214 protein-coding genes, 5 tRNA genes and 1 riboswitch (1 of these 220 running past the window's edge) are annotated in these 230,686 nt (G+C 56.9%); of the genes, 105 read left to right on the plus strand and 114 right to left on the minus strand.

All coding sequences use genetic code 11. From position 1 onward, the window contains the following. Window positions 1–202: 202 nt before the first annotated feature. Window positions 203–952 carry a class I SAM-dependent methyltransferase gene (locus MWU51_RS12570; protein WP_247037595.1) on the plus strand — a complete coding sequence of 250 codons (750 nt, stop codon included), beginning with the start codon at window positions 203–205 and terminating at the stop codon, window positions 950–952. 2 nt (window positions 953–954) lie between these two features. Here the strand turns inward: MWU51_RS12570 and msrQ are convergent, their stop codons facing one another. The 3 genes from msrQ to MWU51_RS12585 all read right to left on the minus strand — a co-directional run bounded on the left by msrQ (window position 955) and on the right by MWU51_RS12585 (window position 4,085). Further along, a complete protein-coding gene (gene msrQ / locus MWU51_RS12575) occupies window positions 955–1,587 on the minus strand; it encodes a protein-methionine-sulfoxide reductase heme-binding subunit MsrQ (RefSeq protein ID WP_247037596.1) in 633 nt (210 codons plus the stop codon). Next, entirely contained in the window at window positions 1,587–2,495 is a 909-nt protein-coding gene (gene msrP / locus MWU51_RS12580) for a protein-methionine-sulfoxide reductase catalytic subunit MsrP (RefSeq protein ID WP_247037597.1), read from the minus strand. The genes msrQ and msrP overlap by 1 nt, the downstream gene beginning before the upstream one ends. Window positions 2,496–2,597: 102 nt before the next feature. Further along, window positions 2,598–4,085: an FMN-binding glutamate synthase family protein gene (locus MWU51_RS12585; RefSeq protein WP_247037598.1), complete on the minus strand. Its 1,488-nt coding sequence runs from the start codon at window positions 4,083–4,085 to the stop codon at window positions 2,598–2,600. Between the two features lie 391 nt (window positions 4,086–4,476). Between MWU51_RS12585 and MWU51_RS12590 the strand changes: the two genes are divergently transcribed. Beyond that, window positions 4,477–4,716, plus strand: a complete 240-nt coding sequence (locus tag MWU51_RS12590; RefSeq protein WP_247037599.1) for an EF-hand domain-containing protein — start codon at window positions 4,477–4,479, stop codon at window positions 4,714–4,716. Window positions 4,717–4,798: 82 nt separating this feature from the next. On the opposite strand, the gene clpB is transcribed toward MWU51_RS12590, so the two are convergent. Next, window positions 4,799–7,414 (minus strand): ATP-dependent chaperone ClpB, encoded by a 2,616-nt coding sequence (clpB, locus tag MWU51_RS12595; protein WP_247037600.1) that lies wholly within the window; start codon window positions 7,412–7,414, stop codon window positions 4,799–4,801. Between the two features lie 234 nt (window positions 7,415–7,648). Between clpB and pyrF the strand changes: the two genes are divergently transcribed. Together pyrF and MWU51_RS12605 are read left to right on the plus strand one after the other, a co-directional pair. After that, entirely contained in the window at window positions 7,649–8,368 is a 720-nt protein-coding gene (gene pyrF, locus MWU51_RS12600) for an orotidine-5'-phosphate decarboxylase (RefSeq protein ID WP_247037601.1), read from the plus strand. A 164-nt stretch (window positions 8,369–8,532) separates the two neighbouring features. Continuing rightward, window positions 8,533–9,261, plus strand: a complete 729-nt coding sequence (locus MWU51_RS12605; protein WP_247037603.1) for a hypothetical protein — start codon at window positions 8,533–8,535, stop codon at window positions 9,259–9,261. A gap of 14 nt (window positions 9,262–9,275) precedes the next feature. Here MWU51_RS12605 and MWU51_RS12610 read toward each other — a convergent pair whose 3' ends face one another. The 3 genes from MWU51_RS12610 to MWU51_RS12620 are packed head-to-tail and all read right to left on the minus strand — an operon-like array spanning window position 9,276 to window position 10,871. After that, entirely contained in the window at window positions 9,276–9,545 is a 270-nt protein-coding gene (locus tag MWU51_RS12610; RefSeq protein WP_247037605.1) for a hypothetical protein, read from the minus strand. Then, a complete protein-coding gene (locus MWU51_RS12615) occupies window positions 9,545–10,432 on the minus strand; it encodes an SPFH domain-containing protein (protein WP_247037607.1) in 888 nt (295 codons plus the stop codon). The genes MWU51_RS12610 and MWU51_RS12615 overlap by 1 nt, the downstream gene beginning before the upstream one ends. A 43-nt stretch (window positions 10,433–10,475) precedes the next feature. Continuing rightward, window positions 10,476–10,871 (minus strand): NUDIX hydrolase, encoded by a 396-nt coding sequence (locus MWU51_RS12620; RefSeq protein WP_247037609.1) that lies wholly within the window; start codon window positions 10,869–10,871, stop codon window positions 10,476–10,478. 103 nt (window positions 10,872–10,974) lie between these two features. Here MWU51_RS12620 and MWU51_RS12625 point away from each other — a divergent pair, with 103 nt between their 5' ends. Then, window positions 10,975–12,228 carry a DNA polymerase IV gene (locus tag MWU51_RS12625; RefSeq protein WP_247037611.1) on the plus strand — a complete coding sequence of 418 codons (1,254 nt, stop codon included), beginning with the start codon at window positions 10,975–10,977 and terminating at the stop codon, window positions 12,226–12,228. A gap of 2 nt (window positions 12,229–12,230) precedes the next feature. Here MWU51_RS12625 and MWU51_RS12630 read toward each other — a convergent pair whose 3' ends face one another. Next, a complete protein-coding gene (locus MWU51_RS12630) occupies window positions 12,231–13,091 on the minus strand; it encodes an N-formylglutamate amidohydrolase (RefSeq protein WP_247037613.1) in 861 nt (286 codons plus the stop codon). 166 nt (window positions 13,092–13,257) lie between these two features. Between MWU51_RS12630 and MWU51_RS12635 the strand changes: the two genes are divergently transcribed. Together MWU51_RS12635 and ykgO are read left to right on the plus strand one after the other, a co-directional pair. Beyond that, a tRNA-Val gene (locus MWU51_RS12635) sits at window positions 13,258–13,332 on the plus strand. 81 nt (window positions 13,333–13,413) lie between these two features. Next, on the plus strand, window positions 13,414–13,539 hold the full coding sequence (gene ykgO / locus MWU51_RS12640) for a type B 50S ribosomal protein L36 (RefSeq protein WP_005850168.1): 126 nt from the start codon (window positions 13,414–13,416) through the stop codon (window positions 13,537–13,539). Between the two features lie 95 nt (window positions 13,540–13,634). On the opposite strand, the gene MWU51_RS12645 is transcribed toward ykgO, so the two are convergent. The 8 genes from MWU51_RS12645 to MWU51_RS12680 form a co-directional block, all read right to left on the minus strand. After that, complete coding sequence (locus MWU51_RS12645) at window positions 13,635–15,110, minus strand: peptidoglycan-binding domain-containing protein (RefSeq protein ID WP_247037614.1); 1,476 nt, start codon at window positions 15,108–15,110, stop codon at window positions 13,635–13,637. A gap of 146 nt (window positions 15,111–15,256) precedes the next feature. Continuing rightward, window positions 15,257–16,456, minus strand: coding sequence for a phenylacetate--CoA ligase family protein (locus MWU51_RS12650; RefSeq protein ID WP_247037615.1), 1,200 nt, complete (start codon window positions 16,454–16,456; stop codon window positions 15,257–15,259). Window positions 16,457–16,525: 69 nt separating this feature from the next. Continuing rightward, window positions 16,526–17,374, minus strand: coding sequence for an ABC transporter ATP-binding protein (locus MWU51_RS12655; protein WP_247037616.1), 849 nt, complete (start codon window positions 17,372–17,374; stop codon window positions 16,526–16,528). 77 nt (window positions 17,375–17,451) lie between these two features. Beyond that, entirely contained in the window at window positions 17,452–18,738 is a 1,287-nt protein-coding gene (locus MWU51_RS12660; RefSeq protein WP_247037617.1) for an ABC transporter substrate-binding protein, read from the minus strand. A gap of 108 nt (window positions 18,739–18,846) precedes the next feature. Beyond that, a complete protein-coding gene (locus MWU51_RS12665) occupies window positions 18,847–19,923 on the minus strand; it encodes a branched-chain amino acid ABC transporter permease (protein WP_247037618.1) in 1,077 nt (358 codons plus the stop codon). A gap of 3 nt (window positions 19,924–19,926) precedes the next feature. Then, window positions 19,927–20,913, minus strand: a complete 987-nt coding sequence (locus MWU51_RS12670) for a branched-chain amino acid ABC transporter permease (protein ID WP_247037620.1) — start codon at window positions 20,911–20,913, stop codon at window positions 19,927–19,929. A 10-nt stretch (window positions 20,914–20,923) separates the two neighbouring features. Next, complete coding sequence (locus MWU51_RS12675) at window positions 20,924–21,763, minus strand: ABC transporter ATP-binding protein (RefSeq protein WP_247037621.1); 840 nt, start codon at window positions 21,761–21,763, stop codon at window positions 20,924–20,926. Continuing rightward, complete coding sequence (locus MWU51_RS12680; protein ID WP_247037622.1) at window positions 21,760–23,925, minus strand: AMP-binding protein; 2,166 nt, start codon at window positions 23,923–23,925, stop codon at window positions 21,760–21,762. The genes MWU51_RS12675 and MWU51_RS12680 overlap by 4 nt, the downstream gene beginning before the upstream one ends. Before the next feature lie 214 nt (window positions 23,926–24,139). On the opposite strand from MWU51_RS12680, the gene MWU51_RS12685 reads away from it, so the two are divergent. Both MWU51_RS12685 and MWU51_RS12690 read left to right on the plus strand, forming a co-directional pair. Continuing rightward, window positions 24,140–26,062, plus strand: a complete 1,923-nt coding sequence (locus MWU51_RS12685) for a PAS-domain containing protein (RefSeq protein WP_247037623.1) — start codon at window positions 24,140–24,142, stop codon at window positions 26,060–26,062. After that, complete coding sequence (locus MWU51_RS12690; protein WP_247037624.1) at window positions 26,059–26,760, plus strand: response regulator transcription factor; 702 nt, start codon at window positions 26,059–26,061, stop codon at window positions 26,758–26,760. Before MWU51_RS12685 ends, MWU51_RS12690 begins: the two co-directional genes overlap by 4 nt. A gap of 285 nt (window positions 26,761–27,045) precedes the next feature. Here MWU51_RS12690 and fdhF read toward each other — a convergent pair whose 3' ends face one another. Further along, the gene (fdhF, locus tag MWU51_RS12695) at window positions 27,046–29,796 is read right to left on the minus strand and encodes a formate dehydrogenase subunit alpha (RefSeq protein WP_247037625.1); all 2,751 of its coding nucleotides are present in this window, start codon (window positions 29,794–29,796) and stop codon (window positions 27,046–27,048) included. Window positions 29,797–29,941: 145 nt separating this feature from the next. Here fdhF and MWU51_RS12700 point away from each other — a divergent pair, with 145 nt between their 5' ends. The 4 genes from MWU51_RS12700 to MWU51_RS12715 are packed head-to-tail and all read left to right on the plus strand — an operon-like array spanning window position 29,942 to window position 33,064. Next, window positions 29,942–30,592: a histidine phosphatase family protein gene (locus tag MWU51_RS12700; protein ID WP_247037626.1), complete on the plus strand. Its 651-nt coding sequence runs from the start codon at window positions 29,942–29,944 to the stop codon at window positions 30,590–30,592. 12 nt (window positions 30,593–30,604) lie between these two features. Continuing rightward, window positions 30,605–31,660 carry a saccharopine dehydrogenase gene (locus MWU51_RS12705; protein WP_247037627.1) on the plus strand — a complete coding sequence of 352 codons (1,056 nt, stop codon included), beginning with the start codon at window positions 30,605–30,607 and terminating at the stop codon, window positions 31,658–31,660. A 1-nt stretch (window position 31,661) separates the two neighbouring features. Beyond that, window positions 31,662–31,910 (plus strand): SemiSWEET family transporter, encoded by a 249-nt coding sequence (locus MWU51_RS12710; RefSeq protein ID WP_247037629.1) that lies wholly within the window; start codon window positions 31,662–31,664, stop codon window positions 31,908–31,910. A 14-nt stretch (window positions 31,911–31,924) separates the two neighbouring features. Beyond that, complete coding sequence (locus MWU51_RS12715; protein ID WP_247037631.1) at window positions 31,925–33,064, plus strand: saccharopine dehydrogenase family protein; 1,140 nt, start codon at window positions 31,925–31,927, stop codon at window positions 33,062–33,064. An 82-nt stretch (window positions 33,065–33,146) separates the two neighbouring features. Here the strand turns inward: MWU51_RS12715 and speB are convergent, their stop codons facing one another. The 10 genes from speB to MWU51_RS12765 form a co-directional block, all read right to left on the minus strand. Continuing rightward, window positions 33,147–34,100, minus strand: a complete 954-nt coding sequence (gene speB / locus MWU51_RS12720; protein ID WP_247037632.1) for an agmatinase — start codon at window positions 34,098–34,100, stop codon at window positions 33,147–33,149. A gap of 169 nt (window positions 34,101–34,269) precedes the next feature. Further along, complete coding sequence (gene rmuC / locus MWU51_RS12725; RefSeq protein WP_247037633.1) at window positions 34,270–35,499, minus strand: DNA recombination protein RmuC; 1,230 nt, start codon at window positions 35,497–35,499, stop codon at window positions 34,270–34,272. Continuing rightward, window positions 35,496–37,361 carry a DNA mismatch repair endonuclease MutL gene (gene mutL / locus MWU51_RS12730; RefSeq protein WP_247037634.1) on the minus strand — a complete coding sequence of 622 codons (1,866 nt, stop codon included), beginning with the start codon at window positions 37,359–37,361 and terminating at the stop codon, window positions 35,496–35,498. The genes rmuC and mutL overlap by 4 nt, the downstream gene beginning before the upstream one ends. A 70-nt stretch (window positions 37,362–37,431) precedes the next feature. Next, window positions 37,432–38,739, minus strand: coding sequence for a pitrilysin family protein (locus tag MWU51_RS12735; protein WP_247038850.1), 1,308 nt, complete (start codon window positions 38,737–38,739; stop codon window positions 37,432–37,434). Beyond that, on the minus strand, window positions 38,739–40,076 hold the full coding sequence (locus tag MWU51_RS12740; RefSeq protein WP_247037635.1) for a pitrilysin family protein: 1,338 nt from the start codon (window positions 40,074–40,076) through the stop codon (window positions 38,739–38,741). Before MWU51_RS12740 ends, MWU51_RS12735 begins: the two co-directional genes overlap by 1 nt. A 118-nt stretch (window positions 40,077–40,194) precedes the next feature. Next, window positions 40,195–40,722, minus strand: a complete 528-nt coding sequence (locus MWU51_RS12745; protein WP_247037636.1) for a DUF3035 domain-containing protein — start codon at window positions 40,720–40,722, stop codon at window positions 40,195–40,197. A 54-nt stretch (window positions 40,723–40,776) separates the two neighbouring features. Then, window positions 40,777–41,316, minus strand: a complete 540-nt coding sequence (gene lspA, locus MWU51_RS12750) for a signal peptidase II (protein ID WP_348646741.1) — start codon at window positions 41,314–41,316, stop codon at window positions 40,777–40,779. Continuing rightward, window positions 41,255–42,844: a bifunctional phosphoribosylaminoimidazolecarboxamide formyltransferase/IMP cyclohydrolase gene (purH, locus tag MWU51_RS12755; protein WP_247037637.1), complete on the minus strand. Its 1,590-nt coding sequence runs from the start codon at window positions 42,842–42,844 to the stop codon at window positions 41,255–41,257. The genes lspA and purH overlap by 62 nt, the downstream gene beginning before the upstream one ends. Window positions 42,845–42,865: 21 nt before the next feature. Beyond that, window positions 42,866–44,617 carry a heparinase II/III family protein gene (locus tag MWU51_RS12760; RefSeq protein ID WP_247037639.1) on the minus strand — a complete coding sequence of 584 codons (1,752 nt, stop codon included), beginning with the start codon at window positions 44,615–44,617 and terminating at the stop codon, window positions 42,866–42,868. 117 nt (window positions 44,618–44,734) lie between these two features. Beyond that, window positions 44,735–45,994: a transcription antitermination factor NusB gene (locus MWU51_RS12765; protein ID WP_247037640.1), complete on the minus strand. Its 1,260-nt coding sequence runs from the start codon at window positions 45,992–45,994 to the stop codon at window positions 44,735–44,737. Window positions 45,995–46,063: 69 nt separating this feature from the next. Between MWU51_RS12765 and MWU51_RS12770 the strand changes: the two genes are divergently transcribed. Further along, entirely contained in the window at window positions 46,064–46,258 is a 195-nt protein-coding gene (locus tag MWU51_RS12770; protein WP_247037641.1) for a DUF1674 domain-containing protein, read from the plus strand. A gap of 16 nt (window positions 46,259–46,274) precedes the next feature. Here the strand turns inward: MWU51_RS12770 and dapB are convergent, their stop codons facing one another. Next, entirely contained in the window at window positions 46,275–47,084 is an 810-nt protein-coding gene (gene dapB / locus MWU51_RS12775; protein ID WP_247037642.1) for a 4-hydroxy-tetrahydrodipicolinate reductase, read from the minus strand. Window positions 47,085–47,178: 94 nt separating this feature from the next. Here dapB and rbfA point away from each other — a divergent pair, with 94 nt between their 5' ends. After that, window positions 47,179–47,607 (plus strand): 30S ribosome-binding factor RbfA, encoded by a 429-nt coding sequence (gene rbfA, locus MWU51_RS12780; RefSeq protein WP_247037643.1) that lies wholly within the window; start codon window positions 47,179–47,181, stop codon window positions 47,605–47,607. Further along, complete coding sequence (gene truB / locus MWU51_RS12785; RefSeq protein ID WP_247037644.1) at window positions 47,607–48,512, plus strand: tRNA pseudouridine(55) synthase TruB; 906 nt, start codon at window positions 47,607–47,609, stop codon at window positions 48,510–48,512. The genes rbfA and truB overlap by 1 nt, the downstream gene beginning before the upstream one ends. Before the next feature lie 15 nt (window positions 48,513–48,527). Here the strand turns inward: truB and deoA are convergent, their stop codons facing one another. Next, window positions 48,528–49,835, minus strand: coding sequence for a thymidine phosphorylase (deoA, locus tag MWU51_RS12790; protein ID WP_247037645.1), 1,308 nt, complete (start codon window positions 49,833–49,835; stop codon window positions 48,528–48,530). A 92-nt stretch (window positions 49,836–49,927) separates the two neighbouring features. On the opposite strand from deoA, the gene MWU51_RS12795 reads away from it, so the two are divergent. Then, window positions 49,928–50,434 (plus strand): DUF1643 domain-containing protein, encoded by a 507-nt coding sequence (locus MWU51_RS12795; RefSeq protein WP_247037646.1) that lies wholly within the window; start codon window positions 49,928–49,930, stop codon window positions 50,432–50,434. Between the two features lie 10 nt (window positions 50,435–50,444). Here the strand turns inward: MWU51_RS12795 and MWU51_RS12800 are convergent, their stop codons facing one another. Next, a complete protein-coding gene (locus tag MWU51_RS12800; RefSeq protein WP_247037647.1) occupies window positions 50,445–51,761 on the minus strand; it encodes a calcium-binding protein in 1,317 nt (438 codons plus the stop codon). A gap of 147 nt (window positions 51,762–51,908) precedes the next feature. Here MWU51_RS12800 and MWU51_RS12805 point away from each other — a divergent pair, with 147 nt between their 5' ends. The 5 genes from MWU51_RS12805 to MWU51_RS12825 all read left to right on the plus strand — a co-directional run bounded on the left by MWU51_RS12805 (window position 51,909) and on the right by MWU51_RS12825 (window position 58,072). After that, window positions 51,909–52,223: a DUF5665 domain-containing protein gene (locus tag MWU51_RS12805; RefSeq protein ID WP_247037648.1), complete on the plus strand. Its 315-nt coding sequence runs from the start codon at window positions 51,909–51,911 to the stop codon at window positions 52,221–52,223. 156 nt (window positions 52,224–52,379) lie between these two features. Next, window positions 52,380–52,649, plus strand: coding sequence for a 30S ribosomal protein S15 (rpsO, locus tag MWU51_RS12810; protein ID WP_242114301.1), 270 nt, complete (start codon window positions 52,380–52,382; stop codon window positions 52,647–52,649). Window positions 52,650–52,793: 144 nt separating this feature from the next. Continuing rightward, window positions 52,794–53,546 (plus strand): sterol desaturase family protein, encoded by a 753-nt coding sequence (locus MWU51_RS12815; protein ID WP_247037649.1) that lies wholly within the window; start codon window positions 52,794–52,796, stop codon window positions 53,544–53,546. A 168-nt stretch (window positions 53,547–53,714) separates the two neighbouring features. Further along, window positions 53,715–55,862 (plus strand): polyribonucleotide nucleotidyltransferase, encoded by a 2,148-nt coding sequence (gene pnp, locus MWU51_RS12820; protein WP_247037650.1) that lies wholly within the window; start codon window positions 53,715–53,717, stop codon window positions 55,860–55,862. A gap of 257 nt (window positions 55,863–56,119) precedes the next feature. Continuing rightward, complete coding sequence (locus MWU51_RS12825; protein ID WP_247037652.1) at window positions 56,120–58,072, plus strand: M10 family metallopeptidase; 1,953 nt, start codon at window positions 56,120–56,122, stop codon at window positions 58,070–58,072. A 689-nt stretch (window positions 58,073–58,761) separates the two neighbouring features. On the opposite strand, the gene MWU51_RS12830 is transcribed toward MWU51_RS12825, so the two are convergent. The 4 genes from MWU51_RS12830 to MWU51_RS12845 form a co-directional block, all read right to left on the minus strand. After that, entirely contained in the window at window positions 58,762–60,024 is a 1,263-nt protein-coding gene (locus MWU51_RS12830) for an ABC transporter permease (protein ID WP_247037654.1), read from the minus strand. Next, window positions 60,021–60,941 (minus strand): ABC transporter permease, encoded by a 921-nt coding sequence (locus MWU51_RS12835; RefSeq protein ID WP_247037656.1) that lies wholly within the window; start codon window positions 60,939–60,941, stop codon window positions 60,021–60,023. The genes MWU51_RS12830 and MWU51_RS12835 overlap by 4 nt, the downstream gene beginning before the upstream one ends. A 9-nt stretch (window positions 60,942–60,950) precedes the next feature. Then, window positions 60,951–62,063, minus strand: a complete 1,113-nt coding sequence (locus MWU51_RS12840) for an ABC transporter ATP-binding protein (RefSeq protein WP_247037658.1) — start codon at window positions 62,061–62,063, stop codon at window positions 60,951–60,953. A 124-nt stretch (window positions 62,064–62,187) separates the two neighbouring features. After that, window positions 62,188–63,321 (minus strand): extracellular solute-binding protein, encoded by a 1,134-nt coding sequence (locus MWU51_RS12845; protein WP_247037660.1) that lies wholly within the window; start codon window positions 63,319–63,321, stop codon window positions 62,188–62,190. A 524-nt stretch (window positions 63,322–63,845) separates the two neighbouring features. Here MWU51_RS12845 and MWU51_RS12850 point away from each other — a divergent pair. Then, window positions 63,846–65,375, plus strand: coding sequence for a sulfatase-like hydrolase/transferase (locus tag MWU51_RS12850; protein ID WP_247037662.1), 1,530 nt, complete (start codon window positions 63,846–63,848; stop codon window positions 65,373–65,375). On the opposite strand, the gene MWU51_RS12855 is transcribed toward MWU51_RS12850, so the two are convergent. The 6 genes from MWU51_RS12855 to MWU51_RS12880 form a co-directional block, all read right to left on the minus strand. Next, window positions 65,360–66,031: a haloacid dehalogenase type II gene (locus MWU51_RS12855; protein WP_247037664.1), complete on the minus strand. Its 672-nt coding sequence runs from the start codon at window positions 66,029–66,031 to the stop codon at window positions 65,360–65,362. The genes MWU51_RS12850 and MWU51_RS12855 overlap by 16 nt on opposite strands. Before the next feature lie 80 nt (window positions 66,032–66,111). Continuing rightward, window positions 66,112–66,414 (minus strand): DUF4387 family protein, encoded by a 303-nt coding sequence (locus tag MWU51_RS12860; protein WP_247037666.1) that lies wholly within the window; start codon window positions 66,412–66,414, stop codon window positions 66,112–66,114. Then, window positions 66,411–67,760, minus strand: coding sequence for an acyclic terpene utilization AtuA family protein (locus tag MWU51_RS12865; protein WP_247037668.1), 1,350 nt, complete (start codon window positions 67,758–67,760; stop codon window positions 66,411–66,413). Before MWU51_RS12865 ends, MWU51_RS12860 begins: the two co-directional genes overlap by 4 nt. Next, window positions 67,760–69,265, minus strand: coding sequence for a tripartite tricarboxylate transporter permease (locus tag MWU51_RS12870; RefSeq protein ID WP_247037670.1), 1,506 nt, complete (start codon window positions 69,263–69,265; stop codon window positions 67,760–67,762). The genes MWU51_RS12865 and MWU51_RS12870 overlap by 1 nt, the downstream gene beginning before the upstream one ends. 10 nt (window positions 69,266–69,275) lie before the next feature. Further along, complete coding sequence (locus MWU51_RS12875) at window positions 69,276–69,716, minus strand: tripartite tricarboxylate transporter TctB family protein (protein WP_247037672.1); 441 nt, start codon at window positions 69,714–69,716, stop codon at window positions 69,276–69,278. Continuing rightward, window positions 69,716–70,684 carry a tripartite tricarboxylate transporter substrate-binding protein gene (locus tag MWU51_RS12880; RefSeq protein ID WP_247037674.1) on the minus strand — a complete coding sequence of 323 codons (969 nt, stop codon included), beginning with the start codon at window positions 70,682–70,684 and terminating at the stop codon, window positions 69,716–69,718. Before MWU51_RS12880 ends, MWU51_RS12875 begins: the two co-directional genes overlap by 1 nt. Before the next feature lie 101 nt (window positions 70,685–70,785). Between MWU51_RS12880 and MWU51_RS12885 the strand changes: the two genes are divergently transcribed. From MWU51_RS12885 to MWU51_RS12895, 3 genes are read left to right on the plus strand one after another with little or no spacing between them, the layout of a single operon-like run. Further along, a complete protein-coding gene (locus tag MWU51_RS12885; RefSeq protein WP_247037676.1) occupies window positions 70,786–71,451 on the plus strand; it encodes a response regulator transcription factor in 666 nt (221 codons plus the stop codon). Further along, window positions 71,448–72,821, plus strand: a complete 1,374-nt coding sequence (locus MWU51_RS12890; protein ID WP_247037678.1) for a sensor histidine kinase — start codon at window positions 71,448–71,450, stop codon at window positions 72,819–72,821. Before MWU51_RS12885 ends, MWU51_RS12890 begins: the two co-directional genes overlap by 4 nt. Then, window positions 72,791–73,834, plus strand: a complete 1,044-nt coding sequence (locus MWU51_RS12895) for an ABC transporter substrate-binding protein (protein ID WP_247037680.1) — start codon at window positions 72,791–72,793, stop codon at window positions 73,832–73,834. The genes MWU51_RS12890 and MWU51_RS12895 overlap by 31 nt, the downstream gene beginning before the upstream one ends. A gap of 48 nt (window positions 73,835–73,882) precedes the next feature. Here MWU51_RS12895 and ilvD read toward each other — a convergent pair whose 3' ends face one another. Next, window positions 73,883–75,718, minus strand: a complete 1,836-nt coding sequence (ilvD, locus tag MWU51_RS12900; RefSeq protein ID WP_247037682.1) for a dihydroxy-acid dehydratase — start codon at window positions 75,716–75,718, stop codon at window positions 73,883–73,885. A 156-nt stretch (window positions 75,719–75,874) separates the two neighbouring features. Between ilvD and MWU51_RS12905 the strand changes: the two genes are divergently transcribed. From MWU51_RS12905 to MWU51_RS12950, 10 genes are all read left to right on the plus strand, one after another. Next, window positions 75,875–76,894: an NAD-dependent epimerase/dehydratase family protein gene (locus MWU51_RS12905; RefSeq protein ID WP_247037684.1), complete on the plus strand. Its 1,020-nt coding sequence runs from the start codon at window positions 75,875–75,877 to the stop codon at window positions 76,892–76,894. 143 nt (window positions 76,895–77,037) lie between these two features. Then, window positions 77,038–78,318, plus strand: coding sequence for a Vi polysaccharide biosynthesis UDP-N-acetylglucosamine C-6 dehydrogenase TviB (tviB, locus tag MWU51_RS12910; protein ID WP_247037686.1), 1,281 nt, complete (start codon window positions 77,038–77,040; stop codon window positions 78,316–78,318). Beyond that, the gene (locus MWU51_RS12915) at window positions 78,315–80,117 is read left to right on the plus strand and encodes an ABC transporter ATP-binding protein (protein WP_247037688.1); all 1,803 of its coding nucleotides are present in this window, start codon (window positions 78,315–78,317) and stop codon (window positions 80,115–80,117) included. Before tviB ends, MWU51_RS12915 begins: the two co-directional genes overlap by 4 nt. Further along, window positions 80,114–81,247 carry a glycosyltransferase gene (locus MWU51_RS12920; RefSeq protein WP_247037690.1) on the plus strand — a complete coding sequence of 378 codons (1,134 nt, stop codon included), beginning with the start codon at window positions 80,114–80,116 and terminating at the stop codon, window positions 81,245–81,247. The genes MWU51_RS12915 and MWU51_RS12920 overlap by 4 nt, the downstream gene beginning before the upstream one ends. Further along, on the plus strand, window positions 81,244–82,485 hold the full coding sequence (locus MWU51_RS12925) for a glycosyltransferase (protein WP_247037692.1): 1,242 nt from the start codon (window positions 81,244–81,246) through the stop codon (window positions 82,483–82,485). The genes MWU51_RS12920 and MWU51_RS12925 overlap by 4 nt, the downstream gene beginning before the upstream one ends. Next, window positions 82,482–83,150: an HAD family hydrolase gene (locus MWU51_RS12930; protein WP_247037694.1), complete on the plus strand. Its 669-nt coding sequence runs from the start codon at window positions 82,482–82,484 to the stop codon at window positions 83,148–83,150. Before MWU51_RS12925 ends, MWU51_RS12930 begins: the two co-directional genes overlap by 4 nt. Further along, window positions 83,128–83,946 (plus strand): hypothetical protein, encoded by an 819-nt coding sequence (locus tag MWU51_RS12935; protein ID WP_247037696.1) that lies wholly within the window; start codon window positions 83,128–83,130, stop codon window positions 83,944–83,946. The genes MWU51_RS12930 and MWU51_RS12935 overlap by 23 nt, the downstream gene beginning before the upstream one ends. Beyond that, window positions 83,943–85,013: an EpsG family protein gene (locus tag MWU51_RS12940; protein ID WP_247037698.1), complete on the plus strand. Its 1,071-nt coding sequence runs from the start codon at window positions 83,943–83,945 to the stop codon at window positions 85,011–85,013. Before MWU51_RS12935 ends, MWU51_RS12940 begins: the two co-directional genes overlap by 4 nt. An 8-nt stretch (window positions 85,014–85,021) precedes the next feature. Continuing rightward, a complete protein-coding gene (locus tag MWU51_RS12945; RefSeq protein WP_247037700.1) occupies window positions 85,022–86,164 on the plus strand; it encodes a glycosyltransferase family 4 protein in 1,143 nt (380 codons plus the stop codon). Between the two features lie 172 nt (window positions 86,165–86,336). Then, window positions 86,337–87,704 carry a polysaccharide biosynthesis/export family protein gene (locus MWU51_RS12950; protein WP_247037702.1) on the plus strand — a complete coding sequence of 456 codons (1,368 nt, stop codon included), beginning with the start codon at window positions 86,337–86,339 and terminating at the stop codon, window positions 87,702–87,704. Here MWU51_RS12950 and MWU51_RS12955 read toward each other — a convergent pair. The 11 genes from MWU51_RS12955 to MWU51_RS13005 all read right to left on the minus strand — a co-directional run bounded on the left by MWU51_RS12955 (window position 87,701) and on the right by MWU51_RS13005 (window position 98,728). Beyond that, complete coding sequence (locus MWU51_RS12955; protein WP_247037704.1) at window positions 87,701–89,644, minus strand: polysaccharide biosynthesis tyrosine autokinase; 1,944 nt, start codon at window positions 89,642–89,644, stop codon at window positions 87,701–87,703. The genes MWU51_RS12950 and MWU51_RS12955 overlap by 4 nt on opposite strands. Before the next feature lie 42 nt (window positions 89,645–89,686). Then, a complete protein-coding gene (locus MWU51_RS12960; RefSeq protein WP_247037706.1) occupies window positions 89,687–90,346 on the minus strand; it encodes a sugar transferase in 660 nt (219 codons plus the stop codon). 143 nt (window positions 90,347–90,489) lie between these two features. Beyond that, a complete protein-coding gene (locus MWU51_RS12965; protein ID WP_247037708.1) occupies window positions 90,490–90,882 on the minus strand; it encodes a hypothetical protein in 393 nt (130 codons plus the stop codon). Next, window positions 90,879–91,691, minus strand: coding sequence for a hypothetical protein (locus MWU51_RS12970; RefSeq protein WP_247037710.1), 813 nt, complete (start codon window positions 91,689–91,691; stop codon window positions 90,879–90,881). Before MWU51_RS12970 ends, MWU51_RS12965 begins: the two co-directional genes overlap by 4 nt. Further along, the gene (locus MWU51_RS12975; RefSeq protein WP_247037713.1) at window positions 91,691–91,957 is read right to left on the minus strand and encodes a hypothetical protein; all 267 of its coding nucleotides are present in this window, start codon (window positions 91,955–91,957) and stop codon (window positions 91,691–91,693) included. The genes MWU51_RS12970 and MWU51_RS12975 overlap by 1 nt, the downstream gene beginning before the upstream one ends. Before the next feature lie 146 nt (window positions 91,958–92,103). Further along, window positions 92,104–93,054, minus strand: a complete 951-nt coding sequence (locus MWU51_RS12980) for a LysR family transcriptional regulator (RefSeq protein ID WP_247037715.1) — start codon at window positions 93,052–93,054, stop codon at window positions 92,104–92,106. Between the two features lie 15 nt (window positions 93,055–93,069). Beyond that, window positions 93,070–94,116: an oligopeptide/dipeptide ABC transporter ATP-binding protein gene (locus tag MWU51_RS12985; RefSeq protein WP_247037717.1), complete on the minus strand. Its 1,047-nt coding sequence runs from the start codon at window positions 94,114–94,116 to the stop codon at window positions 93,070–93,072. Beyond that, window positions 94,113–95,108 carry an ABC transporter ATP-binding protein gene (locus MWU51_RS12990; protein ID WP_247037719.1) on the minus strand — a complete coding sequence of 332 codons (996 nt, stop codon included), beginning with the start codon at window positions 95,106–95,108 and terminating at the stop codon, window positions 94,113–94,115. Before MWU51_RS12990 ends, MWU51_RS12985 begins: the two co-directional genes overlap by 4 nt. A gap of 4 nt (window positions 95,109–95,112) precedes the next feature. Next, a complete protein-coding gene (locus MWU51_RS12995; RefSeq protein ID WP_247037721.1) occupies window positions 95,113–96,063 on the minus strand; it encodes an ABC transporter permease in 951 nt (316 codons plus the stop codon). After that, window positions 96,060–97,040: an ABC transporter permease gene (locus MWU51_RS13000; RefSeq protein ID WP_247037723.1), complete on the minus strand. Its 981-nt coding sequence runs from the start codon at window positions 97,038–97,040 to the stop codon at window positions 96,060–96,062. Before MWU51_RS13000 ends, MWU51_RS12995 begins: the two co-directional genes overlap by 4 nt. Window positions 97,041–97,171: 131 nt before the next feature. Then, window positions 97,172–98,728, minus strand: a complete 1,557-nt coding sequence (locus tag MWU51_RS13005) for an ABC transporter substrate-binding protein (protein ID WP_247037725.1) — start codon at window positions 98,726–98,728, stop codon at window positions 97,172–97,174. Window positions 98,729–98,950: 222 nt separating this feature from the next. Between MWU51_RS13005 and MWU51_RS13010 the strand changes: the two genes are divergently transcribed. From MWU51_RS13010 to MWU51_RS13055, 10 genes are all read left to right on the plus strand, one after another. Further along, a complete protein-coding gene (locus MWU51_RS13010; RefSeq protein WP_247037727.1) occupies window positions 98,951–99,361 on the plus strand; it encodes a hypothetical protein in 411 nt (136 codons plus the stop codon). After that, a complete protein-coding gene (locus MWU51_RS13015; protein WP_247037729.1) occupies window positions 99,358–99,963 on the plus strand; it encodes a TetR/AcrR family transcriptional regulator in 606 nt (201 codons plus the stop codon). Before MWU51_RS13010 ends, MWU51_RS13015 begins: the two co-directional genes overlap by 4 nt. Continuing rightward, entirely contained in the window at window positions 99,960–101,318 is a 1,359-nt protein-coding gene (locus tag MWU51_RS13020; RefSeq protein ID WP_247037731.1) for a hypothetical protein, read from the plus strand. The genes MWU51_RS13015 and MWU51_RS13020 overlap by 4 nt, the downstream gene beginning before the upstream one ends. Further along, a complete protein-coding gene (locus MWU51_RS13025; RefSeq protein ID WP_247037733.1) occupies window positions 101,315–104,404 on the plus strand; it encodes an efflux RND transporter permease subunit in 3,090 nt (1,029 codons plus the stop codon). The genes MWU51_RS13020 and MWU51_RS13025 overlap by 4 nt, the downstream gene beginning before the upstream one ends. A 294-nt stretch (window positions 104,405–104,698) precedes the next feature. After that, window positions 104,699–105,886: a site-specific integrase gene (locus tag MWU51_RS13030; protein WP_247037735.1), complete on the plus strand. Its 1,188-nt coding sequence runs from the start codon at window positions 104,699–104,701 to the stop codon at window positions 105,884–105,886. 116 nt (window positions 105,887–106,002) lie between these two features. Then, entirely contained in the window at window positions 106,003–106,812 is an 810-nt protein-coding gene (locus MWU51_RS13035) for a hypothetical protein (protein ID WP_247037737.1), read from the plus strand. Window positions 106,813–107,002: 190 nt separating this feature from the next. Next, window positions 107,003–107,218 (plus strand): helix-turn-helix domain-containing protein, encoded by a 216-nt coding sequence (locus MWU51_RS13040; RefSeq protein WP_247037739.1) that lies wholly within the window; start codon window positions 107,003–107,005, stop codon window positions 107,216–107,218. Between the two features lie 138 nt (window positions 107,219–107,356). Continuing rightward, window positions 107,357–107,572: a hypothetical protein gene (locus tag MWU51_RS13045; protein ID WP_247037741.1), complete on the plus strand. Its 216-nt coding sequence runs from the start codon at window positions 107,357–107,359 to the stop codon at window positions 107,570–107,572. Window positions 107,573–107,741: 169 nt separating this feature from the next. After that, window positions 107,742–108,950: a hypothetical protein gene (locus MWU51_RS13050; protein ID WP_247037743.1), complete on the plus strand. Its 1,209-nt coding sequence runs from the start codon at window positions 107,742–107,744 to the stop codon at window positions 108,948–108,950. Window positions 108,951–109,352: 402 nt separating this feature from the next. Further along, window positions 109,353–110,192 (plus strand): M48 family metalloprotease, encoded by an 840-nt coding sequence (locus MWU51_RS13055; protein ID WP_247037745.1) that lies wholly within the window; start codon window positions 109,353–109,355, stop codon window positions 110,190–110,192. 445 nt (window positions 110,193–110,637) lie between these two features. On the opposite strand, the gene MWU51_RS13060 is transcribed toward MWU51_RS13055, so the two are convergent. The 5 genes from MWU51_RS13060 to MWU51_RS13080 all read right to left on the minus strand — a co-directional run bounded on the left by MWU51_RS13060 (window position 110,638) and on the right by MWU51_RS13080 (window position 112,854). After that, on the minus strand, window positions 110,638–110,943 hold the full coding sequence (locus tag MWU51_RS13060) for a hypothetical protein (RefSeq protein ID WP_247037748.1): 306 nt from the start codon (window positions 110,941–110,943) through the stop codon (window positions 110,638–110,640). Further along, window positions 110,943–111,836, minus strand: coding sequence for an AbaSI family restriction endonuclease (locus MWU51_RS13065; protein ID WP_247037750.1), 894 nt, complete (start codon window positions 111,834–111,836; stop codon window positions 110,943–110,945). Before MWU51_RS13065 ends, MWU51_RS13060 begins: the two co-directional genes overlap by 1 nt. A 1-nt stretch (window position 111,837) precedes the next feature. Next, window positions 111,838–112,158 (minus strand): hypothetical protein, encoded by a 321-nt coding sequence (locus MWU51_RS13070; RefSeq protein ID WP_247037752.1) that lies wholly within the window; start codon window positions 112,156–112,158, stop codon window positions 111,838–111,840. A 146-nt stretch (window positions 112,159–112,304) separates the two neighbouring features. Beyond that, window positions 112,305–112,589 carry a type IIL restriction-modification enzyme MmeI gene (locus tag MWU51_RS13075; RefSeq protein ID WP_247037754.1) on the minus strand — a complete coding sequence of 95 codons (285 nt, stop codon included), beginning with the start codon at window positions 112,587–112,589 and terminating at the stop codon, window positions 112,305–112,307. A 189-nt stretch (window positions 112,590–112,778) separates the two neighbouring features. Continuing rightward, a tRNA-Lys gene (locus MWU51_RS13080) sits at window positions 112,779–112,854 on the minus strand. A gap of 110 nt (window positions 112,855–112,964) precedes the next feature. On the opposite strand from MWU51_RS13080, the gene dapF reads away from it, so the two are divergent. From dapF to MWU51_RS13115, 7 genes are all read left to right on the plus strand, one after another. Continuing rightward, entirely contained in the window at window positions 112,965–113,801 is an 837-nt protein-coding gene (gene dapF / locus MWU51_RS13085; protein WP_247037756.1) for a diaminopimelate epimerase, read from the plus strand. 2 nt (window positions 113,802–113,803) lie between these two features. Continuing rightward, the gene (gene mtaB, locus MWU51_RS13090) at window positions 113,804–115,066 is read left to right on the plus strand and encodes a tRNA (N(6)-L-threonylcarbamoyladenosine(37)-C(2))-methylthiotransferase MtaB (protein ID WP_247037758.1); all 1,263 of its coding nucleotides are present in this window, start codon (window positions 113,804–113,806) and stop codon (window positions 115,064–115,066) included. Window positions 115,067–115,150: 84 nt separating this feature from the next. Continuing rightward, window positions 115,151–115,429 carry a hypothetical protein gene (locus tag MWU51_RS13095; RefSeq protein ID WP_247037760.1) on the plus strand — a complete coding sequence of 93 codons (279 nt, stop codon included), beginning with the start codon at window positions 115,151–115,153 and terminating at the stop codon, window positions 115,427–115,429. Between the two features lie 3 nt (window positions 115,430–115,432). Then, window positions 115,433–116,035, plus strand: coding sequence for a glutathione S-transferase (locus tag MWU51_RS13100; protein ID WP_247037762.1), 603 nt, complete (start codon window positions 115,433–115,435; stop codon window positions 116,033–116,035). A 217-nt stretch (window positions 116,036–116,252) separates the two neighbouring features. Next, a complete protein-coding gene (gene petA, locus MWU51_RS13105) occupies window positions 116,253–116,816 on the plus strand; it encodes a ubiquinol-cytochrome c reductase iron-sulfur subunit (protein ID WP_247037764.1) in 564 nt (187 codons plus the stop codon). 11 nt (window positions 116,817–116,827) lie between these two features. Continuing rightward, window positions 116,828–118,141, plus strand: a complete 1,314-nt coding sequence (petB, locus tag MWU51_RS13110) for a cytochrome b (protein WP_247037766.1) — start codon at window positions 116,828–116,830, stop codon at window positions 118,139–118,141. A gap of 14 nt (window positions 118,142–118,155) precedes the next feature. Next, a complete protein-coding gene (locus MWU51_RS13115; protein WP_247037768.1) occupies window positions 118,156–118,953 on the plus strand; it encodes a cytochrome c1 in 798 nt (265 codons plus the stop codon). Window positions 118,954–119,020: 67 nt separating this feature from the next. Here the strand turns inward: MWU51_RS13115 and MWU51_RS13120 are convergent, their stop codons facing one another. Genes MWU51_RS13120 through MWU51_RS13130 form a run of 3 tightly spaced genes read right to left on the minus strand, consistent with a single transcriptional unit; the run spans window position 119,021 to window position 122,258 of the window. Beyond that, window positions 119,021–119,716: an ATP-binding cassette domain-containing protein gene (locus MWU51_RS13120; RefSeq protein WP_247037769.1), complete on the minus strand. Its 696-nt coding sequence runs from the start codon at window positions 119,714–119,716 to the stop codon at window positions 119,021–119,023. Next, on the minus strand, window positions 119,703–121,271 hold the full coding sequence (locus MWU51_RS13125; RefSeq protein WP_247037770.1) for a thiamine/thiamine pyrophosphate ABC transporter permease ThiP: 1,569 nt from the start codon (window positions 121,269–121,271) through the stop codon (window positions 119,703–119,705). The genes MWU51_RS13120 and MWU51_RS13125 overlap by 14 nt, the downstream gene beginning before the upstream one ends. Continuing rightward, entirely contained in the window at window positions 121,272–122,258 is a 987-nt protein-coding gene (locus MWU51_RS13130; protein ID WP_247037772.1) for a thiamine ABC transporter substrate binding subunit, read from the minus strand. A 36-nt stretch (window positions 122,259–122,294) separates the two neighbouring features. Further along, window positions 122,295–122,400: riboswitch (TPP riboswitch) on the minus strand. Window positions 122,401–122,497: 97 nt separating this feature from the next. Here MWU51_RS13130 and MWU51_RS13135 point away from each other — a divergent pair. Together MWU51_RS13135 and aroC are read left to right on the plus strand one after the other, a co-directional pair. After that, window positions 122,498–123,454 carry a DMT family transporter gene (locus MWU51_RS13135; RefSeq protein WP_247037774.1) on the plus strand — a complete coding sequence of 319 codons (957 nt, stop codon included), beginning with the start codon at window positions 122,498–122,500 and terminating at the stop codon, window positions 123,452–123,454. Between the two features lie 63 nt (window positions 123,455–123,517). Beyond that, the gene (gene aroC, locus MWU51_RS13140; protein WP_247037776.1) at window positions 123,518–124,627 is read left to right on the plus strand and encodes a chorismate synthase; all 1,110 of its coding nucleotides are present in this window, start codon (window positions 123,518–123,520) and stop codon (window positions 124,625–124,627) included. A 67-nt stretch (window positions 124,628–124,694) separates the two neighbouring features. Here aroC and MWU51_RS13145 read toward each other — a convergent pair whose 3' ends face one another. The 6 genes from MWU51_RS13145 to ade form a co-directional block, all read right to left on the minus strand. Then, window positions 124,695–125,102 (minus strand): thioredoxin family protein, encoded by a 408-nt coding sequence (locus MWU51_RS13145; protein WP_247037778.1) that lies wholly within the window; start codon window positions 125,100–125,102, stop codon window positions 124,695–124,697. A gap of 14 nt (window positions 125,103–125,116) precedes the next feature. Beyond that, window positions 125,117–125,830, minus strand: a complete 714-nt coding sequence (locus tag MWU51_RS13150) for a cytochrome c biogenesis CcdA family protein (protein ID WP_247037780.1) — start codon at window positions 125,828–125,830, stop codon at window positions 125,117–125,119. Window positions 125,831–125,887: 57 nt separating this feature from the next. Further along, window positions 125,888–126,763: a DMT family transporter gene (locus tag MWU51_RS13155; RefSeq protein WP_247037782.1), complete on the minus strand. Its 876-nt coding sequence runs from the start codon at window positions 126,761–126,763 to the stop codon at window positions 125,888–125,890. 85 nt (window positions 126,764–126,848) lie between these two features. After that, complete coding sequence (locus MWU51_RS13160) at window positions 126,849–127,136, minus strand: HU family DNA-binding protein (protein WP_091427903.1); 288 nt, start codon at window positions 127,134–127,136, stop codon at window positions 126,849–126,851. A 139-nt stretch (window positions 127,137–127,275) separates the two neighbouring features. Then, window positions 127,276–128,760: an AMP nucleosidase gene (locus MWU51_RS13165; protein WP_247037785.1), complete on the minus strand. Its 1,485-nt coding sequence runs from the start codon at window positions 128,758–128,760 to the stop codon at window positions 127,276–127,278. Continuing rightward, the gene (gene ade, locus MWU51_RS13170) at window positions 128,760–130,565 is read right to left on the minus strand and encodes an adenine deaminase (protein WP_247037787.1); all 1,806 of its coding nucleotides are present in this window, start codon (window positions 130,563–130,565) and stop codon (window positions 128,760–128,762) included. The genes MWU51_RS13165 and ade overlap by 1 nt, the downstream gene beginning before the upstream one ends. 95 nt (window positions 130,566–130,660) lie before the next feature. On the opposite strand from ade, the gene MWU51_RS13175 reads away from it, so the two are divergent. Beyond that, on the plus strand, window positions 130,661–131,494 hold the full coding sequence (locus MWU51_RS13175; protein ID WP_247037789.1) for an SDR family oxidoreductase: 834 nt from the start codon (window positions 130,661–130,663) through the stop codon (window positions 131,492–131,494). On the opposite strand, the gene dxs is transcribed toward MWU51_RS13175, so the two are convergent. Genes dxs through MWU51_RS13205 form a run of 6 tightly spaced genes read right to left on the minus strand, consistent with a single transcriptional unit; the run spans window position 131,491 to window position 136,721 of the window. Further along, window positions 131,491–133,419 carry a 1-deoxy-D-xylulose-5-phosphate synthase gene (gene dxs, locus MWU51_RS13180; protein WP_247037791.1) on the minus strand — a complete coding sequence of 643 codons (1,929 nt, stop codon included), beginning with the start codon at window positions 133,417–133,419 and terminating at the stop codon, window positions 131,491–131,493. The genes MWU51_RS13175 and dxs overlap by 4 nt on opposite strands. A 14-nt stretch (window positions 133,420–133,433) precedes the next feature. Next, window positions 133,434–134,288 (minus strand): polyprenyl synthetase family protein, encoded by an 855-nt coding sequence (locus tag MWU51_RS13185; protein ID WP_247037793.1) that lies wholly within the window; start codon window positions 134,286–134,288, stop codon window positions 133,434–133,436. Continuing rightward, window positions 134,289–134,531 (minus strand): exodeoxyribonuclease VII small subunit, encoded by a 243-nt coding sequence (locus tag MWU51_RS13190; RefSeq protein ID WP_247037795.1) that lies wholly within the window; start codon window positions 134,529–134,531, stop codon window positions 134,289–134,291. Beyond that, window positions 134,528–135,463 carry a histone deacetylase family protein gene (locus MWU51_RS13195; protein WP_247037797.1) on the minus strand — a complete coding sequence of 312 codons (936 nt, stop codon included), beginning with the start codon at window positions 135,461–135,463 and terminating at the stop codon, window positions 134,528–134,530. The genes MWU51_RS13190 and MWU51_RS13195 overlap by 4 nt, the downstream gene beginning before the upstream one ends. A 57-nt stretch (window positions 135,464–135,520) precedes the next feature. Next, a complete protein-coding gene (locus tag MWU51_RS13200) occupies window positions 135,521–136,222 on the minus strand; it encodes a response regulator (RefSeq protein ID WP_247037799.1) in 702 nt (233 codons plus the stop codon). Next, on the minus strand, window positions 136,215–136,721 hold the full coding sequence (locus tag MWU51_RS13205; RefSeq protein WP_247037801.1) for a MarR family transcriptional regulator: 507 nt from the start codon (window positions 136,719–136,721) through the stop codon (window positions 136,215–136,217). The genes MWU51_RS13200 and MWU51_RS13205 overlap by 8 nt, the downstream gene beginning before the upstream one ends. A 177-nt stretch (window positions 136,722–136,898) precedes the next feature. Between MWU51_RS13205 and MWU51_RS13210 the strand changes: the two genes are divergently transcribed. Continuing rightward, entirely contained in the window at window positions 136,899–137,765 is an 867-nt protein-coding gene (locus tag MWU51_RS13210; RefSeq protein ID WP_247037802.1) for a branched-chain amino acid aminotransferase, read from the plus strand. A 65-nt stretch (window positions 137,766–137,830) separates the two neighbouring features. Then, on the plus strand, window positions 137,831–138,271 hold the full coding sequence (locus tag MWU51_RS13215) for a hypothetical protein (protein ID WP_247037804.1): 441 nt from the start codon (window positions 137,831–137,833) through the stop codon (window positions 138,269–138,271). Here the strand turns inward: MWU51_RS13215 and queG are convergent. From queG to MWU51_RS13240, 5 genes are all read right to left on the minus strand, one after another. Then, window positions 138,268–139,305, minus strand: coding sequence for a tRNA epoxyqueuosine(34) reductase QueG (gene queG, locus MWU51_RS13220; RefSeq protein WP_247037806.1), 1,038 nt, complete (start codon window positions 139,303–139,305; stop codon window positions 138,268–138,270). The two genes, MWU51_RS13215 and queG, sit on opposite strands and share 4 nt — an antisense overlap. Further along, window positions 139,302–139,967 carry a glutathione S-transferase family protein gene (locus MWU51_RS13225; protein ID WP_247037808.1) on the minus strand — a complete coding sequence of 222 codons (666 nt, stop codon included), beginning with the start codon at window positions 139,965–139,967 and terminating at the stop codon, window positions 139,302–139,304. Before MWU51_RS13225 ends, queG begins: the two co-directional genes overlap by 4 nt. Window positions 139,968–140,021: 54 nt before the next feature. Continuing rightward, a complete protein-coding gene (gene mtgA / locus MWU51_RS13230) occupies window positions 140,022–140,762 on the minus strand; it encodes a monofunctional biosynthetic peptidoglycan transglycosylase (protein ID WP_247037810.1) in 741 nt (246 codons plus the stop codon). Window positions 140,763–140,869: 107 nt separating this feature from the next. After that, entirely contained in the window at window positions 140,870–145,408 is a 4,539-nt protein-coding gene (gltB, locus tag MWU51_RS13235) for a glutamate synthase large subunit (protein WP_247037812.1), read from the minus strand. 58 nt (window positions 145,409–145,466) lie between these two features. Further along, on the minus strand, window positions 145,467–146,900 hold the full coding sequence (locus MWU51_RS13240; protein WP_247037814.1) for an NAD(P)-dependent oxidoreductase: 1,434 nt from the start codon (window positions 146,898–146,900) through the stop codon (window positions 145,467–145,469). Window positions 146,901–147,121: 221 nt separating this feature from the next. Between MWU51_RS13240 and MWU51_RS13245 the strand changes: the two genes are divergently transcribed. Beyond that, window positions 147,122–147,925, plus strand: coding sequence for an undecaprenyl-diphosphate phosphatase (locus MWU51_RS13245; protein WP_247037816.1), 804 nt, complete (start codon window positions 147,122–147,124; stop codon window positions 147,923–147,925). Window positions 147,926–147,973: 48 nt separating this feature from the next. Here the strand turns inward: MWU51_RS13245 and MWU51_RS13250 are convergent, their stop codons facing one another. Further along, the gene (locus MWU51_RS13250; RefSeq protein WP_247037818.1) at window positions 147,974–148,960 is read right to left on the minus strand and encodes a complex I NDUFA9 subunit family protein; all 987 of its coding nucleotides are present in this window, start codon (window positions 148,958–148,960) and stop codon (window positions 147,974–147,976) included. Between the two features lie 140 nt (window positions 148,961–149,100). Between MWU51_RS13250 and MWU51_RS13255 the strand changes: the two genes are divergently transcribed. Then, a tRNA-Leu gene (locus MWU51_RS13255) sits at window positions 149,101–149,187 on the plus strand. A 48-nt stretch (window positions 149,188–149,235) separates the two neighbouring features. Here MWU51_RS13255 and MWU51_RS13260 read toward each other — a convergent pair. Then, window positions 149,236–149,520 (minus strand): hypothetical protein, encoded by a 285-nt coding sequence (locus MWU51_RS13260; protein ID WP_247037820.1) that lies wholly within the window; start codon window positions 149,518–149,520, stop codon window positions 149,236–149,238. Window positions 149,521–149,785: 265 nt separating this feature from the next. On the opposite strand from MWU51_RS13260, the gene MWU51_RS13265 reads away from it, so the two are divergent. Next, window positions 149,786–151,408, plus strand: coding sequence for an alpha/beta fold hydrolase (locus MWU51_RS13265; protein WP_247037823.1), 1,623 nt, complete (start codon window positions 149,786–149,788; stop codon window positions 151,406–151,408). Window positions 151,409–151,411: 3 nt separating this feature from the next. Continuing rightward, window positions 151,412–152,242, plus strand: a complete 831-nt coding sequence (locus MWU51_RS13270; protein WP_247037825.1) for an alpha/beta hydrolase — start codon at window positions 151,412–151,414, stop codon at window positions 152,240–152,242. Between the two features lie 65 nt (window positions 152,243–152,307). On the opposite strand, the gene MWU51_RS13275 is transcribed toward MWU51_RS13270, so the two are convergent. The 4 genes from MWU51_RS13275 to MWU51_RS13290 all read right to left on the minus strand — a co-directional run bounded on the left by MWU51_RS13275 (window position 152,308) and on the right by MWU51_RS13290 (window position 158,059). Beyond that, window positions 152,308–153,831, minus strand: a complete 1,524-nt coding sequence (locus tag MWU51_RS13275) for an aldehyde dehydrogenase family protein (RefSeq protein ID WP_247037827.1) — start codon at window positions 153,829–153,831, stop codon at window positions 152,308–152,310. A 105-nt stretch (window positions 153,832–153,936) separates the two neighbouring features. Continuing rightward, the gene (locus MWU51_RS13280; RefSeq protein WP_247037829.1) at window positions 153,937–156,162 is read right to left on the minus strand and encodes a PAS-domain containing protein; all 2,226 of its coding nucleotides are present in this window, start codon (window positions 156,160–156,162) and stop codon (window positions 153,937–153,939) included. Beyond that, window positions 156,155–157,363, minus strand: coding sequence for an FIST N-terminal domain-containing protein (locus MWU51_RS13285; protein ID WP_247037831.1), 1,209 nt, complete (start codon window positions 157,361–157,363; stop codon window positions 156,155–156,157). Before MWU51_RS13285 ends, MWU51_RS13280 begins: the two co-directional genes overlap by 8 nt. Next, complete coding sequence (locus tag MWU51_RS13290; RefSeq protein ID WP_247037833.1) at window positions 157,364–158,059, minus strand: response regulator transcription factor; 696 nt, start codon at window positions 158,057–158,059, stop codon at window positions 157,364–157,366. Window positions 158,060–158,359: 300 nt separating this feature from the next. Between MWU51_RS13290 and MWU51_RS13295 the strand changes: the two genes are divergently transcribed. After that, window positions 158,360–158,433: transfer RNA gene (locus tag MWU51_RS13295), tRNA-Gly, on the plus strand. A 28-nt stretch (window positions 158,434–158,461) separates the two neighbouring features. Here the strand turns inward: MWU51_RS13295 and MWU51_RS13300 are convergent. Genes MWU51_RS13300 through MWU51_RS13310 form a run of 3 tightly spaced genes read right to left on the minus strand, consistent with a single transcriptional unit; the run spans window position 158,462 to window position 163,049 of the window. After that, entirely contained in the window at window positions 158,462–161,512 is a 3,051-nt protein-coding gene (locus tag MWU51_RS13300) for an efflux RND transporter permease subunit (protein ID WP_247037835.1), read from the minus strand. A 10-nt stretch (window positions 161,513–161,522) separates the two neighbouring features. Further along, window positions 161,523–162,572 carry an efflux RND transporter periplasmic adaptor subunit gene (locus tag MWU51_RS13305; RefSeq protein WP_247037837.1) on the minus strand — a complete coding sequence of 350 codons (1,050 nt, stop codon included), beginning with the start codon at window positions 162,570–162,572 and terminating at the stop codon, window positions 161,523–161,525. A 9-nt stretch (window positions 162,573–162,581) separates the two neighbouring features. Next, window positions 162,582–163,049 (minus strand): MarR family transcriptional regulator, encoded by a 468-nt coding sequence (locus MWU51_RS13310; RefSeq protein ID WP_247037838.1) that lies wholly within the window; start codon window positions 163,047–163,049, stop codon window positions 162,582–162,584. 401 nt (window positions 163,050–163,450) lie between these two features. On the opposite strand from MWU51_RS13310, the gene MWU51_RS13315 reads away from it, so the two are divergent. The 9 genes from MWU51_RS13315 to MWU51_RS13355 all read left to right on the plus strand — a co-directional run bounded on the left by MWU51_RS13315 (window position 163,451) and on the right by MWU51_RS13355 (window position 175,069). Further along, window positions 163,451–164,533 carry a TRAP transporter substrate-binding protein gene (locus tag MWU51_RS13315; RefSeq protein ID WP_247037840.1) on the plus strand — a complete coding sequence of 361 codons (1,083 nt, stop codon included), beginning with the start codon at window positions 163,451–163,453 and terminating at the stop codon, window positions 164,531–164,533. Between the two features lie 102 nt (window positions 164,534–164,635). Next, window positions 164,636–165,634: a TRAP transporter small permease subunit gene (locus tag MWU51_RS13320; protein WP_247037843.1), complete on the plus strand. Its 999-nt coding sequence runs from the start codon at window positions 164,636–164,638 to the stop codon at window positions 165,632–165,634. A gap of 10 nt (window positions 165,635–165,644) precedes the next feature. Beyond that, window positions 165,645–168,299 (plus strand): TRAP transporter large permease subunit, encoded by a 2,655-nt coding sequence (locus MWU51_RS13325; RefSeq protein ID WP_247037845.1) that lies wholly within the window; start codon window positions 165,645–165,647, stop codon window positions 168,297–168,299. Window positions 168,300–168,524: 225 nt separating this feature from the next. After that, window positions 168,525–170,108: an ABC transporter substrate-binding protein gene (locus MWU51_RS13330; RefSeq protein ID WP_247037847.1), complete on the plus strand. Its 1,584-nt coding sequence runs from the start codon at window positions 168,525–168,527 to the stop codon at window positions 170,106–170,108. A 1-nt stretch (window position 170,109) separates the two neighbouring features. After that, window positions 170,110–171,066, plus strand: a complete 957-nt coding sequence (locus MWU51_RS13335) for an ABC transporter permease (protein WP_247037848.1) — start codon at window positions 170,110–170,112, stop codon at window positions 171,064–171,066. After that, window positions 171,063–171,878, plus strand: a complete 816-nt coding sequence (locus MWU51_RS13340) for an ABC transporter permease (RefSeq protein ID WP_247037850.1) — start codon at window positions 171,063–171,065, stop codon at window positions 171,876–171,878. Before MWU51_RS13335 ends, MWU51_RS13340 begins: the two co-directional genes overlap by 4 nt. Beyond that, window positions 171,875–173,512 (plus strand): ABC transporter ATP-binding protein, encoded by a 1,638-nt coding sequence (locus MWU51_RS13345; protein ID WP_247037852.1) that lies wholly within the window; start codon window positions 171,875–171,877, stop codon window positions 173,510–173,512. Before MWU51_RS13340 ends, MWU51_RS13345 begins: the two co-directional genes overlap by 4 nt. A gap of 25 nt (window positions 173,513–173,537) precedes the next feature. Then, window positions 173,538–174,374: an alkaline phosphatase family protein gene (locus MWU51_RS13350; protein WP_247037854.1), complete on the plus strand. Its 837-nt coding sequence runs from the start codon at window positions 173,538–173,540 to the stop codon at window positions 174,372–174,374. Then, window positions 174,371–175,069 (plus strand): fumarylacetoacetate hydrolase family protein, encoded by a 699-nt coding sequence (locus MWU51_RS13355; RefSeq protein ID WP_247037856.1) that lies wholly within the window; start codon window positions 174,371–174,373, stop codon window positions 175,067–175,069. The genes MWU51_RS13350 and MWU51_RS13355 overlap by 4 nt, the downstream gene beginning before the upstream one ends. Here MWU51_RS13355 and MWU51_RS13360 read toward each other — a convergent pair. Beyond that, the gene (locus tag MWU51_RS13360; RefSeq protein WP_247037858.1) at window positions 175,066–175,731 is read right to left on the minus strand and encodes a GntR family transcriptional regulator; all 666 of its coding nucleotides are present in this window, start codon (window positions 175,729–175,731) and stop codon (window positions 175,066–175,068) included. The genes MWU51_RS13355 and MWU51_RS13360 overlap by 4 nt on opposite strands. Window positions 175,732–175,900: 169 nt before the next feature. Here MWU51_RS13360 and MWU51_RS13365 point away from each other — a divergent pair, with 169 nt between their 5' ends. The 3 genes from MWU51_RS13365 to MWU51_RS13375 are packed head-to-tail and all read left to right on the plus strand — an operon-like array spanning window position 175,901 to window position 179,077. After that, entirely contained in the window at window positions 175,901–176,860 is a 960-nt protein-coding gene (locus MWU51_RS13365) for a dihydrodipicolinate synthase family protein (protein WP_247037860.1), read from the plus strand. Further along, window positions 176,851–177,798 (plus strand): proline racemase family protein, encoded by a 948-nt coding sequence (locus MWU51_RS13370; RefSeq protein ID WP_247037862.1) that lies wholly within the window; start codon window positions 176,851–176,853, stop codon window positions 177,796–177,798. The genes MWU51_RS13365 and MWU51_RS13370 overlap by 10 nt, the downstream gene beginning before the upstream one ends. A gap of 31 nt (window positions 177,799–177,829) precedes the next feature. Beyond that, window positions 177,830–179,077: an FAD-binding oxidoreductase gene (locus tag MWU51_RS13375; RefSeq protein WP_247037864.1), complete on the plus strand. Its 1,248-nt coding sequence runs from the start codon at window positions 177,830–177,832 to the stop codon at window positions 179,075–179,077. Window positions 179,078–179,093: 16 nt separating this feature from the next. Here the strand turns inward: MWU51_RS13375 and MWU51_RS13380 are convergent, their stop codons facing one another. From MWU51_RS13380 to MWU51_RS13420, 9 genes are read right to left on the minus strand one after another with little or no spacing between them, the layout of a single operon-like run. Then, window positions 179,094–179,588 carry a flagellar basal body-associated FliL family protein gene (locus tag MWU51_RS13380; RefSeq protein ID WP_247037866.1) on the minus strand — a complete coding sequence of 165 codons (495 nt, stop codon included), beginning with the start codon at window positions 179,586–179,588 and terminating at the stop codon, window positions 179,094–179,096. Between the two features lie 9 nt (window positions 179,589–179,597). Continuing rightward, window positions 179,598–180,326, minus strand: a complete 729-nt coding sequence (gene flgH, locus MWU51_RS13385) for a flagellar basal body L-ring protein FlgH (RefSeq protein ID WP_247037868.1) — start codon at window positions 180,324–180,326, stop codon at window positions 179,598–179,600. A gap of 16 nt (window positions 180,327–180,342) precedes the next feature. Further along, complete coding sequence (gene flgA / locus MWU51_RS13390) at window positions 180,343–180,774, minus strand: flagellar basal body P-ring formation chaperone FlgA (RefSeq protein ID WP_247037870.1); 432 nt, start codon at window positions 180,772–180,774, stop codon at window positions 180,343–180,345. Beyond that, on the minus strand, window positions 180,774–181,559 hold the full coding sequence (gene flgG / locus MWU51_RS13395; RefSeq protein ID WP_247037872.1) for a flagellar basal-body rod protein FlgG: 786 nt from the start codon (window positions 181,557–181,559) through the stop codon (window positions 180,774–180,776). The genes flgA and flgG overlap by 1 nt, the downstream gene beginning before the upstream one ends. Window positions 181,560–181,570: 11 nt before the next feature. After that, entirely contained in the window at window positions 181,571–182,290 is a 720-nt protein-coding gene (locus MWU51_RS13400; RefSeq protein ID WP_247037874.1) for a flagellar hook-basal body complex protein, read from the minus strand. 2 nt (window positions 182,291–182,292) lie between these two features. Further along, window positions 182,293–182,562 carry a flagellar biosynthetic protein FliQ gene (locus tag MWU51_RS13405; RefSeq protein ID WP_247037876.1) on the minus strand — a complete coding sequence of 90 codons (270 nt, stop codon included), beginning with the start codon at window positions 182,560–182,562 and terminating at the stop codon, window positions 182,293–182,295. Continuing rightward, entirely contained in the window at window positions 182,562–182,852 is a 291-nt protein-coding gene (gene fliE / locus MWU51_RS13410) for a flagellar hook-basal body complex protein FliE (RefSeq protein ID WP_247037878.1), read from the minus strand. The genes MWU51_RS13405 and fliE overlap by 1 nt, the downstream gene beginning before the upstream one ends. Before the next feature lie 11 nt (window positions 182,853–182,863). Beyond that, window positions 182,864–183,256, minus strand: a complete 393-nt coding sequence (flgC, locus tag MWU51_RS13415) for a flagellar basal body rod protein FlgC (RefSeq protein WP_247037880.1) — start codon at window positions 183,254–183,256, stop codon at window positions 182,864–182,866. Between the two features lie 11 nt (window positions 183,257–183,267). Further along, complete coding sequence (locus MWU51_RS13420) at window positions 183,268–183,657, minus strand: FlgB family protein (protein ID WP_247037882.1); 390 nt, start codon at window positions 183,655–183,657, stop codon at window positions 183,268–183,270. 85 nt (window positions 183,658–183,742) lie between these two features. Between MWU51_RS13420 and MWU51_RS13425 the strand changes: the two genes are divergently transcribed. Next, window positions 183,743–185,062 (plus strand): FliI/YscN family ATPase, encoded by a 1,320-nt coding sequence (locus MWU51_RS13425; RefSeq protein WP_247037884.1) that lies wholly within the window; start codon window positions 183,743–183,745, stop codon window positions 185,060–185,062. A 20-nt stretch (window positions 185,063–185,082) separates the two neighbouring features. Here the strand turns inward: MWU51_RS13425 and MWU51_RS13430 are convergent, their stop codons facing one another. The 6 genes from MWU51_RS13430 to MWU51_RS13460 form a co-directional block, all read right to left on the minus strand. Continuing rightward, window positions 185,083–185,877 (minus strand): DUF1217 domain-containing protein, encoded by a 795-nt coding sequence (locus tag MWU51_RS13430; RefSeq protein ID WP_247037886.1) that lies wholly within the window; start codon window positions 185,875–185,877, stop codon window positions 185,083–185,085. Continuing rightward, window positions 185,874–186,278: a flagellar biosynthesis repressor FlbT gene (flbT, locus tag MWU51_RS13435; protein WP_247037888.1), complete on the minus strand. Its 405-nt coding sequence runs from the start codon at window positions 186,276–186,278 to the stop codon at window positions 185,874–185,876. Before flbT ends, MWU51_RS13430 begins: the two co-directional genes overlap by 4 nt. Continuing rightward, the gene (gene flaF / locus MWU51_RS13440; protein WP_247037890.1) at window positions 186,275–186,646 is read right to left on the minus strand and encodes a flagellar biosynthesis regulator FlaF; all 372 of its coding nucleotides are present in this window, start codon (window positions 186,644–186,646) and stop codon (window positions 186,275–186,277) included. The genes flbT and flaF overlap by 4 nt, the downstream gene beginning before the upstream one ends. Before the next feature lie 74 nt (window positions 186,647–186,720). Further along, complete coding sequence (locus MWU51_RS17100; protein ID WP_281502666.1) at window positions 186,721–188,013, minus strand: flagellin; 1,293 nt, start codon at window positions 188,011–188,013, stop codon at window positions 186,721–186,723. 208 nt (window positions 188,014–188,221) lie between these two features. Further along, the gene (locus tag MWU51_RS13455; protein WP_247037892.1) at window positions 188,222–188,575 is read right to left on the minus strand and encodes a hypothetical protein; all 354 of its coding nucleotides are present in this window, start codon (window positions 188,573–188,575) and stop codon (window positions 188,222–188,224) included. Then, window positions 188,562–188,807, minus strand: coding sequence for a rod-binding protein (locus MWU51_RS13460; protein WP_247038854.1), 246 nt, complete (start codon window positions 188,805–188,807; stop codon window positions 188,562–188,564). Before MWU51_RS13460 ends, MWU51_RS13455 begins: the two co-directional genes overlap by 14 nt. 608 nt (window positions 188,808–189,415) lie before the next feature. Between MWU51_RS13460 and MWU51_RS13465 the strand changes: the two genes are divergently transcribed. From MWU51_RS13465 to MWU51_RS13475, 3 genes are all read left to right on the plus strand, one after another. After that, the gene (locus tag MWU51_RS13465; RefSeq protein ID WP_247037893.1) at window positions 189,416–190,531 is read left to right on the plus strand and encodes a flagellar hook-length control protein FliK; all 1,116 of its coding nucleotides are present in this window, start codon (window positions 189,416–189,418) and stop codon (window positions 190,529–190,531) included. A 12-nt stretch (window positions 190,532–190,543) separates the two neighbouring features. Then, window positions 190,544–191,215: a flagellar hook capping FlgD N-terminal domain-containing protein gene (locus tag MWU51_RS13470; protein WP_247037895.1), complete on the plus strand. Its 672-nt coding sequence runs from the start codon at window positions 190,544–190,546 to the stop codon at window positions 191,213–191,215. Between the two features lie 66 nt (window positions 191,216–191,281). Continuing rightward, the gene (locus MWU51_RS13475; protein ID WP_247037897.1) at window positions 191,282–192,148 is read left to right on the plus strand and encodes a phosphotransferase; all 867 of its coding nucleotides are present in this window, start codon (window positions 191,282–191,284) and stop codon (window positions 192,146–192,148) included. Here MWU51_RS13475 and ubiB read toward each other — a convergent pair. Beyond that, entirely contained in the window at window positions 192,134–193,663 is a 1,530-nt protein-coding gene (gene ubiB / locus MWU51_RS13480; protein ID WP_247037899.1) for a 2-polyprenylphenol 6-hydroxylase, read from the minus strand. The genes MWU51_RS13475 and ubiB overlap by 15 nt on opposite strands. A gap of 1 nt (window position 193,664) precedes the next feature. Next, a complete protein-coding gene (gene ubiE / locus MWU51_RS13485; RefSeq protein WP_247037901.1) occupies window positions 193,665–194,417 on the minus strand; it encodes a bifunctional demethylmenaquinone methyltransferase/2-methoxy-6-polyprenyl-1,4-benzoquinol methylase UbiE in 753 nt (250 codons plus the stop codon). A gap of 74 nt (window positions 194,418–194,491) precedes the next feature. On the opposite strand from ubiE, the gene mutM reads away from it, so the two are divergent. The 10 genes from mutM to MWU51_RS13535 all read left to right on the plus strand — a co-directional run bounded on the left by mutM (window position 194,492) and on the right by MWU51_RS13535 (window position 205,630). Then, the gene (mutM, locus tag MWU51_RS13490) at window positions 194,492–195,343 is read left to right on the plus strand and encodes a bifunctional DNA-formamidopyrimidine glycosylase/DNA-(apurinic or apyrimidinic site) lyase (RefSeq protein ID WP_247037903.1); all 852 of its coding nucleotides are present in this window, start codon (window positions 194,492–194,494) and stop codon (window positions 195,341–195,343) included. A 67-nt stretch (window positions 195,344–195,410) separates the two neighbouring features. Further along, window positions 195,411–196,187 (plus strand): enoyl-CoA hydratase, encoded by a 777-nt coding sequence (locus MWU51_RS13495; protein ID WP_247037905.1) that lies wholly within the window; start codon window positions 195,411–195,413, stop codon window positions 196,185–196,187. Window positions 196,188–196,343: 156 nt separating this feature from the next. Further along, window positions 196,344–196,607, plus strand: a complete 264-nt coding sequence (rpsT, locus tag MWU51_RS13500; protein WP_247037907.1) for a 30S ribosomal protein S20 — start codon at window positions 196,344–196,346, stop codon at window positions 196,605–196,607. Window positions 196,608–197,202: 595 nt separating this feature from the next. Then, window positions 197,203–198,573 (plus strand): chromosomal replication initiator protein DnaA, encoded by a 1,371-nt coding sequence (gene dnaA / locus MWU51_RS13505; RefSeq protein WP_247037909.1) that lies wholly within the window; start codon window positions 197,203–197,205, stop codon window positions 198,571–198,573. Between the two features lie 136 nt (window positions 198,574–198,709). Continuing rightward, window positions 198,710–199,828 (plus strand): DNA polymerase III subunit beta, encoded by a 1,119-nt coding sequence (dnaN, locus tag MWU51_RS13510; RefSeq protein WP_247037911.1) that lies wholly within the window; start codon window positions 198,710–198,712, stop codon window positions 199,826–199,828. 70 nt (window positions 199,829–199,898) lie between these two features. Continuing rightward, window positions 199,899–201,005 carry a DNA replication/repair protein RecF gene (gene recF, locus MWU51_RS13515; protein WP_247037912.1) on the plus strand — a complete coding sequence of 369 codons (1,107 nt, stop codon included), beginning with the start codon at window positions 199,899–199,901 and terminating at the stop codon, window positions 201,003–201,005. After that, on the plus strand, window positions 201,002–201,418 hold the full coding sequence (locus MWU51_RS13520; RefSeq protein WP_247037915.1) for a VOC family protein: 417 nt from the start codon (window positions 201,002–201,004) through the stop codon (window positions 201,416–201,418). The genes recF and MWU51_RS13520 overlap by 4 nt, the downstream gene beginning before the upstream one ends. Then, window positions 201,415–202,035, plus strand: coding sequence for a LysE family translocator (locus MWU51_RS13525; RefSeq protein WP_247037916.1), 621 nt, complete (start codon window positions 201,415–201,417; stop codon window positions 202,033–202,035). The genes MWU51_RS13520 and MWU51_RS13525 overlap by 4 nt, the downstream gene beginning before the upstream one ends. Before the next feature lie 100 nt (window positions 202,036–202,135). Next, on the plus strand, window positions 202,136–204,553 hold the full coding sequence (gene gyrB / locus MWU51_RS13530) for a DNA topoisomerase (ATP-hydrolyzing) subunit B (RefSeq protein ID WP_247037918.1): 2,418 nt from the start codon (window positions 202,136–202,138) through the stop codon (window positions 204,551–204,553). A gap of 36 nt (window positions 204,554–204,589) precedes the next feature. Continuing rightward, window positions 204,590–205,630 (plus strand): GntG family PLP-dependent aldolase, encoded by a 1,041-nt coding sequence (locus tag MWU51_RS13535; RefSeq protein ID WP_247037920.1) that lies wholly within the window; start codon window positions 204,590–204,592, stop codon window positions 205,628–205,630. 35 nt (window positions 205,631–205,665) lie between these two features. Here MWU51_RS13535 and MWU51_RS13540 read toward each other — a convergent pair. The 4 genes from MWU51_RS13540 to MWU51_RS13555 form a co-directional block, all read right to left on the minus strand. After that, window positions 205,666–205,741, minus strand: a tRNA-Thr gene (locus tag MWU51_RS13540). 142 nt (window positions 205,742–205,883) lie between these two features. After that, window positions 205,884–207,383: a heme biosynthesis HemY N-terminal domain-containing protein gene (locus MWU51_RS13545; protein ID WP_247037922.1), complete on the minus strand. Its 1,500-nt coding sequence runs from the start codon at window positions 207,381–207,383 to the stop codon at window positions 205,884–205,886. 10 nt (window positions 207,384–207,393) lie between these two features. Beyond that, entirely contained in the window at window positions 207,394–208,647 is a 1,254-nt protein-coding gene (locus MWU51_RS13550; RefSeq protein WP_247037924.1) for a hypothetical protein, read from the minus strand. Between the two features lie 87 nt (window positions 208,648–208,734). Then, entirely contained in the window at window positions 208,735–209,427 is a 693-nt protein-coding gene (locus MWU51_RS13555) for a uroporphyrinogen-III synthase (RefSeq protein ID WP_247037926.1), read from the minus strand. Window positions 209,428–209,516: 89 nt separating this feature from the next. Here MWU51_RS13555 and tsaD point away from each other — a divergent pair, with 89 nt between their 5' ends. The 5 genes from tsaD to MWU51_RS13580 are packed head-to-tail and all read left to right on the plus strand — an operon-like array spanning window position 209,517 to window position 212,688. Next, a complete protein-coding gene (gene tsaD, locus MWU51_RS13560; RefSeq protein WP_247037928.1) occupies window positions 209,517–210,614 on the plus strand; it encodes a tRNA (adenosine(37)-N6)-threonylcarbamoyltransferase complex transferase subunit TsaD in 1,098 nt (365 codons plus the stop codon). Continuing rightward, window positions 210,611–211,558, plus strand: coding sequence for an NAD(P)H-dependent glycerol-3-phosphate dehydrogenase (locus tag MWU51_RS13565; protein WP_247037930.1), 948 nt, complete (start codon window positions 210,611–210,613; stop codon window positions 211,556–211,558). The genes tsaD and MWU51_RS13565 overlap by 4 nt, the downstream gene beginning before the upstream one ends. 1 nt (window position 211,559) lies before the next feature. Further along, window positions 211,560–211,832 (plus strand): YciI family protein, encoded by a 273-nt coding sequence (locus MWU51_RS13570; protein ID WP_247037932.1) that lies wholly within the window; start codon window positions 211,560–211,562, stop codon window positions 211,830–211,832. Next, complete coding sequence (locus tag MWU51_RS13575) at window positions 211,832–212,251, plus strand: EVE domain-containing protein (protein ID WP_247037933.1); 420 nt, start codon at window positions 211,832–211,834, stop codon at window positions 212,249–212,251. Before MWU51_RS13570 ends, MWU51_RS13575 begins: the two co-directional genes overlap by 1 nt. 50 nt (window positions 212,252–212,301) lie before the next feature. Beyond that, on the plus strand, window positions 212,302–212,688 hold the full coding sequence (locus MWU51_RS13580; RefSeq protein ID WP_247037935.1) for a DUF1761 domain-containing protein: 387 nt from the start codon (window positions 212,302–212,304) through the stop codon (window positions 212,686–212,688). Window positions 212,689–212,938: 250 nt separating this feature from the next. Here the strand turns inward: MWU51_RS13580 and MWU51_RS13585 are convergent, their stop codons facing one another. Then, the gene (locus tag MWU51_RS13585) at window positions 212,939–213,280 is read right to left on the minus strand and encodes a DUF2853 family protein (protein ID WP_247037937.1); all 342 of its coding nucleotides are present in this window, start codon (window positions 213,278–213,280) and stop codon (window positions 212,939–212,941) included. Window positions 213,281–213,446: 166 nt separating this feature from the next. On the opposite strand from MWU51_RS13585, the gene lysM reads away from it, so the two are divergent. Together lysM and trpB are read left to right on the plus strand one after the other, a co-directional pair. Continuing rightward, window positions 213,447–213,866, plus strand: a complete 420-nt coding sequence (lysM, locus tag MWU51_RS13590; RefSeq protein WP_247037939.1) for a peptidoglycan-binding protein LysM — start codon at window positions 213,447–213,449, stop codon at window positions 213,864–213,866. Between the two features lie 146 nt (window positions 213,867–214,012). After that, window positions 214,013–215,215, plus strand: coding sequence for a tryptophan synthase subunit beta (trpB, locus tag MWU51_RS13595; RefSeq protein WP_247037941.1), 1,203 nt, complete (start codon window positions 214,013–214,015; stop codon window positions 215,213–215,215). 39 nt (window positions 215,216–215,254) lie between these two features. On the opposite strand, the gene MWU51_RS13600 is transcribed toward trpB, so the two are convergent. Both MWU51_RS13600 and ahcY read right to left on the minus strand, forming a co-directional pair. Beyond that, window positions 215,255–216,004: an extensin family protein gene (locus tag MWU51_RS13600; protein ID WP_247037943.1), complete on the minus strand. Its 750-nt coding sequence runs from the start codon at window positions 216,002–216,004 to the stop codon at window positions 215,255–215,257. Between the two features lie 9 nt (window positions 216,005–216,013). Continuing rightward, entirely contained in the window at window positions 216,014–217,405 is a 1,392-nt protein-coding gene (gene ahcY, locus MWU51_RS13605; protein ID WP_247037945.1) for an adenosylhomocysteinase, read from the minus strand. Window positions 217,406–217,540: 135 nt separating this feature from the next. Between ahcY and MWU51_RS13610 the strand changes: the two genes are divergently transcribed. Both MWU51_RS13610 and MWU51_RS13615 read left to right on the plus strand, forming a co-directional pair. Further along, window positions 217,541–218,137, plus strand: coding sequence for an HD family hydrolase (locus tag MWU51_RS13610; RefSeq protein ID WP_247037947.1), 597 nt, complete (start codon window positions 217,541–217,543; stop codon window positions 218,135–218,137). Continuing rightward, entirely contained in the window at window positions 218,134–218,640 is a 507-nt protein-coding gene (locus tag MWU51_RS13615; RefSeq protein WP_247037949.1) for a GNAT family N-acetyltransferase, read from the plus strand. Before MWU51_RS13610 ends, MWU51_RS13615 begins: the two co-directional genes overlap by 4 nt. Here MWU51_RS13615 and MWU51_RS13620 read toward each other — a convergent pair. From MWU51_RS13620 to MWU51_RS13630, 3 genes are all read right to left on the minus strand, one after another. Continuing rightward, window positions 218,637–218,966 carry a hypothetical protein gene (locus tag MWU51_RS13620; RefSeq protein WP_247037951.1) on the minus strand — a complete coding sequence of 110 codons (330 nt, stop codon included), beginning with the start codon at window positions 218,964–218,966 and terminating at the stop codon, window positions 218,637–218,639. The genes MWU51_RS13615 and MWU51_RS13620 overlap by 4 nt on opposite strands. Next, window positions 218,966–219,520: an ActR/PrrA/RegA family redox response regulator transcription factor gene (locus MWU51_RS13625; RefSeq protein WP_247037953.1), complete on the minus strand. Its 555-nt coding sequence runs from the start codon at window positions 219,518–219,520 to the stop codon at window positions 218,966–218,968. The genes MWU51_RS13620 and MWU51_RS13625 overlap by 1 nt, the downstream gene beginning before the upstream one ends. 83 nt (window positions 219,521–219,603) lie before the next feature. Beyond that, window positions 219,604–220,233: an SCO family protein gene (locus MWU51_RS13630; protein ID WP_247037955.1), complete on the minus strand. Its 630-nt coding sequence runs from the start codon at window positions 220,231–220,233 to the stop codon at window positions 219,604–219,606. 66 nt (window positions 220,234–220,299) lie between these two features. On the opposite strand from MWU51_RS13630, the gene MWU51_RS13635 reads away from it, so the two are divergent. The 7 genes from MWU51_RS13635 to addA all read left to right on the plus strand — a co-directional run. Continuing rightward, window positions 220,300–221,754: a sensor histidine kinase RegB gene (locus MWU51_RS13635; RefSeq protein ID WP_247037957.1), complete on the plus strand. Its 1,455-nt coding sequence runs from the start codon at window positions 220,300–220,302 to the stop codon at window positions 221,752–221,754. Window positions 221,755–221,853: 99 nt separating this feature from the next. Further along, window positions 221,854–223,437 carry a PAS-domain containing protein gene (locus MWU51_RS13640; protein ID WP_247037959.1) on the plus strand — a complete coding sequence of 528 codons (1,584 nt, stop codon included), beginning with the start codon at window positions 221,854–221,856 and terminating at the stop codon, window positions 223,435–223,437. 41 nt (window positions 223,438–223,478) lie between these two features. Continuing rightward, window positions 223,479–223,976 carry a tRNA (adenosine(37)-N6)-threonylcarbamoyltransferase complex ATPase subunit type 1 TsaE gene (gene tsaE, locus MWU51_RS13645; RefSeq protein ID WP_247037961.1) on the plus strand — a complete coding sequence of 166 codons (498 nt, stop codon included), beginning with the start codon at window positions 223,479–223,481 and terminating at the stop codon, window positions 223,974–223,976. After that, window positions 223,973–224,986: a phosphotransferase gene (locus MWU51_RS13650; RefSeq protein ID WP_247037963.1), complete on the plus strand. Its 1,014-nt coding sequence runs from the start codon at window positions 223,973–223,975 to the stop codon at window positions 224,984–224,986. The genes tsaE and MWU51_RS13650 overlap by 4 nt, the downstream gene beginning before the upstream one ends. Beyond that, window positions 224,968–225,660: a nucleotidyltransferase family protein gene (locus MWU51_RS13655; RefSeq protein ID WP_247037965.1), complete on the plus strand. Its 693-nt coding sequence runs from the start codon at window positions 224,968–224,970 to the stop codon at window positions 225,658–225,660. The genes MWU51_RS13650 and MWU51_RS13655 overlap by 19 nt, the downstream gene beginning before the upstream one ends. Next, window positions 225,644–228,589 (plus strand): double-strand break repair protein AddB, encoded by a 2,946-nt coding sequence (addB, locus tag MWU51_RS13660; RefSeq protein WP_247037967.1) that lies wholly within the window; start codon window positions 225,644–225,646, stop codon window positions 228,587–228,589. Before MWU51_RS13655 ends, addB begins: the two co-directional genes overlap by 17 nt. Next, on the plus strand, window positions 228,586–230,686 hold the 5' portion of the coding sequence (gene addA / locus MWU51_RS13665; RefSeq protein ID WP_247037969.1) for a double-strand break repair helicase AddA. The gene runs 1,271 nt beyond the window's last position; only the first 2,101 of its 3,372 coding nucleotides appear in the window; its start codon is at window positions 228,586–228,588; its stop codon lies off the right edge, out of view. Before addB ends, addA begins: the two co-directional genes overlap by 4 nt.

The raw sequence follows: 230,686 nt of genomic DNA on the forward strand, positions 1-230,686 counted from the left end.
AAGGGCAAGAACTCTCCCATTCCGATTTGCGATTGTTACCCGGCAAGGATAGGGCCGACTCGTTGTTCTGTCTCGTCATCGATGCCACCACGGAATCTGTACAGAATCTAAATGTCGCTCGGGTCTATCAAGACTTTTCTTGCACATCCAACCTGGATGATTGAACAGTTGCAGACCACAAATGCATCAGAAGAGGTCTAAATTGCCGAACACCCGACAAATCACCATCGCCGACATTGCTGAGATTGCAAAAGCCGCTGAGACACGGATAGACCTGATTACGCAGTTGGTCGAATTGCTTGATTCACCGACAGTCCTTGAACTTGGCGTATGGCACGGTGAATTTGCAAAAGATGTTCTCGAACGGAACTCCTCCATCAAGGCATACTATATGCTTGATCCTTGGCGCACGTTAGACAACTGGAACAAACCGTTCAACATAGACGCACCCGAGTTCGAGAAAGCATACAAAACCTCACTCAAAAACACCGAATTCGCGGCCGAGAAGCGGATCGTACTTCGTGGAACGACGTTGGAGGTGATCGACCAGATCGAAGATGAATCGCTTGATCTTATCTATATCGACGGAGATCACACGCTCAGAGGCATATGCATCGATCTGATTTCGGTATGGCCTAAACTAAGACCTGGAGGAATTATTGTGGGTGACGATTTCTCTCCGACAATCTGGCAACATAGCACCGAGTACGAACCAACGTTTGTGTATCCCTTTGCACAATATTTCGCAGAAGCTCACAAAGCGCCAATGGTTGCCGCTCATCGTGCACAATTTGTTATAATCAAGCCCAAAGACCAAAATCATGGACATCATTTTCTGGATGTCACGGGCCTGTATCGCAATCCGAATGTTCTGGATCAGATAACAAACAAGCCCACAAAGAAGAAACCTAGCAAGATCACCACGATTCTTAAGAAATTCGGGCTTCGTTGACATTACGTCGGAAGGGATAACGAGTGCTTCTTACTTCGGACGCGCTTTGTAGCTTGCCAAACCCGCCACCCCAACAACGCAACAATAACCGCCATATACATAAGCGCATCAGCTTCCCATGTCTTACCGACCATGATGAAGTGCACACCGCCCAACAGAGCAATGGGATAGACCAGCCGGTGCAGCTTACGCCACTTCGGGCCGAGCTTGCGCACCGACCAGTTATTTGACGTGATCACCAGCGGCACCATCAACAGAAACGCACCCATTCCGACCGTGATATAGGGACGTTTCAGGATGTCTTTCCAAATCTCGGACAGGATCTGAACATCCAGCACCAACCAAACCAGAAGGTGAGTCGTCACAAAATAGAAGGTCAAGACACCGATCGCACGCCGAAAACGGATCAGATTTACACCGGTAATAGATCGCAATGGCGACACGCACAGACCCACGATCAGAGCCTTTAGAGCTAGACGACCCAACTCATGCTCCAACACCTTGACCGGTTCAGCCCCCATGCTGCCCGTTGCCGCAAGATACAACAGCCACGCCGGCCAAAGGGCACCCGCGACATACAGCACCCAAACCGGCACCTTCCGCAGGGCTGTGTTTATCCGGTCAACCAAAGGCATCAGTGGTTCACCACAAGGTCCATGCCGTTATAAAGGCTGGCGACTTCTTCTTGGTATCCGTTGAACTTCAACGTCTCTTGCCGTTTGGCGAATAGGCCACCACCGATCGGTTTCTCGTAGGCTTGCGACCACCGTGGGTGGCTGACTTCGGGGTTCACGTTGGAATAGAAGCCGTATTCGTTCGGCTGCAGCATATTCCACGTGGTCTGTGGTTCTTTATCTGTCAACGTCACGCGGACAATCGACTTGATGGACTTGTAGCCATATTTCCACGGCACAACGAGCCGCAGCGGCGCGCCGTTCTGTTTTGGCATCGGCTCATCATAGATACCGGTGGCCATGATCGTCAGCGGATGCATTGCCTCGTCCAGCCGAAGTCCTTCACGATAGGGCCATTCCAGACTGACGGTTTTCTGTCCGGGCATCTCTTCGGGTCGGAACAAGGTTTGGAAGGCGACGTATTTCGCAGAACCTTGGACCCCCGCCAAATCTAGCAACTGGTTCAGTTCAAATCCGACCCAAGGCACAACCATCGACCAGGTTTCAACACAGCGGAAACGATAGATACGTTCCTCCAGCGTGACCTTCTTCAGAATGTCCGCAAGCCCATACGAACCGGGACGATCCACCATGCCGTCGATTTCGACAGACCACGGATCGGTGGTCAGTTGATGCGCATGACTAGCCGGGTCTGTCTTACCGGTGCCGAATTCATAAAAGTTGTTGTAGGAAGAAATATCTTCCAGCGCAGTCGGCTCAAGGTCGGCCGAGTATTTCGACGCACCCAGCGCCGGACCCAGCGCCAGCCCGGCGGCAAGCCCGGCGGCACCACCCATCAATTGACGTCTGCTCATGTAATCCGCGCGCGGTGTAATATCGGAATATTTCAGTTTACTCGTAAAAGCCATCTGGCACACCTTTCATGGTCGTCTAACTTTGACCTAAGACAGTGCGCGCGGAAATCCAAAGCACAATGGCTCACGTCCGCGGCAGAGGATTGTAACAATCCATCAATCAAGTGGGGGGACGGCAGGATAGATGTGGTTCATCTGCACCGAACGCCCGTTCTCCTGCACCAGCCGGACATGGTGGCGACCCATGAGGCGCGGCTCGGTCACACCGACCGAATGAGCGATGGTTTCAACCTCGTGGATGATGCCTTTGGCATAACGGGCCACCTTGTCGGCCTTGTCTTCCGGCACCAGACCTTTCTGCAAGCGCGAGTCATGGGTGGTGATTCCCGTGGGACATGTGTTGCGATTGCATTTCATCGCCTGAATACAACCCAGCGAGAACATGAACCCGCGCGCCGAGGTGACGAAATCAGCGCCCGCACAGATCGCCCATGCCACATCCCCCGGAGTGACTAGTTTGCCCGAAGCAATCAGACGGATGCGATCCTTTAACCCATGGCGATCCCGCAAATCGCAGACCAATGGCAACGCTTCACGGATGGGCAGACCAACAAGATCAATCAACGGCATCGGCGCGGCCCCCGTGCCTCCTTCACCGCCATCTATGGTGATGAAGTCGGGCACATCCTTGGCCCCGCGCTGCACGATCCTTTCAAACAATTCTTCAAGAGGCTCAACCGACCCAACAGCTGTTTTGAATCCGACCGGCTTTCCTGTCACCTCACGGATATGGGACAGAACGTTCAGCAGATCATCCCAGTCATCAATTTCCAGATGCCGGTTGGGCGAGATAGAGGCGACACCTTCAGTGATCCCCCGGATCGCCGCAATCTCGGCCGAAACCTTGGCCGCGGGTAAAATGCCACCCTTCCCCGGCTTGGCACCTTGCGCCAGCTTCACCTCGAACATCTTCACCTCGGGATGCGCCGCGATCTCAAACAGCTTCTCGTCCGACAGGTTGCCTTCGGCGTCCCGCACCCCGTATTTCGCAGTGCCTATCTGAAAGACAATGTCGCCACCCCCCTTCAGATGATAATGGGACAACCCACCTTCGCCCGTGTTCATCCAGATACCCGCTTTGGCCGCCCCTATCGACAAAGCTTCGACCGCAGGGCGGGACAAGGCGCCGAAACTCATGCCTGACAAATTGAAAAATGACCGAGCGCTGTAAGGTTGCCGAGCGGTTGGGCCGATCATCAATGGTTTGGTTTGGGTGTATTGATCACTCACCGGTGGAAACGTGGCATTCACAAAGATGGGCGTGCCAGTGATCCCAAGGTTTCTGGTCGACCCGAACGCTACCGTATTCGTATGCCCGGACGCTGCCCGTTCGACCCAATCCCGTTGGGCGCGATTGAACGGCAGTTCCTCACGATCCATAGCAAAGAAGTATTGCCGAAAAAATTCACCTAGATTGGTAAACAATGCCCGAAATCGTCCGATAACCGGATAGTTGCGTCGCACAGCATCATAGGTTTGCAGCCGGTCAATGACGTAAAGAACGATCAGTACCAGAAACCCGATGCCGATCACAAAAAGCATCGCCTGCGCCAACAGCTCAACCGCCCAGAACATGGATTGCATCAATACTCCTCCGTGATTCGGATCGAGTTTAACGTCATGCGCTTAAACGAAAAGACCGTGTCCCAATCTGGTGCGGTGATGTGATTCGAGGATCAAAAGGAATCATCTCAGTCCTCGAACCACCGCAAGCGAAAAGCAGCGCTTGATCCTGCAGCGCATTTTCTCGGCTGCGAATCGCCGAAAGCGCAACTTACAATAGGAGCCGTATTGCCGGGTTCCGACCCGCTCGCACTCGCCTGCGGAACTTCGCCTGTAGGTGGAGGGAAATTTCGCAAATTAGCGCCCAAACAGAGTGCTTTATCTAAATCCGGATGAAGCCGACAAGCGGTCGTGATTTCAATATCCCTGCATCCAACGTTGGGTGCGAACAATAACTCTTGGAGTATATCGTATGAAAACCACATCTCTTGCCGCCGCTCTTCTGATTGCCGGTTCGTCCGCTGTATTTGCTGACATTGCCGCTCTGGATGCAAACGAGGACGGGCAGGTCACGATGGAAGAACTGGTTGCAGTTTATCCTGATGTGACCGCCGAGGACTTCTCGACGGCCGACGCGGACGCAAGCGGCACTCTGGACGCTGATGAACTGGCAGCAGCCCAAGAAGCAGGCGCGATCCCAAGCGAGATGTAAGGGCTCTTCGCCTCTTCCCCACTCACGGCAAAGCCCCGTCGGTTTACACCGACGGGGCTTTCATTTGTTTGGTCAGTTGGTTTTAGTGAACAACCGCATCTTCGGGTGGACGTTGGTTTGAGCTGGCCACCCGATCACCGATGATCAAGCCTTCGGACCCGGCAGTAACCGGTATCGTGTCACCATCCATCACGTCGCCTGCCAGGATCATCTCGGCCAACTGGTCTTGAAGCGCGCGTTGGATAACACGCTTCAATGGGCGGGCACCAAACACGGGATCATAGCCTTCATCGGACAGCCATTTGCGCGCGCCGTCATCCAGTTCAAGGGCGATGTTGCGACGGGCAAGTCGGCGTGCCAAACGTTCCAACTGAATATCGACGATACCACCCATATCGCTCCGGCTAAGGCGATCAAAGATGATCGTTTCATCCAGACGGTTCAGGAACTCGGGACGGAAATGCGCCCGTACCGCATCCATCACGTCGCGCTTGGCATCCGAAGCATCCGCTCCATCCGGCAACTGGCTCAGCGCCTGCGCACCAAGGTTTGACGTCAGGATGATCAGCGTCTGTTTAAAGTCGACCGTACGGCCTTGACCATCGGTCAGTACACCATCGTCCAAAACCTGCAACAGCACGTTGAACACATCCGGGTGGGCCTTTTCAACCTCGTCAAACAGCACGACTTGATACGGTCTGCGCCGCACCGCTTCGGTCAGCACACCGCCTTCGTCATAGCCGACATAGCCCGGAGGCGCGCCGATCAGACGGGCGACGGAGTGTTTCTCCATGAACTCGGACATATCCACGCGGACCATCGCGTTGTCGTCGTCAAACAGATACTCGGCCACCGCTTTCGTCAGTTCGGTCTTACCCACGCCGGTCGGCCCAAGAAATAAGAACGACCCAAGCGGGCGGTTCTCGTCGTTCAAGCCCGCACGCGCGCGGCGCACAGCGTTTGCGACAGCAGTAACTGCCGAAGACTGACCAATCACACGCTTATGCAGCTCTTCTTCCATCCTGAGCAGTTTCTCGCGCTCGCCTTCCAGCATTTTCGAAGTGGGAATACCCGTCCACCGCTCAAGTACACTTGCGATCTGTTCAGGCCGCACGGCTTCTTCGACCATGATGTCGCTCTCGGCGTTTTCGGTTTCTTCCAGCTTCTTCTGAAGACCAGGAATGACGCCATAGGACAGCTCACCAGCCTTGGCCAGATTGCCTTCGCGCTTGGCGGCATCCAGTTCCGCTCGGGCGCGATCCAGCTGTTCCTTCAAGCCACGAGCCCCTTCAAGCTGATCCCGTTCGGCCTGCCATTTGGCAGTCAATGACGCCGATTTTTCCTGAAGATCGGACAACTCAGCCTCAAGCTTCTCAAGACGATCTTTCGACGCCTTGTCGTCTTCCAGCTTCAAGGCCTCGGATTCGATCTGCATCTGCATGATCTGACGATCCAGCGCATCCAATTCCTCGGGTTTGCTGTCAACTTCCATCCGCAGGCGGCTGGCAGCTTCGTCCACAAGGTCAATCGCTTTGTCGGGCAAGAACCGGTCGGTGATGTAACGATGGCTGAGCGTTGACGCAGCAACAAGCGCACTATCCGAAATCCGCACGCCGTGGTGCAGCTCATATTTCTCTTTGATTCCCCGAAGGATCGAGATCGTGTCTTCTACCGTCGGCTCTTCCACCATCACAGGCTGGAACCGGCGGGCAAGGGCTGCGTCCTTTTCGACATATTTGCGGTATTCATCCAGCGTGGTGGCCCCAACGCAGTGCAACTCACCGCGCGCTAGTGCAGGCTTGATCAGGTTGGCCGCATCCATCGCGCCATCCGATTTGCCAGCCCCCACAAGCGTGTGCATTTCGTCGATGAACAGGATGATTTCTCCGGCAGCCGACGTCACTTCGTTCAGAACGGCTTTCAGACGCTCTTCAAACTCACCGCGATATTTCGCGCCAGCGATCAGTGCACCCATATCCAGCGCCAACAACTTCTTGTTGCGCAGGCTTTCAGGCACGTCGCCATTGATGATGCGTAGGGCCAAGCCTTCGGCAATCGCAGTTTTACCAACGCCGGGTTCCCCGATCAGAACAGGGTTGTTTTTGGTGCGGCGTGACAGAACCTGCATCGTGCGGCGAATTTCTTCGTCGCGGCCGATGATCGGGTCAATCTTGCCCTCTTCCGCAGCTTCGGTCAGATCGCGGGCGTATTTTGACAAGGCTTCATAGCTGTCTTCGGCGCTGGCACTGTCCGCCGTCCGCCCCTGTCGAACTGCGTTGATTGCAGCGTTCAGTTTCTTGGCATCTACGGCACCGGCATCCAACGCGTCCCGCGCCTTGGACTTAATCATAGCCAATGCCGTCAACAGACGTTCGACGGGCACAAAGCTATCGCCGGCCTGTTTGGCCAGTTTCTGCGCCTCGTCCAGCACGCGGGCGGTGGCGTTGTCCATGTAAACCTGGGCGGCATCACCTGTCACTTTCGACAGTTTGCCAATGGAATCGTCCACCGCTGCACGGACACGTTCGGGCGACCCACCTGCCTTGCGGATCAGGTTGGCGCTCATCCCTTCTTCGTCATCCATCAGGGCTTTCAACAGATGCTCGGGAACCAACCGTTGGTGGTTTTCGCGCATCGCGATGGTCTGTGCGGCCTGAATGAAACCACGCGACCGTTCTGTGAACTTGTTCAAGTCCATGTCACTCTCCTTACAAAGCGCCCACAATCGGAATGCCCACCCTTGCGGCACATCCCTTCGGGCCTCGCAATAAAGATGGGAATGGGTCGAAAAAATGCAAGACGTTGGAAGGGCGGATTACCCGAAAATCAACCGTTTTCCCGTCCAACAAATCGCGGGCCAATCGACGATCAATTGCCTTTGGCCCGGTCTGCGTTTAGGACAGGCCAACCGCGCAATTAAATAGAGCTTCCCATGTCTGATGACCGCCTGATCTTTGCCCTTGATGTCCCCAACGCGCTGGAAGGCTTGCAGTTCGCCGAGGCACTGGGCGACGCAGTAAGCTTCTACAAAATCGGGCTGGGCATGTTGACAGGTGGTGGATTGGCACTGGCCAATGAACTGAAACAAGAGCATGGCAAGAAAATCTTTCTGGACATGAAGCTGTTCGACATCGGCAACACCGTCGAAGCCGCCGTTCGCGGTCTGTCACAGTTCGATCTGGATTTCCTGACCGTCCACGGCGACCCGAACGTGGTGCGCGCCGCGCAAGAAGGCAAGGGCAGCAGTGAGATGAAGATCCTTGCCGTGACCATCCTGACATCACTGGATCGCGACGATCTGGATGCCGCGTTAATCAAACCGGGCAAAATTCAGGATCTGGTGCTGGAACGAGCCGCACGCGCGCTAGAGGCAGGCGCCGATGGTGTCATCGCTTCACCGCAAGAGGCCAAGCAGATCCGCGCCCTTCCCGAGGCAGACGGAAAGCTGATCGTTACGCCGGGTGTGCGTCCAGCCGGATCTGACCTGGGTGACCAAAAGCGGATCGCCACCCCCGCGCAGGCCATAGCTGATGGCGTGGATCACATTGTGGTCGGTCGCCCGATCCGCAATGCCAAAGACCCAAAGGCCGCAGCCGAGGCAATCATTGCGGAACTGAACTCACCTCAGGCACAGCGGGCGAACCAACGCTGATTGGCACCTTCTAAGCAGTCGGGTCACGACCCGCTCGTACAAACGTGAGCCAAAGACAGGGCTTGCAACCTTGTGTGGCGCAAACATAGTATCGAACATGGGGTCTGATGTGCTTTTCTGAAGCACAGCAACGAATACTGACGACGGCTAATCCGAGGTGCCCCATGCCCGACCCACGCCCCAACCCCGACATGTCCACCGTGTTGCGACTTCGGCGAGCGATCGGTGCGATCGGGCTGACGCTTCCCTTTGTGCTGCTTGCCAATGTTTATCTGTTCGACGTTCCCATGCAGGAGTCGATTTCGGATTTCTTTTATACGGAACTACGTGAGGTCTTTGTGTCAGCCGCTGCCGGCGTCGGGCTGTTTCTGGTGGCTTATGAAGGATACTGCCGCGAACCGGACGAGATTTTGTCCGACCGCATGGTGTCCACCATTTCAGGTGTCGCGGTGTTTACGACGGCTTTCATCCCGACACTTTGCGATCGCGAAAACTGCTATCAGCCCTTGGCGTTGTTTGACCGGCTAATCCCGCCTTCGATGGACCAGATCCAACAGAATATCCATTTCTCCGCAGCCGGGCTGTTCCTGATTTTCATGGGAATAACATCCATCCGGCTATTCACCCGTTGCTCGGTCGCAGATTATGGTTCGCACAAAAAACGTCGCAACCAATGCTACCGGGGCTTTGGTTGGACGATCATCGCAATGGTGATCCTGATCGGCGTGGTCAAAATCTTCCTCCCCGAACACGGTAAAATCTGGGATGCCAATTGGTCCTTCACCTTCTGGGCTGAAAGCGTTGCCCTGTGGGCGCTTGGGTTGAGTTGGCTGTTGAAAGGCGGCACCATGGCCGAGCAGATGCCTTTTCTGTTCGAGGCCGAAACAGCCTAGTTCCGGCGCCAAAATCACAGCTCGTTGATATCGACATCAATGCGTTTTGACTGCCCTTTGCGCACACCGATCACTCGACGCAGGATCAACCATGTCACCAACGAGATGGCTGCGAACAGAACCAGTATCCACGGCAAACTAGGTACGACGCCGACCAACAGCAGAAAACCTACTGCGGCGGCACCGACTGCAAAACCAAGGAATATGAAGCCGGGAGCCAGCATCTCGAGAATGCCAAGGGCAATCGCCCCAGCGACCCATACCCACCATGTTGCCCACAGCATTATGGCTTTCCTTTCAACAGCTTGAAGGCATCTCCAAACGCATCCAGCGCATGTGCGGGCAGGATGATGGTTTGCTTGCCCTCACCTTTTCCGACAGAGGTCAGGGCTTCTACCTGCTTCAGAGCAACCTGATACTGAGCCGCTTCCAACCCGTTTTCCGCGATGGCCTTGGCAACAACTTCGGTCGCGTACGCCTCGGCATCGGCGGAAATGCGTCGGGCCTTGGCGGTTTGTTCGGCGGCATAAAGCTCGGCATCCGCGGCCAGTTCGACGGCGCGGCGTTTACCTTCCGCTTCCGTCACCTGCGCCCGGCGGGCTCGTTCTGCGTTCAATTGCTGAAGCATGGCTTCGCGTGTTGCATTGTCCAGATTCACATCCAGTATTTCGGCCCGCGTCACTTCTATCCCCCAATCGTCCACCGCATCCGCGACCTGCTGCTTGATCTTCGAGATTAACTGCTGGCGGTTTGATTGAACCTCGTCCAACTCCATCTCGCCAATGCCCGAGCGGACGATCCCCGCAACCGTCGTCGAAATCGCCGCGTCCACATCGCGGATACGATAAACCGTCTTTTCCGGCTCAAGAATGCGGTAGAACACGCTGGTATCCACCTGAACCAACACGTTGTCCGATGTGATGGCGTCCTGACTGGCGGTGGGCAACTGACGCTCAAGAATAGACACCTTGTGCCGAACACGATCCAGAAACGGGACGATGAAGTTGATACCCGGCCCCAGAACATTTTGCAGGCGGCCAAACCGCTCGACCACAAATTTCTGGCTTTGCGGAACGATTTTGACGCCCAAAAGGACGACGATGATCAGGAAGGCTGCCAACAGCAGGAGGACGCTGTTGCCGCCAAGCAGATCTGCGGGGATGTCATTCATGGAAAGAACCTTTCACTGTCCGATAATTGGTTAGAAGATGGTGTTATTTAGCCGGATGTTCAATGTTATGATCCGCAATAGCGGCAAGTGCAGCCTGTAGTCGCGGCTTGAAATGAGCAATCGCTTTCGGGTGCGACAACCACGCTAACGGCTCCATCAATGTCCAACACTGCCCTTCATCACCAAACACGATATCTTGTGCATGAGATTGTGGCAGAGACGCGGCAAACCACCAGGTTTTTGTGCCGGGAATCGTCGGGCTGTCGAAGGTGCGCCGCCAGATCAGATCTTTTTCAACCAGCCTTAGCCCTAGCTCTTCATAGGTTTCGCGAAGCACACACTGTTCAGGGGTTTCGCCCGGATCATTCGCGCCACCGGGGAAATCCCACATTTCAGGATGTGGAATATGTGCAAAATCATCACGCAACAGGGTTGCCACCTGACCGCCAATCAGCAACACAAGTTTCGCCCCGCTAAATTTCATGTGCCGCCTTTGGTTCGTCAAATGCTTGAGCCACGCCGCCGATAAGATACCATACCACATGCCCGCTTTGTGCCGAGATTGCCTGACCCAGTTTAACGATGGTCGCCGCTGCCCGTCCTGCCGCAGCCCGCGGGTGCTTGCGCATCCTGAACTTTTTGACCTGACCATCGCGCATATGGATTGCGATGCATTCTATGCCTCGGTGGAAAAGCGTGACAATCCCGATCTGGCAGATAAGCCGGTGATAATTGGGGGTGGCAAACGCGGCGTGGTGTCGACCGCCTGCTATGTGGCGCGCATCCGCGGGGTGCGGTCCGCCATGCCTATGTTTCAGGCGCTAAAACTGTGCCCGGAAGCGGTGGTGATCCGCCCGCACGGCAGCCACTATGCCGCAGTGTCTAAACAAATTCGCGCGATGATGGACGACTTATCGCCGTCTATCGAGCCGCTGTCGCTGGACGAGGCCTTTGTGGATATGACCGGCACCGAAAGACTGCATGGCGCGCCACCTGCGGTTATGCTGGCACGGCTGGTCAATCGGATGCAGGATGAGTTGGGACTGACAGGTTCAATTGGACTGAGCCACAACAAGTTTTTGGCAAAGGTGGCATCAGACCTCGATAAACCGCGCGGATTTTCGGTGATCGGCAAAGCGGAAACCGCCCGGTTTCTACATGACAAGCCAGTGGGGTTGATCTGGGGTGTGGGTGGCGTCAGCCAAGCCGCACTGGAAAAAGCGGGCATTCGAACCTTTGCAGATCTACTGCGCTGGGAAAAGCCAGACCTGATCGCGCGGTTTGGTGGGATGGGCGAACGGCTTTGGCATCTGGCACGCGGAGAAGACAAACGACGTGTGTCAGCCCATGCGCCGGTCAAGTCAATATCGAACGAAACGACTTTTTTCGAGGATACGTCAGACATCGACCTTTTGGATGGTCACTTGTGGCGCTTGGCCGAGAAGGTGTCCGACCGCGCAAAAGCCCGCGGTCTGGCCGGGCGTGTGGTCACGCTGAAGCTGAAACGCGCCGATTTCCGGGCAATTAGCCGACAAAGCAACCTTGGGGATGTGACACAATCTGCTGACCGGATTTATCGAATAGTTCGTACATTGCTGGACATCGTTGCCGACAAGGGGCCGTTTCGTCTGATCGGTGTTGGGCTAAGCCATCTTGGCCCTGCTGATAACGCCGATCTCAGTGATGATCTGCTTGACCCAAACGCCGCCAAGCGACGCGCGGCCGAGCGGGCGACTGACAAAATCCGTGCCCGATTCGGTCATGACAGCATTGTCAAAGGTCGTGGGATTCGCTGAGGTTACTCGGCGGCCAAGGCGTTCTCGCTGCGTCCAATATCGGCGATCTCAGCAATCACCGACGACAGTCTTGCGCGGATCTGTAAAAAGTCATTACTTGGGCGCACCATCTGCTCATCCAGATACAGCGAGCGATCAATCTCGACCTGAACGACATGCTGCCCCCGTGACGGGCGCCCGTAGTGCTGAGCCATATACGCCCCTGAAAACGGCGTGTTGCGTGCTGTTTCAAACCCGGCGCGGACAAACGCAGCCTCGACACGACCCACAATGTCCGGTGCAGCCGAAGCGCCGAAACGGTCGCCCAGAACAATTTGCGGACAGCGCCCTTCGTCTTTGGTCAGGCTGCTGACCGCCTCATGCGGCATGGAATGGCAATCGATCAATATCGCCTCATCAAACGTCGCATGGCTGCAATCCAAAAGGGATTGCAATGCCACATGATAGGGCTGCCAGTGTTGCACCAGTCGCGCTTGTGCGTCCCGTAATGACATCTTTCCGCGATAGATTGCACGACCACCTGCAACCACACGCGGGATAACGCCCAGCCCCGATGAGACTCGTGGATTGTGATCAACCCGACGCAGACCATTGATCAAAGCCGGGTCTAATTCTTCAGGTCCACGATTCAGATCGACATAGGCACGAGGGGTGCGTGACACTAGAAACGGAGCACCATGATCCGCCACCGATGCATACAACTGATCAACATAGGCATCTTCCGAAGAACGCAGAGCCTGTTCGTCCAGCACGCTGTCCTGAATGAATTCCGGCGAATAATCCCGACCGCTATGAGGCGACGCAAAGACCACACTTGTTGTGCGCTCCCTTGGCATTGTCAGCGTATATGGGGGTATCGACATCCGAAGCCTCTGTGCCTTTCCTACAATGGACAATATGGCAAAAATTCTCTCGTCAAAAGGCCTTGCGCACGGGCACGACTCCTTTTATAGAACCGCGAACCGGCGCGGGTATTCCCGCGTCGCGTTTTTTGGATCAGTCACTTTGATTGGTTCGGGAAGATTTTCCGGGCGATTAGCTCAGCGGTAGAGCACTTCGTTGACATCGAAGGGGTCACTGGTTCGATCCCAGTATCGCCCACCATGAACCGCCCGACGACCGCAGGGTCAGACGGTAAAATGTAGCTTAGGCGCAACCGCAGCGCCGCGTTGAAGGAGAAGGAACATGAAAGTTCGCAACTCGCTCCGCTCGCTGAAGAACCGCCACCGCGACTGTCGCGTGGTGCGCCGTAAAGGCCGCGTTTACGTAATCAACAAAACGCAACGCCGGTTCAAAGCCCGTCAGGGCTGAGCCTATCAGCAGCGTTATCGAAAAGGCCGCCCACAGGGCGGCTTTTTTGTCTCCGCAGTTGCGCCTGACCACTGGTTCAGGACAGGCGCAACCTTCTACATATTGATCAACAATCTGGCCAATGTGATCTGGTCAACAAACCCCGTGACGGATAGGCCACGGCTTTTCTGATATTGGCGCAAGGCCTTACGAGTCTGCGCATCAAACGTTCCATCGACCTTACCAGCATTGAATCCCAACCCGGTCAACCGTTGTTCGACGATCAACCTCAGCGGACCATTCTTCAGTAGCGAGGCCTCGGCAGCGGAAAGTGCTTTTTGTTCCGTCCGAGCTTTTTGCGACTGCTTCAGTTCGTCTATTCTGTTATTTGCAACATCCGAGAAATAGCCATTCGGATGCCTGCGCAGAAATGTTTCATATGCCTGCACGGTATCTTTGGCTTTCGCGACGTTCCAGTTTTCAAGTTCGATCTTGCTGACCTTACCGCTTCCGCCACGCTGCAACTTCGCCAGGGCAGCGTTTGCTTCGTCTGAATGTAACCCATCAGGATATTTCTTGAGATAGGCTAGCAGTCCCTTTGCGCTGCCATCCTTCCCGTTTTTATTCCAGAACGCGTGATCCTGACGCGTTTCTTCCGCCGCTCGTTCGCGTGCGGATTCTTCCATTTCCGCCGCGCGACGTGATGCCTGCCGCTGTAACGCGGTAACCTGTCGTGCATTCAGATAGCCGGTCGCATCATTCCCCTGATCGTATTGCCAAGCCTTAATCGCCGTACGTGAACCGCGGCCAAATATTCCGTCGATGCCGCCGGGACTGTATCCCAGAATAGTCAGGTCGCGCTGGATGTTCCGGCGTTCCGGTCGCGTCAAGCCCAATACCACTTCGGTGCGTTCGGCCTTCGACAGTTCTCCTCGCGTGAACGGAGTGTTGTCGGTAACTGTCCCAAACACCTCGATCCTTGGATGATTTTCTTTCAGGGTGCTGCGCATCTTTGCGTCTGGCACCAAAGCGGTTTTGTCAACAAAACGCGAGAGGCCACGCGCGGGCCCGATCAAGACGCCAACACCTAGTGGCGCTTCAATCGGCCCGACACCCGGAATCAGTCCAGTTCCCAGCGGCGTCCCATCGCCTTGTGGTGCCAACAGGACCAAGGCGCGATCAGGGTGATCCGCAACGCTGCGCAGGATCGCGCTTAGCGGCACGCCAACACTGCCAATAGACAGATCATCAATTTCATCGGCATAGCGCGTGATCAGCCAGGTTTCATCACCATTATTGGCGAACCGCCCCGTCAAAAAGATCAGCAGACGATCTGCATCCTCTGCCTCGGTGCGGAACTCTGAGATCACTTCCCAAGTATCATCGGCACGCTCTGACTCGCTGTCAAAGTAAGTAAAGCCCTCTTGTCTCAGACGGCGTTCCAACAAGTCAGTGTTATCGTTCCCAACAACATCTTCCAAATACCGATAATCGCTTTGTGTCACCAGCAAAGCCGCGTCCTTTGCCACTGCAATCCCCGCGACACTACACAACGCTGCCGCTGCGACTGTCATCTGAAACCGATTGGTCATACACAACACCTCCACTGTTATACAACAACGTCTAAACGTCCGATTGGTTCATACTGGTTGAAAATCCGGCACACTCAACGGAAAAAAGCTGCCAGTCGCAAAACCGGCAGGTTTAGAGGTGAACAAATTCCCTTTCGGTTATCGTATCAGTCGTAGATGCGCTGGTCGTCGATCACGATACCATCGTTGGGCAGGCTGCCGGGCGCGACCAGTTCAATTTTACCCTTCAGCTTCAGCGTTTCAGCCACCGATTTGGCATAGGATTCAGCATCTCCGCCTTCCGCCTCGACCTGAACTGTCATCGCGTCCATTTCACCCTCGCGGGTGGCGATGACGCGAGCTTTTGAAACTTCGGCGTGTTTGGCGACGAAATCGGCAACCTGCTCGGGGCGCACGAACATGCCCTTGATTTTGGCGGTCTGGTCTGCACGACCCATCCAACCTTTGATGCGCATATTGGTGCGGCCACACGGGCTGGTGCCAGTCAACACCGCCGACAAATCGCCGGTCGCAAATCGGATCAGAGGGTAATCCGGGTTTAATGTGGTCACGACAACCTCACCCACTTCGCCTTCGGCCACGGGGTCGCCGGTGCCAGGACGCACGATCTCGACGATCACACCCTCATCGACGATCATACCGTCCCTTGCGTCGCTTTCATAAGCGATGTTACCCAAATCAGCGGTTGCATAGCTCTGCAGGCAAAACACACCGCGATCTGCGTATTCCTGACGTAGACTGGGGAACAGCGCGCCGGCACCCACGGCCGCTTTGGTAATCTTGAGTTGCACTCCATCTGCGTCTGCGCGATCCAGTATAACCTTCAGATAGTCCGGAGTACCCGCATAGGCCGTCGTGCCAATGTCGGCAGCGGCGCGTACCTGAAGCTCGGTCTGACCGACGCCTGCGGGCAGGACCGTTGCGCCAACCGCTTGCGCCCCGTTCTCGAAGATCATGCCAGCAGGTGTCAGATGATAGCCAAAGCAGTTTTGAACGATGTCGTCCGCACCAATACCGCAGGCATGCAGAAAACGCCCCATGCGCCACCAATCATGGCTGACGCCGCCTGGCTCATAGATTGGGCCGGGCGATTGGAAGATATGCGCGGGTTTCTTGACCGCGAAGCCGCCAAAGGGCGGGCTGTCCTTTTGCCACTTGCTAAGATCTGATTTCCGCAAAACCGGATATTTCGACAGATCCGACAGTGACGTGATGTCTGGGCCATCGAGCTGACAGGCACTTTTTGCCGCTCGGGCACGGTCAATCTGAGCACGGAGGCCATCAATTAATGCGCGTGTGCGCTCGTCAGTCGAACGGGTTTCCAGCGCGTCAAAATACTTGGACATGAGTGACCTCTTGTCATCGCCGGGTATCTACCGGCCCTTCGTTACGTTTTAACTTATTGCGGTGGGGCGTTATGCCAACCAACGCTTGCGGCGGCGATAGGACCGCACGTCGCGGAAGCTTTTGCGTCCCTCGTCCGACATACCGAGATAGAATTCTTTGACGTCCGGGTTTTCGCGCAATTCTGCGGCTGGACCGTCCATCACGACGCGCCCATTTTCCAGGATGTACCCGTAATGTGCATAGCGCAGCGCGACGTTGGTGTTCTGCTCTGCCAGCAGGAAGGTCACGCCCTCTTGCTCGTTCACTTTCTTGACGATCTCGAAGATCTGTTCGACCAATTGCGGGGCAAGACCCATGGAGGGTTCGTCCAGCAAGATCATATCAGGGCGTGACATCAGTGCGCGGCCCATCGCCACCATCTGCTGTTCGCCGCCCGAGGTATAGCCGGCCTGGCTTTTGCGCCGTTCTTTCAGGCGCGGGAAATAGTCATATACCATCTCGATGTCCGCTGCGATTGCGGCCTTACCGTCGGTGCGGGTATAAGCACCGGTCAGCAGGTTTTCCTCGACGGTCAGGTGTTCAAAACAGTGACGTCCTTCCATCACCTGAATGACACCGCGTTTGACCAAAGCCGAAGGGTTCAATTCGGCCACATTCTCATTCTTATGCAGAATTGAGCCTTTAGTGACTTCCCCCCGCTCGGATTGCAGCAGGTTCGAAATCGCCTTCAGCGTGGTCGTTTTGCCGGCGCCATTGCCGCCCAGAATGGCAGTGATGCTGCCTTTGGGCACGTTCAGGCTGACGCCCTTCAACACAAGGATCACGTGATTATAGATCACCTCGATATTGTTGACCTCAAGAATATTTTCACCCGCATTCCTTGCGGTCTTTTCAGCGGTCTGTGCGGCGTCCAGCATATCGGTCGTCCTGTTCAAGTTCGTTGTTCGGGGGTCGCCCGGACCAAACGGCCCGAGCGACATATCTTACACGCGGCTTAGTTGCAGCGCTCTGCAATATTGTTTTCGGCAGCGTAAGCGGCTGAGTCTTCGTCGATCAGCGGCTGGATCACTTCCATATCCGACGAACCGAAATCCGAGATCAACGACCACTTGCCAGCAGCCGCATCCCATTGCTGGATCGCGCCTGTGCCGGGGCCACCATGGTTTTCACAGCTGACGGTGAAGGACGGACCGAAGCCCGGCATCCCCAGTTCGGCCATCCGCTCTTCGGTAATCTCCAGCGCTTCCATGCCATCACGCATCATCGACGATGTGATGTCCGGGGTGCCATGAATTTCCTGTGCCTTCTTGGCAGCTTCGGCCAGCAGCATCGCGGCATAGACACCACGGTTGTAGATCGCTTTACCGATGTTGTCGCCGTTCCCGGCAGCCTTGCCAGCATCCACAACGAATTTCTGGATGTCGTCAAAGACAGGATAGTCCGAACCAACACCGTGGAAAGTAACGGCCTTGTATCCTGTGGCTGCATCACCAGCTGGCGCTACGTCATGATCGCCACCTGACCACCAAACGCCGATGAAGTTTTCCATTGGGAAACGAATGTTGGCGGCTTCCTGAATGGCAACCTGGTTCATCACGCCCCAACCATACATGATCACAAAATCCGGGCGTTCGCGGCGAATTTGCAGCCACTGGGCTTTTTGCTCCTGACCGGGGTGATCCACTGGAATCGTCGTGAATTCGAAACCATGCTTTGCGGATAGCTCTTCCAGCGTGCGGATCGGCTCTTTGCCATAAGCAGAGTTGTGATAGACCAGCGCAATTTTCTTGCCCGTCAGGTCACCGCCGCTGACCTCTTTCAGGTGGTTCACCGCCAGCGACGCCGCATTCCAGTAGTTTGCAGGGAAGTTGAACACATGGCTGAACACCTTACCGTTTGCAGCCGAGGTCCGGCCATAGCCGGGTGTGTAAAGCGGGATGTCATCCGCAGTCACTTTCGGGATCAGCTGATAGGTGATGCCGGTCGAAAGTGGGTTATAAGCCAGCGCGCCTTCACCTTTGGTGGCTTCGTAACATTCAACGCCTTTTTCTGTGTTATAGGCGGTCTCACATTCCGGGGCAGATGTCATAACACCACCGATACCACCGTCACGTTCGTTCAGCAGCGTGAAGTAGTCGGCAAAACCATCCGCATAGGGGATACCTCCAGCCGCATACGGACCGGTCCGATAGCTGAGCGAGGGGAATACCAGATCCGCAAGGACCGGAGTTGCCACCATAAGGGCCGTAACACTGGCCGCTGCAAGTTTCGTAAATTTCATTTGCTTCCTCCCTAGATTAGCAAATTGATGTGCCCGTTATGGGTCACGTTGCTTTTCCCTTCGGACCGTCTCCTCGTTGGTCCGAAGGGTTGATAATATACGCAGGCCCTAGTGCGGGAAGGGCCACAGGCGCAGTTTTTCTTTCGTCAGGCGCCACAGTTGCGCCAGCCCGTGCGGTTCGACGATCAGGAACAGGACGATAAGTCCACCCACGATCATGAATTCGAAATGTGCTGCCAGATCAGTGGGCCAGCCCATTCCGCCTACCAACACGTTCTTCAAAAACACTGGCATCAGCACCATGAAGGCTGCGCCTGCAAACGACCCGAAGATCGAACCCAAACCACCGATGATGATCATGAACAGGATCAGGAACGACTTGTTGATGCCGAATGCCTCGCCAGCCTCAGCAGCGCCGAGATAGACCGAAAAAAACAGTGCACCAGCGATACCAACAAAGAACGAAGACACAGCAAAGGCCGACATTTTTGCCATCAACGGGTTCACCCCGATGATCTCGGCAGCGATGTCCATATCTCGGATACCCATCCATTTACGACCCATCATCCCGCGTGTCAGGTTTCGCGCAACCCATGCTAGAACGACCACAAACACCAGACAGATCATGTATTTCGCCCAGGCGTCCGTGTTGGGGCCGGTCACGATGACACCGAACACCGAACGCTCGGGTGCGTTGATCTGACCCGAGGCCGAGTAGTTGTAGAACCACGGTACCTTGTTGAAGACCCAGACAAGGAAGAACTGTGCGGCAAGGGTGGCCACCGCCAGGTAGAACCCTTTGATGCGCAACGACGGCAGGCCGAAGGCCACACCAACTATGGCGGTGATCCCACCGGCCAACAGAATGTGGATGATGATACTGACTTCAGGAAAACCTGTCATCAGCTTGTAGCACGCATACGCCCCCACAGCCATGAAGCCCCCCGTGCCCAGCGACACCTGCCCGGCATACCCGGTTAGGATGTTCAGACCCAAAGCAGCAATGGCATAGATCAGGAACGGCGCAAACACGGCATTGACCCAATAATCGTTGATGAAGAACGGGACGACCAGAAAGGCCACAAACATCAGAATATAGTATCCCATCCGATCCAGCCGGATCGGGAAGGTCTGGTTGTCGTCACGATAGGACGTTTTGAAGTCACCTGCTTCGCGGTAAAACATGGATCAGACCCTCTCGATGATTTTTTCGCCAAACAGGCCTTGGGGCCTGAAGATCAGGAAAACTAGTGCCAGCACATAGGCGAACCAGTTCTGGGTTGCGCCGCCGATCATGGGACCGATGGCAAACTCGAACAGTTGCTCACCGACACCAATAATCAGACCGCCGACAATCGCGCCGGGGATCGAGGTAAAGCCACCCAGCATCAGAACCGGAAGCGCTTTCAACGCGATCAGCGACAGGCTGAACTGTACCCCGGACTTGGCGCCCCACATGATACCCGCGACCAAGGCCACGAAACCGGCGATCGACCAGACCAGAACCCAGATGAAACGCAGCGAAATGCCAACCGACAACGCCGCCGAGTGATCGTCTGCGACGGCCCGCAGGGCACGACCTTGTTTGGTGTATTGCGAGAAGATCACCAGCGACGTCACAAGAAGCGCCGCGACGATTGCCGCCACAATATCCAGGTTGTCGATGAAGAACCCGTAGCCAAACATATTGTATGTCGCCTCGTCTATCGCGAGGTTCATCCCCTGCGGCAGACCGACATCAAGCGCCTTGATCTCTGACCCCCACATGATGTCGCCAAACCCTTCCATGAAATAGGCCAGACCGATGGTCGCCATGAACAGGATAATGTCCGGTTGTCCGATCAAGTGTTGAAGGATGTATTTCTCAACAATATAGGCGAAAAGCACCATGACGCCCGCTGCCAGAATGATCGCGATGATCGACGGTACGTGCCATGGAAAGTGATGAATATCGGTGCCAAAGACCGCGTTGATCAGGTGACTGAACGGCACCTGACCCTGTTGGATACCAACCAGCGTAAGAGCCGCAAACAGCGCCATCACACCTTGAGCATAGTTGAAAATGCCGGAGGCCTTGAAGATCAAGACAAACCCCAGCGCGACCAGCGCGTATAGCACCCCGGCCATCAGGCCGTTCAGGGTGACTTCCATCGCAAAGAGTAGCTGTTCAGGCATAAGTCCCCCCTTAATCGTGTGCCACGCCAAGATAGGCGTCGATCACATCCTGGTTGTTGCGCACCTCGTCTGGTGTGCCGTCCCCGATTTTCTTGCCATAATCCATCACGACCACACGGTCGGACAGATCCATCACCACACCCATATCGTGTTCGATCAGGGCGATGGTGGTGCCAAACTCGTCATTCATGTCGAGGATGAAGCGCGACATGTCCTCTTTTTCCTCGACGTTCATGCCCGCCATGGGCTCGTCGAGCAAAAGAAGCGACGGTTGAGCCGCCAATGCGCGGGCCAGTTCGACCCGCTTTTTCAGGCCATAAGGCAGGCGTCCAACCGGCGTTTTGCGGATGTGCTGGATTTCTAGAAAGTCGATGACCTTCTCGCAAATCTCGCGGTTCGCAATTTCTTCGCGTTCCGCCTTACCTTTCCAGATCGCCTGCTGAAACAGGTTCGCCTTCATGTTGTTCAGACGGCCGGTCATGATGTTGTCCAGCACGGTCATCCCGTCAAACAGCGCGATGTTCTGGAAGGTCCGCGCCAAGCCTTGCCGCGCAACCTGATAAGGCTTCATCGGAGGGCGCTTCGACCCACGGAACCAAACTTCGCCTTCCTGTGGTTTGTAAAACCCGGAAATCACGTTCAACATCGAGGATTTACCAGCCCCGTTGGGGCCGATGATTGCGCGGATTTCGCCTTCGCGGATGTCAAAGCTGATGTCTTTGATTGCCACCACACCGCCGAACCGAAGCGTGATGTTTTTCAAATCCATCACAACCCCGCCAATGGTGCGGCCGTCTGCGGTGACATAGCTGTCTGCGCTGTCGGCGTTCATGTCGGTCGCTGTCGTCATTCTGCCGCCATCCCCTGTTCTTTGCCCACAACAGCCGCATCGCGGATGTCGAGTGTCGCTTTGATCGAGCCTTTGCGGCCATCCTCATAGGTGACTTCGGTCTCGATGAATTGTTCAGATTTTCCACCGTAAAGTGCTTCGATCAGTGGGGCGTATTTCTCCTCGACGATCTTGCGGCGCACTTTCCGTGTCCGGGTCATTTCGCCGTCATCGGCATCCAATTCTTTATGCAGGATCAGGAAACGGTGAATCTGGCACCCTGACAGCATCTCGTCCTCGGCAACCGATTTGTTGACCGCTTCGACATGCTCTTGAATGGTCGACAACACTTGCGGATGACCGGCAAGCTCCTGATACGACGCATAGGCCACGTTGTTACGTTCTGCCCAGTTGCCGACGGCTGTCAGGTCGATATTAATGAATGCTGTGCACATATCCCGATCATTGCCGAACACCACCGCTTCCAGAATGTCAGGATAGAACTTCAATTTGTTCTCGACATATTTCGGTGCGAACAAACGGCCATCAGCCATCTTGCCCACATCTTTGGCGCGGTCGATGATCCGCAAATGCCCGTTCGTTTTGTCAAAGAAGCCCGCGTCACCGGTCGCAACCCAACCTTCCGAGTCTTTGGTGTCGGCCGTGCTTTCAGGGTTGTTATAGTACTCAACAAACGTGCCAGGGCTGCGATAGAAGATCTCGCCATTGTCCGCTAACTTGAGTTCAACACCAGGGGCTGGGACACCAACAGTATCGTTGCGCACTTCGCCATCGGGCTGCACGGTGATGAACACCGTGGCTTCGGTCTGACCGTAGAGCTGCTTCAGGTTGATCCCCATCGAGCGGTAGAACTCGAAAATCTCGGGACCGATCGCTTCACCGGCAGTATATCCAACACGGATACGTCCAAAGCCAAGTGTATCCTTCAATGGACCATAAACCAGAACGTCGCCGCAGCGATATTTGAAGTAGTCGTGCGCATTGCCACGATACAGCTTCAGGCCAATCGGGTCTTTCGCTTTGAAATGCTTGCGCACATCCTTGCCATGGCGCAATTTGGCAAATCCCAACCGGATGACATTTTCAATGACCGTTTCGGTCGCGAAACCAATACCCATCGCATAGCGGAAACCATGGCGAATCTTTTGCTCAAGGGTCTTTTTCTGGGTCGTGACCTTGCGACGCGGCATGCCGAATTTCTCGCCCGCGCCCTTCTTGGCAAAGTCCATGAAATGGTGAAACAGCGCGTATTTCAGATCGCCGCTATCTTCCATGCGGATCATCACATTGGTCAGCTGTGTTTCAAACACCCGCGGCGGTGCAAAATAGTATGTCGGACCGATTTCGCGCAGGTCCGTCATCATGGTTTCAGGGCTTTCCGGGCAGTTCACACAGAACCCGCACCACATCGCCTGACCCAGCGAAAAGATGAAGTCACCCACCCACGCCATCGGCAGATAGGCAAGGATGTCCTCGTTAACGCCCAGATTGTCGAAACCCGAGGTGTTCTTGGCGCTTTCGATAATGTTACGGTTTGACAGAACCACGCCCTTCGGACGACCGGTGGTGCCCGATGTATAAAGCATAACGCAGGTGCTGTCGTAATTCAGTTCAGCCTCACGGGTGGCCATTTCGCCTTCAAGGCGGGAACGGGCCGCACGGCCTTCTTCCTGAATGTCATGATACCAGTGCAAGTGGCTGTGGTCGTACTTCCGCAAGCCGCGCTTGTCGTAATAGATCACATGCTCGATGTGCTTGACGTTATCCTGCACCTCGATGACCTTGTCGACTTGCTCCTGATCGCCACAGATCACGAACCGTGCGCCGCAATGGTCCAGCACGAACTCCATCTCTTCAACGACGGCATCTTGGTACAGAGGAACCGGGATAGCGCCAGCCTTTTGCGCCGCAACCATAGCCCAGTAGTGGGCCGGACGGTTGCGCCCGATGATGGCGACATGATCGCCACGGTTAATGCCAAGCGCCAACAGCCCTAGGGTAAGGTTCTCGATTTCTTCGGCAGCTTCGGCCCATGTCCAGCTTTGCCAGATGCCAAATTCTTTTTCTCGATAGGCTGGGCGATTCCCATACGTCTTCGCGTTCCGCGCCAGCAGCGCGGGAACGGAAGCAAAGTCGCCTTGAGCGGCTAGTTCCTGTGACAAATTTTCCTCCCACCGTCGGTACGGGCGACGTTCCCAAGTGCAGAGCGAATCTTACCCTACAACTCTGACTATAAAATCTTGGTGGTCAAAGGTTTCGGCACTTTTTCGAAATCCTAACGAATTGTTACACGGCTGACTCCGTGCAGGGACCCGGTCTGAAACACCTTTTCATAAGGCGGCGCAGGTGCTAGCGAACAAGGAACAGGAGGCACCGTTGGCAAATAATTCAACCGAAACCTCGGCCCTGACCCAAGCCGGTTTGAATCTTATTCAGCAGGCGCTTTCCATTTACGACCGAAAGCTGCAACTGGTCGTCGGTAACCGCCAGTTTCAACAGATGTTCGATCTGCCCGATCACCTTGTCACCGCTGGGGCAGAGTTTTCCGACACCATCCGATTTTTGGCCGAACGCGGCGACTATGGCGCCGTAGGGGACATCGAATCTTTCGTGAAATCGCGCGTTCAACAGGCGCTGGCATTCGAGCCGCATTATATGGAACGCACACGCGCCAATGGGCGGGTGATCTCGGTCGAAGGACATCCGTTGTCGCAGGGTGGCTGGGTCACGGTTTACACGGACATTACACCAATCAAGCGGCAAGAAGCATTGCTGCGCGCACGGTCAGAAGAATTATCCGATCAGGTGCTCGCCTACACGGAAGAGCTGACGCAAACCAACCGGGCGCTGGCCTCGGCCAACTCGGCGTTGGAAGAAACCAAACGCGAATTGACCGAAATGGAAAGTCGCACCCGCCTGACCGCCGAAATGATGCCAGCCCATATCGCACGCATCGACAGGGATCGGCATTACACGTTTTCAAACCGTCGCTTGGGGGACGTGATGCCCGGGCGCCCCACTGACCTGATCGGCCTTCATGCAAGCGAAGCACTGGGCGATGAATTTTACAGCCGCATCTCGCCCTATTTTGCCCGCGCTTTTACCGGAGAGCCCAGTGTGTTCGAACTGGTCGATGATGCATCTGGCCGTCGCATTCGAGTTGCACTGACCCCGGACCATGATGACGATGAAATCACCGGCGTATATATCCTGTCGATGGACATCACACAGGAAGCACAAGCTCGCGCTGCGCTTATGCAAACCCGGAAACGCGAACTGGCCGCGCAACTCACGTCGGGCGTGGCGCATGATTTCTCGAACCTATTGACCATCATCCTTGGGCTGCAAAGCCAACTTGCCCAGATGCCGCTGGATGATGATGCAAAAAAGATAGTCGCTGCCACCACCGGAGCCGTGCGCAGGGGGGGCACATTGCTGGATCGGATTGCCTCAATCTCGGGTAGGCGCGAGTTGCATTTCGAACCAACCCTTGTGCCGGATATGCTGCGGGGCTTGGAAACGCTGGCCCGGTCTACACTGCCCGATGCGATCGACTTAAAGATTGATGTATCCGACCTGAGCGATCCAATCGTCCTAGATGCAGGCGCCGTACAGGACGGCATACTGAACCTGATCCTGAATGCCACGCATGCAATCGGTTCAAAACCGGGCAGTATTCACCTGACCGCGCGCCCGATCCGCGAAACTTGGGTGGAGTTTCGTGTAACAGATACCGGTCCCGGTTTCGCACCCCAAGCCTTGGAACACGCTCTTGATCCATTTTTTACCACTAAGGGCGGCGAGGGTTCGGGTTTGGGCTTGTCGATGGTCTATGACCAGACAAAGGTGGCCGGTGGGCAGTTGAAGCTGTTCAATTCATCCGAAACCGGTGGGGCTGTGGTGTCTGTGCGCCTTCCGCTTCGCAAACCGCTGCAACCCATTTCACCGCGCCTTGTCCTGCTGATCGAAGATAACGAAGACATCCGCACATCCGTTCGCGAGATGCTAACCACCATGGGCCATCAAGTGATCGAAGCAACATCAGCAGAAGAAGCGCTGGGGCTGATCGATCTGGACGGGCTTGGCCTGATTCTCAGCGATGTGATGTTAGAGGGCACTCAAACCGGGCCAGAGCTATTGAAGGGGTTGCGTGCAGCGGGGATAGATGTCCCAATGCTGGTTATGACATCCCTTCCAGCCGATGACCCACGCCGTGCCGAAGCCGGTTTTCCCGTTCTTCCCAAGCCCTTCACCAGGGGAGAGCTGGCCACATTTCTATCAGACGAGGTTCGGACATGACCCAGCCCATGGTTGCCATCCTCGATGACGAACCAGAAATTCGCCGAATGCTGTCTAATGCGCTTGAGGATGCGGGCTTTCGCACTGCCAGTTTCGCCCGTGCCACGGAATTCGAGGCTGCACTGAACACCATGTCACCCGATGTGTGTCTTGTGGACCTTGGCCTGCCGGATCGCGACGGGTTGACACTGGTGCACCGATTGGCGCTGGAAAGCGGCGCGTCGGTGATTATCATTTCCGGTCGCACGCAGGTACAGGATCGGGTGACCGGGTTGGAGCTGGGCGCCGACGACTATATCGTAAAACCATTCGAGCCGTCCGAGGTCGTCGCCCGTGTTCGCGCCCGTTTGCGCAGCCCGAAATCAGGTGTGAAATCATCGCAAACTGCACGCTTCAACGGCTGGACCGCCCATTTCGACCGCTACATTCTGGAAGATAACAGCGGTGAAGAGACGGCCTTTTCACATGCCGAAGGCGAGGTGCTGCGCCTGTTCCTTGACGCCCCCAAACGCCTGATCTCTCGCGCGCAGATGCAGGAAACACTGGGCGGCGTCGCTGGCGAAAGCTTCGACCGCGCCATGGACGTCCGCATTTCGCGCCTGCGCACGAAGCTGAAGGAAGATCCCAAAAACCCTCGCCTGATCAAAACGATCTATGGTGCCGGATACATATTCCTAGGGGATGTAAATTGGGGTTGAGGGCTAAGGCAACTTAAATCGCCGTTGATTTTTTGCGACATTTGACCAACAGAGGAACGCTCCAGATGGATTTTTTTGCACTCGCATTCTACGCATCAGTCTGCAGTGTTCTAAGCGTTGTTGCACCAAGCTTTCCACGCCCGCTACACCGTCTTGGCTTGGGTGCGGCGGTCGGAGTAATTGCAGCCGCAGTCCTGCCATGGATAAGGGCGCAGTTGGGCATGTGAATTCTTGAACCTGCTTTCGGTCAAGTTCAAAGCAACCACAATTGGAACAAGGTCTTGGCTACTCCGCAGCGACTGACATGACTTTCTCAACCTTCACCGCAGCAAACTTCATTTCTGCAATCTTGCCGTAGGGATCCAACGCTGGGTTGGTCAACATATTGGCCGCTGCTTCGACATAGGCAAAGGGCAGGAACACCATGTTTTCGGCGACGCCATAGTCCGACCGCACCATCACCTCGATAGAGCCGCGGCGTGTGGTCAGGCGGATCATGTCGCCCGGTTCGACCCCCATTTCACGCAAGGTTTTCGGGTTCATTGAGCAGTTGGCCTCGGGCTCGATCGCGTCCAGCACGGTGGCGCGGCGGGTCATTGATCCGGTGTGCCAATGTTCCAACTGCCGCCCGGTGGTCAGGACCATCGGATAGTCAGCATCGGGCAGTTCGGCGGGCGGCAAGATCGCGGCGGGTGTGAAGCGCGCGCGTTTGCCTTCACGTGGGAAACCGTCGCCAAACACCACCGCTTGCCCCGGATCCTCGGGGGACAGTGAAGGATAGGTGACAGCGTTCTGTGCTTCAAGCCGGTCCCATGTAATGTTGTCGAGCGACGGCATCACGCGGCCCATTTCGGCAAACACTTCGCTGGGATGGGTATAGGTCCAGTCCAGGCCCAGACGTTTCGCAAGCTCAATGGTGATCCACCAATCCTCTTTCGCCTCACCCGGAGGCGGGACGGCGGGACGGCCCATCTGGACCTGCCGGTTGGTGTTGGACACGGTGCCGACTTTCTCGGCAAAGGCGGCGGCGGGCAAGACCACGTCGGCATAGCTGGCGGTTTCAGTCAGGAAAATATCCTGACTCACCAAAAACTCCATGCGCTGCAACGCTTCGCGAACATGGGTGATGTCGGGGTCTGACATGGCCGGGTTTTCGCCCAGGATATACATACCCTTGATCTTGCGATCATGGACCGCATCCATGATCTCGACCACCGTCAGGCCGGGCTTGTCGGACAGGTTGTCCACACCCCACTCGGCACTGAACTCGGCCAGAACGGCGGGGTCTTTCACCGATTTGTAGTCGGGCAGGAACATCGGGATCAGGCCCGCATCTGACGCGCCCTGCACGTTGTTCTGCCCGCGCAAGGGGTGCAGCCCGGTGCCCGAACGCCCGACATTGCCGGTCATCAGCGCAAGCGAGATCAGACAGCGGGAGTTGTCGGTGCCATGCACGTGCTGGCTGACACCCATTCCCCAGAAGATCATCCCGGCCTTGCATTTGGCAAAGGTGCGGGCGGTTTCGCGCAGGGTATCGGCGGGGATGCCGCAGATCTCGGCCATCTCCTCGGGCGGGAAGGCGCGCAGATGTTCGCGCATCGCCTCCCAATTCTCGGTGTGCTTGGCGATATAGGCGTCGTCGGTCAGCCCTTCTTCCGCGATCACATGCATAATTGCGTTCAGCATCGACACGTCGCCGCCCGGCTTGAACTGCAACATATGCGTCGCGAACCGGCTAAGTGACGTGCCGCGCGGGTCCATCACGATCAGCTTGCCGCCGCGCTTGGTGAATTGCTTGAAATAGGTCGCCGCGACCGGGTGGTTTTCGATCGGGTTGGACCCGATGACGATCGCCACGTCCGCGTTTTCGATCTCGTTGAAGGTGGCAGTTACCGCGCCTGAGCCTACGTTTTCCAGCAAAGCCGACACAGAGGACGCGTGGCACAGCCGGGTGCAGTGGTCGACGTTGTTATGACCAAAGCCTGCGCGGATCAGTTTCTGGAAAAGATAGGCCTCTTCATTGGTGCATTTGGCCGATCCGAACCCGGATACTGCGTCGCCGCCATGGGTGTCGCGCAGCTCGGCAAGCCCGTTGGCGGCGAAATCCAGCGCCTCATCCCAAGTTGCCTCGCGGAAATGGGTCAGCGGGTTGGCGGGATCCACATTCAGACCCTTGGGCGCGCCTTCCTTGCGGATCAGGGGTTTGGTTAGGCGGTGATCGTGATTGATGTAGTCAAACCCGAACCGACCCTTCACACACAAACGACCTTCATTGGCGGGGCCATTGATGCCTTCGACATAGACGACCTTGTCATCTTTCACACGCAAGCTCACCTGACAGCCAACTCCGCAGAAGGGGCAGACGCTTTCAACTTCGCGGTCAAAATCTTCGGTATCGGTCACGTTGGCGGGCATCAACGCGCCGGTGGGGCAGGCCTGCACACACTCGCCACAGGCCACGCAGGTGGATGCACCCATCGGGTCGGCAATGTCAAAGACCGGATAGGCGTCATGCCCCCGACCCGCCATGCCAATCACGTCGTTGACCTGAACTTCACGGCAGGCGCGCACACATAAGTTGCATTGAATGCAAGCGTCCAGATTGACACTCATCGCCACATGGCTGTCATCCAGAAGCGGGATGCGTCCAACTTCTAGTTTCGGGAAGCGGCTGGTTTCCACGCCGGTCAAATCCGCCATGTCCAACAGATGGGACGACGCATCATGAGCCTCTGCTGGCTGGTCGGCCATCAGAAGCTCGACAACCATCTTGCGGGCTTGACGCGCACGGGCATTGTCGGTGGCAACAATCATACCTTCGGCAGGTTCACGGATGCAGGACGCCGCCAGCACGCGTTCGCCTTCAATCTCGACCACACAAGCGCGGCAGTTTCCATCGGCGCGCAGGTCCGGCACATCCTTGTGGCACAGATGCGGGATCAGGGTGCCCTGGCGCTTGGCGACATCCCAAATGCTTTCGCCTTTGCGTGCCGTAACCTCTTGCCCGTCCAAGGTGAACTTGATGCCGTCGCTCATGGAAACCTCCGTCTTAGTTTGGACAGTATAAACCACGTGACGCGGCCCGTCAGTCTTTCAATCCCGACACCCCACGCCGATTTTGCGCCAGACCCCCTTTTCGAATTGGATCCAATTCACTAGCAATGAGCCGAAAGGATTCCCCATGACCACGATCACACTGGTCCGCCACGGACAAGCCAACAACACGGCGACAGACGAAGCCGGTTATGACCGCCTGTCCGATCTGGGCCGCCAACAGTCGCGGTGGCTGGGCGAATACATGCGCGAGACCGGGCAGCGTTACAGTAAGGCCTATATTGGCACGCTGACGCGACACCGCCAAACCGCGCAGGAATGGGGGGCCGAGGATTTTACGCAAGACGCACGGCTGGACGAGGTGCGGTATTTCGACCTGTCCGAAAGGATGCACACCCAGTTTGGCATCCCGCATCCGCGCACGCATGAAGATTTCATTGACCACCTGCCGCTGACATTCTCGGCATGGCAGGAAGGCAAGATCGACAATGTGCCCGAAACCTTCCACGATTTTCAAACGCGTGTCAGCGACGTGATTCACGACATCGCTGAACGCGGCGAGGATGCGATCATTTTCACCTCTGGCGGGTTTATTGGCATGGCAACACGAGTGGTCATGGGGCTTGAGATTGGGGCATTTACCCGCACGATACTACCGATCATGAACAGTTCGGTCCACCGGATGCGCTTGACGCCTGCGGGGCTGAGCCTGATCCAGTTCAACGCGGTGCCACATCTGGAACCCACTGACCGCCACCACGCGCAGACGCATTTTTAAGGAGCTTCGTCCATGACACATCTTTGGGTTCGCGCCGAACAACGCCCCAACGAAGATCGCGTGGGTTTGACGCCCGATGGCGCGAAAGCGTTAATTCATGCCGGCCTGCGCGTGACGGTCGAAGAAAGCCGGGTCCGCGCCATCGGCATCGACGGCTACCGCGACGCAGGCTGCGAGATTGCGCCGGAAAACAGTTGGCCCAACGCGCCGCGCGATGCGATCATCTTCGGCCTGAAAGAATTGCCAGAGGACGGCACACCCTTGCCCCACCGCCACATCATGTTCGGCCACGCATTCAAAGGCCAGCACTCTGGCCGCGCGTTGCTGGAGCGGTTCAAGGCAGGTGGGGGCACACTTTATGACCTCGAATATCTGGTAGATGAAACCGGACGCCGTGTGGCGGCGTTCGGTTACTGGGCCGGGTTTGCGGGCGCAGCGGTGACCCTAAAAGCATGGGCCGCGCAACAGCACGGAAAGCTGTGTGGTCCGGTCGGGGCCTACAAGAACAAGGACGCGTTGCTGAGCGAACTTCGCTCTGAACTCGACGCAACCAACACCCCGCGCCCGACCGCCATTGTGATCGGCGCCCTTGGCCGCGTCGGAACAGGCGCGTCTGACCTGATGGAAGCGATGGGCGCCACAGTCACTAAGTGGGACATGGCCGAAACCGCCAGCGGCGGTCCCTTCCCCGAAATCCTCGACCACAACCTGTTCATCAACTGCATCCTCGCCGGGCCACAAACCCCCGTGTTCGTGCCGCGCGACGCGCTGTCGGCAGGCCGCAAACTGACAGCCATCGGCGATGTGGCCTGCGACCCAGACAGCGACTACAACCCGGTGCCGGTCTATGACAAAGCGACCAGTTGGGACGCCCCGGCCCTGCGCGTGGCGGAAAATCCCGTGCTGGATGTGATGGCAATCGACAACCTACCGTCTATGCTGCCCTTGGAAAGTTCCATCGACTACGCCGGACAGCTTCTGCCGTCGCTTCTGACCCTGACCGATCTGACAACGGGGGTCTGGGGCCGTGCCGAGGCGACGTTCCGCACCCATATGAAGGACATCTGATTTGGAAACCTTGATCGGCAGCACCGCCGGCGTCATCAGCACCATCTGCTGGCTGCCACAAACCCTTCGGGCATGGCGCACGCAACACACGGCCGACTTGTCCCTGCCAACAAATATGATGGTCTTCGCCTCGATCGCGTTGTGGCTGGTCTATGGCCTGATGCTCAACGCGTGGCCTATGGTCATTGCAAACGCAATTGCCTTGGTGATGGTGGGATCTATCATCACCGCCAAACTGAAATTCGGCTGAAAGGAAGCCCTGATATGACAATCCATTGGTGTGGCACCGGCCTGTCGGCCATCCCCGGCCTGCGTCGCCTATTAGATTCCGGCCGCAACGTCGTTGTCTGGAACCGGACCGTCGACAAGGCGCGCGAGGCTGTTGGCGATCTGACTGACAAGATACGTCCCTTCGATCTGGACGCCGTGACCGCCGCCCTTGCCCCCGGCGACATCGCGGTGTCGATGCTGCCCGGCGATCTGCACGTCCCCTTGGCCCAACGCTGCCTTCAGAAAGGCGCGCATTTCGTGTCCTCCAGCTATATCTCGCCCGAGATGCGCGCGCTGGACGAAGACTTCCGCGACGCTGGTCTGGCTTGCGTGAACGAGATCGGGCTGGACCCCGGCATCGACCACCTGATGGCCCACTGGCTTGTCGCCGATTATCGCGCGTCAGATGCCTTTGACCCGGACAACACGCTGAGTTTCATCAGCTATTGCGGCGGCGTGCCGAAAATCCCGAACCCATTTCGCTATAAGTTCAGCTGGTCGCCGCTGGGTGTGCTGAAAGCCCTGCGTTCGCCCTCACGCTCGATCAAGGACGGCAAACCGTTGGACGTCGCGCGGCCTTGGGATGCGATCTCGTCCTATGACGCGCCTTTGCAGCAGGTCGAAAGTTTCGAGGTCTATCCCAACCGCGACTCGATCCCGTTCATGGAGGACTACAAGTTCGACCCCAATTGGAACGTCGACACTTTCGTGCGCGGCACATTGCGCCTGAACGGCTGGACCGAGGCGTGGAAAGACGTGTTTGCCGAGGTCGAGACGCTGGAAGGCCCAGAAGGCGACGCACGCCTGAAGGAAATGTCCGACCAGTTCTGGCGCGACAATGCCTATGACGAGGGCGAACCTGACCGCGTAATCATGTGCGTTGCTTTGAAGGCGGAAAAAGACGGCGAAACGGTCTACCACAAGACCTATGTGATGGACGCTTGGGGCGACGAACGCGGCACCGCCATGGCACGGCTGGTATCAACCCCCGTCTCACTCGCCGTCGAGATGATCCGTGACGGCAAAGCCCCCGCCGGGGTCTCCGCCGCCTCCGCCGACCCAGAGATGATCGAGGCATGGATGGGGCATGTAAGGGAACTGGCTCAGCATGTTGAGGTGGTAGGACATGGGTAACAATGGCGATTGGCCGCAACGCGGACAAAGCAGCCGCCAATGCTGAAGCCACGAACGCCCATTTCTCTCAACTGACGGCAACCTATCTGTGATGCAGGATGCGCCCGATGGTGTTCATCAATACTTGTGCGGCGAGTGTCGATGTGCACCCCGTTGGATCGTAGTCAGGCGCAACTTCGACCAGATCCACGCCCACAATGCTTCCACGCTGTGCAAGCCCATCGATCAGTTCCAACACCTCGTAATAGATAAACCCGCCGTGGCTGGGCGTGCCGGTTCCGGGTGCAATTGAAGGGTCGAAGGCGTCGATATCGATCGTCAGGTAATAGCGGGCAGCCTCTGGAATGCGATCCAGCATGCCCTCGACACCCAGTTTTCGGAACTGGCGTACAGATTGAATGTCCGATCCCATTTCGCGGGCATCGACATATCCATCGCGTGCGGTCGAGGATACGTTGCGAATGCCGATTTGGCTCAGGCCCGTCACATAGGGCTTTTCAGCCGCGCGACGCATCGGATTTCCATGGCCAAACCTTACGCCGTGGCGTTCATCGACAAAATCAAGATGCGCGTCGATCTGCACTACGTGGATGGGCCCTTGATCGTCAAAGGCGTTGATACAGGGGATATTAACCGAATGATCGCCACCCATGACGACGGGAATTGCGCCTGCTGCAAGAATTTTGCGAACACCATATTCGATATTCGCGTGGCTTTTCATCGTATCGGTATGAATAATATCCGCATCACCGATATCGACGATCTTGACCTTCGATGGTTCCAGATAAGTTATGTCATCCTCGTGATCATACGCGCCCGCATGACCGAAGGAAAAGAGCGTGGAGGCTTCGCGGATGGCGCGCGGACCCATGCGGGCCCCTGAACGCCACTGGCACCCGAAATCAAAAGGGGCACCCAGAACGGCCACATCTGCGTCTATTGCATTCCAGTCTTCGATATAGGGATATTTGCCAAACGTACAAATTCCGACAAACGGAAGGTTAAGGCGCCCACCCTCATATCCATGTTCCGACATTTTCGAGTCCCCTTTCATTTGTTGGAATAGCGTAGCGCGAAACCATTCTCAGAAAAACCTCGAAGGCTTATGTCGGAGCTATCATGAAATGCGTGAAGCGGAGGTTAGACGCACCGTAGAACTCTGCGAAGGGGGACTCAATGCGACCATATCAGATGTCAACGACACTTCACCCCTTCCCAATCGGCACCACATTCTCAGCCCCATCGGATAGTTCCTCAAAATCAAAGTTATCCAAGCGCGCTGCGCGTTTGCCGGCGCGCTCCGCCGCCGTCGTAATCCCCTCAACATCCCGCCGCGCCTGATCGAAATGGCTTTCCAGCTTACCCGCGCGTTCGACCACCAGTTCGACGTCGCGGTGAAGGTGTTTCAGCATCTTCCTGATCTCGCCTGCCTGTTCACGCATCCGCGCGTCCTTCAGGATTGCGCGCATGGTGTTCAGGGTCGCCATGCAGGTGGTGGGCGAGACGATCCAAACGCGCGCCTCGAACCCTTCGCGGACCAGTTCGGGAAAGTTGGCGTGCAGTTCGGCATAGACGGCCTCGGACGGCAGGAACATCAGGGCGCCGTCTGCGGTTTCGCCTTCGATGATATATTTCTCGGCGATGGCCTTGATATGCGCCTTGACCGCGATGCGCATGGACTTTACCGCCTCGTTCACCTCGTAAGGCGTGTCCGCGGCGCGCAGGGCTTCATAGGCTTCCAACGGGAATTTTGAATCGATCACGATCGGCCCCGGCGGGTTGGGCAGATGGATCAGGCAATCAGCGCGTTTGCCGTTAGACAGGGTCTGTTGTAGGTCATAGCTGTCTTTGGGCAGCGCCTTGGACACGATGTCGTGCAGCTGTATCTCGCCAAATGCGCCACGCGTCTGCTTGTTTGACAGGATGTCCTGAAGGCTCAGCACATCGCCCGACAGCCGCGTGATATTGTCCTGCGCCTTGTCGATCACCGCCAGCCGCTCCTGCAACTGCGTCAGGCTTTGGGTGGTCTTCACCGTGTTGCCTTGCAGGCTTTCCTTCATCCGCTCCTGCAACTCGGACATAGCGCGCGCGGATTTCATCGCGTTGTCGTGCAGGCGGTCGTTCATCTGCTGCTGCACATGGGCAAGCCGCGTTTCCATCGCCTGCAAGACCTGCGCCTGCCCGGTGGACTGAGCATCCGATACCGTGCGCAACCCGCCTGAAAGCTGATCTTGCCCTGCGCCAAGCACCTGCACTGCTTGGCCAAGACCGCCCATATCGCGGGCAAGGTCTTGGGCCACGCGTGCCGATTGCCCCGCCCGGCGCACCACGACGATAAGCAGGACGAACATGACCAGCGCTAAGAATGCTCCCCCGATGGTCGCCAGAACCAGCGGGTCGGTCAGGTCATAAGTGGTATCACCAATCTGGATCATGTGCGGCCAAACAGCCTTTCGATATCTGCAAGCTTCAATTCGACATAGGTGGGGCGACCGTGGTTGCACTGGCCGGAATGGGGCGTAGCCTCCATTTCACGCAGCAGGGCGTTCATTTCTTCCGGGCGCATCCAACGACCCGACCGGATCGAGCCGTGGCAGGCGACGCGCGACAACACGGCCTCGACTTTGGCTTGGACCTTGTTGCTGTCGCCAAGGTCGGCCAGTTCGTCCAGCACGTCCTTGATCATCGCGGTGGCGTTTATTTCACCCAGAATGGCCGGCGTTTCGCGCACGGCGATAGCGTCACCGCCGAAGGGTTCAATGACCAGCCCCATTTGGGCAAGGTCATCCGCGACTTCCAACAGTCGCGCCACATCACCGGAGGACAGTTCAACAATTTCAGGGATCAGAAGCGCCTGACGCGCGACACCGTTTTCGGCCATCTGGCGTTTCAGCTTCTCATACACCAGGCGTTCATGCGCGGCGTGCTGATCAACGATCACCATGCCGGTTTCCGTCTGTGCGATGATGTAGTTCACATGCAGCTGCGCGCGGGCCGCGCCTAACGGCAGAGCCTCTTGCGGGGTGCCCTGTTCCGGCTCGACCACCGGATCAAACCGGGCTGAGGGTGCGGACATCTCAGCAAAACCCGGCATGTCAGAGCCGGGGGCTTGTGTGGCATATGATTGCCGGACCACCCCTGTGCCGGGGCGGTCCATTTGATAGACCCTTGGGCCGATCGGCTCAGGGCGCATCGCGCCCAAGGTCGCGCCCGCAACGGTCGTGGATGCCCGATGCCCTGCATTCGCCAGCGCATGTCGCAACCCCGACACGATCAGACCACGCGCAACGCCGGGTTCGCGAAACCTCACCTCGGATTTTGCAGGGTGCACGTTCACGTCGACCAAATGCGGGTCGCAGGATACGAACAGTGCCGCCGCTGGATGTCGATCACGGCTGAGGAAATCGAAATAGGCCGCGCGCAATGCGCCAGTCAGCAGCTTGTCCTTCACGGGGCGACCATTGACGAACAGGAACTGCGCCACCGCCGCGCCGCGCGAATAGGTCGGCAACGCCGCGAACCCCGTCAAGCGCAGCCCATCGCGTTCCGCATCAATCTGGATCGCATTATCCGAAAAATCGCGCCCAAGGATCGACCCAAGCCGACCAGAGAGCGCGTCAAACATATCGCCAGTTTCGGGGTCGGCGCGGAAGGTCACACGGCCCTCACCGCCACCCGACACATCGCGCAGGGTGAAACCTACATTCGGTTCAGCCATCGCAAGGAACTTGATCACGTCGGTAATCGCCTGCGCCTCGGCCCTATCGGTGCGCATGAATTTCAGCCGCGCGGGTGTTGCATAGAACAGGTCGCGCAGTTCGACCACCGTGCCTCCCGACAAGGCGGCGGGTTTGACCGCACTGGTCTCGCTCCCTGCCACCCGGATCGTGGCAGCATCAAACCCATCGGCCCGCGAGGTGATGATCAGGCGACCAACCGACCCGAGCGACGGCAATGCCTCGCCCCGGAAGCCGAAGGTGTGAATGTCCAGAAGGTCCGAGCCGTCGATCTTCGACGTTGCATGACGCGACAGGGCCAAAGGCAGATCATCGGGCGCAATCCCGCAGCCATCATCGGTGACGCGAATTAGGGTCTTGCCACCATCAGCATAGGCAACCTCGACCCGCGAGGCGCCGGCGTCCAGTGCATTCTCAACAAGTTCTTTCACAGCGGATGCAGGACGTTCCACAACCTCACCTGCCGCAATGCGGTTGATTGCGGCATCGTCCAACTGGCGAATAACCGGGCGGCGATCAGAGGCGCGCGCGTGGCTTATATGGGGGCTATCCTCGGGCATACCACAAAACCTAGCATATCCCGCGCCGATTCGACCATTGCGAAATGCCTGGCGTCACACCCCTGTTCGGTTAATTTGAAACAACGCCCTCAGGCTGCCCCACCACCACAAAATGCAAGGCTTCAGGATTATACAGACGCGCGGCCACCCGATTAGCCTCTTCAAGCGTGACCGCCATTACCTGATCGTTACGAGTGGCAATGTAGTCAACGGGCAAGTCCTCCATCTGCATCGACACCATGATGTTGGCGATGTTGGCGTTGCCATCAAAACGCAGTGGATACGAACCAGTCAGAAAGGTCTGTGCGGCGGTTAACTCGTCCTGCGTGATGCCATCCTTTGCGATCCGCGCCCATTCATCGCGCGTCACCTCTATCGCTTCGGCAATAGATCCGTTTTGGCTTGAAAACTGCCCCATAATGGTCTCGGACAGATCGGCAGACACAAGAAATGTTCCGACCCCATAGGTCAGCCCGCGTTTTTCTCGCACCTCTTTCATCAAACGCGAGTTGAAACCGCGCCCACCCAACACTTCGTTCAACACAAAGGCCGCAAAGAAATCCGGGTCGTCGCGAGCGATGCCAACATGTCCGAACATTGCAACTGACTGTGGCGTGTCAAAGGGTACAACTGTGGTGCCGCCCGACAGCGAAAACTCCGCATGTGGCGGCAGGGGTGCACCCATCGCGGGCAGTCCGGCAAACAGGTCGTCCAGCAACATGCTTAGCTCTTCCGACGTGATGTCGCCGACGGCCGCAACATATATCCGATCTAGCGCAAGCGCGTCATTCAGGGCGGACACAAGATCGTCCCGCGTCAATCCCGCCACGCTTTCGACCGTCCCCGCGCGGTAACTGGCGTAGGGGTGATCACCGTAGGCCATCCTGTCCCATGTCTCGCCAGCAATCGCATTTGGGTCAGTGGTACGTGATGCAAGATGTGATATGACCTGCGCACGGACGCGGTCGATGGCTGCATCATCAAACCGCGGCTCGGTCAGTGCGGTGTGCAATAGGTCCATTGCCTCTTTACGGTTCTCGGTCAGAAACTGGGCGGACACCGTGACCGCATCATCATAGGCACCAAACCGGAACGACGCGGCCAGGCTTTCACGCGCTTCGGCAAAACTGCGCGCGTCCAGATCGCCAGAGCCTTCCTCAAGAAGACCGACCATAAAATTCACGGCTCCGCGCTTGCCAGGACGATCCAGCGAGGTGCCACCACGAAAGCGAATCTCGAGCGCGGTGAACGGTAGACTGTGTTCTTCAACCAGCCATGCGTCAATGCCGGTGGGTGAGGTTAACTCTTGAATGGCAATCTCGGCACGGGCGGGGAAAGTCACGACCACAAGCGTGACGAACGTATAAAACAGACGCATCATTTCATTTCCTCTCCGCCTTCGGGAACCAACCAGCCGGTGACGGATCGGCGATCATCAAACACCTGACGCGCAGCGTCCATTACCTGTTCTGGTGTGACGGCTTGCAACACGTCAGGCCAAGTCTGAACGTCCTCAACAGTAAGGCCAGAGGTGAGCGCACGCCCATACATCTGCGCCCGCTGCATTGCACTGTCTTGTGAATAGACCTGATCAGCGCGGATCTGGAACTTGATACGTTCAAATTGTTCTGGGTCGATCCCGGTTTCTAGAAAGCCGTCGATCTGCGCGTCGAGCGCCGCCTCGGCCTCGGCAAGGCTGGTGCCTTGGGTAGGATAGACGACCAGCGAGAACTCGGTGTCGTCCAACATAACCGAGCCATAACCAGCCCCGGCGTAAACTGCGATCGGATTTTCGAACTGCAAAGCCCGCCCCAGAACTGACGTGGCCCCGCTGCCCCCCAAAATCTCGGCCAGATAAACAAGCGCAGCTGCTTGCTCTTGCGCCCCTGTATCGCGCTCGGGCGCGATATACTGACGATAGACATAGGGTTGCGAGACCCTTGGATCTTCAAAACGCAAGCGGCGTTCAGCCAATTGCGGCGGCTCTGCGCGACGTTCGCGTTCGGTCAAATCCGGCGTGGGTTTCAGCGTGCCATAGTGCTCCTGCGCCAAGGTCTTGACTTCATCCGGCGTCACATCACCCGCGACGATCAGAATTGCGTTGTTCGGCGCATAGAAGCGCTCATAGAAAGCAAGCGCATCCTCACGCGACAATTGCGCGGCTTCGTGACGCCAGCCGATGATCGGTGTACCATAGGGATGGTTCAGATATGCCGCTGCGTTTATCTGTTCGTGAAACAACGAGCCGGGGTCGCTGTCTGTGCGCTGGGCACGTTCTTCCAAAATGACGTTCCGCTCGGTTGCGATGTCATCGTCGGTCAGGCGCAGATTGCGCATCCTATCAGATTCCATTTGCATCATCAGACCCAAACGATCTGCGGCAACACGCTGGTAATAGGCTGTATAATCTTGCGATGTGAAGGCGTTGTCGGACCCGCCATTTTCGGCAACCACGCGGCTCAACTCACCTGATTCCATAGTGTCGGTGGCTTTGAACAGCAGATGCTCAAGAAAATGGGCGATACCGGACACACCGGGTTTCTCATCCGCCGCACCTGCCCGATACCAAAGCATATGAACCACGACCGGTGCACGGTGGTCTTCGATGACCACAACCTGAAGCCCGTTGTCCAAGGTGAAATCCGTAACGCCTTCTTTGGCAAAAACGGGTGCACCCAGCCCAAGGGCCAGAATTAACGCAATCAGAAACCGCATCCGAAACTCCTGTCTGTTCGTGACCAAGTTACGCGCAGATGCGCGAGCTTCAAGGCGCACAAACAGAGTTGTGATCGCCGTCGATCAGGTTGGGGAAAGGGGCCATGCGGCCCAAATGTCATTGCACAGCAGCGGGATCAGGTGGGGCGGCAGGCGTCCAGATGCCTAAACGGCGCAAGCGTTCAAGTTCTCGGTGCTGGTTTAGTTCCTGTGCCTCATAGGCGCTGTAATAGACGTTCACGTTAAACAGCCGTTCCAACAGCTTGCCGCGATTCTCCTTACGCCAATTCAGGTCTTCCGCAGCCAGTTGGCCGCGAATGTTGGACGACACTCCATATCGGCTGGCCGCCGTGACCAGCGCACCCTCACCACCGCGCAGACCAGTATTGCGCAACTGACCACCAAGCGCGGCCACAGCATCAGCATGCGGTGTTGGGTCCGTAACGTTCGTGCCTCCTGGTGTCGGGGTTGGCAGTGCCTGATAGCTGGGCGGCTCTTGCAACGGTTTGGTTGGCAGGATCGAGAACTCATCAGGACCGGCTTGCGTGGACTTGATATTCATCAGCTTGGGATCACCACCAGAACAGGCGGTCAGAAGAATACCGGCGCAAAGAGCGGTCAAAAGTTTGACAGATGAAAATGGCATGTGACGCAAAAACCCTCGTTTCCTACCGCTTCTTAGCCCATCTGGAAACGCGCGTCACGGGGTCTTCTTCGATGACGAGAAGAGAACCAGACCAATCGCCCCAGCGAAGACAAAAATGTCCGCCACATTGAATGAAAACGGGTTCTGAATTCCGCAGCAGGACATATTCAGAAAATCAACCACGGCCCCATAAAAAATACGATCCACCGCATTGCCCAGCGCGCCACCAATCAACAGGCCTGCAGCGATGTTGGCCAGCCGGCCCAACCGCTCTTTGCGCACCCACACAAAGACCCAGACCGAGATCACAATGCTCAGCATCACAAGCACCCAACGCATGGTGGCGGCATCCGACCCGAACAGCCCGAAATTGACACCGGTGTTCCAAGCCATCTGATAGACCAGATAGGGCGGGCAGATCGGGACCACGCCAACGCGGTCCAGATCAAGGAAATAAAGTGCATGATATTTGCTGCCCTGGTCCAGAGCGAAGGCCAACACGGCAGATATCAACAACGCGCGCATGGTCGGATCAGTGCCGGAAATGGCGCATGCCGGTGAATACCATGGCAAGCCCGGCTTCGTTGGCCGCATCGATTACTTCGTTGTCACGCATTGACCCGCCGGGTTGGATCACACAGGTGGCCCCTGCAGCCGCAGCTTCCAGCAACCCGTCGGGGAAGGGAAAGAACGCATCCGAGGCCACCGCTGACCCTTTGGCAAGGCTTTCCGCTAGACCCAATTCGTCCGCCATACGCTGCGCTTTTGCGGCGGCAACATTGGCGCTGTCCAAACGGCTCATCTGGCCTGCCCCCACGCCGACAGTCGCAAGGTCTTTCACATAGACTATTGCGTTGGATTTGACGTGTTTGCCCACCTTCCATGCAAACAATAGGTCGCGCATTTGTTCATCACTCGGTGCCGTTTTGGTCACGACCTTCAGATCATCCATGCCCACATAGCCCACATCCTTATCCTGCACGAGCAAACCGCCGGACACCTGCTTATAGGCTGTCAGAGGCGCGCGTGGATCAGGCAGGCCATCGGTCAACAGCAGGCGCAGATTCTTTTTGGCGGCAAATATCTCGCACGCTTCATCAGACGCGCCCGGCGCAATCACGACCTCGGTGAAAATCTCGGTGATTTTCTTGGCAGTGTCCGCGTCCAGCGGCTGGTTCAGCGCGACAATTCCCCCGAAAGCCGATGTGCGGTCGCAGTCGAACGCTTTCTGATACGCCTCGGCCAACGTAGCCCCCTGCGCCACACCGCACGGATTGGCGTGTTTGATGATCGCAACGGCGGGGCCTTCTGCCGGATCAAACTCCGCCACCAGTTCAAACGCGGCGTCGGTGTCGTTGATGTTGTTGTAGCTAAGTTCCTTGCCCTGCAATTGCTGGGCTGTCGCCACACCGGGACGGTTCGAGCCATCAGTGTAGAACGCGGCCTGCTGGTGACTGTTTTCGCCATAGCGAAGCGTCTGTTTCCATTCGCCCGCAAAGGCGCGCCGATGAGGCGCTTTCAGTTCAAGTGCATCTGCCATCCAGTTCGAAACAGCAGCGTCATAGGCCGCCGTGCGCGCGTAAGCTTTCTGCGCCAGTTTCTTGCGGAATTTCGGGCAAGTCGATCCACCGTGCTGATCCAAGTCACCCAGCAGCTTGGGGTAGTCCTCGACATCCACCACCACACTGACGAAAGCATGGTTCTTGGCGGCGGCACGGATCATCGCGGGGCCGCCAATGTCGATGTTCTCGATGCAGGTGTCATAATCGGCGCCCGATGCGACGGTGGTCTCAAACGGATAAAGGTTCACGACCAGCAGGTCGATGGCCCAGATGCCGTGTTCTTCCATCGATGCAAGGTGTTCGTCATTGTCGCGCAGGGCCAAAAGGCCCCCATGCACCATGGGATGCAGGGTTTTGACGCGACCATCCATCATCTCGGGAAAGTCTGTAACATCAGCCACATCTTTCACGGCAACACCAGCTTCACGAAGGGCTTTGGCCGATCCACCAGTCGACAGGATTTCAATCCCGCGCTCTTCCAATGATTTGCCCAAATCAATCAGGCCGGTCTTGTCGGATACAGAAATCAACGCGCGGCGCACGGAATGAAGGTCGGTCATGGCTGTTGGCCCCTTTGGCTCTTAACTTGGCAGTTCCGCCGTGTCACCGCGTTCAAGGTCACGCAAAACCGATGGGGTTTCCTGCGCCTTGGCCAGCGTCCAGCGGATGCGTGTCGCATAAGCCATTGCGACGCCAGATAGAACCACTTGTTTTGTCTTCCGGGGTTTCAAACGCGTCTTTTCTAAGTAAACGCTGCTTTCCAGCGCCAATTCGCCGCGGCCTTCGAAGCGGAACACCCAAATTTCGCCGGACCTCAGCGCCATCGACACGGCCGTTCCGCCCAAATCAAGGGCTGCATCGACATCAGGGTGAAGGTGGAACCGTATGCTGAACGGAATGCCCTGAAGTGAGACCTGATCCATGGCACGATCGAAACGCATCTGATCGGCATCAGATACGGCGGCCAGCGTATCCTCACCCCCGACGCCGCGACCATCCTGATCCATCTCGATCCGCCGCATATGGGTCAACCCGTGGCTTTTGGCATAGCCATCATGGGCTGCCATCACGCCGGTCAGAGCGCCTTCGTTCAACTGTTGCAGGTGAACCTGAGTCGGGGTCGAAGTCAGGAACACCTTGGCCCCGCCACCATGATGTTTCGCAGCGCCAAGGCGCGATGATGACAGTCCCGCCAATCCCAAAACGGAATGCGAAGGTGTGGCGCGTCCGGCCTTGTGCCATTCGGCCCCAAAATGCGCGCCGGAACCACAATTTACGATCAAAGGCCGCCGGCCGGAGGTCAGTTCGAACGCAAGGGTCGAAGCATGGGCGTTGGCCGATGCCAACCCAATAGGCGGGATGGCCGTGTCGATGATCAAACTGGTGCGCCCCGAACTGACACGCGTATAGCCCATCGACCGCCCCGACGCCGCACGCCCGCGCACCCCAGACGTAGCCAACGCATGATCCAACCGCCCCTCAAGACCGCGTCCACCGCCGTGAAACCGCGCCAAACCTCCATCGGCATGACGCAGCGCGCGAAGGGTTGGAGCGATGCGTTCGATCGCGTCCATATGAGGCTTCACTGATTGTCGTCCGCTTTCCGACAAAGCCAGTGCAGCCCAATTCAAAAGCGTAAACACATCCAGAAGCTCTTCTGGGTTGCGCGTCGGAATGCCGCCTTCTGCATCAATCTGATCAGCGCATTCCCGCGCAAGAGCTTTGACCGCAGGGGCCACATGCCGCTCCATACCCTCCAATGCGAGACCGGCATAGATCAACCCGGTCAATGCCTCGAACCGTGGCAATCCCGGTGATGCTGCATGCCAACGCCGGGATAAGAAAATCGTTTGCTGCCCCAGAGACCGGAAGAACGCACGGCTTTGGCCAGAATCCATTCCAGACATCAGGAAAATAGCATGGTTGATCCAACGGATCAGGCGCCGCCCGGTCAGGTCCGGCGTCCAGCCGTCTCCATCTCCACGACCATAGGTTTGGATCCAGCCCAGAACCCACGCCTGCGCCCGCTTGCGCGCTTCGCCGTCACCCACGCTGGCCAGATCATCCAGCCAGACAAATCCTTGCGTCTCTTCGGAAAACCCCTGACTGGGAGGGGTAACATCCCACAATCCAGCTTCAGGCGCATTCACTAGATGACCGGCAAACAGAAAGTTACCCGCGATCAGTTGTTTGCCGCGCGCAAAGGCCCCGATCGTGCGTGGTTCCGGTTGCGATACAAACCCTGTGGCCGGCCGCGCACGCGCAGCGCGCTTCGCCTGCCAGCGATTCGCAAAACGGGTCTTGAACCCGGAAAATCCGTCTTGATGCACCACGGGGACGCCTCGCCTCAATCATCCAACTGCGTTGAACATGGCCCCTCTGGTGGGGGCTTTGGCAAAAGCATACAGACCCGCATGACGAGAGTCATCGGTGAATTGCGCTTATATACGTCAGGCTTTGCGAAACGCTGTGATGAAGAACCCATCCATCCCGCCAAGTTCGGTGTTGAAATGCGGCAATATACGCAGCCCTTCGGGGCCAATCCAGCTGTTGTCAACACCCGGAAGACGCAGCGCATCCAGTTCGACCTGAATATCTGCATGACGTCCCAGCGCATCACGCACCTGTTCCTCACCTTCGTCGATCAGAAGACTGCACGTGCAGAAGACCAGACGCCCGCCCTGCTTCAACAGCCCGATGGCGCGGTCGATCATGTATTCCTGCAACTCGAACAGGCCGGGAAAGTCGCTTCCATCCTTGGCGTTCGGCAAATCGGGATGCCTGCGGATCGTGCCGGTTGCGGTGCAGGGGGCATCCAACAGGATCGCGTCAAACTGAGGCTCGTCAAATTCCAGCGCGTCACCAATGACCAACGTCGCCTCTAGCCCGGTGCGTGCAAGGTTTTCAGCCACGCGCTTCATCCGCACCTCGGACACGTCCAGCGCCGTCACATCCGCCCCGGTCGCCGCAAGCTGCATGGTCTTGCCACCCGGTGCGGCGCACATATCCAGCACGCGGTCGCCCGCCTTGGGCGCAAGCACCTTCGCCGGCAACGCCGCCGATGCATCCTGCACCCACCAATCGCCCGCCTCATACCCGTCCAGCCCGGTCACTTGCCCGGCGTCTTGCAGGCGCACCGAACCCGTCGGCAGCAACGTCCCGCCAAGCCGCTTGGCCAGTTCGGCCGCATCGGTTTTCGCGGTCAGATCAAGCGGCGGGGCAAGCGCCTGAACGGCCTCGATCGCCTCAACCTGCGCCTTGCCAAAATCGGCAATCAGCGGTTTGCGCAGCCATTTTGGTAGCCGCGGGACCGGCAAGCTGTCCCATTTGCCCGCCTCGTCCGCGACCTTGCGCAGAACGGCGTTAACCAGACCAGATAGCCGCTCGGTTTCGCGCGTTTCGCGGGTCGCGGCCACAAGCGAGTTCACCACGCCATGCGCGGCCCCGCCTGTGCAGATCTCGGCCACACCCAGCCGCAGAATGTTCAGAACCCGCGCAGGTGGGCGCTTTTTCAGATGCGGCCCTAACATGCGGTCGGCCCGATCCATGTTGCGAAGCGCGAGAAGGGTCAAACGTTGGGCGCGGGCGCGGTCTTCGGGGGCAACTTTGGCCAGCCGTTTCGGCAATGCCTCGGACAGCAAACGATGCTCGTCCAGCACGTCCCCCAACAAATCCACCGCGATATGTCGCGGGTCCATGGCGTTGCTCATCGGCACCCCTTTGCGTTTCATCTGCGCGCGACCTATATCATGGCACAGAAAGCCACAAGGATCAGGCCCATGTCCGACACGCCGTCAAAGCCCCATAACGACCTGCCGCCCGCCGCCAGACGTGCGCTTGCCGAAGCCGCGGAACGCCGCAAAAAGGCCGAGGCCGAGGCTAAAGCCCACCCGAAAGAATACGGCGGCCGTGACGGCCCCGAACCTGTCCGCTATGGCGATTGGGAAAAGAAGGGCATTGCGATCGACTTTTGATCGACCTTTAGGCCGTTTACAGCCCCAGCACATCCATCATGTCGTATTCGCCGGGTTTCTTGCCCTGCCCCCAAAGCGCGGCCTTCACCGCCCCGCGGGCGAAAATGGCGCGATCCGTTGCGACATGGCGCAGAACGATCCGTTCGCCGGGGGCTGCAAACATCACGTCATGTTCGCCTACAATGTCCCCGCCGCGCACCGCGTGAAACCCGATGTCACCGCGCTTACGCTCGCCAGTCATGCCGTCCCGGCCCCGGTCTGAGGCATCAACCAGATCGACGCCACGACCGGCCGCCGCAGCCTCGCCCAGCATCAGCGCGGTGCCTGAGGGGGCATCCACCTTGTGGTGGTGATGTGCCTCGATAATCTCAATGTCGAAATCTTCGTCCAATGCTTCGGCCACTTTGCGGGTCAGTTGAACCAGAAGATTGACCCCAAGGCTCATATTGCCTGCACGCACGATGGTCGAGTGCCGCCCGGCCAGTGCCAGCTTCGCCAGATCATCGTCGCTAAGCCCGGTGGTGCCGATCACATGAACCGCGCGTGCCTGCGCTGCAATCTCGGCCATGGCGACGGTGGCCGCGGGCGCGGTGAAATCAATGACCGCCTGCGCTTTGGCCATCGTCTCCAGCGGATCATCCGACACGGTGACGCCCAGCGCCTGACCGCCCATGCAGATACCAATATCCTTGCCGACCCAATCATGCCCGGAACGTTCCAACGCGCCGACCAGTCGCGCGCCCTTGTTCGCGTTGATTTCACGGATCAACATCTGGCCCATCCGGCCTGACGCACCCATCACAACAATGCCCGGCAAATCGCTCATCTTCGTCTCCTTCGCTTCATCGCTGTCTAGCGCGCTTGCCCCATCTTGGCAAAGCCCTGTTGCGAAGGCGCGCAATCGGGCCTAAATGGCCTTTATGGCAAAGAACCGATTTCATGACACAGCCGGCCCAACGCAGCGACAGCTGCGCATCGCCGAGCTGATCCGCCGGACCCTGTCCGAAGCATTGATGCGTAGCGATGTGCACGACCCCGACCTTGGGCGCATGTCGATCACAATTGGCGAGGTGCGCGTGACACCGGACCTGAGCATTGCAACCGTGTTCGCCCTGCCCTTGGGTGGCAAGGATGGCGATCTGGCGATCAAGGCGCTGGCCCGCAACAAGGGCGAGCTGCGCCGCATTCTGGGCAAGGCGTTGAAGATCAAGCACACGCCGGACCTGCGTTTCATGGTGGACGAGACCTTCGACCAGATGGACCACACCAATCGCCTCTTGTCACAGGAACGCGTGCAGCGCGACCTGTGCGCGAAAGATGACGACGAGGAAGGATCGGAGGACATCTGATGGGACGCCGCAAGAAGGGGCGGGACATTCACGGCTGGCTGGTCGTGGACAAGCCCGCCGGTGTCAGTTCGAACGCCGTGGTGAACAAGGTGCGTTGGGCGATGGACGCTAAAAAAGCGGGCCATGCAGGCACGTTGGACCCGGAAGCCACTGGCGTTCTGGCGGTCGCCTTGGGTGAAGCCACCAAGACGGTGCCTTACATCACCGACGCGCTGAAAGCCTACGTTTTCACTGTCCGGCTTGGTCAGGCGACCAATACCGATGACACCGAAGGCGAGGTCATCGCCGAAAGCGATGCCCGCCCCACCGATAACGATATTCAAGCCGCTTTGAGCCAGTTCACCGGCCAAATTATGCAGGTGCCACCGAAGTTTTCAGCGGTCAAGATCGACGGTGAACGCGCTTACAAGTTGGCCCGTGAAGGCGAAGATGTCGAGATTGCTGCTCGTCCCCTATGGGTCGAGGAATTGGTGATGCTGGACCGACTCGACGCTGATCACGTCACACTAGAGATGACCTGCGGCAAGGGCGGCTACGTCCGTTCCATCGCCCGCGATCTGGGCGAGGTTCTGGGGTGTCTCGGCCATGTTCGCGAATTGCGCCGCATCTGGTCTGGCCCGTTTGACGTCGAAAACGGCGTGAACCTTGAACTGGTCGAGAAACTGGCGAAAACCGGGGAGCTTGACGCTTATCTTCATCCGCTTGAAGACGGGTTGGCGGATTTGCCGGAACTGAAGGCGACGGACGAAGGTGCGACCCGTCTTCGCCATGGCAACCCCGGCATGGTGATTGCGTCAGATGTTGAATATGGCGATGAAGCATGGGCATCCCGAGACGGGAAAGCCGTTGCAGTTGGCACCTATCGCGCTGGTGAATTGCATCCCTCGCGGGTTTTCAACCAATAATCGCTCCGCTCATCTTCAGTCGATGATGTCACGCACAACTGGCGCCGAAGCGGGATTGTCTCCGATATCATAGGCAGACAGAATCTGGGATTGTGACCGTTTCGCTGCTTCTTCGCTTTGCGCATGAACCAATGCGATCGTATCGCCTTTTTCGACCATAGCCCCCAGCGGTAAAAGCCCGGTCAAACCAACCGCCGGATCGACCGCATCGCCTGATACGCGGCGCCCGCCTCCCAGTTCGACCACGGCCAAACCGACATCACGGGTTGCAATAGCGTTGACATGACCTGCGCTAGGTGCTGGCACTTTCCACAGGACAGGGGCAACCGGCAAATACTTTTGATGGTTCTCGACAAAATCCAGAGGCCCGCCAAGAGCAGCGACCATCTTGCCAAACCGTTCAGTGGCGCGCCCGTCATCAAGCGCCGCCTGGGCCAATATGCGTGCGCTGTCGCGATCCGCTTCGATCCCGGCTGTCACCAACATTTCACCACACAAGCCGATCACGACTTCGGTCAACCGAGCTTCTCGGCGCACACCGGTCAGAAATTCGACCGCGTTGACGACCTCGACCGCGTTCCCCGCCGCATCCGCCAACGGTTGGTTCATGTCGGTCAGAAGCGCATGGCATGGCAACCCGGCGGCACGCGCGACCTCGGTGATCGACACGGCAAGCTCGCGGGCCTTCTCAAAATCCGACATGAAAGCCCCATTGCCGAACTTCACGTCCATCACCAGCGACCCAAGTCCGGCCGCCAATTTCTTCGACAGGATCGAGGCGGTAATGAGCGCGATACTTTCCACCGTTGCCGTCACGTCCCGAATGCCATAGAACCGCTTGTCCGCCGGGGCCAGATGCGCAGTTTGCCCGATGATGGCGCAACCGACTTCATTTACCACTTTCGAGAACACAGCATTGTCCGGTGTCGCCACATACCCGGGGATTGACTCCATCTTGTCCAGCGTTCCGCCGGTATGCCCCAGCCCACGGCCCGAAATCATCGGCACATACGCCCCACATGCCGCGATGATCGGGGCTAGCATCAGGCTGACGTTGTCACCGACACCCCCGGTCGAGTGTTTGTCGACAACTGGCCCCGGCAGGCCCGACCAATCAAACACATCCCCACTGTCACGCATCGCCAAGGTCAGGGCGGCAGCTTCGTCGCGAGCCATCCCGTTCAACAGCACGGCCATGGCAAAGGCTGCGACCTGCGCGTCACTGGCGCTGTCGTTCGAAATGCCCTGTACCATCTGGGCAATCTCGTCATCTGTCAGGCAATTACCATCGCGCTTTTTTCGAATGATCTCGGATATCAGCATGGTCGCCCCTTTTTGTCTGGTGTCAGTGTCGGACCAATCGCGGGGCGGTGCAAGGGCTTGCCAATTCTGTGCGCCACAGTCAAAACACCCCTATGATTACGCGCGAATTTCAGAAGGGCGACGCCCATTCCGTCGCGGTCTATTCAGACTGCGAGAAATACCGTTACCAGCTTACCCGCGTCTGGGAACCGACGGGACGCAAGGCGCTGTTCATCATGCTCAACCCGTCCACCGCAACCGAAGTGCAGAATGACCCCACCGTCGAACGCTGCGAACGGCGTGCGCGCACTTTGGGGTTTGGGGCCTTTCGCGTCACCAACATCTTTGCCTGGCGTGACACCGATCCGCGAAATATGCGTGCGGCAACGGATCCGGTCGGACCGGCAAATGACGCTGCCATCGTGGATAGTTGCCCTTGGGCGGATCAGATCATTTGTGGCTGGGGTACGCATGGGGCTCATCTGGACCGTGGCGCGCAAGTCGAGGCGTTGCTGCGCCAGACCGGCCAACCTGCTTTTCATCTTGGTCAGACGAAGAACGGGCACCCGAAGCACCCGCTCTATATCGCGTATACCGAACAACCTCGGGAATGGTTCTGATTGTTGAAGGTCAGCCAAGCACGTTTGGCGCTACCTCAACATAGACATCATAGGTTGTTGCACCCGGCGCACCACGCAGGATCGCGACCACTTCACCATTCACGGTTACAACGCCATCCTCTCCGGTAGTTGAAGGATGGACATCATATTCCAGTGCTCCGGTGTCTTGGGTCGGATCCAAGGACACGCGCAGGAAGTCTTGACCGGGGACAAAATCCATCACTTCGGCATGATCTTCACCCGCCGCCGCATCAGAATAGATCCAAAACACGTCTTCGCCTTCGCCCCCGATAGCGATGTTGCTGCGGTCCATGATCAGCGTATCGTTACCCGAACCGCCGTCCAGCGTGTCCTGATCGCCATCTATATGCCAGTTGAAATCATGACGTTCAGCACCTCCACGTTCCATCGCGTGGCCAAGATGGTTGATGATATCATCACCCTCCCCTCCTTTCAAAGTATCGGCACCATGCCCGCCATAAAGCGCATCGTCACCCGCACCACCGATCAGAACATCATTGTCCGTTGAATTTGCACCTGCATTATCCTTCGCCTCATGCTTGCCACCGAACAGTTGATCATCCCCGTCGCTGCCAATCAGAAGGTCATCACCTGCTCCGCCATCCAGAAAGCTGTCGAGGCTGTTCGAAGCGTCCAGCGTATCATCCCCGTCACCTCCGAACCCGGCCAACACACCTTCACCCGCGGTGATCACATCGTCGCCATCATTGCCAAATAGGTAAGCAGCACCGTCTCCCGATATCAGCGAGTCGTCGCCAGCACCGCCGTCAACAACGGGCACCTCGACCTCATCGCCATCACGTAGAATGGGTGTGCCGTGAAATTCGTCGACCGAGCCCGCACCCGTGCCATCAATACCATCATCTGGCAAAAGCATGCGATCATTCGCATCTGTTAGCGACAGCTCGTCGATATCACCAAGGAAATGCCTCATATCTTCGCGCCCATAGTGCTGATCCGTTTCCGTGCCCAGCAAACGATCCAGCAAACTGGCAACTTGATGTGGGGTCTCGCCATCCCCCAACCCATTGTTTGGCTTTAGAATCGCATCGTCGACACTGATGTCCTGACCCGGAATAACTTGATCCTCGGTATTTGGTTGCAAGACCGTATCTGCATCTTCGCTGTCAGCGATGCCTCCTTCGTCAACTGCGATGAAATCACCTGGACCCGCGGGTGGAACAGGTTCAGTGCCACGACCGGCGTCGTCCTCTTCTGTATCATCATCGTCCGAGAAACCTTCGGTGAAGCTTTCTGCCATAAAGGCAACCGGCAGCAGACCCAGAAACAATAACGAAAACAACATTTTACAGCTCGCCTTCCAAAAACGCGAAAAGGTAGAACTCGCGACACGACACAGGTTGGCACAGACAACCGCTTGCGATTGTAGTCGTCTGACCGCAAACTCATAGAAAATAGTGATTACAATCTTAAATTAATGATTGGTTAACAAATGGTTAACAAGCCGGAAGAGACACGAGCGAGCGTCAGAAACAAGCTGGCCGAACGCGAGCGGGCTTTGTCGTTCGAAGTCCGAGCCCTGCGGGCCGAGGTGGAACGGATGAACAATCATCGCTTCATAAAGCTACACGATTCCCTATGGAAACTTGGTTTGTTTCAGCTTTATCGTGGTCTCGCTTTCGGCCTGGGATCGGTGCTGGGCGCATCGTTACTGGTCTCGGTTTTGCTTTTTGTGCTTTCGTCGATTGATTTCATTCCCGTGCTGGGGGATTGGGCGCAGCAGATCATTGATGAGATGCAAAGATAAGGGATCGCCAGAGGGCTGGCGTTTTTCCTTTGCGTTTTCCGGAGAATCTTCCTATACGCGCGCATCTGGTCACCGATGTGAGCAGACCTCTCCACGGGCCTTGCTGGACGACATCCCGGCCTGCGCCATTAACTCTAACTCATGAAGGAGACCCCGATGTCGATTACGCCTGAAGAAAAAACTCGCCTGATCAAAGAGTTCGGCACCAAAGACGGTGACACTGGTTCGCCCGAAGTGCAGGTTGCAATCCTGTCCTCGCGCATCGCGACCCTGACCGAGCACTTCAAAACCCATAAAAAAGACAACCACGGTCGCCGTGGCCTTTTGAAAATGGTTGCTCAGCGTCGGAAACTTCTGGACTACGCGCGCGCGAAAGATGAGGCCCGCTATCAGGACCTGATCAAACGCCTCGGCCTGCGCCGCTAAGCGTTACTCCAGAACTCGGATGAAGGGGCTGTTTCGCAGCCCCTTTTTCTTTGGCTCCACACCGCGTGATCATGCTTTACGTCAGGTTTCCCTTGATCGTTGCCCTTTTGATTGCCCATTCTCTTTGGACCAAGGAGGACACCCATGAAAGCCACACTCGCCATTTTGATCAATATGGGCACCCTGCAGAGGCTGTTTCCGTTTTGGCTTATCGGCGTGTTCGCGTTTTTCTATTGGTTCACACCTTGGTTCCTATTGGCTTTAGTGTACGGTGCCATCCTTCAGTTTTTCGTGGAATATGTGATGCATCGCTTCTTGTATCACCGCGAACCACCAACGGAACAAAGCGTTTTCAACGACCTGTATCGCAGCCATATTGGACACCACGAGTTTCCCAACGATGCCGAATACTTCACTGGCGGGGACCACTGGTATGCCTTGCGCTTTGCGATGGTCTCGCTTGCACTGCACAGCTTGGTCTTGTGGCCGTTTCTTGGGTTTGGAACCGCTGTTCTGATATCCTATGTCGCGCTGTTTGTTGGGTCGGTCAGCGCGTTTACGTTCTATGAATACTGCCACACGCTGGCGCATGTAAACGTGCCAAAAGGTTGGTTCGGCCAGCGCGTCACTCGATCCCACTTGGCACACCATTACCAAGATCACCAGGCCACCTTTCACGTGAGTTTCGGCATGGGTTGGATCGACCGCCTGTTTGGAACCAAACACGACCGCGATGTTGCCCGTAAACGGTTTGACCGCGACACGATCCTGTCGATGGGAATGGACCCGGAAGACCTGCGATTGGTGACCGCGCGAAAGGCGTTCGGGATCACCAAGCTGCCGCGCGGCAAGCTGACCCGGAACCAAGCCACCGAAAGTCCGAAGCCGTCGACCTGAGAGCAACAATCCTGTTTCCAAACCCCTGCTTTTCCTATATGGACCGCCCATCTGAGACGTGACGCTTCGACCCCGGCGCATGAAACGATAGAGGGGTCGGTGGCAATGGGGCCACCATGACAACGGGAGACCCGGAGGGCCGGGAGTGCTCCCAACTAGGAAAACATGATGTTTGATGTAACCAAAAAATCGATTGAGTGGGGCGAAGAAACCCTCACTCTGGAAACGGGCAAGGTTGCCCGTCAGGCTGACGGATCGGTCATCGCCACGCTGGGTGAGACTTCGGTCATGGCCAACGTAACCTTCGCGAAGGAACAAAAGCCCGGACAGGACTTTTTCCCGCTGACGGTTCACTACAACGAGAAATACTACGCAGCCGGCAAGATCCCCGGTGGCTTCTTCAAACGCGAAGCCCGCCCGACGGAAAAAGAGACGCTGACAAGCCGTCTGATTGACCGTCCGATCCGCCCGCTGTTCGTTCCCGGCTTCAAGAACGAAGTTCTGGTGATCTGCACCGTTCTGAGCCACGACCTTGTCAACGATCCCGACATCGTGGCGATGATCGCGGCGTCCGCTGCACTGACCATTTCGGGCGCGCCCTTCATGGGTCCGATTGCCGCTGCACGCGTGGGCTTTGAAGATGGCGAATACGTCCTGAACCCGACATGCGACGACATGCACCAGCTGCGCAACAACCCGGATCAACGTCTGGACCTTGTTGTCGCCGGTACCAAAGACGCCGTAATGATGGTGGAATCGGAAGCTTACGAGTTGACTGAAGCCGAGATGCTGGGCGCTGTAAACTTTGCGCACGAACAGATCCAGCCGGTGATCGACCTGATCATCGAACTGGCCGAAGCTGCTGCGAAAGAGCCGTTCGACTATCAACCCGTTGATTTTTCGGACCTCTATGCTGCTGTGAAAGCGGCTGGCGAAGACAAGATCCGGGCGGCCTATGGCAACACCGATAAACAAGAGCGTGTCGCAGCAATCGCTGCTGCCAAGGAAGACATCAAAGCCGCTCTGACCGAAGAGCAGCTTGAGGACGAGAACCTTGGTTCGGCACTGAAGAAGCTGGAAAGCTCGGTTGTGCGTGGCGATGTCGTGAAGACCGGCAAGCGTATCGACGGCCGTGCACTGGACACTGTTCGTCCGATCGTATCAGAAGTGGGCGTACTGCCCCGGACTCACGGTTCGGCCTTGTTCACCCGTGGTGAAACGCAGGGTTTGGTTGTAACCACGCTGGGCACCGGCGACGACGAACAGATGATCGACGCGCTGACCGGCACCTATAAATCGAACTTCATGCTGCACTACAACTTCCCGCCCTACTCGGTCGGCGAAGTGGGCCGCTTCGGTTTCACCGGTCGTCGTGAAATCGGTCACGGTAAACTGGCATGGCGTGCGCTGCAGGCTGTTTTGCCGACCCCAACCGACTTCCCCTACACCATCCGCGTTGTGTCTGAGATCACTGAATCGAACGGCTCATCCTCGATGGCATCGGTCTGTGGTGGTTCGCTGTCCATGATGGACGCGGCTGTTCCGCTGAAAGCACCAGTTGCTGGTGTGGCAATGGGTCTGATCCTGGAAGATGACGGATCGTATGCGGTTCTGACCGACATTCTGGGGGACGAAGATCACCTGGGTGACATGGACTTCAAGGTCGCAGGCACCGAAGACGGGATCACGTCCTTGCAGATGGACATCAAGGTCGCAGGCATCACGCCCGAGATCATGGAGAAAGCCCTGGCACAAGCCAAAGAAGGCCGTCTGCATATTCTTGGCGAGATGAACAAGGCGTTGTCCACCGGCCGTGAAGAATTCTCGGCCCATGCCCCACGCATCGAGACCATGAACATCCCTACCGACAAGATCCGTGAAGTGATCGGTTCGGGCGGCAAGGTTATCCGCGAAATCGTGGAAACCTCGGGTGCCAAGGTCGACATCAACGATGACGGCGTGATCAAGATCGCATCGCCAAACGGCGACGCCATCCAGAAGGCATATGACATGATCCACGCGATCGTGGCAGAGCCAGAAGAAGGTGCGATCTATACGGGTAAGGTCGTGAAAATTGTCGATTTCGGCGCCTTCGTGAACTTCTTTGGCAAACGCGACGGTCTGGTCCATGTGTCCCAGATCGAAAATCGCCGCCTGAACCACCCTTCGGACGTTTTGAAAGAAGGTCAGGAAGTGAAAGTGAAACTTCTGGGATTCGACGACCGCGGTAAGGTACGCCTGTCGATGAAAGTCGTCGATCAAGAAACCGGTGAAGAAGTCGCGCCTGAACAAAAGAAAAAAGACGAAGACGCATAAGCTGCGAAGCGTTTGGAACAGAAAGCCCCGATGGAAACATCGGGGCTTTTTTCTTGTGATTACATGACGTTGTATAACATCGACTACGATGAACAGCTCCCACCAAACTGATTGCTACTCTACTAGGATCTGCCTTATTGTCGTCCCAAATCAGTTTCAAATTGGGGCGGCATATTTTTGAATGAGGGTTGATGAGTGAAGCACCTTACAACATGTTTTTTCGTTAGGGAGGCGCGGCAGGTTGTCGGCGGATTTAGATGGCACTGAGACACGTATCGCCAGGTGATTTCTCAATCCAGCTCACGCATGGTTTTTCAAAGTATTTTGGTGAGCCTCTGGGAGCAGCGTTCAACCTCGGCTCTGATCGCACAATTTATTACAACGTCGACTACATTTCTGATGCTGGCGGCTGGTTCGCCGAAAAAGCTTTGGACGCTTGGGCAGCTGTGTCGGGTATCAACTTCGTTGCCTCAAGTTACAGCAATGCGGATATCAGGTTCGGTCAAAGCGACTCATCAGGCGCTTATGCTACCACATACTTCGATGGTTATGGTGACATCACCCAAGCGAATGTAAACATTCCCAACTGGTGGATCAGTGGTGATAGCTACAACTTGAACAGCTACGGCTATCAAACTTATCTGCACGAGATCGGGCACGCATTGGGACTTGGGCACGCTGGTAACTACAACGGTCTGGCCAGCTTTCCGTATGACGCCAAATTTGCGAATGACAGTTGGCAAATGAGCGTGATGTCCTACTTCTCCCAAACAGATAACCCGAATGTGAACGCTTCTTTTGCCTATGTTTTGACGCCAATGGCCGCCGACATAATCGCTATAAACAGGCTTTATGGCCTTCCCAACGGTGGCGATAAAGTCAACACCAGCAACACTGTCTGGGGCCTCAATTCGAACGCACAAGGCCCGGCTGCAAATTTCTCGCTGCAACAGCCCGCGATGACAATGACGATTTTCGATCAGGGCGGTAATGACACCTTGGATGTTTCAAATACTGGACATTACCAAGTGATAAATTTGAAGCCAGGCCACTTTTCAAGTGTCTACGGTAAATCCAATAACATCTACATTGATCGCTTGTCTCACATCGAAAACGCGGCAGGCGGCAATGGTGTCGACAAGATGATCGGTAACGCTTTTGCCAACAAGTTGTCGGGTGGCGCGGGCGCCGACAAAATATATGGCGGCGGCGGCAATGACGAACTGCGCGGCGAACATGGTGCTGATGTTCTGTTTGGTGAAAGCGGTATCGACACAATCTTCGGTGACGTGGGTTGGGATATCATTCGCGGTGGCGACGGCTCCGACAACATCTATGGCGGTAGCGGCAACGATGCCCTGATCGGTGAGCGGGGACACGATTTTATTCAGGGCGGCGATGGCAACGATGATATCCGAGGCGGCTTGAATAACGATACCCTGTATGGGAATGCCGGAGGCGACAGAATCTTAGGAGAGGACGGACTAGATACAATCTTCGGCGATGTAGGATGGGATATCATTCGTGGCGGCTCAGGTTCGGACAATATTGACGGAGGTCGCGGCGATGACGCCCTGTTTGGTGATCGCGGGCATGATCTGGTGAAGGGAGGGGATGGCAACGACACAATCCACGGCGGCATGGATAACGACACGCTGCTTGGCGGCGTAGGAGCCGACAATATCTATGGCGGGCATGGCAGGGACACAATCTATGGGGGTAGTGACGCAGATCTGATTTCAGGTGGTGATGGTAACGACCAAATCTATGGTGACGCAGGCGCTGATGCGTTGATTGGAAATTCCGGGAATGATGTCATCTTTGGTGGGGATGGCAACGACCTCATGGCTGGTGGGTACGGATTCGACGTGTTGATTGGCGGTGCAGGAAATGATCGTCTAAATGGCGAGGCTTCACGCGACCGTCTGAACGGAGGTCAAGGCCATGATGTCATGATCGGTGGACCGGGTGGCGACACGTTCTACTTCAACGATGGTAATGACGTTGTTCAAGATTTCTCGGACGCACAGGGTGACATTATTGAAATCGACAGCGCACTGGTGTCGACCTCGAATGTCGCAAGTTTCATCGCATCCAATGCCTCGAGTGATGGACACCACACGACGATTACATTCGACAATGGCGACACGCTAATGTTGCTGGGCGTCACAGACCCGAACTCAATTGTGGATGACGTCTTTTTTGTGTGAACTACGCATTGCTGGCTGCAAAGTCACCTGCACCGGAAAATCAAAGAACCTTCAAAACACATAAAGTCTAAAGTCCGGGTGGAAACACCGGGCTTTATTCAATTTGCTAGGCTTTCTCTCCGATGACGCAATGTGCGTCACAATCGGAATGGTCTGCACGTCCGTCCAGACTCGTTCGGTTAGTTCAGCAACATTCTGGAAAAGAAAATGCCAACATAAGCCGCGAAAACGCGCGCGTTTCAATTTTGCTTTCAACTGACTGCGCATTGACATCAATGCTCAGTTATCGAAGCCAGTTACGCAAGCTCTACAGCGTCGCCAAGGTTAACCCTTTGGATCTATCCAAGCAGCATATATTGAACATCTACGTCGCAGCATTTACTGCGCCCACCCTACCGAAAATCAACGGTAAAGAGGTAACCGTGACACCCTTTCATGCTTTAGCAAAAGGCATGGTCCCCTCCTCAGAGGTAAACACCTTGAGCCTATACGCCACCTTGCTGCCGCGAACTGAAAGCAGCTTCAAGCCTTCACTACCAAGACATTTATGCGTTGCTCACAGTAAAGGCCCATCTTTTGAAGCATGACTTCTATTTCATTGCGAGAGATGGGATCACCGCAATCTTCCAAGCTATCTTTCTGAATCGGTATTTTATGGTTCTGCGCCCGGAAATCCGGGCGCATAAAGCCTAGTTGCTGCCGCCACCAATATTGCCCGGATCAAAGACACCTCCGAAACCGGAATTATTGGACGACCCATCCTCTGATGGCGCAGAGTTTTCCTCGCCGCCTTGCAATGTTCTCGGCGCAAACACACCGCCAAAGCCAGAGTTATTGGACGGTTTTGGCGCCGTCGCCGCGCCGTCTTTCGGTTCCTCCGCGGCTTTGGCCTCAGCATCGCGTTTGCGCTGATCGCGCAGTTCCTGAATACGTTGTTGGATTTCCAGACGCTTCTGTTCCTGCACGTTGGCGATACACTGTTGCGGGCTATAGACTGTCGCTGTTCCGACCACGGCAATGGTGGCGATCGCGAAAACAACCAACGCGACGGCAGCAGCATTCCCGGTGAAGAAACCAGGAAGTCTAACACCACCGGTGACATCACCAACGGTTGCTCCGTCCCGACGGGCCCTCGCGACAACCTCTTTGCGCTTGATATTCGCTTCATTGAACAAGGCTGCAAAGACCGTCAGCACAACAATCATAAACGCCAACGCCGAGATTGCGGGCGTGATACCATAGCGCACTTTCTGTGCCAGTTCGATGGTCAGCGTTGGATATTCGCCAAATGTGAATGTGGTAGTGTTGTAGTTCTCGAACGACGCCAGAAACGCCAGCACCGCCGCCGACGCAATTGCCGGGCGCATGAATGGCAAGAGGATTTTGCGGAACGCCTGTGCGTGAGTTGCACCAAGGTCCAGTGCCGCCTCGGTCAGCGCCAGGTCGTAGCGTTGCAGGCGCGCGACCAGCACCAACATGCAATAACTGGCGATGAATGTGGATTGACCGATGATCGTCAGAAATAGCCCGTTTGACAGAAAGCTATCCGCCCCGAGCCCCAGCATCCGGTTAATCCGGTCCCAGAAAACCAAGGTTGAAATGCCAAGCACCACGCCCGGAATCAGGATCGGTGCGATGATGATCGTGTAATAGGTTGCGCGCAGCTTTGGCCATATTTGCGTCAGCATCAGTGCGCCTGCCAACCCCATCGACACCGACAGGATAATCGTGCCGATCCCCACAAGGATCGAGTTCTTGATGCCATTCAGAATGCGTTCGTCCTGAAACAGGGCTGAGAACCATTCAAAAGTCAGACACTCCCACGGGGTTGCCCGCGGAAAGCTGGGCGAGTTGAACGCGGTGATCGACATGATCACAAGCGGACCAAGCAGATAGGCGAAGAAGATCGCCAGATAGATCCAGATCGAGATACGGATGACAGGATTGTTCATTTGCCGATATCCCCCATGTTCACCTTGAACAGGCGCATCACGGCCAGAACCAGCAGGATACAGGTCACCAGAAGCACAATCGCGTAAGCCGCACCTTGCGGCCAATCAGAGTTGTCGTTGAACTGCTGATAGATCAGCTGCGTGAACCAGAGGGACGATGGGCCACCAAGGATTTGCGGCGCGGCCAGCGCACCGGCAGACAGCATGAACACCATCGTACATCCCGAACTGATGCCGGGTTTGGCGTAAGGGATCACCACGCGTTTGTGGATTCGCCACCATGGGGCGCCAAGGTCGCGGGCGGCCTCGATCTGGTTGTGATCAAGGCTTTCGATCACGTTATAGATCGGGAAGATCATCAGAAGGATGTAGGCATATCCAAGGCCCGCATAGAGCGCGATGTCGTTGCGGATGAAGTCAAACGGCGTATCGAAAATGCCGGTGCCAACCAGCAACGTGTTCAGGACGCCGCTTTCCCCGAATATGATACGTAGCGCAAAGGCGCGAAGGATTTCGTTTATCCAATAGGGAATGATCAACATCAACGCAAAAATGCGGATATGATTGCCCTTTGTCTGTCCCAGATAATAGGCAATTGGATAACACAGGATCAGATTAAAGATGGTCACGCAAACCGCCGCAACCAGCGTGCGGAAAAACACTTTCAGGTCGACGGCGTTGTAATCCTGACTGCCGCCTTCCGGCCCGTATATCAGGTATTTGTAATTCTCTAGCGTATAGACGTCCTTTGGCCCTCCGATCTCGGGTGGGGGCAGGTTCGGGCGGAACGAGAAGTCGAGCATCGACAGCTGCGGCAGGATGATCAGGCCAATGGTCCAGAACAGGACCAGCCCCAGCATCACTGACCCCATCATCGTGCCGTTTCGGTTGAAAAACTCCCGCAGGAAACTTGGCATGACGACCCCCTATTCCGCAGCCAGTTCGCCGGCGGGGACAACCACAGCATTGGCGACCTCGTATTCCAGCGTCATGGCTTGCCCGGTGTGATCGTCGAAGGATTGACCATGATTGGGGATCGCGACTTTGATTTCCTTGCCGCCGTCACCTTCCATGAAGATGTTGAAGGTGTTTCCTTCGAATTCCTCATGGGTCACTTGCGCGGTAACAAAGTTTTCGCCCTTGGTTCCCGTCGGGGCAAGATCCAGCGCTTCGGGACGGATGAACATCATCGCGTCGTCGCCAACATTCATTTTGCCTAAGTTCGCGGTCGAAATACGAGAGCGCAGATCGCCAGAACGGTTGGTGCGGATCAGCGCCTCGTTTCCATTGACCTCTAGCACCTTGCCACGAAACACATTGTTTTCACCCACGAAAGATGCGGCAAAGGCGGTTGCCGGGTCGTTATAGATCGTCTTGCCATCGCCGATCTGGTCAATGACACCGGCGCGCATCACAGCGATGTCGTCTGACATGGTCAGTGCCTCGCCTTGGTCGTGGGTGATGTAAATAAACGTGATGCCCACACGCTTTTGAATCTCGCGCAGCTCGGTGCGCATATGTTGGCGCAGCTTCAGGTCAAGCGCCGACAAGGGTTCGTCCAGCAGCAGCACGTGAGGTTCGGCACACAACGCACGCGCAATTGCCACACGCTGACGTTGACCGCCGGAAAGCTCGCTGGGCAACTTGTCGCCCTGATCAGACAGCGCGATCATGTCCAGCAATTCATCGGCCCGCTTGCGACGTTCCTTGGCCGACGCACCCGCAATCTCCATCGAGAACGTGATGTTTTCCCATACCTTCATCAGCGGGAACAGGGCAAGGTTTTGGAAGATCAAAGCTGTTGGGCGTTTGTTCGGCCCGATACCCTTCATGTTGTTACCACCGATCAGGACATTGCCCTCGCTGGGTTCAAGAAACCCAGACACAGCGCGCAGGATGGTGGTCTTGCCGCAACCCGACGGCCCAAGGAACGAAAAGAAGTCGCCCCCATTGATGTGCACATTCGCATCGCGCACGGCGACGAAATCCCCAAAGCGGATCCACAGATTTTCGAGATCAACGCCTACTCCGGCACTCATATGGCTTCTCCCCATGCACGGATTTCACACACCCCTCTTGCGGGGCGCCGCTCCGTGTTCATCGTTTCGTTCTGAGTTGTGACACTCCCCCATCCGTAGACGGGAGAGCGCAGCATCAAGGCGATCAGGCGCTCTTGAACTTATTGACGAACTCGGTCCGCACATCGGCATACCAGGGCGCTTCCGCCGGCCACGGGTTCAGGTTGGCCAGGCTGTCACCGGGATAGGCTTCCGAGAAGTTCTTTTTATAGGTGTCACCCGAATAGGTGTCCGCCCCAAGAACGGGCGAGTTATAGCCATGGCTGTCAATCGCCTTGCCTGCAGGTTCCTGACGATAAGCATAGTCAATGAAGGCATAGATCTGGTCCATGTTCTCGGCACCGACGGGCATCGACATGCCATCGACCCATGCCATGGCACCTTCGACCGGTGCCTGATAATGCACAGGCTCTCCTGCAGACTTCAGGGCCAGCGGTGGACCATCCCATGTCTGGCCAACCACGACGCCTTCGTTTAGTAGACCGTTCTTCTGCGTGTCCGCGTCGTTCCAGATCAGCTTGATGCGGTCCTTGCGGGCGACGCACCAATCGGTGACCTGACCCCAGACCTTGCGCATCGTTTCCTCATCTTCATATGCCGCCCAGATCGAACCCGGATCCATCTCGCCCGAGGCTTCCATGTAAAGACCAGCGCCCAGCATCATCGAGTGCGCGCGGCCCATGGTCTTGCCAGCATTTTCTTCCGACCATACGTCTCCGTAGCTTGGCGCATCACCAGCAGGCAGCCACAAGTCGGTGCGATAGGCGATGCCCTCGGTGCCCCAGATATGCGGCAGCCAATGAGCACCTGCATCCCCGAAGTTCCATGCGTCGGTGCCGATTTTCGCCATCGCGGGGTTTACCGCATCAATGTTGACCTTCGACAGATCAAACGGTTGCAGAAGCTCAAGCGGGCCCCATTGCAGCGATCGGTTGTTGGTTGGCGAGATAATGTCGAAGCCCTGGCCTTTCGTGGCCTTCATCTTGTTAATGATCTCTTCGTTCGAGCCGATTCCGGTATAATTCACCTTGATCCCGGTTTCCGCTTCAAAGCCCGCAATGAACTCAGGCGGCAGATAATCCGACCACATCAGGATGTTAACTTCACCCGACGATGCCAACGCGCGCTTTACATAAAGCGGTGTGGCAAGCGCCGCAGCCCCCATTGTGGTAGCCCCTTTCAGCACCGACCGGCGGCTGAATTTGGTATCCGTTGTCATTTTATTCTCCCGTTGATTATGTTTTTTCTGTTTTTGTTTTGTGCCGCCAGTCTTTGTCATTATCCCGGCATGAAATAGCGCCAGCTGGAAACGCCCAATCAGTCCAGTTCACGCCGCATGACCGTCGATACGGTTTTTGCGGCAGACATCGCGCAGCAAGACCCAGCCAATGCAAGCACGAACGCCCACCATTGCGCCCCTCACGCGGGGTGCCAGTTTCAGAACGCATATAGACCATCGATCAAGAAAGAATCGATTTCATGGCACGCGACTCTGCGACGAATGTTTAAGTTTCATGCCCCATCACCACTGCTGTCAACACTTTGCCAATCAACTCTTTTATCAACACTCTATGCACTTGGACGTTGATCAAGCTGGGTCCGTCACAGCTTCATCAAGTATTTCTTGATGGTGGCCGGGTTTTCCTCAACCCTCCTCACAGGTTTAAGAATGGTTCGTGCCATGTTCTTCTGATCGGATGACAGACGGCGACATGAACCATCTACAACACTGGGATTGACGGCATGGCCAAGCAACAAAATGTTCTTTTCATCATCATTGATCAACTGCGCGCAGATTGCCTGCATGGTGCGTTGGCCGACCATGTCGATCTACCCAACATGCGTGCCCTTATGGATAAAGCAGTGACATTCAAGCGCCACTTTTCTGTCACCAACCCCTGCGGCCCCTCGCGCGCCTCGATCTTGACTGGGCAGTATGCGATGAACCACCGCTCGGTCCGTAACGGAACGCCGCTGCGGCATGACACACCGACCATTGCCAGCGAAATGCGCAAGGCAGGATACCTGCCGATGCTGTTCGGCTATACCGATACCTCGCACGACCCGCGCGTCCATACACCCGACGACCCCGCCATGCAGACCTATGAGTTTCCCATGACAGGCTTTTCTGAGCAGGTCGAAATGCGGCTGGAAATGTCCTATCCATGGCGGTCATATCTGCTGAACAAGGGATACACATTCGACAATTACTGGCAGCTCTACATCCCCGGCGGCGATGGGGCGCGCCTGAATGCCCCTGCCGTTTATGCGGCCGAAGACAGTGACACTGCATTTCTGACAAACCGGTTTCTGGACGCAATGCCTGCCTACGCCAACGAAAGCTGGTTTGCGCATCTGACCTATATCCGCCCACACCCGCCGCTGGTTGCACCAGCGCCCTATAACGACATGTATGACCCGACGTCCCTGCCCTTGCCCCAACGCATTGGCACCCGCAAGGACGAGGCCGCCGTGCATCCCTTCTTTGGCCCCGCGCTGGACAACGCGCCGATTGCGAGCTTTGTCATTGGCTGTTCCGGAGTGACACCGACAGACGACACCACCCAGACCCTGCGGTCCGTCTATCTTGGGCTGGCCACCGAAGTGGACCACCATATCGGGCGCGTGATGTCTTTCCTGAAGGAAAGCGGCCAATGGGATGACACCCTGTTAATCGTAACCGCCGACCACGCAGAAATGCTGGGCGACCACCACGCATGGGGCAAACACTCGGTCTATGGCGCGGCCTATCACACGCCGCTGATCATCCGCGCGCCGGGCGGCAAGGCTGGCCATGACGTGGATGCCCCAACCGAGTCAATCGACCTCACGCCAACGATCCTCGACTGGGTCGGACAAGAGGTCCCAAATTCCATGGATGGGCAATCCCTGCTGCCGTTTCTAAACGGCGAAACGCCCGATGACTGGCGCACCTATACTTTCTCCGAACTGGATTTCAGCGAGCCGGAGGCGCCAACGCTTTGGGAAAAGCGGCTTGGCACCGACACCAGCAATTCGTCCCTTGGCATCCTGCGGGATGACCGCTTTACGCTGGTCGAATTCGCCGCTGATCTGCCTCCGCTGCTGTTCGACCACCACGGTAAGGGCGAGATGGAGAACGTCGCAGAAGATCCCGCCTTTGCGTCCGACCTTGCGCGGCTCACCCGCCAGATGCTGCGCCACCGGATGCGGCACATGGATCACACGCTGTCACTCGACACGATCACCAATGATGGCCCCAAACGGCAAAGCCGCCATCAGCCCAACAGATAATCTGCCACATCTGTCAGCGTTTCCCCACGCGCCTTCGGCTCAACCCCCAAACGTTCCATCGGCTGGTCATACCGGTTCAGCCAGATCGTGTGATACCCAAACCACGTCGCGCCACAAATGTCCCAACAGTTCGAGGACACGAACAAGATCTCGCTGGCCACACAGCCAAAGGCATCCGGCCCCATCTGATAGACTTCGGGCGCTGTTTTGAACTTTGACACGCTGTCCGCACTCAACACATGATCAAAGAACCCCGCCAGTTTGGCGGCTTTCAGTGCAGCCGCAATCATCCCCGCGCTGCCATTGGTCAAGACCGCCATTGGTATGCCAGCGTCCCGAAGCCGGGTCAGGGCTGCATGGTTTTCGGCGAAGGCCGTCAGCTCTTCATATTCTGCCATCAGCGCGGTTCTGGCGTCGGCTGTCAGGTCAACCCCCTGCGCCTCGCAGGCATAGTCCAGCGCATCACCCGTCACCTGCCAGAAATCGACGAACCTGTCACACACGGTGCGCAGCCGGGTGTATTCGATCTGCTTGTCACGCCACGTGATGGCGATGGCCGCGCCCTTGCCGGGAAACAGCTTTTCCGCCAAAGCACCGACGGAATAAACATCCAGCAGCGTGCCATAGGCATCGAACGCGATGGCTTTGATGGTCATGAAGGTGGCCTTTCCTTGGTGTAGCCCGCACAGCCTAGCGGCACCGCAACCCATCAGAAAGGGAGTTTGTCACACTGGCACTATCTGATCTCAATCTCGCCCAGCAGCACCGCGAAACTGGCGCCGTGCATATCGCGGTCGGCGTGCGTGCCCTGCACGGCGGGGCGCGGCATACTGAATTTCACCACGTTCAACTCAGGCATATCGAACCGTTTCAGCGTGGCGGGATCGGCCTTGAACATGTCCGCGACCAAGCCCGTATCCAGCCCGGAGGAGATGCGCGCGAACGCTTCCACTGTGCCGCAGAAAACATCGAGGGTCAGCCAGAAGGGACCAGCGTTTTTCGAACGCACTTTGTCGGCGATGTTTTTCAGGGCCGTCATGTGCCCAACTCCTCAATGCTCAAGCGGAAGGCGTCCATGGGATCGTCCAGCGCAAGCACATGGTTCAGGCAGAACTCATAAACCGCGCCGCGCGGCATTTCGGGCGGCGAGAACGGGAAGGCGAAGGTCGGCATTTCTTCCTGTTCGGTCAGCGGGTGGTGCAGAAGATAGGGGTTCAGCATCTTCGCGACTTCGCGCGACAAAGCCTCGGTTTCGGCAGTGACAATGCCCATCACGCCAAGTTCGGTGCCGGGCTTCGCATTGGTGTCGAGCAGGCCAAGCGTCGCGTCGGCGCCGATAATCCGCAGCTCGATCTGGAAGTCTCCACCGACGCGCGCCCTGGCTTTGGCGGAACATTTGGCGTGGATATCATCGACCCAGGCGCGAATGTTCTCGACGTAATGCGCGTCACGCACCAAAACCAGCGACACGGTTTGAAACCCCGCCCGCCGCGCGCCTTCCAGCTTCACGGTGTAAGGTTGCGTCGCCACCCATTCGCTGCCCGTTACGCGCACCCGGCGATCATCCAACGCGGTATAATGTGCGCCTGAGACGTCCAGATACCCGCCGGGTTCATACAGCCGGTAAGGGTCGCTGTTTTCATATAGCATATGCGCCGACACCGTGCGCGGAGTTGCGCGGGCATCCTTGCCCATTGGTGTAATGGTGAACCCATCCGCATCAAATTCAATCAAGATCGTGCCGGTGTTGGGACTGGTCGTCGCCAATGCGCCGCATTCGCCAATCTTGGCCCCATGCCAAACCCCGCCGGGATGACATCCTAGTGCCAAGGGCAGGGCCGAGATGATGGCGGTATCCGTCGTGCGCCCCGCGATCACGATATCCGCGCCGGTCTCAAGCGCGGCTTGTATTTGTTCTGCTCCCGCAAGCGCCACGATGTTGGTGCAGTCGCACAACAGGTCCGCCGAAATCTCGGGCGCGGGGGCCAGCGGCGTGATCCGCCCACCCTCTAGCGCCGACGCCATCGCATCGCCATCCTGCCCGCTTTTCAGCACCGCAAGTTTTAACGTCTGGCCGCGCTCACGGGCAATCTCGCGGGTGATGTCCACCAGCCAATCAACCGCATCATCCGCCCCGCATGTGCCAGCGGTTCCGATGACCAACGGCACGCCAGCCTGCGCCTGCGCCGCCATCAGTTCAGCCCATTCCGCCTTGGTCGAGCCGCGCGAATATTTCGAGGTGCCGGTGCCAAGGTAATGGGGGCCCGAATCTGTCGAGCCCCCATCAATCGCGATGATATCCGGCGCTTCGGCTATGCCGCGCGCCAACGCCTCGCGGTCATATCCCAGACCCAACGCACCCGAGGGGATCAGCACCTTCACCATCAGTCCGTAATCCTTTGCGGTTTCTTCAGCACATTGCGCAGGAACATCGGAGCGACGAAGCCCACGAACGCGACAATCCAAAGTCCAATCGAAATTTTGGACGAGAACAGGAAGGTCCAATCACCGCTCGATAATACCATGGCGCGGCGCAGTGCGTCCTCCATATGGCCGCCCAGAAGGATACCAAGGATGATCGGCACGGTCGGCACGTCAAGCTTGCGCAGGACATATCCCAGTGCCCCAAAGCCCACCATCAAGACCAGATCGAAATAGCTGCCCGACAGGGAATAGATGCCAACAAAGCTGATCATCGTGACACCGGGCAGAAGCACCCAGGGTGGGACCGACAGGATTTTCACGAAGATCTTCACCATCGGCACGTTCATCAGAAGCAACACGAAGTTTGCGATCAGAAGCGATGCGATCAGGCCCCAGACGACCTCGGGCCGTTCGGTAAACAGCATCGGGCCGGGGGTAATGTTCAGCGTCATCAGCAGCGCCAACAAGACGGCCGTGGTGCCGGACCCCGGCACACCGAGCGTCAGCATGGGGACCAGCGCGCCACCAGCGGCGGCGTTGTTGCCCGCTTCGGGGGCGGCGACACCTTTGGGGACGCCTGTGCCAAAGCCGCCTTTTTCGCCGGCGATGGATTTCTCGGTCATGTAGGCCAGGAAGCTGCCAAGCGACGCCCCTGCACCCGGAAGAACACCTGCGATGAACCCGACGACAGATGACCGCAGCATGGTCCAACCAGACTCCATGATGTCTTTGACCGGGATCGTCACCTTTTCAAGCTTCACACCGATGGACGTGTTCTTGCCGTGGCTTTCGATGAAGAAAAACACCTCGGCAATGGCGAACAGGCCGACGATGGCGACAAGGAAGTCGATGCCGTCAAACAGGTGCATGTTGCCACCCGTCAGACGCGGCAGGCCAGAGTTGTTGTCCACCCCGATCATCGCGATGCCCAAACCAATGCAGGATGCAATCGCAGCCTTGGCTTGGTTGTTCGATGCCATACCGCCCAACGTGGCAAACGCAAGAAGGTAAAGCGCGAAATATTCGGCGGGGCCAAACAGAAACGCAACGCGCGCCAGAATGGGCGCCAGCAACATCAGGCCAATGGTTGCAAGAAACGCGCCAACGAAAGATGCAACACCGGACAGAACCAGCGCATCGCCGGCGCGCCCCGCTTTCGCCATGGGATACCCATCGAGCGTGGTCATCAGCGCCGGCTCATCGCCCGGAATATTCAGAAGGATCGAACTGATCCGCCCGCCATACATGGCGCCATAATAGACAGACGTCATCAACACCAGCGCGGAAGTCGCATCAAGGCCCATTGTGAACGTCAGCGGGATCAGAATTGCCACGCCGTTCGATGGGCCAAGGCCCGGTAGCGCGCCAATGATCGTGCCTATGAAACAGCCGATCACGGCCAGCATCAGCGTGTAAGGAGACAGCGCGATTTCAAAGCCGATCGCGAGGTTAGAGAGTAATTCCATGGGGATATCCTTAGCCAGTCAGCGATTTCGGGAATGGGACAAGCCCAAGACCCAGCGCGAATTTGAAGATCAGGAACAAGCCAACAGACAGGCCAATCCCGGCAAGCACAGCACGGCCTGCGCGCGGTTCGATCTGATAGCTTAGGATGCTAGCGGTGATTGCCGTCGGGATCAGAAAGCCCAGCGGTTTTAGCGCATAGGCGTATCCAACCAGAACAACCACGGCCAAGCCAAGCGATCCGAAGGTGGCCAGCACAGGCCAGTCCGGATCAGGGTCGGGTTTCAGGGCCACGATGATCCCGCACAGCGCAGCAACGCAACCGATCAGGATGGGAAAGGTCTTGGGCCCCACAGGATCCGCCATAAAACTGGTCTGGATCTGCATGGCGCTGGCAACATATGCCAACGCCACCAGGGTCACGACCGCTCCGAAGATACGGTCTGATGCCATTACTGGATTACCCCGATTTCTTTCGAAAGCGCGCGAATCTCAGCTACAACGCCATCGACATAGGACTGGAAGTCGCCACCAACTTTGGTGAACGGTGCCAGCCCGTTTGCGACCATGGCTTCTTTCCATTCATCGCTGTCTGCCACCTTCTGCAGGCGATCGGCCCACTTGTTGAAGTCATCATCGCTGATGTCCTTGGGCACATAAAGGCCACGCCAGTTCACGGCGACCACGTCGATGCCTTGTTCTTTCGCAGTGGGAATGTCGTCAAAGCCCGGAACGCGTTCTTCGGTGAGAACCGCCAGTGCGCGCACATCGCCAGATTTCAGGAAGCCCACGATCTCGGACATATCGCCCGACATGGCCTGCGTGAAGCCACCAACGGTCTGGGTGATCGCGTCCGCCCCACCGTCAACGCCGATGTATTTCACAGCCGTTACATCCTCGACGCCCGCGCGTTGCAGGATCATCAAAGGCTTCAGGTGGTCAAAGCCACCAACTGCAGACCCACCCGCAAAGGCCACTGTTCCCGGATTGGCTTTCACATCCTCAATAAGGTCGTTCAGCGACTGATAAGGGCTGTCCGCTGCTACCACGATCACACCGGGGTCAGCCCCGATGGCCCCCACAAAGCGGACCTGATCTGCCGTCATCCCCGCATAGGCGTTCTGCGCCAGACGGGTCGACGTCGCGGATGACGCCGCTATGATCAGCTCGGCGTCATCGCCGCGCTCGCTGACAACATGGTTGAATGCAAGGCCACCACCGGCACCCGCCATGTTGGTGACTTGAATGGGTTTATCGACAGCGCCGATATCATACATGATCTTGCCGATTTGACGGCAGGTGAAGTCCCAGCCACCGCCGGGGTTCGCCGGTGCAATACACTCGGCAGCGGTTGCTGCGGTCGTGGCACCAAGGCCCAATACGGCACTGGTCGCCAGCGCCTTGAAAAGACGTTTTGTCATTAGTTCCTCCCATTTGACAGGGGCGTTACACCCGCCCATGCTCAGACCCAATCGCCTGAACCTGACACCAACCTGTCACGCACCACAAAAAAGGGCAACGAATGCGGTTCCTTCTGATAGAGGACAATCCAAAGCTGGCCGGCGTCGTGGTCGAGCGGCTGCAACTGGACGGCCACGCAGTCGACCATGCCGGCACCCTTGCCGACGCCGGTGACTTGACGGCAGTTGCCGATTACGATCTGATTTTGCTCGATATTATGCTGCCCGATGGGGACGGACGCGACTTTTTGGAACGTCAAAGGCAGGCCGAAAAACGCACACCTGTGATCGTGATCACGGCCCGTTCGGCGGTGTCTGATCGCGTCGGGTTGTTGGATCTGGGTGCCGACGATTATATCGTCAAACCCTTCGACTTTTCCGAGTTGGAAGCCCGCGTGCGCGCCGTTCTCAGGCGTCAGGGCGGGGCTGCGGACAACGCAGTGACCTTCGAAGAGACCATACTTGATTCGACCAAAGGAGAATTGCGGTTTGACGGCGAAACCGTGCCCCTGCGAAATCGCGAACTCCGCCTGCTTGAGGTGTTCTTCGCAGCCCCCGGTCAGGTTTTCTCAAAAACCCACCTGATCGACCGGCTGTTTTCGCTGTCTGATGAAGCGTCAGAGAACGCGATCGAGGTCTATGTGGGTAGGTTGCGCAAGCGCCTTGAAGGATCAGGCGCAAGAATCGAAACAGTCCGCGGGCTAGGCTATCGGATGGTCGCGCGGTGAGGATACTCGGATCCATCCGCAGGCGGCTTTTCATCCAGCTAGCCCTTGTCGCAGCTGTGCTGTCGCTGGCGTTCTTTTTGGTCGTGCGTGGAGTCGCCGAACAGGCGGCCGAAGGGACGCAGGACGACATCCTTTCCGCGTCGGCCACGGCCATTGCTGACAGTCTGCGCAGCGAAGATGGTCGCGTCACCCTTGATTTGCCCTACTCTGCCCTGTCGATGCTGGGGACGATCAACGAGGACCGCGTGTTCTATAGCGTTGTGTCGAAGGGCCAAACCCTGACCGGCTACCCCGACTTGCCCCAACCTGAATTGCCACCCCGGATCAGCACACCCAGTGTCGAAACATTGACCTATCGCGGCGACGAGATACGCGCCGTCTCGGTCACGCGCCCGGTCGGCACCGGAGCAAATGCCGCGCAGGTGGTGGTGACGGTTGCACAGACCCGCCAAGGGCTTGCCGCGATTTCGCGGCAGATCACCGCAACGGCAACCGGTATTGGTGCCGGTTTTTTCTTACTGGCAACTGCACTCAGCTTGTGGGCTGCAGGTTCGGCTCTGGCACCGATCACGCGGATCACCGGATCGGTCACACGCCGGGGCCCAACCGATCTGCGCCCCGTCCAGGCCAATGCCCCTGATGAACTTGTGCCGCTGATCAACGCCCTCAACTCCTTCATGGCCCGCCTGCGCGCATCCCTGTCACGCACCGAAGACTTCATCACCGAAGCCGCCCACCGCGTCCGCACCCCGTTGGCAACGGTCCGAGCGCAGGCCGAGATCACACACCGCAAGCTGAACAAGCCTGAACACAAGCAGGCCATTCGTGAGATGATCCGTGCGATTGACGAAAGCTCGCGATCTGCCGGGCAGATGTTGGATCATGCGATGGTTACCTTCCGCGCCGACAGTCTGGCGCAAGATGCGCTGGACCTGCGGGCGCTGATGGACGAAACCTGCGCCCGGCTTGGGCCGACTGCCGATCTGAAAGACATCGCCATCCGGCGCGAGCTTGGCACCGACCCTGTGGCGTTCACCGGCGACGGTATCCTGCTGCAAGCCGCACTTCAAAACGTCCTCGACAACGCGATCAAGTATTCCCCGGACGACAGCGACATCACCGCCCGCGTCGTGCTTGACCACAATATCACTCTGTCGATCACCGATCAGGGACGAGGGTTTGGTGACACGGACTTGTCTGGCCTGACCACCCGCTATACGCGCGGCGCGAATGTGGGCGACATCGTGGGGTCGGGCCTTGGATTGACCATCGCGGACGAGGTCGCGAAAGCGCATGGGGGGCGATTGGAAATTTCACCGAACAAAAAGGGGGAAGGCGCATGTGTTTCGCTGGTATTCCCGCGCGATTAGTGTCCGCAATTCTTGGGGTGGCCCTGTCTGCCGGTTTGGCATTTGGCTTCGAGGTTGAGGATCGTCGCCTATACGAAGTGACATCCGAACGAGCGCGGCTCAGCGTCATCTCGACCGCCGATCTTGATGTGTTCGATCCGATCATCCGCGCCTTTCAAGCCAGCCAACCGGGCGTAACCGTCGACTATGTTGTGACAGGCACGACTGACTTGATGGAGGCGTTGTATGAGGAGGGGGCGATCTTCGACCTGGCCATATCATCGGCGATGGATTTGCAGACAAAGCTGGCGAATGACGGGTTTGCGCTGAACCACACACCGACAGTAACCTTGCCCGTTTGGGCCAGTTGGCGAAACCAGTTGTTTGCCTTCACGCAAGAGCCAGCGGTGGTCGTGGTCTCGGATCGGCTTTTCCCGCCCGGCGAGGCACCGCAAAACCGGGATGAACTGATTGCCCTTCTGCGCGCCAACCCGGAGCGGTTTCAGGGCAAAATCGGCACCTATGACGTGCGTCGATCCGGCTTTGGCTATCTGATGGCCACGCAGGACAGCCGGAACTCTGACGCATTCTGGCGGCTGATGGAGGTGATGGGACGTCTGGATGCCAAGCTCTATTGTTGCTCGGGTGACATGATCCGGGATGTGGCTTCGGGCAAGCTGGCCTTGGCTTACAATGTGCTGGGCAGTTATGCCGCGAGCCAGCAAAAGAACACCGGTGGCTATCAGATCATCGAGATGAGCGACTATGTAAATATTATGTCGCGCACCGTCCTTATCCCGCGTACGGCAAAGAATGTCGATGATGCCCGTGCCATGCTGGATTTCCTACTCGGCCTGAATTCGCGAAAGGATCTGGTCGACGCTACGGGCTTGCCGGGTATTGATCCGTCCGCACTGCGGGCGAACCCGTCGCTTCGTCCCATTCGGTATGGGCCAGGGCTATTGGTTTTTCTGGACAGCCTGAAACGGCAGAGCTTCCTTCGAAACTGGGAAAACTCATTGTTGCAGAACTGAAAAGGCGGGACAATATCCCGCCTTTTCCAAAGTTGTATCGGTCTTTGATCAGTCGATCATACGCACGGCACCTTTGGCCGCAGACGACGCCAGCAACGCGTAGGCTTTCAACGCTTTGGACACCTTGCGTTTACGCGGTTCGGCAGGATGCCAGCCTTTTTCGTCCTGCGCAGCGCGACGGGCGGCCAGTTCGTCGTCGGACAAGGCCAAATGGATGGTGCGATTGGGGATGTCGATCTCGATCTTGTCGCCTTGCTGGACCAGCCCGATCGCGCCGCCTTCGGCGGCTTCCGGCGAAACGTGGCCGATTGACAGGCCCGAGGTGCCGCCAGAAAAGCGCCCGTCGGTCAAAAGCGCACAGGCTTTGCCTAACCCCTTCGATTTCAGATAGCTGGTCGGATACAGCATTTCCTGCATCCCCGGCCCACCGCGCGGCCCTTCGTAGCGGATGACGACGACATCGCCTTCCTTGACCTTGCCAGTTAGAATGTCACTGACCGCCGCGTCCTGGCTTTCGCAGACATGCGCGGTGCCGGTGAATTTCAGGATGCTTTCGTCCACACCCGCCGTTTTCACGATACAGCCATCCAGCGCGATGTTGCCGAACAGAACCGCCAGACCGCCGTCCTGACTAAACGCGTGTTCCTTCGAGCGGATCACGCCGCCTTCGCGGTCGGTGTCGAGTTCCTTATACCGGTTCTCGGTCGAAAATGCCTGCGTGGTGCGCACCCCGCCGGGGGCCGCTTTGAACAGGCTTTCAGCGTCGGGGTTGTTGGCGACCTTGATATCCCATTTGGCAATCGCCTCGCCCATCGTCGAGGAATGCACAGTTGAGCAATCATTGTGCAAAAGCCCAGCGCGGCTGAGCTCACCAAGGATCGAAAAGATGCCGCCAGCACGGTGCACATCTTCCATATGCACATTGGCTATGTTAGGCGCGACCTTGCACAGGCACGGCACATGGCGGCTGAGCCGGTCCATGTCTTTCATGGTGAAATCGACCTCGCCCTCATGCGCGATAGCCAGCAGGTGCAGAACCGTGTTGGTCGAACCGCCCATGGCAATGTCCAGTGACATGGCGTTTTCAAACGCGTCAAAGGTTGCAATCTCGCGCGGCAGAAAACCTTTTTCTTCGTTCACATAGTGGCGCTTGGTGATCTCGACGATTTTGCGCCCGGCTTCCAGAAACAGGTTCTTACGGTCCGAATGCGTTGCAAGGGTCGAGCCATTGCCGGGAAGGGCAAGACCCAGCGCCTCGGCCAGACAGTTCATCGAATTCGCGGTGAACATGCCCGAACACGACCCGCAGGTCGGGCAGGCGTTTTCTTCGATATGCTGGACCTGTTCATCCGTCAGGTCCTCGCTTGCGGCAGCAACCATCGCGTCGACAAGGTCGATCTTGGTCATATCAAGATCGGCGATGTCGATCTTGCCCGCTTCCATCGGGCCGCCGGAAACAAAGATCACTGGAATATTCAAGCGCATTGCCGCCATCAACATCCCCGGCGTGATCTTGTCGCAGTTCGAGATGCACACCATCGCATCCGCACAATGCGCGTTAACCATGTATTCAACGCTATCGGCAATCACTTCGCGCGACGGCAGCGAATAGAGCATGCCGTCATGGCCCATCGCGATCCCGTCATCGACAGCAATGGTGTTGAACTCCTTGGCGACACCGCCTGCAGCTTCGACCTCGCGGGCGACCATCTGGCCCAGATCTTTCAGGTGAACGTGGCCCGGCACAAACTGCGTAAAGCTGTTTACAATGGCGATGATCGGCTTGCCGAAATCATCGTCGGTCATGCCGGTCGCGCGCCAAAGGCCGCGGGCACCGGCCATGTTGCGGCCATGGGTCGAAGTTCTGGAACGATAAGCAGGCATACGGTCCCCACCTTGTCTGAAAATTGGATTCAAAAAGCGGATTATCATTCCACGCGCCATGAAGCCAGTGCAGATTGACCGACATGATCAGGCTTGGCCCTGCCCGATCTGAGCGTTAGAAGCAACCGAAATGGCATCCTGAAAGGCACCAACCTCATGGCATCACGCAAAGTTCTGGTCACCGGGTCGGCCGGTTTCGTCGGATATCACCTGTCCAAACTACTGCTGGCCGAAGGCTTTCGGGTGCATGGATATGACGGGATGACGGACTACTATGACGTGACGCTGAAACAGCACCGCCATCAGATGCTTTTGCAAAACGCGGGTTTTTCGATGACCGAAGGGATGCTGGAAGACCAGGCGTTGTTCGACGAGGTCGCCGACGGCTTCGCTCCTGATGTGATCGTCCATCTCGCGGCCCAAGCCGGCGTTCGTTACAGCCTCGAGAACCCCCGCGCCTATCTGGACAGCAATGTCATCGGCACGTTCAACGTGATGGAGGCCGCGCGGCGGCACAAGGTCGACCACCTGCTGATGGCCTCGACCAGTTCGGTCTATGGTGCAAACACCGACATGCCGTTCATCGAAACGGAAAAAGCCGACACCCAGCTGACCATTTATGCCGCCACCAAGAAGGCCAATGAAAGCATGGCGCACAGCTATGCCCATCTGTGGGATTTGCCGACAACGATGTTCCGGTTTTTTACCGTCTATGGCCCGTGGGGACGCCCCGACATGGCGCTGTTCAAGTTCACGAAAGGCATCATCGACGGCACCCCCATCGACATTTACAACAATGGCGAGATGTTCCGCGACTTTACCTATGTAGAAGATCTGGTGCGCGGCATCCGCCTGTTGATCGACGCCGTGCCCGTGCGACCCGACAGCCCCGATGACATCGAAGATGGCGACAGCCTGTCGCCCGCCGCACCCTATCGCGTGGTGAACCTTGGCAATTCCGATAAGGTGCGCCTGTTGGATTTCGTCGATGCGATCGAGGATGCCTTGGGTCGCAAAGCCCAGCGCAACTATATGGAGATGCAGATGGGCGATGTTCCGGCCACATGGGCGGATGCAACGCTGTTGAAGCGGCTGACAGGCTATCGCCCCGCCACCGATTTTCGCGAAGGGGTCAACAGCTTCGTCGCGTGGTATCGAAACTATTACAAGGTCTGATACCCCGTGTGTGCGGAGCAAGAATACATGCCTTGTCGCATTTTACCTCTCTAGGTTGAGTTTTAACTTTCTTTTAACGGAATTCTACGCAATGCTACACTCGCAATGGTTGTGTTGTGGTTGGATAACGGACGCATTGGGCGATGAAAGACTTTCCGGACCTGGGACAGATCGCGGTGATCGGGCTGGGCTATGTCGGCCTACCGCTGGCGGTCGAGTTCGGCAAGAAGCGGCCAGTTATCGGATTTGACATCGACGCTGCCCGCGTTTGTGACTTGCAATCCGGCATCGACCGCACGGAAGAAGTAACAACGAACGACCTGTCCTATGCGCGCCATCTGACTTTCAGCAACAACCCGGACGCGCTGGCGAAGGCCAACATCTTCATCGTAACCGTGCCCACCCCCATCGACGCCCATAACCGACCCGATCTGACACCCCTGCGACGCGCCAGCGAAACCGTGGGCCGCGCGTTGTCCCAAGGCGATATCGTCATTTACGAAAGCACCGTCTATCCCGGAGCGACGGAAGAGGTCTGTGTGCCGATCCTAGAAGCGACCTCGGGCCTGACCTTCAACCGCGATTTCTTCGTGGGCTACAGCCCCGAGCGGATCAACCCCGGCGACCGCGACCACCGCTTGCCGTCGATCGTGAAGGTCACGTCTGGGTCTAGCCCCGAAGCCGCCGACCGCGTCGACGCGCTTTATGCCGGGATCATCACGGCAGGCACCTACAAGGCCGAAAGCATCCGCGTGGCCGAAGCCGCCAAGGTGATCGAGAACACCCAGCGCGATCTGAACATCAGCCTGGTGAACGAGCTTGCGATCATCTTCAACCGGCTGGGCATCGACACGGGTGCCGTACTGAAGGCAGCGGGCACCAAGTGGAACTTCCTGCCGTTCCAGCCGGGGCTGGTCGGCGGTCACTGCATCGGCGTGGACCCCTATTACCTGACCCACAAGGCAGAGGAAATTGGCTATCACCCGCAGGTGATCCTATCGGGCCGCCGGATCAATGACGGCATGGGCGCCTATGTCGCCGGGCAAATGATCAAGTCGATGATGCGCAAGGGGATCAATGTCGCCAAATCGCGGGTGCTGATCCTTGGGCTGACCTTCAAGGAAAACTGCCCCGACCTGCGCAACACGCGCGTCGTTGATATTCTGGAAGAGCTGCGCGACTACGGCGTCCGGGTGGACATCCACGACCCACTTGCCGACCCGGACACGGCGCGCACTGAATATGGCATCGACCTGACCGACACGCCGCAATCGCACCGCTATGACGGGGTAATGCTGACCGTGCCGCACTGCGCCTATCTGAATCGCCCGCCGGGCTGGATCCACCGTTATGCCAAGAACCTGTCGGTGATCTATGACATCAAATCCGCCCTGCCGCGGGAAATGGCGGATCTGCGGTTGTGAAAAGGCGGACCCTTGGCAAGCTCTGGTCGCTTCTGACCCCACGCGAACGCAGGCGCGGCACGCTGGTGCTCGGCCTTGCGCTGGTGATGGCGGTGTTCGAGGTGATCGGCGTCGCCTCGGTCTTTCCATTCTTTCTGGCGCTGTCTGACCCCAGCCTTGTTCAGACGAACTCCTACCTGTCCGCCACCTATCAATGGGGCGGGTTCACCGATCACCACAGTTTCCTGCTCGCACTGGCGCTTGTCACCTTCGCTTTCCTTGTCAGCGGCGCGCTGATCCGCAGCGCAGGGGAATATGCGATGACCCGGTTTGTGCAGATGCGTCGCCACAGCCTTGGCACAAGGCTGATCACCCGCTATCTGCGCCAGCCTTACGCATTCTTTCTGGGACGCCACACGGGCGAGATGGCCAAGAATATCCTGTCTGAGGTCGAGCAAGTCACCATGTTCGCTCTGGCTCCGGTGCTGCGATTGACCACATCCCTTGTGACGCTGGTGGCCATGCTGGCCTTTCTGATCGTCATGGACCCCATTATTGCGCTCGCGGCCATGGCCATTCTGGGCACCGCCTATGCGCTGATCTTCCTGACCATCCGCCGCCTTGTCACCCGCAACAGCGCCCGCCGCGTGGCCGCGGATGAGGCACGATACACCATCGCGCGCGAAGCGTTGGGCGGCATCAAGGACATCCGTATCCTTGGGAAAGAAGACGCCTATATCCGACATTTCCGCGCCCCATCTATCGAGGTGTCGCGGATGCAGGCCGCCAACCTCGTGCTGGGCCAAGTGCCGAAATACCTGGTCGAGGCGATTGGTTTTGGCGGCATGTTGCTTCTGTGCGTCGCCCTGCTGGCAACCCTCGGCCCCAACGCCAGCACCGCCGCGATCCTGCCGAAACTTGGCGTCTATGCCTTTGCGGGCTACCGGATGTTGCCATCCGTGCAGGGCATTTACCGCGCAATGGTCGAGCTTCGCTTCGGCGCGGGTGCGGTGGATGTTCTGTTTGACGACATGCAGGGCTTGTCGGATGCCACAATCGGCACCGCGGATGTGCAGCCGATGCGCCTGACCACGGCGCTGGAGGTGAGGAATGTCAGCTACTCCTACGACAGCTGCGCGCGCAGTATATCCGATCTGTCCCTAACCATTCCAGCGGGCGCGTCCATCGGGATCGTCGGCGGCACAGGGGCGGGAAAGACGACGCTGATCGACCTTTTGCTGGGGCTTCTTTCCCCGCAATCCGGGCGGATCAGTGTCGATGGTACACCAATTACCGCGGCAAACGTGACGGGCTGGCACGCCGCCATCGGTTATGTGCCGCAGTCGATCTTTCTGGCCGACACCAGCATCGCCGAGAACATCGCCCTTGGCACGCCCCGCGCGCAGATCGACATGAAACGCATCGCGGAATATGCCCGCATGGCGCAACTGGATCATTTTGTCGAAACGCAACTGCCAAACGGCTATGACACCACCATCGGCGAAAGCGGTGTGCGGCTGTCTGGCGGACAACGCCAGCGCATCGGCATCGCCCGCGCCCTGTATCACAACCCCGACATCCTTGTGTTTGACGAGGCGACAAGCGCGCTTGACACCACAACAGAACGCGAAGTGATGAAGGCGATTGCGGGGCTTCGGGGGCAGAAAACCATCGTGATGATCGCCCACCGAATCTCGACCGTCGAGGGCTGCGATCAGATCATCGTGCTGGAACATGGGCGCATCGTGGCCCAGGGAAGCTATGCCCAGCTGATCGCGCAACATGACGGGTTTCGCGCGCTGGCGGGGGTGGCGGCATGAAGCACGCTTATCCGCTGCAATCTGACAATACACTGGCCTTCGTGCTGCCCGACATTCGGGGCGGCGGGGCGGAGCGTGTGATGCTGACGCTGGCCACCGAGCTTGCGCAGTTCGGCTATGCCCCCCACCTGATCCTTGCCCGCGCAGGTGGCGCGTTGATGGCAGATGCCCAGCGCGCAGGCTTTTCCATCACCGACCTAAACGCCGACCGTCTGCGGGGGGTCGCAGCCCCGTTGCGACATTGGCTGCGCGAAAACCAACCCGCGGCCCTGATCCCGGCGATGTGGCCCCTGACCAGCATCGCGGTCTGGGCGGCGCGCGGGACGGGTGTGCCGGTCATCACCACTGATCACGCGACGCTATCAGATCAATACGCGCACAAAGGCGCGCTGCACTGGCTTGCGCTGCGGGCCAGCATCCGCGCGACCTATCCAAGGGCGCGAGCCAATGTCTCGGTCTCGGCCGGGTCTGCCCGCGATCTGGAGCGTTTGGGGCGTCTGCCCGCCAACCGCGTCAAGGTCATCCACAATCCGGTGACGCGCCCCGATCCCAACACGGGTCGCGCCGTCTGGCCCGCAAATGCGCGGCACCGGATATTGGCCGTGGGCTCTCTGCGCTGGCAGAAAGATTTTCCGACCCTTCTGCGGGCGTTTCGTCTGCTGCTGGTTCAAGGTTGCGACGGCGAGCTTGTCATTCTTGGCGACGGGCCGGATCGCAAGGCGTTGTCGGCGATGTTGCAACCGCTGGGCCTGATCGACCGGGTAACGATGCCCGGGTTCACACCAGATACCGGCACCTATTACGCAAGTGCCGATCTGTTCGCACTTAGTTCACGCAGCGAGGGCTTTGCCAATGTGATCGTCGAGGCGTTGTCGCACGGCCTACCCGTGGTCGCGACCGACTGTCCGCATGGTCCTTCCGAAATTCTGGACACCAGCGACATCGGCAGCTTGGTCCCCGTCGGGGACGCCGCCGCCCTTGCCGCCGCGATGGACGCCGCCCTGCGTGCGCCGCCCAGCCCTGACGCCGCTCTCAGACGCGCATCCGATTTCCGCCCGGGCGTCGCGGCGGTCAAGTTCCTCTCACTCCTCCCGCAACCCCAGTTATCAGAATCAATGAGGCAAGCATGAACGGCATCCGTTCGATCTTCGTTACCAATAACGGACTGTCTGATCATATCGGCACCGCCCAAGTGCTGCCCTATCTTGAGGGGCTGGCTGCCCGAGGCCATCAAATCGCCTGCCTGTCTGTCGAACATCCGACCCGACAGGAAGAGTTCGCCACCAGGATCGCGCCGCGGCTGGAACGTGCGGGGATCGAGCACAGCCCGATTCTGCGTCACACCCTGCCGCTGGCAGGCAAGCTGGAACGTTTCGCCATCCCGGGACTGATGCAAAGCCGTCTGGAAAAGCTGATCGAGACCTTTCAGCCCGACCTGATCCATTGCCGCAGCTACATGCCGCTGGGCGCTGTGCTGCCAGTCAGCCTGCGACGCGGCCTGCCCTTCGTATTCGACATGCGCGGCTTCTGGGTGGACGAACGCTGCGAGGCGGGTATCTGGCAGGGGCCGGTGGGCCGCAGCATCGCTCGCCACTTCCGCAAACTCGAAACCCGCGCTATCAGCAAGGCAAGCGCCATTGTCGCCTTGACACATGATGCAAAATCCATTGTCGCGGCGCGGCGCCCATCGGCCGGATTGGCGACAAGTGTCGTGCCTTGCAGTGTCGACCAGTCAAAGTTTCTTCCCGACAAAGCCCTGCGAGCCAGCACACGACGAGAGCTTGGTTACTCGACTAAAGATGTGGTGCTGGTGCATCTTGGATCAGCCGGGCCGCTTTACCAGATGGGCACCACATATCGCCTGCTGGCCGCGCTTCAGGCGCAGGACATGCAGGCGCGGCTGTTGCTGGTTGGCGATCATTCCATCGATCAGCATGTGCAGGCAGCCCGCGGTTATGGCGTCACGCTGGACCCGGCGCACCTGACGTGTAAGCGCGTGCCGCATGATGACGTGCCAGCGCTTCTGAATGCTGCCGATATCGGCCTGTCCTTCCGTATCGCCAGCAAGTCCAGCCTCGGCGTTTCGGCCACCAAGGTGGGCGAATACCTGTCCTGCGGTCTGCCAGTGATCAGCAACACAGGGATCGGAGACATCAACGATATTCTCCCAGACCGAAGTTTTGGCCTGGTGCTGGCCCGTCACGACTCACCCGCGATTGAACACGCTGCCCGGACGATCGCCTCTGCACCATTCGCTCCACGCTCGGTCATTCGCACCCATGCAACAGGGCGGTTCTCGCTTGAGCGAGCTTGCGAAGCCTATGACGCGCTCTATCGCACGTTCGGAATGGAAAGGCAGGCTGCATGACCCAGATCGATCGGATCCTTGCCGTCGACGTCTGCGGCACTTTGTACGACACCAACACCACCGCTGGATTGGTCACGTTTCACCACGCCCGCCGGGGGAACCGACGGCGGTTCAACATGCTGAAAGCACTGACACGCCGCCGATCGGTGCTGCGTCTGGGGCTGATCCTGATCGCTAAAACCAGCCGATTTGACGTCCATCGCGCGCTTGTTCTGGCCAGCTTGCGCGGCGAAACCCTGTCGTCGCTACAAGCGTCGGCGGGGCGGTATGTTTCCGATCACCTACCCGCGCGCGCCATATCAGTAACGCACGCGCGTTTGGCTCAGATGCGCACCGCTGGATGGCAACCGGTGCTTGTTTCGAACGCGCTTGCACCAGTGATCGAAGAAATTGCCCGGCAGTTGGATACCCCCTGCGTCGCTTCGCAACCAAAAGTGCGGGATGGTCGCCTGACGGGCCGTTTATCCCGTGATCTGACTGGTCAGAAGCGCGAAGCGGTCGAGGCATTCCTGAACCGCCCGCTTGATCAGGTGCGGTTTGCAGTGATCACCGACAACAGATCGGATTGCGATCTGGTTGCGGTAGCGAATCCTGCTGTGTTGGTCGCCGCACGCCAACCTCGCAAATGGATGAGGAATTGGGATGCCGAAATTCTGTGCCATTAGGATGCGCCACCTGATACTGCTTTTGCCATTTGGTTATGCGTTTGTCTCTCGCTATCACTGGCCACGCGACTTCATGGTCAACGCCTTGACGGCATGGGTGCCGGGAATAATCCTTGTGGCACTGCTGGGTGATCTGACCGTCAGCGATGCATTCATTTGCTATCTGATGAGCTATACCGCTTTCATCTGCATCTATGAACTGGGTTATCTGGCCAATGACACGATCGGCTTGCGCCACGATCCGACCCCGCGTCGGCGTGTCGACACTGATCACAGACCCGGTTTTATCATCTGTTTCGTCGCTCTGCGATTGGGCATTGGGTTGGCTGCCACTGTAGCAGTAGGGGTCGCAACCTCCGCCCTTTATTGGGCTTCTCTATCCACTCTTATTGCGACCTTGATCGCCCATAACACCCTGCGCGCGATCGAGTTGAAGTTCTATACGTTCCTGCAACTGTCCTTGCTCAGGTTCACTCTGCCTGTTCTGCCCGCTCTGCTTATCAACACCGACACAACGGCCATTCTGACAAGTTTTGCCACCGCGCTTTTGTTGTTCACCCTGCCAAGGTTTGTAACTTATTTGGACGCCAAAGGGCGCTTGATACTGCCGGAACGCAAAGCCCAAACCTATCACCTAAAGACCCAAGCTGCGGTTATACCGCTTGTCATACTTCTTTCAGTTCTGACCGATGAGATCGCACCGCTGATCTGTTTGATCTGGGGTGTGATCGTGCAACTTGTCTATGTTGCGCGCGGCAGGTTGCCATTGCGCGCTTTGGGCGTGACGCAGTCGTGATCTATGTCGCCCTTTTTATCGCGCTGATCCTGATGCGGGTTGTGCTGGCCAATCAGCCACGCTTAAGCAATCAAACCTATCTCATGGTGCTGGTGGCCCTGTTTCTGTTCGTCGCATTCAGACTTGACGTAGGGTGCGACTGGAATGGCTACCACCGCCATTTTTTGATCCAAATGGACCTTGGGTTTGCTGATGCGTTAGCCCAGCGCGAGCCGTTGTGGTGGGCACTGGTACAAGTCGTCGGAGGGTTGGGGCTTGCGTATCCGTGGCTGAATGTGACCGTGGCGGTGATCTTCTTTGCGGGCGTCCATGCGCTGGCGCGAAAACAGCCCGACCGGCTAGGCTTCCTGATCCTCCTCTACCCAGTCTTGATCCTTAACATGCCGATGTCCGGTATCCGGCAAGCCGCATCCATCGGGCTGATGTGCATGGCTTTTTCAGCATTCAGCAATGGGCGCACAGCGTGGTTCACCATGTGCACGTTGCTTGCCACGGGCTTTCATTCCAGCGCAGGTGTGTTCCTACTGCTAGCCCCCTTGGTTGGGTATGGTTCGATTAGGGCGCGATTGCTGGCAGCGTTCACGCTGGCCGTGCCGGGTGTTTATCTTCTGGCAACCGGAGACAGCGCACAGCTCGCCTTGTCACGCTATGTCAACACGGGTGTCGATGCCTATGGGGCGATGTATCGGGCCGCGCTTTTGACACTGACGGGCGTTCTATTTTTTCTGGTGCTTCGCCCCGCATGGCGCACACGTTTCCCGACTGATCATAGGATTGTTGTGCTGGGTGCGCTGATGATGCTGGCAACCGTACCGTTGATTAGCCTGTCCAGTGTGATCGCCGATCGTGTCGGCTATTTTCTGGTTCCGCTTCAAGCGATAATACTGGCGCGCATCCCATTTCTTGGCCTTGGGACAGTCGGCTCAGTGTTGGCTACCGCACCCTATGCAGTGCTGATGGTAATGCTAGCTGTCTGGACCAACTACTCGGCCCATTTCCACTATTGCTACATGCCCTATGACAGCTGGCTGTTTTCAATACCCAAGATTTATCAACTGCCAAACTGAGGTATCCTATGAGAGTTGTTTTAACCGTCAACGCCGCATGGAACGCCCTGAATTTTCGCCGCCCAGTGATCGAGGCTTTGCTGAACCAGGGCCACCACGTCACCATTCTGTCACCTCATGACGCCACTGTATCAGCGCTGCGCGCCATGGGATGTCAGGTGGTTGACTTGCAAATGGATGTGCAAGGGATGTCTCCCCGGCGTGATGCCAAACTGGCAGGCTGTCTTGCCGCCCATTTTGCAACACTCCGACCTGATGTCATCCTCAGCTACACCGTAAAGAACAACATCTTCGGCGCTGTGGCCGCAAAGCGTCTGGGCATCCCGTTTCTTCCCAATGTTTCAGGATTGGGGACGGGTTTCCTTTCAAGTGGCGCGCTTAGAATGGTGGTCGAGACTTTGTATCGCTTTGCCTTCCGGGGGCTTCCAATCTTGTTCTTTCAGAACCCTGATGATCGTGACCTGTTCATTCAACGACGGCTGATTGCACCTGTTCAGGCCCGTCTGCTGCCCGGCTCGGGCGTCGATCTCGACCAATTTTCCCCAAGGCTCCATCCCCCCGATAGTGGAACGGTTTTTTTGATGATATCGCGCCTATTGCGGGACAAAGGCGTGTTGGAATTTGTCGATGCCGCGCGCCAGATCAAAAGCATGCGTGATGATGTCCACTTCCAGATTCTAGGATCAATTGGCGCAGCGAACCGGTCGGCATTGGGGCCCGCACTGTTGAACGGTTGGATCAAAGAGGGTGTCATCGACCATTTGGGGGAACATGATGATGTGCGCCCCTTTATTGCACAGGCAGATTGTGTCGTCCTTCCATCTTATCGTGAAGGTGCACCCCGCACGCTGTTAGAGGCCGCCAGCATGGCGCGACCCCTGATCGCAACCGATGTGCCGGGTTGCCGACATGTCGTGGATAACGGGATCACCGGCCTGCTTTGCGCACCACGCGATGCCGAAGACTTGCGTCACACGATGGAGATATTTGCAGACCTGCCAACAAACACCCGCATGATGATGGGTGGTGCCGGACGTGAAAAAATGCTGCGGGAATACGATCAAAAAATCGTGGTTGATCGCTATCTGTCCGCAATTGCAGACCTTGTGCCCGATCTGTCCACCGCAACAGACACGCGGCTAAGCGCCTAGAGAGTACAACACGCCGCAAATCAGCAACACACCTTGACGGAAGCACTCTTGCAACAAACAACCTATGGTATTTTTATGTCACTCGTTTGCAATTTTGATATGAGTTAACCAATCACACCAATCCGCACACCATAGGGTGACACGCGACGGGGTTGGACGGACGGAGGACAACATGCACCACAGCGGAATGCGCGCGCTTCTTCTTGGCACAAGCCTTGTCTTGACGGGCTGTGGCGTTACCTATCACAGCCCGACCGTGCAAACACAGGCTGCTGGACTGGATGTGCAAGTGATGCGGATCACCGCAAGTTCGGTAAAGCAGGCCAACAGCGCGCCCTATGTGCCACGAAGTCTGCCAGAAGCGTTTCATGCAGTTGCCAGTGGCACCGGTTTGCGCGGTGCTGCTGCGCTGCCAGAAATTCCAGACGGCCCCACTCAAACGCGCGAAATGATTACCACCAAGCTGCCACCCCAACTTGCCACGCAACGTTACAGGATCGGTATTGGTGATGAGGTGATGCTTGTGACAAAAAGCTCGGCCAGCACGATCGAGGAACTTGGCGGACTGCTGAATGCACAAACTCAAAGGCAAGGCTTTACCGTGCGCGACAACGGGATGATTGCCCTGCCCGATATTGGACAGATCGCGATTGCCGGGAAAACACTGGAAGACGCCGAAGATGCCGTTTTCCAAGCCCTTGTGGCTAAAAACATCGACCCCGCCTTCAGCCTTGAGATCACGGAATTTAAATCGCAAAACGTGGCCATAGGCGGCAAGGTTGCCAAAGCAGGGTTGGTACCTTTGTCCTTAAAACCCCTACGTCTTGGTGATGCGCTGGCACAGGCGGGTGGGATTGTCGCCGAAGATAAGGACGCTACAGCAATACGTCTTTACCGCAACGGCACACTCTACCAGCTACCCGCTTCGGCCCTTCGATCTGACGCCGCAGCGCGCAACCTAACGCTGCAGGCGGACGATGCGATCTATGTGGATGAAAGCTATGACCTTGATCGGGCTCTGACGTTCTACGAGGCGCAGATCACGGCGATCGGCATGAAACGCAACGCGCGCCTGCAAGCCTTGTCCGAGTTGAGGTCTGAGATATCGGTCCAACGCGATGCCCTTGATGAACGGCGCGCCACTTTTAAAGCCCGCCGTGAACTTGGCGCCGAAACACGCGATTATGTCTATCTGGCTGGAGAGGTGGCCCAACAAGGTCGCGTTGCTCTCCCGTATGGGCGACAGGCCAGCCTTGCCGATGTGCTTTATGACGAAGGCGGGTTTGACACCAGAACCGGTGATCCGGCGCAAATCTATGTCATCCGTCCCGGCACAGGATCAAATGATACCAAGGTCACGGCTTGGCATCTGGACGCGACAAATGTAGTTAACATCACGCTTGCCACTCGTATGCAGATGCGCCCGAATGACATCGTCTTTATCGAAGAACAGCCGATCACCAAATGGTCGCGCGCCTTCGAACAGGCTTTCCCGATCCTGATCAACAAATCGGTCAACGGAGACAGCGGCGTGCCTTAGGTCGCGCCGTAATAACCTTCCCCATACGTCGTGTATGCAGGATTGGTATCCGCATAACCGTATCGCACCATCTCTGCAGATTTAACCTGCGACAGTACAAAACCGGTAACTGCGCAGTTCACCATTTCAAACTGCCGCAAGCCCTCGGCCACTTGCCCTCGGGTTGTCTTGTTCCACCCCACGATAAAAAGGATGGCATCTGCGTAGCGGGCAATCACACGCGCATCCGGCACAACCAGAACCGGGGGACTGTCGATAATGATCATGTCATAATCTGCGCGCGCCTCTTGGATAAGACGTTCAAAGCGGCTTGAGGCGAACAGATCAGCGGCACTCAGCCCTGTCTTTTCTCCAAAAAGAACATCCGCACCCAGCTGCGCATCATGTTGCACCGCATCTGACAAGGACACATCACCCGCCAAGAGCGACATAATCCCCGGCGCGGAAGGCCCGGGCACATAGTGTTCCAACGTACAGCGACGGATATCCCCTTCGATCAACAAAACACGTTTACCCAATCCGGCAAAGTTCTGCGTCAACGCCACCGCTTGTGTGGTCTTTCCTTCACCCGACACGGCCGATGCAATCAGAACCACTTGCGGCGGCTGTTCGACGTTTGACATCAAAAGCGAAGTGCGCAGATTTCGGATGGCTTCGGCGGTGGCGGCTGTCGGTTGGTTTGATAGAAACGGCACCAATGCGCTGCGGTCCGCAACCGGGATAATTGGGACTTGTCCCAGAACAGGTTTACCCGCTGCCGCTGCCAATTCATCTGCGGTTCTGAAACCGGAATGCACAAACTGCTTCGACAGGACGTAGACGCTTGCAATCACCATCCCAATAAGTGCACCGATCAGCATGATCAGCCCCTTTTGAGGTGATTGATATGTGCCAGCTGTCGCAGCAGACAGCACCCGCGCATCGGCCTGCTGCAGCCCGCGAACTGCGCTGGCCTCTTTCAATCGGGCCAGTAAAGTTTCATAGAGCACACGTGTCGCTTGCGCTTCGCGTTCTAGCTGTTGCAACGCGTTGACATCAGCACCTTGTGTCTGCACCGCCAGCTCAAGCTCCGAGATAGATCGTTCCAATGCAAGCTTTTGAAGCGCCACACGCTGTTGATCGTTGGTTTGTTCCGCTTGCTGTTGCACATCCTGCAACCGCGCCCGCGCCTCTTTCAGGCGCGCGTTTAAAATGGCCAGCCCCTCTGCCGAGGTCAGACCCATCTGCGTGCGCAACTGCGCGACCGCTGCTTCTTGCGCGATTAAATCATGCCGCAGAACACCCACACGATCTGACAACCAACTGACCGCATCATTTGCTGCTTGGAATTTTGCATCAATTTGATCTTGCAGATAGATAGCTGAAAGCGTGTTAGCCATCTTGGCAGCCTTGAAGCGATCTTCCGACTGTGCCGTAACTATGAAAATGCGTGTACTTCTTTGCACATACGCCGATAGTGCGCCTTGGACATTCGCGATCACCTGTTCCGCAGTTTCAGCATCATTGATCGTTGATGGATCAGAACGGGTTGCCGAAAAAATGGACCAACCGGGCCGCAAAGCCGTGTTGAATTCTGGGTCATTTTCCAAGGCCAACGCATCAACCATTTGCTGCACCAAGGCGCGTGACTGAATGATATGAAGCTGTGTGTTCATATCCGATACGTCTTGCGACGCTGGCTGCGAAGATGCATCCCCGGAAAAGACTGGATCGGGCGTCTGTGTCATGACCAACAAGGCCGTGGCCGCGAATTTCGGACGCGCGACACCAAATCCATAGACAGCCCCAAAGACCAGCCCCACAATACCCAATGTCGCGATCAATCGGCGACCGCGCCACAGCGCCTGCCCTACTCGCAGAAGATCTAACTCTTTGGCTGGAGCAAAATTATCCCGAAACGTCGAACCATGGGTACCCGGAAACCCTTGTCGTATGTTCATTCAAGGCCTCTTGGTTGGTAGCAAGTTTGAAATAGCACCCGCTTAACACCCGGTGCGGCTGATCACGGTCACCAGTGTTCGCCAGAAGATCCACGCTTCCAAACGGAGGCTGCGATTAGCGATGTAGTGAAGATCAGCCTCGACCTTTTTAACAGTTGCTTCGATGCCTTCGACATAGCCAAGCTCTGTTTGCGCGAAGCCACTAATTCCCGGCAACACCACGTGACGTTCTTTGTAACCCGGTACAATGCGCACAAATGTGACCGCATGATCATAGCAATCAGGACGCGGGCCAATCAGACTCATCTCACCGCGCAGGACATTAATGATTTGTGGCAACTCATCCAGCCGACTTTGACGCAACGCTGCACCAAAGCTGGTAATACGCTCTCTCTCAAGGGGATCGTGCGCACGACGGCTTTGTGTCGATGGCGTCATTGTGCGAAATTTGTAGGCCTTGAAGAGGGTGCAATTGTGCCCCATTCGAGGTTGCTTAAACAGCAACGGACCCCGATTAAAGGCAGAGTTCAGTAGCAGCAATATGACGGCAACAGCGCCCAGAATTGGTAGCAATAGCAGGCAAAAAAATACATCGAACGCGCGCTTACCGATCGCAAAACCTAATGGGGTCAGCACGGTCGCACTTGTGGGCCAAGGGTCCAAATCCACCGTTCGGTCCGGTGTCATGCTGTATTCCCGCATAGACTGCCTCATGGTTGCAAACACCTAAATAATTTACACCTCTAGGTTGCTAACATGATTTATCTAAACTTCAAAGTAGTTTAGTGAATGCCTCGGGAGCGTTGGCGTTCTGCCCAAGCAAAAAACCGGACAGAAAGACGAGCTTAATCTTCTACTGGAACGGGTGACAGGCCAAGAAGTGGAATGGCCAGGCCAGCCTCCAACCCAACAATCGCAATAAGCCGATCTGGTCCGACCTCTGGAAAACTGTCTTGTGACATCGGCGACCAAATCTGCAACGCAGCTTGTGCGTTCGACGCTTCGGCAATATTTGCGTCCGGCGCGTATTCCGGTGCTTCAAGCGGCGAACCCGCCACCGAGGGAAACTGGGAACCGGCAAGAAGTGAAGCCAACGCATATCTTTCGCCCGACGCACTTTTCCACACCGCAGGCCCAAATGTTTGCGCGTCAGCGTGTGCATTCCCAACACAAAGCGCAAACTGATTGGCTTGGGCTATTAACCCCTCAGGACAGGCAATGGTGATGCGAAGGGTCATAGCGAGACTCCCATTTTAGCGCCAAGCCAAGTTTCCAGTTCATCAATCTGCGATGCGGTAGGCTGGATCGCGTTCGACGCCCAAACCTGCAATCCGAAAAGTCGAAACGCGCCCGGAATACTTGCCGTTACCAAGCCAAGACCGACACGAAGTGGCTGCGCTGAAATTGATTGCTGTGTCAGGTTCTGCGCCGTATCGATGACAGGCGTCCCGTCCAGCCGGACAGTCACATGGCCGGAGGCGGCTTGCAGAGTGACAACATGCTTCTCGTGCTGCCCCCAGATAGTAGGGGATGCAACATTGCTGGCAGATACGCCGTGTTGCGACATGCGGCTGTAAAACTGGAGCCGGTCGATATTGGGCCTCACCCCGACCGACATACCGTTGGTGCTGGTCTTGCTGATCTCGGCAATGTTCACCCGCGCCGTTCCTGAGGTTGACAGCATCTGATACCCCAAGACCATTGTGACCGGATTTTTTACATCGAATACCGGCGCTGTCATCAACCCATCATCAACACCATCCGATTCGATCCAATGAAAGCTACCATCGGTCCGGTATGTCGGACGGGCGGCACTGATCGCTTGGCTAAGATCGTGTCCATTCGGGGACAAATCCTGCCACAGCCCAACCGGTTCATTGTCGGATGTGACAGCCAAAGTGCCTCCATCATCCTGATACAGCGCTGCGACCTGTGAGGGATCAAAAAACATCGACGGAGACAGAGATGCCGGTGAAAACGGTGCAGGCGCTGACGACACCCTTCGGCGCAAGGCAAGCGCCGGAATATCATATCCCAATCCCATCATCAGACGAGCACAAAGGCATGGATGCCCGTCGCTGTCGTGCCGGTGGCCAGAACCCGACTGACCCCTACAGGAAGAATTGCGTTGTTTCCTACCACGACGATGCGGTCATGCCCGGCCACCGAAGTAAAAGCAATGGCACCCCCAGTTTCAACATAGAGCGCGACGGCAACGTTGATCAGATCACGAGCATCTGACGGCGTGACTGGCGCCATATCGGTTGCAGGCCCACGCAGGGAAAGCGAACGGTTCTCAAAAGGGTTTGTCATCATATGCTCCTGACAGTTTGGCACCTTGCGCACCGCTATGCTGAACACATTGACGGCGGCTGCTGTTTGTCAGAGTCCTATGGAGACAAGGTTGAGACCGTCTAACGCACCTGCACGTGGCCGTTACGGTCTGTTAACTAAATTGGTTAGAGAGCTGCGCCGCGTTTGGGCCGCCGGTGCATTCGCACCTGTTGTTCCAGCTGCAATTGTGCCCAAAGCTCATGCAGTGTGCCTTTTTTGTTCTTCGGGTCGCGATACACACGCACCTCCAAGTCGGTCGCCAACCGCTCTTCGACAATGGCAAGCCGACCTTCGGCCAACTCGGCCTTACACAAGCTCAGCGGAAGCCATCCCATGCCGAACCCCTCAAGAATCATCGCTTTCACACTGTTGGCCAACGCATTCTGGTTCACGATCAGCATCTTTTGCGGCGTGATGGCTTGTTCCAGCACGAAGTCCTGAACGGCACGTAAGGCAGAAACGGCTCCGTAGGACAACAGAGGCATCGCGTCTTTACTGCCGGTTTTGAACTGAAACTCCGGTCCGCCACCCGGTTTGGTGCGCGACACTGGAACAAACCGATCTGCAGATAGGGTCAGATATTCGAAATTCGCGACCTCCAACGGCCCAAGAAACTGCATCGACGGGTGCCAATAGGTCAGGATGACATCGCAATAGCTTTGCTGAAGCGCGCTGACAAATTGATCCGCCGCCCACGAGGTCGAGTTCAGGTCAGTCTCTACACCACCTTTGCTGGCCAGTGGGGCGATCAGGTTCTTGTAGTGGGTCATATACAACGATTGCGAAGTGGCGAAGCGAATGACATTCTCGCTTGCCGAATCAATCGTCTGACAACGCTCGATTGTTTCCTCGTAGGTGCGTAGCATGATTCGAGCCTGCGACAGAAAGACCTCGCCCGCAGGGGTCAAGGCCAGCGGCAGGGTTTCACGATTGATCAGCCGCACGCCGATCTCGTTCTCTAGCGCACGGATGCGCCGCGAGAACGCAGGCTGGCTGACATTGCGTTCTTCTGCTGCGCGCGAGAAGTTTTTGCACGCAACCAACGCCTCGAAATCTCTGAGCCAAATAATATCCAACGACGCGGGTCCGTATCAGGCGCCGATCACATCCTCATCCAACCGATCTTCTTCAACAGCGTGACAAGCCACAAGACTGCCGTCGGGTTGGTGAATAGCTTTCGGCTGTTCACTCCTACATCTGTTATTCGCAAAAGCGCAGCGGCTTTGGAAGGGACAACCTTGCGGCATGTTGATCGGCGTCGGGATCTCGCCCTTCAGGCGGATATGGTTCGGACGATCATCCTTGAGCTGCGGAACAGCGGACAACAAAGCCCGAGTATAGGGATGTTTTGGATTGGAAAACAGGGTGGCCGTGTCGGCTACTTCACAGACAGTTCCAAGATAGAGCACGGCCACGCGTGTGCCGAAATGTTCGACAACACTCAGGTCGTGGGTGATGAAAAGATAGGTCAGGCCGCGGCTTTCCTTGGCTTCCAGCATCAGATTCAACACCTGCGCCTGAATGGACACGTCCAGCGCGCTGATCGGTTCATCGGCAATGATAAACTGGGGATCTACTGTCAGGGCGCGGGCAATTGCGATCCGCTGTCGCTGACCGCCTGAAAACTCGTGCGGATACCGTTTGACCCAGCTGGGATCGACCCCGACGGACATCATCACTTCGGTCACCTTGTCGCGTACTTCTGCGGCAGAAAAAGAGGGGAAGTGATGCTTCACGGGCTCTTCCAACGCCTGTCGAATGGTCATTCGTGGATTCAGCGACGCGTAAGGATTTTGAAAGATCATCTGGATCTTCTTGCGAAGTGGCTGCATTTCAGACCGCGACCGGTTGTCGATGCGCGACCCGTCATAGTGAATCTCGCCTTTGGTCGGTGTCAGCAGTCCGGCCACCAGACGGGCAACGGTGGATTTACCACAGCCGCTTTCTCCGACAACGCACAGCGCTTCACCCCGATTCACATCCAGCGTCACGTTGTTCACCGCATGCACAGCACGAGTTTCGCGTGTCAGCCGACCATTTCGAAATTTGAGGGTCTCTAGAAAGCCTTGATCAAGATCGAACCGCTTTTCCAATCCCTTGATTTCGACCAGAGGGGTCTGAGCATTCAAGTCCTTCATGCGTTCTGCTCCTGTCGTGCACCCTCGGCGTGTAGCCGTTCTACTTCGTGACAGGCCACTTGAACCTCGCCATATTGAATGACTTCTGGCAATTTGCTGCGGCACAGATCGGTTGCAAATTCACACCGGGGATTGAATGGACAACCTGGCGGGATGTTCGTCAATGATGGCATGTTGCCGGGGATCTGACGCAGTTTATGCCCTGGCAGGGTTTGCTGTGGCAATGCGTTGATCAGCCCCTGAGTGTAGGGATGCTGTGGATCGTTAATGATTTCGCGCGTGCGCCCAGCCTCGATGATCCGGCCAGCATACATGACCAGTGTCCGCTCGGTCATCTGGCTGACCACACCAAGGTCATGGGTGATTAGAATCAGACCAACCTTGTTCGACTGGCACAGCTCCAACAGCAGCTCCATGATGTCGGCCTGAATGGTCACGTCCAGCGCAGTTGTCGGCTCGTCCGCAATGATCAGTTCCGGGTCCAGCAAAAGTGCAATCGCAATGATGATCCGCTGACGCATCCCACCAGAAAGCTCATGCGGATATTGGCCCAGCCGCTCTTCGGGCGACGGAATATAGACCTCGCGCAGCTTGACGATGGCGATCTGCTTGGCTTCCTCTCGGCTCAGCTTGCGGTGGGCCAGCAAGGTTTCGATCATCTGTTGTCCAATGGTCAACACTGGGTTCAGCGTCACCATGGGATCCTGAAAGATCATTGCCATCTTGTCGCCGCGCAACTGGCGCAGGCGCTTGTCGCTCATCTTCACGACATCCTCTCCGTCCAAGAGGATTTCACCGCGATCGACATAGCCGGGTCGGCTGATCAGGTTCATCAGCGAAAAACCGGTGATGGATTTCCCAGCACCGCTTTCGCCAACAATACCCAGACGTTCGCCCTTGGCGACGTCAAAGGAAATGCCGTTCAACGCGGTGACGGTTTCATCGCGCATCGCGAATTTGACGGTCAGGTCGCGCACAGAAAGCAAAGACATCGCGTTACCCCTTATAGAGTTTCGGGTTCAGGACATCGCGCATCCAGTCGCCCAGCAGGTTGATCACGAGCACAAGCACAACCAGTACAACACCGGGGATCACGGTGATCCACCAACTGCCCGAGAAAATGTAATCGAACCCCGACGAAATCAGTGACCCAAGCGAGGGTTGGCTGGGCGGCATTCCCAGACCCAGAAAGCTCAGCGATGCTTCCGAGATGATCGCGTTGGCCACCTGAACAGTCGAAATAACGAAGATCGGAGACAGCGAATTCGGTAGGATATGACGCACCATGATCCGCACGGGGCCGAAACCCAGCACACGCGCGCTGTCGACATATTCCTTCTTCTTCTCGGCCAACACCGTGGCACGCACCGTGCGGGCGTACTGGGGCCATTCGGCCACCCCGATCACCGCGATCAGGAAAAAGACAGCATACTGATTAAATGTTTCGGACCCAAACATCGCCTGCGTCACAGCCAGGAAAATAATCGCAACCATCAGCGTCGAGAACGACAACTGAATATCTGCAAGTCGCATCAGCAGGTTGTCCAGACGTCCGCCGATGTAACCCGCAAGCAACCCAATAGTGATGCCTAAAAATGCCTGCAGCGCCACAGCGCATATACCAATCAGAAGTGACAAACGTGTGCCATACAGAATAGTAGACCAAAGGTCGCGACCTTGGTCATCCGTTCCCAAGACGAATTCAGGCAGCGCGCCGTTGATCCACGCGGGGGGGTATTCCGAGTTCATGATATCGATCTGCGCCGGATCATAGGGATCATATGGCGCAATCAGCGGTGACAGAAACGCCGCCCCGGCGATCAGCACGAAGATGATCAGGCTGACAACAGCGACCGGGTTGCGCCGAAAGCTGTAACCCATGTTGGAGTTTACGATCTTTGACCAGCGCGAAGGTTCTGCGCGGGGGGAAACGGTCTCGGTGCTCATGCGCCCATCCTCGCAAGGTTCACGGTTGGGTTCACCAATCCATAGATCAGATCGACAATTGTGTTGGTCACAACGAAGATGAAGCCGACCACAATCAGATAGGCCACGATCAAGGGCGTATCGACGCGGTTGACCGCCTCAAGGAACATGAAACCCATACCCGGCCACTGGAACACGGTCTCGGTCAGGATGGTATAGGCTACCATCGTTCCGATCTGCACCCCGCCAACTGTAATCACCGGCAGCAGAGTGTTTTTCAGCGCATGAACGAAATAGATACGCCAGGGTCTGATACCTTTGGCGACGGCATATTTGACATACTCGGATTGCAGTACTTCCATCATCTCGGCCCGGATCAAGCGGACAAAAAGCGGCAACATGATCGACGCCAGCGCAATCGACGGCAGAATGATATGCATCCACCCATCAGCAGTGGCGAAATTCGTTTCCCAATACCCCCAGACATGCACGACATCGCCGCGACCGAAGGACGGAAACCAGCCATAGTTCACCGAGAACACGAAAATCATTAGGATCGCGGTCAAAAAGACAGGAATCGAGATACCGACAATCGACAGACCCATGATGACACGGCTCAGGATCGTATCGGGCTGGATGGCAGTATAAACGCCCAGTGGAATGGACAGGCCAACGATGATGATCGTGGCACCCAGCACAAGCTCAAGCGTGGCTGGCAACTTCTTCATGATCACATCAAGCGCGGGCTCTTTGAAGAAATAGGATGTGCCCAGATCCCCCTGAAGCGCATTGCCGGCAAATCGAAGATATTGGGTCAGAAAGCTATCATTCAGCCCCAACTCATCCCGCAACTGCTGGCGGACCTCTTCGGATACGGATTGACCGACCAACTCACGCAGAGGGTCACCCAGGTTGCCCTGAATGGCGAAAGCGATCAACGAGATGACAAACATCACGGCTATCGCCTGAAAAACTCGCTTCACGAGATAGGCAAACATCTTAGCTACCTTATTCGATTAGGGTGGCGTTGCGTTTTTCCCGACCCGCGAACAGGGATTGTCAGCTTGGGAATGCGCAACCACATGGCAAACCGGGCCAGCGACAAACGCCAGCCCGGTTGCAGTTTCGCTTATTCTACAACCAGGTCACCGAAATACGGGAAGTTCAGCGCGTTCACGATCTCACCCGAGTTCATGCCCGACTTGGAACCCCAAGCAAGGTTCTGCCAGTGCAACGGAATGAATGCCGCTTCTTCATACAGAATGCCTTCCAGCTTCTGCAGCATCTCGCCACGCTTGGCTTGGTCGGTTTCCGTATTCGTGGCGATCATCAAAGCGTCTGCTTCTTCGTTGCAGTAATTGCCCGAGTTATACTGACCGTTTCCGGTTGCTTCGTCCGGGCACGCCGTCAGGAACTGGTGGAAGTTGGCGGAATCTTCGGTATCCGCATGCCAACCGATCATCATCATATCAGCCGCACGTTCATCAAACGCGGGCCAGTATTGCGCTTTCGGCATGGTTTGCAGGTCAACCTTGATGTTGATCTGAGCCAGCATCGAGGCCACGGCTTGAGCGATCTTGTCGTCGTTCACATAGCGGTTGTTCGGCGCCATCATCGTGATCGAGAAGCCATCAGCATAGCCAGCCTCCTCCATCAGAGCCTTGGCTTTTTCCACATCAAAACGCGGTGTCAAAGCTGGGTCGTGACCCAGGTAGCCAGCGGGGCTTGCCTGCGCACCAACCGTGCCAAAGCCGCGCATGATGCGATCAACAATACCGGCGTTGTTCACAGCATAGTCAATCGCCTGACGAACGCGAGCATCCTTGAACGCCTCGACACGTTCCTGATTCATCTGGAACGTGATGATCCGGGTGCCAGGCATGGTGATCAGATCAACGCCTTCAGCATCAGCCACACGTTGCAGATCGGTCGGCGGGACCGGCGCGATGAAATCGACGTCGCCTGACAGAAGCGCGGCCACGCGGGTCGGGTCTTCCTTAATCGGCGTCAGGACGATTTTGTCCACGTTGCCTTTGCTTTCGGTATCCCAATAGTCGGCAAAACGGTCGAACACCACTTTCACGCCCTGCTCACGCTCGGACACAACATAAGGACCGGTGCCCGACACGTTACGCGATGCGAAGCTGTCGCCGTGCTTGACGATTTCCGACTTGTCTTTGCCATCATCGGTTTCGCCAGTGTAGAACGCGCTGTCCATCGGGAAGATGTAAGTCGCAGTGTGCAGCACCAGCGGATACGGCGCCGAGGTTTTCAGATCGAAGGTCATGTCGTCGATGACTTCAACATCGGTGAACTGAGCGAAAATACCTTTAAAGTCGTCACTTTGCTTCAGACGATCAAAGGTCCAATCCACGTCATTCGCGGTCAACATGTTGCCCGAATGGAACTTCACACCGCTTTTCAGCTTGAAACGCATGGTGGTATCGTCGATCTGCTCCCAGCTTTCAGCAAGGCGCGGTTCGAACTGAAGATCCTGCGTCCAGCGCACCAGCGGGTCAAAGACCATGTGCGACAGTTGCAGCGTGCCGCCCGAAAGCTGCTCGTGCGGGTCCAGCGAAACCGGGTCTGCGTCATATGCGACGCGTACGGTGTTTTCGGCAAAAGCTGCCGACGCCATTGTCGCCACGACGGCCGCAGCCGTCAGGCTTCTGACAAATTTCGTCATTGAGTTACTCCCCTGTGTTTGTGACCGGAACGCTATCGTTAGGGAGGCAACAAGGGCAAATGCCGATAACGAATAGCCGATGCAGGGAACGCATGAAGCGGGCTGGAGGGGGGCAACTGCGAGTGCTTTCTGACTCAACAGGAAGGCACTGTTCGTTCGGTATTGAAACCGCGTCCGAGAGAGCGTAGTTATAAATCTATAACTTCATAAGGAGTCGTCCTGATGAATACCCACTCCTCGCAAATCGCCCCCCGCTTTGGCGCACAAAAAATCATTGCGGTGGTTGCACTGGTTTTTGGCCTCATGACGGTGTTTTCCGGCGGGAACGTGCTGTTTGGCGCAGCGCAAGCACGTGAAGCAGCGGGCGACTACATTCCGTTTGTGGTCTGGTTCAACTTCCTCGCGGGTTTCGCCTATATCGTTGCTGCAATTGGTTTGTGGTTAGATAAGACATGGGCGACGTGGCTTGCGGCCGCAATTGCAGCGGCAACTGCCATCGTCACACTGGCTTTTGCCATAACCATCATTCGCGGCAGCGCATTTGAAATGCGCACAGTCGGTGCGCTTTCATTACGTTTCCTGTTCTGGACGGTCGTTGCCGTGACGACGCGCAGTCGGGCCAAACGCGGATGATGAAACGCAAACTCACGGGCGATCGCAAAGCCGAAATCCTAAGCGCCACCCTTAAACTGGCGTTCGAAGTCGGACCCGACCATGTGACGACGGGTCGGATCGCCAAACAGCTCGGCCTGACTCAGCCGGCGATCTACAAACATTTTCCCAAGAAAGAAGATATCTGGAGCGCCATCGCAGATACTATCTGCAAACGGATCACCCAGAACGCTGATATCGGCAGAGCGGGCGGGCCGCCGTCCGACAGGTTGCGGCGCATGATTAGGTCGCATCTGCATCTGATCACTGAATATCCCGCATTGCCCGAGATCATGGTCACACGCGACCCCACAGAACGACTGACCGAAACGCGCCAACGTATTCTGGCTGCCATGTTTGGCTTCCGCGATACATTGATCGCATGCTGCGACGAGCTTCGCGCGGCTGGGCAACTGCGCGATGGGCTACGACCTGAAGATAGTGCCACCCTTCTGGTCGGCCTTATCCAAAGCCTCGTGCTGCGCCTTATTTTGACCCGGGACACCAGCCATTTGCTGGACGAGGGGGAACGGCTTCTGAATCTGCAACTGTCCCTTTTTGAACACGAAGGACGCCAGCCATGAGACCCGGTTTGAAACTGCTTCTGATCACCCTACCGCTTGCGTTGATTGGGATTGCCATCCTTACCTTTGTGATTTCGACCCGTACACCGCCTGATCGCCATGAACTGGCTGAACGCGCCAATCCCGTGCGGGTGATAACAGCGGAAACACGCATGATCGCCCCAACGCTTATCGGCTTTGGCGTCGTTGCCCCTGCCCGCACCTATCAGGCCATTGCCGAGGTTGGCGGGACGGTTGACTACGTCAATCCGGCATTGCGCGACGGTCAGATATTGCCTGCCGGATCGGTATTGCTGCGGCTGTCACCTGTCGACTTCAATCTTGCGATCGCACAAGCGAACGCCAACATCAGGGCCGCCGAAGCGCGTCTGACAGAACTTGATGTCTCGGAAACCAACCAGCGTGCCGCCCTCACTATCGAGCTTGAAGCTCTGGACCTGAAGACCGCGGAACTACAGCGCGCCGATACGCTATTCAAGGCTGGGACAATGACTCAATCAGCGCGCGATGCGATACGATCCGCCCACCTTGCGCAACGCCAGAAAGTGCAGGGGATTGAAAGCACGCTTGCCCTATTGCCAACACAACGAACCGCGCAGACCCAACAGATCGCGTTGTATCGCTCTAACCTTGCAACTGCTGAACTGAACTTGAAGCGTAGTGAGATGACGCTACCTTTTCTTGCCCGCGTCGCAAGCCATTCTGTCGAGGTCGGCCAGTTTCTGAACAAGGGTCAATCCGCCGCCACACTGGACGGTGTCAATCAGGCGGAAGTAGAGGTGCAGGCCGCGATGAGCGACTTCCGAAGCCTCGTCCTCAATCGGCCAACGGGGCCAACAATTTTGCCGATGGACCCGGCTATGCTGACCGATACCCTTCATGAACTGGGATTGAAGGCAACCGTTCGGCTGCGTTTGGGCGATGAAGTTCTGACGTGGCCTGCCACCGTGGATCGGATAAGTGACGGCATTGACCCCGAGACTGGTACGGTCGGTGTGGTCGTGCAGGTTAACAACGCCTATGGTCAGGCCGGAAACGGAAACCGACCGCCGCTGACCAAGGGCATGTTCGTCGACATCGTTTTGCGCGCAGATCCGATCAGCGGCATTGTTCTGCCCCGCGATGCGCTAAACAATGGCCATGTTTTCTTGGCAGACTCAGAAAACAGGTTACGCATTGTTGCGGCTGAACCGAAGCTGGTGCAGGGAAATATCGCGCTATTCACAGAAACCATAGCCGAAGGAAGCCGCGTCGTCCTTAGCCCACCAATTCCAACCATTGACGGTGCGCTTTTGGATCCACATCCGGATACTGACATCATGAACCGTCTGCTGGCGGAGGATGCCACCCAATGATCCGTTTCTTCGCGGCGCATCCGACCATCGCCAACCTTCTGATGATCCTGTTTCTGGCTGCCGGTCTGTTCGTCGCCCCGACGCTGCTGCGCGAAACCTTTCCCCGCGCCACCCCTAGCGAGGTCGAGATCAGCGTGCCCTATCCCGGCGCCCGCCCCGAGGAAGTTGAAACCGCGATCTGCGAACGGGTCGAAAACGCGATGAACGCGGTGACCGGCATCGAACGGCAGTCCTGCGAAGCGCGTGAAAATTTGGCCCGTTCTGTTGTGACCATGCGCGAGGGCGACGATTTCCAAACCTTCGTGGCCGACATCAAATCCGAGATTGATGCGATCACCGACTTCCCGGACCGCGCCGAAGCCCCGACCGTGCGGGCGCTTGGTCTGACCGACTTCGTGGCGTCCGTGGCTATCACCGGGCCCATTTCCCGCACTGATCTGAAAGACTATGCCGAACAAACGCGCACCGCGATGCTGCGGTGGGGTGGCATACCCAAAGTCGATATTCGCGGCTTCTCGACCCGAGAGCTACAGATAAACCTGCATTCCGCCGATCTGCAGAAATTCGGGGTCTCGGTCGCTGATATCGCGCGTGCGGTTCAGGCCGGAAGCCTCGACTTGCCCGCAGGTAGCATCGAAGCGACCACCGAAACCCTTCTGATCCGCGTGGCAGAGGAGCGGCGCGACACGGAAACGCTGGCAGCCTTGATCGTTCGGTCATCTTCTCAGGGGGGGCAGGTACGTTTGGGCGACATCGCTGACATATCCGAAGGATTTGCACAGGATGATGATGTCATCCTTTTTGATGGAGAGCCTGCCGCAATCCTCGATATCACGAAAACTCGCGCGGAAGACAGCTTGCGCACAATGGATGCGTTGAAGGCCTTTTTGGAGGCCGAGCGCGCCCAGGCCCCGCCCGGCATTACGCTTGCGATCACAGCGGACGGGGTATCTGTTGTGCGCGACAGGCTGACATTGGTGGTGGTCAATGGACTGCAAGGCCTTGCGCTGGTGTTCCTTGTCCTGTGGTTGTTCTTCGGTTTTCGCTTCTCGTTCTGGGTCGCGATGGGTCTGCCCGTGTCGTTCATGGGGGGCGTCGCTCTGATGGGGCTTGTGGGGTATTCTTTGAACCTGATGACCACGCTGGGCCTGCTGATCGTGATCGGGTTGTTGATGGACGACGCCATCGTGATCGCCGAAAATATCGCACGCCTGCGTGAAAAAGGGCGCAGCGCATTGGACGCGGCTGTAGATGGGGCGGCGCAGGTGTTTCCCAACGTGCTGGCCTCGTTCGGGACGACGGCCATGATCTTCGGCTCGCTTGCCTTTCTGTCCGGCGACCTTGGCGCCGTTTTGCGCGTCGTGCCGGTTGTGATGCTGTTCGTGCTCTCGGTCTCGCTGATCGAGGCGTTCCTGATCCTTCCCCACCACCTGATCCACAGTCTTGAGCTCGCAGATTACGACACAGGATTGCGTGCCCGTGTGGAAGCTGCGGTTGACTGGGCACGCGAAAAACTGATCGGCCCAATCGTCGACCTGACCATTCGCTGGCGTTACGCCGTCGCCGGCCTCAGCCTGACAATTCTGCTGATCGCGACCAGCATGCTGGCCGGCGGCTTCCTAAAGTTCACCGCCTTTCCCGAACTGGATGGCGACACCATTGTTGCACGCGTGCTTCTACCGCAGGGAACGCCCCTGTCACAAACCGAACAGGTCGTCTCGCAACTTGAAGCTGGTTTAAACCAGGTCAATGCCACCCTGACCCCAGAACAACCCAACGGCGCACTCCTGATTCGCCATGTCAGCGTTTACTACGGCCTGAATCGGGATGCGTTCGAAACGGGTGCTCATGTTGTGACCCTCAGCGTTGACCTTCTTCCATCGGCCGAACGTATCAGCACACCTGACGAAATCATGGCCTTGTGGCGCGATACGGTTGGCCCAGTGCCAGACGTTGTCAGTCTGAAATACGATGAAAGCACCATCGGTCCGGCAGGGATCGCAATCGACATGCATTTAAAAGGTGACGACCTTGTGGCACTCAAGTCAGCGTCGATCGAATTGCAGGACTGGCTGTGGCAGTATCAGGGCGTCACCTCTATTCTAGACGACTTGCGCCCCGGCAAACGAGAGCTGCGCATCACTTTGAAGGACGCTGCCGGGCCCATGGGGATCACCGCAGCGATGGTCGCAGATCAGTTGCGCGCAGCCTATCTGGGCACCACAATCAGTGAAATGCAGATTGCCGGCAGCCTTGTCGAGCTTGTTGCTCAGTTCGGAACCCCGGAGCGCAGGGAACGTGATGTTTTCGACCGCTTCAATGTAACACGCCCCGACGGATCCTACGTGCCCTTGTCTGTGATCGCCGATGTCGAGATCGGCCAGGGCTACAGCCGGATCAACCGCGAAGACGGGATTCGTACGGTTACGGTGCAAGGCGCCATCGACACCCGCATCGCAAATGCCAACGCCATTGTCAGCGACACGTTGACACGATTTGTGCCGGACTTCCTGAAACGCCATCCCACAGTCACGCTAGACGTTGAAGGCCAAAACGCCGAGGCCGGAAAAACGCAGCAATCCATGCTCAAAGGGTTCATCATCGGACTTCTGGGTGTCTTTCTGCTGCTAAGTTTTCTGTTTCGATCCTATATCGAACCGATTGTTGTGATGCTCGTAATACCCTTGTCCTTGCCCGGTGCAATTTTCGGACATATGGCGATGGGGCTTGATTTCTCTATGCCCAGCATGTTGGGCTTCGTCGCTCTTGCCGGTGTCGTGGTCAACAACTCAATCCTGTTGGTGGACTTCATCAAGCATGAACACGACGACGTCGCCAACGTATCCCAAGCCGCTGCACGGGCAGCGCGGGCACGGTTCCGCGCGATTTTCCTGACCACGACCACAACAACGGCTGGTCTGCTTCCCATCCTGACCGAGACAAATTTACAGGCACAAATCCTGATTCCTTTGGTGGCCAGCCTGGTCTTCGGCTTGCTCAGCGCCAGCCTTGTGGTGCTATTCGTGCTACCAGCTGTCTATGCAATTCTGGATGACCTGCATCTCAGCACCTTGGCGCAAAAATAGCTGGCAAAAGCCGCACAAAAACATACGTTTTCAATGCGATTCTCAGCACTCAGATTTTTTGACAAAAGTGGTGAGCCGTGAAGGATTCGAACCTTCGACCCACTGATTAAAAGAACGGCCAGAACGATTTCGCCGCATTTCGTTCGATTTCGCTCACCTGACAAAAATGGCATTAAAACAGATATTTACCTTGAACAAGGTCACGCCGAGCTTGCATGATAAACGCCAGAATTCGCCGCCATTTGCTTCCGTATAGCTTCCGGAAGCGGGCCGGAAGCAAGGAGTGTTCTAGCTATGTTCAAGCTCACCAAGCGCCATGTCGAAGGGCTGAAAATTGAATCCAAGGATTACTTGGTTTGGGATCGGGACATGCGGGGGTTTGGCGTGCGGGTCTATCCGTCCGGCAAAAAAACCTATCTTGTGCAGTATCGGGTCGCGCAACGCACCCGGCGTTTTACCATCGGTCAACACGGCGTTCTGACAGCCGAGGAAGCCCGCTTGCAGGCGAAGCGTCTATTGGGCGATGTGGCGCGCGGCAAAGACCCCTCCGCATCAAAGCAAGCCAAAATGCGCGCGCCGACCGTTGCCGGACTGTGTGACCGGTTTCTGGACGAATATGTTGATCAGCATTGCAAGCCGACTACTGCAAGCGACTATCGCAGTATCATTCGCCGTTTCATCCGGCCCCAACTTGGCCCGTTGCCGATTGCCGAAGTCACCCGTGCGGATGTGGTGGCGTTTCATCACAAATTGAGGGACACGCCATATCAAGCCAACCGCGCCGCCAGCATGTTGTCCAAACTGTTCAATCTGGCCGAGGATTGGGGCTTGCGTCAGGCCGGATCGAACCCCGCGCGACGGATCAAGAAATTCCGCGAGGAAGAGAAAAAGCGTTACCTGTCGGATGAAGAGCAAGCGCGGCTTGGAAACGTCCTCATAGAGGCGCTGGAAGAGGGGTCAGAGACGATCTATGCGGTTTCGGCCATATTCCTACTGCTGTTCACCGGATGCCGCCTGAACGAGATTCTGACGCTGCGATGGGACTACGTGACAACACACCACTTGGAATTGCCCGACAGCAAAACCGGACGCCGCCGCATCCCGCTTCCACGTGAAGCGTATGATATTCTCATGGAATTGCCCCGCGATCCTGACAACCCGTTCGTAATTCTGGGCGAGGTCGACGGACAACCGCTGGTGAACCTGCAAAAGCCATGGCAACGCATCCGCAAGCGCGCGGGTCTGCCCGACGTTCGCATTCACGACTTGCGGCACACTTATGCGTCAGTTGCCATGAAAGACGGGATCGACCCGTTCACCCTGAAAGAAATTTTAGGCCACAAGAACCTGACCACGACACTGCGCTATGCGCACCTTGCGGATGATGCTGTTCAACGCGCGGCGGGGTCCGTGGCAAGCCGCGTTGCAGGGGCTATGGGACGGCGTGCAAATGCAAAACCGGGGTTGCGGGTGGTGCGTTAGGTCTACGTATACGTTACGTAGGAACATCGGACCGACGTTCAGACGTCCATGTTCTTTTCTGGCTCAATCCAATACGTAGATTGCACGTCACAATTCCGGCGCACAGGATCAAACGAATGAGAACATTCCACCTCACACCCTACTACTTCCTCTTACAAGCGTTCGATAAGACGGGTGAGGCTATGTTTGGTGAAGACTGGTCCGGACAAGAGGTGCGGACAGGCGCGCCTACGATGGACCTTCGCCCCATAAAAGCCGAGCAAGAAGCCATAGAAATACGTTTGCTAAGCATTGCAGACCGGCAGGCCGCGATAAGGGGCGAGGTTAATTTGCAGTTGTCGCCGGAAGAACGGGAGCGCGTTGGTGGCGAAACTATTGCACTTCGAGAAGAGCAAATAGAACTTCGCGTTAGACGATCCGAACTTCCCGACCTGACCCACATGACCAATGAAGATGCGGAACGGTTTGAACGCCGTTGCGCTGTTGAAACTGAATTGAGAACCGCAATCCAAAACGGCGCATTAAGACTGATCGCCGGAGATGGCTTGATTGTTGAATGGAACAAATGGGCGATGGAAGACGGTTTCAACGTCAATTTCTATCTATCCACGGTTCAAGTTCCTGCGAGCATCCTAAGCACGGGAAGCGCCCCAGCACTTGTATTGATCGAGGAATTTGAGACTTGGCTTAAGCGTTTTGGAGTTCCAACAGCCCCGCCCGACCCAATCCCGCTAATTACCCAGCTCGAGAACTTCTTTCGCGAGCAATTCAAAGGTGATCCGGAATTGCTGACACCGCGCGAGGCGTTCTTTGACTTAGCCAGCAAGACCTTTCCTGATGCATCCTTGCGCAAGCTCAGACAGGCTTGGGATAATGCTGCGCCAGATGAACGCCGAAAAGGCGGGCGGAAGCGAAAGAGAGTTTAGAAAACCGAAACAATGGGTGTTTCGGTTTCCGCCTCCAAACAAAATAACATAGTAACTTATTGTTTTAATGAAGAAATAATCGAAACAAATTTTGTTTCTGTTATAATAAATCGTGTCGTCTATTTGCGCCCAGTGCGCCTGCTTATCCTTACCTCACAAATCAAACGCCAACCAACGTGAGGTCAACACAATGCAGCATAGCCAACCCAAATCCAGCACCCTTGTAGATGAACGCGAAGCCGCGTCGATCCTTTGTTATTCCGTCCGTGCTTTGCAAAATTGGCGGCATCGCGGTGGCGGGCCTGACTTTGTGAAAGTATCCGCCCGTTCAATCCGGTATCGCCGCGCCGATCTGGAAAAGTGGATCGCGGACCGCACGGTGTCCAACACCTCGCAGACCATCTGACATTCAGTTTTGCCCCGCAACAGTTGGTAGCGGTTGCGGGGATTTTGGGGCCGAGAGGCTTTCAAACGGGGCGCGGGGTGTCGCCACCCTGCGCCCTATCTATGTCTGCCACCAACCCAAACCAAGGAAAGGGACACCATGTCAAACCAACCCGCCTTCAAGTTCAGGCTTGGCCTGATCACCGCCACCATCTGGAAGAATGACAGCTTCTATTCCGTCGACTTCACCCGCTCCTACAAGGACGGCCAGGGCGATTGGCACAGCACGCAAAGCTATGCCCATGCCGACCTTCTGAACATCGCCAAATGCGCTGAACGCGCCGAAAACTGGATTGCGAGGCAGACCAATGACTAAACCGAACCTGAACACCGAACACCACTCACGGCCCCAAAACAAAAGCTACCCCGCCGGAGGCTCCCACCCGCGCGGCAAAACCCGCCGTTCGAATGGGGCAAGCCCCAAGAGGGGGGTGATAGTAGCACCCCCCTCTGGAAATACAGAACCCCCAGAAGATTACACCGTGTTGCACCGAGGTTTTGACACGCTGGCGCTATCTATTCAGGCCAATATCGGCCCCAAGCTGTTTGAGTATCTGGACGCGCAGAAAGCGATTGCCGAGGAAGAACAGCGGGAAACCCTAATCACATATGAAGGTCTGCACTTCCTGCTCAAACCCTATGGCGGGAAAGGCTATCGGTTCTTGCTGGATGGTGGACGCGATGGCGCAAGCTGGGCGATCAAGAAACCCAATGCGCGGGATAAGTGGGGCATCCGCATCACCTTCGGGTCATTCTTTCTGGCGACCTATGGGCTGGGCGCGGCCAAGGCGCATTGCGAGCGTGTTCTGGACCGTCTGGGCGTTCGCTTTGGTCCCGATGATGTGAGCATATCACGGGCAGATTTCTGCGTGGATGTTCTGGCGAACGGCCTGACGCTGAAACCGGACAATCTGGTGATGCACAGTTCCACCGGGCGGCGCGATCATGTCGCACAGGATGATATTGCCGTGCATGGCAAATCCGGTTGGGTGTCGTCGGTCACATCGGGCAGCATCGCAAACCGACAGGTCATTATCTATAACAAACGATCCGAGGTGATTACCCGCAGCAAGACCCATTGGTGGGATATCTGGAACCATACATTACGTAACGGTCTGGGCAACACCAACGCGGCTGTTACCTTACATAAGGGACAGCCCACCGGCCCCCTGACCCCAGATGCGGACAAGGCCAAGCACACCCAAGTCTGGCGCGTCGAGTTCCGGGCGGGCAAAGACCTTCTGAAAGACCGTTGGGGCATTCGCACTTGGGAACAGTTCTTTGACCGCTACGGCGACCTGTGCCGATCTTCGGGCGAGTTGGTCCGATACACCGAGCCAGACCCCGGCGACACGAACCGGTCACGCTGGCCCAACCATCCGCTTTGGGATGTAGTCTGCGCCGAGATGAATGACGACCTGACCGAGATGCGCAGCGGGGCAGACCCCAACCCCATGAAAGAGGTTCACCGCACGGAACACATCGCCAGCTTGCTGAAACAGGTGACTGGAACCTGCATCACCATCGCGGCGCTGGAAGGTTGGGAGCATGAAGAACTGCCGGTGGCGTTCAACGGGTTTGCGGAGCGGATGACCAAAACCGTGAACGACAATCCCGAACGATCCGCCAAGCAGTTGCAGGATGCCAAGGACCGCTATGTGTTCATCCGCCAACCCGACGCGCCGCCTACGTAACGTATAAGTAGGGACCGGCCAGCCAAGCGCCTACATAACGTTACCTTACATAGGAACGGTCAGACCACGAAAAGCGCCTTATGTAATGTTACATAGGGCGCTTATCTTATGTGAGGGTCAATGGCGGAGGTAAAAACCTACCAACGAGACTGTATCAATTCCAATTACTCGGGAGTGCAGCAATACGCTCTAACACCGGAAACGATCATGAACAGTCAAATCGCTAAACCACACCGCTCCCGTTTCCCATTTCGTTATCACCTTCGTTTCTGAATACGAAACACAGTGTCAATCCGCCGACACTATACACGCTATCTTAGATGTTATTGAAGAAACACACGTAAAGATCGGTGTGAGAACTTTAGATTGCACAACCTGACAATCCAACCAAAGGAATACTGAATGCCCCAACGTCGCACGGCTCAATTGATCGCCATTATTGCCACTTCCGTTGTGCTTATCAGCTGCGGAACTACGTATGAGATGCCAAAGGTCAACGAGACTGTGACAAGCCGGGCGAACAGCCTTTTTGCCCAAGCGAAGTCAGCACCGCCCCGCAAGCTGGCTAGCCCGTCCACCGGCACTGCGCGATTTCACCGTGTAGCGCGACGGGTACAGCCCGTCGCACGGAAACTGTGCGAAACGGAACTGGCGCAAGGCAAAAACATAGATTGCAACGTTCGGATCGAGATTGACACCGAGATGGAGGTGCGGAACGCCTATTTCACTTACTTGGAAAAAAACAATCAAAAACCTGTCATCCGCTTCTCGGTTCCTATTCTGCGCGATGCTGCAAGCGACGATGAGGTGGCTTTTGTCATGGGTCACGAATACGGACACCTGATCGGTCAACACATCCAGAAAGGTGAACAGCAGGCAATGGCGGGCGCACTGATTCTTGGGGCCATCGCGGCCTATGGGAATGCGCAGGCGGCATCGGTGGGAGCCTATTACGACCCCAACAGCGTGGACAACTCGGTCCGGTTGGGCGCCGCCTTGGGGCAAAGGGCATTTTCGCAGACTTATGAGCTGGAAAGCGACATGATCGGCACACGCATTGCGGCAGCTGCGGGCTATGACCCTGTAAAAGGTGCACAGTTCTTTGCACGGGACGAAGCGGCGCGGTCTTCTGCCGGTCAGTTGTCGTTCTGGGGCACGCATCCGGCAGACGAAAAACGAATGGAAGTCGTGATCGCCACGATGGAACAGATCAAGGCGCAACGCGCCTTGGCCCGCAAATGATCACGCCTTGACGGGGCTGATACAGCCAAGCGCCTTATGTTACGTTACATAGGGCGCATATCTTTTGTAACGGTCAGCGCGTAACGCGGTGGGTGCTGTTCAATGCAATAAGCTCGCATGGCCCGTTCTCGCTGGGCTCGCGATTTCCGCGAAATCGCCCCGAACACTCCCTTCGTCGACAAGTCCGAACGCACCTACTGAACCGGAACCCGGGCTTACTTCGAATGGGATGCAGAAAAGGGAACCAAGCTTACCACCCTCTCCCGCCTTGTGATCATTTGGTCACGCTGCTGGCGGGAGGCAACAACATCACCCTCCGACCCGGCGATTTTCGACGTATCTTCCATTGAAAATTCTTTTACCCTTTCAAAAAAACAAAGAAGAAAATTCAAATCTGTAGATCGGGAAAAAAGGGGCGGCAGTCAGCGGTCACAACATTTTATGATCAATCAGATCGAGATTCTGAAAACCAAGACAAAACTTCCTCTTCATTCTGAATGTAATAGTCTCGAATATGTTGCCATTCTTTATAACTTCCGTCGAAGTGGCTAACCAATTTGACGCGATAGTCTGGTGTTGCATCCAATCCGCCGTACGTCGCAATCCACACACACACCACGCCGATAGCTTCAGCACGGCGCGCTCTACACTCGACGCAAGCAACATAGCTAACAGGAGCCATTCCGCTGGAGTGTGGCTCCACCAGCCCAGTAACTTGACCGCAAATATCGCAGTGCGCCGCTGCTTCCATTACGAATTTCCGTTAGCTGAAATTGTGTCGACACGGTCTGTTACTCTAGAAAATACTCTTTTGTATTCATCGCTTAGAGCGGGATCATGTTTGAACTCACCGACAAACCTATACAAAACTGCGCCAAGGTTATCGCTGTAGCGAGCGAACACAATTCTACTTTTCCATTTTTCATCATAAACAATTTTGGCGTGGCCACCGCTTCCATCTTTTTTGCGCTCAACAATTTGCATCCCATCAGGAGACAATTCGTTGTCCCAAGTCTCTGTTTCATACAGACGCGGAAACCAAACGCATCGCGAAGGGTCGCTAGCTAATGTCCAAGCGCCACGTTGAAAAACGCCTTTTGTATATCCAAAACAACGCAACGCATGATGCTGATATCGAAAAACAGGGTTTGTCGAGATCGAGAGAAAGCCTCGCTCTACGTGCTGATTGAGGTCATAACGATCTTCAAAATCCCAAGGTTCAAACGTATCGTTCGCAAGGGCATCTCGCTTGAGAAGCCGTATCTCGTTTATAAAATCATCCGCTTCTTTTGCCACAGAAGCCAATGATTTTTCTGTCACACCATCACTTTCAAGTACAGGAATACGTTTCTCAATCAAATTTGCGGCTACGACAATGTCATCTGTTCTATGTCGATCATTTGCAGTGTGTTCTTCAGTAGCATGCTGTGGCTCATCTATTTCGAGAAAGACACCAAACTGTGGAAAGTACATGTCTGTGAGCGCACGGCCACCATCTGGACGCCTTACAAGTTGCTGGCAGATGAATTCCACGTCTTCATTGTCTAACAGCAGTCCGTGGACAATTCTTGAAATAACGAAAAGCTCCCATTTTTTGTGCTTGATTTTCGAAAGACTTCTTAAAATAAACTCATCTTTACGCAAACTATCGCCCCTTCTTTTGAGCCTGAAATTTATAGTTCTCAATTATCTGCGGAAAGCCTCGCTCACGCCAGAACTCGCCGCTGATGTAACCGCTGGACATACCACCATGAGCAAATCGCTCGATAAAAAACTCATCGCAAAATGCAAGGCTTTGCCCTGTTGCGTCCCAAAAAGCGTTTTCTAACTGAAGATGGATACGTGTCTCGGCTTCAGGCAGACTTACATCTCTAAAAATCTCACGTAGCTCACACCAAAGATAGCGGTCACCTCTTAGTCCCCAGTGTTCTGGCTCCACGCTGAACAAATCACCAATCGTTCTCAAATGTTGCTCCCCCAACAAATTATTTATGCTCTAACATACCAATTTTGCAGCTGAAACAAAACAGCGGAACAGTGGGCCACCAGCATAATAGGAATGGATATCTGTGGCTTCTAAACTTCTTCGAGGCAAACGTAGCCTGTGCAACGTCAGTTGATCAGGGTCGCCGTCTTGCCATGCGTGCCTTGCTTGGTTTCAAGGATGAATGATCCGCGCCGGTAAAGGTCGATATATTTCTTTGAGTTCTCGCCAATGATCGCAGACGCCACAGGCCGTTCCAGCCGGTAGTGGTCGTTTTGGTCGGTGTCCGTAACAGGCAGCGGCTTTTCCAGCCCAAGGGCTTCGGTCAGATCATTCAGGAACAGGCCGTAATTGGCGCGCTCCGATCCACCAGACTGTTTCCACCGCTCAATAAATTCTGAAATCGTCTGCATAGGCACCACGTCAAACCGCTTTCGCTGACGATGCCCGCCAAGGGTGAAAGGTGCAACGTGATTCTAACGCTTGACCGTATCTGGCCTGCCACAGTGCTTACACTGCTTCCGTATAGCTTCCGGCAAACAGGCAGACGAAAGTCGCGCACGATGCCGCGGCGCGTAACATCTTGATATTTAATATGAAAGTGGTGAGCCGTGAAGGATTCGAACCTTCGACCCACTGATTAAAAGTCAGTTGCTCTACCAACTGAGCTAACGGCCCACTCTGTGTGCGCGGTGACTATAGCTGCCGGCTTGGCAGGTCAACCCCAATTTCCGAGGAATCTGTTCGATCTCTGGCAAAAGTTTTCACAAGGGCTTATATCGCGCGATATGGCATCTGACGACACTATAACTGAAACGCTCGACTTCATGAAATGGCATGGAGCTGGCAATGACTTTGTGATCATTGATTCACGGGGACGGGATGCCGTTGTTACCCGTGATCTGGCGGCGAAACTGGGTGATCGCAATCGCGGTGTAGGATTTGATCAACTGGCCGAGATTAGAAACTCGGACGTGGCCGATATCGACCTTGACTTCTGGAATGCGGACGGCAGCCGAGCGGGAGCTTGCGGCAATGCAACCCGTTGCGTGGCACACTTTATTCTGGACATGACCAAGCAGTCTGAACTGACCATCCGCACCACACGTGGCGTTTTGAAGGCGCGCGTCGAAGGCGATCAGGTTTCGGTCAATATGGGCCAGCCACAAACAGCATGGAACGAAGTGCCTTTGTCCAAGAACATCGACACCGCGCATTTGCCGATCGAAGGTGACCCGGCAGCGGTTGGCATGGGGAACCCTCACTGTGTGTTCTTCGTGGACAACACAGAAGCCGTCGACGTGGCCGGGATCGGTCCGCGCATTGAGCATGACCCGTTGTTTCCTGAAGCCACCAATGTCGAATTCGCCGAAATCCGTGCCCGCGACGAAATCCGCATGCGAGTGTGGGAGCGCGGAACAGGGATCACACTGGCCTGCGGTTCGGGTGCGTGTGCGACCGCAGTGGCAGCACATCAACGCGGCCTGACCGACAGTCGTGTTCGGATGGAACTGGATGGTGGCTGGCTTACGCTGGACTGGCGCGACGACGGCGTTTGGATGACCGGCCCCACGGCGTTTGTATTTAAAGGCCAGCTCACACCTGCTTTCCTGAAGGGGTTGTAAGAATGGTCGCGACGCCTCCCGTTTTTGCGACACTGGGCTGTCGACTGAATGCCTACGAGACAGAAGCCATGAAACGTTTGGCCAAGGACGCCGGCGTTGAGGGGGCGGTCGTGGTCAACACCTGTGCTGTGACAGCTGAAGCCGTGCGCAAGGCGCGCCAGGAAATTCGCAAGCTGCGCCGTGAAAACCCCGATGCTAAAGTGATTGTCACAGGGTGTGCAGCCCAGACCGAGCCCGAAACCTTCACCGCGATGGAAGAAGTCGATGCGGTAATTGGCAATCACGAAAAAATGTCACCCGAAACTTGGGCCGGACTTTCCCCCGACCTGATTGGCGACACCGAGCGTGTGCAGGTCAACGACATCATGTCCGTGACCGAAACCGCCAGCCATCTGATCGACGGGTTCGGCACCCGCTCCCGTGCCTATGTGCAAGTGCAAAACGGCTGCGACCACCGCTGTACCTTCTGCATCATCCCATATGGCCGGGGAAATTCACGTAGCGTGCCCGCTGGTGTCGTGGTCGATCAGATCAAACGCCTAGTCGACAGGGGTTTCAACGAGGTCGTTCTGACAGGCGTCGATCTGACAAGCTGGGGGGCTGACCTACCCGGTGGGCCACGCTTGGGCGATCTGGTCATGCGCATCCTGCGCCTTGTGCCCGACCTGCCGCGCTTGCGCATCAGTTCGATCGACTCGATCGAGGCAGATGAGAACCTGATGCTGGCGATCGCGTCCGAGCCGCGCCTGATGCCGCATCTGCACCTCAGCCTTCAGCATGGCGACGATCTGATCCTGAAGCGGATGAAGCGCCGCCACCTGCGCGATGACACGATTGCATTCTGCGAAGAAGCCCGCCGCCTGCGCCCCGATATCACCTTTGGTGCCGACATTATCGCAGGGTTCCCGACGGAAACGGACGCGCATTTTGAAAACAGCCTGAAGCTGGTCAAGGAATGCGACCTGACATGGCTGCACGTCTTTCCCTACTCGAAACGCGAAGGCACGCCTGCGGCGAAGATTCCCACGCAGATCAGCGGGGTCATTATCAAAGAGCGTGCCGCGCGGCTGCGTGCGGCTGGTGACGCCCAAGCCAAACGGCATCTGACCGCCCAGGTCGGGCAGGAACACAGCATCCTGATGGAAAACCCCACTATGGGCCGGACCGAACAATTCGCCGAGGTGATGTTTCAGACACCACAGGTTGAGGGTGCGATCGTCACAGCAAGTCCAACAGGCATCAACGGACAGCAATTGGTGGTCTGATCGACCGGCGATTGGTTGCCGTCCTGCGCAGAAAAGTGGACATGCGGCCCCCTCGACCCTACATTCTATGTGAAGGAGGATCACATGCCCTTACCCATCGCCCCGATTGCGGCTTTTGCGATCCGCTATGGTTCCGTCGCCGTCGCCACATATGCGCTGGCCCGGTCCATCGAACGCGCGCCGCGTGATCAACGTGTGGAAGACACGCTGGACACCGCGCCAGAAGGTCTGTCAGCCCGTCGCGATGATGAACAGATGAACGCTACCGCCCGTGTGCGTCGTGTGATTCGTCTGGGCACCGACGGCCCGGGGATCGAGATCGACGCGGTCAGCCTGACCCGCATTCGCTTTCGAAAGGTCTGAGCCATGCAGCTCATCACCTCGCCCGCGTCGCCATTTGCGCGCAAGGCCCGTATGGTGATCATCGAAACGGGTCAACAAGATGATGTGGAACTGGTCGAGGTTATTTCATCGCCGACCGACCCAAATCCACAACTGACGGCGGCCAACCCGATGTCGAAAATCCCTGCACTGATCCGCAGTGATGGGCCAACGCTTTACGACAGCCGCGTTGTGACGCGGTATCTGGACGCGCGGACTGGTGGGGCGCTTTATCCCGAAAACCGGATATGGGACGTCCTAGTTCTTGAATCCACTGGCGACGCAATCATGGATGCGGGCGTTCTGATGGTTTACGAGAACCGCTGCCGTCCTGAAGACATGCAGTTCGGCGGCTGGATGGATGCCCAATGGGGTAAGATCGAAGGTGCTCTGGATGCATTGAACACCCGCTGGATGAGCCATCTGTCAGGTCCGCTGGATATGGGACAAATCTCGGTCGCATGTGCTTTGGGCTATCTTGATTTCCGGCATGCGGAGCGGGAATGGCGCAAAACTCGCGATGCCCTGGACGACTGGTTTGCCGTGTTTTCGGCGCGCGACAGCTTTCAGGCAACGAAGCCCACCTGAGTCGCCTGATCCGTCTTATCACCATCAATCTCAGAAATTTATATCGTTACATGCGCTAACATGCGGCAACATAACCTTGAAAAGCCACCCCTGCGCCCTAATGACTTCTGGACTGGGCGCAATTCCTTGGATAAACAGCCGCGAAACGGACTGCTTTCTTGGGCGGTCTATTGTCGTGTCGGTTGCAGTTTTGCGACCTAGCTAGGGAGATGCGCTCTTGTCACAAGCCGACGACCACCAAGGAACCCGCCGGGACTTCCTTTATTATGCCACGGGTGGTGCCGCTGCCGTAACGGCCGGCGCCGCAGTTTGGCCGCTCGTTGACCAAATGAACCCATCAGCTGACGTGAAGGCGCTCAGCTCGATCCGTGTTGATATCTCGGGTGTCGAAGTCGGCAGCCAGATCACCGTGAAATGGCTCGGAAAGCCAGTTTTCATTCGCCACCGCAGCGAAGAAGAAATTGCAGCTGCCCGTGCGGATGATACTGCCGCCCTGCCAGACGATTTCGCGCGAAACGACAACCGTGACGCCTCTTTGTCGGCTGCGGATGAAAACCGTGCCATGGACGAAAATGGCGAATGGCTGGTCATGATGGGTGTCTGCACACATCTGGGCTGTGTGCCTCTTGGCGACGGCGCCGGTGATTATGGAGGCTGGTACTGCCCCTGCCACGGCTCGCATTACGACGCATCTGGTCGTATCCGTAAGGGTCCCGCACCCGAAAACCTGCCCGTTCCCGTCGCCGAGTTTGTCGACGAAACGACGATCAAACTGGGCTAAGGGAGGCTTATATGTCCGGAATTCCTCATGATCATTACGAACCCAAGACCGGGTTCGAGAAATGGCTGAACAAACGGCTTCCCGTCGTTGGTTTGTTGTATGACACCCTAATGATCCCGACACCCAAGAACCTGAACTGGTGGTGGATCTGGGGTATCGTTCTGACCTTCTGTCTGGTTCTGCAAATTGTTACCGGCATCATCCTGGTGATGCACTACACGCCGCATGTCGACATGGCTTTCGCATCAATCGAGCATATCATGCGTGACGTGAACGGCGGTCATATGCTGCGCTACATCCACGCAAACGGCGCATCGCTGTTCTTCGTGGCGGTTTACATCCACATCTTCCGTGGCCTGTTCTATGGTTCCTACAAGGCACCTCGCGAAGTCACGTGGATCATCGGCATGTTGATTTACCTGATGATGATGGCCACAGGCTTCTTGGGCTATGTTCTGCCTTGGGGTCAGATGTCCTTCTGGGGCGCAACCGTCATCACCGGCCTGTTTGGTGCCATCCCGTTCATCGGTGAAGGCCTGCAAACATGGCTTCTGGGTGGCCCTGCCGTGGACAATGCCACGCTGAACCGCTTCTTCTCGCTGCACTATCTGCTGCCTTTCGTGATCGCCGCACTTGTTGCCGTTCATATCTGGGCGTTCCACACCACGGGCAACAACAACCCGACCGGGGTGCCAGTTCGCACTGGATCGAAGGAAGAAGCCGAGAAAGACACCCTGCCCTTCTGGCCCTACTTCGTCATCAAAGACCTTGTTGGCCTTGGCATCGTGCTGATCATCTTCTTTGCGATTGTCGGCTTCATGCCCAACTATTTGGGTCACCCCGATAACTATATCGAGGCCAATCCGCTGGCGACGCCTGCACACATCGTGCCGGAATGGTATTATCTGCCATTCTACGCGATCCTGCGTGCTTTCACCGCTGATGTGTGGGCCGTGCAACTGGTCAGCTTCCTGACCGGCGGCATTGTCGACGCGAAGTTCTTCGGCGTGCTGGCGATGTTCGGCGCGATCTTTGTGATGGCGCTGGCCCCGTGGCTTGACACCTCGTCGGTCCGCTCGGGTCAGTATCGTCCGGCTTTCAAGTGGTGGTTCCGTCTGCTGATCATCGACTTCATCGTTCTGATGTGGGTCGGTGCGCGTGACACGAACTTCCCGCATGACTGGATTTCGCTGATTGGTGCCACCTATTGGTTCGCCTACTTCCTTGTCATCTTGCCGCTGTTGGGTCTGTTCGAGAAACCGACCACGCCTCCAGCGACTATCGAGGAAGACTTTAAAGCCCACTATCCCGGCGCAGCCGAGTGAGAGGATTGAAAACTATGATCAAGAAGCTCACAACATCCGCCGTCGTCGCACTGGCGCTCACCACTGGTGGCGCGCTGGCAGCCGGTGATGAAGGTCACATCGAAGACATCGCGTTTTCCTTTGAATGGCCCTTTGGCACCTATGACCAGGAACAGCTGCGTCGCGGCCTTAAGGTCTATACCGAGGTTTGTTCAGCCTGCCATGGTCTGCGCTATGTACCTTTGCGTTCGCTCGCAGATGAAGGCGGTCCGCACTATTCCGAAGACGAAGTGCGTGCCTATGCTGCCGAGAACTTCACCATCTATGACGAAGAGCTGGAGGATGACCGCCCGCGCACGCCTGCGGATTTCTTCCCGACCGTGTCTGGTGAAGGTATGGGGCCGGACCTGTCATTGATGGCCAAGGCTCGCGCTGGCTTCCACGGCCCGGCCGGCACCGGTCTGAACCAATTGCTTCGCGGAATTGGTGGTGCTGAATACATCGCCAGCTTCCTGACCGGCTTCAACGGTGAAGAAACCGAAGTTGCTGGCAGCGTCCTCTATGGCAACACCGCCTTCCCTGGCGGCTGGGTGTCGATGCCACCGCAGTTGGAAGATGGCCTGGTCGACTATGATGACGGTCACAACAACTCAGCACACCACATGGCAGAAGACGTATCCGCTTTCCTGATGTGGACAGCTGAACCCAAGATGATGGCTCGCAAAAAAGCTGGCTTTGTGTCGGTTATGCTGCTCGTTCTGCTGACGTCGCTGCTTTATCTGACCAACAAGAAGCTTTGGGCACCGCATAAAGGCAAAAAACTCGATCTGTAGTCAATTGCCATACCAAACACCAAAGGGCGCTTTTCGAAGCGCCCTTTTTTATTGATCAATTCCATATCTACTTGGACCCGAGGTAGTCGCGTAGTGCATCGGGTGGATTTTTGAATATCTGGTCGGTGGGCACTGGCGCGTTAGCGTGACCGTCTGCCACCAAAATAACCTTATCCGCGATCAGCCTCGCGTCGTCCGGGTTGTGACTGACCATAAGAAGCGTCGCACATGTTTCATTCACCAAGTCACCGACAAGCTCCAACATTTCGGCGCGCAGCGCCGGTCCAAGCGCCCCAAACGGCTCATCAAGCAACAACAAGGGTCGATCCCGCAGAAGCACCCGTGCCAATGCAACCCGCGCAATCTGTCCACCTGATAACCGCGCGGGTTTACGCGCACCCATTCCGGCAAGACCAACTCGCGCCAACGCCGCATCAACCCGTTGGGCTTCAGTTTGGTTCAATCGCAGGTTTGGCCGGACACCAAGCCCGACATTCTGTGCCACAGTCAAATGTGGGAAGAGGTTGTTGTCCTGAAACACCATGCTTATAGGTCGCGCCGCCGGATCAGTGGGCATGTCAGCCGCCTCCCACTTGATCGCACCCTCTGCCAACGGCTGAAACCCGGCAATCATCGCCAGCAAAGTCGATTTCCCAGCGCCTGAGGGTCCCAAAATGGCCACGCGGCACCCCGTGCCCACGCACAAGTCAGCAGACAACGTGAAATCCCCCATCTCGATTCGAGCTTTCTCAATTGTCAGCATTCACACGACCTCCGCGGTCAAAAATCCAGAACAGCAATAGGGACAGTCCCAAAAGAAGAACCGCCGCCGCCGCCGCATCATCCATTCTGTATGCCCCCATCAGGCGGTAGAGCTGCAATGGCAGCGTGACCCCCTGCGGGTCGGCAAACATCGCGATAACCCCAAGATCGCCCATCGACAGCGCCGCTGCCAAACCAAGCGCAAAACCCAAGGGCCGCCGCAATCGTGGCAACCACAACAGGCGCAGCCGTGTCAGCCCATGCAGCCCCATACCATCCGCCAGCGCCCCATAGTCGCGTTCGACCGTTCGAAGCGCAGGGACAATGGCACGCAGGGCGAACGGCAGGCTCATTGCGGCGTTGACAACTGCAGTGACCGGAAGCGCAAGATCCGAAGGTTTGACAATAGGAAAAAGAATCAAAAACAGCCCTGTCCCAACGACCAGAGGCGACGCCGCAATGGTCAGGTATCCCAACCCTTCGGCCAGCCACGCGCTGCGCTGCACGACGAGAACGGCTATTGGTAACGCCAGTGTCAATGTCAGGAACGCGGACCCGAATGCCACCAGAAGCGATCTAAACGCTGCCTGAAACACCGACTTCGGCAAAGACAACAGCCCCGGCACTCCATCGACAATGACCATCGTCAGTGGCAAAAGTAAAAACAGGCTGGCCAGCGTCACGGCCGCTGCATCAAGAATGCGCTGAACCCTGTTGTCATCCCACCGCTGCACGGCACGATCCAGCCCGGCGCCCATATTTCCGGGAACTGAGATACGAAACGCGATCAACGCAGCCCCTGCACCCATAGCAAACTGTATCAGGGCCAGCATCGCAGCACGGCCAAGGTCAAAATCAAACTTGAACGCCTCATAAATCGCCAGCTCAACCGTTGTTGCACGTGGCCCACCCCCCAGCGCCAAGGCAACCGCGAACGAGGTCAGGCAGATCAGGAAGATCACCAGAAAAGCACCGGGGATCACCTCGCGCAGCATCGGACGCTCCAATGTGCGCGCAATGTCGCACGGTCCCATTCCAAGTGACGCAGCAAGGCGAAACCTCTCGGCAGGGATCGACAACCAGCCTTGCAGGATCAGCCGCGAAGCGAGCGGCAGATTAAAGAACACATGTGCCAAAATGACGCCGTGATAACCATAGATAGAAATCGGCTCGAAACCAAACACGCCCAGCACCGCGTTGAATACCCCGTTTCGGCCAAAGACCGCGATCAGGCCAAGCACGGCCACGATGATTGGCAAGATAAACGGGGCACCCAGAAGGGTGACAAGCACGCGGCGCCCCGGAAAGTCACGCCGGGCCAGGGCGCGCGCCACAGGAATGGCCAGCACGACGCTGATCGCGGCTGACAGGGCAGCTTGCCACAAGGTAAACCGAATGGCGGCCCAATCCGATGGCCCAAGACCACGCCCACCATCGGCGCGCAGCGTCACAGCCAGCAGGGTGCCAAACACCAACACAACCAACAGCAGGACGGCCAATAGGCCGGGCCAATGCGACACCCATAGGGGGCGATCTGTATGGCCCGACCGTTGCATTTACTTCGAAAATGCCGCTAGCCACTCGTCCAGCGCAGGCTTGCGCAGGGCTTCGGCATCTTCTTCGGTGTGGAAGATAGCTTTACCGGGCACACCCAACAGATCGAATTTTTCGGGCAGAAGCGACGCATCCAGTTTTGATGGATACGACCAGTTCGATGTTGGAATTGCCGCCTGGAACTCTTCGCTCAGAACATAATCCATAAACGCACTCGCCAGTTCTGGCTGATCGGTGGTTTTCAGCTTCGCGGCCAGTTCGACAAACAGGTAATGGCCTTCTTCGAAGATCGCTGCCGACTTGGACATGTCGTCTTCCGAGATGATGTGATAGGCGGGTGAAGTTGTGTAAGACAGCACCATGTCTGCCTCGCCATCCGTGAACATGCCATAGCTTTCCGACCAGCCTTGCGTCACCGTCAGAACTTTTGGCGCCAAACGCTCCCACGCCTTGGGCGCGTCATCGCCATAGATCGCCTTGACCCACAGCAACAGCGCCAGCCCAGAGATCGAACTGCGCGGGTCTTGTAGGACGATTTTCACATCATCCGGCATGTCCAGTAGCGCCTCGAAACTGACAGGCGGGGTTTCCATCTTGGTGTTGTCAAAGATAAACGCGGTATAGCCATAGTTGAAGGGCAGGAACACGTCATCGTTCCATTCTATCGGCATGGTCAAGCCGCTGACATCCTGCCCATGGGGCGCGAACAGGCCAGACGCGCGTGCCCGAGCGGTGACATCGGTATTCAATCCAATGACTACATCAGCTTCGGTCCGCTCGCCTTCCAACAGAATGCGCGGCAGCACGTCGCCGGTGATGAATTGCAGGTCACAGCTGCACTGGGCTTCGAAGCCTTGCTCGATGCCGGGGCCGGGGCCCCATTCAGACGCGAAATAATCGGGCGCATAGACTTGAAGCACAGGCGTATCCGCGTTGGCCACGTGGGCCATCAGTGCAAGTCCTGCGACAAATGAAAGGGTCTGTTTCATGGTATCCTCCAAATGCGCCGGACGGAGTGGCATTTGGGGCATCCAAATTACCTTCCCTCCGCCGGTTCTAGCCGGTTCAGGTTCAACGGGTCCGCATGGAATGCATCTCAGCCGGTTTGGTCCGGCCCCCCGAGGTGTGGCCATTCCTGACGGGTTTGGTGCAACTTGGCAAGCCCCCCTTGACGCACCAGCCCTGATCGGCGATGTGAACGCTAACACCCGCCAGACCGGAGCCATTCATGTCGGATGCACTACAATCACCCGTCCGGGGGCTGGGCTTTGCCTTCGCCGCCTTCGCCGTTTTTGCGACGCATGATGCCGTGATTAAGGCGCTTGGAGTGAATTTCTCGGTATTCCAGATCATCTTTTTCGCGATGCTGTTTGCTTTTGTGCCGATGTCCGTCCTGATGCTGGCAGATCGGCAGGTCGACAATTTCCGCCCCAACCATCCGTGGTTGATCCTTCTGCGATCGGCCACGTCGGTTCTGGCCATGTCCACCGCCTTCTACGCCTTCACCGTCCTGCCATTGGCCGAGGTCTATGCCCTACTGTTCGCCACCCCTTTGTTGATCACCGCGATGTCCGCGCTGGTGCTGGGTGAAACGGTGCGCACGCAGCGGTGGGCTGCGGTCATCGTCGGCCTGATTGGCGTTCTGATCGTGCTTCGACCCGGCGTCACGCAGATATCATTCGGTCATGTGTGCGCCCTGATCGCCGCGTTCTGCTCGAGCTTTGGCTCCGTCATCATGCGCAGGATTGGCGGGGAAGAGCGGACTGCGGTGATGATCCTGTATCCCATGCTGTCCTCGATCCTGTTCATGGCTGTTATTCTGCCTTTCGTCTATCGTCCCATGGAAGTGACCCAACTGGGTATGTTCGCAAGCCTGGGCGTGTTGTCCGTGGGCGCACAGGTGCTGATCATCGCCGCCTATCGCGCCGCTCCCGCCGCGGTGGTGGCCCCCAGCCAATACAGCCAGATCCTGTGGGCAACCCTGTTTGGTGCGCTGTTCTTTGATGAACTTCCCGATCTGTGGGTAGGCGTGGGTGCATCGATCATCATCGCCTCGGGCATCTTCATCGTGTGGCGCGAAAGCCGTCCGGCGGTGTCTATGCGCAATCCGATCCTGCGCGATCCCAACCCGCGCTATGACGCTGGCCCAAGCCCGAAGCCAAAGCACCGTCGACCGCAAAGCTGACGCGCCCGCGCTTCCCTTTCGCGCGCGCCTTCGCTATCACCCTGACAACGAAGGAGCTTGCGTATGTCGATAAACAGTTTCGGTCATATCTTCCGCGTCACCACATGGGGCGAAAGCCACGGGCCCGCCCTTGGCGCGACCGTTGACGGCTGCCCCCCCGGCGTACCGCTGGAACCTGAAATGATCCAGGTCTGGCTGGACAAGCGCCGCCCGGGCCAGAACAAGCACACAACCCAGCGCAACGAACCAGATCAGGTGCGCATCCTGTCAGGTGTGTACGAGGGCAAAACGACCGGCACGCCGATCCAGTTGATGATCGAAAACACCGACCAGCGCTCGAAAGACTATGGCGAGATCGAAAAGACGTTCCGCCCCGGTCACGCCGACATCACCTATTGGCAGAAATACGGCATCCGCGACCCGCGGGGGGGTGGACGCTCGTCCGCCCGCGAAACGGCAGCCCGTGTGGCCGCTGGTGGCGTGGCGCGTGAGGTGCTGAAGGCGTTGGTGCCGGGGCTTCAGATCAAGGGTTACATGACCCAGATGGGTGCGCTTCATCTTGACCGCGACAAATTCGACTGGGATGCGATTGACCAAAACCCGTTCTGGCTGCCGGACAACACGGCTGTGCAGGAATGGGAAGACTATCTGCAACACCTGCGCACCAAGGAAAACAACAGCGTAGGTGCGGCGGTTGAGGTCGTGGTGCGCGGTGCACCCGCGGGACTGGGCGCCCCGATCTATGCCAAGTTAGACACTGACCTGGCCGCCGCGATGATGTCGATCAACGCCGTGAAAGGTGTCGAGATTGGTGAAGGCATGGCGGCGGCAGGACTGAAAGGCACCGAAAATGCGGACGAGATTTTCCGCGGGAACGACGGCCAGCCTGTATTCTCGTCCAACCACGCTGGCGGCATTCTTGGTGGCATCTCGTCCGGGCAGGATATCGTGGTTCGGTTCGCTGTGAAACCTACCAGCTCAATCCTGACGCCGCGCCAGTCGATCACCAAAACTGGTGAACCCATCGAGGTCGTCACCAAGGGCCGCCACGACCCCTGTGTGGGCATCCGCGCCGTGCCCGTGGGCGAGGCGATGGCGGCCTGTGTCATCCTTGATCACGTCATGCTGCATCGCGCCCAGATGGGCGAAGGTGTGCGCGGCAAGATCGGATGACCGATGGCCGTACTACGCACGGCAGATAAGAGGCCTCCGGCGGGGATATTTCGGGCCAAGAGAAGCGTCAGGTGGTTGCCGCAGTCAGTGCCGTATCCATCAGCGCCTTGATGTCGGATTTGGATGTTCCGGCAACGATCCGGCCAAGTTCCTGATCGCCTTTCAGAACGACCAAAGTTGATCGACGCGGGATTCGCAGCGATTTAGTCAGTTTGGATTTGCGATGCAGGTCCCAATCAACATCGATGAAGGTTATGCTGCTTTCATAAGCCGGATTTTCGGCTTTCAGGGCATTGATAACCCGTTCTTGCGCCGCACAGGTGCTGCACCAACTAGCTTTGAAATCCAAAAAGACGGTTTCGCCCTTGTCTAACGCCTTCGTGACAAGGCCGGGGGAATAGTCTGCCGTGGCCTGCGCGGCCCAAGGGGCAAACGAGGCAGCAGCGGTCAGGGTCAGGAATTGACGACGTTTCATATAAGGTGCTCCTTTCAAAGGGAAACTGAGAGGTCGTTGAGCCAGGCAGGCAGATTTCGAACCGCCCAAGCCTCAAGGACATGGTGGAACTTGGACAGGATAGCGAGGCCGACCAGAAGGAAGATGGCGCCCATGATCGGGCGCGACTTATTGGCAATGTGGCGCATCAGTGCTTGACGGCGCAGGATGGCCGCCCGCGCCCCGTATCCAAGCGTCAGAATGATGGTCGACACGCCCAGCGCGAAAGCCACCATGATCACGGCCGCCCAAGGTATGCTTTTACCCTGTGACGCGAGAGAGATCGCACCCCCTAGTGTGGGGCCGATACACGGGCTCCAGACCGCGCCCAGCAGAACGCCGCCCATGAACTGCCCTGCAAGGCTGGCCTGATCGAAATCATCAAGACTGGTGTCCGCATGGGACGACATCCCTGCCGTCGTTGCGGCAAACCGCGCGGACAGAGCGGGCGTCATAAGGATCAGCCCAAAGCCGATCATCAGAACTGCCCCAGCTTGCGCGATCATGTCTTCGGTCAGGCCAACCGAATAGCCGACGACGGTGACCAGCAGGCCCAGCATGACAAAAGACAAGCTCATCCCAGCGGCGACAGCAATCGGACCATAGCGGCTGGCTTGCAGGGCCGTGGCAAGCACAATGGGCAACACCGGCAAGACGCAGGGGTTGATCAGGGTCAGAAGACCAGCAAGGTATGCCAACACAATCTCCATGGCACAAAGCCTACGGAAATGGGCGTAAATGTCATCTCACGATGGCCCCGCGCGGCTTCACGTCTGTGTGGGATTTTGTTTCGCCAACTGTACGGCGAGGATGCCAAAGGTGATGATGGCGACGCCGATAAAATCGGTGGCGGTCAGTGCCTCGCCAAGCAAAAGCCACGCGATGGCAACGCCGAAGAACGGGTTGAGAAAGTGGAAAGTGGCCGCCTTCACGGCTCCGATCCGACCCACCAGCGCGAACCAGACCCATGTGGCCAGAACACCGGGCACAAGGACAGTGTAGCTGAACGCAAGGCCAAGGCGCAGGCTGGGCTCAAAGCTGGGGCTTTCTAAAAAAAGTGCAACCACAGCCAACACAGCGGACCCAACAAACATCTGCAATCCAACGATCATCATTAAGTTACCCCCGGATGAGGCCGTACGCACTGCCAACGTGGCGGCAGTCAATGCGGCGGCTGCAATGAAACACAGCACCACGCCGGTCACATCAACACCACCGGACAGCCGCGACCCCATGATCAGCGCAACACCAACGATACCGGCCAAAAGGCCAATCATCGCCAACGGGCGCATCCGGTCGCCGAGCAGCGCCCACCCCGCCAGCGCCACCATCAAGGGCATGGTAGAGGCGATAATCGAGGCAAGGCCGGCCTCAATCCATTGCATGGCAACAAAATTCAGACCCAAATAAAGCGCGTTTTGGCAAACCCCAAAAATAATCACCGCCCGCCATTGGTTGCGCGTCAGTTTCCAGCTTTGCCCAAGAGCGCGTGCGATGATCACCCCCAGAAGCCCGGATATCAGGAACCGCAGCGCCAATGAGAACAGCGGCGGAGCATCCGCCACGATGATGCGGGCAGACGTGAAGGCCGAACTCCACATCAGGGCAAAGGCAAGCCCCATAAAGATTGCGCGCAGATCCATGTCACCTCCGGCAAAAAAAAAGGGCCGCCACTTGGGCGACCCTTTCCGAATTCGTGTCCGGGGACAAGCCCCGAAGGCACCAAGATCAGCCGTTCACGCTGTCTTTCAGAGCCTTCGCAATGGTCATCTTCACGACCTTGTCAGCATCTTTGTGGATCTGCTCGCCGGTGGCGGGGTTGCGCACCATGCGTGCGGGACGCTCGCGGCAGTAAATCTTGCCAACACCCGGAAGGGTCACAGCGCCACCACCAGAAACTTCTTTGGTGATGATGTTGATGATACCGTCCAGCGCGCTCGACGCCGATTTCTTGTCCGAGCCCATTTCTTCGGCCAAGGCAGCGACCAGTTGGGTCTTCGTCATAGGTTTCGACATATAATACACTCCTCACATTTACCCATTGATTGGGCTTCATTGGCCGCATTTAACTGTATGTAGCGGGGGGACACAACGATTTGTTGTGCGTATTTCCCCAATAAATAGCGGTTTTTTGCCCGAAATCGCGCTTCTTTCCCTAAAGGAAAGCTGTCTCTTCGAAACTTCTGAGCTTCCGACTGTGGATTCGCTCGATCGGCATCTCGCGCAGGGTCTCCATGGCTTGGATGCCAATCAGCAGGTGACGCGCCACCTGTGACTTGTAAAAATCCGATGCCATGCCAGGCAACTTCAGCTCTCCATGCAACGGTTTATCGGACACGCATAGAAGGGTGCCATAGGGCACGCGGAAGCGGAAACCGTTTGCGGCGATGGTCGCGCTTTCCATGTCCAACGCAATGGCGCGCGACTGACTAAGTCGTTGCACCGGCCCTGATTGATCGCGCAATTCCCAATTTCGATTGTCCAGCGAGGCCACCGTGCCGGTGCGCATGATCTGCTTCAGGTCATACCCCTCCAGTTCGGTAACTTTGGCCACGGCTTGTTCCAGTGCAATCTGGATTTCCGCCAAAGGTGGAATCGGCACCCAGATCGGCAGGTCATCGTCAAGCACCTTATCCTCGCGCAGATAAGCATGGGCCAGAACGAAATCACCCAGACGCTGGCTGTTGCGCAAGCCGGCACAATGACCAACCATCAACCATGCATGGGGTCGTAGAACGGCAATATGGTCAGTCGCGGTTTTCGCATTAGACGGACCAACACCGATATTCACCAAAGTAACACCTGACCCATCTGCGCGTTTCAGGTGATATGACGGCATTTGCGGCAGTTTCTCTGGCGCTGGCATCTCTTCGTCCGGGGCCGTGATGCTCTGATATCCCGGTCCGACGAAAGACGTGTAGCCGCTTTCAGGATCAGCCAGCATCTGACGGGCATAGGCTTCAAATTCCTCGACATAGAACTGGTAGTTTGTGAACAGAACGTGGTTCTGAAAATCCTCAGGCTTGGTGGCGGTGTAGTGGGACAGCCGGGCCAACGAGTAATCCACTCGTTGCGCCGTGAACGGCGCCAGCGGCGAAGCCCCATCCTCGCCCACTTGGGCGACTCCGTTGACGATATCGTCGTTGGTGCTGGACAAGTCCGGCACATCAAAGACATCGCGCAACGGAAAGCTCATCGCGCCTTCCTGTGGCACAGTTATGTTTGGATCGTTGGCCACAGCGAAGTGTACGGGAATAGGCGTGTTGGACCAACCCACCTGAACAGGTACACCGTGATGTTCAAGCAGCAATGACACCTGCTGCGTCAAGTAGCTTTCAAACAGATCGGGGCGCGTGATTGTTGTGCTGTAGGTACCCGGCGCTGACACGTGACCAAAACTCAGCCGCGTGTCGATCTTCGCATGGCTGGTCGTGGTCAAGCTGATTTGGGGATAGAAGGCACGATAGCGCGTGTCGGGCTGATCGCCGGACACGGATTGTTCGAAGGTTTCGCAAAGAAAGGCGCAGGCGTCTGCATATAACTCCTTCAAACGCTGAACGGCCGCCTTGGCTTCCGTAAACGTCTCATGTGCACCATGCGGAGGCGTGATCACCGGGATGGAGTTTCCGTTCGACAGCATCAATGATCCTCAATCAAATTGGTCAGTTCAAATCGGGTGACGTCAACAAGTCCCAGATCAGAAATACGTAACTCAGGGATGACGACAAGTGCCAGTAATGAATGCTGCATATAGGCATTGTTCAGCGAACAACCACATTGGTCCATCGCAGCCACCATCGCATCAGCTTTCGCGGCGACCTCGTGCGCAGGGGCATCCGACATCAGGCCCGCAACGGGAAGCTCAATCAAGGCCAGTTCTTCCCCGTCCCTGAACACCGTGACACCCCCGCCCACCTCGCCCAGACGGTTCGCGGCCAACGCCATATCCTCGCGGCTGGTGCCGACGACAATCATGTGGTGGCTGTCATGCGCCACGGTCGAAGCGATGGCCATCTGCCCCTTGTATCCAAAGCCCGACACCAGACCATTCACCACCTCGCCCGTCGCGCGGTGCCGTTCGACCAGGGCAATCTGGCAAACGTCGTGCGACTCGTCGGTTTCCACCAACCCGTCGATCACACCCAGGTCGCGAGTGAGCGCCTTGGTCGGGGCCTGGTTCTCGACCACCCCGATCACTTTGGCGCGGACCGAATTGGCGCCCTCGGGGGCCGTAATCTCAAAATCCACGGCTTCAAGCACGCGGCCCAGATGCACGGTCTTGCGCGCGTATTCGGGCCAGTCCAGATGCGGGCATTCGACGGTGACCTCTCCGCCCTCGGCCACTGTCACGCCGCGCGCGATCACCCGGTTGATCGGCAGGGTGGTCAGATCATCGGTCAGGATCACATCCGCCCGCCTTCCGGGTGCAATAGAGCCTAATTCACGCTCTAGCCCGAAATGCGTGGCCGTGTTGATCGTCGCCAATTGCAATGCGATGAGCGGATCACAACCACAGGAAATCGCGTGGCGTACGACGCGATTCATGTGGCCCTCATTGACCAAAGTGCCCGAGTGGCAATCATCCGTGCAAAGGATGAAACTGCGCGGGTCCAGTCCCTTTTCCGTGATCGCCGTGATCTGGGTTTCAACGTCATACCAAGCCGACCCCAGCCGCATCATCGACCGCATCCCCTGCCGCACGCGCGCAATGGCGTCCGCCTCGCAAGTGCCTTCGTGATCATCAGCGGGGCCACCCGCCGCATAGGCATGGAAGGCCGGGCCAAGATCCGGGCTGGCATAATGCCCACCCACGGTTTTGCCCGCGTTCTGTGTTACTGCAATCTCGGCCAGCATCTTGGCGTCGCCATTCACCACACCGGGGAAGTTCATCATCTCACCCAGCCCGATGATGCCCGGCCATTCCATCGCCTCGGCCACATCGTCGGGCGTGATTTCGTAGCCGGTCGTCTCCAACCCAGGCGCAGACGGCGCGCAGGAGGGCATTTGGGTAAAGATGTTGACGGGCTGCATCAGAGCCTCATCATGCATCAGCTTTACCCCCTCAAGCCCCATCACGTTCGCGATCTCATGCGGGTCGGTGAACATGCTCGTGGTGCCGTGCGGGATCACGGCGCGGGCGAACTCGGCAGGTGTCAGCATGCCGCTTTCGATATGCATATGCGCGTCACACAGGCCGGGGATCAGGTATTGGCCCTCCGCCTCGATCACTTCGGTCCCGTCACCAATGCAGTGGCTGGCATCCGGCCCGACATAGGCAAAGCGCCCATCCGCAATGGCGACCTGCCAGTCGTCCAGCACCTCGCCGCTGTGAACGTTTACGACACGCCCGCCCCGGATCACCAGATCGGCAGGTTCACGGCCGGCAGCCACCGCGACAAGGCGGGCGGCGCAGTCGGACCACGGTTTGATAGCTATCTGTTCCATCAACGCATTGTTTCAGTTTCCCATGTTGGTGCAACCCCAAAAGCCGCATCAAATTTTGCGCTTTTCAATCCCGTCTGCGCGGCGATACTGCGCGCATGGACAAGACGCTTTTTATCTTCGGGTTCGGATACTCGGCACGCGCGCTGGCACGCCTGTTGGGCGACGAGTTCACCATCATCGGCACCTCGCGCGAGGCTGGCGACGGTGTGATCAAATGGCCGGGCACCAACATCACCGCACCCCTGTCGAAAACCACGCATCTGCTGATCTCGGCCGGACCGGATGCGGACGGGGACCCGGTTTTACGGCAGGTTAGAGACGATATCTCCCGCATCGCACCCCAGCTTCGATGGGTGGGCTATTTGTCCACCACGGGCGTTTACGGTGACCATCAAGGGGGATGGGTGGACGAAGAAACACCCCTTGCCCCGTCCACCAAACGCGGTCAACAACGGGTGGAAGCCGAAGCCGCTTGGCAAGCGCTTGCCACTGATGCCGGGCTGCCCCTTCACATCTTCCGGCTTGCAGGCATCTATGGCCCCGGTCGCGGGCCATTCGCCAAGGTGCGGCGCGGTACTGCGCGACGGATCATCAAAAAGAACCAGGTGTTCTCTCGCATCCATGTCGATGACATCGCGCAGGTTCTGGCGGCGTCTATCGCCCGTCCAGATCCCGGCCGCATTTACAACGTCTGTGACGACAACGCCGCCCCGCCCGAAGACGTGCTGGCCCACGCCGCCGACCTGCTGGGCCTGCCCCACCCGCCTGCCGAGGATTTCGACACCGCCGAGATGACCCCGATGGCGCGCAGCTTCTATGCCGAAAGCAAACGGGTGCGCAATGACCGGATCAAGGACGAGTTAGGGGTGAAACTGCTCTATCCGACCTATCAGGACGGGTTGGCGGCGCTGCTGAAAGCCGAGGGTTAGGCCCGCTTTTCGCCGATTTGCGCGATGCCCAGCACGTCCAGCACCTTCGCTTCGATATGCTTGGCGGACAGACCTGCCTCTTCATACATCCGCGCGGGCGAGGCGTGGTCGATGAAGGTATCCGGCAGAACCATCGACCGGAATTTCAGCCCTGCATCAAACACGCCCTCATCGGCCAAAAGCTGCGCAACATGGCTGCCGAAACCGCCGATCGCGCCTTCCTCGATGGTGATCAGTGCCTCGTGATCGGCGGCCAGTTTCAGGATCAGATCGCGGTCGAGCGGCTTGGCAAAGCGGGCGTCGGCAATCGTCGGGCTGATCCCGCGCGCGGTCAGGGCTTCGGCTGCTTTCTCGACCTCTGACAGGCGTGTGCCGAATGACAGGATCGCCACCCGCGACCCGTCGCGGATCATTCGACCCTTGCCGATCTCAAGCACCTCACCCCGCTCCGGCAATTCAACGCCGACCCCCTCGCCACGCGGATAACGGAAGGCGCACGGGCCGTCATAAATCGAATGGGCGGTGGCAACCATGTGCATCAACTCGGCCTCGTCGGCAGCGGCCATGACAACCATTCCGGGCAGGTTAGACATGAATGCAATGTCATATGCACCCGCATGGGTCGCACCATCGGCCCCAACCAGCCCAGCGCGGTCGATGGCGAAGCGCACCGGCAGGCGCTGCACGGCCACGTCATGAACAACCTGGTCATAGCCACGCTGCAAAAAGGTCGAATACATCGCGCAAAACGGCTTCATCCCACCCGCCGCCAGTGCAGCCGAGAACGTCACGCCGTGCTGTTCGGCAATGCCCACGTCGAAACACCGCGACGGATAGCGTTCGGCCATCAGGTTCAGCCCGGTGCCATCCGGCATCGCCGCCGTCACCGCGCAGACCTTGTCATCCCTGCCCGCCAGATCGACCAGCGCCTTGCCAAAGACTGAGGTATAGCTGGGCGCGTTGGACGGCGCCTTGTACTGTTTGCCACTTGCCACGTCAAACTTCGCAGTTGCGTGACCACGATCGCGCGCGGCTTCGGCGGGGCCGTAGCCCTTGCCCTTCTTGGTGATCACATGGATCAGCATCGGTCCGGTGGCGCGGTCATGGACGGTCCGCAGGATCGGAAGCAAGGTTTCCATGTCATGCCCGTCGATGGGGCCAACATAGGAAAAGCCCAACTCTTCGAACAAGGTGCCGCCGACGGTCATGGATTTGACCATCTCTTTCGCCCGGCGCGCGCCTTCCTGGAAGGGTTCCGGCAGCAGGCTGACTGCGCCCTTCGCAGCGGCTTTCAGCTCTTGAAACGGCTCACCCGCGTAAAGGCGGCTGAGGTAATTCGACATCGCCCCGACCGGGGGGGCAATCGACATCTCGTTGTCGTTCAGAATGACGAACAGACGGCGGCCAAGGTGGCCCGCGTTGTTCATCGCCTCGAACGCCATGCCGGCAGACATGGAGCCATCACCGATCACGGCCACCGCATCCCCGATGCCATGCTCAGGCGCGCCGCCCAAGTCGCGCGCCACCGCAAAGCCCAGCGCCGCCGAGATCGAGGTCGAGCTGTGCCCCGCCCCGAAGGGGTCAAACGGGCTTTCCGCGCGTTTGGTGAAGCCCGACAACCCACCTTCGCAACGCAAGGTGCGAATGCGGTCGCGGCGACCCGTCAAAATCTTGTGCGGATAACATTGGTGGCCCACGTCCCAGATGATCCGATCGCGTGGCGTATCAAAAACCGCATGTAGCGCGACGGTCAGCTCGACCACACCAAGCCCGGCACCCAAATGACCGCCAGTTTCCGACACGGCAGAAATCGTCTCGGCCCGCACCTCTTTCGCCAGCGCATACAGTTCGGAGTCAGTCAAAGATTTCATGTCGGCCGGAACCGTCACGCGATCAAGAATGGGTGTCGTGGGTATATCGGCCATCTGCGCCCCGCTGCCTATCTGTCGCGCTGGATAACGAAACGGGCGGCCTCCCGCAAGGTTTCGGCATCCTGACCATAGGGGGCCAACGCGTCACAGGCTTGATCGACAAGTTCGGCTGCGCGGGTTTTCGCCGCATTCAATCCCAGCAAGGATACAAAAGTCGCCTTGCCAGCATCGGCATCCTTGCCGACGGCTTTTCCCACGGCATTCGCATCACCTTCAACATCCAGAATGTCATCGGCGATCTGAAACGCTAAGCCCAAGGCCGTCGCATAGTCGCGCAATGGCTCGGGATCAGCCCCGCCCAACAGTGCACCCGCTTCGGCTGACCAACGGATCAACGCGCCTGTCTTTCCCGCTTGAAGCGTGATGATCTCATCCAAACCCAACGGCGTTGCCGCTGTTTCTGCGGCTATGTCCAGAGCCTGCCCATGCACCATGCCAACCTGGCCTGAAGCCTGCGCCAGCGCGGCAATCAGGGGCACCCGCGCCGCGCCGACAACGTCTTTGGTCAGCAACTCGAACGCGAGGGTCTGCAACGCATCCCCAACCAGCACTGCTGTCGCTTCGTCCCATTTCCGGTGCACGGAGGGCAAACCACGGCGCAGGTCGTCATCATCCATGCAGGGGAGGTCGTCATGGACAAGCGAATAGGCATGAACAGACTCTATTGCAGCAGCCGGCCAGACCGACCGCGCATCATCAACTCCGTGCAGCCGCGCGCTTTCCATCACCAGAAACCCACGCATCCCTTTGCCGCCTGACGTTGCATAGCGCATCGCATCGGCCAGCGCGCCGTCATCACAAATCGCACCATGCAGACAAGCCCGCGCCAGTCCGCTGGTTTCCGTCAGCCTTTGCTGAAACATTTACAGACCTTCGACCGGCGTCGCGCCCGTGGGCGTTCCGTTGGGGTCCAGCGTGATGGCGGCGACCTTTTCTTCAGCTTCCTTGAGCTTCTTCTCGCACCGCGCCTTCAACTCGGCCCCACGTTCATAGAGCTTGATCGAATCCTCCAGTGCAACGTCTCCACGTTCCAACTGACCGACAACGGCTTCAAGTGCGCCCATCGCCTCTTCGAAACTCATTTCGGCTACTGGTTTGTCGCTCATGCGCCTCGCTCCATCATCACGTTTACATAGGCCCCGACACTGTCGCCAAGGGCCTGAAGATCATAACCGCCCTCAAGCGACGATACCACCCGGCCATCGCAGCATTTATCGGCCAAATCACAAATCCGGTGGGCCAGCCACGCGAAGTCGTCGGTTTCCCATTGAAGCCCCGCCAAAGGGTCGCGGCGGTGGGCGTCGAAGCCTGCCGAAACAAGCACCAATTGCGGCTCATAAGGCTCTAACACAGCGGAAAATGCTTTCTCCCAGGCCTCTTGCATGACCTCGCCGCCGGTCGCCTCTTCCAAGGGCATGTTGATGATCTGCCCGAACGCGCCCTTCTGGTGCAACCCACCCGAACCGGGATAAAGCGGCATCTGGTGCGACGACACGAACCGCACCCGCGATTCATGCCACAACACGTCCTGCGTGCCGTTCCCGTGATGCACGTCGAAATCCAGAACGGCGATCCGGTCAAGCCCATGATGTTCCGCCGCATAGCGCGCTGCGATGGCCACGGTCGAAAACAGGCAAAAACCCATCGGGGTTGCCTTTTCGGCATGGTGGCCGGGCGGACGGCAGGCGACAAAGGCATTCTGTGCTTCACCGGTCAGAACAGTGTCTATTGCAGCCACACTCGCTCCGATTGCGCGCAAAGCAGCCTCCAACGAGCCGGGCGCCATGAAGGTGTCACCATCCAGTTGCGTCCAACCTTCGACCGGTGCCGCGTCATCGAGCTTTTCAAAATACCGCCGCGAATGCCCAAGGCGCACGTGATCCAAAGTGCCCATTGGGGCGGCGCGCCGATCAAGCGCGGTAAACTCGGGCGCGGACAGTGCGGATTCGATCGCGTCCAGCCGTGCAACCTGTTCGGGGTGACCCGGCGGTGTCACGTGCTCGTGGCAAACGGGATGAGTGTAAAGCAGAGTTGTCATGGCGCGACGCTAGGCCAATCTGATCCGATCAACAAGACGATGTGCGCCCAGCGACGATCAATCTGGTGCCAGCATATACCCCGCCCCACGCACCGTTTGCAGATAGCGGGGCTGCTTGGGGTCGGATTCCAACTTACGCCGCAATCGCGTGATCTGCACATCCACTGCCCGTTCTTGCGCTTGCCCCTGATCGCGCCCGAGTTGTTCAACCAGTGATGTCCGACTGACCGCATCACCGGGCGTCGCCGAGAAGATTCGCATCAACTGCGCCTCGGTCGCTGTCAGACGCACCAGATCTTCGCCGCACCAAAGCTCACCGCGTTCCGTGTCATAATGTTTGTCGCCCAGATTCAAAACCTTTGGCATCACTTCATCCGCCACGACGGGCATTCGACGCAGGATGGCGTTGATCCTGAGCAGCAGTTCTTTCGGCTCAAAAGGTTTCGCCAGATAATCATCGGCACCGGCTTCCAGCCCTTTGATCCGATCCTCAGTGTCGCCTTTGGCAGTTAGCAGCAGAATTGGTGTCGTAAGGCTCTCGCGCAGGGACCGGGTCAGGTTGATCCCATCCTCACCCGGCATCATGACATCCATAACGATCAGATCGAAATCCAGCCCTTCAAGCAAACGTCGTGCGTGGGCGGCGTCCCGCGCAGCGCTGACCCAAAACCCCTGTCGGATCAAATATTTCTGCAGCAGTCTGCGAATGCGTTCGTCGTCGTCGACGATCAACAGATGCGCTTCGGTCAAGTCACTCATCGCTGCTATCCTTGGCCCGGTTAAAATGATGTCGCAATTCAGGGTCCATCATTGCCTCCAACACGGTACGAAAGCCCTGCACCGCTTCCGGCCCTGCTTCGCGATACGCCTGCCGCATACGCTCGCGCTGTGCGGTGGACAATTCCTGCTCTAACGCAGCACCTCTTTCAGTGAGGAACAGATGTCGTTCACGTTTGTCACGCGTGCCCACACGGCTTTCGACCAACCCGTCATCAATCAAAGTGCGCAACACACGATTGAGCGATTGCTTGGTCACACCCAGAATAGACAACAGGTTGTTTACGGTGGTGCCCGGTGCGCGGCTGATAAAGTGAAGCGCCCGGTGATGCGCCCGCCCCAGTCGGTATTCGTCAAGAATACGGTCTGGGTCTGCGGTAAATCCGCGATAGGCGAAGAACATCGCCTCGATCCCTTTGCGCAGCTGTTCATCCGTCAGGAACAGCAGAGACTGTCCGCCCGGTGTCTGCGTATCCGCCATTGCCGGCCTCATCACAATTCATGTTACAGGGTCTAGTTTTATGTCAGTGTTGTTGACTTTCCAAGAATCAATTGTTAGCGAAATGCTGATTTTGCGTAATTTTATATCCGGACCGGACTTAATTTGCGCAACTTTCGCAAACAAGCCTGCGGGCGACGAACTGGAAAGGACTGGGATATGAGCGGATATGATGACCGTGACGGCAAAATCTGGATGGACGGCCAGTTGGTCGAATGGCGTGATGCGAACATCCACATCCTTAGCCACGCGCTGCATTATGCGTCGTCTGTCTTTGAGGGCGAACGCTTGTATGACGGCAAAATCTTCCTGTCGCGAAAACACTCCGAACGTTTGCTGAAATCAGGCGAGATGATGGATATGCCCATCCCCTATTCTGTCGATGAAATCGAAGCGGCAAAGCAGGCTGTTGTCGATGCCAATGGGCTGACCAACGCTTATGTGCGCGTTGTCGCATGGCGTGGAGCTGGCGAAGACATGGGTGTCTCGTCCGCGCGCAATCCGGTGCGCATGGCCGTGGCCGCCTGGGCTTGGGGCGATTATTACGGCGACGCCAAGATGCAGGGCGCCAAGCTCGACATCGCGAAGTGGAAACGCCCATCGCCTGAAACCATCCCGACTGCCGCGAAGGCCGCTGGTCTTTACATGATTTGCACCATGTCCAAACACGCTGCCGAGGCCAAAGGTTGCTCGGACGCGCTGTTCATGGATTATCGCGGCTATGTGGCCGAGGCGACCGGGGCCAACGTCTTTTTCGTGAAGGATGGCGAAGTTCATACGCCGCTGCCCGATGCGATCCTGAATGGCCTGACCCGTCAAACTGTGATCGGGATGCTGCAAGCCCGGGGCATCACCGTGCATGAACGCCACATCATGCCGGAAGAATTGGAAGGGTTTGAGCAATGCTGGCTAACCGGATCGGCCGCAGAAGTTACCCCCGTCGGGCAGATTGGCGAGCACAAATTCGAAGTCGGTGCCCTGACCCGCGAAATTTCAGAAGCTTATGAAAAGCTGGTCCGCAGCTAAGGCTTATTAACACTTCGTGAACCTGCCCACCCTATCCTGGCCATATCGCAGGATAGGGGCGGAGCATGTTTGCGCGACGCGGGGTTAGATTGCTGGCGGTGATCATCGGCGTGATCGCCTTACCCAGCGTGGCGGCGTTGGCGTGGTATCACCATACACAAGACCCAACCTTGCGACCGCTCGGCATCACCAAGGCCGCTTTAAACGAGCACGAAGAAACCACGTCTTCCGAAGTGGTCGCCCATCTTTATTGGAACACTCAGAAGGAGCCCGGTCGCAGCAAGGATTTCGCACAGTCTTTGGTGCGCGCCTTTGACGTGAAACAGGTCGAATTGCGTGTGGTCGTGACCGATAGCGCGGGGTCAGGCACGACGGTCCTGTTCGTTGTCGGCGCTTCGCGGATTGGTCCTTTCCCAAAGGACAGAGCTGTCAAAGGGGTGAATGCCGCAATTGCGGCCTTTCACATGCTGACCGACAAGGTGGAGGGCTCCCCACCAGACGGCTAGGCCCCGGACAGTTTCCCTACCGCCCACCGCGCGGCGTCTGCCACAACCGGATCGACACTGTTCACATGTTTCTGTGCATGGCTCACCAACGTTGGATCGCCAGAGTTCCCGATGGCATAAAGCACGTTTCGCAGGAACCTGGACAACCCGATGCGCTTGATCGGACTACCGGAAAAATGCGCCCGGAACCCGGCGTCATCGAACCCAGTCAGATCCGCCAGCTTGGGCGCAATCAGATCTGCACGCGCGGCATAGCGTATCTCGGATGCTTCAACCGCGAATTTGTTCCACGGACAGGCGGCAAGGCAATCGTCGCAGCCATAGATACGATTGCCCAGTTGCGAGCGCAGCGGTTCGTCCACCGGTCCTTTGTGCTCGATCGTCAGATAGGAAATGCAGCGCCGCGCATCCAGTTGAAACGGGGCGGGGAAAGCGTCAGTCGGGCAAACCTCCAGACAGGCAGTACACGTCCCACAGCTTTCGCGCGCCGGTGCGTCGGTCGGCAGATCAAGCGTCGTAAAGATCGCCCCCAGAAAGAACCAATTGCCCAGCTCGCGTGACAAAAGATTTGTGTGCTTACCCTGCCACCCCAGACCTGCCGCTGCGGCCAGGGGTTTTTCCATCACCGGCGCGGTATCGACGAAAACTTTAATCTCGCCGCCGAAGCTGTCGATCATCCAACGCCCGACTCGCTTTAGACGCTTTTTGACGATGTCGTGGTAGTCCCTGTTCTGCGCATAAACGCTGATCGCTGCTCGGTCGGGCATTCCTATCACGTTCATAGGGTCATGCGTTGGCGTATAGGGTTCGGCCAACATGATCACCGTGCGTGCCTCGGGCCACAACGCAGCAGGATTGCCGCGCCAGTGCATCCGTTCGCCCATCCACCCCATATCGCCATGCCGCCCTTCGGCAACATAGGTGCCCAAACGATCAGCAATCTGGGGAACACTGTCGGGGCGGCAGAACCCGGCCTGCGCAAAGCCCTCTTCCTGCGCCTTGTCGATAATCGCCTGCCGGATCTCGGCGGTCAAAAATCCAAATCCGCATAATGTGGCGGCTGCGGGAAACCGGGAATCTGGTCAGCCAAAATCGACCGGAAGGCCGGGCGCGACTTGATCTTGGCGTACCATTCGCGAACGTTTTCGTTCCGGTTCCAATCGACATCGCTGATGTAATCCAGCGACGACAGATGCGCCGCCGCTGCAAAGTCGGCCAACGTCATCGTGTTGCCTGCAAGCCAACGGCGCTGCTCGAGCAACCAACCCATGTAATCAAGGTGGAATTTGATCGCCTTGGCGCCCGCCTTGATGTTGCGACTTTCTGGATAGCCAGCGCCCATTACCTTCTTGTTGACCCGTTCATACAGAAGGTTCGATGTCACTTCGTTGTGGAATTTGTCGTCAAACCAACTGACCAAACGGCGCACCTCGTAACGGCCTTGCGGGTCGGCGGGTAGAAGCGCGGGGTCTGGGTGACGTTCTTCGATATATTCACATATCGGTGCGCTTTCAGTTAAAAGCTGACCATCCATCTTCAGGATCGGCACTTTACCCGCCGGGTTACGACGTAGAAAGTCCGAGCTTCGTTCCCAATACTTCTCCTCGACCAGTTCCACCTCGATCTTCTTTTCGGCCAGTGACAGGCGCACCTTGCGGCAGAACGGGGACAGGGGGACGTGGAATAGACGGTTCATGGTGTGTATCAGTGATCTTTCTTTTGTCCGTATTGCCGCGTTTGCGTCACGGGATCAATCCTCGAAACAGGATGCACGCCCATCCGCGCGGATCGTAGCCGCTCCATCGACAATGGATTGCGCCCGTTTGCGCACAAATGCTGATGGACGCGAAGCTGACCGTTCCTTGGGATTGGGCAGTAGGGCAGCCAGACGCGCTGCTTGCACGGCGCTCAGCTTATCCGGCCCAACACCAAAGTAATGGTGCGCAGCCGCCTCGACACCAAACACACCCTCGTCAAACTCGGCGATGTTCAAATAGACCTCGATGATCCGACGCTTGGTCCAAACCAGCTCGACAAAAGGTGTAATCGCCGCCTCAAGCGCTTTGCGTGGCCATGACCGCCCGTGCCAGAGGTACACATTCTTGACGACTTGCTGCGTCAGCGTCGATGCCCCGCGTGACCCGCCATCATCGATAGCGGCCCGGATGGCGCGCATATCGAACCCCCAGTGGCGGCAAAAATTTGCATCCTCGGCGGCTACGACCGATCGAGCCATCACCGGCGCGACCTCGTCCAGATCGACCCACTGGCGATCCGCCCAGCCCAGGCGCATCTTTTCACTGATAATATGTGGCGTCGTCGGTGGGTTGATGAAGGCATAGCCTACGATGCCTAGCGCAAAAAAACAAAGGACGGCCAGAACAACACGTTTGATCCACAGCCTAATCCACTCGATTGGATGAAGCTTTATGCGCTTTTTCTTTGGCGCCTTCTTTTTGCCCGCTGGCTTCTTTTTTGCTGCTCGTGCCACGTATCTTTCAGACCATGATGCGCCGACCCGGTCAAGATACGTGATAGAGGGCGGCGCGATATGAGAACGCCCGCCAGTGAGGCGGGCGTTTTTTTATGATTTGATGTTTACTGGGCTGGAATGGCGTCGGCTTCCATGCTCAACGGTGCCGGAAGCTTGTTCAGCATCTCGATCGGGCAGACCTGAATGAAATTGCCGATCTCAAGATCCCAGTGGCGCAGGATTTCCGTCGCCAACTGGCTACGGGTTTCTTCTGCGTGACGTTCGATCAGGGATTTCAGTTGCGCTTCCCAGTGGTCGACCGTGACCGGGTTGGTCACAAGGCTTTCCATGTTCATGTATTTCTGAGCAACGCCGTCCGGGTCATACAGATAGGCCATGCCACCCGTCATACCTGCACCGAAGTTGGACCCGATGGACCCTAGGATCACCGCGACACCGCCTGTCATGTATTCACACCCGTTCGACCCACAGCCTTCGATCACCACATGCGCGCCAGAGTTACGCACAGCGAACCGTTCGCCAGCGCGCCCGGCGGCGAACAGGAACCCGTCCGTTGCGCCGTACAGCACTGTGTTGCCTATGATCGTATTGTCTTTGGCCACAAGCGGGCTGGTCAGCGGCGGACGCACGATAACGGTGCCACCGGATAAGCCTTTGCCAACATAGTCGTTGGCATCTCCGGATACTTCGATTTTCAAACCCGGTGCCGCGAACGCACCCAGCGATTGACCGGCAGACCCTTGCAGCTTCACCGTCAAGTGGTCCGGTTGCAGGCTGTTGCGCATCCCGAACCGTTTCACGATGTGGCTGGAAATCCGCGTGCCGACCGTCCGATGCGTGTTCTGCACGGTATATGACAGCTGCATCTTCTCGCCATCTTCAAGGAAGCGATGGGCGTCGCGCACGATCTCGGCGTCCAGCGTATCAGGCACCGCGTTGCGGTCGCGGTTGCGGTTATAGACAATCTTGTCCGCCCCATCGACGACCAGCAGAAGCGGGTTCAGGTCCAGATCATCCAGATGCGCCGATCCACGGCTGACCTGACTCAGCAGGTCCGCGCGCCCGATGACCTCATCCAGCGACCGTGCGCCGATCGAGGCAAGGATTTCCCGCACTTCCTGCGCATAGAAGGTGATCAGGTTGACGACCTTATCCGCGCTGCCGGTGAATTTCTTCCGCAGGTCGTCGTCCTGCGTACAGACACCAACGGGACAGGTGTTCGACTGGCATTGACGCACCATGATGCAGCCCATGGCGATCAGGGCGGCGGTACCGATGCCGTATTCCTCAGCCCCCATCATCGCGGCCATGACAATGTCACGTCCTGTGCGCAGACCGCCATCTGTGCGCAATGTCACGCGGTCACGCAGGTTGTTCATCGCCAGCACTTGGTGTGCTTCGGTCAGACCCATTTCCCACGGCAGACCCGCGAACTTGATCGACGTCGAAGGTGACGCGCCCGTGCCGCCATTGTGACCCGAAATCAGAATGACATCAGCCTTTGCCTTCGCCACACCGGCGGCAATCGTGCCCACACCCGAGGCGGCCACCAACTTCACCGTTACCTTGCAGCGCGGATTGATCTGTTTGAGGTCATAGATCAGCTGCGCCAAATCCTCGATCGAATAAATGTCGTGGTGCGGCGGCGGTGAAATCAGTGTCACCCCCTTGGTCGAATGGCGCAGCTTGGCGATCAGGTCCGTAACCTTCATGCCGGGCAACTGGCCACCCTCGCCGGGTTTGGCACCTTGGGCGACCTTGATCTCAAGCTCTTCACAGTTCAGCAGGTATTCAGCTGTCACACCAAACCGGCCGGAAGCCACCTGTTTGATCTTGGCCGAGGCGTTGTCACCATTGGGCTCGGGCGTGAAATCATCCGGGCTTTCGCCACCTTCGCCGCTATCTGACTTTGCTCCGATACGGTTCATGGCAATCGACAGGGTGCGGTGTGCCTCGGGGCTCAGCGCGCCAAGCGACATGCCCGGCGTCACGAACCGCTTGCGGATTGCGTTGATGCTTTCGACCTCTTCAATCGGCACTTCCTTGCCCAAGGGTTTGATGTCCAGCAAATCGCGTAGATGGATCGGTGGGTTTGCCCGCATCCGCGCCGAATACTGCTTCCACGTCTGGAACGAGGCACGGTCGCACGCCGACTGCAACAGATGCATGGTTTGCGCTTCCCAAGCATGCGTTTCACCCGACCGGCGCGCCTTGTAAAACCCGCCCACCGGCAGAACCTGCTTGCCACCGCCAAATCCTGCGGCATGCACCTCTTCCAGCTTCTTCTGGATACCGTTCACACCGATGCCGGAAATCCGCGAGGTCATGCCGGGGAAGAACTCGGCCACCATTGCACGGCTCAGGCCCACGGCCTCGAAGTTCAGTCCACCACGGTAAGACGAAATGACAGAAATCCCCATCTTCGCCATAATCTTCAGCAAGCCCTGATCAATGGCTTCACGATACCGGCGCACAGCTTCCGTCAACGAGCAATCCAGCAAGCCGCGCCCAATTCGATCAGCCAGGCTGTCTTCGGCCAGATAGGCGTTTACCGTGGTCGCACCACAGCCTACCAGAACCGCGAAGTAATGCGGATCAAGACATTCCGCAGACCGCACATTGATCGAACAGAAGGTCCGCAGACCCTTCTTCACCAGCCAGCTATGAATGGCCGAGGTTGCAAGGATCATCGGCATCGCGATGCGATCTTCGTTCTGCCCCTGATCGGTCAGAACAATATGTCCGGCACCCGAACGCACCGCATCTTCGGCCTTGGCACGAATGTCGTCCAACGCAACACGTAACGCGCCGTCGCCACCCTTGGCTGGGAAGGTGCAATCAATCTCGGCCATCTGGGCGTTGAACGCATCGGTCAGTTTCTTGAACTGCTCGTTTGCGACGAATGGGCTTTCCAGAACGATGATTTCAGTCTGAGTGCCACTTTCATCCAAAACGTTTTTCAGGTTGCCGAACCGGGTCTTCAACGACATCACGCGGAATTCGCGCAAGCTGTCGATGGGCGGGTTCGTCACCTGGCTGAAGTTTTGGCGGAAGAAATGGCTGAGCGGGCGGTACTTCGTCGACAGGACGGCAGACGGCGTGTCGTCACCCATCGACGCAAGGGCTTCTTTGCCATCCTCGGCCATTGGCGCAAGAATCTGTTCCAGCTCTTCCAACGTATACCCGGCGGCCAATTGACGGCGGCGCAGATCGTCGTCGGAATAGATTGGCATTTCATCAACCCCGGTAAACTCTTCATCCAGATCATTAATTTTGCCGACCCATTCACCAAACGGAAGCGAAGCAGACAGACGATCCTTGATCTCGGTGTCATGATACAACTTGCCTTCGACCGTATCGACGGCCAGAAGCTGCCCCGGACCCAACGCGCCTTTTTCCACGACACCAGCTTCGTCAATCGGCACCATTCCGGCTTCGGACCCGGCAATCACCAGCCCGTCACCCGTCACGACATAACGCATCGGGCGCAACCCGTTGCGGTCAAGCCCGGCGCAGACCCAGCGGCCATCGGTCATGGCAAGGGCGGCAGGGCCGTCCCATGGCTCCATCACCGAGTTGCAATAGGAATACATGTCCTTCCACGCTTCGGGCAGTTCAACCGCCTGCTTTGACCAGCTTTCCGGCACCAGCATGGTTTTCGCCATAGGGGCCGAGCGGCCCGCACGCACCAAAACCTCGAACACCGCGTCCAATGCGGCCGAGTCTGACGACCCTCCCGGCACGATCGGCTTGATGTCTTCAGCCAAATCACCAAAGGCGCTGGACGCCATGCGGATCTCGTGGCTTTTCATCCAGTTCAGGTTGCCCTTGAGCGTATTGATCTCGCCGTTATGGGCCAGCATGCGGAAAGGCTGTGCCAACCACCACTGCGGGAACGTGTTCGTCGAATAACGCTGGTGATAGATCGCGAAGGTCGAGATGAACCGCTCGTCCATCAGGTCAGGATAGAAAACGGCAACCTGTTCGGCCAGCATCATACCCTTATAAATGATCGACCGGCACGACAGCGACGCGATGTATAGCCCATAGATCTGAGAGGACGCGGCAGCTTTCTCGATCCGACGGCGGATCACGTAGAGTTCGCGCTCGAACGTGACTTCATCAACGCCTTTCGAGTTCGAAATCATGATCTGTTCAATCTCGGGCCGCGTCGCGTTGGCCTTTTCACCCAGACATGTAATGTCCACGGGAACATGGCGCCAGCCATAGATGTGATAGCCCATGCGCAGAATTTCGGATTCCACGATGGTCCGGCACGCTTCCTGTGCGCCAAAATCCGTGCGCGGCAGAAACACCTGACCGACCGCGATCAACTGGTCTTCATGCGGCTCGTGTCCTGTGCGGCGAATCTGGTCGTAAAAGAACGGCACCGGGATCTGGATGTGAATGCCTGCCCCGTCACCGGTTTTGCCGTCAGCATCGACAGCGCCCCTGTGCCAGATGGCCTTCAGCGCGGCGATCCCAGCTTCGACCACATCGCGCGACGCTTTGCCTTCGACCGAGACAACCAAACCCACACCGCACGAGCTGTGCTCATCTTCTTCGCGATAAAGGCTGTTCTCGCTCATAAACTTGCGTTTGGCTTCCTCGTGGCGGGCCCAATCGGCATCATACTTTGTCATCTCGGTTCTCCTCTCGGACGGGCGGGGGTGCTTTGACCCGGCTGGCCCGAAAAATTCGTTATTCGGCAGCAAGCGCTTGGGATGCGTTCAGCGTGGCAAGAATATTTGCCCCGGCTTCGCGCCCGTCGCGAATGGCCCAAACCACCAGCGAGGCACCTCGCACGATGTCGCCCACGGCCCAAACGCCCTCCAGCTCGGTCTGATGTGTCTCGAACGCGGCCTTTACGGTGCCCCAGCGGGTGACTGTCAGATCCTGCTCACCCCACAAGGCCGGCAGGTCTTCAGGTTCAAAACCCAGCGCTTTGATCACCAGATCGGCGTCCTCGGTGTATTCCGATCCCTCGATCACCTCGGGGCTGCGACGACCGGTTACGTCAGGTGCGCCAAGGCGCATTTTCTGCACGATCACGCCAGAGACGGGATCGCCAGAGAACCCTTTCGGGGCCGACAGCCAGACGAATTCCACGCCTTCTTCTTCGGCATTCTGCGTTTCGCGCTGTGATCCTGGCATGTTCGCGCGGTCACGACGATACAAGCATTTCACCGACTTCGCACCCTGCCGAACAGCGGTGCGCACGCAGTCCATCGCGGTGTCACCACCGCCGATCACCACGACATTCTTGCCTTCGGCATTCAGCTCTCCGCTGTCGAAGGCGGGAACAGCATCGCCAAAGCTTAGCTTGTTCGAGCAGGTCAGATAGTCCAGCGCCGGTACGATACCCTTGGCGCCAGCCCCCGGCCCAGACAGATCGCGGCCCTTGTATACGCCGGTTGCCAGCAACACAGCGTCATGGATCGCGCGAATGTCCTGAAAGCTAATGTCCTTTCCGACATTGCAGTTCAGAACAAACTCGACGCCCGCATCTTCCAAAAGCTTCACGCGGCGCAAAACCACATCTTTTTCAAGTTTGAATCCGGGAATACCATAGGTCATCAACCCGCCTGCTCGGTCATGACGATCATAGACGGTTACGTTCACGCCTGCGCGCACCAGAACATCCGCCGCGGCCAGACCGCCCGGACCTGCGCCGATGATCGCAACGCTTTCATCGCGCTTGGTGACGGGTGTGATCGGCTCAACCCAACCGTTGTCCCATGCTGTGTCGGTAATATACTTCTCGACCGCGCCAATGGTGACGGTGCCATGACCGGATTGTTCAATCACGCAATTGCCTTCGCACAGACGGTCCTGCGGACAGATGCGGCCACAGATCTCTGGAAATGTGTTCGTCGACTGGCTCAGCTCGTAGGCTTCCTTAAGCCGACCTTCTGCCGTCATTCGCAGCCAATCGGGAATGTTGTTGTGCAGCGGACAATGGGTCTGGCAATACGGCACACCGCACTGACTGCACCGGCTGGCTTGCTCGGCAGCTTTCTGGGAAGCAAACTCAGCATAGATTTCGTGGAAGTCTTCTTTGCGTGCGTCCGCCGCTCGCTTTTCGGGCATATCCCGTCCGACAGTCACAAATTTCAACATAGGCTGCTTGGCCATCCTGGCTCTCCGTCAATTTGGCTCGGTCCTGCGCTTTTAATGAAGACCCAGACTCATTAAAAGACAGCATTGCTGACCTATATACCATTCTCAAGAAGATTTTTCCGCAATTCTGCAAAATACACCCTATTTTTACGTCAGTATTATTTACCTTTTATCCCCCTTCCTTTTCTAGATGGCTTGTTTAGCTTGCGCGACAACATATTTCATAAGGCTCCTGCATGACCCTCGCCCATTTGTTTCTTGTCGCCGTGATACAGGGAATCACCGAATTTCTGCCGGTTTCCTCGTCTGGGCACCTTGCCCTTATCCCGCACCTCACCAGCCTGCCAGATCAAGGACAAACCATTGATGTCGCTGTGCATGTGGGCACGTTGGGAGCGGTGGTTCTGTTCTTCTGGCAAGATGTGCGGATGGGGCTGGCAGGCGTACCGCGGATGCTGACGGGGCGCATTGATACGCCCGGTGCACGGTTGGCGTTTTTGCTGGCCATCGCAACGATCCCGGCCATTGTAATTGGACTAATCCTGAAGCTGACTGGCCTAAATGATGCCATGCGATCGGTCAAAGTCATTGCGTGGACGATGATCCTGTTTGGGCTAGTACTCTATTGGGTCGATCAGAAAGGCGCGTCTGAAAAGAACGCCGATGATTGGACGCTGCGGGACGCGGTTATCATGGGGCTTTGGCAAGCGTTGGCGTTGATTCCCGGAACGTCGCGGTCTGGCGCCACCATCTCGGGTGCGCGCGCACTGGGATATGCGCGCCATGACGCCGCAAAACTGTCGATGTTGATGTCGATCCCGACGATCTTTGCATCCGGTGTTCTGTTGGGGTCCGAGGTGGTCGCTACAGCAAACATGCAGGTCGCCAAGGACGGAGCCATCGCGGCGGTGCTGGCGTTTGCCTCGGCGCTTCTGGCGCTGAGCTTGATGATGCGCCTGCTCAGATCCGTCAGCTTCACGCCCTATGTAGTTTATCGTATCGCGCTTGGAGCCGTGTTGCTGTTCATCGCTTATCAATGAAAAAGGCGCGGTAAATGCCGCGCCTTCTTGATCTTGTGTAGGTTACGATCAGCCGTCTGTGCGAAGGTTCTTCGCCGAATTCTGGATCTCTGCATACTGCCCACTATGGCGGAACCGCCAGAGGTAGTCGGGAATAATAGCCTCCATTGCGATCGGGGTGATGCCTAGCTCGGCAAACCCCTTGGCGTCGTCGGCAACCACATTGTCATGTGCCAGCGACCGCACCTGATCACGGGTCAGGGGTGACTTGATCAAGCCACCAGAAATCCACTGGATGAAGTCAAAAACAGCCGCTTGCAGCTTGGCAACGCCAAACGGAAGATTGATGACAGCGCGGCGGCGCTGAACCTGTTCCAGCATCTCGCCAATCAACTCACGCAGGGTCGCCACATCCGGGCCGCCCAATTCGTAAATGCCCGGCTCGACCTGACCCAACACGGCCTTTTCGGCAGCGGCGGCAACATCATCAACAAACACGGGCTGGAACTTTGTCTCGCCGCCAGTGATGGGCAGGATCGGACCGAACCGCGTCATGCCGGCAAACCGATTGAAGAATTCATCCTCTTGCCCAAAAATGACCGAGGGGCGCAGGATCACCGCGCCGGGGAATGCATCTTGCACGCCCGCCTCGCCTTGCGCTTTCGTTTGCGCATATTCGCTGTCGCTGCTTGCGTCCGCTCCGATCGCGGACAATTGCACCAAGCGCGAAACGCCTTGCTCTGCCGCGATCCGCGCCACACGCTCTGCGCCCTCGTGATGCACTGCGTCAAAGTTGTTTTTTCCGATTGAGTTCAGCACACCCACGCAGTTGACCACCGCATCCGCACCCATCATCGCGTCCCGCACAGAAGCGTCATCGCGGATGTTGCACAGAATCGGTTCAACCTGCCCGACCGCGCCATAGGGTTTGACGAACAGGGCTTCGTTTGGCCGACGCACGGCAACGCGCACGCGCCACCCCTGTTTGGCCATGCGGCGCGCAATATAGCGCCCAACAAAGCCCGAACCGCCATAGATGGTGACAAGCTTGGACATGGTAGCTCTCCTTGAAAACCTTGACGATTGCATAGCTTTCCAAGACGCCCAGAGCAAGGCGCAAACCGAATCCGCGAAATCCCCGCGATTCCGGTTGACAGTATCGGCGACGCACTTTACATCGCGGCTTCACCAACCGTGCCCAGATGGCGGAATTGGTAGACGCGCTAGCTTCAGGTGCTAGTGTCCGTATGGACGTGGAGGTTCGAGTCCTCTTCTGGGCACCATTTCTCATGATCATTCTTGTGATACTCGGTGCCTTGGATGGCGATCGACTATTTCGTCGTCCAAGCAGTGTAGCGGTCTACCAGTTCGTGCTCACAGATTTTGAAAAGAAACCAGCACGACAGCGAAAGTAATCCCCAGACCACCAGTTCAAGCCATTGCCAGAACACACCGTGCAGAATCGCCTCACGACCAAATTTGCGAAGGAATTCAACGCTGGCCATCGACTGCGAGAACAGGTTTATCGACACGAAGGCAAAGACCGTAACCGTGCCGCCTGCAAGCAAAAAGACAAGAAACCAAGGCCATCGGTTAATTTTCAGGATCGTCATCATCAGGTCTCCGGTGCGGAAATGAAATGTCATTAGGGCTTTGAATCTGAATTGAAGCACAGTCGGCCCGGTATTGCATCACACCCGCAAATGGTTCCAAAACGATTTCCCACCACAAGTATTCTGCCGTCCGGCGATATGAGATACCTTCTTTCTTTGCAACATCGCTGATAAAAACCTTCACGAACGAGCGCGCTTTGCAAAATTCGTGAAGCAATTCCCTGACAAGGTCGCCCGCGATAACGGTGCAAACGGAAAGGCAGAGGCTATGTCCAAGGATCTCTTCAAACTGTTCGAGGCGATGAGCAAAACGGACGGTTCTGCCTTTGCAGACTGGGCCAACACCATGCTCAGATACCAAAATGACATGGCAAAACTGTGGATGGGCACGGCGCTGCATGGCGAAGCGGCCGTTGCAGAAACGCGCGATCGGCGATTTGGCGGAGAGGCGTGGAACGAAGGGATATTCCCGATCCTGCGCCATTCATACGAGCTGACTTCCAAGGCGATGGTGGACATGGCCGACAAGGCAGGACTACCCGATCACGAGCAAGAGAAGTTAAGCTTCTACGCTCGCATTGCCGCCGACAACTTGGCACCGTCCAACTTCCTTCTGACCAATCCCGAAGCCCAGAAGTTGGCAAAAGAAACCGGGGGACAAAGCCTGTTTGATGGGTATCAAAACCTGCTGACAGACCTTGAGAAGGGCTATATCTCGACCACCGACGAAGAGGCGTTCGAGGTTGGTAAGAACCTTGCGACGACACCGGGTGCGGTGATTTACCGCAACGAGTTGATCGAGTTGATCCAATACGAACCGAAGACCGCCAAAACACGCAAAGCACCGATCCTGATCGTACCGCCCTGCGTCAACAAGTTCTATATCTTTGATCTGAACGAAAAGAAGTCGATGATCCGCTATCTGCTGGAACAAGGGCAGAGCGTTTACACCATCGCTTGGCGCAATCCGGGGCCAGAGATGGGAGATCACAGCTGGGACGATTACATCGCAGACGGTATTTTCGAGGCGGTAAAGGTCACTTCTTCTGTCAGCAAGTCCAAGTCAATTGACATTCTGGGCTGGTGCAACGGCGGCACAATGTTGACCGCAGCCCTTGCCGTGATGCCCAAGGCGATTAAATCCAAACTCGGCACCGCGACGTTCCTATCATCACTGATCGATTTTTCCGACCCCGGCCAAATCAAGGTGTTCATCGACGAACCACAGGTCGAAATCTACAACCAACGCCTGAAGGCTGAAAAAGTTGCTCCGGGCCGCGATATCGCCAACGCGATGGCAATGCTGCATGTCAACGAATCCATCTGGAACTTCGTGGTGTCGAACTACCTGATGGGCAAATCCCCTGCGCCGTTTGACGTGCTGTATTGGAACGCCGACACCTCGAACCTGCCTGCGAAATGGTACAGCTACTTCGTTGAAGAAATGTATATGGCGAACAAGCTGAAAGACCCCGGTGCGCTAACCCTGTGTGGCACCCCGGTCGATACGGGCAACATCGACTTGCCCTGTTATTTCCTTGCTGCCGATGGTGACCATATCGTGCCCTGGAAAACATCCTACACCGCGACCAAACTGGTCTCGGGCCCGACCGAGTTCGTGTTGACCACTGGCGGCCACGTATCCGGCACCGTGATAAACCATCCCGCCAAAAGCCGTCGGCAATTCTGGGCCGGTGGTAAAACGACGGGCAATGCCGAGAACTGGCAGGAAAGCGCAAAACAAACCGATGGCAGCTGGTGGCCGCACTGGCTTGAGTGGCTGGACGCGCAAAACCCGGCAGAACGGGGTGCCAAACCCAAGACGCTTGGCAATAAGACTTATGCCCCGATGGACCCCGCCCCGGGCACCTATGTGCTTGAGGGTGCGTGACGCATGAAAGACTTAAACGCCACCAACACGCATCCTGACATCACATTCAGCACCGTCACCGTTGACGATACCTCGGTCCGCTACCTTCAGCGCGACGGTGCAACCGATACGCCGCCCCTTTTGATCTTCAACGGGCTGGGACAATCGCTGGAAGTGCTTTTGCCGCTGATCGACGAGTTGAAAGACCGCACCATTGTGGCCTTCGACATGCCCGGCATCGGGCGCACCCCGATGCTTGAGGATATCGCGACAGTCGCGGACTACGCCGAATTTACCCTGCGCCTGCTGGACAAGCTGAAAATCGAAAATGTCGACGTGCTGGGCATTTCCTGGGGTGGTGCGGTCGCCCAGCATCTGGCGCGTGACGCATCCAGCCGCGTGGGCAAGCTGGTACTGGCCATCACATCAGCGGGCGGGATCGGCAGTTGGTGGGGCACCCCGATTGCCCTGTCTGAAATCATGTTCCCGATGCGCTACATCAGCAAAACCTACGGCAACTTCATCGGACCGCTGATGTATGGCGGTGAAGCAATTTTTGCGCCAGACGATTTCCGCGAATACTCAAAACACGCCATTGCGCCCAGCCCGGAAGGGTACTTCACCCAAGTGCGTGCCATGTGCAACTGGACCAGCTTACCGTGGTTGCGTCAGCTGCCGCAAAAGGCCCTGATCATCGCGGGTAAGTATGATGGTCTGATCCCGATCACCAATCAGATCCTACTGGCCAACATGATGCAAAACGCCCGGCTTGAGGTTTATCCTGCAGGCCACTTGCTGATGTACACCCAGCGCAAGGATGTGGGCGTGACCATCGGAGCATTTCTGGACGGCTGAAACAAAAAACCTCCCCGCCTTTGAACAAGGCAGAGAGGGTGTTTTTGCTCAGAGACTGTTGTCTCCTAGAAGAAACCCAACTTGTTGGGGTTGTAGCTCATCAGGATGTTCTTGGTCTGCTGATAATGACCCAGCATCATCTTGTGATTTTCGCGCCCGATACCCGACTGCTTGTAGCCTCCAAACGCCGCATGTGCCGGATAGGCGTGATAGTTATTCACCCAGACACGACCCGCCTCGATGGCACGGCCAAAGCGATAGCAACGGTTGGCATCGCGCGACCAGACACCGGCACCAAGGCCATACATGGTGTCATTAGCGATCGCCAAGGCCTCCTCTTCATCCTTAAACGTGGTCACGGACACGACCGGGCCAAAGATTTCCTCCTGGAAGACGCGCATCTTGTTGTGACCCTTCAGGATCGTCGGCTGGATGTAGTTGCCACCGGCAAGTTCACCATTGAACCGGGCCGCATCGCCACCGGTCAGCACTTCTGCGCCTTCTTCGCGGCCGATGGTCAGGTAAGACAAGATCTTTTCCTGTTGCTCGGTCGAGGCTTGCGCGCCAACCATGGTTTCCGGATTGCGCGGATCGCCATGCTTGATCGCCTCGACACGCTTGATGCAGCGGGCGATGAACTCGTCATAAATGTCTTCCTGAATCAGCGCACGTGACGGGCAGGTGCAAACCTCGCCTTGGTTGAAGGCAAACAGCACGAAGCCTTCGACCGCCTTGTCAAGAAACGCGTCATCTTGGGCCATAATGTCCGAGAAGAAGATGTTGGGGGACTTGCCGCCCAATTCCAATGTCACGGGAATCAGGTTGACCGTCGCGGCCTCCATGATCTTACGACCAGTTGCCGTCGAGCCAGTGAAGGCAATCTTGGCGATCCGGTTGCTGCGGGCCAGCGCGTCGCCGACCTCGGCACCGAAGCCATTGACGATGTTCAGAACACCAGCTGGCAGAAACTCGTTCATGATCTCGGCAAGGATCATGATCGCCGCCGGGGTCTGTTCGGCAGGTTTCAGCACGATGCAATTGCCCGCCGCCAAAGCTGGTGCGAGTTTCCAAGCTGCCATCAGGATCGAGAAGTTCCACGGAATGATCTGGCCGACAACGCCCAGCGGTTCGTGGAAGTGATAGGCGACGGTGTCCGCGTCAATTTCGGACATATTGCCTTCCTGGCTGCGCAGGACACCTGCGAAATAGCGGAAGTGGTCCACCGCCAGCGGAATATCAGCCGCCATCGTTTCACGGATTGGCTTGCCGTTGTCCCATGTCTCAGCCTGCGCCAGACGTTCCAGATTGGCTTCGATCGCGTCGGCCATTTTCAAGATCAGGGTCGACCGCTCGGCAGCCGAAGTCGCACCCCACGCCCCCTTGGCAGCATGTGCGGCGTCTAGTGCCAGTTCAACGTCGGCAGCATCAGAGCGCGCACATTCGCAAATCTTTTCGCCCGTGATCGGGGTCACGTTGTCGAAATATCGCCCGTTAACCGGCGGCGTGAACTTCCCGTTGATAAAGTTGTCATAGCGGTCAGCAAAAGGCGACACATAGGTGCCCGCCTCGGTATGAGTCATGTCATTCATGATGGTCCTCCTTGATTCCCGAAACCTCCATCGGGCTACGTCATAATCTGACGGGTCAGAGGGCATGTGTCTGTGCGACTTTAGGCTAATACGCCGCTGACCGAACTAGCCGGAGGGAGCCTTCAATCGCGCCAGATACTCGCGCAACATTTTTGGTTGCAGCGGTTTGTAAAACAACTTCACGTCTTCCTCGGCGGTTTTGATCACCAGGTGTTCCGACCGGTTGGCGGTGATCAAAGCGGCAGGAATTGGGCCATAAGCAGCGCGTAAGGTGCGGATCGCGTGCATACCTGTATATCCGTTTTCCAGATGATAATCGGCCAGGATGACATCCGGGACGACACCGATCTCCTGAATGATCCCATCGGCTTGCTCCAGATTTTCAGCCTCGATTGGGCTGGCGCCCCAACTGTCCAGAAGGGTCATCATTCCAAGTCGCACCGCTGCTTCGTTTTCGATGACCAAGGGGATCATATCGGTCAAATCAATCGGATCAACGCTTGGATCCATCGGTGCCACAGGTTCAACCGAGCCTTTCGCCACATGAAACGGAACCCGGACGGTAAAACGGGTGCCGACCTCTTCAACACTTTGCAACGTCAGATCATGCCCGAGCAAATCGCAGGCCCGTCGCACAATGGCCAGCCCAAGCCCCATGCCCGGCGCTGTTTCATCCGGGCGTTTGATCCGGTGAAACTCATGAAACACGCGATCACGCTGGTCGTCGGGTATCCCCTGCCCGGTGTCAATCACTTCGATCAGTGCATCCGAACCGCGTCGACGCACCCCAACCAGAACCTTACCCCTGTCCGTATAGGACACGGCATTCGCCGCCAGATTCTGGATGATCCGTCGCAGAAAGGCTGGGTCGCTTTCGACATCCAGCCCACAATCAACGACGTGGAACTGAACCCCCTTTGCCCTAGCCAGCGCCTGAAATTCGTCGCGCAGCGGCACCAGCAACCGGCTGAGTGCAAAGACCGAGATATTTGCCTGCGTGCCAGCATCCAGCTTGGAGATGTCCAAAAGCGCACCCAGAATGGTTTCGACACTGTCAAAGGCGCTTTTCACCCGGCCTGCAATCTGGGATTGCTTCTGGTTCAATTCGGCTTCCTCCAGCGACGAGATGAACAGTTTGGCGGCATTCAACGGCTGTAACAGGTCGTGGCTGGCTGCTGCAAGGAACCGCGACTTCGATGTGTTCGCGCGTTCGGCAGCATCACGCGCTTTCTGCATCTCGGTTGTGCGTTCTTGAACGCGCAACTCCAGCGTTTCGTTCATTTCATGTAAAGCGGCGGTCGTGGCGCGTTCGTCCGTCACATCGGTGAAGCTGATCACGAATCCGTTGTCGGGGGTCATGTCACTGAACACGTCCAGAATCAAGCCATCCGCGCGGTGAAGTTCGACCTTTAGCGGATCGCGTGTGCGGCGCTTCTGCACCCACTGTACCAACAGCTTTGGCGCTTTGTGCATCGCAAAGCCTTGGGTGTCGGAGAAGTGAGACACGAACCTTTCAAAACTTGTTCCTGCCCGCATCAGCTCAATCGGCGGGCTCATCAGATCAAGAAAGCGGGTATTCCACCCGGCCAGCCGATCTTCTTCATCAAAGATGCAAACACCCTGATTGATATGGTCCAACGTTGCCCGCACGATCTTGGCCTGATCGTCCAAGAGCTTATCGCGCTCCTGCCGCGCCTGACGGACCATGTCCGTCACCTCGGTCTGAAGGATGGCGGTGCCGTCATTTGGGGTGCGTTGCTGGCTGATCTGCACCCAGCGGTCGCCTTGAATCTCGACAACAAAATCCGCGTGTTTTTGGTTCAGCTTGGTCGCCCTGTCCCTGCGCCAGATCCACGGGGTGACATCTTGTTCAAGCACAAGCGCCGAGCTGTTCGACACTTTCTCAAAATAACTGTCCAAGGACAGTCCCGGAGCGATATCTGACACGACATCGGGGAACATGCGGGCGAACCGTTGGTTTGACAGGATCAATCGGCCCGCAGCATCAAACAGCGCAAACCCTTCCTTCACCGCCTCAAGCGCTCCTGCCAAATCGGCACGCGCTTTTTCGGCTTCGACTTTCGCATCAGCAAGGTGCGCCTTGGACTGATTCAGCTGAGCTAGCGCGACTTCCAGGTCCTGTGTACGCGCCTTGACCTGTTCTTCAAACTCGACCGCCGTCTGGAAATAGGCGTAGCTATCAAAACTTTCATCTCCGCCAGCTTCGACCCGCTTCATCAGTACATCAACGATGCGTTGGAGCTTCTCCAACTTACGCTCGGCCCCGTCGTCGGGCCGCAGAAGTGGAACGGGGGCCATACTGCTAGTCATCTGGTTGATCCGCAGAATAAATCGCCACACCGGTGAAAGTCTGGTTCACGTGGAGCATGTTGATTTGTTCGCCATAGGTGTGAAATCCAATGACATTATTGTCAGACAGGATCGACGAAATTCTGCCCTTGGCTTGAATCTGATCAATCTCTAACCGTCTTAGAATACATTCGCAGGCAATGATCGCATCTGGCTTCCCGTGCTCGGACAGCTTCGCCATTTCGCGCTCCAGATGGGAAACGATGTCATCGGCAACGGCTACAGTCAGCACAAGCCCTTCATCAATGGCACTGAAGAACCGCAACTCGCCCGTATCTTCAACTTTCTGAATCGATCGCACATGATAACGCCCACCGACCTGCACCATCACGGGGCTGGCAGCAAAGACGAACGGGGACAATTGCTCAGGATCCTTGCCCACCATACGCGCGTATTCCGCCGCGGCGGGTTCGGCATTGATCTCGCGCACCAACCGCGCTTCCGGGTCGGCACCTGTAACAACCATCCGCGTGTCGGTGGGCAGGAAGTGATCGAAATGAAACACCTTTATCCGGCAGCGCGTGCGAAACAACGTCAGGATCGACGCCCGCTGGTGAAATTTCCCGTCGTGGAAGATCGCGGTTTCGGTGAAATTCAGCCCGTCCCCGGCAGACCCGCCGAACAGTTGCACCGTGCCCAGCGCCGGGTTGATCAAAGACACAACCCTGTCTTCGTTGCGCGCCAACCCGTCATTCAACAGAAATGCAAACTCGCTGATCCAATCCGGTGCCTGCCGCGCCACATCACTTAACTGATCCAAAACACGCAACGGCACCGCGCTTTCAGCGCCCTCGTCCGTATGATCGAAAAACTGCACCGAGGCACAGAAGTTTGCGGCCGGGAACCCGACAGCGACGATCTGATGCTCAGAAATGCCGTCGGGTGTGATCTCGCCTGCTGTCGTACATCCGATGACCTTCACCCCCTCGAAGACCGAGTTCAGAGCATCGGCTGTGGCTTCGTTCAGGAACTCAGGCGACAAGAACACTGCGACAAGGGCGAAGGTGGCACCGCCCAACTGCGCGCGCAGATCCTGCACGGCGGCAAGGCTGTCGGTTTTGTCGGAAGAAGCCCTTTGCACCAGGCGGCCAAAATCCGGCAATGCAGATTGTGTCTGATGCGGTGCTGTCACGGTCGCCCGCCCCCCATCGTGGTCTTTCAATCAGACCACCTTATCCGAATTCGCAATTGTGTCGAACTTGGCTTTTTGCGCGACCAGAACCGCCTGCGTCCGGCTGTGCACACCCAACTTGCGCAGAATGGCCGTCATGTGCGCCTTAACCGTGGTTTCGGCAATCGACAGGTCATAGGCAATCTGCTTGTTCAACTTGCCTTCACAGATCAGGCGCAGAATGCAGGCCTGTTGCGGCGTCAGGGATGCTAGCCGTGCAGACGCATCATTTGTGTCTGTGCCACCGTTATCGACAGGCTCGATGTAGTCGGCGGGTGTGTAGATGCCACCATCACGGATCTGCCGAAATGCCTCTGTGATCATTCCCTTGTCGGAATCCTTCGGAATAAAGCCCGAAGCACCTGCACCCAGAACACTTGTGATAATTGCGCTGTCTGACAGGGACGATACGACAATGACCGGTGTGTCCGGGATGGCCGATTTCAGACGCACCAGCCCGTCCAGACCATCGACGTCCGGCAAGTTCAGGTCCAGCAACACGATGTCCGGGGCGTCCCGCCCTTTCATAAGACCAAACGCCTCGGTCAGGTTGTTGGCCATGATCACTTCTGGCACCGACAATGCGCTGCGTAAGGTCATCGAAAGCGCCTCGCAAAACAGGGGGTGATCATCGACGACAAGAACCTCTTTCAGCGCGGGGCGATGTATTGGTTGAGCGGGCGCCATGAAAACGGTTCCTCCTTCAGGTGCATCTTCTCATGCTATCACAGTTTATTTGCCCCTGCCTTGCGACCAAAGACGTAGGACCATCCGTTCTCACTTTGCACTGTGAAACTCCTTACGTGAACGGAAAACACGCGCCCGATGACCGGACGCGTGCCTGGATTTCATGATTTCCGGATTTAGTTGGCTTCGGCCACTTGACGCGGCAGCTTGAAGGTCGAACACGGCAGCCCCATTTGGCAAAACAGGCGTCGCACAGGCTTGACGCCCTAAAACGCATGACATATGTCGTCTTTCTACTGGGCGGGCGTTGTGTAGTGGTAAGACCTTAGCCTTCCAAGCTAATGACGCGGGTTCGATTCCCGCCGCCCGCTCCAGAAATTTTCCCATCACTGACAGACGCCATCATGCCGGTTGCGCCGCCAGTTCGCGTGCCTCGTCACGTTTGAAGAACACATAGTAAAAGACCGGCGCTGCGACCAGTGTCAGGACGGATGCAAACGCCAACCCGCCCATGATTGTCACCGACATTGACACAAAGAATGCGTCTGACAACAACGGTGCCATGCCCAGAATTGTGGTCACCGCAGCCAGTACAACGGGGCGCACCCGCGAGGCGGACGCCTCGATGATCGCCAGTCGCAAGGGCACGCCTTCGGCACGAACAAGGTCAATTTCCTCGACCAGAACGATCCCGTTTTTGATCAGCATTCCAGATAGGCTCAGCAACCCAAGAAGGGCGGTGAAGCTGAACGGAAGACCCGTGCCCAGCAAGCCGACCACGACACCGTTCACAGACATTGGCACCAGAAGCCAGATGATGATCGGTTGTCTGATCGCGTTGAACAGCAGGATCGAAATCATCACCATGATCAGCGCACTCAGCGGCAATTGCGCACCCAGGCTTGCCTGCGCTTTCGAGGCGTTTTCAAATTCGCCGCCCCATTCCATTGTGTAACCGGCAGGCAAACGGATTGCCTCGACCGCCGCACGAATTTCGGTGTGGGCCTGCGCAGCCGTTACATCGGTCGCCACATCGGCCCCGACCGAGATTGTGGGCACCCGATTGCGCCGTTGCACCAAAGTGTTTTCGACACGATAGTCAAAGCCTTCGATCAACTGTTCAATCGGCAGATAGGTTCCTGTGATCGGCGAGAAAACAAGCTGGTCATTCAGGTTAAATTCTTCCGGTTGGGGGCGACGCATGATGATCGGAATTTGCCGTTCACGCTCGCGATACACACCCGCGCGCAAGCCATCCGTCGCGTAAAGAAGCGAGGCCGCCACATCGTCGCGGTTGATCCCTGCGGTCTGGGCACGCTGGGTGGCATAGATCGGCTCGATCACCAACTCCTGCTCGCGCCAATCGGTGCGCAGGTTCAGAAGATTGTCAGATCTGTCGGCCATGACCTGCATGGCCTGGTCTGCCAAATCGCGCAAAACTGCCGGATCACTGCCCGAGAACCGAACCTGAATCGGATCGCCGCCACCGGGGCCAAAGACCAACCGCTGAACACGGAACTCAGCCTCGGGGAAATTTTCCTTCCCGAAAACTTCCAGCCGCGCTTGAATGTCAGGAATATCGTCCAGCGCCTCGGTGCGGATGATCAGATGCCCATAGCTTTGATTGTCCTTTCCACCGTCATAGGTCAGCATGAAGCGCACAGCCCCGCGCCCGGCATAGGATGCAACCGAGGTTACATTGTCCTCGTTCAGCAACCAATCTTCCATCACCTCAAGATCGTCCGAGACCTGTTGGATCGAGCTGCCCTGCGGCAGTTTGTAATAGACGAAAAACAACGGCGTGTTCGAGTTTGGGAAGAACTGCTGCTTCACCGACCCGAAGCCGACAAAGCACAGCATCGTGATGGCAATCAGCCCCGCAATCACCGGCCAGCGGAAGGTCAGGGATTTGTCCAGTATCTTCTTATACAAGACGAAGAACCGGCCTGAATAGGCATCAGCCGCATCCTGATTGCTGACCTTGAACAGATAGTGACCCAGCAATGGTGTTACTGTCAGCGCCAGTAGCCATGACAACAACAACGATATCCCGATCACAGCGAAAAGTGAGAACAGGAATTCACCCGTTGAATCCGGTGACAGACCAATCCCGGCAAATGCCATGATCCCGATCACGGTGGCCCCAAGAAGCGGGATCTGGGTTTTCTTCGCGGCATCATCCGCCGCCTCGCGCGAACTGCGCCCGCCTAGCATCGAGATTTGCATTCCTTCCGCGACGACAATCGCGTTGTCCACCAACATCCCCATCGCGATGATTAACGCACCCAGTGAAATCCGTTCCATCTCGATCGAAAAGATCGCCATGAACAAAAGCGTCCCGACCACCGTCAAAAGCAACGTGGCACCTATGACAACGGCCGCACGCCATCCCATGAACGCACCAAGAACAACAATCACGATGCCGACCGACATAGCGAGGTTCTTCAGAAAGTCGTTTGAACTTTGCTCGACCACCAGGTGTTGTTGGTAAATCGGATGCAGCTCAATGCCATGCGGAATATCCGCCGACAGCTCTGCCAGCCGCGCATCGACACGGTGACCGACTTTCACGATGTCTTCGGTATCCAGACCGGCAATGCCGATTGTGAATGCCTCTTGCCCGTTGAAACGAATGATCTGGTCAGGGATGGCAACACGTTCGCGGCTGACCTTGGCCACATCCGCGACGTTGAGAAGATGCCCATTCACCCCAATACTCAGCGAGGCAATGTCAGATACGGTTTCAGACCCTTCCGGTGCCCGAAACATGATCTGCGCGCCGTCTTTGTTCAATGACCCGGCAGACGTCACAGAGTTGGCAGACGACACTGCGCCAATGATCGCGTTGGGTGGAATGCCCTGATTGACCGACAGGGTCATGTCAGGTTCGATATAGATCGCTTCTTCCGGGATGCCGGACAGATCGACATCTGCCACGCCCGCGACAACCAAAAGCTCGCGCCTCAGAAAGGTGCCAAGATCATACTTTTCGGCATCCGTGAAACCGGGGGCGGTGACGGCGTAATACAGTCCAAACACATCTCCAAAACTGTCATTCACAAAGGGCGGAAGCGCGTTGTCCGGCAGTTGTCGCGATGTGTCGCGCACGCGAGCGCGCAAACGGGTCCAGATGTCCGGCAGCGCGTCGGCGGGATAGGTCGACTTGATCTCGACGTCGATGCGGCTTTCGCCCGGCCGGTTTGTCGATGTAATCTTTTCGACCTCCTCCATCTTCTGAAGCGCGCTTTCCAGAGGCTCCGACACTTCAGTCGCAACCTGCGCTGCACTGGCGCCCGGATAATGCGTCACGACGACAGCTTGTTTGATGGTGAAAGCCGGATCTTCCAGCCGCCCAAGGTTCAGAAACCCCCAGATTCCACCCAGCAGCATGGTGAGGATGATCAACCACGTATAGAGCGGCTTTTCGATCGAGGCGCGTGCTATATTCGGCATGACAAACCCCTTAGTTCGCAAAACCGGTGAAGCGCCGCACGGCATCACCATCGCGTAACGCCGATGCACCCGCCGCAACAATCACATCGCCCGCCGATAGTCCGGACAACAGTTCGAAATCACCGTTGGGCGCAGGTTTAACCGTCACAGGTGTTGCGTTTACAGAGCCGACGTCCCCTTCGCTTTCGATGAACCGCATGACTGACAGCGCTCCGTCGGTGGCCGCCACAATAGCAGTTGAAGGGATCCGGATGCCCGGGCTTTCATAGGCCGCAGACACCCGCACGTTCACCGACGAGCCGGGCAGCACATTCAGATCGTCACGCGGGGACATGCCCAGAGTAAGGCGATAGGTCTGACCAGCTGTCGCAGCCTCGGCATTAAATTCACGAATCTCGACGGGAAAGTGCGTTTCATGGGCTGGAAACTCGGCAACGAATTTCACATTCTTTTCTTTGGATGCGGTTTGGAACAAGATTTCCGGCACATCGATCTCGATCCGGATTTCGCTCATGTCATGCAATCGGACCACGGATGTACCTGCACCGATCGTAACGTAATTATCGACATTCCGTGCTGCTACAAGCGCGTTGAATGGGGCGAAAAGGGTAGCATTGTTCAAATTCCGCTCGGCTTGACGGAATGCGATGTCTGCCAAATTTAGCTGTGTTGTTGCGTCATCCAACGCCACCTGACTGACTGTATTGCCTCGCAGCTTGGTCAGACGGTCCAACGTCCGTTCTGCCAAATCTTTCTGCACCACCGCCTGTTCAAGCGCCAGCGAGAATTGTTCCTGATCCAGTTGCGCCAGCATGTCGCCTTCCGACACCAATTGCCCTTCAATCACCGGAAATTCGACGATCTGGCCGCCGACCTGAAAAGCCATGTCGACACTTTGACGTGCGACCACCTTGCCAAAGAAAACTCGACTTAGCGTGTCGTCATCTGCCGCGACCGTCATTAACTTCACCGGTTTGATGGCATCTTCGGCGGCAACACCAGACGTGGTGGCAATAATTGCGGCAGCGGCGGCTGCCAAAAGGCGCATGAATACGGGCATGGTATGTCCTTAGCAGGTGGTGTGTTTCTGTATGTTGCGGTGAATTTTAAGCGAGGTTCTGGCAAAACTGTTCAACTCCTCGGCAGTCAGTTCCAGCGTTTCGCACAGCAATGTGCGTGCCATGACCACCATCGCAGAGCGCAAATCCGCGCCGTCGCTGGTCAGCTTCAGAAGCCAGGCCCGTCGGTCATTGGGGTCACGTTCGCGAACCACAAATCCGCGGGCTTCCAATTGATCAGCGGCGGTGGTCATAGTCGACGGAAGCACATTCATTTCGCGCGCCAGCGCACCAAGCCGCTTGGGGCGGTCCAGCCAGACCACAATTTTCCGCTCGAAATAAGGCATGTCGGTTTTGCTATCGATTTCATCTATCAGCGATTCGATGAACCCGTGCAGGGCAAACACACCCAACAATGCGCCAAGTTCCGGTTCGATCAGTGCATCGTCTTTTAGGTTTGGGTCAGGTGGAAAGGACATGGGTTCTTCTACGGTTCTTCTACGTGAGTCGCGATGGCAACCTTTTAAGTTTCATTTTCTGAAATATCCAGCAGAAAAAATAATAACCCCGCCGTTAGCGTAGAACTGCCGCCTCAGAAGGCGGGCAGTGCAAGGGTGTCCCTACGTAAACTGGCAGTATGCATTGCGTCGCAGAAATTCCTCGGCAATCATCAGCGCGTTAGCCGACATTCACCGCACGTCCGCGTTGCGGCCAATAGCTTCGCATATCGTGAATTGGTAAAAAAATATTACCAGTTTGAGAAATATCAATTGAAATCTGGTTTTATCTACGTAGTAATTGCGTGGCAGCGTAAAGCTGACCTTTGGTCGGCCCGCGTTCGAACAAGAAAATATCGAAAACTCGGAGGAGAAATAAATATATGGAACGCCGTAAGTTTCTAAAAGGCGCAGCAATTGGTGCTGGCGCAACTGCCCTTGCCACCCCGGCACTGGCGCAAGGTGGCAAGACAATGACCATCGTGTCGACCTGGCCACGCGACTTTCCGGGTCTGGGTGTCTCGGCGCAACGTCTGGCCGCCCGCATCGGCGATCTGTCCGAGGGTGCGCTGAACGTAGAATATTTTGCTGCAGGTGAACGCGTTGGCGCGCTGGACGTGTTTGACGAAGTTGCTTCGGGCAACAGCCAAGCATACATCGGTGCCGACTATTACTGGACCGGCAAACACCCCGCGTTGGCCTATTTCACAGCAGTGCCCTTTGGCATGTCCTTCGCCGAGATCAATGCTTGGATCCTGTATGGTGGCGGCATGGAAATCTGGGACAAGGTTCAGGACCAGTTCGGCCTGAAAGGTCTGCCTGCTGGTAACACCGGCACCCAAGCTGGCGGATGGTTCAACAAGGAAATCGAAAGCGCAGACGACTTCAAAGGTCTGAAAATGCGTATTCCGGGCCTTGGTGGTCAGGTTCTGGCAAAACTGGGCGCATCGACCGTATCGCTGCCCGGCGGCCAAATCTATGAAAACCTCGTCTCCGGCACCATCGACGCGACCGAGTGGGTTGGTCCCTACAACGACTACTTCATGAAGTTCTACGAAGCTGCCAAGTACTACTATACCGGCGGGATGCATGAGCCGGGCGCGCAGTTGTCGCTGACCTCGAACAAGTCGTGGTGGTCCAGCCTGTCGGATTGGGAGCGCTCGGTGATCACCGCAGCCGCCCTGGAAGAAAACTCAAACTCGTATTTCGAGGCGATGGCGCTGAATGGTGAATACCTGACCAAGCTCGTGGATGAGCAGGGCGTAGAAGTGCGCAGCTTCGACGAAGATACTTGGGACGCAATGGGCGAAGCTGCTCAGGAAGTGTTCGAAGAGACCGCAAGCTATGACGCACTGGCTGCCGAAGTGAACGACGCTGTTCAAGCCAAAATGCGCGAAATCGGCCGCGGTATCTCGCTGTTCGAAGGTCAGTTCGTGAACCAGCGTAACCGGATCCTGGATCTGTAAGCAGTTCTATAGACGAACCAAAAAACCAAGGGCGGGGAAGGTTCCCCGTCCTTTTCCAAAGGATCATGCAAAAACCGATCCGACGGCCCTTCGGGAGGCATAATGACACACTCAAGCACACATCCAGACATTCCAAGACATGGCGACCCCGCAATCCTTGCGCGGTTATTCGGCTGGTGTACGCTGACGATATTGGCGGCGTTCCTGATCAACAACGTGCTGGTGGTCGGGTTCGGCTACGCTGGCACGCACGCCTTTCTGAACGGCACAGCGCCGGGTGGTTGGGTTCACGTTGCACTGTATGTGGTGGCAGTCGCAGTGGCAGTGGCCATTGTCCTGCGTGACAAGACGACATCGCTGCGCTGGGATGCACATCGGGTCCATAGCTTCAACGTCTATCTCATTCGTGCCTTGTTCTGGGCCGTTTTCCTGATCGGCATTACCGACGCAACAATCGCATTCATGCGGGCCGAAGGATTGATCGAGCCGTTGTTGGGGTCTTCCAACGCAAGACTGTTCAGCCGTCCAAGCTGGGTTGGGTCCTATGTGCATATTCCGCTGCTTGTCATCGCTTTCGGAATTGCAACAGTGACACGAACGCTTGGATTTTTCTGGCTGGCTTTCCTGATCGTGATTGCCGAGCTTCTGATCGTGATTTCGCGCTTCATGTTCAGCTATGAACAGGCGCTGATGGGTGATCTGGTGCGGTATTGGTATGCTGCACTGTTCCTGTTCTCGTCCGCCTATACTCTGTTTGATGAAGGCCACGTGCGCGTGGACGTCTTGTATGCGGGCTTCGGTCGAACAACCCGCGGCATCGTCAACGGGATTGGCACGATCTTTCTGGGGATGTCGACAGCATGGGTCATTCTGGCCGTTGGGTTCGGGGGCAAGCAGTCCATCATCAACGCACCGATCACCAGCTTCGAGATTTCGCAGGCTGGCCCCTTCGGTCTGTACACCAAATACCAGATGGCCGCCTTCATTGGCCTATTCGCCATCACCATGCTGATCCAGTTCGTCAGCTATTTCTTCGATGCTGTGGCAGACAAGCGGGATGAACCCGGCCACCGCGATATCGCACAATCTTCCGCGCACTGAGGCCTGACACATGGAACTTTTCTTTCTTTTCCTGCTGATCGTGATCATGGCGGGTGCGCTTGGCTCCGGCTATCCCGTCGCCTTCGCCCTACCGGGTGCCGCGATCATCACCATCAGCCTTGCCGCTGGCGCAGGCTATATGTTCGCCGGATCAACCGATGCCTATTTCCACAGCGGCGGCCCGAACCAGTGGCTGTCCGCGGGGGTAACAAACCTTAGGGGCGTCTATTGGGAGGTCGAGCGAGACACGCTGATCGCCATTCCCCTGTTCATTTTTATGGGCATCATGCTGCAACGGTCAAAGATCGCCGAAGACCTGCTGGTGACAATGGCCCAACTGTTTGGCCCCGTGCCGGGCGGTTTGGGGATCTCGGTCGTGTTCGTTGGCGCGCTGCTGGCGGCCACGACAGGGATTGTCGGTGCAACCGTTGTGGCAATGGGCCTGATCTCTTTGCCCGCCATGTTGCGCAACAACTATTCACAGTCGCTAGCCACCGGCACGATTGCCGCATCTGGCACGTTGGGGCAAATCATTCCGCCGTCGATCGTGCTCATCATTCTGGCCGACCAGCTGGCATCCGCCACGGATCAGGCCGGCACTGCACGTAAAATCCTGCACAAGGAAGCGACGGGCGAGCTGTCCATGCCGTCCATGTTCGACGTCGTGTCCACCTCGGCGGGCGAGATGTTTCTGGGCGCGTTCATTCCAGGCATCCTGCTTGTCGGGCTGTATATGCTCTACATCCTGTTTTATGCGATCTTGCGCCCGAAACAGGCCCCGGCTGTTCACTATGACGGCGCGTATAACATCGCCTTTCTGAAGAACGTGCTGATCACTCTTGTCCCGCCTCTGGCGCTAATTTTCCTTGTTCTGGGATCTATTATCGCTGGTATCGCAACGGTGAACCAGGCTGGCGCCATCGGTGCTGCAGGTGCCATGATCATGGCCGGTTATCGTTTGCCTGCACCGGGCAAAACGCTGTATTACCCTGCACTTCTGGCAATTGCTGCGCTGTTCCTTGCGGGGTTCGCCCTTTCGAACTTTGATATGAACATTAAGGGCGTGGCCGACAGCACCGATCAACTGGGAATTACACTGGGTGTCATTGCAACCATCATGTTGCTGTTTGCGTTGGGCTGGTCGTGCTGGCGTATCTTCAAGATTGAAGACACATTGGCGGGCGTCATGCTGGAAACAGCCAAGACAACGTCGCTGGTCTTTATCATCCTGCTGGGCGCCGCAATGCTAACCGCCGCATTCCGCGCCTTTGGCGGGGAAGAATTGGTGCGTGAGTTCCTGTTGGGCTTGCCCGGTGGCTTCTGGACCCAGTTCGTCATCGTGATGCTGGTGATATTCATCCTTGGCTTCTTCCTTGATTTCATCGAGATCGCAGTGGTCGTGGTCCCGATTGTGGCCCCCATCCTGCTGGCCGATCCGGAAGCCAACATCACCGCCGTTTGGTTGGGTGTGATGATTGGTCTGAACATTCAGACCAGTTTCCTGACACCGCCGTTCGGGTTCGCACTATTTTATTTGCGCGGCGTGGCACCCGCCATCGTCAAGACTGTGCAGATGTATAAGGGTGTGATCGCCTTTATCCTGCTACAACTGACGGCACTTGCCATTGTAGGATCGTATCCTCCGCTGGTGAACTATCTGCCCAACCGGGTCAGCTTCCTGTCGGAAACCAGCCCACCGCCTCGCAACCCAAGGCTTCAGATGTGCCTTGAAGACTATGTGGGACAGAAGCTGTCGGAAAGCACCGAAATTCAGGACGCTATCGCAACCGCACGTGGTTTCGATCTTGCGGTGTTGCCCGAATACCTGTCGGGCGACATGACCGACGCGCTTGATTCTGCCGACACCGCCGTTGCCGAACTTGAGGCCGCATTTGCCGCCGCAGGCGAGGTGGAGGCCGCTGCGGACGAATATCGCCCACAATTGCGTCTGGTGCGTGGGATCGAGAAAGAGATCCGCAGTGCAAACGAGGAGATCGACAAACTGAAGACCCGGATTGGTCGGATGCGTAACGAAAGTCAGGCTTCGGCCAGAACAGCCTTGGAAAGAGACGTCGCTGCTTTGACAGCAGAGGTCGAGCATCTGCGCGGGCAAATCCCGGAAAGTTGGAAAGAGGTTCACGAGACCTTCCAGGGTCTGACCAACGCCGAAAACGCGGCGCGGACTCGCTATCGCCGGGCCGCTGATGGAGCTTATGAGGATGCGCTGGATGTACTGGCCGTGCTCGAGGCAACCGAGGCATTTACCGCGATGGAACCGCAGTTGCGCGATCTTGAAGCGACGATCAGTACGACGCCTGAAGCTGATGCGGAGGAACTGGTCGATGAGTTGTCCAAGGCTTTCGGCAAGATCGAAGGCGCGGATGATGTCGAAGACGCCCTAAAAGACGCCGCCAAGGCGCTGAAAGGCAGCAAGCCAGACCGGGCCGAGGCAATGGATGCCTATAGTGAAGCCCTGTCCGCATTTGAAGCACAGATCGCATGGCGAGGAGAGGCAGTTGCATCCTTGCGACCCGGTCTGACAAGCTATGTGGACACGATGCGCGGCAGCTTTGGCATTCGCGTTCAGGATCGCTTTACCCGCGAACAAGCTTTGGCAATGGCATCCTGTTCGTCCGAACATCGCGATATATCGTTGAATTTCTAGGAAAAGTCATACACAGAAATTTGAAAGGGCCGGTGACTTCATCGGCCCTTTTTGTTTGTTTTGATGGGTAGATTTTCAGCGTCAGACGTAAGATAGTTGTCGCGAAGGAAAGTCGTAGTGTCGTTATCAAACCTTGCGAAACCCGATTATCTGGTCAACTCTACGAGCTGACTTATAAAAAATTGCGGCCAAAATGGCCCATACGCTTCACACAGGGAGTCCTCAATGTCCAAAGAACTAGAATATCTGTCAAAACAGTTTGTCGCGCGCAAACTGTCGCGCCGTCACTTTATGGGCCGCGCCGCCGCACTTGGCTTGACCGCAGCCGGAGCGAACACTCTGCTGTCTTCGGCAGGCTACGCCCAGACACCCGTCAAGGGCGGAACGATCCGCGTTGGCCTTCCGGGCGGCTCGACCACCGACAGCCTCGATCCAGCGACCACGACCAACTCGACCGGCACATTGATCAGCCGTCTCTGGGGCGAGCCGTTGGTTGAGCTTGCACCGCAAGGCGGGCTTGAGAATAAGTTGGCTGAAGAAGTTTCAGCCTCGGCAGATGCAAAGGTGTGGACCTTCAAAATCCGTTCGGGCGTAAACTTTTCGAACGGCAAATCGCTGACCGCCGATGACGTTCTGGCAACGATGGAACGCCATGCAGGCGAAGATACAAAATCCGGTGCGCTTGGCATTATGCGCGGCATCAAAGCGATGAGCGTTGATGGCGACAAGTTCATCGTCGAACTGGACACGCCGAACGCTGACCTTCCTTATCTGATGACCGACTATCACCTGATGATCCAGCCAAACGGTGGTAATGACAATCCGGCAGCGGCAATCGGCACCGGTCCTTATGTCCTGAAAGAAGTGGATATGGGCGTGCGTTTCGTGGCCGAGAAGAACCCAGACTATTGGGGTGATCTGGGCCACGCTGAAACCATCGAGGTGGTGGTGATCAACGACGACACCGCGCGTATGGCGGCCATTCAATCCGGTCAGGTGGATATGGTCGGGCGTGTTCCGCCACGCACCGCAGATCTTGTGGCCCGCGCGCCGAACATCAATGTCCATTCAACCGCGGGCCCCGGCCACTATGTGTTTATCGCCCATTGCAACACCGCGCCGTTCGACAACAACGATCTGCGTCTGGCACTGAAACACGGCATTAACCGCCAAGAGATGGTCGATAAGATCCTGTTCGGCTATGGCTCGATCGGGAACGACACACCGATCAACAGTTCCTATCCGCTGTTCACCGAGATGGAGCAGCGCAACTATGATCCTGACAAGGCCAAGTTCCACTTCGACAAGTCAGGGCACGAAGGTCCGATCCTGCTGCGCACGTCTGACAACAGCTTCCCCGGTGCGCCGGACGCATCGGCGCTGTTCCAGCAGTCGCTTGCAACGGCTGGTATCGACCTTGAAATCAAGCGCGAACCCAATGACGGATATTGGTCGGAAGTCTGGAACGCCCAGCCCTTCTGCACCAGTTACTGGAGCGGACGTCCGACGCAGGACCAGATGTATTCCACCGCCTATCTGTCGACGGCGGACTGGAACGACACGCGGTTCTTCAACGAACAGTTTGACCAGATGTTGCTGTCAGCACGTGGCGAATTGGACGAAGCGAAACGGACCCAGACATATGCCGATATGGGCATGTTGCTGCACAACGAAGGTGGTTTGGTCTGCCCGATGTTCAACGACTTCATTGATGGCACGACCAATCGTGTCGCTGGTTGGGTCGATGGCCACAAGGGCTTTGATCTGATGAACTTCTACGCCCCGATGAAAATGTGGGTCGCTGGCTGATATGCCATTATTATTAAAACTGCTGGTCCAGCGCATCGCGCTGGGCCTGCTTCTTCTGCTGATGGTTTCGGCCCTGATCTTCTGGGGCACGAACATCCTGCCGGGCGATGTGGCGCAGTCCATTCTGGGTCAATCTGCTACCCCCGAGGCTCTGGCCAATATTCGCGAAGAGCTTGGCCTGAACGAACCAGCCCTCAGCCGATATTTCGACTGGTTGGGCGGGCTTGTTCAGGGTGATCTGGGCACCGCGCTGACCTCGGGGCAAGATATCGCCTCCAGCCTTGGCTCGCGTCTGAAAAACACCCTGTTCCTTGCCTTCTGGGCTGCGGTGGTCTCGGTCCCGCTGGCCATCTTTCTTGGATTGCTGGCGGTCCGGTATCGCGAGCGCTGGCCAGACAAACTTATTTCGGCGGTCACGCTGGCCTCGATCTCGGTGCCAGAGTTCTTGATCGGCTACATCCTGATGTATTTCGTCGGCGTAAAACTGGGCTGGGCACCCACCGTTGCCATGATCCATGACGGCATGAGCCTTGGACAGAAGTTAAGTTCGATCGCCTTGCCGGTTGCCGTGCTGACCATGGTGGTGCTGGCCCATATGATGCGTATGACGCGGGCCGCCATTCTGAACGTGATGCAATCGGCCTATATCGAAACGGCCGAACTGAAGGGTCTGACGATGTTCACGATAATCTGGCGGCATGCGTTTCCAAATTCGATCGCGCCCATCGTCAACGTTGTGATGTTGAACCTTGCCTATCTGGTCGTTGGCGTCGTGGTGGTCGAGGTTGTGTTCACCTATCCCGGCATGGGCCAGTATCTTGTGGACCACGTGTCAAAACGTGATGTGCCGGTGGTGCAAGCCTGTGGGTTGATCTTCGCAGCGGTCTATATCGGACTGAACATGGTGGCCGACGTTGTGTCGATCCTTGCAAACCCAAGGTTGAGGCATCCGAAATGACCAGAATTCCCCCAGCCGCGTTGTTCGGCCTGTTTTTCACCGGGCTTTATTTCTTCATGGCGATTTTCGCGCCTTGGATTGCACCCTATACGATGACCGAAGTTGTCGGTGGTGTTTGGGAGCCATGGTCCGCTAACCACTGGATTGGCACCGATAATATCGGCCGTGACCTGCTAAGCCGTATGATTTACGGCGGGCGTACCACGATATTCATCGCCACCGCTGCCACCATTATCAGTTTTACGTTGGGGTCAATCCTTGGATTTACCGCCGCCGTAATCGGCGGGTGGATCGATCAGGTGCTCAGCAGATTTGTCGATCTGATCATGTCGATTCCGACTCTTATCTTCGCATTGGTGGTGCTGTCGGTCATGCCGGTGACGCTGCCGATCCTAATCCTGGTCATGGGGCTTCTGGATTCAACCCGTGTTTATCGACTGGCCCGCGCGGTCGCAGTAGACATCAACGTGATGGACTTCGTCGAAGCCGCCAAGCTTCGCGGTGAAGGTCGGATCTGGATCATCTTTCGTGAGATTCTACCAAATGCGCTGTCTCCGCTGGTTGCAGAAATGGGACTGCGTTTCATCTTTGCGGTGTTGTTTGTTTCGACCCTGTCGTTCCTTGGGCTAGGTGTGCAGCCACCCAACGCAGACTGGGGCGGGATCGTGAAAGAAAACAAGGACGGTATCGTCTATGGCATCCCAGCAGCCCTTGTGCCTGCTGTAGCCATCGCCACACTGGCAATCTCGGTTAACCTTGTGGCCGACTGGGTACTGAACCGGACCACCAGCCTGAAAGGAGGACGGGGATGAGCGACAATCTTGTGGCTGTGCGCGACCTGAAGATTGGCGCGCGCGTCTATCCGCCCGGTGAAAAACCCCATGACATCGAGATTGTGCACGGCGTGTCCTTCGATCTTCAAAAAGGCAAAGTACTTGGCCTGATCGGCGAAAGCGGCGCAGGCAAATCCACCATCGGGCTTGCCACCATGGCCTATGGCCGCGGCGGGGTTGAAATCACCGGCGGCGAGGTCTGGGTCAACGGTCGTGAAATCCTTGGCACAAGCCTGCGCGATCTGCGCAAACTGCGCGGAACCGAGGTGACATATGTCTCGCAATCGGCAGCGGCCAGCTTTAACCCGGCAAAAAAGATCATGGATCAGGTCATTGAAGCCTCTGTTCATGCGGGAAAGTTTTCGAAGCAGGACGCAGAGACGCGCGCGATTGAGCTGTTCGCCAAGCTTGGTCTGCCCGATCCCGAAACGATCGGCGACCGGTATCCGCACCAGGTGTCCGGCGGGCAGTTGCAACGCTGCATGACTGCGTTGGCACTATGTCCAGAGCCCGATCTTGTGGTCTTTGACGAACCCACCACTGCGTTGGATGTTACCACACAGATTGACGTGCTGATGGCGATCAAGGACGCGATCCACGACACTGGCGTGGCCGCGCTTTACATCACGCATGATCTGGCAGTCGTGGCGCAGGTTTCGGATGAAATCATGGTGCTGCGTATGGGTGACATGATCGAACACGGCACCACCGATCAGATCATCAATTCCCCGGTCGAGGATTACACACGCGATCTGGTCTCGGTTCGGTCACGCATTCACGAAGGCAAACCCCCGACGGACAATCCGGTTCTGACCATCGAACACGTTACTGCACGTTACAAAGGCACAAACTTTGACGTTTTGCACGACGTCTCGATGGAGCTGCACGCGGGGCAAACCCTTGCGGTCGTGGGTGAAAGCGGATCGGGAAAATCGACAACCGCGCGTGTTATGACGGGGCTATTGCCCGCACGCGAAGGGCAGATCGTGTTTGAAGACCGAACGCTGTCTGCCGACCTTGCTGGTCGCTCACGTGATGATTTGCGCGAAATTCAGATGATCTATCAGATGGCTGATGTCGCGATGAATCCGCGCCAGACCGTCGGAACGATCATCGGGCGCCCGTTGGAGTTCTATTTCGGAATGCGCGGCGCAGAAAAACGCAAGCGCATCGAAGAACTATTGAACGACATCGAAATGGGGGTTGAGTTCCAAGACCGCTATCCGGCCGAACTTTCGGGCGGTCAGAAGCAGCGGGTCTGCATTGCCCGCGCTCTGGCCGCGAAACCCAAGATCATAATTTGTGACGAAGTGACATCGGCCTTAGACCCTTTGGTTGCCGAAGACATTCTTAGGCTGCTGCACAACCTTCAGAAACGGGAAAACGTCGCCTATCTGTTCATCACACATGATTTGGCCACGGTGCGCGCCATCGCGGACAGCATTGCGGTGATGTATCAAGGACGTGTTGTGCGTTATGGTACAAAGGCTGAAGTAATGTCACCGCCGTTTGATGACTACACCGACCTTTTGCTCAGCTCGGTTCCGGAAATGCGGCTTGGCTGGCTGGAAGAGGTAGTAAAACACCGCAAAATGGAAAGCGCCGGAAACTAACGGCAGTCTGTTTGGGGCGTATGTAATGGATCGCAAGCTGCTTCTGATCATTCTGGACGGTGTTCCATGGCGCAACTGGCGCAGGTTGTTTGGCAATCTGGAAGGCTGGGTCGACAGTGGCGATGCACAACGGTGGAAGGTGCGCTCGGTCCTGCCGTCCACATCCGCCAGTTGCTATGCCTCGATCCATACGGGCGTCACGCCTCAGGATCACGGCTGCACCGGCAACAGCAACGTGTTCCGATTGGCCCAACCCGATATTTTCAGTCAAGTGCGCAAGGCGGGCGGAATTACCGGTGCCGTCACGCATAGTTTCTGGTCCGAATTCTTCAACCGTGCACCCTTCGATCTGGTGCGCGATATTGAGTATGACGAGCCGGACAGCCCAACAATCAACCATGGTCGGTTTCACACGATGACAGGTTACGGGCTGATCAACCAAACCACGCCTGCCGACATTGATCTGTTCGCAACTCTGACCATGCTTTGCGATAGGTTCGGATTAAACTATGGCATTCTGCACACCTGCACATTGGACAGTATGGGTCATAGGTTCGGGCATGAATGCCGAGAAATGGACCACGCCTGTTTTCAGGCCGACGAGCAGCTGGCGTTGTTCATCAACCGTTGGCGCGCCGACGGGTACGAAATTATCGTTACCGCTGATCATGGCCAGACCGATCGTGGTCACCACGGCGGGCGCGAGGAACTACAACAGGATGCGGCGCTGTATTACTTCGGCCCCGCGACCGGCCCCGACTTCGACGACCGACTGGACCAGTTGCAGATTGCGCCCACGATCCTGTCGCGACTGGGGGCACCCATCCCTGAAACCATGAAAGCCGAGGTATTCTTGACATGACTTGGGCCATTCCCTGCCCCGCGCAATCGTTTCTGACAATCGCCGGGTCGGATGACCACTTTCCCGTGCGCCGCATTTACTGCGTCGGCCAGAATTACGCCGCGCATGCGCGTGAAATGGGATCGAACCCCGACCAGGAACCGCCCTTCTTTTTCTCAAAGCCCGCCGATGCGCTGGTCGCTGACGGGGCAACAGTTCCCTATCCCCCCGGCACCGACAGCTTGCATCACGAGGCCGAGCTTGTGGTCGCTATCGGCGTTGGCGGTGCCGGCATTGCGCGTGATGCAGCCCTGGATCACGTCTGGGGATACGCGGTTGGCAATGACCTGACCCGACGCGACATTCAAGCATCCGCCAAGAAGATCGGGCGGCCCTGGGACATGGCAAAAGGTTTTGATCACTCGGCCCCTTGCGGGCTGCTTCATCCGGTTTCTGTCACGGGTCATCTGACCAGTGGGGCGATCAGCTTGACAGTGAATGGAGAGACGCGCCAGTCGTCTAACCTGTCTGATCTGATCTGGCCGGTCGCCGATGTAATCGCCTATCTTTCGTCGTTGGTTGCGCTTGCCCCCGGTGATCTGATTTTTACCGGAACCCCCGAGGGCGTCGGCCCGCTTGTACCGGGCGATCAGTGCGTGGTTGAAATCGAAGGTCTGGGCCAACTAACGACCCAAATCGGAGACAAGACTGGTTAACCTGTGATTGACGACAGATGCAGGACCAAACTGTCCCGAGCACCAAGAATATGACGTTCGGTCAAAGCTGCGGCTTCGTCTGCATCGCCACGCTCGCAGGCGCTTTGAATTTGCATATGCTCGGAATTTGCGCGCGACATGCCTTCGCTTAACACCAATTGCGCCCGAAGATAGCGGTCGATCCTGTTCAACGCGCCGTCGATGGCCTCAAGATGATACGTCAGACCGCTGGCGTTGTAGAGCGTCGCGTGGAACTGCCGGTTCAGATCCCCCCATTTCATCGGATCTGCTTCTGAATGGAAGGCTTCGCAATAGTCACGCGCCCGGGCCAAAATGTCTGGCGTCATTCTTGGCACCGCATGGCGAATCACATGCGGCTCTAACACAGCGCGAAAGTCAAAAATCTCGGACGCTTCGGTTGAAGACAACGACGACACAACCGCCCCTTTATAGCGCTGCGACCGCACCAGCCCGTGTTCCTCAAGCCGCAAGATCGCTTCGCGGACCGGAATGCGCGAGGTATTGAACATCTTGGCAATCTCATCCTGACGTAACGGCGCTCCTTCCTCAATCTCGCCTTCAATGATCGCTTTCTTCAGCGCATCAAAGATGATCGTGGCGGCAGACGCAGTCTTGGAAATATCGACAGATCTGAGTTGCATCAAAAGGCCTCCTTGCCCGCGCACACCCTACCAAAGGACGGCGGATCATTGAAGTAGTGAGAGATTATTATTGCATATTGGATCCAATTTACAATAAGACAAAACAGGATTAAACAATCAAACCATTCGCGCCACTCATCACGCCTTTCCGGCCACGAAGGAGACCCCGATGAACACAGACATCTTCACAGGCTGCATTCCCGCCCTGATGACCCCGTGCACATCTGACCGCAAACCAGACTACGACGCACTGGTAGCCAAAGGATTGGAGCTGATCGCCGCCGGCATGTCGGCCGTTGTCTATTGTGGCTCCATGGGCGATTGGCCGCTTCTGACCGACGACGAGCGGATGGAGGGCGTGGCCCGCCTGACTGCTGCGGGCATCCCGGTTATCGTCGGCACCGGAGCGGTAAACACCAAGATGGCTGTGGCCCACGCCGCCCACGCCGCGAAGGTTGGCGCAAAGGGTCTGATGGTGATCCCCCGCGTCTTGTCGCGCGGATCGTCGCCCGATGCCCAACGCAAACATTTCGCGGCCATTTTGTCGGCGGCCCCCGACCTGCCCGCCGTGATCTACAACAGTCCCTATTACGGCTTCGCGACCCGCGCGGACCTGTTTTTTGCGCTCCGGGATGAACACCCGAACCTAATCGGCTTCAAAGAATTCGGAGGCGCGGACGACCTGCGCTATGCCGCCGAAAACATCACCTCGAAAGACGACGACATCACCTTGATGATCGGCGTCGATACGACCGTATTCCACGGTTATGTAAACTGCGGCGCAACCGGGGCCATCACCGGCATCGGCAACGTACTGCCACGCGAAGTGCTGCATCTTGTTGCCCTTAGCAAAAAAGCCGCCACCGGAGACCCCGATGCCCGCGTAAAGGCGCAAGAACTTGAAGACGCGTTGGCCGTTTTATCTAGCTTCGACGAAGGCCCTGATCTTGTGCTCTATTACAAACATCTGATGGTGATGACCGGAGACGATGCCTATCGCACCCACTTCAACGAAACCGATGCATTGACAGATGCCCAGCGCAACTATGCGGAAAGCCAATTCCACCTGTTCCGCAATTGGTATTCTGCGTGGTCCAAGCAGGAAGGTGTCGTCGCCGAATGCGCGTGATCGACAGCCATACCGAAGGCGAACCCACTCGGGTCATCCTGTCGGGCGGGCCCGATCTTGGCACCGGCAACCTCTCCGACCGTGCCCGGCAGCTTCGTGATGAGCATAGCTGGATCTATACCGCGACGCTGGCTGAACCTCGAGGCCATGATGCCATGGTCGGCGCGCTTCTTGTACCGCCATCCGACCCGACCTGCGCGGCGGGTGTGATTTTTTTCAACACGGTTGGCAACCTTGGCATGTGTGGACACGCCACCATTGGGCTGACCGCGACTCTGGCGTATCTAGGACAGATCGGTCCCGGCACCCACCGGATCGAAACCCCGGTTGGCGTTGTGACGGCCCAACTTGAGGACCCTAACACCGTGCGGGTCACCAATGTCGTAAGCTATTGCCTGCAATCTGGCGTAACGGTCGAAGTCGATGGCATCGGTCCTATCACGGGCGATATCGCTTGGGGCGGTAACTGGTTTTTTCTGACCGAGTTCGACCGGATCGACCTTTGCCCAAGCAACATCCCAGCTCTCACCCAAGCCGCACATGGTATCCGCTCGGCATTGAACCGTGCCCAGATCACCGGAGCTGATGGAGCCGATATTGATCATATAGAGCTCCTCGGCCCGCCAAAATCTACCACCGCACAAGGCCGCAACTTTGTTCTCTGTCCCGGCGGTGCTTATGATCGATCACCCTGCGGCACCGGGTGTTCAGCCAAGCTGGCCTGTTTAGCCGCGGACGGTAAGCTCTCGGAAGGCGTTGTCTGGCAGCAGGAAAGCGTGATCGGCAGCAGCTATGACTGCAGCTATGTTACCCACCCTTCGGGCGGCATTGTGGCCACCATTCAGGGGCAGGCTTTCGTTACGTCCGAAGCCACTTTGGTATTCAACACTGCCGACCCGTTTCGGGGTGGCATTTGCACCCACAAACGCGAAAGCTGACACAGAGCGCCTCGTCCTTTGGAGAACCGGAATGACAAACAATCCCATCGACATTGTCGTTATCGGCGCGGGGATCATCGGGGTCAGCACGGCGCTTGAGCTTCAGGCGCGGGGTCGCACCCCACTGCTGATCGACCGCGAAGGCATCGCCGCCGAGACATCGCGTGGCAATGCGGGAGCCTTCGCATTCTCCGAAATCGAACCGCTTGCCACACCAGGCATCATGCGGCGCGCGCCAAAATGGCTGCTGGATCCGCTGGGACCATTGTCTATTCCACCGTCTTATGCGTTGAAAATTGCCCCTTGGATGCTGAGATTCTGGCGCGCCAGCTGGGCGGATCGATATGATCATGCAGTCACGGCACAAACCCGCCTGATGAACCATTGCGAAGCCGCCTTCGAACGGCAGCTTTCCCGGTTCGGGGATGCGAACATGATCCGCCGCGAAGGACAACTGGAGCTTTATGAAGGCGCGCGGGCTTTCGAACAAGCGCAACCCAAATGGCAACGCAGGTCCGATCTTGGCATCGACGTTACGCTGCTGACCAGTCCCGGTGACATCGCCGAAATTCAACCAGGCCTGAGCCGGAAGTTTACCCACGCCGGTTTCACGCCCGGTTGGTTCAACACCACGGATCCTCAGAAATGGACCGAATCGTTGGCTCGCAGATACGCCAATCAAGGCGGTGGGTTTGAAGCACTAGAGATTAGCGATCTTACACCCCGCTCTGATCACATTGAACTCGTGACGGACAAAGGCAAACTGCAAACCAAACAAGTCGTCATTTGCGCAGGAGCTTGGTCGCACAGGTTGGCCGCAAAAATCGGCGATTCCATCCCGCTAGAAACCGAGCGCGGATATAACACAACTTTTGAACATACGACCGTAGACCTGAAAACCCACCTGACCTTTGCCCAACATGGTTTTGTCATGTCCAAGATCGGGGTTGGTTTGCGCATCGGTGGCGCAGTCGAACTTGGTGGACTGGACCTGCCTCCCAACTATCGCCGTGCGGAAATTCTGGTGCAGAAAGCAAAATCATTCATGCCTGAGCTAGACGTGTCGGATGGCACGCAATGGATGGGCTATCGCCCTTCGCTGCCTGACAGCCTGCCGGTCATCAGTCCTTCTGGCGCCGGTGATCGCGTGATTTATGCTTTTGGGCATGGGCATCTGGGTCTGACCCAATCGGCTGGCACCGCGGAACTGGTCGCAGACCTTGCCATGCGCGCCAATCCAGCAGTCGATCTTGCACCCTTTGCTGCTACACGATTCTGATCTTGGGGCCTGGCATCTATTGATCTTGTCGCACGATGTTGGTGACAAGCACATCATGGACAACTGCGCCCAATATACTGGTCGCCACTTCACGCAACGCTCGGCGTAAATTGGTCAGACGGCTTGTTTGTGTAAAAACACCATCAAAGCCGCCAGTATTGGCGTGGTTGAACATGACCTGCAAAAATTCATCACGCAGCTTCGGCTCGCGCTGGTAAACGGCTTCGCGATTTCCTGTAGAGACCTCAAGGCTAAGCGACAGAACGACAAGCGCCGTCACCTTCTCATCGTTTACGATCGGGATCACGAACTGATTGTTTATTTTAACAAATTCACTGTCCACATCCGCATGGGCAATCACGTCGGGGTCTGACTGACTATCATCCTCGCCGCCGACATCTCCGCACGGGTTTACTATTTCTGGCGCAGGTGGCGGTTTCAGGAAATACCCGGCGCCACCCCCTGCCGCCAACCCGATCAAAGCCAGCACTATCGGAAATATTTTTCCCATGTCGCCCCCTTAGAACGGCAGGATGATGTCGGTGACCTGCTGGCCGTATCGAGGCTGCTGAACGTCACTTATCTGGCCACGCCCACCATAGGAAATCCGCGCCGATGCAATCTTGTCATACGAGATTTCATTCTGGCGCGAGATATCTTCGGGCCGTACGAAGCCTGTGACCAACAGCTCGCGCAGTTCGAAGTTCACGCGCACCTCTTGCGTGCCCTGAATCTTCAGAACACCATTGGGCAGGGTACCAATCACTGTCGCAGCGACACGCAACTCAAGCTTCTCATTCCGTTTCACGGACCCGTTGCCGTTGGACGCACTGCTGGATGACAGCGACACTGCATTTCCCATCGACGCACCATCAGGCAGATCTTTGTCGATGGATTGCGGCAGGCCGAAAAAATTGGGCACTCCCATCTCCTCGGACCCGGAACGTGCACGCTTTGAACTGTTTGAAAATTCGGCGCGATCGTCAATTTCGATGACGACGGTCAGAATGTCCCCGGCCTGCTGCGCCCGCCGGTCACCCAACAGCGATTGGCGCCCACCGCTCCACAGTGATGCCCGCACCGGAGAACTTTTCGCAGGTGCCGTGCGCGGCAGGGCCGACGCGCTCATCGCAACATGTTCCGCGCTCATTTCCACCGGGTTCAAATCCGGTGCCTTTCCGACATTCTTCATACGAGTGCATGCGGAAACAACGATCGAAGTGATCAACAAGATTGTAACAGGACGCATGGAAAATCCCTTGATTTCAATTACGTGTGTATGAGACAGACACCGTTCCATCCGCCTGAACAGAGCCGGTAACAGTGGTGCGTGATGACAGGTTCAGGATGCGGACCCGGTCGCCGATACCTGCCCGGCCAAGACTGCGACCTTCGGCCAGAATGGTCAGCGGACCCGACACATAGGCCAGCGTCACGATCTGATTGCGTTCGACCAGCGCGGGCGGACCGACATCGTTCACCAACACGGGGCGACCTGCATACAACACGACGCGCGCTTCCTGCCCAACTACGTCTTCGATGAACTGAAAGCCACCGGGCATATCCGACGCGACAAGTTTCAGATCCTGCACCGTGACGACCGCATTGGCTCGTATGTTACGTGCGGCCACAACAGTATCGGCCAACGCCATGGTGGTTGAGGAAAGAAGCAGAAAAAGGCTGAACAGCACTCGCATCACCGCACCTGCGTCGTTGCCGCAAGCATTTGGTCGGCGGCGGTGATGACCTTCGAATTCAGCTCGTACCCGCGTTGCGCTGCGATCAGTTCGGTGATCTCGCGTACAGCATCAACCGAGCTGTTCTCCAGATAACCCTGGCGCAGGGTACCCCGCCCATCTTCACCCGGCGCTCCGACGAATGCGGGACCAGAGGCAGGTGTTTCGCGAAACAGGTTCGATCCAATTGCTTCAAGCCCCTTTTCGTTCGTGAATCCCGCAAGTGTAAAAGCGCCCAAAAGCTCTGGTTCGACCGCGTCTTCGAAATAGGCGTAAACCTCGCCATCTGCGTTGATCGAGATGGATCTCGCATCACTGGGAACAGTGATCTCAGGCGCGACCGCATAACCATCCGAGGTCACGATCAAGCCGTCGCCGGACAGCTTCAAACCGCCATCTCGCGTGTAACCGGATCCACCCGAGGGCAACGTCACCTCGAAATAGCCCTTGCCTTCGATGGCGATGTCCAGGTTGCCATTAGTTTGCGACAGCGTGCCTTGTTGCACCAGCATCGACACGGATGTTGGGCGCACACCCAAACCCAGTTGAATCCCTGTGGGCAACGCGGTGCCGTCCGAGGCGCTTATCGTGCCTGCCCGGGCCATCTGTTGGTAATGCAGGTCAGCAAATTCGGCCCTCCGCGCGTTGTATCCGGTCGTGGACATGTTGGCGAGGTTGTTCGAGATCGTTTCGACCCGCATTTGTTGCGCCAACATACCTGTAGCTGCGATGTTTAATGCACGCATAGAGAACCCCTTTATCCGGCGACGGTTTTCAGGACGGAACGGATACGCTCGTCCTCTTTTTCAAGAAACTTCTGGCCCAGCTCATAGCTGCGCTGAACTTCGATCATGCGGGCCACTTCGGAGATCGGATCGACATTCGACCCCTCCACATAGCCCTGCAATATCGCAGTATCGTCCAGCACTGTTTCCACTCCACCGGGTGCCTCAAACCGGACGCCATCGCGGTGCAGAAGATCGTTCTGGTCCGTAGGAGTATAAAGCCCGATTTGTGCCACAGCCCTACCATCAATTGACAATGTTCCATCTGCGGCCACAGAAACTGTTTGGGCATCTGGCGGAACAAAGACAGGCGCCCCACCACCATCCAGAAGCCGATACCCATCGGGTGTGGATAATTCACCCTCAGCCGATGGCGTAAATGATCCGGCGCGCGTCAAGAACTGACCCTCGGATCCGTCAAGCAGGAAGAACCCCACCCCCTCGATCGCAAAATCGAATGAACCGCCGGTTTGGGTCAGCGCCCCTTGTTGAAGGTCAAGCGCCCGCGTGTTCGCCATCGCCATGGAAAGTGACGGATCACCCGGTGCCAGCGCGTGGATATATTCCGAGAACACAACACCTTCGCGCCGAAAGCCGGTGGTCGACGCGTTGGCAATGTTGTTCGCAACGCTCTGCATCTCGCGCATCAAGCCCGATTGGCGGGTCAGCGACGTATAGCCGATATTGTCCATGCCTATCCCCCTACAATCAGCGGGATCACCCGCAGTTGAAAGAATCCGACAAGGGTTTCGGTCATGAACCCCATGCTGGCCCAGAACACCACAAGGATCGCAATCAGTTTTGGAACGAAGGTCAGCGTCATTTCCTGGATTGAGGTCAGCGCCTGGAACAGCCCGACGATCAGACCTGACAGCAGCGCCACGGTCAGGATCGGCAGCGAGATCATCACCGCAATCCAAAGACCCGCGCGCAATGTGTCGTAAAAGATAATCTCATCCATCATCAGATCGGCATCCTCAGAATTTCCTGATAGGCCTCGACGACCTTGTCCCGCACCGTCACAGCGGTTTCGACTGCCAGTTCGGTCTGCGCCAACGCCTGGACCAGTGCGTGCGGGTCTGCGTTGCCCGACAGCGCGGCCATCGCGGTTTTTTCACCCTGCTGGATAGTCTCGGCAAAGCTGTTGGCAGCCGTCGCAAACGGGTTCGTGCTTTGTTCATTCTGCGGCGCTGGCGTCGCAGCCTGTCGCGACGCGGCATACTGCTGGGCGGCAAGAGTTGATCTGATATCCATGGCGCAAAATCCTATCGGCGCAGAAGGTCAAGCAGACTGCGCGACATCTGTCGGGCCTGATCGAACATCTTGAGGTTGGCTTCGTAACTGCGTTGTGCTTCACGGGCGTCCGCAATCTCAATCACAAGATCGACGTTCGATCCTTGATAGTGTCCGGTTTCGTCCGACATCGGGTGCGCCGGGTCATAAATGGCAGGAAGGGCTGTCTGATCCAGTGTCACCCGCCCCGACCGCACGGCACCGGTGGCTTGCCCACCGTCCATCACCGCTTCGAAACTGGCCAACTTACGGCGGTATCCGGGCGTATCGGCGTTGGCGATATTTTCCGACACATGACGCAGGCGGTTTGCCTGGCTTTGCATACCGGATGCGGCAGCGGCAACTGAAGATTTCAGGTCATTCATCTCGCGTCACCTCACCTGCGGGCCAGCGCTGTGCGCATGATGCCCAGCGAGGTTTTATAGACGGTCAGGGCAAGATCATGATCGCGTTTTGCCTCGGCGGCGGCCATCATCTCAGTCTCTAATGCGACCGAGTTGCCGTTGGGCGACATCGCCCCTGCACGATACACCGCCTGCTGTTCAGGATCAGGTCGTCCTGACGACCCGTTCAAGTGACCGACACGTGTGGCGTGCATTGCGGTGCCACTATCGTCGCGAATTGTGTCCGCAAATGACGCAATATCCTTGGCGCGGTAACCGGGTGTGTCGGCATTCGCAACGTTCCGCGCGATGACCGATTGGCGGGCGGCAGCGTGTTGCGCCAGCCCCACGGCTTTGGTCAGGATACTCATTTTTTCAAACATCGGGGCTTCTCCCTCGATTGGCTTCAACCAAGGCTTAACCCCGATTCCTTTAAAAACAGTTTCAGCAATTGATTGGAGATAACGCGTGACCCAGATCGGATTTGAACAATTGACCGCCGAAGTTTCTTCTGTACGCACCGTCTGTGATGTCGGGCGTATTGTTGAAATTGGCCGGGGCACTGTGCGGGTGCGCGGCTTGTCATCGGTCGCGGCGCAAGCTGATCTTGTCGATATTCGCCCCAGAACCGGGCGCCCGCGTATGGGTGAAATCCTGAACTTGAGCACCGATACCGTGACGATTCTTCCCGATGGGGATGTTGAAGGGTTGCAGATTGGGGATCAGGTTGTTCTGCAAGGGCGTGCCGAGATTGCGCCCGACGACAGTTGGATTGGACGTGTGATCGATCCCATGGGGCAGGCGATGGATGGACGGCCGATACTACGAGGCACTCGAGCCACCCCGCTGCGCGGGCAACCCGCGAACCCGACCGAGCGTCGTGCACTTGGTGCACGGTTGGAAACAGGACTTGCGGCCTTTAACACGTTTCTGCCCATCGTACGTGGGCAGCGGATCGGTTTGTTTGCCGGGTCTGGTGTCGGCAAGTCGACATTGCTGGCAAAACTCGCACTTGGCGTGCAGGCTGATGTTGTGGTGATCGCGCTGATTGGTGAACGTGGGCGCGAGGTACGGGAGTTTGTTGATCGGGTGTTGGGGCCGGAGGGGATGAAGCGTGCTGTCGTGGTCGCGGCAACTTCAGATCAGTCGCCCATGATCCGACGCCGGTGCGGTTGGGCTGCGATGACCGTGGCCGAACACTTCCGCGATCAAGGCTTGCACGTACTGCTACTGACCGACAGCATCACCCGTTACGCCGAAGCGCACCGCGAAATCGCACTTGCGGCGGGCGAAGGTGGAAATCTACGGGGATTTCCCCCATCCACCGCTCAGCAAATCACTACACTGTGCGAGCGGGCTGGGCCGGGCGCTGGCATGGCCGGCGACATCACCGCCGTTTTTTCGGTTCTTGTGGCCGGTTCGGATATGGAGGAGCCCGTCGCCGACATTCTGCGCGGCGTGTTGGACGGGCATGTCGTCTTGGATCGCAACATTGCAGAACGAGGCCGCTTTCCAGCAATAGATTTGCTGCGCTCGGTATCAAGAGCGCTACCAGAAGCCGCAACAGATGACGAAAACGCCTTGATCTCTCAAGGGCGCAAACTGCTGGGGCAATACAGCAAATCAGAAATGATGATCCAGTCCGGCCTTTATACCGCCGGATCTGACCCCGTTTTGGATCAGGCGATCGCAGCTTGGCCTGACCTCGATGCCTTTCTGACTCAGGCGGAAACAAAAAACAGCTCTGCCAGCTTTCAGCGCCTTGCGGCGTGTATGGCACCCAGATGAGGCCTGATCTGCACAAGGGGCTAAATCGTCTGAAGCAGGCTTAATGCAATCGCGCCACTAGACATCGACGCGGTGCCGGATGCGATCTGAGATCGCACGAGGAAAAGCCGATTTAGCTCGTCGACTTTACCCTGATCCGCAAACTGATCGACAGTGCTGCCACCAAGATATTGGTCGGCTTTGTCACGGAAGGTTTCCAGCTGTTGATCGATATCGACGGTCCCGAACGCGCTGGGCAAGCCGAAGGCTGTCTGAAACACTTCGCGCAACGGTGGATTGCCCATGATCTTGAACCATTTCGTATCATCTGAGCCAGATCCGTTCACGATATCAGACAGTTGATGATCCAATGTCATGGCCAGCCGCATGTTTGCATCTTGCTCACCCACCGCAGTTTCAAACTGCTTTTGTCGGTAGGCATCAGCTATTCGGGATCCGAAATCTGAGATCTGCGTGCGCGGTATGTCGTAGTCACCGAATCCGAAATCCTTGGCAAACTCCAGATATCGTTTGTCGGACAGTTTGTTGGCAAGGTCGCCGGTGTCCAGAGTGCCATCGTCCAGCACTTTTTTTATGAAATAGGTGTTATTGATATCGTCGTCCAACCCATAGGCACCCAATGCGACACGCATTAGACGATGATCACTGATCAGATCTTTACTTGTTTGGACCGCCCCTATCTTTTCTTCGAAGTACTGTGTGTCTCGCTGGATTGCAGGCGAAGCATTAAATGCCGCCTGTTGCGCGACCCGTGTGCGCTGCAGAAACGCCCAACCCGCCGCGCCGCCCATAGGTATGACGGGTTGATAGCTCATGAAAGGCGTGCGCCTAGCAGGCGTTCCTCGCGCGGCAACAAAGCGCGCAATTGTTTAAGTGCAAGGTAGTGCTGATCCTCAAGCACAGCCGATGTCGCCAAGGAAAGCAGATCGCGGCTGTCCACGTCCGTCAAAACTTGGCTCAACTGCTCGATCCCGCGCAAAAGCTGCAAGCGGGCATCGTCTTTGGAGACATCACCTGACAGAACAAGCTGCGCGATGTAGCAAACCCTGCGAACCGGCGTATTGGCATCTTCCGGGTGGATCGCATCCCGCAGTCGCAGGATGTTGGCATCAGGCGTGACGATGGAGAGGCGCGACCGGCGATCGCCGTTCTCGATCACCGCTCCGTTGATCAAAACACGTTCTTTCGGGCTAAGCTTCAGAACAAGACCACTCACGACGCACCTCCAGACTGGCGCAATCCACGCATAATGGCTGTGTTCACATCAACGAGAACGGAAACATCTTCACCCTCGGACAGAATTTTTCGGCTATGATCGGCCGTAAACTCAGCCAGGAAAAAAATGCGTGCCCGCAATTCGTTGGGCAGAGCATTGCCATCATCTGCGACATCCGCGGCAAGCAAAGTCCATAGACGGCGGTTTTCATGAAGAGCTGCGGCCAGATTGGCGAAGCCTGTGGAAGGAGCCCGGCTCAATTGGTGTGTGACCTTTGCGAATGCATCGTATTCTATTCCGCGAGATGTGCCCAACGGTGCGCGGGAGGATGTGTTGTAGGCCGTTTTGGCCAAGGTGACTGCGTTCACGGGGATATCCTTCCTGTGACGGGTAATGTGCGAAGGGTAGGATGAGGGCGCCATTTTGGCGCCCTCAAGTCAGATTAGCGGAACAACGACAGAATGTTCTGCGGTGCCTGGTTGGCAATCGACAATGCCTGCGTGCCAAGCTGCTGCTGAACCTGCAGTGCCTGCAACCTCGCCGAAGCTGCTTCCATATCGGCATCCACCATTGCACCAATGCCGGCTTTCAGAGAATCCGACAGCTTGCCCACAAAGTTGGATTGAATTTCGATCCGGCCTTCAACCGAACCAAAAGTGGCCGAGGCATCAATCGACGTCTGGATCATGTTTTCAATTGCGCCAAGGGCTGCATCAGCACCTCCGCTGGTCGATACGTCCATTGTCGCCAAACCTGAAAGACCGCCCGATCCACGCGACGCGCTGAAAGAGAACGCGGCATCCGCGTTGGTTTCGTTGGTGATCACCAACTGAGCCGCATTGGTGTCGATGTCCATGCTGAAGCTACTTCCATCAAGCCCTTGTGCAACCATCGCGTTCTTCATGCCTGCCACAACAGATTCTGCTGTATCACCTTCCTTGATGACATAGTTCCCCTGAACGGTTCCGATAGTCAGGGAAAGTTGATCACCAACGACCAAACCCGTGTTTACGGTCGTATCAACTCCTGCCGCATCTGGCATCACCGCGGCAGTCGCCGTCGCGCCACCGGTGGCATCAAGGAATGCAAACGTATCCAACGTGATCGAATCGTTTGTGCCACCGTCATTGGCGTCGATCACTCCGGCCGTGCCGGTATCCGTTCCGACCGAAGCGGCCCCGCCTGCCAGCACCGTACCCGCCGTCAGCGACAAGTTTTGCGCGTCCACACCAATCGAACTGGTAACAATGGAACCATCGGCCTTCCGATCAAGTGATGATAGAACGTCGACGCCGGTATTGCCATTAGCATTGGTTCCGGTCTGCGACCCATCGACTAGGTTCAATCCGTTGAACTGCGCCGCACCAACAACGGATGTGATCTGGTTGCGAAGTGCCACGATGTCAGTCTGGATCTTACCTCGGTCGACATTGTCTTCCTGTGCTGCCACGATCTTGGATTTGATTTCTGTCAGCAGGTCAGTCACGGTTTCCGACGCCTGACGCGCGACCGCGACGGTGCTTTCACCCAGCGACAAACTGTCTGAGATACCTTTGAAGCCTTTAACGTCGGCTTCCATCACCTTGGAAATCGCCCAAACCGCTGCATTGTCTTTGGCTGACCCGATGGCCTTTCCCGTCGAGATTTCCGCCTGTGTGCTGGCAAGATTCGAGTTGATTGATTTCAATGTCTGAAGTGCGACCATCGCACTGTTATTGGTCAGAATACTGGACATTTGATACTTCCTTTAGTTATTGGCGCTTTACGCCAAATTTCGTGACCGCCTTCCAAGGCGGATCTGCAAGTCTTTCTGACCGTTGCGTTGCCAACTACGCGGCACGCGCCACCCATTGGGATGCAGAACGAAACTGACCCGAATGACCTAAAGGAAGTCTGAATCCAACCACCCTGCTTGCCTTCAATTTGAGATAACATTTTCCTGGTCAGGCTTTCCGCTCCAGACATGAGTCCCGCTTCGACAAATCCTGCGCCTGACCTTCGCGCGTATAGGTGCGCAGTTCAGATCGACCGGACACCAAAGCCTCCAGCCGCAGTTTGGCGGCTCGAATTCCTCTGGCAGACGCTGCCAATAATTGCTGGTTTTGATCGGCCCGCCGACGAAGTTTTTCAAGCGCCGCTGGATGTCCCTCCGGCACTCTTAATCGGTTCAGTAGTCGCTCTTTATCAGGCGCAAGACTGGACAGCTTTTCGAAATCACCAGCAAGAATCGCGGCCCGCTCTCGCTTCAGCAGATCTTCTAGTGCGTTCGCAATACTTGCTGGGTTAACGCCCGCCATTGCCTTGCTCCTTTAATGCTTCGAACAACGACTGAGCCAACCCGATACCGCCTGTTTTCACCATTTCCTCAGCCTGTGCCTGACGCAGAAACGACGCAAATTGATCTTCACCTGCGCCACCGCCGAAACTGTCAGGGGTTTTGTCGACGCCTGCAGATTTCAGCATTTCAGACAGAAAACTAGCTTCCAGCTTGCGTGCGACATCCATCAGGCGGGCATCATTTTGCCCCATGGAATCAGGACGTGATGGTGCGCTTGTTAAGTGTGTGGGTCCAACTGCATCCATGTTCGTCTCCCTTTTGACGACAATTTTTCTGGTTATCGCAGCAAGCAGTAAAGAACTGGTAACTTGCTGCTGCCATGATCATCGAAACGGAGTCAGAACACCCGGAATATGACATGCAGCTACACCCCGCCACTCCGACTAATGGGTCCATTGATGGCGACCCTCGGCAAGCGCCCAGACTAGGCAAACAGCCGACGGTGGCGGATATGGATGCAAAAGCAATCGCCCCATTTTCTTTGGGTAACGACATATCCTTCTCAGGGTTTGCGGCGGAGGTGTCTGCCCCGCGAATATCTCAGCCTCTTCACACGCGCTTAGAAATATCTGGGTTGCAAGAGGATGCTGAAACCGAGCTTCAGCTAAGCCTCGACGGTCACAACATCGAAACGCCCGAACTGTGTAAATCCGGCGGCCTTCACATGACTGAACCTCAGGCGCTTTCCTCATCCCATTCCATTCCCACCGGCAGCATCTCAAGGCCAGATAAGGCAAGCCAACTTGTTTCACCCGAAATGTCAGATAGGGTTGATGGCGGGACGCAGAAGATCAGCAAGATGCCACAGCTGATTCCTGAAACAACGCATTCCACTAGTGTGTGGGGCGATTGGAAAGTCATTCCAAGCCTTGATCACGCCCAGGCATCCATTAGCGACCCACTACAAACGGCAGCCGGACCAAGGGACGGTCATCTGCCCAGCAACGCTACCCCGACCCCTCATCGGGCGTCGGCGCCGCTGGATACCGCTCAGCCAAACGCGACCCAGCTATTTTTTCCAACCGCAACCAACCCAACGCCCGTGGGCGCCGTCGTTCAAACGACGCTGACACCACCCTTGCCCGCTGGCCAAGGCGTACTTGATCCTGCACCACTGAAGGCGATGGGTCATTCTGCCACCGAGATGCCTGAAGCAAAGCCGGTTGCTATGACGCCCGGCACGACTTCGTATGACCCTGTAAAAGTAGCTTCGAAGGTTTCAGTTTCGGACGATCCGGCACAATCAGCACGATCTGAGCGACTGCCCCAAGATGGATGGTCACGCAGCGAAGCCAAAACCACACAAACGCATGCGTCGCCGTCACTGTCGTTTACGGCGACACCCGCTATAGCTGGCTCTCCAAACTTAACAACCCTGTCGGCTCATTCTCTGGATGACCCATCTACAACGGTCGAAACATTTATTGTGCCAGATAAGGCACTGCCAGACATGAATACGCCCCAAATTCGCGATGCCGGCCTGTCTGTCGCGCACGCCCGTTCATCGCCAGAATTGCCACGTCTTATTGCTGCACAACTGGCCGACGTTGTGCGATCTAATTCTGACAAACCGGTCGAACTGACACTGAACCCTGAAGAGTTGGGACGCGTGCGGATGAGCTTTCAGACCGAAGCAAGTTCGTTGAACGTCATCGTTCAAGTTGAACGTCCCGAGACGCTGGACCTGATGCGTCGTCATATCGAACAACTTGCGCAGGATATGCACGCGTTGGGGTATGACGATGTCAGCTTCTCGTTCCGGCAACAACAGCAAGACACTGCTTCAGGCGGGCAATCGCAGCAGCCTGGGTCACCGCCAGCTACAGTTCGCAATGACGCCGCTAACACGCTTGCGACACAAGACGTGGTTCAGATCCAAGTCGGAGAAACCACCGGCATCGATATTCGGATCTAGAAAGGACACCCAATGGACGTATCTCAGACCATGCCCGCCGCCTTGACGGCTAGCCCCGCTCAATACTCCGACGGAACGAAGAACGGCGACCCCGTGATCTCGTCCGATTTTGAAACTTTTCTAAAGATGCTGACCGCGCAGATGGAAAATCAGGATCCGCTGAACCCGATCGAATCCTCCGACTACGCCGTGCAATTGGCGACCTTCTCGGGTGTCGAACAACAGGTGCGGACCAATGACCTTCTGGATGGGCTCGGGACAAAACTTGGCCTGATGGGGCTGTCTGATATTGCCGGCTGGGTAGGGATGGAAGCTCGGGTCGCTGCCCCAGTTCTGTTTGACCAAACACCGATCACGCTGGTGCCACAACCGGCAATTGGTGCCGATGAAACAAGGCTGGTCGTCAAAAACGCAGCCGGCGATGTTGTTGAAACTAAAATCATACCAACCTCGACCGATCCGGTTCAATGGGCTGGTGTGGATCAGTCAGGCAATCCACTGCCGCGTGGCATCTATTCGTTCGAACTGGTCAGCTCTGGCAATGGTGTTCACCTTTCCACCGACCCGGTACAGGCGTATTGCAAGATCACCGAAAGCCAGAACACCGATGGAAAACTGTGGCTGATCCTTGATAGCGGCCAAAAGGTTCAGGCGGATACGGTTTCAGCGATCCGCGATACGTGATGGATGCGGTTGCCCTTGACCCCCCTCCATCATAGCTTGGCTTTGATTTGAAACGGTGCCGCTGGAATGAACAAGAATCCGACACAGTCAAAACAGGATCAACTAAGGCGTATCTGGTCAGATGCGGAAGTGATTCCTGACTGCGCAAAATGGTCCCTGCTGACTGGCGGTCGCACCAATCTGATCTGGCGGGTTGATATACCCGGCGCGCCAACATTGGTGTGTAAGCTTTTTCGTCCAAACACCGACACACCGCTTTTCGCCAATGACGGCACTCGCGAGGCGCTGGCATTGCGTGCCCTCGCCGGATCATCCATCGCACCAGAGCTTGTGGCTTTTCAGGACAGCACACTTGGAGAAACCATTGTCTATCGACATATTGACGGCCAACCTTGGAGCGGTGATGTCGCGGCTGTTGCTCGGGTGATGGCCCGTCTACACGCTCGTGACCTGCCAAAGGGGTTGCCAGAACTGACCGTCACACCGACTTCGTTGATCGCCGACGGTCATGGTTTGTCGCCTTTAAACCTGACGCCGCCGCCGATGCGTCCAAAAAATCTGCCAGATGCCCGCCGCGTTTTTTTGCATGGAGACATTGTTCCAGGGAACATGCTGGACACGTCAGACGGGCTGCGGCTGATTGATTGGCAATGTCCTGTCACTGGCGACGCCAGTGCCGATATCGCAATATTTCTGTCGCCGGCCATGCAGGTGCTTTACGGCCACCGTGCTTTAAGCAGCGGTGAGATCGATCATTTCCTGTCGGCTTACTTGAAAGAAAGCGGCGACGATCAGACCATCGCGCGTTATCACGCGCTGGCACCGCTGTATCATTGGCGCATGGCGGCCTATTGCCGTTGGAAAAGCGCACGTGGTGATCAGGACTATGCCCGCGCAGCCTCGCTTGAATTGGATCGGTTAGAGCAGACTTGAAACCCAGACTGCAGCAAGGGCGATCCCGCCACCAAGCGTCACATATCCCATTGCCCGAACCGGACGCGCCTTGTCGGTTTCCGGCAGCGGCGTGGATTGTCTGATCAGAGCGGCCTCGGCCAATTCCGGCAGACGCGGACCGAACCGAGCAAGCACACGCACCGTACGCGACAGATCACTGAGCAGCGCCTTCGGGCCAATCGAATTGGCGATATAGCTTTCCACCACCGGCTTTGCGACCTGCCAGATGTTGATATTCGGATTCAGAGACCGCGCCACTCCTTCGACCACAACCATCGTGCGCTGCAGCAAAATCAACTCGGTGCGGGTTTCCATCCCAAATTTCTCGGTCACTTCGAACAGATAGGACAACAGCCGACCCATCGAAATCTGCGTGGCATCCATGCCGAAGATCGGCTCTCCCACAGCACGCAAGGCGCGTGCGAATTCTTCGACATTGCGGTCGGCGGGCACATAGCCCGCTTCGAAATGCACCTCGGCCACACGGCGATAGTCGCGATTGATAAAGCCGTACAGAATCTCTGCATAGACCCGGCGGGTGTATTCATCGATCCGCCCCATGATGCCGAAATCAATGGCGATGATATCTCCGTTGGCGGCGAATTTCAGGTTACCCTGATGCATGTCACCGTGGAAAAGCCCATCGCGCAACGCATGCGACAGGAACAGTTGCAGCACCCGTTCGCCCAGCGCATCCATATCCAGGCCCGAGGCGCGGATGGCAGGCAGATCGTTGGCCGGTATCCCTTCGCCCCAACCCAGCGTCATGACAGTTCTAGCCGACAAGCCCCAATTGACCTTGGGCACAACAAACCCAGCATCATGTGCGGTATTTTCGGCAAACTCGCTGGCCGAAGCACTTTCCAGCCTCAGGTCCAACTCGCCCATCACCACGCCCTCGAAATGTTCGACCACGTCAGTGGGACGCAGGCGGCGGGTAGAGGGTAGCAAAAACTCGATGACCCCGGCCGAGAAATGGAAAGCATCAATATCAGTGCGGAAAGCGCGTTCGATATGCGGTCGCAAAACCTTAACCGCCACCTCTTCTCCGGTGGCGGCGATGCGCGCGCGATGGACTTGTGCAATCGACGCAGCGGCGACGGGTTCTGAGAACTCCGAGAACACCTCGTCGATCTTGATGCCCAGTTCCTTTTCGACCATTCGCCGGGCAACGGCAGACGGAAAGGGGGGAAGCTTGTCTTGCAGATATTGCAATTGATCCGACAGCTCCGCACCAACAACGTCGGGGCGTGTCGATAAAATCTGGCCAAACTTGATATAGGCTGGGCCAAGTGCGGTGATCGCACGTGTCAGCGGCGGTAAAGATGTATCACCCTTTTTGCCCAGCCACGCGAATGGGAAACCGACAATTCGGGCAGCTAGGCGAATGATCGGCGGTGCGTTCATCGCGTCCAACACAACGCCCATCGCGCCTGTCCGCTGAAAAGTCGCACCGGTGCGGATCAGCCGCCAGATGTTGTGAGGTCCACGCATCCTAGATTTTCCACCCTGAATGCAGCGCCGCGATGCCCAGAGACAGGTTGCGATACTTGACGTTCTCGAAACCTGCGTCGCGGATCATCTGGGCAAACGTCTCTTGATCGGGGAATTTGCGAATGGATTCGACCAGATACTGATAGCTGTCCGCGTCGTTCGCGATCAATTTGCCCATGCGGGGAATGACGTTGAATGAATAGAGATCATAGAGCTTCTGCATTCCGTCATTAGGAAGCTGGCTGAACTCCAGTACCATCAGCCTCCCGCCGGGTTTCAGCACGCGATACGCCTCGCGCAGCGCATCGGGGATACGGGTTACGTTGCGGATGCCAAAGCTGATCGTGTAGCGATCGAAGCTGTTGTCTTCGAAGGGCAGCGCCATCGCGTCGCCCACCACCCAGTCAAGGTGGTCGGCCTTGTTGGCCGCGTCCGCGCGCTTGCGGCCTTCGACCAGCATCGACTCTGTCATGTCCAGCACAACGGCAGAGGCCTCGGCCGCGCGGTCAAGAAACCGGAACGAGATATCGCCGGTGCCACCTGCGACGTCCAAAAGCCGCTGACCGTTTCGCGGCGCCAACCAATCCATCATCGCGTCTTTCCAGACACGGTGAATGCCGACCGACATGACGTCATTCATGATGTCATATTTCGACGCGACGTTGGTGAAAACACCATGAACCATCCCGGCCTTGTCGTCCTCGGCCACGGTCTTGAACCCAAAATGGGTTGTTTTCTTCTCGGATGTGCTCATCAGGCTTGCCCATTCCTTGCGATTGATCCCTCATATCCCGACGAATACCCACGCACAATGGAGAGGCGTCCGATATGCCCGAATTACCAGAGGTCGAGACGGTTCGTCGCGGCTTGTCCCCCGTGATGGAAGGCGCGCGGATCGTGCGGGCCGACATTCGGCGCGGTGGGTTGCGCTGGCCGTTTCCGGACCGGCTGGCGGAGCGGCTGACCGGTGCGCAGGTTCTGCGGCTAGGGCGGCGGTCGAAATACCTTCTGGCCGATTTGGATACGGGCGAGACACTGATCACCCATCTTGGCATGTCAGGGCGGATGCTGATCTCGGGCCATAGGCTGGGCAAGTTTCACCACGAACACCCGGCGCCTGAGAAACATGACCACGTGGTGCTGGACATGGACAATGGCGCGCGGGTGACGTTCAACGATCCACGACGCTTTGGTGCGATGGATCTCTGTGACACGTCAGGGCTTGAGGCCCACAAGCTGATCCGTGTTCTGGGGCCGGAACCATTGGGAAACACCTTCGACGAGCTATATCTGATCGACGCGCTCAAACACCGCAACTCCCCCATCAAAACTGCGCTGCTGGATCAGGGAATCATCGCAGGGCTTGGCAATATATATGTGTGCGAGGTGCTGTTTCGGGCTGGCATTCATCCGACACGCAAGGCTGCGCGGCTGTCCTCGCCTCGAATTTCCCGACTCGTTCCGATCATCCGCGACGTGTTGGGCGAGGCGATCGAAAGCGGGGGGTCGTCACTGAACGATTACCGGCAAGCCGACGGCGAACTGGGCTATTTCCAACACAATTTCCGGGTTTATGGTCGCGAAGGTCAGGCCTGCGTGACGCAAGGTTGCACTGGAAAAGTAAGACGAATCACGCAATCGGGGCGGTCAACATTCTATTGTGCGCAATGCCAAAGATAACTTGATCACTGGGACTGGCGGCCTTACGACTCCGCTTCGACCACCACGGAGAATGGCAAGGGGAACCATGGCCTATAAAAATATTATCGTTGAGATCGAAGATCACATTTGCCTGATCAAGCTCAACCGACCCGACGCGCTGAACGCTCTTAACCTTGACCTGCTTGGCGAACTTGGTGACGCCTTGGCGGAAGCTCAGCAGAACGACAAGGCGCGCTGCATCGTCATCACCGGATCGGAAAAAGCCTTCGCTGCCGGGGCCGACATCAAAATGATGGCCGAGAAAAGCTTCGTCGATGTCTTCGCGGGCGACCTGTTCACGCCGGAAGAAGACGCGATCATGCGCATTCGCAAACCGATCATCGCAGCCGTGTCCGGCTATGCGCTGGGCGGCGGGTGCGAGCTTGCAATGATGTGTGACTTTATCATTGCCGCGGATACCGCAAAGTTCGGCCAGCCCGAGGTGAACCTGGGTGTTATGGCTGGAATGGGTGGCAGCCAGCGTTTGACCAAGCTTGTTGGTCGCGCCAAGTCGATGGACATGAACCTAACCGGTCGTTTCATGGATGCGGAAGAAGCGGAGCGTTCGGGGCTGGTCAGCCGCGTCGTGCCAGCCAAGAAGCTGATGGACGAAGCCATGTCCGCTGCCGCCAAGATTGCAGAAAAATCGATGATCACAGTTATGGCCATCAAAGAGGCCGTAAACCGCGCCGAACAGCTGCCGCTGACCGAAGGCATCCTGTTTGAGCGTCGTTTGTTTCATTCGCTCTTTGCGACCGAGGATCAAAAAGAAGGCATGGCCGCCTTTACCGAGAAGCGTGAACCACAGTTCCGCGACAAGTAACACTTTAAGGGTTCCCTTTACGGACGTTTTTCCGTAAAGGGTGCCGTCATACATGCGCGTGAGGCCCGCTTTGGCCAGAATCACCGGTTCTGAACCCGGTCGGGTGCTGGCGCGCAACTACTGAACTGTAACAGACCCGAAGAAGGGATCAGACATATGGCAAACTCACGCCAATCAAAAAAACGCGCCCGCCAGAACGACGCCCGTTTTGCTGTAAACAAAGCCCGCCGTTCGCGTATTCGCACCTTCCTGCGCAAAGTTGAGGAAGCGATCGAAACTGGCGACAAAGAAGCAGCGTCCGCAGCCCTGAAAGCTGCACAGCCCGAATTGATGCGCGGCGTGACCAAGGGTGTTTATCACAAGAACACAGCCGCACGGAAAGTGTCGCGCCTGTCGGCTCGGATCAGATCCTTGGGCTAAACGCGATTCTGGTCGAAAGACTCGGTTTTTGAAAAACAGACGGAGCGTGTCCTCAAAGGCACGCTCCGTTCTCATTTTCGGCGGTAAAAATTGCATTAGTGCAAGCGGCTTGGGATTCGTTTTCGGAAAGGATGAGTCAAGCGCGACTTTCTATTGCACGCGCCGCAGACAGGTTGCTAGTTTGCCTTCAGCGATTCACATCGCTGACTTGGGACTATGATACAATCAAGGGTAAGCCCTTGAAAAATTAGGTTAAAATTTGACCTGAAGATTGAATCGGAGCCTGTCCGGTGCAATCGACGTAAAGTTTTTGTTCCGACTTGGGGGTTGGAGTAACTACAAGCGTCAATCAGTGTTGGTCGGACCATTTTGGCCCGGCGCCTAATCCTATTGTTATGTCTCCATGCCCGAATGGGTGCCCCTGCAAAGGACTCCGGTCTAAAGCGGTGTGCATTCTGCGGACTTGTGCGCCTTGGTGAGGCAGGCGCGGTCGGTTGCTGTGAATTGTTAGGCGCTTGCGCGCTTTAAGAGTCGATATGTTGGGTAACAAAGGCTGCCAGTGAACAGTCTGTTTAAGAAACCGGGTCGAGGTGACATGACGAACGAAGAATGGGGACTTGTTCGAAACAAGCTGCAAAAAGCAGTCGGGCAGAACAATTACACCAATTGGATTGAACCACTGGAATTTGCCGATCTGAAGAACGGCGTGGCCACGTTTCTGGTGCCAACCAATTTTATGGGCAATTGGGTGGATCGTAATTTCGGCGACAAGATCCTGCATCAGATGGTGGGTGAAGGGCTAAAAGTCTCGCGACTGGATTTCGAGGTTCCATCAAGAACAGCTATGGCAAAACCGGCTTCTGCGACGGGTGACGCTGACACTTCGCCAAGTCTGGCAAAGACAACCAAAACGGATCAGGACGACTTGCCCGGCGCGCCGCTTTATGACCGGTTCACCTTTGATAATTTCGTCGTAGGCAAGCCCAACGAACTGGCCCACGCTGCTGCCCGACGTGTCGCCGAAGGCGGCCCGGTTACGTTCAATCCGCTGTTTCTGTATGGCGGCGTTGGTTTGGGCAAGACCCACCTGATGCATGCCATCGCGCATGAGATGACGACCCGAAACCCGGACCTTCGTGTGGTCTATCTTTCTGCTGAACAGTTCATGTATCGCTTCGTGCAGGCTCTGCGTGAAAAGCAGATGATGGATTTCAAACAACTGTTCCGTTCGGTTGATGTCCTGATGGTGGATGATGTGCAATTCATCGCTGGCAAGGACAGCACGCAGGAAGAATTTTTTCACACTTTCAATGCGTTGGTTGACCAGAACAAGCAGATCATCATTTCCGGCGACCGCGCACCGGGTGAGATCAAGGACCTGGAAGACCGCATCAAAAGCCGTCTGCAATGCGGGCTTGTGGTGGACCTGCATCCGACAGACTATGAGTTGCGCCTTGGTGTTCTTCAAAACAAACTCAAAGCGTATCGCGAGCAGTATAACGGGCTGGTGATCGCAGATGGCGTGCTGGAATTCATCGCGCACCGCATCTCGACCAATGTGAGGGTGCTGGAAGGCGCGTTGATGCGTCTGTTCGCATTTGCCTCGCTTGTCGGACGTGAAGTGACGATGGAGCTGGCGCAAGATTGTCTAGGAGACATCCTTCGCGCATCGGATCGCAAGGTGACGGTCGAAGAAATCCAACGCAAAGTCAGCGAGCATTACAACATCCGATTGTCCGATTTGATCGGCCCTAAACGCGTGCGCACCATCGCCCGTCCGCGACAAGTGGCGATGTATCTGGCCAAGCACATGACCTCGCGGTCTTTGCCTGAAATCGGGCGCCGTTTTGGCGGTCGCGATCACACCACCGTCATGCACGGGGTGAAACGGATTGACGAGTTAAAGGGTGCCGACGATCAGATCGCCGAAGATCTTGAACTTCTGCGCCGCGCGCTTGAGGCCTGATTTGGCGCAACAACGGCGGGTTTTGGGGCCTATCCCCTTGACCCGCCCGCGAAAGAATCAGACATTCCCAATAACAAATTGAGCCGGGCGGCGAACGTGATATGTTCTCCGCCCCGGTATCTGTCAGGAGTGGGACATGAAGATCAGTATCGAACGCGGCGCACTGCTTAAGGCCGTGTCACAGGCGCAATCTGTTGTAGAACGCCGGAACACCATCCCAATCCTTGCCAATGTGCTAATCGAAGCCGAAGGCAACAGCGTTTCATTCCGCGCCACAGACCTGGATATCGAGGTGGTCGACAAGACCGATGCCATGGTCGAACGCGCCGGAGCTACCACCGTTTCCGCTGTGACCCTGCACGAAATTGTGCGCAAACTGCCAGATGGCGCCTTAGTGCAACTGACTGATGATGGCGCAACGGGCCGGTTGACAGTCGAAGCAGGGCGCTCAAATTTCTCGCTCGCCACCCTGCCGAAAGAAGATTTCCCGGTGATGGCGACATCGGAATACTCGGCCAATTTCTCAGCCCCCGCGCCGGTTCTGCGCCGCTTGTTCGACAAGTCGAAATTCGCAATCTCGACAGAAGAGACGCGGTACTATCTGAACGGCGTTTATATGCATGTCGCAGACGCTGAAGGCGGCAAAGTGCTGCGCTGCGTGGCCACCGATGGTCACCGTCTGGCACGGATTGACGCCGACCTTCCTGCAGGGGCTGCGGACATGCCCGGCGTGATCGTACCCCGTAAGACCGTCGGCGAAATGCGCAAACTGTTGGACGATGACGATGCGACCATCGCCGTATCGGTATCTGAGACCAAGATCCGCTTTGCGACACCCGCTATTACGTTGACGTCGAAAGTGATCGACGGGACGTTCCCCGACTACACCCGCGTTATTCCCACCGGCAACACTCGCAAATTGGAAGTCGACGCGACCGAATTTGCGCAGGCCGTTGACCGCGTTGCCACCGTGTCCAGTGAACGGTCGCGGGCAGTGAAGCTGCAACTGGATGAGGATCGCCTGATCCTGTCGGTGAACGCCCCTGACGCCGGCGCTGCCGAAGAAGAACTTGCCGTTGCCTACAGCGACGAGCGGTTGGAAATTGGCTTCAACGCCAAATACCTGCTTGAGATCGCCAGCCAGGTCGATCGTGAAAACGCCGTATTCATGTTCAACTCCTCCGGCGACCCGACCTTGATGCGGGAAGGCAATGACACAAGCGCTGTCTATGTCGTCATGCCGATGCGTGTGTGACCCTGATTAAGCCACCAACTGACGCCTCCGAAAGGGATGATTTTGTTGAGCTAACAAGCCGAGGCGCGTGATGCTGGCCTTGCGAGAGTTGACCCTGAGCCATTTTCGAAGTCACCGCGTTGCGCGACTGACGCTGGACGGCCGACCTGTGGCAATCCACGGTCGCAATGGGGCGGGTAAGACCAATATCCTTGAAGCAATCTCCATGTTGTCACCGGGGCGCGGTCTACGTCGTGCGACAGTGGATGAGATGATCCGACGACCCGAGGGTGTCGGCTGGAAGATCACCGCGACCCTACAAAGCCTGCATCAATTGCACGAGGTCGAGACCTGGATCGAACACGGCGGCACGCGGCAGGTGCGCATTGATAACAAATCCGCCCCACAAGTCGCCCTTGGCCGGATCGCCCGTATGGTTTGGCTGGTTCCGGTGATGGATCGCCTGTGGGTCGAAGGAGCCGATGGACGCAGGCGGTTTCTGGACCGGATGACCATGAGCTTTGAACCGCATCACGCAGACGCCGTTCTGACCTATGAAAAAGCCATGCGCGAACGCAATCGCTTGTTGAAGGACGGTCAGCGTGACAGTCACTGGTACGACGCGCTGGAAGCGCAGATGGCGCGCGCCGCCGCCGAGATTGGCAAGAACCGAGTGGCCGCCCTGACGCAGTTGATCGCGGCGCAGGCAGAAGCCGAAACCTCTTTTCCGGCGGCTGAATTGTCACTAATCCAGCCAGATGAGGCCAAACTTCCGGATACCGAGGACGAGTTGGCATTGGCCTTTGCCGACAGCCGACCGCGCGATTTGATGGCCGGGCGCACCCTAGTCGGCCCACACCGCACTGATCTGGTCGCCATCTATTCCGCAAAGGGGATTGCCGCGCGGGATTGCTCGACCGGCGAACAGAAGGCGCTTTTGGTCTCGTTGATATTGGCCAACAGTCGCGCCTTGGCACGGGATTTTGGCGCACCGCCAATTTTGCTGCTGGACGAAGTGGCGGCACATCTTGATGCTGGCCGCCGTGCCGCGCTGTATGACGAGGTTTGCGCATTGGATGCGCAAGCCTTCATGACGGGCACTGGCCCCGAGCTGTTTACAGAACTGGGCGACCGCGCCTGCCACATCGAAGTCAGCGAAGCCGATGGAAGCTCGCACATTGAAGAGGTGACACCATGAAGACCAATCGCGTGACGCTGATCACCCTTGGCGTCAAAGACATCGCCCGTGCCTGCGCGTTTTACGAAGCCATCGGGTGGGTACCATCCGAGGTGCAGGACAAGGTCGCATTCTTCGACATGAACGGCATGAAGTTTGGGTTCTATCTGTTGGACGGTTTGGCTGAAGACACGGGGAAGCCAGTTGAAACGCTCAAGACCGGTGCCATGACGCTGGGTCAGAACTTCCCGACAGAAACCGAAGTCAACGCAGCCTACGAAAAAGCGCTTTCAGCGGGCGCCACCGAGGTCACGCGCCCTGAAAAAATCTTTTGGGGTGGCTATTCAGGCTATTTCGCGGACCCTGACGGTCACCTTTGGGAATACGCTATGAACCCATATTGGGAGCTGGATGAGGACGGCCACCTAAAATGACCATTACACTGACCGAGCTCGGTTTCTACATCGTCGGGCTTTATATCCTGTTCCTGACCCCCGGTCCGGTCTGGGTGGCACTGGTGGCGCGTGTCATGGCAGGTGGCTTCGCACAGGCCTGGCCGCTGGCAATGGGTGTCGCCATTGGAGATATCTTTTGGTCGGTGCTTGCAGCTCTTGGAATGGGCTGGGTTGCATCAAGCTTTGGTGGGGCGATGCTGGTTCTGAAAGTCATAGCAGCCCTGTTCTTCGTCTGGCTGGGTTTCACGATTATCCGCTCGGCCGACCACAAGATCACCAAAGACCGAAAACTCACCCGCCCCGGCATTTGGGCGGGCTTCGTTGCGGGGCTGATCGTGATCCTTGCCAACCCCAAGGCCATCCTGTTCTACATGGGCGTCCTGCCGGGATTCTTTGACTTGTCCCGCCTGACCACGCCGGACATTGTGGCCATCGGCACAGCGTCTTTCATCGTGCCGCTGACTGGCAATCTTGGCATGGCGTTTTTCATCGACCGCGCCCGGCAATTGCTGTCATCCCCAACCAGCTTGCGCCGCATGAATATGGCGGCAGGCAGTATGCTGATTCTGGTCGGAATCGTCATTCCATTTACGTAAGCGGAAATGCGGCCTGTTTGACACTAAATCTTGTGTCGGCTAGGTGACAACACCCCTGAAAATCACTATATTTTCCGGAACAAACAACAGGAAGGCCCTCATGGCTGACGATGCGCAGAGCGGTGCCGACTACGGCGCAGAATCCATTAAAGTTCTCAAAGGGTTAGAGGCTGTTCGGAAGCGCCCGGGCATGTATATCGGTGACACCGATGACGGATCTGGCCTGCACCATATGGTGTATGAGGTCGTGGACAACGGAATTGATGAGGCGCTTGCCGGTCATGCGGACGCCGTGAATGTCACTATTCATGCAGATAACTCTGTTTCCGTATCAGACAACGGACGCGGTATTCCGACCGATATTCATCAGGAAGAAGGTGTTTCGGCAGCCGAGGTCATCATGACCCAGCTTCACGCAGGCGGTAAGTTCGACTCAAACTCCTATAAGGTGTCGGGTGGTTTGCACGGCGTGGGTGTGTCTGTTGTGAACGCATTGTCTGACTGGCTGGAGTTGCGCATCTGGCGAAACGGAAAAGAGCATGTCGCCCGCTTCGAGCGCGGCGAAACTGTCGAGCACCTGAAGGTCGTCGGCGATTGCGGCGACCGTACCGGGACCGAAGTGCGGTTTCTGGCATCGACCGACACATTTTCGAACCTGGATTACCAATTCAAGACGCTGGAAAACCGCTTGCGCGAACTGAGTTTCCTGAACTCCGGCGTGCGGATCATTATCGAAGATGAACGTCCCGCCGAGAAGCTGCGCACTGAGCTGCATTACGAAGGCGGCGTAAAAGAGTTTGTCAAATACCTCGACCGGTCAAAGACACCCTTGATGGAAGAACCCATCTTCGTCACTGGCGAAAAAGATGGGATCGGGGTCGAGGTCGCGATGTGGTGGAATGACGGCTATCACGAGAATGTGCTGCCCTTTACCAACAACATCCCACAACGGGACGGTGGCGCGCATTTGGCGGGTTTCCGGGGTGCTTTAACGCGAACCTTGAACCTCTATGCCAACTCATCCGGGCTTGCGAAGAAAGAGAAGGTGAACTTCACCGGCGACGACGCGCGCGAAGGCCTGACCTGCGTTCTGTCGGTCAAGGTGCCGGACCCGAAGTTTTCGTCCCAGACCAAGGACAAGCTGGTCAGCTCGGAAGTTCGACCCGCAGTCGAAGGCTTGATGAACGAGAAACTGCAGGAGTGGTTCGACGAAAACCCGAACATCGCAAAGATGATCGTTGGCAAGATCATCGAAGCCGCTTTGGCACGCGAAGCCGCCCGCAAAGCGCGCGAAATGACGCGCAAGAAATCCTCGCTGGACGTGGCCTCCCTACCCGGCAAACTTGCCGATTGCCAGGAACGCGACCCCGCCAAGCGTGAACTGTTCATGGTCGAGGGGGACTCGGCCGGTGGATCGGCAAAACAGGGTCGATCCCGCCACAATCAGGCCGTTTTGCCCCTGCGCGGCAAGATTCTGAACGTCGAACGGGCGCGCTTTGACCGAATGCTGTCCAGCCAGGAAATCGGCACCATCATCACCGCCCTGGGCACCGGGATCGGACGGGATGAATTCGACATCTCTAAGCTGCGCTATCACAAGATCATCATCATGACAGATGCAGACGTGGATGGTGCCCACATCCGCACGTTGCTTCTGACCTTCTTCTTCCGCCAGATGCCGGAACTGATTGAAGGCGGTTACCTCTATATTGCGCAGCCGCCGCTCTATAAGGTCGCTCGCGGTAAATCCGAGGTCTATGTGAAAGATCAGGTTGAATTGGAAGATTACCTGATCGCGCAAGGTATCGAGGGCACCGTTCTGCGTCTTGCCAATGGCGAAGAAATCGCAGGCGCTGATCTGGCTCGTGTGGTCGATGCAGCGCGCAGTTTCCGTCGCATTCTGGATGCCTTCCCCACTCATTATCCTCGCAACATCCTGGAACAAGCCGCCCTTGCCGGTGGTTTTGATCCCGGTCGTGCCGATGCTGATCTGCAAGCCGTGGCCGAAAGCGTGGCGGCACGCCTAGATAAGGTTGCCGTTGAATATGAACGCGGTTGGCAGGGTCGGATCACGCAGGATCACGGCATTCGACTGGCGCGCATACTGCGCGGGGTCGAAGAGATCCGCACATTGGACGGCGCTGTTCTTCGCTCGGGCGAGGCGCGCCGCCTGTCAGAAGTCTCAAAAGAGACACGCGACATTTACCGTGACAGTTCAAACCTTGTGCGGAAGGACCGTGAAATCCTTGTGCAGGGGCCGATTGACCTGTTGCAGGCCATTCTTTCCGAAGGCGAAAAAGGTCTGACCCTGCAACGTTACAAGGGGCTGGGCGAAATGAACCCGGATCAGCTTTGGGAAACCACCCTCGACCCCGAAGCCCGCACGTTGCTTCAGGTAAAGGTGGAAGATCTGGCGGATGCCGACGATCTGTTCACAAAGCTGATGGGCGATGTGGTCGAGCCGCGTCGCGAATTTATCCAACAAAACGCCCTATCGGTCGAAAACTTGGATTTCTAGCTTCCTGATGGCACATGGGCCGAGGTCCCCTATCCGATGTCGCACATCCATATCGACTTGATTTCGGACACGGCCACACGCCCGTCTGCGGGCATGTGGCAGGCGATGATGAACGCCCCAACGGGTGATGAACAGCGTGGCGAAGACCCGACCACGCTGGCGCTGTGCGAAAAGGTTGCACATTTGCTGGGGTTCGAGGATGCGGTTTTTCTCCCCTCGGGCACCATGTGCAATCAGATCGCCTTTCTGGTGCATTGCCGCCCCGGCGACGAGGTCATCGCCGCCCGCAATGCCCATATCGTGCGGTCCGAAGGGGCGGGGGCAGCTGCACTGGCTGGGGCACAGATTCATCCAGTCGATACCCCGAATGGCATCTTCTCGACAAAGGAAGTCGCCCCGTTAATGCGTCCGCAACGCGACCGCGCACCCGTCATCCGTATGATCTGCGTCGAACAGACGACGAATTTCGGTGGCGGCGCGATCTGGCCCATTGGTACGCTGCAAGACCTCTCCGCGCTGGCGCGCACCGAAGGTCTGGTGATGCACATGGACGGCGCGCGGCTGTTGAACGCTGTTATCGCCAGCGGCCACCCCGCCAGCACCCATTGCAACGGCTTCGACAGTGCGTGGATCGACCTGTCAAAAGGCTTAGGCTGTCCCGTGGGTGCGGTGCTTGCGGGCAGTTCCGATTTCATCAGGCAGGCATGGATCTGGAAACATCGTTTGGGTGGTGCAATGCGTCAATCAGGTGTGCTGGCAGCAGCAGGTCTTTATGCGCTGAACCACAATATTGGGCGCTTGGAGGACGACCACGCCAATGCGCGGCTCTTTGCAGATTTAGTGACTAACACACCGGGAATTCGGGTCTTTCCAGAGATCATCGAAAGCAACATTCTATTCCTCGACATCGCTGAAACGGGAAAATCAACCAATCAAATCAATGCGGCCCTCTTGAAAAACGGCATCAGGCTGAACGCCGAATCCGCAACCCGGTTCAGGGTGGTGACGCATATTGATATCTCGCGCGAACAGATCCAAACCGCTGCGAACGCTATCAAAACGGCCTGCATCAGCTAGACACTTATTGGCCGCCTAAGATTGGGGTTGAAAAGTGGTGCCGCTGAAGGGACTCGAACCCCCGACCCCATCATTACGAATGACGTGCTCTACCAGCTGAGCTACAGCGGCCCACAGATAACTGCCGGGCCGATACGACGCAGCAGCGATCGGGGTTTTAGACGCGAGCTGGGCGCTGTGCAAGCGAATTTCATGCAATCGCAACGGGTCGCTGCACAATCATTTGGTCGCATCAAACATCGGACCATCCCCATCACGAAGGTTTTGACGTGTCACCCTCAGAAGCGGTCTCGTCATCAAGCACCTCGGCCTCCAACACCACATTTTCTGCCCCGTCATCTGGGTCAAGAAGCTCGGTCGTATCATCAACATCTTCAGCTGCCCCGACAATCATCGGCAACATCTCGGCCCCGCCTTGCATCGCGTGGTCCGTTTCTGGCGCGGACGTCCAGGCCAACGTGTCGAAGCCCTGACAACCATCACAGATCGGGGTCCACGCCGCGTGCACATGATTGCAGTTCTCGCACACCCATTGCGGGCCGCGCGGCGCTGTAACAGCACGGGCCAAGAGCGCGCGCACTGTCTGATCATCGGCACCTTGACCGCGTTCAATTGCGGCCAGAAGCGTCAGGGCGCGTTGGCTGGGCAGGACATCGGGCAGATCGCCCAGAGCCTTACGGGCCTCGGCATAATCCTCGGCGGCGATGTTCAGCTCGGTCAACAACATCCGAGTCTCGGGATCGCCATCGCGATGTTTGGTCAGCGCGCGAAACCGTATCAGCCGGTCAGCGGGCGTTTCGTCAGGCACAATCTCGGCAAAAGCGGTGGCAATATCTGGGTGTGGCTGTGCGGTCCACGCCTTGACCAGAACCCGCGTGGCATAGCGCGGTTTGCCGTTTTCGATGTAAGTGCGGGCGGCCATTACCGCGGCAGGCACCAGATCAGGCGACAGACGATTGGCTTCAATCGCGGCTTCGCGCGCCTTGATGTCATTGCCTTCGTTCAGAACGCCTTTGGCTTCGGACAGCGCAAGAACCGCATCGCGACGTTTATGCACATCGCGCGGCAGATCGCCGTATTTCAACTTTGCCCCCAACGTCTTGCGCGCACCTGACCAATCATTGTGCTGGGCTTGCAAGCCAAGCAACACGTCCTGTGTTTCGGTATGGCGGGGTTTCAACGCAAACGCTTTTTGCGCCAATTTCATCGCGGTTTCGGTGTCCCCTTCTGCCAGTTTTTGCTTCATGATCCCACGTACACCGACAAACTGCGTCCGTTGGTCTTTCAGCAAACGGCGATACACCTCGTCCGCCTTTCGCTTGTCACCGGTCATTTCCGCAGCCTGCGCAGTCAATAGGTTGGTCAGTTCGGGGCGGTGCAGATATTTCTCGGCCCGGCTGGCCTTGGACATGGCCGTGCTGCCTTCGCCGGACGCCAACGCGATCATGCCTTCGGCCAACGCCTCGTATCCTTTACGTTCGCGCGAGCGGTCGAAATACCGTGAAATCGCTGTCTCGTCCCCATTCACGAAACGGATAAACGCCACGATCAAGCCAAGAACGATGATCGCAAGCCAAATCGCCACCACAAGAAGCACCGCGGCGATGACCGCCTGAAGCGGCTCCAGATTAAACTCGGTCGAACCCACGGCGATACGAATGCCACCTTCAGTTTCCATCAGAAACCCAGCCCCCAGCGTCAGCAGAGCGATGGCAGTCACGAATAGGATAATCTTGAAAAGAGACCAAAGCATCGGCGCGTCCTTAATTGCTGTTCACTTGCTGGGCCAGGGCTTGTGCAGCCTCAAGCGCGTCATTACGGGCGGTGGCCTGTTCGATCCAGGCGCCAAGCGCAGGCTTTCCGGCGTCAGGTATCGCCTCAAGCTCGGTCAACGCCACGGCGATTCGGCCATCCTTCAGCGCAGCTTCAGCCCTCGACAAGATCGCGTCGGGATCATCACCCTCTTTCGGCTCAAGCGACCGCGCCCCAAGCTGAGTGCGGAAAAAGGCTGTCACGCGGTCCATCTGGCCATCTTCAACGGCCGCCCGGATCGACGCATCCAGCGCATTGCGGGCCGCTTCTGGGAACCGCGCTTGTAACGTCGCCAATGTCACGATCCCCGTCTTTGCATGAGCTGATAGGGCGTCAGGCGCATCGGTGCCTGCATTTTCGGTCAGATCAAACAGCGCATCCCCATAGGGTTGTCCACTTTCCAGCGCCGCCAAAACACGAGACATCGCAGCCCGCGCGGCGGCGGCTTTGGCAGCCTCGGCGGCGCTGACCTCAAGCGTTTGCGCCTGATCCTGCGCGTTGCCAATACGCTCAAGTTCCGCGTCCAGCATCTGGCGCATCTGCTGCAACTCGCGCTCATACGCCGCGGCCGCCGCGGCAGCGGCTTCCATACCGGACCCCTGCGGCAATTTCTCAACCGTATGCATACGGTTTTCCAGCTCGGTCAGCTTCTCTGACATCGCGTCGTATTGCACACGCAGTTGGTTCAGTTGACCGGTCATTTCCCCGCGAAGTTGATCCAGCCCGGTATCGTTCTGCAATTCGGTTAGCACTGTGGATTGGGCCGCTGTCGTATCCTCGACCCCCGACACACGATCGTCCAGATCGGTTAGCTTGATCTCGACCGGGTCCACGTCTGGTTGGCTGGCAAAGGGCCATTGATCCGGATAGCGTGCCGCGCCGAAGCCCAGCGCCGCCGCAACAGCGCCGCCCAGCAAGAGCGGCAAAAAGGTCGATCCGCTGCGCGCGACAGGCCGCTCTTGAACGTCAGCAGATGCGTCTTCCGCAAGCTGGGTGTCTATATCGGTTTCAGCCGCATCAGCGTCAATCTCGGACGCCGGTGTTTCGCCGTCGGGCTTTTCATCGTCTGACGCTCTCTTATCCGGCGTATCAGGGTCGGCCGCCTTACTCTCAGCTTTCGACTCAGAGGCTTTGGATTCGTCGATGACAACTGCGTCCTCGACCTTTTCAGGCGTGTCCTTGGCTGGTTTGCGGGATTTGGCCAATTTCGGAACCTCTCGAATCTCTTAAAGAAAATCACGGTGCGTCTGTGGTTTCAGCTTAGCTTGCGACCCCCGTTCGCTCAAGCAAGGTCAGTGTCGCAGGGACGCAATTATCCGATCCGCCATTGCTTCGCCGGTGGGTTCGGCGACCACGACACACGATCCACCTGTCTCAGTGCGCCAAACTTCGGCCACTGCGTCACTGATCGTGATGACATGTAACCTCTCCCCGACAAGTGAAAGCGTCTGCCCAACCAATCGTGCCGAGCGGGGCGAATAAAGGGGAAGGATCGCGGGCCTCTCCCCTTCCAGCACCTTTCGTGCGGCGTCGGTCAGTGGCAGGTCATCTTGTCGATAGGTTTGAGCGGCACGAGCCCTGATTGACAGCTTCGCCAGTGCCGCTGGAATATCCGTCGCCACGTGAGATCCGCGCAGATAGAGCACGTTGCCCGGATCAGGTTGCGTCTCCATCCACGCAAGCAATGACGCCGCATCCAACGCGCAATGGCGTACATCTCCGCCGGCCTGTTGGGCTGCATCAGCAGTGCGCGCACCAACACAAAAGACAGGTTTGCCATCAAGGGGACCGTGAATGGCGTGCACGGACGTTGCGATCACCAGGTCGGTGCCAACAAAGTCCGGCCAAACCCCAGTCGGAGAAATTTTCATGATCGGCGAGCAGACAATAGGCACTTCCGGACCGAATGACTCACTGATCTGATCCAACAACTGATCTGCGCTTTGCTCAGGCCGGGTCAGTACCAGCGTCTTTTGGGTGGACATGATAAGCCTGCCGGGATTGTCTGATTTGCCATGTGGTGTTACCCCGACCAGAGGCCTCACCGCAACCAATCCTGCTGGACCAAACCGCGATGACTGACACAATTACCCTTTTGGGGCTGGAAAGCTCTTGCGACGACACTGCGGCGGCGGTGGTGCGTCATACGCCCGGCCAGAGGCCCGAGGTTTTGTCGTCGGTCGTGGCCGGTCAGACCGAATTGCACGCAGATTTTGGTGGCGTGGTACCAGAAATTGCTGCCCGCGCCCATGCCGAAAAACTGGATATCTGCGTGGAAGAGGCTCTGTTACAGGCAGACTTATACCTTCGCGAACTTGACGGGATTGCCGTCACCGCAGGGCCGGGACTGATCGGCGGGGTTGTTGCGGGCGTAATGTGCGCCAAGGGGCTGGCGGCGGGATCCGGTCTGCCACTGATTGGCGTGAACCACCTGGCCGGCCATGCCTTGACCCCGCGGCTGACAGATCAGACAGAGTTTCCGTATCTGATGCTTCTGGTATCCGGTGGCCATTGCCAATTCCTGATCGCCAAGGGGCCTGAAGAATTTAGCAGGCTTGGCGGCACCGTCGACGACGCCCCTGGTGAGGCATTTGACAAGACCGCAAAGCTTTTAGGCCTGCCGCAACCCGGCGGACCTTCGGTCGAAGCCGAGGCGCTCAAAGGCAACCCCAAACGGTTCAAACTCCCACGTCCACTGCTGGATCGGCCCGGCTGTGATATGAGCTTTTCAGGCTTGAAGACTGCCCTGCTACGGGAACGAGACCGATTGATCGTCGAACACGGAGGGCTGCGCCGTTCCGACCGTGCCGATCTGTGTGCCGGGTTTCAGACGGCCGTGGCTGACGTTCTTGCCGAAAAGTCACGCCGAGCTTTAATTGAATACATGACGCTGGCACCCAAGACCCCGACGTTGGCCGTGGCAGGTGGTGTCGCCGCCAATATGTCAATTCGCAGTGCATTAGAGACTGTTTGTGATCAAACAAACGCCGCATTCCTTGCTCCACCACTTGCCCTATGTACCGATAATGCCGCGATGATCGCTTGGGCGGGGATCGAGCGATTCCGGTCAGGTCAGCGCGACGACATGACTTTACAGGCGCGTCCACGATGGCCTCTGGACCAGGACGCCCCCGCCATGCTTGGATCGGGAAAGAAAGGGGCGAAAGCATGAGTGTTTCAGTCTTGGGCGCGGGCGCCTTTGGCACGGCCTTGGCCATCTCTTTGGCGCGTGCTGGGCAACCTGCGACGCTGTGGGCGCGCGATCTGGCTGGAATGGATGCGAAGCGCGAGAATGCGCGCCGTCTGCCGGGCTTTACCTTTCCCGAAAAGCTGGTTGTGACAGACTCCCTGTCAGAAGCAGCTCAATCGGATATCTTGTTGTTGGCAGTTCCGATGCAGTCCCTTGCTGGGTTTCTGTCCGAACACGCGACGCTTCTGAATGGTAAGACCCTTGTGGCTTGCTGCAAAGGCATTGATCTAACCACCGGCCTTGGACCCGCTGAGATTATCCGCCGTGCTTGCCCAAAAGCGACCCCCGCCATCTTGTCTGGGCCAAGCTTTGCCGTCGACATTGCAGCCGGCCTGCCAACAGCGCTGACGTTGGCGGTTGAAGATGGCCACGCGCTGCAAACCGCCCTTTCCACCCCAAACATCCGCCTTTATCGCAGTTCGGATCTGACTGGAGTCGAGATCGGCGGCGCCTTGAAAAACGTGGTAGCCATCGCTTGTGGCATCACCCTTGGCGCGGGACTTGGCGAAAGCGCGCATGCCGCGTTGATGACGCGTGGATTTGCCGAGATGCAGCGGCTTGCCTTGTCGCGAGGCGCGCGGCCAGAAACACTGTCCGGGTTGTCCGGTTTTGGTGATCTTGCGCTGACTTGTTCATCTGCAAAATCACGCAATTTTGCGTATGGTCTTGCTCTTGGGCGCGGCGAACCGCTGCCCGAAGGCACGACAGTCGAAGGCAAGACAACTGCAAAAGCAGTCTCTAACCTTGCCCAAAAGTTGGAGCTGGACGTGCCCATTGCCGATATGGTTGTGGCCGTTCTGGAAAAACATCTGACCGTAAAAGAAGCCGCAGATTTGTTGCTGACGCGGCCCCTGAAGGAGGAATAACATGCTGATAGCGCTTATCTGCACCGACAAACCCGGTGCGATCGACATCCGTAAAGCCAACCGCGATGCGCATCTGGCGTATATCAAAGACACCGGTGTCGTCGCTCAAGCAGGGCCGTTTCTGGACGCTGATGGCGTGATGTGTGGATCGCTTGTGATCCTTGATGTGGCTGGTCGCGACGCTGCGCAAACCTGGGCCGATGGTGATCCCTATGCCAAGGCGGGCCTATTTTCAGATGTCCGCATTGAGCAATGGAATAAGGTGATCGGCTGATGGCGTATTGGCTTTTTAAATCCGAAGTATCGACCTGGAGTTGGGATCAGCAGGTCGCAAAAGGCGACGTTGGCGAAGAATGGGACGGTGTGCGAAACTATCAGGCGCGCAATTTCATGCGCGACATGAATATTGGCGATCTGGGGTTCTTTTATCACTCGCAAAAAGAGAAAGAGATCGTTGGCATTGTCGAAGTCATCGCTGAAAGTCACCAAGACAGCACTACAGATGACGAACGCTGGGACTGCGTCGACATCAAGGCGGTGCGGCCGCTGAAAAACCCTGTGACGCTGGCCATGTGCAAGGAAGATCCGCGCCTGAAAGATATGGTGCTTGTCAACAACTCGCGCCTGTCGGTTCAACCCGTCACGGAAGAGGAGTGGGGGATCGTCCTCTCGCTTTCCGGCGACACTGATTAGGTTTTGTGGCATAATTGCCAAGATTTTAAACGCGCGCAGGAGGATAGTTTATGTTGCAGGTATTGATTGCAGCCGTGGCGGGATACGCGTTCGGGGCAGTCTGGTACATGGCGCTTGCAAAGCAATGGGTGAAAGCTACGGGAATTGCAGTAGATGAAAACGGTCAGCCCACGGACAAGTCGCCATTGCCTTTCATCGTAGCTTTCATCAGCGCCATCGTCGTCGCCGGGATGATGCGCCACATCTTTGTCATGGCCGGGATCGATAGCGTCGGGAAAGGCCTGACCACGGGCCTTGGCCTGGGTTTGTTCGTGGTCGCACCTTGGATTGTAAACAATGTGATGTTTGGCGATCGGGACAAAAACCTGATCTGGATTGATGGCGGCTATGCTGCAGGCGGCTGTGCGGTGATCGGGCTGGTGCTGGCCCTGTTCTAACGGCCTAAAAAAACGAGAAAGGAGGGGCTGACGTCTCGGCCCCTCCTTTCCACCCCACGTGCCCCCCAGCACCACAAGCGACTTTGAAATTCGGGTCCGGCCATCCTAGCCTTCAATTTGACAGTAGCGGTCTACGCACAGCAGGGCAAGTTTGTGTTGCTTACAATACTATTCAAAATCAATATCTTAACAAATCAATAAAAAAGGCGCCGCCGAAATGGCAGCGCCTTTGCATCAGATCTGTACTTGATCAGGCGTAGACGGATTCTTTACCGAAATGCTTGACCAGCATGTAATACACAACGGCACGATACTTGTTGCGCTCGCTGCGGCCATAGGTGTCGATGACGGCGTTGATTGCGTCCATCAGTTGCGGACCATCGGCCAGACCCAGTTTTTTGACCAAGAAGTTGTCTTTCACGGTCTCAAGCTCGCTGTCCTGGCCGGCAGCCACGGTCGACGCGTCCGCATTGTAAATCGCAGGGCCGCAACCAATGGTCACCTTGGTCAAAAGATCCATATCCGGCGTCATGCCGCATTTCGATTTCAGATCATCCGCATACTTTGCAATCAGTTCGTCACGTTTACCCATTTTGGTCTCCCATAAATTTTACCAATAGGCCGAAGCCCAATTCGTCGACGAGACTAAGCACAATCGTAATTTGGTCAAAGGAAAAGTTTGCCTTTGTATTCCCCCTAGGCATCTCTGCCGATTTCCCGCAGGATGTCGCCGATAGAATTTTTAAACGGAGGAAACAATGGGTCTTTGGAGTTTTGTGAAAGGCGCGGGAAAATCACTGTTTGGTGGCGGTGATGAAACGGCGTCTGCTGACAGCCTGAACAAGGAAGTAGCCGATCTGGGCATCGACACATCAAGTTTGGATATCAAAGTGGATGGCGAGAAGGTGACTGTGAAGGGCGGTGACAACCTAAGCGCAGAGGATCGCGAAAAGGTCATTCTGGCGGTTGGCAACGTCGAGGGCGTCGCCGAGGTTGAGGCTGATCTTGACGACGAGCCAACATTCCACACGGTTGAAAAAGGTGACACGCTTTGGGCGATTGCTGAAAAAACCATGGGTAATGGTGCTCACTACAAAAAGATCTTCGAGGCGAACAAACCGATGCTTAAGGATCCTGACCTGATCTACCCGGGCCAGAAGCTGCGTATCCCCAGCTGATCTTTATCAATTTCATGAGAACGGCCCGTTCAACCGCGGGCCGTTTTTTTGCCGCAAGATCAAGCCCTGCGGCAATTTTTAACTTGTGACACCGGTCAAGTCGCTGTCTGATCCCACGAAACTTGCAAGCGAGGATCAGAGACAAGATGGCATCATATTTCAAATCCACCCCCACCCGTGATGGAATGTTCGGCAACTATGGCGGCGCGATGCTGCCCCCGCCGTTGGAGCCGCATTTCAAGGAAATTCGCGAGGCGTATGACCGCATCTCGAAATCAGCCGATTTCATTGCCGAACTACGCCATATTCGCAAACATTTCCAAGGCCGGCCCACGCCTATCTCTTATCTCAAAAACCTGTCGAACCTGTCGGGCGGCGCGCAGATCTATGCCAAGCGCGAAGATTTGAACCACACAGGCGCGCATAAACTGAACCACTGCATGGGCGAAGGTCTGCTGGCCAAGTTCATGGGCAAGACAAAGCTGATGGCTGAAACGGGTGCAGGTCAGCATGGCGTCGCCTTGGCAACGGCTGCGGCCTATTTCGGGCTGGAGTGTGAGATTCATATGGGCGAAATCGACATCGCCAAAGAAGCCCCGAACGTCACCCGGATGAAGCTGCTTGGCGCTGAAGTTGTGCCAGTCGGCTTCGGCGGACGTTCGCTTAAGGAAGCCGTGGACAGCGCTTTTGAAAGCTATATGGGTCAGGCGGACACTGCTCTGTTCGCCATCGGGTCGGTTGTCGGCCCTCATCCCTTCCCGCTGATCGTGCGTGATTTTCAGCATATCGTGGGCGTAGAATCGCGCGAACAGTTCCTTGAGATGACCGGCGGGCTACCGGATATGGTCGCGGCTTGTGTCGGTGGCGGCTCGAATGCCATGGGTCTGTTTTCGGGCTTCATCGACGACGAGGACGTATCGCTGCATGGGGTCGAACCAATGGGCACGTCGTCCAAGCTGGGCGATCACGCGGCGACGATCTCGTTTGGTGAGGACGGCGACATCCACGGTTTCCGCACCATGGTTTTGAAAGACGACAACGGGGATCCAGCACCCGTGCACACGGTCGCCTCCGGTCTGGATTATCCCGGTGTCGGGCCGGAACACGCGCACCTCTACCGCACTGGCAAGGCCAATTACACGTCCGCCAATGACCAGGAGGCGCTGGACGCTTTCTATGCGCTCAGCCGACATGAGGGCATTATCCCAGCGTTGGAAAGCGCCCATGCAGTTGCCTTTGCGATGCGCGAAGCGCCCAAGAACCCCGGGAAGTCGATCCTGATCAACCTGTCGGGCCGTGGCGATAAAGACATCGACTATGTTACCGAGACCTTCGGATTTGGTGACTAAACCAGCTTGGCCCTGCACCCGCAATGGTGTGGGGCCATTCTATCGGCAGAAGCCCCAGCCGGTGTTTTCCAAATGGAAATGGTCGGCGTGCAGCTGATTATAGTCTGGCCCAAGCACCAGCCGAAACCAGTCACATGACCCACGCCAAATGCGTCGCAGAAACGCTGCTTCGGGGCCGTCGCTATCCCAATCATCCAGCAATGTTAGTCGACGACCATCTGCCAGCCGCACGCCTGTGATGTCGATGGCGTTGGCTTTTGCATGACTGCTCCACCGCCCGTCCGATCCGAGACTGGTGCGCATCTTGCGGCAATTATAGCTGCCGATTTGCGTGATCATTGACACCGATGTGCCCAACATCTCCCGCGCCGCTGGCTGCACAACATGGTGCTCCCACATCGCCAGTCTGAGCGCTGTAGCGCAACGAGTTTCGACCCTATTCAACCGTGATCCAGCCAATCTAGTTAGCAGCCCGCGCCCTTCAATCCCGCAATTCTCGTTCACCTGAAGAGCAGGCATCGGCGAAAATGTAACGCCCGCTTGATCCAGCACTGCGTGGCATTCTGCGACATCGCCCAGCGCGCGCATCATTTGTAAGCGACTGACAAACGTGACCGGGGCGGCGACTGTCAGCCGTTTCGTTGGGTTCCAATGATCTGGCAATGGCCCATCGGGTCGTAGCAACACCCACAGCGCCACAAGACTGAACAGCGCGGCTGAGAAAACCGCCGACAAAACAGACAGCGCCGCCCAACGTAGACCGGGGCGGCGCTTTTTTACTTCGCTCATCGCGCAGAATCAGTAACGATAATGCTCGGGCTTATACGGCCCTTCGGGCGTAACGCCGATATAGGAGGCCTGCTCGCTGCTCAGCTTGGACAGTTTCACACCGATCCGGTCCAGATGCAGACGGGCAACTTTTTCGTCCAGATGTTTGGGCAGGATATAAACGTCGTTCTTGTATTCGTCGCCTTTGGTCCAAAGCTCGATCTGCGCCAAAACCTGGTTGGTGAACGACGCCGACATCACGAAGGACGGGTGGCCGGTGGCGTTGCCAAGATTCAGCAGACGACCCTCGGACAGCAGGATCAGACGGTTGCCCGAAGGCATCTCGATCATGTCCACCTGCTCTTTGATGTTGGTCCACTTGTGGTTCTTCAGGCTGGCAACTTGGATTTCGTTGTCGAAGTGGCCGATATTGCCAACGATCGCCATATCCTTCATCGCGCGCATATGCTCGATGCGGATCACGTCTTTGTTGCCGGTCGTAGTGATGAAGATATCGGCGTCCGCCACGGCATCTTCCAGCGTCACGACCTCGAACCCGTCCATCGCGGCTTGTAGGGCGCAAATAGGGTCGATTTCGGTGACTTTCACACGGGCGCCAGCACCGGCAAGCGACGCGGCAGAACCCTTGCCAACATCACCATAGCCACAGACAACGGCGACCTTACCCGCCATCATCGTGTCGGTCGCACGGCGGATACCGTCAACCAGCGATTCCTTGCAGCCATACTTGTTGTCGAATTTCGACTTGGTGACGGAGTCGTTCACGTTGATCGCGGGGAACGGCAGCTGGCCTTGCTTCACCAGATCATACAGGCGGTGAACGCCGGTGGTGGTTTCCTCGGACACACCTTTGATCTGGTCGCGCATCTTGGTGAACCAGCCGGGGCTTGCCTTCATGCGTTTCTTGATCTGGGCGAAAACCGCCACTTCCTCTTCCGAGGTGGGCGTTTCGATCAGGTCCGTTTCACCGTTTTCAACACGTGCACCCAGTAGGATGTAAAGCGTCGCATCGCCACCATCGTCCAAGATCAGGTTCGGGCCATCCGGGAACATGAACGAGCGGTCCAGATAATCCCAATGCTCTTCCAGTGACTGACCCTTGATCGCAAAGACCGGCGTGCCACCTGCTGCAATCGCAGCAGCTGCGTGATCCTGGGTCGAGAAGATGTTGCACGACGCCCAGCGCACTTCAGCACCCAGCGCCACCAGCGTTTCAATCAACACGGCTGTTTGAATCGTCATATGAAGCGATCCGACAATCCGTGCGCCCTTCAAGGGTTTACTCTCACCATACTCTGTGCGCAGCGCCATCAGACCCGGCATTTCGGTCTCGGCGATGTTCAACTCCTTGCGACCGAATTCGGCAAGGTTGATGTCTTTTACGATATAATCTTTGGTCACGGTGTTTCTCCGGTGCAGAACCCAATACGTTTGCAGGTGCCGTAGCATCCTATCGCCGGGCTGGCAATCAAGCCTGATTGACTTGGGCCCTAAAAACACCAGAGTGCGCCCCTGAACACGCGAGGAGACCACTATATGCCCAAACAACCGCGCGCATGGCAACGGATGCTGTCCGGTCGCCGTCTGGATCTGCTGGACCCGACCCCGATGGATATCGAGATCGAGGATATCGCCCACGGGCTGGCCTTTGTGGCGCGTTGGAACGGGCAGACCTTCGGAGACTTCCCCTATTCGGTGGCCGAGCATTCACTGTTGGTCGAGGCTCTGTTTTACCGGATGAACCCCAAAGTGCCGGTCAAGTGGCGGCTGGCGGCACTTTTGCATGATGCGCCGGAATACGTGATTGGTGACATGATCTCTCCGGTGAAATCGGCCGTTGGCCCGGCCTATGGAGAGCTTGACGACCGATTGATGGCGGCCATTCACATCAAATTCGGCCTGCCTGCGAAACTGCCCGACGCAATCAAGAAGGCGATCAAGAAGGCCGACCGTGTTTCGGCATGGCTTGAAGCCACACAGATCGCAGGCTTTTCGGTCGAGGAGTCTAACAAGTTCTTTGGCACGCCAAACGCTGAACAGGTCAAGGGATTGTCCATTGCGCTACGCCCCCCTGCCGATGTGCGACGGGACTTTACAGCCCGGCACAACGATCTTCTGGGGCAGATGGCATGATCACCACGCGAAAGGCTCGCCCCGCGGACGCGCAAGCCATGTGCGATCTGTTGAACCCAATCATCCGCGACGGGTCCACGACCGCGCACCGATCAGAATTCGACGCAGAGCGGATGCGCGTCACGCATGTAGTTAAACCACGACTGATCCGTACGACGCTGGCATTTGACAGTGATGATCTGCTGGGATTTCAGCTGCTGGAATGGTCAGATCCAACCTATGACGGTCCCGAGGCCTTGCCAGATGACTGGGCGGTCATCGCAAGCTTTGTGCGCACAGGACTGCAAGGGCGGGGTGTTGGGAAAGTGTTGTGGCGGGACACGCTGTTGGCCGCCAAACGGGCAAATGTAGTTTCCATTGACGCCAGCATCCGCACAGATAACCAATCCGGCTTGGCCTATTACTCGAAGCTCGGATTTAGAGACTATTCCAGCATAATTGACATGGTTTTGTCGGATGGAACCGTGGTCGACAAGACGCGAAAGCGGTTTGATATCACCTAAGCGCAGGTTTGCCCCTGCCGCCCTGTCCCGTTGCGCCAACCCACAAACCGTTCCTGCGTGAAGGTCAGCACCAAATCATTCCACTGCAGTTGTTGAACGATGCCCACCGGGCAACCCTCAAGCCGCAACGCACTGTGGCGACCAAGTTCGCGGTCCATCGCTGGCACAACGCCTTTCGGCGACCGTCCGAAATCTATTCGTTTGTTCACCGGATCAACCTGAAGCCCTGCACCGTCCGGATGAACGACAACCACGCTTTTGGTTGGCGTAGGCGCGACGCACGCCGTCAGACCGGCCAGCACCGCAAGTAGGGTCAACGTCCGCATCACTTGGGGCTGCGCTTGGCCAAGATACGCTGCAATGTGCGGCGGTGCATGTTCAGACGCCGCGCGGTTTCCGAGACATTACGGTCGCAAAGCTCATAAACCCGCTGAATATGCTCCCACCGGACCCGGTCTGCCGACATCGGGTTTTCCGGCGGCGGTGGCATTCCATCCGACTTGGCCAGCAGCGCATTCATCACGTCATTCGCATCTGCAGGCTTTGACAGGTAATCATTCGCACCGATTTTCACCGCAGACACGGCCGTGGCAATTGCACCATATCCCGTCAGCACCACGATCCGGGCATCCGGGCGTTTTTCGCGAATGGTCTCAACGACATCCAATCCGTTGCCATCTTCCAGTCGCAGATCAACCACGGCATAGGCAGGCGGGCGGGCGGTGGCGATTGCTTTGCCTGCCGCAACTGACCCAGCGGTTTCCGGTGCAAACCCGCGCTTTTCCATCGCGCGCGCCAGTCGACGCAAAAACGGTTCGTCATCATCCACAAGCAGCAGGGATGCGTCCTCACCGATCGCTTCTAGTTCCTGTGCCGTCATCAGACCAACCTCCGGTTCGCGTCTTATTCAACTTTACCTATGCGTTTCGCATCGTAAGGTCAATTTTATCGCGCCGCCATTGGCTATTTGTCTGAGGCATCAATGAAACATCCAACACGGTCCGCCATCTGATCAGGTGTTTCGTCACGCTTGAAGAAATCGGCAAAACCTGTGTCGGGGAACATCAGATAAGTAAATGTCGAATGGTCCATCAGGTAGTATTCTTCCTGGCCCTCTTCCGGCTCCTGTTTGCGATAATAGGTCTTGTAGGCCTGACTTGCAGCTTTCACTTGCTCGGGCGTACCCGTCAGTCCGATCATGTCTTCGTGCATATAGCTGGTGAAATCCGCCAGTTGCTCGGGCGTGTCCCGCTCCGGGTCGACCGAGATGAAAGCAGACTGAATATCATAGCCGCGGTCCTGCAAAAGGCGCATCGCCTCGGCGTTGCGCGCATTGTCCAGCGGGCAGACATCCGGGCAGAATGTGTAGCCGAAATAGACAAGCGTCGGCTTTGTGATCACATCTTTGTCCGTCACCAGCGTGCCGTTTTCATCGATCAGCTCGAACGGTCCGCCAATAGACGCCGCACCTGTGCCCACAGCACCGGCTCGGCACTGCGCGTACTTATCGGTCTCGCCGGTGGTAACGTACCAGGTTGCGCCCAACAAAGCTGCGACGGCAACAGCCCCGGTTATGGCATATACACGCATCATCGGCTTTCTCCTTGATCTTTCGTCGGCATTGATCGTCCTTTTGCGCAGGACTAACAAGGGATCAGAATGACGCAACCCAAAAAACAGCAAGCGATGGATCACATGATCGAGAACAGCTCAGGCCTTTTGAACCATCGCATGTTTAACGGCGACGGCGAAATTCTACCCGGTCGTTGGGTTCGCCTTCGCACGCTGGTGGTGTTACGCTGGGCCGCCATTTTCGGACAGATCGCAGCAATCGTAGTGTCGATCTATGCGTTTTCGCTGCAAATTCCCCTTGGGTTGACGGCGGTCGCCATTGGGTTGGCGGTGATCGCCAATCTGGTCTCGCTAGCTGTGTTTCCAAAAAACGCCCGATTGAACGAGCGGGATGCAACGGGGATGCTTTTGTTCGACACGCTGCAACTGGCTTTTATGGTCTTTCTGACGGGTGGTCTTCACAACCCGTTCATGGTGCTGATCGTGGCACCCGTCACCGTGGCTGCGACCGCTCTTTCCACCCGTGCGACTGTGATCGTTGGCAGCGTTGCCATTGCCGCCACGACGGCGGTCGCTGATTTCAACATTCCATTACAAACGCGCGACGGCGTCCAAATGCTCATGCCAGATCTGTTCGTGTTCGGCATTTGGGTCGCAGTGGTCACCTCAATCGGTTTTGTGGGCCTTTACACGCGCCGTATCTCGTCCGAAATGCGGTCGATGTCCGAGGCGCTTCTGGCCACCCAAATGGCCCTGTCCCGCGAACAGAAGCTGACTGATCTTGGTGGTGTCGTGGCTGCCGCCGCGCACGAACTGGGCACCCCGCTGGCAACCATCAAGCTGGCGGCATCCGAACTTGTCGATGAACTGGGCGACAAGCAAGATCTGCGCGACGACGCAGCCTTGATCGGTCAGCAGGCGGATCGATGCCGTGACATTCTGCAGTCGATGGGCCGGGCGGGTAAAGACGACATGCTGATGAAAAGCGTGCCCCTTGTGACGCTGGTGGAAGAAGCCGCAGAACCCCACGCAGACCGCGGCAAGACGCTGGAAATCTCGGTCATGTCGCAGCTCAATGACCCGTCGGACGAACCTGTCGTCGCGCGCCGCCCAGAGATCATCCATGGCCTGCGCAATCTGATTCAGAACGCAGTCGATTTCGCGACAACGACCGTCTGGATCGAGATCGACTGGACCGAGACTGAGATCAAGTTGCGGATTATCGACGACGGCCGCGGCTACGCCCCGCAGGTGATCGGCTGGATCGGAGACCCTTTCATACGCGGCAAAAAGCCAGCGCAGGACAAGGGGCAGCGGCGCGAATACAAAGGCATGGGGCTGGGTCTATTCATCGCTAAGGCTCTGCTGGAACGGACCGGCGCGAAGCTGAGCTTTGCCAATGGAACCGAACCCTATACCGGTCGACCCCATCCGCGCGAGAAATCAGGTGCCATTGCGCAAGTCGTCTGGCCTCGTCTTGCCGGGGGGATTGAGAACAAGCCGGCCGCAGGTGGGTTGGGCGACAATATCCCGTTCGAATGACGCGGACAGCGATTAAATCTTCATTAACCAACCCATGACTAGGGTGGCCTCACTGCCAGACGCGGCGCAACGGGTGCACCGCGGCAGATAGGTGCGCAAATGTTTAACACACTGCTTACAATCGGGGTTGTCCTTGTCGCATTTCTGACCGCTTTCGTTGCGCTGTTGGCCCTGTCATGGGTCGAAATGCGGCGACGCAAAAGCCTGCGCGACGACGCGGCCACGGCGGATGACCAGTTGGTGTTTCTGTTCGACAACGAAACGCTGTGCGATGCGACTCCAGCTGCTCGTCATATGCTGCTTGCCGGACGGCCTTCCGGTCCAGATACGGAGTGGCAGCGGTTTGCGCAGATGCTTCAGAATCGCTTTCCCGATTTAACAAAGCACATGGGTGATCTAGCGGACTTGGGCACGCTAACGCTGACCTCTGCCGATGGTAGCAACCGGATTATTGCAGAATGGCGCGATGGGTTGGCGCGGATTGAACTGATTGACTGTGAAAGCCACACCACCTCTAAGGCCATGGACAGGCTGAGCTTTGACGCAATGCAGCATGAACTTGAAACCCTACGCGCCACGTCCGAGCATCTGCCTCTGATGGTGTGGCGCGAAGATAAAGGCGGCGCGATCACTTGGGCCAACAAATCCTATCTGGATCTGGCCGAAAAGATAAGCGATCCGGAAAATCTGGCAGCGTGGCCTCCGCAGAAGGTTTTTCAGCAGGGACAGTTGGTTGACGTTGAAGATCTGACTCAGCCCGGACGCGTAGCTGTCCAGCTTGCAGATGATGAAACGCGGCATTGGTTCGATTTGCATAATGCAGATTTAGGCAGCGATAGGCTCTATACTGCCATTCCCGCCGACCGGATTGTTCAGGCAGAATCGTCGCGCAATGAATTCATCACAACGCTGACCAAGACCTTCGCACACTTGCCCATTGGCCTTGCCATATTCGACCGCAAACGACAGTTGACCCTGTTCAATCCAGCCTTGACGGATTTGGTTGCCCTGCCCGTAGACTTTCTTGTCGGCCGACCAACGCTTTCCAGTTTTCTGGACCGGCTTCGCGAAAAGCGCATGATGCCCGAGCCGAAAGATTATATCTCGTGGCGGCAGCAGATGTCTGATCTGGAAGCTGCCGCGGTAAATGGGACCTATGAAGAAACATGGTCACTTCCTACCGGGCAAACCTATCGCGTCACCGGGCGCCCCCATCCTGACGGTGCAGTTGCGTTTCTGTTTGAGGATATCAGCGCAGAGATTTCCCTGACCCGGCGTTTTCGGGCCGAGCTTGAGATGGGTCAAGCCGCGCTGGATGGCATTGGCGATGCCATTGCAATATTCAACGCAGGAGGCGTTCTGTCGATGTCGAACAAGGCCTATAGCACACTCTGGCAGGATGATCCGTCTGTCACATTGGGTGACGTCAATCTTGGAGATGCCGTTAAGACATGGCGAAAGGCATGCAGCGACACGCCACTATGGCGAAAACTCAAAGAGTTTGTTGCCTCAAATGGCGAGCGTGAAGCGTGGAGTGACAATACTATGCTGTCTGATGGCCAAATGCTGACCTGTTCGGTCACTCCGATGATGCGTGGCGCTACAATGGTTCGGTTCGGGATTGCCGCGACAACAGCCCAGACAGTGACAGCTTCAGAAAAGTTCCTGCCCGCAGGTGCCTGATCGGGCTTGCGTCACCCCGACAGAGGGATAAAACTCCTGCCATGTCGCAGGCGTTTTTTCATCAGGGCCTTTTCCCTTCACCGGATCACACCCAGCTATTTGCTGAAAACCTGTCGGCTCACTTACGCCAAGGTGATGTGATTTTGTTGGAAGGTGGGATCGGTGCCGGAAAGACCCATTTCGCCCGTTCGCTTATACAAGCAATGCAAGCCAGTTCAGGTCGCATAGAGGATGTTCCTTCGCCAACTTTCACGCTTGTGCAAACCTATGGCGTTGAGCCGGCCGAGGTCTGGCACGCCGACCTTTATCGCTTGTCTTACCCCGACGAGATCGAAGAGCTGGGTCTGACGCAAGCCTTTGAAGATGCCATCTGCCTTGTCGAATGGCCGGACCGCCTGGGCGAGCTTTGGCCCGAGAACGCACTGCTTATGTCATTTGCGACAACCGTAGGTCCGAATCACGATGATCAGCGTGTGATCACATTTTCAGGCCGCAAAGAAATTTGGCAAAATCGCGTGCTGGACGCACTGCCATCATGACGGCGCGCGCGCAACAAAGGGCGCAATTTTTAGCAGTTTCCGGCTGGCAATCTGCATCCACCTCGCCCATCGCGGGTGATGCCTCCGCGCGGTCGTATCAGAGACTAACGCACCCTGTTACTAATCAGACAGCCATCTTGATGGATGCCCCAACAGATCATAACGGAACGTCTGCGCCCTTTTTAAGGGTTGCGACCTATCTGAAGAACGCGGATCTGTCGGCACCCGACATCCTCGCCTATGATCTTGAAGCGGGATTTCTTCTGCTCGAAGATCTTGGCGACGCGCTTTTTGCAAATGTGATCACAAAGGATGGGACGCTGGAGCAGCCGCTCTATGAGGCCGCCGTTCAAGTGATCTGTCGTTTGCATGATCACCCAAATCAAGATTTATCATATTATGGTCCGACGCAGATGGCACAGGCGACAGATCTGGCGTTTCTGCATTATCAGCCGACACCGTTCAAGGCGCTTAGTCATGGCGCGCGGCAGGCGATTGATCAGCTGGACGAGCATCTATCGCAGATCGGTGAATTCAACAGCGTATCTTTGCGTGATTTCCACGCCGAAAACCTGATATGGCTTCCTGACCGGGTGGGGGACGCACGTGTTGGTCTGCTGGATTTTCAGGACGCGGTACAAACTCATCCTGCCTATGATCTGATGTCGCTGATCCGTGATGCACGTCGCGACGTGTCACCCGACCTCGCGGATCACCTGATTTCAATGTTCTGCCAAATCAAAGACTATAACGAACCCTCATTCCGGGCCGAAGCCGCATTGATATCGGCCCAGCGCAATTTGCGTATCCTGGGTATCTTCGCGCGCCTATCGCGTGTGATGATGAAACCGCACTACGTTGATCTGATTCCGCGGGTATGGGAACATTTGCAGACCGACCTGGCTCACCCATCGCTTGCAAAGCTCTCTGCGACATTGACCCCCCTTCTTGACCCGCCAACTCCAACATTCCTGCACACCCTGAGGGCACCATGCCAAACGCCGCAATGATTTTCGCAGCCGGTCGCGGCACGCGTATGGGCGCGCTGACCCAGACGCTTCCAAAGCCCATGATTCCAGTGGCGGGCAAACCATTGATCGACCATGCGCTTGCGCTTGTCGACGACAGCCCTATTGAGCACGTCGTCATCAACCTGCATCATTTGGGTAGTCAGATCACCGACCATCTAGGACACAGAAACATCCGATTTTCCAACGAGAATGATCGCTTGCTTGAAACCGGTGGTGGATTAAAAAAGGCTCTAACCTTACTGAAAAGCGATACAGTCATCACACTAAATTCTGATGCTGTCTGGACCGGACCAAACCCGATTCAATCCCTGCTTGCGTTGTGGGATCCAAACCGAATGGACGCACTTTTGATGCTGGTGGCACAAGAAAATGCCATCGGTCACAAAGGCGCGGGTGATTTCATCAGGGCTGATAACGGGGCGCTACATCGCGGCGCGGGCCTGACCTATACAGGATGCCAGATCATCAAGACTGCCCCCGTCGCGGATGTTGCTGAGGATGTGTTCTCGCTCAACACCGTATGGGATCGGTTGCTGGAAAATGGGCGCGTGTTTGGGGTCGAACATGGTGGTCGCTGGTGCGATGTTGGTCAACCAGAGGGGATCACCCTTGCCGAAACCATGCTGAAGGACGCCAATGTTCGAACCATCTGACACCCCACGCATTTTCGGCACACCGCTGGGCGTCGATTTCCCGCAAGCTCTGGTCACCGGAATACTGAACCGCATCGCGGCCAACAGCCCGGATGCGCTAGCGCGCGTCGAAGTGTTCGTAAACACAAGCCGAATGCAATCCCGTGTTCGCGCCTTGTTTGACGGGCGCACGCAGTTCCTGCCACGTATCCGCCTGATCACCGATCTGGCCCGCGACCCGGCCTTGCACGAGGTGCCGCTGCCCGTGCCGCCACTTCGAAGGCGGTTGGAGCTGCGGCAGCTTATCGCAGCGCTTCTGGAGCGTGAGCCGGACCTTGCCCCAAAGGCCGCCGCTTTTGATCTTGCCGACAGCCTTGCCGACCTGATGGACGAAATGCATAGCGAAGGCGTGCATCCAAGCAAGCTTCGGGCGCTTGATGTGGGTGAGATGTCTGAACATTGGGCGCGGAGCCTTAAGTTTATCGCCCTGGTCGAACACTATTTCGACCACGAAACACTGGACCTTCCCGATGTTGAAACCCGCCAACGCATGGTTGTCGAAGCGACCATCGCAAAATGGCGCGAGCATCCACCACAACATCCTGTCTTGATCGCAGGCTCGACCGGATCGCGGGGCGCCACAGCGCTTTTGATGGATGCGGCGGCATCGCTGCCTCAGGGAGCAGTGATCCTTCCGGGTTTTGATTACGACATGCCCAGCCAAACTTGGGCTGAGTTAGACAATGATTTTTCGGCACAGGATCACCCACAATACCGTTTCGCCCACCTTTTGAAGCGGGCGGGCCTGGCATCTTCTGATGTACTGCGCTGGACCCCGGACACACCACCCGAACCGGACCGAAATCGTCTGATCTCGCTCGCCTTGCGTCCGGCACCTGTCACAGACCAATGGCAAGTTGAGGGTAAAGCGTTTCAAGGCATCGAGGCGGCAACCAAGAACCTGACCTTGATCGAAACCCGAACCCCGCGAGAGGAGGCTTTGGCGATCGCTGTTGTGCTTCGCAGATCGGTCGAGGATGGCAAGTCGGTGGCATTGATAACACCAGACCGTAACCTGACCCGTCAGGTGGCCGCTGCGCTGGATCGCTGGCGGATCGTTCCAGACGACAGTGCCGGGCGTCCGCTTGCCCTGTCGGCGCCGGGGCGGCTTTTGCGTCAAACCGCACAACTTCTGTGTGAAGAAACAAGCGGCGAGACCTTGCTGGCGCTATTGAAGCATCCACTGACCCACAGCACCGCTGGAACACGGGGCGACCACTTGCGCTGGACCCGCGATCTTGAGCTGGATGTCTTGCGCGGGCGGTATGCGCCACCGAATGTCAGGGTGTTGACCGAATGGGCTGCCAAATTCCCGGATGAACCCGCACGGACCGTTTGGGCCAACTGGGTCGGCGACACCTTCCTGAACAAATTGCAGCCAGGCGAGCATCCTTTGGCAACTTTGATTGAGCAGCACCAATGCCTGACTGAACACATTGCGCGCGGCTGCGTTCCAGAGGGAACAGGTGAGCTATGGGAACAATCTGCCGGGCAAAAAGCACTTGAAGCAGTCTCTGATCTTGCAGAACACGCGGAGTTTGGGGGCGATCTATCCGCATCTGCATATCGTGACCTGCTGGTGTCGGTCCTGAACACTGGCGTGGTACGTGACCCAATCACACCGCATCCTGGCGTAATGTTCTGGGGCACGCTGGAGGCGCGCGTCCAAGGTGCGGATCGCGTCATTCTGTCCGGGCTAAATGACGGAACATGGCCCGAACTTCCCGGCCCTGATTCTTGGTTAAACCGTAAAATGAGGATGGATGCGGGGCTGTTGCTACCGGAGCGTCGCATTGGCCTGTCCGCCCACGATTTCCAACAAGCCATAGCAACGGGCGAGGTCTTCCTGACCCGCTCTACTCGCGATGACGACAGCCAGACCATCCCGTCGCGTTGGTTGAACCGATTGTGCAACCTGATGGGTGGCATGTCTGATTCCGGTGACGCGGCGTTGAAAGAAATGAGAAGGCGGGGTGCTAGGTGGTCAGCCTTCGCGGGCAGTCTGGACACGGCCAAAGAACAGGTCTCGCCTGAACCGCGCCCATCGCCCGCCCCTCCAGTGTCAGCCCGCCCCACGGTGCTTTCTGTAACGGGGGTGACGAAATTGATCCGTGATCCCTATGCAATCTATGCCGACAAGGTATTGCATCTCAGACCGCTGGACCCGGTGCGCCAAACTGCTGACGCGCGCATCCGCGGCACGGTTCTGCACCGCGTCTTCGAACGTTACGTCGCTGAGGCTGATTTGACTGATGATCACGCGACTGAAACCGCGCGCCTGATGGATATCGCCCATGATGTCTTGGAAGAACACGTGCCCTGGCCCTCTACACGCATTCTTTGGCTGACCCGGATCGGACGGGTTGCGGATTGGTTCGTGTGCGAAGAACGGGACCGTCGCACCAAGGCAGATAATCTGGCCAACGAAGTCTGGGGTGAGGCTGTTTTTGACGAAATAAACTTCACTCTGCGCGCCAAAGCAGATCGGATAGATCGGCGACATGATGGGCAGCTAGAGATTTACGATTACAAATCCGGTCAGCCGCCATCCGAGAAGATGCAGAAGCACTATGACAAGCAACTGCTGCTTGAAGCCGTGATCGCAAAGTTAGGCGGGTTTAGAGACATTTCTGCTTCGCCGGTCGCTAGCGTCGCCTATATCGGTTTAACCCCTCAGGAAACGAAACCTGTAGCTCTGACTGCGCAGGAAATTGACGTGATTCAAGATGAGTTACAGGCGCTGATCCAAGCCTATCACAACCCCGATCAGGGCTTTACCGCACGGCGCGCGGTGCACAAGCAGCGATTTGATGGTGACTATGATCACCTTGCCCGTTTTGGTGAATGGGATGACAGCGCAGAATCAGTGACAATGCGGGTGGGGCAATGACGTTAAACGACGCAACACGCAGCCAAATCCGCGCCGCCGACCCAAAGAACTCAACCTGGCTGTCGGCCAATGCGGGTTCGGGCAAGACCCGTGTCCTGACGGATCGCGTCGCGCGGTTGTTGCTGGAAGGTGTGTCGCCACAGAACATTCTGTGCCTAACCTACACCAAGGCCGCCGCCAGTGAGATGCAGAACCGTCTGTTCAACCGACTGGGCGAATGGGCGATGAAGGATGACACTGCACTCACGGCTGCTCTACAAGATCTTGGGTTGGACGGGGCTCGAGACCTGTCGCTTGCACGACAGCTGTTTGCCCGTGCCATCGAGACCCCCGGTGGATTGAAGATCCAGACCATCCACGCTTATGCAGCATCCCTGTTGCGCCGCTTTCCAATGGAGGCCGGCGTCTCTCCGCAATTCACGGAAATGGATGACCGTACCGCCAAGGACCTTCGTGCCGACCTGCTTGACCGAATGAGCGTGGGGCCATTGGCAAAATATGTAACCGCTTTATCGCAGCATTTCACCGGCGAAGATATGGCGCAGCTAACCGCAGAGATCACGGGCAATCGCACTTTGTTCATTGATCAACCGACCGATGCCGAGATTGCCAAATGGTTTGGCGTATCACCAGCGCTGGATGAACGCACCATTCTGGATATTCTGTTTCAGCCCGGCGATCTGCAAATGCTGGCGATGCTTCACGACATTCTGGCAACCGGTAGCGCCACCGAACAGAAAGCCGCCGGGCACCTGACAGGGGCGGATCTAAGCGCCCCCTCTTTCGATATTCTGGATCGGTGCGCGCGGTTCCTGATCAACCAAAAACCACCCTATTCCGCCAAATCAGGGACCTTTCCGACCAAGTCCATGCGCGCGGGGGCTTGCGCAGATATAGTCCCGCAACTGGACGATTTCATGCAACGGGTTGAAGATGCGCATCTTGCCCGAATTGCGCTGTCGAACGTCAAACGCACCTCCGCGCTGCACAGGTTTGCCCACAATTTCGTACACCTTTATGAAGAGGAAAAGCTGGCGCGAGGTTGGTTGGATTTCGACGATCTGATCCTGAAGGCCGGGGCGATCCTGACCGACTCGGCCATCGCATCGTGGGTGCTGTTCCGGTTGGATGGTGGGATTGACCACATTCTGGTGGATGAAGCCCAGGACACCAGCCCAGCGCAATGGCGCATCATCGACAGTCTTGCGCGTGAATTCACCAGCGGCATCGGTGCGCGTGATGGTGTGGAGCGGACAATCTTTGTGGTCGGCGACCCCAAACAATCCATCTATTCTTTTCAGGGGGCCGAGCCTGCCGCGTTCGACCAGATGCGCGCCACCTTCACCGACCGCCTGTCCCAAATTGGGCGCAGCCTGGTTCAAATGCCGTTGGAATATTCATTCCGGTCATCACGGGCAGTGCTGGAATTCGTCGATCTGGCGATGAAGACGCGGAGCGGTCTGGGCGGAGATTTCTTGCACCGGGCCTTCTTCGCCAACCTGCCGGGCCGGGTCGATCTGTGGCCAGCCATCGAACCTGTCACCCATGACGAAGATCGAGACTGGCATGATCCTGTTGACGCTCCATCGCCGCAAGACCACCGGGTGCAGTTGGCCGAGAGTATCGCAGACGATATAGACCGTATGATTAATACTGAGACTATTCCAGCAGAAGACGGCACCAATCGCCCAGTGAATGCTGGTGATATTCTGGTGCTTGTGCGATCCCGCAAAGAATTGTTTCACGAGATCATCCGCGCCTGCAAAGCGCGCGCCATTCCCATCGCTGGCGCAGATCAGTTAAAAATCGGGGCGGAACTGGCGGTTAAAGATTTGACCGCACTTCTGTCGTTTTTGGCTACGCCCGAAGACGATTTATCACTGGCTGCCATTCTGCGCTCTCCATTGTTCGGGTGGTCCGAGGACGATCTGTTCCGCTTGGCGCATCCGCGCAGCAAGGGAAAGTTTCTTTGGCGGGCGCTGTCTGACAAGGCTGAACAGTATTCCGAAACGTTGCGTGTACTGCAAGACTTACGCGACACTGCCGATTTTCTGCGCCCCTATGAATTGCTGGAGCGCGCTTTGACCCGCCATGGTG

Origin of the sequence: Aliiroseovarius sp. F47248L, assembly GCF_023016085.1 — a bacterium.
Classification (GTDB): Bacteria; Pseudomonadota; Alphaproteobacteria; order Rhodobacterales; family Rhodobacteraceae; genus Aliiroseovarius.

Coding starts and splice junctions, on each gene's coding strand:
- MWU51_RS13565 (WP_247037930.1), top strand. CDS start 210,611: ATGAGTGTTTCAGTCTTGGGCGCGGGCGCCTTTGGCACGGCCTTGGCC.
- MWU51_RS12950 (WP_247037702.1), top strand. CDS start 86,337: ATGCACCACAGCGGAATGCGCGCGCTTCTTCTTGGCACAAGCCTTGTC.
- MWU51_RS13315 (WP_247037840.1), top strand. CDS start 163,451: ATGGAACGCCGTAAGTTTCTAAAAGGCGCAGCAATTGGTGCTGGCGCA.
- MWU51_RS13335 (WP_247037848.1), top strand. CDS start 170,110: ATGCCATTATTATTAAAACTGCTGGTCCAGCGCATCGCGCTGGGCCTG.
- MWU51_RS13620 (WP_247037951.1), bottom strand. CDS start 218,966: ATGCGGACGTTGACCCTACTTGCGGTGCTGGCCGGTCTGACGGCGTGC.
- speB (WP_247037632.1), bottom strand. CDS start 34,100: ATGTCGGAACATGGATATGAGGGTGGGCGCCTTAACCTTCCGTTTGTC.
- MWU51_RS12825 (WP_247037652.1), top strand. CDS start 56,120: ATGGCACTGAGACACGTATCGCCAGGTGATTTCTCAATCCAGCTCACG.
- MWU51_RS13130 (WP_247037772.1), bottom strand. CDS start 122,258: ATGAAACAGACCCTTTCATTTGTCGCAGGACTTGCACTGATGGCCCAC.
- MWU51_RS12830 (WP_247037654.1), bottom strand. CDS start 60,024: ATGAACAATCCTGTCATCCGTATCTCGATCTGGATCTATCTGGCGATC.
- msrQ (WP_247037596.1), bottom strand. CDS start 1,587: ATGCCTTTGGTTGACCGGATAAACACAGCCCTGCGGAAGGTGCCGGTT.
- MWU51_RS13270 (WP_247037825.1), top strand. CDS start 151,412: ATGAAAGACTTAAACGCCACCAACACGCATCCTGACATCACATTCAGC.
- MWU51_RS12850 (WP_247037662.1), top strand. CDS start 63,846: ATGGCCAAGCAACAAAATGTTCTTTTCATCATCATTGATCAACTGCGC.
- trpB (WP_247037941.1), top strand. CDS start 214,013: ATGGCATCATATTTCAAATCCACCCCCACCCGTGATGGAATGTTCGGC.
- MWU51_RS12800 (WP_247037647.1), bottom strand. CDS start 51,761: ATGTTGTTTTCGTTATTGTTTCTGGGTCTGCTGCCGGTTGCCTTTATG.
- MWU51_RS12630 (WP_247037613.1), bottom strand. CDS start 13,091: ATGTCGATACCCCCATATACGCTGACAATGCCAAGGGAGCGCACAACA.
- MWU51_RS13365 (WP_247037860.1), top strand. CDS start 175,901: ATGAACACAGACATCTTCACAGGCTGCATTCCCGCCCTGATGACCCCG.
- MWU51_RS13650 (WP_247037963.1), top strand. CDS start 223,973: ATGACGGCGCGCGCGCAACAAAGGGCGCAATTTTTAGCAGTTTCCGGC.
- MWU51_RS12840 (WP_247037658.1), bottom strand. CDS start 62,063: ATGAGTGCCGGAGTAGGCGTTGATCTCGAAAATCTGTGGATCCGCTTT.
- MWU51_RS13640 (WP_247037959.1), top strand. CDS start 221,854: ATGTTTAACACACTGCTTACAATCGGGGTTGTCCTTGTCGCATTTCTG.
- MWU51_RS13405 (WP_247037876.1), bottom strand. CDS start 182,562: ATGATGGATGAGATTATCTTTTACGACACATTGCGCGCGGGTCTTTGG.
- MWU51_RS12985 (WP_247037717.1), bottom strand. CDS start 94,116: ATGAAGGACTTGAATGCTCAGACCCCTCTGGTCGAAATCAAGGGATTG.
- MWU51_RS12860 (WP_247037666.1), bottom strand. CDS start 66,414: ATGACGGCCCTGAAAAACATCGCCGACAAAGTGCGTTCGAAAAACGCT.
- dxs (WP_247037791.1), bottom strand. CDS start 133,419: ATGGCCGATATACCCACGACACCCATTCTTGATCGCGTGACGGTTCCG.
- MWU51_RS13205 (WP_247037801.1), bottom strand. CDS start 136,721: ATGGCGGATACGCAGACACCGGGCGGACAGTCTCTGCTGTTCCTGACG.
- MWU51_RS12770 (WP_247037641.1), top strand. CDS start 46,064: ATGTCCGACACGCCGTCAAAGCCCCATAACGACCTGCCGCCCGCCGCC.
- MWU51_RS12805 (WP_247037648.1), top strand. CDS start 51,909: ATGGTTAACAAGCCGGAAGAGACACGAGCGAGCGTCAGAAACAAGCTG.
- MWU51_RS13060 (WP_247037748.1), bottom strand. CDS start 110,943: ATGGAAGCAGCGGCGCACTGCGATATTTGCGGTCAAGTTACTGGGCTG.
- MWU51_RS13145 (WP_247037778.1), bottom strand. CDS start 125,102: ATGAAACGTCGTCAATTCCTGACCCTGACCGCTGCTGCCTCGTTTGCC.
- MWU51_RS13495 (WP_247037905.1), top strand. CDS start 195,411: ATGGCCTATAAAAATATTATCGTTGAGATCGAAGATCACATTTGCCTG.
- MWU51_RS12905 (WP_247037684.1), top strand. CDS start 75,875: ATGGCATCACGCAAAGTTCTGGTCACCGGGTCGGCCGGTTTCGTCGGA.
- MWU51_RS12845 (WP_247037660.1), bottom strand. CDS start 63,321: ATGACAACGGATACCAAATTCAGCCGCCGGTCGGTGCTGAAAGGGGCT.
- MWU51_RS13025 (WP_247037733.1), top strand. CDS start 101,315: ATGATCCGTTTCTTCGCGGCGCATCCGACCATCGCCAACCTTCTGATG.
- MWU51_RS13305 (WP_247037837.1), bottom strand. CDS start 162,572: ATGCCCGTATTCATGCGCCTTTTGGCAGCCGCCGCTGCCGCAATTATT.
- MWU51_RS12655 (WP_247037616.1), bottom strand. CDS start 17,374: ATGCTGGACGCCGCACAGACCGCTGAAAAGACCGCAAGGAATGCGGGT.
- truB (WP_247037644.1), top strand. CDS start 47,607: ATGGGACGCCGCAAGAAGGGGCGGGACATTCACGGCTGGCTGGTCGTG.
- MWU51_RS12705 (WP_247037627.1), top strand. CDS start 30,605: ATGACACATCTTTGGGTTCGCGCCGAACAACGCCCCAACGAAGATCGC.
- MWU51_RS13275 (WP_247037827.1), bottom strand. CDS start 153,831: ATGAATGACATGACTCATACCGAGGCGGGCACCTATGTGTCGCCTTTT.
- MWU51_RS13225 (WP_247037808.1), bottom strand. CDS start 139,967: ATGAACCGTCTATTCCACGTCCCCCTGTCCCCGTTCTGCCGCAAGGTG.
- MWU51_RS13040 (WP_247037739.1), top strand. CDS start 107,003: ATGCAGCATAGCCAACCCAAATCCAGCACCCTTGTAGATGAACGCGAA.
- MWU51_RS12700 (WP_247037626.1), top strand. CDS start 29,942: ATGACCACGATCACACTGGTCCGCCACGGACAAGCCAACAACACGGCG.
- MWU51_RS12660 (WP_247037617.1), bottom strand. CDS start 18,738: ATGAAATTTACGAAACTTGCAGCGGCCAGTGTTACGGCCCTTATGGTG.
- MWU51_RS13310 (WP_247037838.1), bottom strand. CDS start 163,049: ATGTCCTTTCCACCTGACCCAAACCTAAAAGACGATGCACTGATCGAA.
- MWU51_RS12875 (WP_247037672.1), bottom strand. CDS start 69,716: ATGGCATCAGACCGTATCTTCGGAGCGGTCGTGACCCTGGTGGCGTTG.
- clpB (WP_247037600.1), bottom strand. CDS start 7,414: ATGGACTTGAACAAGTTCACAGAACGGTCGCGTGGTTTCATTCAGGCC.
- MWU51_RS12895 (WP_247037680.1), top strand. CDS start 72,791: ATGTGTTTCGCTGGTATTCCCGCGCGATTAGTGTCCGCAATTCTTGGG.
- MWU51_RS13280 (WP_247037829.1), bottom strand. CDS start 156,162: ATGACTAGCAGTATGGCCCCCGTTCCACTTCTGCGGCCCGACGACGGG.
- MWU51_RS13185 (WP_247037793.1), bottom strand. CDS start 134,288: ATGTTTCAGCAAAGGCTGACGGAAACCAGCGGACTGGCGCGGGCTTGT.
- MWU51_RS12855 (WP_247037664.1), bottom strand. CDS start 66,031: ATGACCATCAAAGCCATCGCGTTCGATGCCTATGGCACGCTGCTGGAT.
- ade (WP_247037787.1), bottom strand. CDS start 130,565: ATGGAACAGATAGCTATCAAACCGTGGTCCGACTGCGCCGCCCGCCTT.
- MWU51_RS13020 (WP_247037731.1), top strand. CDS start 99,960: ATGAGACCCGGTTTGAAACTGCTTCTGATCACCCTACCGCTTGCGTTG.
- MWU51_RS12585 (WP_247037598.1), bottom strand. CDS start 4,085: ATGCAATCCATGTTCTGGGCGGTTGAGCTGTTGGCGCAGGCGATGCTT.
- MWU51_RS12960 (WP_247037706.1), bottom strand. CDS start 90,346: ATGCGGGAATACAGCATGACACCGGACCGAACGGTGGATTTGGACCCT.
- MWU51_RS13535 (WP_247037920.1), top strand. CDS start 204,590: ATGTCGCACATCCATATCGACTTGATTTCGGACACGGCCACACGCCCG.
- MWU51_RS13045 (WP_247037741.1), top strand. CDS start 107,357: ATGTCAAACCAACCCGCCTTCAAGTTCAGGCTTGGCCTGATCACCGCC.
- MWU51_RS13470 (WP_247037895.1), top strand. CDS start 190,544: ATGGACGTATCTCAGACCATGCCCGCCGCCTTGACGGCTAGCCCCGCT.
- tviB (WP_247037686.1), top strand. CDS start 77,038: ATGAAAGACTTTCCGGACCTGGGACAGATCGCGGTGATCGGGCTGGGC.
- MWU51_RS13455 (WP_247037892.1), bottom strand. CDS start 188,575: ATGGCGGGCGTTAACCCAGCAAGTATTGCGAACGCACTAGAAGATCTG.
- MWU51_RS12885 (WP_247037676.1), top strand. CDS start 70,786: ATGCGGTTCCTTCTGATAGAGGACAATCCAAAGCTGGCCGGCGTCGTG.
- MWU51_RS12925 (WP_247037692.1), top strand. CDS start 81,244: ATGAACGGCATCCGTTCGATCTTCGTTACCAATAACGGACTGTCTGAT.
- MWU51_RS12990 (WP_247037719.1), bottom strand. CDS start 95,108: ATGTCTTTGCTTTCTGTGCGCGACCTGACCGTCAAATTCGCGATGCGC.
- MWU51_RS13320 (WP_247037843.1), top strand. CDS start 164,636: ATGACACACTCAAGCACACATCCAGACATTCCAAGACATGGCGACCCC.
- MWU51_RS12955 (WP_247037704.1), bottom strand. CDS start 89,644: ATGAACATACGACAAGGGTTTCCGGGTACCCATGGTTCGACGTTTCGG.
- MWU51_RS12930 (WP_247037694.1), top strand. CDS start 82,482: ATGACCCAGATCGATCGGATCCTTGCCGTCGACGTCTGCGGCACTTTG.
- MWU51_RS12765 (WP_247037640.1), bottom strand. CDS start 45,994: ATGAGCAACGCCATGGACCCGCGACATATCGCGGTGGATTTGTTGGGG.
- MWU51_RS12675 (WP_247037621.1), bottom strand. CDS start 21,763: ATGACGACAGCGACCGACATGAACGCCGACAGCGCAGACAGCTATGTC.
- MWU51_RS13030 (WP_247037735.1), top strand. CDS start 104,699: ATGTTCAAGCTCACCAAGCGCCATGTCGAAGGGCTGAAAATTGAATCC.
- MWU51_RS13245 (WP_247037816.1), top strand. CDS start 147,122: ATGACCCTCGCCCATTTGTTTCTTGTCGCCGTGATACAGGGAATCACC.
- lysM (WP_247037939.1), top strand. CDS start 213,447: ATGGGTCTTTGGAGTTTTGTGAAAGGCGCGGGAAAATCACTGTTTGGT.
- MWU51_RS13120 (WP_247037769.1), bottom strand. CDS start 119,716: ATGCTGACAATTGAGAAAGCTCGAATCGAGATGGGGGATTTCACGTTG.
- MWU51_RS13545 (WP_247037922.1), bottom strand. CDS start 207,383: ATGCTTTGGTCTCTTTTCAAGATTATCCTATTCGTGACTGCCATCGCT.
- MWU51_RS13375 (WP_247037864.1), top strand. CDS start 177,830: ATGACAAACAATCCCATCGACATTGTCGTTATCGGCGCGGGGATCATC.
- MWU51_RS13210 (WP_247037802.1), top strand. CDS start 136,899: ATGAGCGGATATGATGACCGTGACGGCAAAATCTGGATGGACGGCCAG.
- MWU51_RS13175 (WP_247037789.1), top strand. CDS start 130,661: ATGGACAAGACGCTTTTTATCTTCGGGTTCGGATACTCGGCACGCGCG.
- purH (WP_247037637.1), bottom strand. CDS start 42,844: ATGACCGACCTTCATTCCGTGCGCCGCGCGTTGATTTCTGTATCCGAC.
- mutL (WP_247037634.1), bottom strand. CDS start 37,361: ATGCCCGAGGATAGCCCCCATATAAGCCACGCGCGCGCCTCTGATCGC.
- pyrF (WP_247037601.1), top strand. CDS start 7,649: ATGTCTGATGACCGCCTGATCTTTGCCCTTGATGTCCCCAACGCGCTG.
- MWU51_RS13165 (WP_247037785.1), bottom strand. CDS start 128,760: ATGCTGTCGAACGGAAACTCCATCCCGGTGATCACGCCTCCGCATGGT.
- MWU51_RS17100 (WP_281502666.1), bottom strand. CDS start 188,013: ATGTCCAGTATTCTGACCAATAACAGTGCGATGGTCGCACTTCAGACA.
- MWU51_RS13345 (WP_247037852.1), top strand. CDS start 171,875: ATGAGCGACAATCTTGTGGCTGTGCGCGACCTGAAGATTGGCGCGCGC.
- MWU51_RS12690 (WP_247037624.1), top strand. CDS start 26,059: ATGACCCAGCCCATGGTTGCCATCCTCGATGACGAACCAGAAATTCGC.
- MWU51_RS13460 (WP_247038854.1), bottom strand. CDS start 188,807: ATGGGGCAAAATGATGCCCGCCTGATGGATGTCGCACGCAAGCTGGAA.
- MWU51_RS13035 (WP_247037737.1), top strand. CDS start 106,003: ATGAGAACATTCCACCTCACACCCTACTACTTCCTCTTACAAGCGTTC.
- MWU51_RS12610 (WP_247037605.1), bottom strand. CDS start 9,545: ATGCTGTGGGCAACATGGTGGGTATGGGTCGCTGGGGCGATTGCCCTT.
- MWU51_RS12740 (WP_247037635.1), bottom strand. CDS start 40,076: ATGCGGTTTCTGATTGCGTTAATTCTGGCCCTTGGGCTGGGTGCACCC.
- tsaE (WP_247037961.1), top strand. CDS start 223,479: ATGTCGCAGGCGTTTTTTCATCAGGGCCTTTTCCCTTCACCGGATCAC.
- MWU51_RS12995 (WP_247037721.1), bottom strand. CDS start 96,063: ATGAGCACCGAGACCGTTTCCCCCCGCGCAGAACCTTCGCGCTGGTCA.
- gyrB (WP_247037918.1), top strand. CDS start 202,136: ATGGCTGACGATGCGCAGAGCGGTGCCGACTACGGCGCAGAATCCATT.
- MWU51_RS12625 (WP_247037611.1), top strand. CDS start 10,975: ATGCCCGCTTTGTGCCGAGATTGCCTGACCCAGTTTAACGATGGTCGC.
- flgH (WP_247037868.1), bottom strand. CDS start 180,326: ATGCGTCCTGTTACAATCTTGTTGATCACTTCGATCGTTGTTTCCGCA.
- dapB (WP_247037642.1), bottom strand. CDS start 47,084: ATGAGCGATTTGCCGGGCATTGTTGTGATGGGTGCGTCAGGCCGGATG.
- MWU51_RS13260 (WP_247037820.1), bottom strand. CDS start 149,520: ATGATGACGATCCTGAAAATTAACCGATGGCCTTGGTTTCTTGTCTTT.
- msrP (WP_247037597.1), bottom strand. CDS start 2,495: ATGGCTTTTACGAGTAAACTGAAATATTCCGATATTACACCGCGCGCG.
- gltB (WP_247037812.1), bottom strand. CDS start 145,408: ATGACAAAGTATGATGCCGATTGGGCCCGCCACGAGGAAGCCAAACGC.
- MWU51_RS12615 (WP_247037607.1), bottom strand. CDS start 10,432: ATGAATGACATCCCCGCAGATCTGCTTGGCGGCAACAGCGTCCTCCTG.
- MWU51_RS12650 (WP_247037615.1), bottom strand. CDS start 16,456: ATGTCCAAGTATTTTGACGCGCTGGAAACCCGTTCGACTGACGAGCGC.
- MWU51_RS13635 (WP_247037957.1), top strand. CDS start 220,300: ATGACGCAACCCAAAAAACAGCAAGCGATGGATCACATGATCGAGAAC.
- aroC (WP_247037776.1), top strand. CDS start 123,518: ATGTCGATAAACAGTTTCGGTCATATCTTCCGCGTCACCACATGGGGC.
- MWU51_RS12935 (WP_247037696.1), top strand. CDS start 83,128: ATGCCGAAATTCTGTGCCATTAGGATGCGCCACCTGATACTGCTTTTG.
- MWU51_RS13160 (WP_091427903.1), bottom strand. CDS start 127,136: ATGTCGAAACCTATGACGAAGACCCAACTGGTCGCTGCCTTGGCCGAA.
- MWU51_RS13325 (WP_247037845.1), top strand. CDS start 165,645: ATGGAACTTTTCTTTCTTTTCCTGCTGATCGTGATCATGGCGGGTGCG.
- deoA (WP_247037645.1), bottom strand. CDS start 49,835: ATGCTGATATCCGAGATCATTCGAAAAAAGCGCGATGGTAATTGCCTG.
- mutM (WP_247037903.1), top strand. CDS start 194,492: ATGCCCGAATTACCAGAGGTCGAGACGGTTCGTCGCGGCTTGTCCCCC.
- MWU51_RS13585 (WP_247037937.1), bottom strand. CDS start 213,280: ATGGGTAAACGTGACGAACTGATTGCAAAGTATGCGGATGATCTGAAA.
- MWU51_RS13520 (WP_247037915.1), top strand. CDS start 201,002: ATGAAGACCAATCGCGTGACGCTGATCACCCTTGGCGTCAAAGACATC.
- MWU51_RS13250 (WP_247037818.1), bottom strand. CDS start 148,960: ATGTCCAAGCTTGTCACCATCTATGGCGGTTCGGGCTTTGTTGGGCGC.
- MWU51_RS13475 (WP_247037897.1), top strand. CDS start 191,282: ATGAACAAGAATCCGACACAGTCAAAACAGGATCAACTAAGGCGTATC.
- MWU51_RS13380 (WP_247037866.1), bottom strand. CDS start 179,588: ATGGGAAAAATATTTCCGATAGTGCTGGCTTTGATCGGGTTGGCGGCA.
- MWU51_RS13465 (WP_247037893.1), top strand. CDS start 189,416: ATGCCACAGCTGATTCCTGAAACAACGCATTCCACTAGTGTGTGGGGC.
- MWU51_RS13095 (WP_247037760.1), top strand. CDS start 115,151: ATGCCCTTACCCATCGCCCCGATTGCGGCTTTTGCGATCCGCTATGGT.
- MWU51_RS12865 (WP_247037668.1), bottom strand. CDS start 67,760: ATGGTGAAGGTGCTGATCCCCTCGGGTGCGTTGGGTCTGGGATATGAC.
- petB (WP_247037766.1), top strand. CDS start 116,828: ATGTCCGGAATTCCTCATGATCATTACGAACCCAAGACCGGGTTCGAG.
- pnp (WP_247037650.1), top strand. CDS start 53,715: ATGTTTGATGTAACCAAAAAATCGATTGAGTGGGGCGAAGAAACCCTC.
- MWU51_RS12835 (WP_247037656.1), bottom strand. CDS start 60,941: ATGCCAAGTTTCCTGCGGGAGTTTTTCAACCGAAACGGCACGATGATG.
- MWU51_RS13330 (WP_247037847.1), top strand. CDS start 168,525: ATGTCCAAAGAACTAGAATATCTGTCAAAACAGTTTGTCGCGCGCAAA.
- MWU51_RS12605 (WP_247037603.1), top strand. CDS start 8,533: ATGCCCGACCCACGCCCCAACCCCGACATGTCCACCGTGTTGCGACTT.
- ykgO (WP_005850168.1), top strand. CDS start 13,414: ATGAAAGTTCGCAACTCGCTCCGCTCGCTGAAGAACCGCCACCGCGAC.
- MWU51_RS13010 (WP_247037727.1), top strand. CDS start 98,951: ATGAATACCCACTCCTCGCAAATCGCCCCCCGCTTTGGCGCACAAAAA.
- MWU51_RS12880 (WP_247037674.1), bottom strand. CDS start 70,684: ATGACAAAACGTCTTTTCAAGGCGCTGGCGACCAGTGCCGTATTGGGC.
- dnaN (WP_247037911.1), top strand. CDS start 198,710: ATGAAGATCAGTATCGAACGCGGCGCACTGCTTAAGGCCGTGTCACAG.
- ubiB (WP_247037899.1), bottom strand. CDS start 193,663: ATGCGTGGACCTCACAACATCTGGCGGCTGATCCGCACCGGTGCGACT.
- MWU51_RS12715 (WP_247037631.1), top strand. CDS start 31,925: ATGACAATCCATTGGTGTGGCACCGGCCTGTCGGCCATCCCCGGCCTG.
- MWU51_RS12970 (WP_247037710.1), bottom strand. CDS start 91,691: ATGATGGGATTGGGATATGATATTCCGGCGCTTGCCTTGCGCCGAAGG.
- tsaD (WP_247037928.1), top strand. CDS start 209,517: ATGACTGACACAATTACCCTTTTGGGGCTGGAAAGCTCTTGCGACGAC.
- dapF (WP_247037756.1), top strand. CDS start 112,965: ATGGCATCTGACGACACTATAACTGAAACGCTCGACTTCATGAAATGG.
- MWU51_RS12945 (WP_247037700.1), top strand. CDS start 85,022: ATGAGAGTTGTTTTAACCGTCAACGCCGCATGGAACGCCCTGAATTTT.
- MWU51_RS13135 (WP_247037774.1), top strand. CDS start 122,498: ATGTCGGATGCACTACAATCACCCGTCCGGGGGCTGGGCTTTGCCTTC.
- MWU51_RS12920 (WP_247037690.1), top strand. CDS start 80,114: ATGAAGCACGCTTATCCGCTGCAATCTGACAATACACTGGCCTTCGTG.
- MWU51_RS13075 (WP_247037754.1), bottom strand. CDS start 112,589: ATGCAGACGATTTCAGAATTTATTGAGCGGTGGAAACAGTCTGGTGGA.
- ilvD (WP_247037682.1), bottom strand. CDS start 75,718: ATGCCTGCTTATCGTTCCAGAACTTCGACCCATGGCCGCAACATGGCC.
- fdhF (WP_247037625.1), bottom strand. CDS start 29,796: ATGAGCGACGGCATCAAGTTCACCTTGGACGGGCAAGAGGTTACGGCA.
- MWU51_RS13355 (WP_247037856.1), top strand. CDS start 174,371: ATGACTTGGGCCATTCCCTGCCCCGCGCAATCGTTTCTGACAATCGCC.
- MWU51_RS12670 (WP_247037620.1), bottom strand. CDS start 20,913: ATGCCTGAACAGCTACTCTTTGCGATGGAAGTCACCCTGAACGGCCTG.
- MWU51_RS13430 (WP_247037886.1), bottom strand. CDS start 185,877: ATGAGCTATCAACCCGTCATACCTATGGGCGGCGCGGCGGGTTGGGCG.
- flgG (WP_247037872.1), bottom strand. CDS start 181,559: ATGCGTGCATTAAACATCGCAGCTACAGGTATGTTGGCGCAACAAATG.
- MWU51_RS12795 (WP_247037646.1), top strand. CDS start 49,928: ATGATTACGCGCGAATTTCAGAAGGGCGACGCCCATTCCGTCGCGGTC.
- MWU51_RS13420 (WP_247037882.1), bottom strand. CDS start 183,657: ATGTTTGAAAAAATGAGTATCCTGACCAAAGCCGTGGGGCTGGCGCAA.
- MWU51_RS13615 (WP_247037949.1), top strand. CDS start 218,134: ATGATCACCACGCGAAAGGCTCGCCCCGCGGACGCGCAAGCCATGTGC.
- MWU51_RS12870 (WP_247037670.1), bottom strand. CDS start 69,265: ATGGAATTACTCTCTAACCTCGCGATCGGCTTTGAAATCGCGCTGTCT.
- rpsO (WP_242114301.1), top strand. CDS start 52,380: ATGTCGATTACGCCTGAAGAAAAAACTCGCCTGATCAAAGAGTTCGGC.
- rmuC (WP_247037633.1), bottom strand. CDS start 35,499: ATGATCCAGATTGGTGATACCACTTATGACCTGACCGACCCGCTGGTT.
- MWU51_RS13610 (WP_247037947.1), top strand. CDS start 217,541: ATGCCCAAACAACCGCGCGCATGGCAACGGATGCTGTCCGGTCGCCGT.
- MWU51_RS13215 (WP_247037804.1), top strand. CDS start 137,831: ATGTTTGCGCGACGCGGGGTTAGATTGCTGGCGGTGATCATCGGCGTG.
- MWU51_RS13525 (WP_247037916.1), top strand. CDS start 201,415: ATGACCATTACACTGACCGAGCTCGGTTTCTACATCGTCGGGCTTTAT.
- MWU51_RS12965 (WP_247037708.1), bottom strand. CDS start 90,882: ATGACCCTTCGCATCACCATTGCCTGTCCTGAGGGGTTAATAGCCCAA.
- MWU51_RS12645 (WP_247037614.1), bottom strand. CDS start 15,110: ATGACCAATCGGTTTCAGATGACAGTCGCAGCGGCAGCGTTGTGTAGT.
- MWU51_RS12735 (WP_247038850.1), bottom strand. CDS start 38,739: ATGCGTCTGTTTTATACGTTCGTCACGCTTGTGGTCGTGACTTTCCCC.
- flgA (WP_247037870.1), bottom strand. CDS start 180,774: ATGCGAGTGCTGTTCAGCCTTTTTCTGCTTCTTTCCTCAACCACCATG.
- MWU51_RS13240 (WP_247037814.1), bottom strand. CDS start 146,900: ATGGCCAAGCAGCCTATGTTGAAATTTGTGACTGTCGGACGGGATATG.
- MWU51_RS13265 (WP_247037823.1), top strand. CDS start 149,786: ATGTCCAAGGATCTCTTCAAACTGTTCGAGGCGATGAGCAAAACGGAC.
- MWU51_RS13125 (WP_247037770.1), bottom strand. CDS start 121,271: ATGCAACGGTCGGGCCATACAGATCGCCCCCTATGGGTGTCGCATTGG.
- dnaA (WP_247037909.1), top strand. CDS start 197,203: ATGACGAACGAAGAATGGGGACTTGTTCGAAACAAGCTGCAAAAAGCA.
- MWU51_RS13630 (WP_247037955.1), bottom strand. CDS start 220,233: ATGATGCGTGTATATGCCATAACCGGGGCTGTTGCCGTCGCAGCTTTG.
- MWU51_RS13580 (WP_247037935.1), top strand. CDS start 212,302: ATGTTGCAGGTATTGATTGCAGCCGTGGCGGGATACGCGTTCGGGGCA.
- MWU51_RS12665 (WP_247037618.1), bottom strand. CDS start 19,923: ATGTTTTACCGCGAAGCAGGTGACTTCAAAACGTCCTATCGTGACGAC.
- addB (WP_247037967.1), top strand. CDS start 225,644: ATGTTCGAACCATCTGACACCCCACGCATTTTCGGCACACCGCTGGGC.
- MWU51_RS13195 (WP_247037797.1), bottom strand. CDS start 135,463: ATGACAACTCTGCTTTACACTCATCCCGTTTGCCACGAGCACGTGACA.
- MWU51_RS12590 (WP_247037599.1), top strand. CDS start 4,477: ATGAAAACCACATCTCTTGCCGCCGCTCTTCTGATTGCCGGTTCGTCC.
- recF (WP_247037912.1), top strand. CDS start 199,899: ATGCTGGCCTTGCGAGAGTTGACCCTGAGCCATTTTCGAAGTCACCGC.
- MWU51_RS13655 (WP_247037965.1), top strand. CDS start 224,968: ATGCCAAACGCCGCAATGATTTTCGCAGCCGGTCGCGGCACGCGTATG.
- rpsT (WP_247037907.1), top strand. CDS start 196,344: ATGGCAAACTCACGCCAATCAAAAAAACGCGCCCGCCAGAACGACGCC.
- MWU51_RS13290 (WP_247037833.1), bottom strand. CDS start 158,059: ATGGCGCCCGCTCAACCAATACATCGCCCCGCGCTGAAAGAGGTTCTT.
- MWU51_RS13370 (WP_247037862.1), top strand. CDS start 176,851: ATGCGCGTGATCGACAGCCATACCGAAGGCGAACCCACTCGGGTCATC.
- rbfA (WP_247037643.1), top strand. CDS start 47,179: ATGGCAAAGAACCGATTTCATGACACAGCCGGCCCAACGCAGCGACAG.
- MWU51_RS12975 (WP_247037713.1), bottom strand. CDS start 91,957: ATGACAAACCCTTTTGAGAACCGTTCGCTTTCCCTGCGTGGGCCTGCA.
- MWU51_RS13055 (WP_247037745.1), top strand. CDS start 109,353: ATGCCCCAACGTCGCACGGCTCAATTGATCGCCATTATTGCCACTTCC.
- MWU51_RS13155 (WP_247037782.1), bottom strand. CDS start 126,763: ATGGATCTGCGCGCAATCTTTATGGGGCTTGCCTTTGCCCTGATGTGG.
- MWU51_RS13350 (WP_247037854.1), top strand. CDS start 173,538: ATGGATCGCAAGCTGCTTCTGATCATTCTGGACGGTGTTCCATGGCGC.
- MWU51_RS13015 (WP_247037729.1), top strand. CDS start 99,358: ATGATGAAACGCAAACTCACGGGCGATCGCAAAGCCGAAATCCTAAGC.
- MWU51_RS13360 (WP_247037858.1), bottom strand. CDS start 175,731: ATGCAACTCAGATCTGTCGATATTTCCAAGACTGCGTCTGCCGCCACG.
- mtaB (WP_247037758.1), top strand. CDS start 113,804: ATGGTCGCGACGCCTCCCGTTTTTGCGACACTGGGCTGTCGACTGAAT.
- MWU51_RS13100 (WP_247037762.1), top strand. CDS start 115,433: ATGCAGCTCATCACCTCGCCCGCGTCGCCATTTGCGCGCAAGGCCCGT.
- MWU51_RS13005 (WP_247037725.1), bottom strand. CDS start 98,728: ATGACGAAATTTGTCAGAAGCCTGACGGCTGCGGCCGTCGTGGCGACA.
- flgC (WP_247037880.1), bottom strand. CDS start 183,256: ATGAATGACCTGAAATCTTCAGTTGCCGCTGCCGCATCCGGTATGCAA.
- MWU51_RS13575 (WP_247037933.1), top strand. CDS start 211,832: ATGGCGTATTGGCTTTTTAAATCCGAAGTATCGACCTGGAGTTGGGAT.
- ubiE (WP_247037901.1), bottom strand. CDS start 194,417: ATGAGCACATCCGAGAAGAAAACAACCCATTTTGGGTTCAAGACCGTG.
- MWU51_RS13000 (WP_247037723.1), bottom strand. CDS start 97,040: ATGTTTGCCTATCTCGTGAAGCGAGTTTTTCAGGCGATAGCCGTGATG.
- MWU51_RS13340 (WP_247037850.1), top strand. CDS start 171,063: ATGACCAGAATTCCCCCAGCCGCGTTGTTCGGCCTGTTTTTCACCGGG.
- MWU51_RS13625 (WP_247037953.1), bottom strand. CDS start 219,520: ATGACGGCACAGGAACTAGAAGCGATCGGTGAGGACGCATCCCTGCTG.
- MWU51_RS13190 (WP_247037795.1), bottom strand. CDS start 134,531: ATGAGCGACAAACCAGTAGCCGAAATGAGTTTCGAAGAGGCGATGGGC.
- MWU51_RS13400 (WP_247037874.1), bottom strand. CDS start 182,290: ATGGACAATATCGGCTATACGTCGCTGACCCGCCAATCGGGCTTGATG.
- MWU51_RS12815 (WP_247037649.1), top strand. CDS start 52,794: ATGAAAGCCACACTCGCCATTTTGATCAATATGGGCACCCTGCAGAGG.
- MWU51_RS12745 (WP_247037636.1), bottom strand. CDS start 40,722: ATGCCATTTTCATCTGTCAAACTTTTGACCGCTCTTTGCGCCGGTATT.
- MWU51_RS13570 (WP_247037932.1), top strand. CDS start 211,560: ATGCTGATAGCGCTTATCTGCACCGACAAACCCGGTGCGATCGACATC.
- lspA (WP_348646741.1), bottom strand. CDS start 41,316: ATGCGGCCAACGAAGCCGGGCTTGCCATGGTATTCACCGGCATGCGCC.
- MWU51_RS13115 (WP_247037768.1), top strand. CDS start 118,156: ATGATCAAGAAGCTCACAACATCCGCCGTCGTCGCACTGGCGCTCACC.
- MWU51_RS13300 (WP_247037835.1), bottom strand. CDS start 161,512: ATGCCGAATATAGCACGCGCCTCGATCGAAAAGCCGCTCTATACGTGG.
- MWU51_RS13600 (WP_247037943.1), bottom strand. CDS start 216,004: ATGAGCGAAGTAAAAAAGCGCCGCCCCGGTCTACGTTGGGCGGCGCTG.
- MWU51_RS13555 (WP_247037926.1), bottom strand. CDS start 209,427: ATGTCCACCCAAAAGACGCTGGTACTGACCCGGCCTGAGCAAAGCGCA.
- MWU51_RS13200 (WP_247037799.1), bottom strand. CDS start 136,222: ATGAGTGACTTGACCGAAGCGCATCTGTTGATCGTCGACGACGACGAA.
- MWU51_RS13150 (WP_247037780.1), bottom strand. CDS start 125,830: ATGGAGATTGTGTTGGCATACCTTGCTGGTCTTCTGACCCTGATCAAC.
- fliE (WP_247037878.1), bottom strand. CDS start 182,852: ATGGATATCAGATCAACTCTTGCCGCCCAGCAGTATGCCGCGTCGCGA.